Genomic DNA, 230000 nt, shown 5'->3' on the forward strand with positions numbered 1-230000 from the left:
GGGCGCCGGGACCGTGCGCGCTATGAACCGCTTCGGGCCGAGATCGGATTTCACTTGCGCCCAATTTGAGAGGCATGGAGGCAGTCGCCCCTGACCGGGCTCGCGGCGATAGTGGAGCGACCGCCGTCGGGCCGGCTTTTCTGCCTTAATTTCGGCAGCTGGCTTATCCTCGCGGAGCCCCTTGAAGGCGCCTTGCCGCACCAGCCCGTCGGCCGTCGGCACCGGCCGCGCCGAAATCATACGGCATCAATCAACGCCTTTTCCGCCGGTCGCACCGTAAACTTCACCATTGACGAAACTTGCCTCCTGCGAGGCGAGGAAGACGTAAATAGGGGCCAGCTCAACCGGCTGGCCGGGCCGACCGAAATCGCTGTCCTTCCCGAAGTTCTTCACTTTCTCGTCAGGCTGGCCGCCGCTTGGCTGCAAGACCGTCCAGAATGGACCCGGTGCCACGACGTTGGCCCGGACACCCTTCTCGATGAGTTGTTTTGCGAGTGCCTTGGTGTAGGCGACGATCCCAGCTTTGGTCGTGGCGTAGTCGAGGAGAATTGGCGATGGCTGATATGCCTGGATGGACGCGGTTGTGATGACGGACGCACCTGGGGGCAAATGCGGCTCGGCGGCCTGAGCAATCCAGTGCAAGGCGTAGAGGTTGGTCTTCAGCGTGGCGTCAAAGTCCTCGGACGTTACAAGCGAGACGTTCTTGCGAAACTGTTGACGGGCCGCGTTGATCACCAGGATATCTATGCCACCAAGCTCGGACAGTGCCCGCGACACCAACGCGCGGCACCAGTCTTCATCCTTCACATCACCCGGCAAGGCGAGCGCCTTGCGGCCCTCGGCCTCGATCAACTCGATAACCTCTTTCGCGTCCGGTTCTTCCTCCGGCAGGAACGATATGGCGACGTCGGCACCCTCCCGTGCAAACGCAATCGCTGCGGCTCGTCCAATGCCAGAATCTCCTCCGGTGATCAGGGCTTTGCGCCCTTTCAACCGACCTGCCCCTTTGTAGGTTTTCTCGCCGTGATCGGGCTTTGGATGCATCCTACCAACAATACCGGGCATGGATTGTGGTTGAGGGTCAAACGGCGGCGAGGGGTACTGTGTTCGGGGATCTTGCATCATCAGACGATCGGTCATTGGTAAATCCTCATGTGGCGATAATCGGTTAAACTCGTCGATTGGTTTCGGGTTCCCGTCCAGCAATTCGGAGGAACCAAACGACAGGCTCCACCGTTCATTTGACGTCTCTTCAACCTCTTTTCGCGCCGAGGGAGAAAACGTTCCATGCAATTGCTGCACAGGGTCCTTGCCGACGTGCAGTTGATGCTTCGTCGTCCGCCGAGGTTGCAGTATGCGGCCTTGTGCTACCGTGTCCGCACAGGGCATTCGCTCGAAATACTTCTCATCACCAGCCGCGATACCGGTCGCTGGGTCATCCCAAAGGGGTGGCCCATGAAAGGAAAGCGTGCTCATGAGGTCGCGGCAAGGGAGGCGTTCGAAGAGGCCGGCGTAAAAGGGAGCTGTGAGAGGGCTCCAATTGGCCACTACGTCTACAGGAAGAAGTTAGATAGTGGCCTGAAAGTTTCTTGCAAGGTCCACGTTTTTGCGATGAAAGTTGCTGGCCTGCGCGGGAACTTTCCGGAGAAGGGCGAGCGCAAACTTGTCTGGTTCGAATATCGAGAGGCCGCCCGTCGCGTCGCTGAGCGATCCCTACGCGACCAGATTTTACGCTTCGGCAGTGCGACTTTGCCTTGAAGACGCAAACTGCGACGATCCATTCTCATACATTTTTGAAGTTTGCATCGTCGTCTGTCGTATCTTGGCGAGCGCTGGCGGACCGACCGTCGCGGGAGGGGTGGGTAGCGAGCTCGACTGCCCTTGTGTGGGCCAAAAGGAGAGGGCGGAAAAATCCGGATGTTCCGGTCGGCTTGACGCGGCCTGCGACCGCTTATCGGCTCGGACCTCAAGTCGACGCCCGAGGCCGCGCGATGGCGCTCGATCTCCCTCTTCGCCAGACCGCCCGGCTTGTCTTTCCAACACCGTGATCAGCGCTCGTAGCGCGAGTTCGTCCAGCTTCTCGATACCGACATGCTCGTTTACGCCTTGGTCTGAATGCTCATCGAGTTAGGCCTGCATAGCTATGCTGTCGCGATCTTGAGAGTTCTCTAGGACGAACACGAAAAAATGATGATTGTCGTGCTGTTTATGCCGGGCGCCAAACGTGTCGCTGAAAGCAAAAAGCGCCCGGTAAGCCGAGGCAATGACGAGGACAACAGCGGCGATCACACCGGGTTTACATGAAGGTAAACTGCGGCATTAGGTAGCAAAAACCACCAGACCTGAAATGGCATCCCGACTACCCTGGTTTCCGGTGAAAACGGAGCCTCGAATGAGTGTAGCGTACGAGTTGAAGCAGAAGCGAGCCGCCTTGACTGACAGGCTACAGCAGCTTGAAAGGGAGCGGGTAGACATTCAGGAGCTGATGAGAGCGCTGGACCGCGTCATCCTGAGCTACGAGCCCGACTATCAGGGATCGGCGCTGACGGGACCTGAACAGGGTAACCGCTCTCGAAAGGCCAAGCCGTCGTCGTCCGAGGTGAAAGCGGCCATGAACGGCGTAAACAAGCGCCAAGCCGTCTTGGAGGTCCTGCGCGAGGCAGGGGAACCGATTTCGGTGACCGACTGCGCAGCGAAGTTTGCAGTCAAGATCGGCATCGCGAGCGAGCCAGCCAATCTCTCAGACATCGCACACCGCCTGTCAGCGGTCCTTACCCAACTGACGACTGCGGGACGCGTTCGGCAGTCCGGCCAGTTCGACGGTCGTAAGGTTCTGTGGGAGGTCGCCGCTTAGCCTTCCCAGATCAGGTCCGGCGGCTTGTTGCCCTGCCAGTACCCACACAGATAGCGTGACGTCGGGCGAGACAGTGCCTGGCCCAGCACCTGGAACGTATGACTGCTATTGCTCACGTGTCGGCAATCCTCGCGCCATGCAAGCTCGGCCACGTACCAGTCGAAGTATTTCAACGAAAACCGATGGTGGATGCCGACATAGGCCCGTTGGACCCGCGAGAAGAAACTCTCGACCTGGTTGGTGTTCGTGCCATCGTCGGTCTGATAGGCCTTCGAGTGGTTGACGCGCTGCAGCTTGTTCAGGCCAGCCAGGTCGTTATAGCTGCCATGCTCGTCAGCCAAGACCGTCGCCTCCCGCGACACGTGATCTCGAACGGCCGCCCAGGCTGCGTTGCCCTCTTCGTCTCGGATGATCCGGGTGAACGTCTGGCCTCCCAGTCCGCGTTGGCGGATCGCAAGAGCGCACAGACGCTTCATGTTCTGGTATTTCTTGAGCCGACGATCGATGCGATCCTCGGCCTTGTTTTCAGGACGGATGTGGCCGCCAGCGTACTTGCCGTCAATCTCCACCTCGCCATCGAGCACCATCTCCTCCCTGCGCCATGCGATCGCCTCCCGCAGCTTCATCAGGAGGACCCAGGCGGTCTTGTACTGAACACCGATCTCGCGCGAGAGCTGGAGCGCAGCCTTGCCTTTCACCGAGTTCGCCGAGAACCAGATGGCGATGAGCATCTTCTTGAAGCTCAGCTTGCGGGCGTGGAACACTGTGCCAGAGGTGACGCTGAACACCGCCTTGCAGGTCTTCTCGGTGCATTTGAAGCGGTTGCGGCTCATCGTGTGGCAGCGCAACGTTTCGCACCTGGGGCAGTAAGGCTCGCCCTCCGTCTCGTGCCAACGCAGGCGCTTAAACCAGTTATAGGCAGTCGTATCCCGCATCTTGGCGAGATCGAGCACCGTCAGCGTCCGGCACTCTGGCGACAGAAGGAAGTGCTGGCCCTTGGGCGTGTCGTCGGGGTTCGCCATGGCTCAACCCCTCCGCGATCCGGAGTAAGGTCGGGCGTATTTCCAAGCCCCCGCCCATGGCACTGACGGCCAACACCGAAGCGTGGCTGCGGTGGGCAATGGCGGCGGTAGCGATGGCGAGGAGGGTCATGTTCAGGCTCCAGAAGTCGACGGTAGGCGCAGCGGATCGGCGGCCTAAGGCGGCCGCGGGAGATCAGAGCTGTATGCGTATCATCCTGAACATGATCCAAGTTCTTATCGGGACTTTTCGCCGGAGTCGATCGAAGGAGGTCTAAATGGTTAATTTCGATGAGAGGTCGAAAGACCTTTACTGGCGGTCCGTGCGATCCGCGACTGCTGTCGGCCGCCCCAAGCAGACACTCAGAACCACCCCGCATGCCAGTATGACGCGGCATTGCCTGGCGGTAGGCAACGGGTAAGCCCTGATCACTTTCTAAGGTGAGGCGGTGCGACTGCCTACACTGTAGCCCGGTCAATCAGCGCAAGGAACCAGTGCACGCAAGCCACCTTGCTTGCTTGGAAGGTCTTTGATTATAACAAGGCGCGGCTGCGGAAATCAGAGGTGTGAAGAATGAATTTCCTTCGCAGGCATTGGTACAACCTGGGACTCGCGTTTGGAGCCATCGCGATCGCGGTCGCTCTCCTTGGCAATCTCCAGACGGTGCAGACTATCCTGCTGCTCTTCTTCGCGGCCCTTACGCTGCACCAGTTCGAGGAACTCGGCTGGCCTGGCGGTTTTCCATGGTACTACAACGAAATAATCAGGCCAAAAGGCGGCCCTTTCGATCGGAATCCGCTCAACCAGAACAACAACCTGTTCATCAACGTTTGGGCGGCTTACCCAATCACGCTCCTGCCGGTCTTCTTCCCCGACGCCATCTGGATGGGCTTCGGGATCGTGCTATTCGGGTTCGGACAGGTCATCGTTCACGCCATCGCCTTCAACATCAAGCTCAAGTACTTCTACAACCCCGGCATGGTCACGGTGCTATTCTTATACTTGCCTCTCAACGTGTGGTACCTCGTCGAGGTGTATTCCCACCAGACCGTGCCGCTCTGGAACTGGGCCGCCGGCTTTGGCTACTTCGCCTTCTTTAGCGCGGTCTTGATCATGTGGGTGGGCTTCACGCTTCTCACCGACAAAAACTCGCCGTATCCATTCGCTCCAGAGGAGCTGGAGCGGTGGAACCCACGGGGGCATCGAGCTCGACTCGGCCTCCCAGAGAACTCGGCGAAGGGGTGAGAGAGCCGAAGCAAATTCAAAGCGTCCCCCTGTTGCGATACGAAGTAAAGGCCTAGTGGAATTCGATTGGGACGCAATGACCGCTATTGGCGGCTTTGCGGACGAAGCGCAATGACAGCTACCTCGCAACGTTGTCACTGACCCGATCAATGTCAGCAGCATTATGGAATGCCTTTTCTGTTTCAATTCAAAGGCGTAAGTCGCTTTTGGTGGTCTTTGCTACCTAATGCCGGTAAACTGCTGGCCTCATCACTTCTCAGGCAGAACGAACTCGTGAATCCTGTCGATCGCCGAGAACCGACCGTTCCCCTTACCCTTGCGAAGCCAAGCTCGTTCTGATTCCGGCCTCAGTAAACCGCGTCAGCTGCATTTGAGTTGCGTCTTCAGTATAAAGGACATGAACCGCCAAGCCGCTTTCGGTGAGCCTTTGAGCCTCCTCATAGGCCTCTTCGAAGCCAACCGGAACCGCGTCTGTTGGCGCGGAGGGATCGTCCTGGGTCAACACATAGAAAGTGGAGTTTCGAATATCTGGGGTCATCGGCGCTCTCCTTCTCGCACACCACTAACTGCCGGAGGACGCGATAGTTCCTAGGTGATTTACGTGCGTGCGCTTCTGCTTGGTGCCGTTGAACCTTATCCGCGACCGGCGCGCTTTGGTTCGTCCCAATCAATTAGAACGGATGTCCGGGACGCGGTGTTAAACCGGCCTTTATTCCGCCCGCTTCTTGATCCTCTTTTAAGGAATACTTTCCTTCTACGGAGACTGGCCCATGGCGACCGGCGCATCCCAGCGATTGCACGACGGGGTCGCTGCCGTCGAAACGATGACGCGGTTTGCCATTGCCGTCCTAGCCCTTGCCTCCGGCGTGTACACTTATCTCGGCGTGCGCAGCATCCTGGACGGTTCGCCAACGGCGATCTTCTTCGCAGCGATTATCTACTCGGCCTCCGTCTCGGTCGGCATCTACGCTTTCTGGTCCTATATGGCGCGCTTCTTTCCGCATATCACGACCCATACGGGCCGCGCCGCCATGCTCGGTGTGATGGCCATCGGCGCGGTCATGATCATGGCCATGTCAAGCTGGCTAAATGCTGCTGCACTAGCAGGTTCTGCGGCACTTGAGCAGCACCTGGCCGAGACGGTGGAAGACTATACCGCCGACCTCGACCAGGCGCACCAGAACGCACTTGCTGCCCAGAGTCTTCTGCCCGATATCCAGCGCGCCTCCGAGCGCTTTGCTCAGCTGGCGCTTTCGGAACGGCAATCGGGCGCTCTGACCGGTACGACCGGTTCAGGAAGCGTCGTTCAGTTGCTGTCGCAGATGTCAGCGCAGATGAAAGATCTAGAGAACGGCATCAACGCCTCGCGCGAACAGGTAACGACGTTGTTCGAACAAGGACAAAAGCGGCTTGAGACCATGCGTACGCTGGTATCGGCGCCCGGCGCCATTGAACCGCGTGCCGACCAGTTCTCCTCGGAAGTCGTGGCGCTCACCGGGGTCATAGCCTCGCTCGGACAGACTTCAATTGCCCCTTCGATCCGTCGCGCGGCCGATGATCTTTCGCTCGGCTTTATTGCACCTGTCGCCGACGGTGGCGATGCCGACCTAGTTGACCGCCAGGACAGGGTAATGGCGACAGTGCGCGCTTCAGTAGCGGCCCAGTCGAAGGTTCTGTCCGACGCCGCTGACGAGATCCTTGCGCGCGCACCGGTAAAGGAGCGAAGGTTCGTTCCACTATCGTCCGCCGAAGCAGTTTTGCGCTACGCTTCGGACTTTATTCCAGCATGGGCTGGCGCCATCTCCATCGATCTCCTGCCCGGTGTACTCGTGTTCATTCTTGCAGTCGTGCACGGCGCGATCCGAAAACAGGAAGAGAGGATGCCATTTGCCGAACGCATCACGGCAGCCGAACTCGTGCAGGCAATAGAATTGAAGCGTGCGCTGGCGGAAAGCGGCTCGGATCTGATGGAGGTTGCCGCCGAGCTTGAAGCGCAGAAAACTACGGAAGAGGCAAACAACATCACAAACCTCGACCCGAGAATACGTCCCAAGGATCGCCCACATGAGGATCGATGAACCGATCAAGGCCTTAAAGCGCCTCGACGAGGGCACCGCGATGCGAGGCGTGTTCTATCTATTGCTGTCGTTGACGGCGATTTTTCTCATTATCGACGTTCGCAACATGGAAACCAGCCCCAGGCTGTCAACCCCCGACCCAACCTACCAAATCCCTTTCCTGCCGCCTGCAGGAACCAAGGGGGATCCGAGCGATGCTGCGCAAAGCCCATCGAGCCCGGCCGAAGTGCTGAACAAGCCGATGACATTGGAACTTGGCCCCGGCGGCGTCCTGCTTGTCGAAGGCACCTTCGATCCAGGCGCGTCTTCGCGCTTTGCTAGAGAGATCGAAGTTCGCGGCGAGTATGTAAGAACCGTCGCGCTCAACTCCCCAGGCGGCTCAGTGGACGACGCGCTGGCAATTTCCAAGCTGATACGCGAAAAATCGCTGACGACGAAAGTGGTGTCGAGAGCACTTTGCGCATCCTCATGTCCAATCGTGCTTGCTGGCGGCGTTGAACGCCTCGCGGAAAAAGATGCGGTGGTTGGAGTGCACCAGCTATTTACCGTCAGAAACGTCATACCCACCGCAGACGAGCTCATGTCGACCACACAGTCCGCCACCGCACGTGTCGCCCGCCATCTCGAGGCTATGGGCATTGCTGCCGAACTCTGGTTCAACGCTTTGGAAACGCCTGCGGACCGCCTTTATTATTTGACGGCGAAAGAAATGGCTGATTTTCGACTGACGACTACGCCAGCTGCGAGTCCCAAGAAGAGAAGTTAGGTCTCTACCGAGCGGATCAGCTCTACGCTAGGGCATGGACAATGGCGGGCCTCTTTGGGGATTAAACACAATCGGACACAGGAGGACTTAACACCGATCTTGAAGGCGGGCGTAGAGATCAGGGCGGGGCCGTGCCTCTTGACGCCCATTTCCTGGAAGCCCCCTCATAACGTTTCTGGGATCGTGACCCTAGACTGCGTGTGCTTTGCATAAATGCAATTGGCGCGATCTGCAGCGTCCGCGGTAGATGAGAGGTTAGGCATGGCTCGCAACTCAACCGGTGAGAGAACTGTCGGGTTCGAGCGCACAAAGGCTGTGCACTGGAGCTTTGGCTGTCGAAGAAATACGCAGCGCTGATTTACTTCTGGGAACAATGGCTTCCTTCCGGGCTTTTCTATGGAAGAGGAGGCCGGAGTGGTGATGACGCGCTATTTCTTCGATCTTATGAATGGTGACGGACAGACGCGGGATGATCTGGGGCTTGAGCTACATTCCCGCGAGGCCGTCATGCAGGAAATCACGCGCATCCTCGTTGATGTCGCACGCGACGAATTGCCCGAGGGCTATGGCACTGAAATTTCAGTTTCTGTGCGCAGCGAAGAGGGCAAACCTATCTCCGTTGCCAGCCTCACGTTTCGCAACCGCTGGCTCGATTGATGGATTTGCGTTCGTCTGGCGAAATCTCGCGCCTTCCATTGAAACACTGCGTCGCAGCATTATATTGTGCACTGCAGCAATGATTACCGAGTGCTGTATGAGGCCGCTATGATAGCCATCCTGGCCGTTACGGCCTGGAGGTTTCGTTATGCGCTCCTTGTCTAACACCCTCGCTTTGCTCAAGCAGTTCCGCACACATCCGGTCGACCCTTCTCGGGAGAGCCACTTGTCGGAATTCGAGGCCTTTGGACCGAATCCTGGCCAGCTTGAGGCAAAAGTTCATGTCCCATCGACAGTTATTCCACGACCGGCGCTCGTCGTCGTCTTGCACGGCTGCACCCAGACGGCGTCGTCATACGACGCAGGCTCGGGATGGAGCAGATTGGCCGACGACTATGGCTTTGTCGTCCTCTTCCCGCAGCAGACCCGCAGCAATAACGCCAATCTTTGCTTCAACTGGTTCCAGCCGAACGATATGGCGCGCGGCGATGGTGAAGCGCTTTCAATCCGCCAGATGATCGAGACCGCCGAAGAACGTTATGACATCGATACCTCGCGAGTTTACATAACCGGGCTTTCAGCAGGTGGAGCGATGGCCAATGTGATGCTGGCGACCTATCCTGGAGTCTTTGCCGGCGGCGCAATCATAGCCGGCCTCCCCTATGGCACGGCACACACGATACCCCAAGCGTTCGACCGCATGCGCGCGCAAGGCATTCCCGACACTAACACGCTTCAAAAGCTGCTTCGGTCCGCTTCCAAAACAACGGGCCCATGGCCGGCGGTATCGGTCTGGCAGGGAACGCAGGACATGACCGTCAACTCGGCCAACGCAGATGCGATTGTCGACCAGTGGCTGGGCGTTGTTGAAACCCGAGGATCGCCCCGGGTAGAACAACCGACGTCGCGGCTTGAACGCCGGGTCTGGGTCAATGCCAACGGGGAGGAACGCCTTCAGCTTTACCGCGTCAAGGGTATGGGCCACGGCACACCGATCGATGCGAAAAGTGGGTACGGTCGGGCAGGGCCCTACATGCTTGACGTCGGCATTTCGTCGACCGAGGAAATTGCCAAATCGTTCGGGGTTGCGGCGCCATCCTTGAGACAGGTGAACCCGGGCGTCGCCACTGACGCCGCTATCCCCAAGGCTCGGAGCAACGATAATCCGAGTCCCATCAAGGGACCGGCGGACGGCATTCGGCGGACGATCGAAGACGCGCTTCGTGCAGCGGGTCTGATGCGATAACACCGCGCACACTTCCTTCGTGGCCACCCGCCCTTTTGATCTGACGACTCACCGCGTGGAGATGCCTCAAACGGCGAGTGACGCCGCCGCAGCGAACATCCAATTTGCAAGGTCGCCCACCTGATGGGCCATACGCTCAGCCCTCAAGCTATGCGGTGGGTCCAGACGATTTTTTTGAAGAGCGGCCACATGGAGCGGCGAAGTTGCGCACCACTTGATGTTTTCGCGCTGCCGTCACTCCATACTGCATACCCCGCGACTGAGCCGATACGGACGGTTGCACTCCCAGCCGTTTCCGGAACGATCCAGATGTGCGTTTTCAGGAAGATTGATCTGTGAACATACCGATCCTTTTGCTTCAAATCCGCGGTCACATTTCCATTTCTGGCCATAGGAGTTGTCCGCGAAGGTTGCATTTTCGGGAACCTTTACAGCAACACAGGCCTGATCTTTCATTTCAAATCCACGGTCGCACAACCATTCATTGCCGCTGGTGGTCAGGTAGGCATGGTCAGGAACGATCAGTGCGACGCATTTGCTACCGATGACCTGGTACCCCCGTTCACAGATCCAGCCCTCGCCATAGCTCGAATCCGTCAGATACGCCTTGTCCGGCACCTCGATGAGGTCGCATTCAGTATCGCGCTGACGATATCCGTGCATGCACTTCCAGCGGTCACCAGAATAAGAGTCGAGAAAAGCATTGGCGGGCAGCCGTACCGCAAGGCACTGGCCGTCCTTTTCGGCAAACCCGTAATCGCATTCCCAGCCGTTGCCATAGGAAGCGTGTGTCAGGAAAGCATTGTCGGGAGCCGTCACAGCAACGCAGGAATCGGCCTCTTGTCGGAATCCACGATTGCACTCCCATCCCGATCCGTAGCGTTTTGCTTCGGAATTTGCTGGCACCGACCCTTGACCATATGCCCCAGGGATCAAGAGCAGAGTTGCGGATAGAAGAACGCTCGCCTGTAGAGCCAACGCTAGGAAGAACGGTTGAGGCATGTCCTTATGTCTCCAAATGGGCGGTTGAGTGGTCACAGAAGTGTGAAGCCATTGCGGCCGGCGCTTACCCTGCGCCCATCGGTTCGTCCCAACCAATGCCAGATTGTCGGGGCTGGGAACATACTGCGCACAGCGCTGTGCAGTTCGCAGCCTCAAGTGTCTAGGACCGACCGGAACTTGCTGGATCGCAAGGCGAAAATGTCTGTTCGGTGTAGGACATGACGCCCCCTTGATTGGGGCCAGGGTATCGAACCCTCATACAGCAGCGCCCGTGACATCTGCTACTGGAGACTGGACACTGCGCCTTTGTCATTCCAATAGCAACCGCTCTTCACCGTTATTTGATGTGCCTGCCGAACGCCCCCTAGCAATCATGATTTCCATGTTTCCATGCTTTGATCGAGCACGAACCGGGTCGTTCCAAGGCGGTCGGTCGTTTTCCGTGGAGAGAGGGGTTGTCGCGACGGAGGCACGTCAGAGGCCGCACACCTTGTCGGCTAGTCGGCGCTGACTGTCGGCATGAGTTGCGCCGGCGTCTCAATCTTTTGCAAGCATTTCTCGAACTTTTCGCGCCAGATCGTCCATGGAAAACGGCTTGGTCATCATGTCCATGCCTGGTCCGAGAAAGTCCGCGCGTGAGGATGCTGTTGCTGCATAACCCGTCAAGAACAGAACACGGAGGCCCGGCCTCCTTGCCAGAGCCACTTCGGCCAACTGCCGCCCGTTGATCCCTGGTAAGCCGACATCGGAAACCACGGCATCGATGCGCTGCGCGCTTTCGATTATCGGCAGCGCATGTTCTCCGTCTTCGGCTACGATCGTCCTGTATCCAAGTTCCTTCAGAACGTCGACGATCAGCAACCTCACGGCGCTGTCGTCTTCCACAACGAGCACGACCTCACCTTCACCCATCAGACTCCCGTGTTGGGACGGAGCCGAGCCGATGCTTGCCTTGTCGGCGCCTGACCCATCCGGGAGAAAGAGCGTGACTGTCGTACCCGTTCCCAGCTGGCTCGTTATTCGTGCGTGGCCGCCCGATTGCTGGGCAAAGCCGTAGATCATCGACAGACCAAGTCCCGTTCCTTGCCCGATCGGTTTCGTCGTGAAAAACGGATCGAATGCCTTAGCGATCGTTTCTGACGTCATGCCAGTTCCGGTGTCGCTTACCGCGATCACGACATACGGGCCGGGCTGGATTTCCTCGTTGCGCGAGATGTCAGCCTTCGTCAGGGTTACGTTCTCCGCCTCGATGGTCATCTTCCCACCCTTCGGCATCGCGTCGCGCGCGTTGATTGCCAGATTGAGAATTGCATTCTCAAGCTGATTTGCATCAGTGAACGCGTAACACGTCTCTGGATGTACCAGGACAGAAAGGGAGATTTTTTCGCCAAGCGTGCGAGTGAGCAAGTCCTCCATGGAATTGACGAGCTTGTTCACGTCGACCGCCTGTCGGTCGAGCGATTGGCGCCTCGAAAACGCCAACAGGCGATGGGTCAAGGAAGCGGCTCGATGGGCGGAGGTGGTCGCAGCATCGATGAAACGGTCGAGGTCGTCAAGACGCCCAGCCGAAATACGGCGGCGCAGAATCGAGAGAGCGCCGATAATCCCTGTCAGCAAGTTGTTGAAGTCGTGCGCTATGCCACCGGTCAGCTGGCCGACCGCTTCCATCTTCTGCGACTGGCGCAATTGTGCTTCGGTATCTTTCAGCGCCTCGGCTTGCTCCCGCTCCAAAGTGACGTCGCGGCCAAATCCATAGATCGATCCGTCTTCCTGGGATGTGCGCCAGGAAATCCATCGTGGAGCGCCATCCGCATGCTTCAGGCGTAGTTCAAAGTCGCTTCGTCCGCCCTTGGATGCAACCTCAATGGCTTCCAGCATCGAGGCTTTGTCTTCCGGCCACGTAAAGTCGACGATCGAGCGGCCAACAGCGAGGCTCGGCGACGCTCCGAGGATTTCGCGCCAGACGGGGTTGGCGTCCTTAATCTCTCCCGAGCCGCTCAGAACCAAAACCAGGTCCCGGGAATTTCGCCACATGCGATTGCGTTCGCGCATGCTGCCCCTTGCGCGTTCGGCCAAGGCGAGGTTGGCTGTTCGCAGTTGCTCCTGGCTCGCCTTTGTTTCCGTGACGTCATAAAGAACGCCAATGTACCGCTGGCTGCCCTGAGCGACCTCGACATACTCGCCGCGTTGCGCCAGCCATCGCACTTTGCCGTCATCGGCACGGGTAATCCGGAATTCCCGGTCCGCTATGCTCTGTGGCCCGTCGGGACGCGCCAGATCGATGATCAGCGGGTCGCCTTCGTGAATGAGGTTGTTGAGTGTCTTGATCGGCAGAACCTTGGTCGGGTGAAGTCCGAAGAGTCGGCAGAGTTGGTCCGAAACGTTGACAGTCGCAAATCCCGCGGCATGCTCGAACGTGCCGATGCCACCGGCCTCCTGCGCTATTCGCAGCCTCTCTTGGGCAAGCCGTTGGTCGGTGATGTCGACAAGCGTGCCAACAAACCGGACCGGCTCGTCATCGTCGTCCGCTTCGCCGCGACCTTCTGCACGAACCCATCGGATGCTCCCGTCCCTTTTGACCAGGCGATATTCCTTGGAGAATATTTCTGCGCCAGCGAGGATCCCCGCCACGGCCAATCGTATTCGCGGCATATCCTCGGGGTGAATGGCGGAAAAAAAGTACTGTGTGCGAACTCCGGCTTTGAGATCAATCGGATCGAGCCCGACCATCGCCGCAAATCGCGTGTCAGCGAAAAGCCGATTGCCGGAAATGTCCCAATTCCAGCTGGATGCTGCACCCGCGGCCTCAAGCGTCAGGTCAAGCCTTTCTCGGGCCGTCGCAAGCTCGGTCCTGATCTCCAGAAGCTCTGCTTCAGCCTCTCGCCCCGCGGTCGCATGCCCGACATCTGCCCGGTCAGCAGTCGGGAATTTGCTTGCCGTGGGGAAAAGACCTGGTCTCGACGACTTCAAGGCGCCTCCTGCGTCACGCGTTCGATGAACGCTGCGACTAAGGTTTTGAGGACCTCCAGCGACGGCAGATCCATGATCATGGCGATGTAGCCTCGGATGTCATGGTCCCTGACGGAAAAGTTTATGTAAAGGAAAAGCACGAACCCTTCATTTGCATCCTCGGTGCTGACATGAAACAGCGACGCGCTGTTTCCACGCCTGACATCCGGAATTGACATCTTGAGCGACTTCTTGAGCATGTTTGCCATCGAGCCCAGGCAGCCATTCAGTATGACGTTGCCGGTCTCGGCCAATGCCTCGGCCTCCATTTCGAGGAGTTCTTCCTCGCTCATTTCGTCTCCAACGATCGCTCGTACTAATGTGAGACCGTTGCTCTCTGGAAAGATAAGAAGGGCCCGGCCCGAAAAAGGTCCGTCAAACTCCTGCTGGACTGCGATCAGATTCTCGCTTTCGCGCTGGCCAATCAGTGCTGCGGCTGATTTTCGCGTGATCACCTCGACAGAAGGCACAGACAACAAGACCTGCTTGTGAACCATCTTTCGCAGGCTTGCGGCCGCTCGACTGACCCCGATGTTGACGAGTTCAGTCAAGGCGTCGCGTTCGAGCTCGTCCAACTCGATGTCGATCTCGCTCATATCTGGGACTTCTTCAAACGAAGCGCTGCGCCTGTGATGAAGGCACTCATGCCCTCCTGCGTCACAGGTTTGCCAACAAAGGTCGCGTTCAGTGCCCTCACGCGCGCAATCACTTCGTCCTGAACATTCGCCGTGATGATGGCGATGGGCAACGTCGGGTTCGCGTCACGCATCTCGGTGGCAAGATCAAGTCCGTCCTTGTCCGGCATGTTGAAGTCGACAACCGCGACATCGATCTGGCGCTCGGCCAGGATGCGAAGCGCCTCATCGGCGCTGCCAGCCTCGACACGTTGCCAGTCGGGCTTGAGGGCAGCAATCGCTTTGCTGGCTACGATGCGGGCCAGCTTGCTGTCATCCACGACCAACACAGTCACACCCATTTCGATCTCTCCGTGCTCAATTTCGTCTGAACGGCTTGTCCGGCGTTGTTCTGCGTCTGTCATTTAACTTTCCTATTCTTGAGCGTTGGCAAGAGGTAACGCACAGCAAAATCCGAAGCAGGCTCACCTTCGAGATCGCGTTCGCAGAGAAGTATCAATTGCCAGACTGCCGTGTGGATGTCGCCAGCATGCACGAGCGAGACGGGCAATCGCGGTTTGGCTTCTAGGGCGGTCAAAAGCTCTTCGGCGTCCTCCACCCCGCAAGCACCGTGAAGCTCAATTGCTCTGCCAGAAAGTACGATCGTCATGTCATCAGACCTTCGATATCGAGCACAAGTACAATACGCCCGTCGCCCATCAGCGTCGATCCGACAATTCCCGGCGTGCCCGCAAGCAGGCCGGTGAGCGGTCGCATCAGTGCATCCGACCGGTCAACGATCCGATCCACCGCGACGCCGACAGGCTCGCCTCCAAGCGAGACGGCTAGAACGGTCAGCTCGTTCTTTCGTGGCGTTTGCGGCAGGCGCAGCAATTGGGAGAGTTCCAATAGGGGAATCGTCTGCTGACGCAGCACGAACGCCTCGCCGGCACGAACCGGCGTCACTGCGTTGGCGGAAACGCGCACCGTCTCGTGGATCTTTTCTATCGGTATGCCGTATTGTTCGCCGCCGACCTCAACCACCATGAGGCGGCTCATCGAGAAGCTTATCGGCAGAACAAGTCCAAAGATCGTTCCTTTCTCTGGGGTGCTTGAGAGTTCCACTCTGCCACCGAGCGCCGACAGGGTCGAGCGAACCACATCAAGGCCGACCCCTCGGCCTGACACGTCCGTGACGCCCTCAGACGTGGAGAACCCAGGCAGGAAGACGAACTGAAGGACTGCGTCATCGGAAAGCCCGTCGAGACCCTCGTTTGTCGTCAGACCGGCGCTCAAGGCTCTCGCACGAATGGTTTGCGGCGACATTCCGCGTCCGTCATCCCGCAACTCGATCCTCAATTGCTCGCCAAGGCGCATAGCCCTCAGCTGGATCAGCCCTCTTTCGGGCTTGGCGACCTTTGTACGCTCCACTCCAGCCTCGATGCCGTGATCGATTGCGTTGCGAATGAGGTGCACCAGGGGCTCGTACACGTTTTCTACAATCTCCCGATCGGCTTCAATCGTCTCTCCCTCCATGACGAGGTCGACGGCTTTTCCCAGTCTGGCCGCTGTTTCGCGGACAAGTCTTGGAAAGCGCCGGAAGGTCTGACCAATAGGAATCATGCGTGTGCGTGTGACGGCCGCATAGAGCGACCCGACGAGCCGGTCAATTTCGGCGTGGCTTTCCAACAGGTACCGCACCGGCGAGGTGTTTCCTGGGAGAGGGGGAAACAGGGCGGCAGCACTTCGCAGGCGGTTCTTGGCAGCGATGAGCTCGCCGGTGAGGGTAACGAGAGTGTCGAGCCGGTCCACACTGACGCGAGCAACACCGCCGCTCGAGGCAACGTTCGAATGGGTTGAGGCCCTGCTATTGGTGACCGCGGGCTCCGCCAGGATCTCCACCAGGCGGACCTGGTCTGGAATAAGCCGAAATATCGCCTGAAGTTCGCTTAGCGACGCCGTGGACAAGACTTCGATCACAAGATTGCAGCGGAAGGGATCATAGGGGGTTTCAGGCTCAGGCATGTTGCGCGCGAACACGCGGAGATAGGCAATGCCAGGCACCTGCGAGACCGTCTTCAACGGGTCATCGCCGCTAAAGAAGCATTCCGCGTGGGGCTCGTAACGCGCTGCGATCACAGAATGGTCAATCGGCAACGAACTGTGTTTACTCAGGAGGTCGCGTGCCCAGCGTGGCGTCGGTTCATTGGCATCGAGCCCCTCGCTTAACACCCCGGGGGAGAAGGCCAATGTCCCCTGAAGTTGTGGCCCCTGCGAAAGGGTCTGCGCAGATGGCGCTCCGGTCGCAGCGATCTCCTCCACGCATTGTTCTGTCCATTCAACGATGACCACGACGGCATCGATGAAACCCGCGTCGATATCGATCCCGCCCGCCCTCGCAGCAGAAAGATAGTCCTCGCAGCGATGGAGTATCGCCTCCATGGGTCCGAACTCGAAAAGGGCGACGGAACCCTTTAGCGTGTGGATGGACCTGAACAGGCTTTCAAGCTGGCGCTGGTCAAGAGGATCTTGCTCCAACGCCAAAAGCGATTCAAACGCCTGGTGAACGAGCTCGCGGGCTTCGATCCCGAATTGTTCCGTCAATTCATCCATCGGACGCCCCATCGCCTCTCCGGTAGACAATGGCGTCGGGGAACCGAATGAGGTCGAACCGATCGGAAATCCTTGCCATAGACTCCGAATGCCCCAGGCAGATGTATCCGCCCGGATTCAGCAACTCATGGAGATTGTGAGCAGCAAGCTGCCTGCCCTTGTCATCGAAATAAATGAGGAGGTTGCGGCAGAATATGACGTCGAACCGACCGGACGCGGCCAGGCTTGCCGGGTCCAAAATGTTTGCTTTTGTGAAACTCACGGATTCCCTTAGGTCGGCAATCAACGTGTGTTTGCGCGCGTGCTTGGGTTCAAAGTAGCCCTCGATCAATTCACTCGGAAGTTTCGACAAGGCCCGCTCACCATAGCTTGCCTCCCTGGCCTGGTGCAGCACTGCCGTGTCGATATCCGAGCCAACGATTTCGACGTGATACGCATCAACGAGCTGCCAGTTCTCCAAAAGCCATATCGCGATTGAATAGGGCTCTTCCCCTGTTGAACAGGGCATCGACCAGATTCGGATGCGGTCGCCGGGGCGTTTCGTGCGTACGATTTCCGGCAGGATCGAATGGCTAAGGCAAGCCAATTGGTGCTCTTCGCGGTAGAAATAGGTCTCATTGACGGTGAAGCTGTTGATGATCTTTTCGACTTCCGTCTCGTCCGCTCGCAACACCGCCAAATAGTCCTGCGGCGTAGCGCTGCCCCGCACGCGCATCAGTTCGCAAATGCGCCGCTCGACGTAGTATCGTTTCGTTTCTCCGAAGATCATCCCTGTGCGCGCATGAACGAACGCACAAATGTCCTTCAAATCGGCGATCGACAGCGGGCTAATGAGCGCTCCTCCTTCTGGCTGCACCGGTATGGTCATTTGACGTAATCCAGAAGCTTCGAAGCAATCCGTCCAAGCGGCAACACATCGCTTGCCCCGTCGCGGGACACCAACTCGCCTGGCATACCCCAAACGACGGCCGTCGCCTCGGCCTCCGCGATCGTCCGGCCACCGGCTTTCCTCAGATCGACCATTGCCAACGCACCGTCGCTGCCCATTCCCGTCAACAGGATCCCGATTAACGCTTCGGGCGCGACAACGTTCATTGCAGACAGAACCATGCGATCGACGCTTGGATGCCAGATCCACCGCCCATCAGACGGAGCAGGCATCACGACCAGCCGTTCCGCTCTTTTGGATAGGATGATGTCGGCATCTCCCTTGGCTATGTAGACATGCCCCGGTTCGATCGGCCGCTGCTGGTCGGCTTCGACCACGCAAAGCGCGCACAGTTTGTCCAGCCGGCGCGAAAGTGGTCCGGTAAACGTCGCCGGCATGTGCTGCGCTATGACAATTGGTAAGGGAAAGTCAGCTGGCAACGAGGAGAGGATCACCTCAAGGGCCGGCGGCCCTCCGGTCGAAGACCCAACCAGGACAAGCCGCTTGTCTGCGGGTCGTCCTCTGGCCTCAGTAGAAGATCGTGGAAGGTCGGGGGCGCGAGATGCAGCCCGGCTGATGCGCTCTTTCAATCGTCGGCTGCGCCGGATTGCAATGCTTGAGGCACCTCGAACTTTTTGGACGATCAGCGGGCCAAGCGCGTCGATCTCGAGCGAAACTGCTCGCGTCGGTTTGGCAACGAAATCGACCGCTCCCATCTCGAGCGCCACCAGTGTCTGTTCGGCGCCCTCCTCCGTCAATGCCGAAATCATCACGACAGGGCAAGGGCGCTCCAGCATGATCCGGTCGAGGCAAGCAAGGCCATCCATGTCAGGCATATGGATATCGAGCGTGATGACATCCGGCTCAAACCTCGCCGCCATGTCCAGCGCCTCTTGCCCGTTGCGAGCATATTCCAGGACAAAATCACCGGCTTCGGCAAATACTCGGCCAAGCAGTCGGCGCATCAGCGCGGAATCGTCGACGATCAAGAGCCGGATCAAGATGCCTTCTCTTCGGATCCAGTCATGGCCAAGGCCGCAACGACATCCTGTTCTGCGCGCGTGAGCAGTTCTTTTGGATCGACCAGTAGTATCATTCGGCCGTCTGCCTTCAGTCGAGCCACCCGGTCGAACACGCTTGTACGTTCCGATATGTCGGGGGCATCCAACAGGTCTTCGGCAGCTATCTCGACGGTCTCCGACACGCGATCAACGACAAAACCAACGCGTGTCTCTTCAAAGTTCACAATGATGGCGCGCTGCCATGCACGGGGGTTGGTATCCGCTACCTCAAAGCGCATGCGCTGATCGATCAACGGGACCGCTCTTCCCCTAAGATTGACGACGCCGGCCACAAAACTCGGCGCCTTAGGTACGCGCGTAACGGATTGAGGAACGCGTACAACTTCTTCCACGCATCGCATCGGCAGGCCGTAATCCTCCGATCCAAGCGAAAAAATCAACAACTGCTCGCCTTTGGCAACGATCGATTTTTCGCTCATGTCATGTTCTCCCACCGGCGACGCGACCCGGTTGACGGCCTGATTTCCAAACAATTTTTCGGTTGAGAGAATTGCAACGAGCGACTGCCCTTCACCGGGGCGCCCAATCGCCTCAAGTTCCGCGGGGCCTTGTCCATTCTTGAGAACCGTTGGAACGGCATCAATTTGTGACGATGCCAGACGCAGGATAGTCTGGACTCGCTCGACGGCCAGACCGATCCTCGTTCCCAGATAATCCACGACGACGACCCGATTTGCAGCGCGCGCTTTATCACTGCGCAAGCCAAGTAGGTTGCGCGCATCTGCCACCGGCAGCACGGCTCCGCGATGTTCGGCCATGCCAAGTATTACGTCCTGTGGCCGGCTCGCCGTAAAAAACTCTTCCCCAAGAGCCAGCACCTCGTGAACGTCAGCGAGCGCAATCGCAAAGCTCTGCCCGGCGACCTTGACGGTCAGGAATGGTTTACCCGCATCAACGGGGTTTGCATGTCGGCTGCTCGCGCCGAAATCACCCGATCGTCGGGCGGCGCCTGTGTTTTGCCTCCTGGGGCTTGTGGGGCGTACTTGCGCGGTCAGACGCGCATCGAGATCGCTTATCCTGTCGTTATCGTCGGCTACGATTTGCAGGACTGCGTCCACCATCAAACCGATGCGTTGGCCTCGCTCGTATACAATGCAGCATCCATCAACAACTCGGCCATCTCCTTCGTCGCCGAGCACGTGGCCAAGGTCGAAGATCGGAACTGGTTCTCCGCGAATGTTGGCAATTCCCAAAAGGCTCTCAGGCCCGTGGGGGACCCTTGTGATGCGGGGAGCTCGTACGACTTCCGCCACCTTGTTCGCATCCAAAGAGAGGTATCGGTTGCCCAACCGGAACTTCAAGTTCCGGCTTTTCTGCTCCGATAAGCCAGATCGCATCATCGTTCAGGCTCCAGCGAGCTGGAGCTCATCCGCAAGCGAAGCTATCTCTTCAATCGCTGCGGCCAAATCCTCTGCTCCACGAGATTGTTGACGGGCGGCGGCAGCAGCCTCAATGGTGGCGGCACTTGCCTGCTGCGCGACTGTTGCGATCTGTTCCGTGCCGGCGCGCACCTGTTGAGTTGCGCTGAGGACGCCTTGAGCCGCTTGCTGGATCGCGCTGTTTCCCGTCGCGATAACCGCCACCTCCGCTTCGATTGCACCCAGGCGCTCGACGAGTTGCATGTTCTTGGCCACCTCGCCGTCAAGCGACAGTACGATCATCTCCAGATCGCGAAGGACCACGGCGATCTTGATCTGGATGATCCGCACAATGTCTTTGACGCCATCGATATTTTCAGCCGCATCGGAGGCGAGTTTGCGGATATCGCTGGAGACAATTGCAAATCCCCGGCCAGCCTCACCCGCGCGCGCTGCCTCAACCGAGCCGCTGACGGCAAGCATGCTGGTCTGGACCGCCACCAGAACTATGCGGTCGACGGCACGCTCTATCTGGAAGGCAACCTCATTGAGATCCGAAAGCACGCTGAGCGCTGCGCGCGAGTGGGCGAGCGCTTCGCCAAGACCGGAGGCGACACTGGAAATCCTGGTTCGGCTCTCCTGCAAGAGCTTCAGGACCGAAGCGATGGATTCTCCAGACCCCTGCGCACTTCGATGGGCACTCGCCCCACTTCGTTCGATCTGCGCCATTGCTGCGTTGGCTTGCATGGTCGCTGCGGCCTGTGCCTCCGCACCGCGGCTGATCTGTTCGACCGCGATCAAGATCTCTCCGGCAGCGTTCGCAAGTTCCTGAACCGTGGCCGACAGTTCCTCGGCTGCCGAGCTGACCTCGACGGATTTGAATGACGATCCAGAGCCCGACATCAGTTCGTCGGCAAGCGCTGCAAGCGCCTGGGCGGTTTTCTGGCTTTGATCCAAAGCGGTACTTTGTTGCTGGACGGATCGATGCGCCTCGGCCGCAGCTGTGGATTGTTGTTCAGCCGCGGCCGAAACGGTTTCCGATCCCCGTTGCGCCTCGCGTGCGGCAATTTCGGCTTCGACCGCAGATGTGAGAATGGACTGACTGCTGTCGAGCAGATCCGTCAGGCTCGTTCGCACTGCGGCGAGATTTGTGCTTATTTCCTGCCCCGAGAGAGCCTGAGCCTTTGCGATCTCCGCGGCATTCCTAACCTTTTCGGACACAGCGGCGACACCAGCCACGATGCGCCCTGCGTTTTGGGTAACGTCCCTCGAACCCCGTTCGGCGATTTCGGCAAGCGCCCTGACTTCGTCTGCTACGACAGCGAAACCTTTGCCATCGTCGTCGGCCCGCGCAGCCTCGATGGCGGCGTTCAGCGCCAGGAGGCTTGTGCGGTCAGAAATATCGGCCACGGTGAGGGTCGTCGAACCGATTGCTTCAGCCTGGTCTTGGAGTTGCGCAATGACGTCCACAGCCGAAAGCTGACGATCGGCGCCCGAAGCCAATGTCCGTACCGACACCTCAATTTGGACGGCAGCGTCGGTGATTGTCGTCTGCAGTCCTTCGGCGCGCCGGCGCGCGTTTTCGGCCTCCATCCGGGCGTCGGAAAACTGGAGCAGGAGCTGCCCGGTCCCAGCAAGTGATTCATGAGCTGCACTGGCCGCTTCTTCCGCACCACTTGCAATCTGCTCCAGTGTCCGATTGAGCTCGTCAGCGGCGGATGCAGCTTGCGCAACCCCGCTTGCAAGCTCGTCGCTCGCCGTTGCGATACGCTCTGCAGCTTTCTGCTGGCGAAGCCGGGATCGGTCTTGGGCGCGACGCGATGACGCCGTCTTTTCAACGGCGGTCACTGGCTGTGGGGATACCACTTTTGCTGCGCTGCGCTTTATCGCCAATTCGGTTGTTTTCACCAGTGCCATCAAGAGGGTCCGTCTGTGTTGATGATCGGACGGCATGCCGAACCGATAGCGGTTTGAATGAGGCGAGGACGAAGGATCGCGACGACTAGTCGTCGAAGTTCAAGATCATATGCGGACCCTACCCGGTGCGCAGTGTCTCGGTCGCGATCGCATTCAACAGTATATCCGGATGGCAGGGTTTGGTAAGAAAGATACCCTTGCTGAAGACACTCGACGCTTCATCGTCGGGCGCAGGAGCTTGTCCCGAATAGACGACAAACGGCACGGATCGTTGCAGAAGGGTCTGTGCAATCGATGTGCAAAAACCGTCTCTGACGCGGGGGTCGAGAATGCCCACCTCCGGGGTATTCGCCTCTAGCCATACCGCGGCATCCGCGCATGAACTGAAAACCTGAACAATCTCAAATCCCGCTTCTGCCAACAGTTCTTCCAGATCAAGTGCAATGATTGGCTCATCTTCAAGCACGAGAACGGATCGAGCCTCAGTCACGAACATTCTCCAACCCCATGTGTCGGCAGCGGCAAGCCACAAAAATCACAAGGGTTAACTAGGGTGCCACTGTCATTCGTCAACGAGCCGCAGGCAACGATTATTACCACCCTACGTTCGGCCGGCTGGCCAGTTCCCATGCGATGGCAACTAGATGAGAGAGGAAATCATCGGGCACGCGTGTGGTTACCACCGGTTTCGCAATTGGGTGCCACAATGCGCGTTAGAACGGGTTCGACCCTCGCGCGAACTTGCGGTGCGGGCACGCCTTATGACGATGGAAAGAATTCGACAAGCTCATCCATGCGTGGGTGAATACGGGCGCTGCCTGTAGGGCGAGCGCCTGAAGGAAAACTGGCGCCTTCCTTCCAACAAATCCAGGATTGCCCCGAATTTCTCATCCCACCAGAAAGCGGAACTGATTATCGTCACCCGATACGGTCCACCCACTCGGGCAAGCCTCTTCAATCACCCGCTCTATCTCGCGAGGGTCATATGGTTTTCTTTTCAGGGTCGGCGTGCCGCGAAACTCGTTCGAAAGGCCTGCCGAGCAATGGCCGTTGGCGGACACGAACGGTATTTTGCGACGGCGTTAGATCGTCGCCGCAGGAAAGGAGGCGGCAACAAAATCAAGAAGGAGGCGAAGGCGGATCACAGTCCTCATTCCGCGCCTCTGGAGTGCTTTCATTCGAACTCGAACCGACGCATTTCGTTGAACGTGTACAGGAATTCCCGGTCCGACCGTGAGGTATGGCATCGCTGACAGCGCGCAGTGTTCTCGTCCATCTTGATCGTGCCGTCTGGCTTAAACCACTGAAACTGCCAGTCGGCGGTGCGACGGCTTTCGTCGTAGTCCCGTCCCCAGTTCTCGCCTTTTTCCATGATGAAGTAGCGGAAGACCTCGCCGTCGCGGTAATCGACCAGTGCGACTTGAGTGCCATTCGGAACTGGCCGGCCCGCTCAAAGCTATTGTCGGCGTTGGGCCGAAAGTTAACCAACGAACCTCTGTCCTAGAAGAGAATCGAACCCGCAGCCGGATCTTTCCGGGCGTGCGACTTGCAAATGACTATGCCAAAAGTCACGAGCGCACGGATTTTCGCAGCATCACGGGTGCACGGAAATCGGACCCATCGAGCGATTCGCACCCAGGGCTCTAAACACACGGATCGTATTTGCATGAGAAATAATGCTTGCAGAATTAGCAAGCATCACTATATTTGCTAGCATGAACAGCAAGCAGAAAAAGACTCTCGTGGCGGTTTTCAAAGATCCGATCTCGGGAACCATCGAATGGGCCGCTATAGAAAACCTGCTTGTCGCTGCCGGCGCGAACGTCATCGAAGGAAACGGCTCGCGCGTTAAGTTCGAAAAGGACGGCATAATCGCGAGCTTCCATCGTCCTCATCCCGACAAGGAGGCAAAACGTTATCAAGTTCGCGATGCTCGCGAATTCCTGACGCAAATTGGAGTAGAACCATGAACACCATGACTTACAACGGTTATCACGCTCGCATAGAATTCGACGCGGAGGACGAGCTGTTCTTCGGCAAGATTGCTGGCATTTCTGACGTAGTCGGGTTTCACGGGGACAGCGTTGCTGAACTGAAGAAGGCGTTCCATGAGGCTGTCGATGATTACCTTGAGACCTGCAAGAGCATCGGCAAAGAGCCTCAAAGACCCTATTCCGGCAAGATGATGTTTCGAGTTGCTCCCGAAGTGCATCGCCGAGCTGCTCTGGCTGCCGAACTTTCGGGGAAGAGTCTCAATCAGTGGGCCGAGGAGGCATTAGAAGAAGCCGCGGCGCACTTCGCAGAGGCCCGCCTTTCGGCATAGGCCATTCGCTTCCCCGCAAGGTCGGCCGGCAGGGCTCTCGTCCGGGTCGAGGTCAACGGTCGTCACCAACACTAGAATGAACTTGGGCGTAAGGAACCCTCAATTCATCCGAGGTCGGACGAAACTCGCGACGGGGCGATGATCCAAAGGTGCAGTTCAGTCGTTAGACAACTTTAGGTGGCGCAGAGCCTTTGCAATGATCGCTTGCGGAGAAAGCCTGTCCAAGCAGGCCGATGGCAGTTGTTGCTACCTCAGTAGAAAATCCATGTTCGCAACGGGCCGACTCTGTCTGCGCAAGCCGGCTACCGGGATGCGGCGATTGTCGCCAGCTAAAACCTGAACCGCCTGCGTCGGGGTCATGATTACCGCGTTGGCAAATTCAAGTTTCTTCGGAAGGCGCGCAAAGCCTTCGTTGGTGGTCACGAACACATGGCGCCCGCCATTTTCATGTGCCCAGAACGCCTGAGCAGCGCCCAGGCAATTGCGCCAATGCCAAGCAGCGGCGCTGGACAGATCCTTTTTGTCCAAGCCGTAGCTCACCGCGTAGTCCGACCATCGTGCTGGCGTCGTCGGAAAAAGGGTTCTGAAGATAAGTCGCTCGCGCTCAATCGCCGCTTCATCACTCATAATAGAGAAACCATGGAATGAAAAACCGTGTCGCCCGATCGGCCGCAAGAGGCTGATGTGACCAAGTCCGAGCGCGCTCATTCGGCTTTCAAAGTCTGCAAATCGTTTTAGATGTGCGCCACCGGGCTGACGTTCATATGCGCTCGAAGCCAAAATGGCGATATCCGCCTCTCCACGCCTTGCGGCCTCAATCAACGTGCGAATGTCGCCGTGGGCCGATCTCTTCTCATCGATGTTGATGAGACAGTTGTTTTCGAGCGTAAAACTCCGCATCACTTCACCATGTTGCTCTAGTCACTCAATGCTCGCCATTTGCGAACCAAAGCCCCACATAACTCTCACTCTGGTTCTTAAAGCGATGCGCGCATCGTGGACATTCGGCTTGGCAGTAAAGAACAAACGAACAAGCGATCGCTCGAAGGTAACAAGGACACAAATCGCCATGGCGGTCAGTTCCAAAAGGAACATTAGGCGACGACAAACGCAAAAATCATGAACTCTCTCCGCTCAGCGGGGAGCTGCTTGTTCTTGTCCGCACGGGTCGGCTCGATCGGCGACAATCGCCTGAGAGGTTGGATCTTACCAAGCCTCGAAGGCTGCCTTAAACCACATCGTGCGCACCGCTTCAGGCGAGATGAGCCGCACGCGCGCCAAAGCGGCGGCGGTCAGCCGCGTCATCGATCGGCTGTCGAAGAACTCGAATTCCATGCCAAAACGGTCCGCAATCGGCTTAAACTCATCCTTCAGCACTTCTAGCTCCCGCCCCCCTTCGGAGCGGAAACTGACACGCATGAAGTGACCGGTATCAGCGTCATCGAACTGTGCGCTGTCGGTGATGTTGCATTCATCTTCCGCCAGGAAGGAGGAGATAGCGGCGACGATGCCGCGGGTGGATGCGCAGCGCACGCGCAGGGCAAACTCGACATTGGTGTTCCTCTTTGTGGATCAGGATGCGGCTGGTGTTGCCAAGCTGCGCCTCAACGATGCCGGGACAAATCTTGAGACCGACACCGCACAAAGGCTTCGCTGCTCCAAGCCCATTTTTGATCACTCAGGCAACCCGGCTAATCGGTTGGATAAATGGTCCGCGATAAGTCACCCTCTGCGGGTGGGGAAATTGCTTCGTCCTCATCCAGAAGGCTCAGCCTGGCGATCGCGGTGTCCGATATGCTCGTCAGAAATTCAGCCTGGGTCCAACCCAAAAGGCAAGCTTCCTCGACAAGGACCTGGATTGCATAGTGCACCGTCTGCTGGAGTTCGACCTTGCGCTCAAGCGTCCCAGGGGGCTGATTTGGACGTTCAATCATGGCTTTTCTCTCGTTTGGAGATTAAGGTACTGGCGCGGCAGCAGATCGGGCCCGGCGGATAAGATCAAAACACCGTGCTCAGACTATCGTTCCCCTCTTTCGACTGAAGACTGGCGTTAACATCATGAGCCTCGATTTTGAGGCCGCCCCCAGTCCACTTTCGCTCGTCAGTAAAGTTGATACGCAGTGCCATCGGGGCATGGAACATCAGCTGACCGGAACAAGAGATGCCGGGTGGAGTTTAAGCGTCTACCGATGCTCCTTCTAACCCAAAGGAAAAGCCATGACCAACCCAGCCTCGGTCCGCGCCATTGGCGATCCATCCGCCACAAATTCGACGATGAGCAGGCCACCGACCTCGCGTTAACAGCGATCGCGACCTCCGTCGTAAATCAGCAGATGCCTGAACGGGAATATATGACAGAAGAGGAGAAGCACATGGTAAGCACTGCACTTAAAGCCCTGCTAAGTGTCCTTGCGGTGGCAGGATACCAGAACAGGGAGAAGATCGGGGAGCTTCTGAAAGGTCTGACCCAGAACCGACAAGACCAAGGGCCAACCGGTCAGCAGGAGGCCGGAGGAGGTTTGGGTGACCTGCTTGGCGGTCTGACTGGAGGCTCTGGTGGCCTCGGGGGCTTGCTCGGCGGTTCATCGACCGGCGGCGTGTTGAGGGGTGGTCTCGGCGATCTCCTCAAACAGTTCGAGCACAACGGACACGGGGAGACCGCAAAATCCTGGGTGCAGACCGGTCCAAACAGCGAGATTGATGATAGGCAGTTATCGGAAGCGCTCGGGCCGGAAGTCCTGGAGGATCTTTCCGCGCGGACGGGTCTTTCTCCTGAGGAGATTTTGAGCCGCCTCAGCCGAGATCTGCCAAAGGCGGTTGACGATCTGACCCCCAACGGCGTCCTGCCTCAAGAGGACGACCCTTTCGAAGGGCAGATCACTCCTCCACCCAAGACCCAAATCATATAGTCGAAGAGGCCGCCGCAAGGCGGCCGCTTCTTTGGCGTTTCTCAGGCGGGCGTTGCACAGGAATCAGACGCGCTACCCTAGCGGCACCTCCACAATCACGTTGCATACTTGGCTCGACCCGGAACATCGCACCCGTTCCGGACGCTGTCGGCGCTCTCATCTCCTTTTCAAGCCATTTGGTCGTGACGAGGATCGTTGCGTGTTTTATTTGGCGTGAATGTCTGCCAACAAGATCTTGGCGAGTTCGACGAACTGAACCGCGCCGGGTTTGTCGGAGGCTCCAACTTCTGAGAAAGTGGAGCCGATATGAGCAAGACAACCAACAAATTTTCACCGGAAGTCCGCGCCCGAGCAGTGCGGATGGTTTTGGATCACCAAGGCGAATATTCCTCGCGATGGGCAGCGGTTTCCTCGATCGCCGCCAAGATCGGCTGCACGGCGCAGACGCTCAATGAATGGGTGAAGAAGGCGGAAGTGGACGATGGTTCCCGGCCCGGACTCCCCAGCGAAGTGGCCGAGAAGATGAAGGCTCTGGAGCGGGAGAACCGCGAGCTTCGGCAGGCCAATGAGATACTGCGCAAAGCGTCCGCTTATTTCGCGATGGCGGAGCTCGACCGCCCATTGAAGCGATGATCTCCTTCATCGACGAACACCGGTCGGTATTCGGGGTCGAGCCGATCTGCAGACTGCTGCCGATTGCCCCATCAACCTACTACGAGAACGTTGCCAAACGCCTGGACGTGGACCGGTTGTCGGTCCGCGCCCGCAGCGACATTGCATTGAAGATCGAGATACGCCGTGTGTTCGAGGCGAACTTCCGCGTCTACGGCGTGCGCAAGGTCTGGCGGCAATTGAAGCGGGAAGGCTTCGATATAGCCCGCTGCACCGTCGCCCGGCTCATGCGATCGATGGGACTTCAGGGTATCATCCGGGGCAAGCCGATCCGCACGACGATCCCGGACAAGACGGCTCCCAGCCCGCTTGATCGGGTGAACCGCCAGTTCAAGGCTCCTGCGCCGAACAGGCTCTGGGTGTCGGATTTCACCTATGTCGCCACCTGGCAGGGTTTCGTCTACGTGGCGTTCGTCATCGACGCCTTCGCCCGCCGCATTGTCGGCTGGCGGGTGAGCCGGACGGCGCATGCCAGGTTTGTCCTCGATGCCCTGGAGCAGGCGCTTCATGAGCGGCGTCCCGTTCATGGCGGCGGCCTCGTCCATCACAGCGATCGCGGTGTCCAATACGTGTCGATCAAGTATTCGGAGCGACTGGCCGAGGCGGGAATCGAGCCTTCCGTCGGAAGCGTCGGCGACAGCTACGACAATGCGCTCGCCGAAACGATCAACGGTCTCTACAAGGCCGAGGTCATTCATCGGCGCGGACCATGGCGCACCTTCGAAGCGGTTGAATTCGCCACCCTAGAATGGGTCGACTGGTTCAACCATCGACGGCTTCTGGAGCCCATCGGCAACATTCCGCCAGCCGAAGCCGAGGAGCAGTATTACGCCATGCTGGACGAACCAGCCATGGCTGCATAACTTAAACCAAACGGCCTCCGGCAAACCCGGCGCGGTTCAAACTGACCCGTTGGATACTTTGATAAATACGCTTCAATCATCTCGGCGTTACCGGTGTCCCGCACCGTTTCCCAGAATGAAACCTCGATACCTGGCTCGCCCACCCCAGACCCACCTTGAGCAACGCGCGCGGCTGCGAGTTCGGCGAACTCGCCCGCAGGGTATCGCTTCAGATATAGGAGATATTCGGCCGGGTCATCGCTCTCCTGTACCGCCTCCCAAAAAGCCACCTCAACCCGGCGCGCTTCATCTTTGTCTTGGTCTTCCGGCAAGGTCTGATCGACCGAAGAGGATCGCTCCGGGTGTTGGACGGACGTTAGCTCTGCACTGGGGCTTGGTTCGGACTGCGGGTCAAACAGAACACGGAACACCCGGAGCGGGCGCGAAATGTTCTTGACCTGGTGCTCACCCAAATCCTCAAAGGTGGTGTCGACGCGATCGCGCAGATGATCTCGTACTCCTCGCGTTACACAGATGCCGCCGGCATCGGCCAAGCCTTCAAGCCGAGCGGCGATGTTGACCCCATCCCCGAAGATATCGCCGTCTTTCACCAGAACATCGCCGACGTTGATCCCGATGCGGAAGTACATCTTGTGTTTGTCGGCAAGCGGCCGGTTGGCACGCCACATGGCCTGCTGGATGGCGATCGCACAGTTGAAGGCATGCACAATCGATGGGAATTCCGCCAACACGCTGTCCCCCGCGGTCCCGAAGATCTCTCCATGAGCACTTTCAATAAGGCCGTCGATGATAGTACGATGCGATGTCAAGGTCGCCAGGGTCTGCTCTTCGTCGGCATTCATCAACCGCGAGTAACCTTCGATATCGGCAGCCAGGATCGCTGCAAGCTTTCTTTCAAGTGGTGGCGCCTCCATGTGAACGATCCGATCCAACGCGTGCGTTTCGATGTGCAGTCGATCATCAACCGATGAGCACGCGGCTTTGTTCCTTCCGTAAACGTTTGATCTCATCCGCGGGCGCATCACCCAAAGGCCGAATTTTGCTCGACCGAAACTCGAGGTGGAGTGCCGCAAGGGTTCTAACAGGGTAGTTCCACTCCGCTTCCCCTCGCACCAAGGCATCGGCCAGAGGGTGAAAGGCTTCAAAGTTGACGTCCTACAAGCCTCAGCGCAGGACTCCTGCTTCACGGGCAGCTTCCTCAAAGGCCAATCGGGCCATGTAACCAGGCAAGTGACCATTCATGGCTTCGAGACAGGTGGTCAAAGCAGCCTGATATGCTGGACCGGATCTGGATCCGGACCAATTGTTTCGCAAAACCGCTACCGCTTCACTGGCTGATCCAACCAACACCTCGTGATCCGCATTGGGCAGGCTTATCACAACGCTTTCGTTCCAGGGTGCCGGTTGTTTTGCTTTCTCTAGATCGCGTCCGTAGCGTTCCTCGCGTTCCCACCGATCCTCTGCCATGGCGTTCTCCTTCTCGAACACCTTCAAACCGGAAAAACAGGAATGTGTTCCCAGTTCGAGCAACGAGGTTGGGCACGGATCCGCCCCCTTTTTTAGCCGGTCTGCCTTCTTCCCGTTATCGAGGTGCCCCCCGCAAGGCTCCTTGTTCGGAAACTGTTGATGGGGTCGCGAAGCGACAGCCCCCCCCCCCCCCCGCACTTTCACGCGGCGTCTTTCAACGCGTCAGGACGTTGTAGGTGGCCCACCGCTGATCTCGCAGACTGCTTCTATCCCCCGAGTGACGAATGTCGGGATTTCGCCGGCGTCCAGTTGGCGCCGAGTATCTTTAGCACTGCTTTGCTCTCCGCTGAGGCCATAAAGCTACGGGCGCGGGATCGTCGACGGGCAAACTCTTCCCGTGGCGGGATCGGCCGCCTGTGGAGTCGTCGCACCGTTGTCCCCGGAACCATCGCAGCAGGCACATTTGAACAAATGCGTAGCCAAGGCGTTTAGCTGCTATCCACAATTCACAGGAGGAAATGACATGGATTGGGACCGTGTTGAAGGTAACTGGAAGCAATTCAAGGGACAGATCAAGGAACAGTGGGGGAAACTGACCGACGACGACTTGGACCAAATCGCTGGCAAACGCGATCAGCTCGAAGGCAAGATACAGGAACGGTATGGCCTCGAAAAAGATCGGGCACGACAAGACGTGGATGACTGGTTCGGCCGGCAAACCTGGTAATCTTCAGAGCGCCCCGCCCCAGGCGGAGCATCTGGTGTGCCCCAAGCGGCCCGACGGCTACGGCGCGTCGGGCCGCTAAACTGCCCTCCAAACCGGTCGGGAAAACTTGCTTCAGATAAACTCGCGCGCTGTTCGCCGCGAAAGAGCATCCATTTTGTCTTGAAGGCGATACGACTCTCGGGGGGAAAGGGTGCTCGATCGGGCGGCAGTTCGAGCTGCACAACTGAAGCGAATTTCTCCAACCTCACCTCAAGATGCCGAGTGCCTGCCACGCGCCGGCTTCCGGTGATAGACCCACAAGACCGTGTTCGGATCCCATGACGAGTTGTATATCGTGGGCCGAAAGTAGAGGGCCGCCTGACCATCGTGCTCAGTTGTCGGTAGCCCCGTAGATCGGCCCTCAAGCCAGATCTCGCGGCCGGAAACACTGACGCTTAGGCAGTTCGACTGGCCAATGAACCCGTAAACGAACTGAGACGGGTGACCGGAGATCTCGTCCGGCGTGCCCGTCTGCTCGTTTGAGCCGTTGTTCAGCACCACAATACGGTCGGCTAGCTCAAGCGCCTTCCCCTGGTCGTGCGTGACAAAAACAGTCGTGTATCCAGTTCGATCGTGGATGTACTCGACGAGGGTGCACTGTTCGAGAGTGCCATGTGGCTCGAGCACCCCGACGCGGTGCGGACGAATAGGGAACTTTTCGGATCGATGGCCGTTTGTGATTTGCCGATGATCCCGACGCCGGATCATCGACCGGGCTGCGACGCGAAGGCGTGCGGAACCCGCCAGGTACACGCTCGCTTGGCCCCGTTATCGCCTTTCGGGGCCATTTTTTTGTGTTCGCTCCCTGCCGACAGGAACCTGTTCAGCCCCGTGCGTTTTTTCGCTTGTCTTGATGCCAAGTGTCCCCCGAAGTAGCCCCTCGCCTCGTCGCGCCCGACGGGGCCACTTCTTTATGAATTGATCGACAGGGGATTCCCGGACCTGCGATGGCTTTGGCCCACTAGGTGCCCGACGGATGAGCCGCACGCGCCAGCGCGCCGCCTGGTCATTTCTTACGGTGTAATGGAACCGATACGAAGTCTCGACGTTTCTGGCTTCGTGAGACCCTGAGCCCCCGATCAGGGTGACACCTTCACAATCCGCCCGGAAGTGAAGTACTCTCTCTCGATAATTGCCTCTGGCCTCGTCCCGACGGGGCCATTTCTTTTATGATCCCTAGTCGCCGCGGCCATTACCACGACGGGGCCCGCGGTCGCCGATGAGGATTATCGTCGTGGGTGGACGAAGGCGCCCGATTTAGCGGCGAATGCATTGAGCAGGATCGGCGCGGCGCCGTGGGAGTGGACCCCGTTCCAACACAGCCTGTTGGCTCTGTCGACGGAAGGGGCCTTTTCCTTTTTAGTCGCTTCCTGCGTGCGTCCATTAAAAAAGACAGCCCCATCGCTGGGGCCGTGAGGTAAAACATCTGACGCTTCTGTTGAACGGTCCGCAGGCAAACCGCGCTCGATAGGCCCCATCTGCGGAGTTGAGGTTGAAGGTGGGGCCTAGAGGCGCTTTCGATCACCAAGCGGCGGTCGAGCAACACGTTAGAACGTAGGAAAGCGCCAACGGTTCCACCATGGGACTTCAGTCCCATAACCCCGGCGCAATGGTCCTAATCCCGTGGAGAACTGACCCCGATACGCTATTTCTAAACCTCAGCCTATGGCGAACTATTCGGCATAGGCCGACAACGACACCAGGGCAGCCTGCCCGTCCCTTCGGTTCGCTCTGGTGTCGTTGCCGACCGGAGGAATGGACTATGTACGAACAATACCGCTACGGCGGGCCACCGAAAAAATTCTCGACAGGGTTTCTTATCGGCGTGATGCTCTTGGCGATGCTCGTCATCGGCGGATACCTCGTCGTGAACAGCGCGTTATCGCACGAACCTCAACAATCCGTCGCCATCGTCCTTCCGACACCTTTGGCATCCTCGAAGTAGTTCTCGACTGAAACAGGAAAGCAGCCATGAGACTGATGCACTTAGGGCGAACCCGCCTTGAAATGCTCTGCCACGATATCGCCCTCAGCGACGCCAAGCCAGAGAGCGCTGCCTACTCGATCTCTTCGAGGCTTACGCGTTCGTCTCCTCAACGCGAGCTTCTGCGGGAATACCCGGCCCGTAAAGAGCAGATTGCCGAACTCCAACAGATCTACGCCGACAAGGTAGAGTCGTCGCCCTACTCACGCTAACCGATGAGCTACTATTTCCATGAGCATGGCCAAGCGCAAGCGTTATCCCAGTATCCCCGATAAGGGCGGAGACAGTTTTGCGCCTGATAGCGAAGTGGGTCGCAGTATGGCTTCACGGCCTCAATGGAGGAGCGGCTCTACTGAAAAAAATCGACGTCAGATGGACCCCGGTGAAATCCCGGCCTTCGTCGACGACGTCATCGAGGCAGGCTGCGACATCTGCGCCGTGGGGCATGACAGCTACGTGATTAGCGAAATTGAGGAGCAGACCGCAACTAAGGAAAAGCTTGACCGAATAGTAGAGAAGTACGGCGATCGCGACGCCCTGAGGTGGGAGATCGTCGCCTACCTTTGGTCGATTGGCCGGTTCCTAGAGCTTGCGTCCGAAATCACCCGTCACTAGTTTCGCAAACTCCCGCGGGCAGACACAGTGCCGAGGCTACGGGTAGAATAAAAGCCTCTGCCGGGATCGGCAGAGGCCAATGCACGCTGGTGCAAGCGGCTCGTCTGAGCGGATGGAGCACGCTTCAAAAGCTACTGATGAAGGGCGGGGCGACAATTCACCCCAATGGAAGTGCATGCTCCGCCGACATGGAAAGTTTCGCTTCTTGAGCTACCATTGGGAGCGCGCCATATGGGAACGGTTTAGGCTGCACGCCTCTGGGTCTTGATCGCCTTGGAAGTTGGCTTGTCGCCCTTAGCCCTGACGCCATAATTTCGTATGTCTTCAACTGCCCGCCGTCGACCTCCTGCAGAATCCCCTTCATCACGTGCCCGAATAGCCCGAAATGGGTATTTCCCCGGTGGAACCAGGCAAGCCCTGCCGACGTTTTGTGGACGCGAATACCACGAACGCTCTGCCGCCCTTCATGGGAGGTCCCAAATGTACTTTCATTCGGATGATCTCAACTGCGCTCTCGGCCCTAAAGACGTAGAAATGCTGCATCGAGTATTTGAGAGGACCTGCTTCTTAGCGGGATTTCCCAAACTTTCCAAGCGAGGCAATCAACTGGCAAGATTCCTGATTGACGAGTTCCGTGTCGGCCATACCGACGAGGCTTGCCTCCTGGAGTGCGCTCTCTGGTTCACAAAGCGGGATACGCGACAATCGGAGTTCTCGTCTCGTCGTGGGCTGGGTGAAATATCCCGTGTTCGTGGCCCGGCACATGAGTAATCTGGAGGCTACATGGGTTTAGTTCACCTCGGACGGGCGCGCTTGGCAATGGCTCTGCCCGCTCATCGCGAACGATTGCGTTCAGTCAAAGATCATGGTTTGTACGACCTCTTCGAAAAATATGCGTTGGCGGCAAATACACTCGATGCTCTTCAGCGCGAGACGCCCCGACGGGAGGAGCGAATCCATGATTTTCAGCAGCTTTGCCTGGATTTACAGGCTGAGGTCGTCGTCGTGCTTGACCGGCTGCACGAGGAGAGCTGGTAGTCAGACGCAAATTGCATTCACAAACGTGATACGTCTGATCGCCTCAGCGAAGCTCACACCGAATGCCATCACCGCTTGAGGGATGATGTTACGGTCGGAATCAATTCCTCTCGCGCCACCTGAAAGGCGATAGCCCAACACAAAGCAGTCAGGCGGAGAACGCGGAAGTCTCGAGCCACGGGGATCCTCTGTTTCAGTGACCGATCACCTCGCCAGCTCTCAGTTCCGATTCGCGTCCTTCAGAACTGGCAAAGTGCATTTCTATCGACCGCCGTTCTCGTTACTCTCTCGATCTTCCCTAGGGTCCGTGGTTCCTCTTTCTGCCCCCCGCAATGGGGCATAAGGACACCTTGGAGATGGCTACCAGGGCGTATTCGACAGCGGCAAGCCCGCGCACCTCAACTGGCCCGCGACCGGAGGGCAGGCCCCTATAGCGTGGCCGGAGAGGACATCGACGCTGCTCGCTGAGAGGCGCGGGAGCGGGTTCTGATTTCCCAACTCAACCAACGCGTTAGGAACATTCTCGTGGTTGTTGCGGCAGTTGACGCATGTTCTTGAGCTTCGTTGATTGAGCGCCGGGGATATTCGTCTTGGAAAATCTCGCGGGTGCGACGGTCGTTCCCACGACCGCTCCAACCGCGCCCACTCGCCGAGCGAACTATTCTTTCGACCGGTCCGGTGCGGCCTGATCGAACCCCACGTCCCAGTCTTTCGGAGGTTCCCTATCTCCTGGCGGACCGCGGTGACCCGACATATCCTCAGACCCGGTGATCACGGTCGGCTTGGCGCTCGATACTCCCGTGCTCTTGCGGTTGCCTTGGGGCTCCGCAAACTGGCCCTTCGCGTCGGCCCTGGTCTTGGTCGCGTCAGAAGGGCGATTTCTCGCGGGTTCCCGATTGTTTTCGCCGGCCGCATCCCGATCCTTTTCGGGATCATTCGGCCTCGTTTTCTCCGGCCCTTCCCATCGCGGTGACTGGTCAGCGCTGCCCGGCGCGCCATCGTTCGGTTTGGTAATCGACATGTCTGCCTCCTTTTCGAAAGGCCGAACAGGCGATGCGCGTTGAAGTTCCCATCGGGATGCATCCGCACAGGCAGGCGCGCTGCACGTATGCGGGTTCGACACCCAACGTCGCGGGGCGATTTTTTGCTCGGCGGGGAACCATATCGATCCCCCACGCTTCTGTTGGTCCCCGCCGACTCTAGGGCGGGACCAACCGAGGAGAACGACAATGGCAAATCAACGCAGCCAGGGCGGCAGCAGCGAACAGCATCGCAAGGCTGGCGAACAAAGCCATAAGAACGACGACAAGCAGCGACAGTCCGGCGGTCGCGAAACCGGGGCTGGCAAGAGTGCCGGTTCGGGCGGGGCTAAGAGTGGCGCTGGCACCACGGGCGGCGGTCGCGGCACCGACCGCAAGAGCTGAGGTTCCATGGAAAGGCGGCCAAGGACGTGCACGACTCGATGACGTCGACCGAACCCAGAGGTTTCGGGAAGTCGGCAGGTCACAGTGCCTCGAGCCCTTCCCGGGATCAGATGACGCGGAAGTCCGTCTGGAGACTGAGGACGAAATGCGGACTGTCTGCCCGGTTCCAGGCGAGGTCGCGAGTGCCGATTTGTCCACTCGCTAACCGGACGGGCTGGCTCATCCTGGTTTAGCATACCGGACGGGCTGGCTCATCCTAGTTTAGCATGATGACCGTCCGCCATCCCGGCGGGCGGTCCTTTTTGCATGAAAGCGTTGACAATCTTCGGAACCACCGGTCGCCGAACCGTGTTTTGCGTTGGCGTGTACCAACGAGACAGGAGACAGGAACCATGAACATCATCGCACAACAGGTGCTCACAGATCCCGGAGGCGTGATGACCGTCGAATGGGTTGCAGAAGGCGGAGATGTGATTTCCGTTCGCCTACAAAGCACTGGCGGAGACCTTGGCGTCGATGCGGCCGTGACCAAGGCCAAAGCTATGATGGTGCAAGTAGCCGCGTTCGAAGAGGGGGATGACCGCGAAATCGTCGGTGGCGATGAAACGGGATCGCCGGCGGTGGAGTCTTTGAGAAGCGCGCGCAGCGCAAAGGATACCGGCACTCTGGAAGAACAGCTCGACGAAGGTCTCGAGAGTTCGTTTCCCGCAAGCGACCCGGTTGCCGCGACCACCAGCTCTATTCCGACCGGACGCTCCGATCCCACGAAGAACGAAAGCTAGACACGCGGCCCGCGCGCACGTCTTCTTTGCTCGATCGCCAGCGCGTTGCCAGCGGGCGCTCGGCTGCACCCCGGATCCCGCATACGGCTTAACTCTTTCCACTTGGCAGTTGGACCTGCCGACAGGAGACCTATCATGAAACAGCTCGTTCTTGCTTCACTCGTGCTCACTCTGGCCGGTTCGGCCCTCGCCCAGTCCGCAATGGAAAAGTCCGGCATAAACTCGCTGATCGGTGCTGCACCTAAAACACAGGATTTCGTCCAGGAAGCGGCGACAAGCGATCTGTTCGAAGTTCAGTCCAGCAGGCTTGCTTTGGAAAAGGGCGATGCCGCAACGAAGGCCTTCGCTCAGAAAATGGTCCAAGACCACGAAAAGACGACTGCTGACCTCAGTGGCCTCGTCTCCAGTGGCAAGGTCAAGGCGACCCTGCCGAAGACCATGACGACCGCTCAAAAGGACATGCTCGCCAAGCTGAACGATCTCAAGGGCGAAGACTTTGGGAAACAGTACCGTTCCGATCAGCAGGAAGCGCATGAAGATGCGGTGGACCTGTTCAAGCGCTACAGCGAAGGCGGAGAAAACGCTGAGTTGAAGGCTTGGGCTGCAAAAACGCTTCCGGCCCTGGAGCACCATCTAGAAATTGCGAAGAACCTTATCAAATAGCGCAATGGCGGTTCGAGGGCACGGCCGCGACTATCCGAGATGAAGCTCGATGTGACGAGGATCGCGGTGCGAGCGTCCGGGTCTAACTGGCGGGGCGCAAAATTGCGCTTTGATCGATTGAGCCGCAGCATCATCCAGGTTTTAAACCCGGTACCGATGGGGCTTACTTTGGCGCTTGTTGGAGGGCCTTAGTTCTCGTCACCCGGATATGCAGAGTTCTTCAGCAGGGTGGCAACATGGGATGCATTGCGGGCAAGCATTGCAATCATCGTTTTTACCGGCTCAGGGGTCTTTCTCAGATCGACGAAGTTGGTAGAGCCCATCGCTTCGCCAACCCAGTAAGCGACCGCATTTGCCGGAATGGTGAAGCCGACGTCGTTGAGTGCCTGAAAAACTTCAGCGGAAACGTGATGGGCGCCGTCTTCGTTGCCGACGACAGCAACGACGGCAATCTTGCCGTAAGAAACAATGCGCCCTTTTTCGTCGGTTTCATCAAGGAATGCGTCCATCCTCTCCAGGGCACGCTTGCAGACACTCGATGGCTGCCCGAGCCAGATGGGCGTGCCGATGAGCAGGATGTTGGCATCGAGGATCTTCTTGCGTATATCGGGCCAATCATCCCCCTCACCTTCATCGGAAGTCACGCCTGGTTTTACGTTGTGATCGGCCAGGCGGACCGTCTCAGTGTCGACGCGATGCTTCTCGAATTCCGCCGCAATAAGACTTAGGATTTTATCGGTGGACGACGCCTCGGTGGCTGCGGAGGATTTTAAGGTGCAGTTTAAGGCAAGCGCTTTCAGGGGCATCGACGGATCCTTCTCACTCGGGACGGGTAACCGGGTTGTTCAAACGACCAGATGTCGTTGACGCTCCGGACTGCGTTACGCTTCACGGCGAGGCGTCGCCGCTAAGAATTCTTCGGTCTTCACGAGTTCGAGCTGGACTGAATACCGATCGCTGAGCAGATCCATGGCGGCATCGTGCGTTTCGTCGGCGCCGCTATAAACCGCATCGCAAAGCACGGTGACGCCAAACCCGAGATCGATCGCGCCGAGGATGGTCGCCAGGACGCAGATATCCGTCTCGCCGCCGGTAACGACGAGGGTTTCCACGCCTTCTTGTCGAAGGTGCGAAAACAACCGGCCATCAACCCAGGGCGAATAGGTCGTTTTGTCGAAGACGCGGGCTGGCGGCACAAGGTTTTGAAACGAGGGCGGCAGCTCGAGCATTTCTTTAGGCAGGTGCTCGCCGGTCATCATCCACCATTTTTGATAGTAATCCCTCCAACTTCCCGCCGCGTCGCGTGGATTCTGGGGTGGCATAAATCGGGTGAAGATTGTGTTGCTCGCATGGCGTTCCGATATTTCGAAAAGTTGCGGTAGTACGTTTTTCATCCACGGCACGTGCCAGGGCGTCTGCTCCAAAAACATGCGTTGGGCATCGACGCAGATATGTCGCCACTTGCCGACTGCTTTCATGCCCCGGTGCCTCCTTCAAGATCAACCGAACCCGCGAACGGCGTGACTGGTTCCCGGATGCCCGGAGTTTTCTGCCACAGGCCAATCACCACAGGCACACAGAACCTTCTTGCAGGCTCCGCGTTCTCTCCTGAGACAGGAGAGCATCAATAGCCTCACAAGCAGACACACCGATTTCGACCCGATCTCACCTCACGAACGGGCATGACCAGTCCTGGGCTCAACAAACGAGAATTCACGCGACGATATCTCACACAATGAGAGGCCCCCAGCGTTTGAACACCTGAAGGCCCAGCTTAGTGACATCGCCAACGCCGCATGGGATGCCTATATGAGTCCAGAATGAGCCCCTACACCCGCAGTGCGGGACCCGGCTATAGAGATCCAGCCTACGAACTCTGTGTTGACTGGATTGCCGCGAAAAGCGATCGATGAGGCGAAAGTACGTCATGACGACAATACGTCGGCCATCTGGAATTCTGTTGGTCAACGCATCCGCGCGAAGCGAGCACACCTGTCCGGGGGAGAATCCAAGTTCTATCGCATGCTGGAGTTGGCTAAGGCGTCGATTGAAGAAAGAGGCGATGTTGACGTCGAATTCCTGTCGCTCGACCGGATAGCCTCTGAGTACGGTCGAAGCATTCACCCCCGCACGGCTTGCTTCTCCACCTCGCCAGCACTTTGTCATTGGCCCTGAGATGGACGGCTGGGCTTACCCGCGGCATCTCAAGGGCCGGATTTTCTCCGTCGTCGTGAGCGACACCGAAGGTGCGAAGAACACGCGGCGGGGCCGCGATCCACGTGGGCAGACAAGGGCGCGCCTTGAGATATGGACCGAGCCTCGTTGGTGAGCATGCAGAACCCGATGTTCTCGATGAGGTCGAGACCGTTTCGGTATCGCCTTGGTCGTGTATCAGTTTGCTTCACCTTTGATGATTGGATAAAACGGCGGCTGCCAGGCTGAAGTTCCACGAGCGCCCGATCACGCGGACGGCGCGCCGCCAAAACCGGCACTCCATCGGAGGCCAGACTACTTTGCTCTGCGTTGAGCCAGATGCATTCGAGCAGGTGCGCATCCACGGAACTTGTTTGGACCTGCTGGATTGACCAGGGTGGAGGCGCTGGTCTTGCCGAACACAATCGACGGGTAACGCACCACATACCATCGCTCTGCGCGAGGAATCTGCGATGTCTATGCTCGTCCTTGTTGCTGCTGCTTGTGGTTTCCTCGGAGTGCTGTCGCTCCTCTGGGAAGCACTGCGAACCCGGCCTCTCAGTGACTTTCACCGATCCGCCCGCTCAAGACCAACACTAGAGCCCAAAGGTCAGGCCTTCGCTTTGTCGGGCCGGTCAGAAACCGGATTGGCCTGAGCTTGATCGTGGCCGGCATCTTCATCTTTTTGACCGTCATGTAGATCGGCCGCTAGACCACGGAGCGGAACCTTGCCTGTTATCGAGAGTTTGAACGCGAGGTAGCGAGAAGGAGCGAAACCATGCCTCGAGGTGACAAGTCTGCATACACCGACAAGCAAAAGCGCAAGGCCGAGCATATTGAGGAGGGCTATGAAGACCGTGGCGTTCCGAAAAAGGAGGCCGAGCGTCGAGCCTGGGCCACGGTGAATAAGGAAAGCGGCGGCGGCAACAAGTCCGGTTCGGGCCGTGGGCACCCGGAGAGCAACGCCTCGTCTGAAAAGGGTGGAAGAAAAGGCGGACAAGCCGCTGCTTCGAGACCTAAAGCAGAGCGATCGGCCTCCGCAAAAAAGGCGGCTGCAACCCGTAAGCGCAACGCGGAAAGCGTCCATCATTGATCCACGACACAGGCGGCGGGTGCCGGTGTGGGACGTAACGTTCAAGGAGAAAACATGATGGACTGGGATCGCGTAAAGCGATCGGTCCGATCTTTACGCTCCTGGACCTCACGCCACTTGGCCGACAGGAAACCTGGCAGGACGTGCCGTCCGGCCGTACGCAGGGAGATCCATACAAGTGGTGGGGGCTTCACGACCACTACGGAACTGCGAACAAGCCTGACATCGTTAGCCCGTAGCCCCTGCTGAAGGAGGATGTCTAGCGGCTTGACGAAGTGTTCAGGATCATCGGCAAAAAGCCTGAAAAAAGATGTGGCGCAATCATGGGAAGGCGGCTCGATCATGGAAGTGTATCAAGGCTCGCCCGCGCTCGACGCCGGACTGCTTGCAGCCGCACAGGCTGTCGAACACTACGAACGGCTCGCTGAGGACCTGGGCGCTGCAGCTGGGCATGAAAGACGCCAAGCTGCTTATGACGACGCTTGACGAAGAGCAGGCGACGGAGATCGCCCTGACCGCGACCGCCACCAAGGTCGTCAATCAGACCGCCGAAAGCGGCCTGACGCAAACACCAGCCCGGCTTGATCCTTTTATCGAGCCCGGCAAAGGCTCCGGGCTCAAGCTTGGCGTCGGGACCGGGACTCTGGCAAAGCTTCCCGGCTAAAGCCGGGGGTCCAGTCTGTCGTCTCCAACTCATGATATCAGACTGCGATCACGAAAGTGCTTCCCATATCTTTGCAGCGGGATCACAGTGATGGCAGGCAAACTCTTAAGCAGGCCTCAAGTTCGGTCTGCGGATATGCCTCCAACCAAAGGAGGACAAGATGTCTTCCAACGTAGCCTCCCATCTCCCCGTTCCCCTCGATATGCTCAAACGGGTGCTCGACACCGTCGGGATATTCGATGTCGGGAGTGCGTGGCACCGCGCGAAAAGACGAGCCGCAGCTCGATTGCTGATCTCGGCTTTTCAACGCGGCACTTGCTCCGAAGCAGCGCTCGTCACCATTCTGATGAGCCAGATCGAAATGCTCTCGCCACCTTTCCCGTGTGAAGATGTCGACCGCTGGGAAAACGAAGGTGGCGGCGTACAGCCTGATCTCGCTGCAGCGCCGGAGACAGTCCATTGATCGGATGGGGCACCAATTGCCGTTTTCTTCTGCATTGCTCACTTTGGTGCCGGTAGCCGCTATCTCCTCGACAGGCAAAGCATGAGGTCACTGCCAGGCCATTGCTATCGCCGGGCCGCCGGTGAGAAGCGCCCAGCCAGACAGGAACTTCAGCAAGGCCAGATTTACAACGTTGCTCAGTTCTTCGAGTTGGTTTCCAAATCCACGGGCAAGCCGGAGGCTGCTTGGACCCGTCCCTCGATCTCGGCTGCCACCCACTCGAGAAACAGATTGTACGCGACCGCCAACAATGTGGGTCCAAGAAAGAGCCCAATCAACCCGAAGGCGAGCACCCCGCCAACCAGTCCAAACAAACTGAGCAACACCGGCAGATTGGTGTTTTGGTTGAGCAGGTACGGCCGCAGGAAATTGTCGATGCTGCTGACAAGAAGAAAACCCCACAAGCCGACGAATATCGCCCAGCCCATGGAACCTTGGAGCAGAAGCCAAAGCCCCACCGGCACCCAAAGAAACGGTGGACCACCCGGCACGAATGACAGCGCAAAAGTTAGGCAACCCAACAATACGGGCTGGGGCACACCGGCGATCCAGAAGCCGGTACCGGCAAGCAAGCCCTGCGCAAGCGCGGTTCCGATCATCCCGTAGACGACCCCCTTTACGGTCGCACCGATGACCGTCAGCAGCCTCTTGGACCGCGGGCCAGCAACGCGCTCGCTGATCTGGCGCATGAAGCCGATCATGCGACGACCATGCAGAAACAGAAAGAAGGTGATGAATATGCTGAGGGCAAGTTCAATCAGGACGCCGCCGAGGGCCGCTCCGCCTGAAAGCGCGATATCCGTGATTGGGCCTGTTAATTTCTTGAGCTCAGCTATGAACGCTGGAGCATCGTGAGCGAGGTTCTCCCAGTAGGCCGCGACGCCTTCGCCGATGATGGGTAGACCGTTGACCCAGTTGGGTGGCGCCGAAGGCCCTTCCTCCAGGACCTGCGTAATCGCTTCTGCCAGGTTCTGTATGTCGTCCACGAGCGCGGTCACAAGGAATGCAAGCGGTGCTGCCAAAGCAAAGACCACCACCATCGTCATTATCGCCGCGGCAGCGGCACGGTATCCTCCGACGGCACGTTCGCATTGGCGGTAGAGAGGCCACGTCGAAAAACAGATAACCGCAGCCCATAGCAAGGCCGACAGGAAGGGCCAAAGGACCAGCGCGCAGCCGACAAATAGAAGTGTAAGCGCACCGAGAGCGAGTAAAGAGCCTATCCAGCTGCGAAGATCTAACATTACCGATCCGCCTCCTCTGGACCGATCGCGTTTTGCCAGAAAGCGGGGCGACGCCTCGCATGGCAAGTCGCATTGGACGGACACTGCGGAAACGCTGAAACCTGGCAGCGGTCAGAGGTTCAGAACGAGTAGCTCCGACGAGCGTTGCTGAAACACTCTCGGAGCTAGGGATGCGCGTGACCGCAATAGGAGGAACTCACTGACCCATAAGGCTGCGATCCGGTCACGATGGGCCTCAAAGGGATCGCTTCGAGAAATTCGATCAGTCCAGGATAGGGGAGTGCCCGCCCGTGACGAACGGCTCAATACCAGCGACCGCGACCGTACCAGCCGCCCCCCAGCAAGAGAACAACGAGAACGATGATGAGTAGTGTGGTGATATCCATCGGGGCCTCTTGGGAGTACCTGGTTATCGTCGATCAGGATGATTGACGATGCTATTTCCTGCCGTACTCCAACGTAGGATGTAACGCGCCAAATGCGCGTTCGTTCCGGCCCCAGCGGTGGGCGACGGTAAACCCGCTCGCCATTGTTCAGAGCTGTTATTTGGCGCGACGCCAGACGCCGTTGACCATCGCCCATGACGTCTCCCGTCTTCTCTTAGCGGCTTGCCGCCATAGGCCCTCTGTGGAGCCGCACAATCATCTTCGATGACCTTTCGCGTCTCTAAAGGACCAGCAATCTCCAATTGCCGGACTACGCCTCCATAAATGAGAGCGTGATCGCCCTTGGCGCGGGGAATATAAGTTTCGCCAGCCGGCTATCTCAGGGATCTGATCGGCAAGGCGCGGCGGGAGAATTCTCCCTCGGCCCGATGCTGATGGCGTTGATGCGGGTGAAAAAGAGTGCTGGCTGGAAAGCCGGATAGTGCGATAGCGAAGCGGCTGCTAAGCTTTGATGATTGGACAAGAGGAGCAAAGCATGCCGTCTGAGCCTCGATCACCACGCCTGGCAGTCCTTATCGACGCGGACAATACCTCGGCAAAGATCGCCGACGGGTTGTTCGAAGAGGTGGCAAAGATCGGGGAGGCGAGTGTCCGCCGCATTTACGGCGATTTCTCGGGCACGCGTTCCAAGGCCTGGGCGGATGTGCTCGCGAAACACGCGATCATTCCTCAGCAGCAGTTCGCCTACACGACCGGCAAGAACGCATCAGATATCACGCTTGTGATCGACGCCATGGACCTGCTGCATAGTGGTCGTTTTGATGGTTTCTGCCTCGTTTCGTCCGATAGCGATTTCACGCGTTTGGCCGCCCGTATTCGCGAGCAGGGCATCGACGTTTTTGGCTTTGGCGAACAAAAGACTCCGGAGAGCTTCCGGCAGGCCTGCCGCCGATTCATTTACACTGAGAACCTGCTCGCAGACGCAGGGAAAGACGAACAGGATACCGCATCAGCGGCAAAGTCCTTGCAACCGGCGAGCGCCGCCGTGCCATTGATAAAAAAAGTACTTTCCCAAGAAGAAACCGAGGAAGGGTGGGTAAACCTCGGTACTGTTGGCAAACAACTGCTCAACTTGGCACCAGACTTTGATCCGCGTACCTTCGGGTTTCGAAAGCTTAGCGACCTCATCCGAAAGACCAACAAGTTCGAGGTTCAGCATGCGGAGGGCCGGCCCGTCAGCATTCGCCTGAAGCAAGGCACCAAGGCATAGTAACGATTGCAGGCATAAGCCCCTCCAACCTAAGACTCGCAACAGACAGTCAGCCGGTGACGTCGCCGTGTTCAGAGCTCCGGCAACGCCTGGGAGTGCAACCGGCGGCAGCGGTCCGCAGCGGGCTCTGAGCATGGAGTAGCGATCTCCGAACGTAGTAGGGCTTCGGCCGATGGAAGGCTGGGCAGGCGCCGGGCCGCAGCGCGTTCTATCAACGCACGCTGCGAATGTTTCTTCAGGGGCGGAGGCGACTGCCGGCCAGCTTGGGGGTATTGAGAATACGCAGCGCTCGCGCTGCATTTTTAGGGCTGAGCCCTTCCATCTTCCAGGTGCCTATTTCTGCGGTCTTTCCCGTGAAGAGGTGATAGATCGAATAGGTTCCGTCTCCGTCGAAACGGCGACCATACTGACCGAGCTGTTCAGACCTGTTCGGCGCCCCCCCTTCGGATTCCCATTCGCTGATGACGAACGCGTGTTCTTCGTGTTTGCTTTTCATCTGCAGCCATCCTTGCGGCAGCCGATGTACGGCGACACTGCTCTGCTATCGGGCGTCATGCCCTGTTCATCGGCTGCGGATTGTCTTTCGTTGCTCTCTTGCTCGTGGCCGAGTTCATCATTGCGGATGCGATACCGAGGCGAGATGTACCTGAAGCGGATTTAGCGATGTGATCGTTTCCGCCGCACGGGGTGAAATATTTGCGCGATCTCCATGGCGCACTGACAGACCGGTCGGGATCGATGGTGACACTTTAACGTTGCCAATGCGGTTAGGGTGACGGGAAGATTGCGGCTATTCGCCAGGTGCCACTATCTCGCCGAGGTCTAGCATCCAAAATGGTGGGTCGAAATGGACTGTTCGATGTTTCGTCCGGGCAACACGCTGCCCTCCTTTTCTGCGGCATACGTGAGCGAGATTCAGCCGGGATCGGCCGTTTGGCGCCAATCACTGCGCAAACAGCTCCCATCGCTTCAGCGTACTCGCACGAAGCTCATAACGACGGGGCCGCAGGTGAATATGCGAAATCGAGATCGATAAGTTTGGTAAAGCAAAAAGCCAATCTGTCGCCAAAAACAATCAAACTTCTGTATGCCTTGAATACGGCTTTACTTTGTCTATTAATTGCGAATCTGTTTTATCGAAAAATACGTTTAGACTCTATAAATATACGAGCACTGATAAATCGAGATGCGGTGGTTTTAGGCCCAAAATTATGCACGATAATTATTTTAAACGTACTTTTGAATGAACATTTCAATTGGTTGTTTACATTAAACATTTTAAAGCGCACTGTAGTAAATCTGGATTGCCATTGGCTCCTGGTCGGAGCGCGGGCCCGCAACGATCCCGATAATCACCTGATTAAAGGGAATTAATCCATGACCTTCGGACAAATCCTTGAACATGCAAAACCCTACGCCATTGGTTTGGTGGTCGGGCTTTTCTTCAGCCCAATCATCGGCTTCAATGCGGGATGGCTCACCACTACGACTGCCAGCAATCTGGCGGCAGAAACGGCCAGAGTGGACGCCTTTGCCGGCATCTGTTCAGACACCGCTGGACGAATGGCTACTGCCACCAGCACAGATCTCGCAACGCTTCAGGGCTACGCCAATCGTGCGAAGCGTGACGAACTCGTAGCGAGCATTATGGCCAACATCCAAGTTCCAGCTGACGTCGTCAGCAAGGTCAGCACGAGTTGCAGTCGCGCACTATCGTGAAGCGCGGTAACGCGGCTCGTTGGGCATCTCGACGAAAGATAGGAGATCGTTATGAAAAACCTCATCCCCGCCCGCTTCTCTACGTACGACTTCACGCGCTTGTTAGTATCGCTTGCGTTTACGCTGGCGATTGCAGTGATTGTCTATTCGGTCCTCTTCGGAAGCATCCTGTAGTCGCCTGATCATGCATGCATCCGGGCTACGAGGCTGGAAAACGTCCTGGATGGACGTGCGGGGTGCCGCGCCTTTGAAAAAAGCTGGTAAGCAATCCAGACATTAGATCTTTCAGGCGAGTAAAATGGACCCGGCGTTGGGAAGAGTTGGTCGGGACTTTATCCATGACACAGGCTCAGGCTTTCGCCTTCGCCATTCTGATCGGCCTGATGGCCGCATTCATTTGGGGACGGCTCCGCTATGACCTCATTGCGGTTCTCGCGTTGCTTGCCGCAGTTTTCACCGGGATAGTGCCCCACAAGGCAGCGTTTTCCGGCTTCGGCGATGACATTGTCATCATTGTAGCCAGCGCGCTGGTCGTCAGCGCCGCGATTGAGCGAAGTGGCGTCATAGAGGCGCTCCTCCATCGGGCGGCGCCAAGCGTGACCTCTGTCCAGGGTCAGGTTGTCATTCTCGTGACGACTGTCTCGGTTCTCTCCATCTTCATCAAGAACATCGGCGCTTTGGCGATGATGATCCCAGTCGCATTCCAGATGGCGCGCCGTTCGAAAGCCTCCCCGTCGTCTTTTCTCATGCCTATGGCGTTCGGTTCCTTGCTTGGCGGTCTCACGACTCTCGTCGGAACATCGCCAAATATCGTCGTCTCCCGGATGCGCGAGGAACTGACGGGCCGCCCTTTCAACATGTTCGATTTCACCCCCGTCGGCGTAGGGCTTGCCGCAGCGGGCGTGATCTTTCTGGCGTTTGGTTACCGGCTGCTTCCAAAGGAGCGCAAGGCGGCCGCGACAATGGAGAAGGCGCTGAACATTAACGACTACATGACAGAGGCCCGCATCACTGCGACTTCGTCCGTCATCGGCAAGTCGATCCGTCACCTGTCCATCTTGTTGGACGAGGAGGTTCTGGTCACTGGCCTCATTCGCAATCGGGTCGAACCGCTGATGCCCCTGCCGGAGGTCATTCTCCATCAAGGCGATATCGTTTTGTTGGAAGGAGACCCTCAGGCGCTCGAACGGGGCATCAGTCGTGCGCGTTTGGAACTTGAGGGGCACGACCGCCCGACGGAAGCGAAGGGAGCCGATGAGGAGATTGCCGGAATTGAAGCAGTGATCGGCCCGAAATCAGTCTTGATCGGGCAAACCGCCAAGCGTTTGGCACTGCATGATCGCTTCAATATCAATCTACTCGCGGTAAGCCGAAGCAGCGAACGATTCACTGATCGATTGCGCGACATCGCTTTAAGACCAGGCGACGTTCTCGTTTTGAAGGGCGATCTCGTGCTTCTCCCGACCAGGTTGATGGAACTCGGTCTTCTTCCGTTGGTCGGGCGCGAAATCCGCTTGGGGAACCCCCGAAAAGGCCTGATGCCGGTGGTGGTCCTGGCTGGCGCCATGGTGCTAACGGCATTCGGCCTGCTGCCCGTCGCCACGGCCTTCTTTACGGCTGCTGTGCTGACGGTAATGCTCGGTTCACTTTCGCTTCGGGAAGCTTACGAGGCTGTCGATTGGCCCATACTGATAATGCTGGGCGCTCTCATTCCGGTCAGCGAGTCGATCCGTGCAACCGGTGGTGCCGACCTAATCGCCGGCGGCCTCGCTCAACTTGCTACCACGTTGCCTCCCTATGGGGCCCTTGCAATGATCATGGTGGTCGCAATGGCCGCAACACCGTTCCTGAACAATGCAGCCACCGTTCTCGTCGTCGCGCCGATCGCTGTTACGCTTGCTCAGCGCCTTGGCTACAATCCGGACGCCTTTTTGATGGCAGTCGCAGTGGGGGCGGCTTGTGATTTTCTTACGCCTGTTGGACACCAGTGCAACACCTTGGTGTTGGGACCCGGCGGTTATCGTTTCAGCGATTATTGGAAGTTGGGGCTGCCGCTCTCGTTCATTGTGGTCGTGCTGGGCGTGCCTCTGATCCTATGGTTTTGGCCACCGCTTTAGCGCAAGCGTCGTTTCAATTCCACTTTCAGGTTCACCGTGGTGGCACCCAAGGTCTGTCGGTGGCACGGGAGGCCAGCACGTCAGACGCGGAATTCTAGTCCGCTCTGTTCGAAAATCGCGTAGACGGGCTGCTACTATGCCCGGCCGCGTCTATCGCGAGTTGGGGGGCAGCAATCGCCGATCCAGACAGAAAACGCCGAGCGGCGCCGACGGAGCAAGCTACTACCATCTGCCAGGAGACGTCAGCCAGATCAGCGCCAGGAGACCCAGGGCTGCGGAGATGACGGAAGCGCCGAGGATGCCGAGCTTGACGGAGTCAGAAGCTCGGCGATGAACAGAGCAGCGATGATGGACATGCCCAGGTTCCCTTCGAAGGAACCGCCTTCCGGCAGAGAAAGGCGTAATATTGCGTTCTATAAAGGGAAGAACGGCGTGGACGCGACAAGCTCGCTGGCCCACCTTCAGGACATCGCACAATCGGCCGGCGGACTCTCTTGGCGAGGCTGTAGATCTTAACGAAAGCGGCGAGGTCGCGACGCCTGTGGTAGCGTGGCGGTGCAACTGATCGTTTCAGAGACGGCCTTCGGAGGCGTTGGAAGCAGCCGCGGCGCACTTCGCGGAGGCCCTTCTTTCGGCATCAGGCAATCCCTGTTTGTGCCGCGATTCCAGAGAGATCGCACAATGTATCGACTGGAATTCCGCCTTGCGACGAAACGAACGGCCGCGCCTCCCCAAGGCCATAGGGCGATCGGTTCTTCGTGGGGACCCGCAGGCTCCAGACCTGGCGATGATCATTGATATGGCATCCCGGGCGTGCGACTCGACGCTCTCGCCTCCGCATCTCAGTTGCGGTTACGAGCTTGTTCACATCAAAACAGACTGTTCTTCACGGATGATCACAGTTTGCTACCATCCCAACGTGCGTTGAAAGCACATGTGCTGGTGCGGACGCGTCAGTGGCTCCCGACCCCTTGGTCACGCGATCGCCGACCCAACCCTCTCGAAGTTCAAGCCGCGATGCCACCGCCTGCGGTTGCTTTGCCGGAAGTTTTCAATAACTTGCGATTTCATTAGAAATCAGTCGGAACGTGCAGATCCTTGCACGCAAGCCCGCGCCGCAATGAATGAAGTCTATGAACCCGTCATTTGAAACGACTGCAAGCTCTGAGGTCGCCCATGCCGAGCACTTGGGATTGCCACGGTCTCGATTCGACACCACCACCATGCGGCAGAAAGACGCCCATCTGATGTGGTGTGAGTCGATCGGCGTACTGTTCGATACGCGGCTTCGGGCGCCGACCGAAGTCCCATTTTTTGCCAGTGTCGATGCGGCCCTGATCGGAGGCGTCGGCGTTGCACGCACCCGATCAACAAGCCAGGATTTCGATCGATCCCGTTACAAAATCGCCCGGGACGGCATGGATGGGTATCTCGTACAGTTCTATCTCAGTGGTGAGAGTGGAAGCCGTCGAACCTCCGGCAGTGTCGCACGCCCTGGCGACCTCTATGTGATCGATATGGCTCAGCCCCTCGCCACATCCACGATCGATCACGAGCATCTCAGCCTCGTCATCCCTCGCCAGATGCTAGCTCCCCGTCTGAAGCGCCCGAACGACAGTCATGAATTGGTCCTGCCGGCGAGAATGCCGCTGGTTTCGCTCCTGAGGGACACGCTCGGCAGCCTTCACAAGCAGCTGGATCATATCTCCGTCGGCGACGCGGAAGCGGTCCTGTCTCCGCTGCTTGATCTTGCCGGCGCCGCGATCAACAGCCAGACGAGCGAAGGCAATGCAGCAAGCGTCGGCCATGCGCTGTCGATCGCGGTCAGGCGCTACATAACTGACCAGTTGCTCGAACCCGATCTGACCGTAGAGCGTGTCATGGCCGCATTCGGGCTGTCGCGCCGAACGGTCTACCGCCTTCTGGAACAGGTTGGGGGATTTTCGGTTTTCCTGGCGCAGCAGCGCCTGCGGCGCGCCTTCGTAAACCTTCGATCGCCGGATTATAGACATGTCGCGATTGCGGACCTCGCCTTAGCCCATGGCTTTACCAACGCGGCAAATTTCAGCCGCGCATTTCGCCGCGAATTCGGCCTGTCGCCGCGGGAGCTACGCCATCTTTCGGCGCACCATCCGGCCCTGCTGAAATCCTCACCCGGATTGTCGGCGACCGACTGGTCACAATGGATCGGCCTGATCGGGCGATAGGGACCTCTGCGACAAGCGTTGGGCGTGGTGGCGAGACAGCCGATCTGGCAGTAAACGCAGGGTCATTGGCACGTGGTGCGCATTTCCACGTCTGCCCGCCTCCGACAATTGAAGACGGCACTTTCTCCGAGCTAACACGAAGCGCGCCTGCCATGGCGCGGTTTTTGTTGAGAGAAATCCGTCATGCCAAGCTATCGATCGGCCACGTCCGCACGCTCCTGCAACCGAGCCGTTCGTGTGGCAAGCGGCATCACCCACGATACGATGCCGTCTGACGGCAGCCGCGAGCGAAAGTGCATCGGCACGCCGGTGGAGGCTGTGCCGAAGGCTGAAAAGACGCAGGGGTTTCGGCGCAATCAAATTCGGCTGCTGACAGCCCTCATCTTCCTTTTTTCCGGCCTCGTGGCGGTTGCGGGAGAAGCGTTCGCCGGGTCGAAAGGGTGCGAGAATATCGTTGCTGATCTGAACGGGAAGGACGTCGGATTTCTCACGAAGGCCTATCCCAATAGCGATTTTCATGCGACGGATCAGCTTCATATCGATCTGATCCGCAATCCATCCTTTTGGGAGAGCGCGTATTTCAATGCGTTTGCGGGAAGTGGAACCCCATATATCGAGGCCAGTTATGATGGCGGCGTTGTAACTGGCAATGAATCCGCATCGTTTTCCGGGCAGGACCTTGTCCTAGGCGGCATTTATGTCGAAGCCATAAACTATAGCCAGACGACCTCTCCCTGGCGTATGGACGTCGTCTGCGTCACGAAGAGCAACCCGCTGGACGCCGTTCTTTCCGGTCTCACGCTGTCGAGCGGCAATCTCGAGCCGGCCTTCAACACCGCGACAACGACCTATAGGGCCACCGTGGCCAACAGCGTGTCCACCCTTGGCGTGACACCGTCCACCCCTGGAAGCACTGCGACGTTGAAGATCAACGGGGCCAGCGCTGTGTCGGGTGCATCGTCCGCGGTGCCACTCAATGTTGGCGATAATACGCTCACCGTCACTGTCATGACCGAGGACCGCACGATCAAGCGGACCTATTTGGTGGTCGTCACCCGCGCCGCACCGCCCACGATCATGAGCGTTGCGCCGTACATCGGAAGCACCGCCGGTGGACAATCCGTGACCATCACCGGCACCAACTTCATCGGTGTGAGTGCCGTTGCATTCGGCGGCGTTCCCGCCACCACGTTCACCGTCGATAGTGCCACCCGGATTACCGCCACTGCACCGGCACGAGCGGCCGGCCCGGCCGATGTGACCGTGACGACCGTGGGCAACAGTTCCGTGACGCGCGCAAACGGCTATACCTATGTCGCCGCGCCGGTTGTCACCGCCGTCAAGCCGCTCAATACGCCCGCACGAACCTACGCGATCGGCGCCACGCTGCTGTTCGACGTGGAGTTCGATCAGCACATCGCTAGCAACGGGGGGCCGTACGTGAAGGCTGTCTTTGGGGCTGTCGAGCGGCGGATCAACCTGATCGGCGCCGTCTTTAACACCATGACGTTTTCCTACACGGTTGCCGAAAACGACCTCGACGAAGACGGAATCGCAATCTCGTCAATGGCGCGCGGGGGGGCAACGATCACGGACTACAACCGCCTAGTGGATGCAGATATCACACTTCGCAATATTGCCGACACATCAGGCATCAGGATCGATGGCGTCCGGCCCACGGTCGCGTCAATCAATCCCGCTGCAACGGGCACGGTATTCGACGTGGTATTCTCCGAACCAGTCACGGCCGTAGACATTGGCAAGTTCAACCTGGTGAAAACAGGAACGGCGCAAGGCACGATTGACAGTGTGTCGGGATCGGGATCGGCCTATCAGGTGCGTGTGGCGGATGTTTCGGGAGACGGCACCTTGGCTCTCACTCTGTCCACCGGCACAGGGATCAAGGATAGCGCCGGCAACGAGATGACCGGTGGGTTCACCGGCGGCACGCCCATGATCGTCGCGCCGCCCTCGAGCGACGCAAGCCTCTCGGACATAGGCGTTTCGAGCGGCACGCTTGCCCCGGCCTTCGACGCCGCCACGACCAGCTACACGGTCTCGGTGGGCAATAGCGTTTCCGCCATCACCGTCACGCCGGCCAAAGCACATCCCAGCGCCGTCGTCTCGGTCAACGGGACCGTCATCACGGCGCCGGGCAGCCTTCCCGTCAATCTACAAGTCGGCGACAACGCCATAAGCATCGTGGTTACGGCGCAGGACGCCGTCACCAAGGAGACATACGACATCGTCGTCAATCGCGCGGGCGCAGTTCCGGATGCTCCGACCGCTGTCAGCGCTGCGTCGGGTGACGGCGAGGCGACGGTCAGCTTCACCGCCCCTGTGAATACCGGAACCACACCGATTAGCAGCTATACCGTGACGGCTGATCCGGGTGGTGCCGCAACAACCGGCGGATCAAGTCCCATCACCGTGAACGGCCTTGCCAACGGCACGGCCTACACATTCCAAGTCACGGCCACTAATAGCATCGGCCCCGGTCCGGCCTCCAATGCTTCCAATTCGGTCACACCGAAGCCTGCGCCGATCGCCGACGCTGTGACTGCGACGGTTGCAGCAAACTCCTCGGCGAACCCGATTGCGCTCAGCCTCAGTGGCGGTGCGGCGGACGCAGTGGCCATCGGCACGCAGCCGACGCACGGCACGGTTTCGGTATCGGGACTCGCGATCACCTACACTCCGACACCTGGGTACTCCGGTTCCGACAGCTTCACCTATACCGCCACCAACACCACCGGCACGTCCGCCGCCGCGCTCGTGACGATAACCGTTTCTGCGCCGACCCTCACCTTCTCGCCGCCGGCTGGCACCCTACCGGGCGGAACGGCCGCGACCGCTTATGGTGGCGCCACCGTCACGGCCGCAGCCGGCACCGCGCCCTACACCTACGCCGTCAACGGCACGCTGCCCGATGGGCTGACACTCGACCAAGCGTCCGGTCTTATCTCGGGAACGCCGACGGCCGCTGGAGACTACACCTTTACGGTCACGGCCACCGACGCCAACAACGCCACGGGGACAGCGGCCTACTCGATCGCGATCGCGGTCCAGGCGCCGACCGTCGGCGATGTGAGCGCGACGGTCGCGGCAAACTCCACGGCGAACGCGGTAGCGCTCGATCTCGGCGGCGGGGTTGCCGATACGCTGGCCATCGGGACGTCGCCATCCCACGGCACAGCTTCAGTTTCGGGACTTGCGATCAGCTATACACCGACACCAGGCTATTCCGGCTCCGACAGCTTCACCTACACCGCCACCAACACCACCGGTACGTCGAATGCGGCGACTGTGACCATCACCGTTTCTGCGCCGACCCTCAGCTTCTCGCCCGTGGCCGGCGCCTTGCCCGGCGGTACCGCCAAAACCGCCTACAGCGGCGTCACGGTCGCGGCATCAGCCGGCACCGCCCCCTACATCTACGCCGTCAACGGCACGCTGCCGGACGGGTTGACGCTCGATCCAGCGTCCGGCCTCATATCGGGAACGCCGATGACCGCCGGGGACTACCCGTTCACGATCACGGCCACCGACGCCAACAACGCCACGGGGACGGCAGCCTACTCGATCGCCATTGCGGTCGAGGCGCCGACCACCGGCAATGTGAGCGCAACGGTCGCAGCGAACTCCACGGCCAACCCCGTCACACCCGATCTCGGCGGCGGGATCGCCGATACTCTGACCATCGGCACGCAGGCGACGCACGGCACGGCTTCGGTGTCGGGACTGGCGATCACCTACACCCCGACACCGGGCTATTCCGGCTCCGACAGGTTCACCTACACCGCCACCAATGCCACCGGCACGTCCACGGCGTCGACGGTGACGATCACCATCACCGCCCCCACCCTCAGTTTCTCGCCCTCAGCGGGCACGTTGACCGAGGGTATCGTCGGGACAGCCTATGACGTCACCCTCGTCGCGTCGGCCGGCACCGCGCCCTATCGCTATGCCGTGACTTCAGGCGCACTGCCTGCAGGCCTTGCGCTCGATGGCATCACCGGTCGCATTTCGGGGATGCCGACGACGGCCGGAAGCTACAATTTCACCGTGACAGCGACCGACACCAACAACGCAACCGGAACCGCAAGCTACTCGATCGCCATCGTCATCCAGGCTCCGACAGCCAACGATGTGCGGTCGACTGTCGCAGCAAACTCCGCAGCCAACCCGATCAGGCTCGATCTCACCGGCGGCCCAGCGAATTCCGTGGCCGTCGGCGCCCAGCCGGCGCACGGCACGGCCGCGGTGTCGGGACTGGCGATCACCTACACCCCGACACCGGGCTATTCCGGTTCCGACAGCTTCACCTACGTGGCCACCAACGCCACCGGCACCTCCCCTGCCGCAGCGGTGGCGATCACAGTGACAGCACCGACGCTCACCTTCTCGCCGCCGGCTGGTGCGCTGGCGAGTGGAACCGCCGGAAGCGCCTATAGCGGCATCACCGTCACCGCCTCGGCCGGAGGCGCGCCCTATCGATATGCGATCACATCGGGCCAGCTTCCTGCGGGCCTCGAGCTCGACGGCGCGACCGGCGCGATCGGCGGCACTCCAACCCGGGCCGCAAACCACGATTTCACCGTGACGGCGACAGATGCCAACAACGCTGCGGGAACCGCGCGCTATTCGATCGTGGTTGCAGCGGCTCCGGTCGATTTCACCTTCGAGCCACCCGCTGGAGCGCTCGCGGAAGCCATGGCCGGCGAGGACTACAGCCAGCCGATCGCCGCCAAAGGCGGAACCGGCCCAATGCTCTATCGCCTTGCATCCGGCGCTTTGCCTAACGGCATGGTCCTCAACGTTTCAACCGGTCAGCTGACCGGCCCGTTGGCCGCCGACGCCGGAGGCAGTTACTCGTTCACGATCGAGGTTTGCGACACCAACGGCGCAACGGGAACGGCGAGCTATACCGTGAAAGTCCAAGCTCGCACCATCACGGTCGCCGACAAAGTGGTCGATGTCCCGGCCGGATCGGCACCGCCTGATGTCTATCTCAATCGCGGCGCCACCGGCGGCCCGTTCACAGCGGCCGAGACGATCTTTGTCGAGCCGGCCCAAGCCGGAACGGCATCCATCATCCAGGGCGAACTGGCACAGGTCGGTCCGGTCGCCGCCCCGGTTGGCTGGTATCTGAAATTCACGCCCAACAGGGCCTACTCCGGCCAGGTGCGCGTCGGCTTCCGCATGGTCAGTGCGCTCGGTACTTCCAACACCGGGACCGTGACCTACAATCTCGCCTTCGATGCGTCCGGGCATGCCGCGGAGATCGATGCGCTCGTGCGTGACTTCGTGCGGACGCGGCAGAACCTGATCGCCTCGACCATCAAGGTGCCGGGTCTGCTCGACCGGCGGCGGATGGCCGTAGGAACGGACACGGTCACCACGCGCGTGACACCTTCCACCGATGGGGTCACACTCGGCTTTTCCACAAGCCTTGCCCAAATGGAGGCCGCGCGCGACAGGGCCGATGGGGTTGACCAGGCTGAAGCCTCGCCCTTCAACATCTGGCTCGACAGCACGTTCCTGATGCACCGCCGCAAGGACGACGACGACAGGTGGGGCAACTTCGGCATGGTCTCGCTTGGCGCAGACTATCTGCTGTCGGAGAAAGCACTGCTCGGCGTGTCCTTCCATTACGACCGGATGACCGACCCGACCGACGAGGATGCGGAGCTGTTCGGCGATGGCTGGCTGGCCGGTCCCTATGCTTCCTTCGAACTCGGCAAGGGCATCTTCTGGGATTCGAGCCTGCTCTATGGCGGCTCGTCCAACACCATCGACACGACTGCCCTTGACGGCACGTTCGACACGCGCCGGTTTCTGCTGGACACGGCGGTCATGGGGCAATGGCAGCTTGATGATGCAACGGTGTTTAAGCCGGCGCTGCGGGCCGTCTATTTCTCTGAAACGGTTGATGACTACGGGGTGAGGAATGGCACCGGCGACGAGATCGACCTCAAGGGCTTTACCGAAGAGCAGCTGAGGGTGAGCCTGGGGGCGGAGATCGCCCGGCCGTTCACCCTCGATAACGACAGGATCCTGACACCCAAACTCGGCGGCACGCTCGGATACTCCGGCCTTGATGGGGCGGGCCTCTTCGGTTCGCTCTCGGCCGCCCTGTCGCTGCAAACTGGGGAGAGCTGGTCGATTGACACCGGTCTGCTATTCAACATCGAAGGCGACGGCGAGACATCTGCGGGCGCAAAGGTTGGGGTCAGGGGACGCTTCTGAATAAGCTATCAGGCATCGCTACTGCATCCAATCTCTTGAAGCGATCGACGACCATTAGTCCACGTGCTTGGATTGACGTTGCTATCGGCAATTTTGTGGAGGACAATGACGGATCCTGGATCTGAGAGGCGACAGCCATTGGACTTCGAGAAAATCGGCCGAGCACGCCTCATGATACGGCTGCCACGACACCGCAAACAGCTCTCAGAATTGCGATTTCTGGCATTGAGCACTCTGATCGAAGCCTACGGCCTAGCTGTAGTCACTCGCAATGAGTTGAGCGAGCATGCCATGTCTGATGAACCGCTGAAGGCTGAATACACCGACAAATGCCAGGCGATCGAAGACGAGGTGGTGACGTTGCTCACTAATATAAGCCCTCGTTTCGTCAATTGACTCCAGCTGCGGCATTGGCTGCGTTGGGCAAGACCCCGACCGCCACCTACAGCGCTTACTGCAATCACGCGTTAACCGTCACGCGAGGCGATCACGGCGAACGACAAAACAGCCATCGATGTCATCTATCGCCACGACTCCGAGTAGCGCCATGTCCTGATGGATTTCCGATTTTAGGATGTCGATAGCTTTACGGATAGCCGGACTGCCGGCCACAACCGCCGCGTAGAGGAAGGGCCGCCCGACAAAAACGAAGCGTGCGCCCAACGCCAGTGCCTTGATTATATCGGTGCCGCGCCGGAAGCCGCCGTCGACCATGACTGTGGTTTTGTTGCCGATCCGAGCAACGATCTCAGGAAGCGCGCTTAAGGGCGACATGGTGCCGTCGAGTTGACGCCCGCCGTGATTGGACACGATCAACCCATCCGCGCCCACGTCATGCACGCGCGAAGCGTCGTCTGGATGCAAAACACCTTTGACGACGAGTTTTCCCGGCCAACGCGCGCGAATGCGCTCAAGGTGGTCCCAATTCAGGTGATCCCGCCGCCCGAAATCGCGCATGATGTTCGACGAAATGATCGGCGCTCCACGGTCCGCATAGGAGTTTTCAAAATGCGGGACGCCCTGCGTCACCAGAGTGCGTAGAAAGGTGCCGATCGTCCATCGCGGATGGGAAATGCCCTGCCACGCCAAACGCAGGCTCGGGCGCAGGGGAGTAGAGAAGCCGGCGCGTATATTGTTCTCGCGATTTGCCAATGTCGCTGTGTCGACCGTGAGGACCAGCGTCTGAAAACCGGCGCGTTGCACGCGGTCGACAAGTGCATCAATCCGATCGGGTTCTCCTGGAAGATATGCCTGGAACCACGAGCCCGGGGCGGCACCAGCGACTTCTTCGAGCCGTGTTAGCGACGATCCGCTCATGATCATGGGAATTCGACCCTTTGCGGCCGCCTCGGCCAGCGCAACGTCGCCGCGGTAGGCCATCAGCGCACTGATACCCATAGGCGCGATCCCAAACGGCGCGTCATATGTTTCGCCGAGAAGCGTCGTCCGCGTGCTGCGCCCGGAGACGTCTCGAAGGACACGCGGCCGAAACGCATACGCGTCGAAGTCCTCTGAATTGTAGCGCAGAGACGCATTGGTTTCGCTTGCACCCGCGATGTAGCCGAACAGCGGGCGCGGAAGGCGACGCCTGGCCGCAGTTTCAAAATCATTCAAGCAGAGATACTTTTGAAGGGGATCGCCCATTATTTGTCCACCAAAGTCGCTGGCCGCAGCTTCCAACGATCAGGTTGCCGGGGCAATGACGCCTTACATCATTTCGCGAAAAAACGGCCGCGCGAAGCGGCCGTCATGGAGCGTCGTTATCAACCGGTGGTCATGCTTCTTCGTCTTGAAACGCTACCTCGCGCGTCCGACGGAAGGACGGCAGCACCATCAGCACGAGCATCCCGACCGTTGCGATGAGCAGGACCAGACTGATCGGGCGCTCGTAGAAGACGCTCGGATCGCCATGGGAGATGGTCATCGCGCGACGGATGTTCGTTTCAAGGAGCGGACCGAGAACGAAACCGAGCAGCAGCGGCCCTGCTTCACATTTCGCCTTGCGGAACGCGTAACCCAACAGACCGAACCCTGCGGCGAGGACAACATCGAAGATGCGGTTGTTGATGCTGTAGACGCCAACGCAGCAAAACAGCAGGATAGCCGGATAGAGCAGGCGATAGGGAACCGTCAGCAGCTTCACCCACACACCGATCAGAGGCAGGTTGATCACGACCAGCATTAGATTGCCGATCCACATGCTGGCAACGAGACCCCAGAAAATCTCCGGCTGAGTCGCAAGAACGGTCGGCCCTGGCGTGATGCCGTGGATGATGAAGGCGCTCAGCATCATTGCCATCATGTTGTTGGACGGAATGCCGAGTGTCAGCAACGGTATAAACGAGGACTGTGCGCCGGCATTGTTGGCAGCCTCCGGACCTGCGACACCTTCGACGGCACCCTCGCCGAACTCGGACGGGTTCTTGGAGATCTTCTTCTCCACCGAGTAGGCGCAGAAGGACGCAAGGGTCGCCCCACCGCCGGGCAGGACACCAAGGAATGTACCGACGCCCGTCCCGCGCAGGACTGCAGGCCATGCCCGGCGGAAGTCCTCTCGCGTTGGCCACAGCCGGCTTAGCTTACTCACGAGCACGCCGCGCGCCTCATGATTTTCGAGGTTCTCGATAATCTCTGCAAAGCCAAAGAGACCAATGGCTATGACGACGAAATCGATACCGTCGAACAACTCCACCGCGCTGAATGTCAGGCGCTCCTCGCCTGAACTGGCATCAATGCCCACCATCCCGAGGAGCAGGCCGAGCAGGATCATGCCAATGGCTTTCAGAACCGGTCCGCGAGCAAGCACCGTTGCCGCGAGCAGGCCGAACAGCATGAGTGAGACGTATTCGGCCGGCCCGAACGACAGAGCAAAAGAGGAGAGCGTCGGACCGGCAATGGCGATGCCAAAAGTCGCGACCGTACCGGCAAAGAAGGAACCGAGAGCCGCGACAGCGAGCGCCGATCCCGCTCGTCCCTTCTGGGCCATTTTATAACCGTCAATCGCCGTCACCACCGAGGAGGCTTCTCCTGGCAGGTTGACCAGAATGGCCGTTGTCGAGCCACCGTACTGAGCGCCGTAATAGATGCCGGCCAACATGATAAGGCCGGCGAGCGGCGGCAGATAGAAGGTGATCGGCAAAAGTACAGCGATCGTGGCAGTGGGACCAATGCCGGGTAGCACGCCGATCAGGGTGCCGAGTAGTGCGCCCAAAAGGCAGAAGCCGAGATTTGTGGGCGTCAGCGCCTCGCTGAATCCCAGCATGAGGAGGTCGATAAAGTTCATAATTCCCTCCTCAGAATGGCCAGATGGGCATCTGAACGCCCAAGCCGACAATGAAGACCAATGCGCCAAAGGCCGTCAGTCCTGCGGTAAGCAGGATCACTTCGCGCAGTTTCGAGTCACGATCGGCAATGCTGCCGACGAGCAGCAACCACACGGCCGCTGCGACGAACCCGAAGAATTCAGCAATGAAGGCAAAGCCGACGACCGAAGAAAGAATGATGGCCACCGGCCAAAGCTTCGGTGTGGCGATCTCCTGGCGATCACGAAAGGCACCAATTCCGCCGACTGTCACGCCAACGATGATGAGAAGCCAACAGACGATCGTGGGAAGATAGCCTGGCCCCATGGCAGACGCCGTCCCAAGGGTCAGGTCGCGCCCGGCCCAAAGGCCGAGCGCGCCAAAACCCACGAAAAGCACGGCGGTCAGGAGGTCCGGACGATCGCCCGCCCCGCCAGCTTTGCGCGGCGCCGACATTACTGCTGTTCCTTTGCGAGCTTCCAGATGGCGCCCAGCCGCTCTGCCCGAACCGGCAATTCCTTGCCCCAGTCTTCAGAGGAGAGGTAGGAAAGGGCAAGCGATTGTTGTTTGGCTTTCGCCTGGAATTCCGGATTATCGAGCGCCTTTCGGATAGCGTCGGAGAACTTGACCCGGATATCTTCCGGCACGTCGCAGCTCATCGCAATGCCGCGCTCCGAACTCACCAAAACTTCAAAGCCCTGCTCCTTTGCCGTCGGCAGGTCGGGGGCGATCACAGCGCGTTCTTCTGCGAACTGGCCCAGATTCTTGAAGGCTGAATGATCGCTGCCAACGAATTCGCCGACGTTGATGCCAATCGTCATGACATGGCCGCCAAGGAGAGCCGTGCGCGCCTCGTTCGCACCGTTGAACGTCACCGCGGTCAGGTCGATGCCGGCCGACTTCTCGAGTTGCAGCATGGCGAGATGTTCGTCCGTGCCAAGACCCGTGGTACCAACGGTCACTGCGCCAGGATTGGCCTTGGCATAGGCCACCAGGTCCTTGAGCGAATTGAACTCGGAGTTGGCCTGGACGATGAACGAACCCGGATCCTCAACGATGCGAGCAACAGGGCAAATCTTCTTGGCGTCGAAACGGACCTTTCGGTCCATCTGCATGGTCAGATAGCCAGGCGTGTTCAGCGAGGACGCGGTATAGCCGTCTGGACGGGCTTGCGTCATCGCCGTGTAGGCGATTTCACCCGAAGCACCCGGCCGGTTCAGAACCGTGATTTTCGCGCCGAGTTCCTTCTCGACGTATGGCGCCAGGGTTCTGTTCATAACGTCCGTGCCCCCGCCCGGAGCGAAAGCGACGATGAACTCGATCGGCCGATCCGTCGGCCATTCGGCATGTGCAGTACCCGCGCCCAAGAAGAGGGTCGTCGCCAGCGCGGTGTTTCGGATCAAATGCTTCATGCTATCCTCCCAGTGATGTCTGTTATCGAGCGCGCCTCGCGCTTCGAGGTTTCATTCGGCCCGACACGGAATCGCTGTGACGAGCCGGGATCTTTGCTTTGGCCGGTGAGCTTCAACCTCCTCCGTGAAGTGCCGGCGAAATTCAGTCGCTCACGCGATCAAGGTTCAGGCGGCAGTTCGCAACCACCCTTCGTGAGCGCGTCGTTGAACCATGTCGGCTTATGAGTTCCGGCCTTGATGTTTTCCATCTGCTTGTTTTCGGCGGCGTGCTTGGCCGCGGTCCGATCGTAGACCTCAGCCACGTCATCGATCGGGATCACGACCACCCCATCCGCATCGCCAAGGACCAGATCGCCCGGCATGACCACCATGCCGCCGATGGCAATCGGACAATTGATTTCACCAGGTCCGTTCTTGTACGGCCCCCGGTGAGTGACCCCGGCGGCAAACGAGGGAACGTTCAATTCGAGAAACGCATCAGCGTCGCGAATGGCTCCGTTGAGAACGAAACCGGCCACCCCGCGACCCCGTGCATGGGCAAGCATCATCTCGCCCATTAAGGCATTCGTGACGTCGCCGCCCGCATCGATGACGATGACGTCGCCTTCGGCAGCCATGTCGATTGCCTTGTGCAACATGAGGTTGTCTCCCGGCGGTGCCTTAACCGTGATGGCGGGGCCGGCAAGTTTACCAGACCGGTGCATCGGCCGAAGCTGGGCGCCGGCGGCATGCATGCGGTGCATGCTGTCGCTGACATTGGCAACCGGCAGTTCCCGAAACTTCTCGACCCACGCTTGCTCGACGGCCCGGGGCCGACTGCGAACTCTGAATCCAATGGTCAAAATACTCTCCTGAAAGTGCGATTGATGATGTTGAATGAGCTCGATCGTCAGGCTGTGGCCGCCAAGGCCCGGAAGTTCACGATCCTCTCGCGACCGAGACCACGCTCCTCCAAAATTGCGAGCACTCCCTCGACCGCATCGATGCCGACACGGACATTCGCCTCCGTCGTGACACCACCAATGTGGGGGGTGACAACAACCTTCGGCTCGTGCCAGAACGGGTGGTCGGGTGCAGGTGGCTCGGTCTGGAAGGTGTCCAGTCCGGCGCCCGCAATATGATCGTTGGCTATGGCGCGCAGCAGCGCGTCTTCGTCGATGAGGCCGCCGCGAGCGGTGTTGATGACGTAGGAGCCCGGCTTCATCCGAGCAAGGCGCTTGTCGTCAAGGAGGTTTCGTGTCTCGGGCGTCAGCGGGCAGTGCAAGCTGATGATATCCGCGCCAGCGAGGATGTCCTCGACTGTGTTCCGCCGGGCGACGCCGGCCTGTTCGAACGTGGCATCATTCGTGAACGGGTCGTAGGCGCTGACGTGGATGCCAAAGGGTTTCGCGAGCGCTGCCGTATGACGTGCGATTGCGCCGAAGCCGATAAGTCCAAGGGTCATGCCCGAAAGCTCCTTGCCCGAAAAGCCCGGCTTTTCCCACTTTCCCGCTCGAAGCCCGGCGTCGAGCGGCAAGACGCGCTTCACGGTTGTGAGGAGAAGAGCAATCGCATGTTCGGCGACGGATCGAGCGTTCGCACCGGTTGCAACAACGACAGGGATTTCGCGGCGGGAGGCAGCATCGAGATCGATATTGTCGACGCCTACCCCATGTTTGGAAATCACTCGAAGCGAAGGGGCAGCGTCAATCGCCGAGGCACCGAAGCAGCCCATGCGAACAATGACACCAACCGGATCGGCGCCGGCCACGATGCCTACGAGAGCTTCTTCGCTCGTATAGGGCGGTACGTAGACCAGACTGTAACCGCGTTCTTCGGCGAGCTTCACTGCCCGCTCATTGATCGCCGGGCCGGTGACGAGAATGTTTTGGCTTGGCATGCGTACCTCGATTGGCAATGGCGAGGACGCAAGAGCACTAAGGTGCTTTTGCCAGATCCTCCCTCGTGCCCGAACTCCCGTGGGCACCTCCTACACAAGACGGTAGCATAAGCATTTCTTGATAAAAGCGAATAATTCTGTCAAAGATAAACAGAAAATCTTAATTCGATAGGTGCCCGTTGGACATTCGTCAGTTGAAGACCTTCATCGCGATTGCAGAACACGGCACGTTCGCGAAGGCGGCCGACGCGGTTGGTCTCACACCGTCTGCTGTGAGCCAACAAATTCAGGCGCTGGAATTGGAAGTGCGGGCAGAACTGTTCGATCGCTCGACGCGACCGATCACGCTGAACAGTCAGGGACTTCAAATGCTAGAGGCAGCACAAGGTCTCGTGCGTTCTGCCGATGATATCGTTGACGCTATTTCCGGGAAATCGGTCGGTGGCACGTTTACCATCGGCTCGGTGCGCTCAAGCGCCCTGTCTCTTTTGCCGAAGGCGATCATCGCACTCAAGAACGACTTCCCCGGCTTGAAGATCAAGCTCCACGTTGCCAACACCGATGAGCTGCTCAACGATGTCGTTACCGGACGCCTCGATTCAGCGATGGTGGCCGAATATTCCAGCGTCCCATCAACATTGCGGTGGAGCCCGTTCATCCAGGAACCCCTCTTTGTGATCGCTCCAAAGGGGACGCGTATCAGGTCTGCGGCGGAGATCCTTACGGAACTTCCCTATGTGAAATTCATCAGCCGGTTTCGCCTTGCCAACATTATCGAGACCGAAGTCGCGAGAAGCGGGATCGTCACGAATGTCATTGCCGAGATCGACACGATCACAGCGGTCGTCGCCTGCGTGGTCAATGGACTCGGAGTTTCAATCGCGCCCTGGAGCGCCTTAAAAGAAGCCGGCGGCGAGGTGGTTGCCGTGCCCTTTGGCGAGCCGCCAATCTATCGCCAGATCGGCCTTATAGAGCGCCGGGCCAGTCCTCGAGCAGCGGTCATCGACCGGCTTCACCAACACCTAGTCAGTTTCAGCGGGGAATTCGGGCTTACTCGATGACGGATGTTGCTCGATCAAACGCGGAGGCTGATTTATGGGCGAACGCGCGATTGCGTAGCTCCCCCCAGATTTAGCGCCAGGCGTCCTCCGCGCCGCGCGGCCAGAACCAGTTCGCGCGCGGCTTGACCGGTCAAAAGGGTCGCCGAAGGACAGCACAGCACCGGCCAGCAGGGGGATTGGGGATTGGGACCACCGCCGGCAAGCCGCTCCGCTGAATTGCGGAATGGCGACGATTTCCCGGCCTGGGCATCCGCTTCCGATCTCCGCGCATTGCAAACGGTTTGCGCGGATAGTCGCGCGGCGGTTCCGGTCGATCGATTATCCGATCTTCTGAAACGGTTTATACGATTCACAACCTCGCCAGCGACCGTTGAATGTCCACACTCTGGAAACAACCTGCCAAGCTTGAAGTTTAGATCTAACTAATATCTACTAGCGGGAATTGTACTATGCACGTCTCCAAGCTCTTGATCATGGGATGGCTTTGCTGAGGATGCTTCATGTTTTTGATCCGCACCGATCTCGATGAAGCCGTTCAAAAATGGCGCGACATCATATTCACATCCTTACCATCTGACCGACTTGGCGCGTACGTCGCTTTGCGCAAACACGATCTGACGATCGAACTTCACGACGTCGACGAGGAAAGCGATCTTCTCGTCTTTGCCTCCGATGGCGAAGCGTTGGCCGAACGATTTCGTTTGGCTTATCCCTATGTCGTGACATATGCAGGGAATCCCGGCTATCCGCTAGAATATCTAGTTTGGCTTTCATTTCACATGCAAGCAAACTTCGATCGGCTAGGTGTCCTCGAAGTGAGCGCGACTTATGAGGATCAAGGCGGCGAGATCGAAAACATGTCTGCCGTTGCGATGGGCTTCTCGCACCAGACCGACCTTGAAGAATTCATAGATCGGTTTGACGGTCAGGACCTGAGCCAGGATCCACACTTCGGCCACGAGGTGTATGTTGCCGAAGTCAGAGGCCCCTCTCCATCCCCTGGGAGTTCCGCGCAATTCCTCCATTTATCGAACGCGCACCTTGATTAAGCCTCCGCCCGTCGCGGAGGCTTAATCATATATAGGGGGCCGACATTGATTTGGGCGTACCGGCAACATGTTCGGGTCAAACCTACGGGCTGAAACCGGACATGATCAGTTGCGCAAAGCAGCTTTCGGCCGCCTACATGCCGATCTCCGCGCTGATGATCAACGAGACGATCTCTGAGGTCCTCCTCGACCAAGAGCCGCAAGATCGGAACATTCTCGCACGGCTTTACTTATGGTGGTCATCCGGTCGCCGCGGCCGTGGCTCTGGAGGCCCTGACTGTCTACCAGGAGGTCGACATTGTCTCCCACGTCCGTGCTGTCGGCCCGCGCTTTCAGGAGGGCATTCGAAAGCTTGGCGAACATCCGCTGATTGGTGAAGCCCGCGGTGTGGGTCTTGTCGCCGGCCTCGAATTCGTCAAGGACAAGGTAACGAAAGAGAACTTCCCACCCGCCTGACAGGTCGCTAACCATGCCGGCAAGTTCGCGACCGAGCGCGGCGTACTCACGCGTGGTCTCGGCGACATGGTGAGCCTGTGCCGGGCCATGATCATCTCGGAGAATGAGATCGACGATCTCATGGCACGCATGCAGCTTGCTCTCGACGACACGCTTTCGTGGGCGCGCAGCCGAGGCTACATCGCGTGATGCCGGAGATCGGCATGTCCACCCGTCCGCCACCTTCGGAGACGAGGCGGCTCGGGTGACAGGTTCGTCCAAGTCATTCGACACGCCAGAATTCATGAAGGGCAAGTTCAGGGTCCGCGCCGGGGCGGCGCAAGGCGGCACTTACGACAACTCAGTGCGAGAGGCGCTAGACGTGATCTATGCCCTCGAGCCCAGAAGCCGGCTCGAACCTTTGACGGTGCGGTTGCGTCGCAGAACAGGGGGGCTGAGGTTTTCGAGCAAGGGCTCTTGCGGCGGCCGCTCCGAACCAAGCGGTTCCCCACGAGCACGAGGGGAGCATTGCGCTCCCCTCCCCGATGTCGTCACATCAAGCCTGACCAGGCCGATTGATACTAAGGAAGTGTCGAACCACTGGCTTCTCCGGACCTTTGTGATAGGTCAGAACCTTGCCCTGCAAGTCTGCGTCGGCGTTGGAAACCCGCTTATGCTGGCGAAGGTGTTCCGCCCAGGATTCCACCATGAACCACTCAACCATCTTTTCCGGGTCGGCGGAGTCTTCGGTCACGCCCCAGCCATAGGCACCATCGCGGCGACGTTCCTGGGAGAGCGTGTCGAGCGCATGGAGGAAGGCGCGGCGGTGATGTTTTTCGACCTGGTACTCGATCAGGATCAGCACGGGACCACGGTCATGAGCGACAGGTTCCGCAACAAGCGGTTCCGGCCAATGGTTCGAAGGCACCAAATCCACATCGCCGGCTGGCAGCTTCAGTCGGTGCATGATGAAGCCGGCGGCAAGCAGTCCGGCAGCGCCGATCAGCAGGGTCCCCTGGATACCGGCTGCTTCGCCAACTGCACCCCAGCCAAGGCTGCCGGCGGTCATCGCCCCGTTGAAAACGGTGAGGTAGACCGCAAGACCGCGACCACGCACCCAGTTGGGGAGAACGGCCTGTGCTGCGCCATTGAGGGTTGTCAGCGCGGTGATCCATGCACCACCGAGGAACAGAAGGGCGATGATGGCAACCCACTTCGGGAGGGAAAGCGAAAGTACGGCCATGACGATCGCGGTGACAACGGCCGCCCCGAGCAACAGTCCATCGGCGCTCAGCCGGTCACGCAACTTTGGCATGACCAATGCTCCTGCGATCGCACCGGCACCGACAGCGCCGAGCAAGATGCCGTAGAAGCTTGCGTCCCCACCCAGGAGTTGGCGGGCGACCAGCGGCAAAAGTGCCCAGACCGCGCTCGCAAAGGCAAAAAAGATCGCGGCACGCAGCAGGACGACATGCAGTGGACGACTGGCGCGGGTGTAGCGGAGACCGGCACGGAATGCGCCAAAGAAGTTTTCAGACAACGCATCGTTGGCGCTTTTTGGCCGTGGCCACCAGAGAAGCGCGGCGATGACGATGATGTAGCTGGCCACATCTGCACCATAAGTGACGCCTGCGCCAAACGCGGCAAGCAAAAGTCCGCCTGCCGCGGGGCCGATCGATCGTGCGATATTGATCCCGAGTGAGTTCAGCGCCACGGCGCTTTTGACGTCTTCTCGCTTGACCAGTTCTGGAACGATCGCCTGCCAGGTCGGCCCCATCAGTGCCGCACCGATGCCGCCGAGGAAGGTGAGACCGATCAGTGCGCTGACGGAGAGCATTCCGGTCTGCGCCAGAACCATCAAACTGATACTGACGGACGCAAGCAAGATCTGAACAGCAATCAGGAACTTGCGCCGGTCGAGGATGTCGGTGAGCACACCGGCCGGGATGGCGAGCAGGAAAATAGGCAAGGTTCCCGCCGCCTGCACCATCGCGACTGCGGCAGGTGAAGCAGACAGGTCAGTCATGAGCCAGGAGCTGGCAACGTCACGCATGAAACTGCCGGTATTGCCCAGGACTGTGGCCGCCCAAAGGACCGCGAATACCGGTTGAGCCAAGGGAGCAAAGCTTCCGCCGACAGATTTTTTGTCGCTCATTTGCAATCTCCTTTTGTCAGATCGATTGCGGCGACAATGACGAATGCACCGGCGAGGCCGAGATGCTCGAAGAAGGCATTGCCGGCCATCATGCGATCCATGCCAGGTGTCATTTCCCAGAAGCGAAGGGCAATGAAGGTTGCAAGAAGTGTGAAGCCCGCGAGTGACAACGCGCCAGCCCAACGCAGGACGCCTGACACCACCATGGCCGAAGCCGTAAGCTCAAAGCCGATGACAGCGACCGCGAAGAACGCCGGCGGATGAAGACCGAAATGTGCCATCTCGGCGATCGCGCCATCAAAGTTGAAGATCTTGGCAAACGGCCCCTGAATGTAGGCGGCGCAAAGGGCAAGCAGCGCCGCGGTCCGCATGGCGGGAGCCGCAATGACTTCTGCAAAAAGCCCACGGATTGAAGAGGTCGGGTGATGGATCATTTTAGCTCCTGCAATCGTCGCCGTCTCTGAAACCGGCTATGTGGTTCGTCTGATAGAGCGATATTGACCTGGAAGTTCCCCACCAAAAATTGCATCAATATTTGCTATTTAATTGCATTTTTCGCAACAACAGAAGCTTGCGTTGCATGTGCTCCAGCCAGCCAAACACCAAATCGGGCAGCGACCGAGCTGCCCGTTTTGGTGTTCATGCATGGTTTGCGTGCCGTCACACCGCCCAGCAGGAGCATCCAAGCGCGCCGAAGAAACCCTTAAGGTCGGCGATCGGCAGTTTCGACGTCCAGGCGCCGGCATGATCGTGGCCATGGACGCCGCAATCGCTGGCGCAGCCGCACGACGTGATCGCGGTGCGCCGGAGCGAGCGCTTTCCGGCGCCCTCGGGCTCACCCCAGGCGGCATAACCGCCGAAGGTGCGGACCGGCGACCAGTCGGGCATTGCCGGCGGCACCTTGTTCTCGTCGTGAGAGGCAAATTCGCCGGCCGCATAGACGATCTTGCCGCCGACCATCGTGAGCTCTGACGTGAGGAAGGAAATCTCGTCCTCGGCGCAGTTGAAAAAATCCTTGTCCGGCACGATGAGGTCGGCGAACTGCCCTTTCTCAATCCGGCCTTTCTTGCCTTCCTCGTTTGAAAACCACTGCACCTTCTCGGTCCACATCCGAAGCGCCGTCTCGCGATCGAGGCAGTTGGCGCGCGGGTAGAGCTGCAGGCCGCCGACAGTCTTGCCGGTCACCATCCACGACAGCGAAACCCAGGGGTTGTAGGATGCGACGCGGGTCGCATCGGTACCGGCGGAGACGTTGACGCCCCTTGCCAGCATCTTGGCCACCGGCGGCGTCGCTTCAGCGACACCATGGCCGTAGCGCTCGACGAAGTACTCGCCCTGATAGGCCATGCGGTGCTGCACGGCGATGCCGCCGCCAAGGGCGGCGATCCGGTCGATCGAGCGGTCAGAGATCGTCTCCGCATGGTCGAAGAACCAGTTGATGCCCTCAAGCGGGATATCCCGGTTGACCTTCTCGAAGACGTCGAGCGCACGGGTGATCGTCTCGTCATAGGTGGCATGCAGTCGCCAGGGCCAGCGGTTCTCCGCAAGAATGCGCACGACCTCTTCGAGTTCGCCCTCCATCTCCGGCGGCATGTCCGGGCGCGGCTCGCGGAAGTCCTCGAAGTCGGCGGCGGAAAACACCAGCATCTCGCCGGCACCGTTGTGGCGGAAATAGTCGTTACCCTGCTTGTACTTGACCGACGACGTCCATTTCAGGAAGTCGTCCTTCTCCTGCTTCGGCTTCTGGGTGAAGAGGTTGTAGGCAAGGCGGACCGTCATCTGGCCCTCGTCCGAGAGCTTCTGGATGACGGCATAGTCATCCGGGTAGTTCTGGAAGCCGCCGCCGGCGTCGATGACGCTGATGACGCCGAGCCGGTTGAGCTCGCGCATGAAATGACGGGTCGAGTTGACCTGGTAATCGAAGGGCAGCTTCGGCCCCTTGGCGAGCGTCGAATAGAGGATGCCGGCATTGGGCTTGGCCAAGAGCAGCCCCGTCGGGTTGCCGCTGGCATCGCGAGTGATCTCGCCGCCCGGCGGGTTCGGCGTGTCCCTGGTGTAGCCGACGGCGCGTAGCGCCGCGGCATTGAGCAGCGCCCGGTCATAGAGATGCAGCAGGAACACCGGCGTATCGGGCGCGACCGCGTTGATCTCATCGATCGTCGGCAACCGCTTTTCGGCGAACTGATGCTCGGTGAAGCCGCCGACGACCCGCACCCATTGCGGCGCCGGCGTGATCGCCACCTGCCGCTTCAGCATGTCCATCGCATCGGCAAGCGAGCGCACGCCGTCCCAGCGCAGCTCCATGTTGAAGTTGAGGCCGCCACGCACGACGTGGGTATGATTGTCGTTCAGGCCCGGCAGGACGCGCTTGCCCTTGAGGTCGATGGTCTTTGTGCCTGAGCCTGCCAGCGCCATGATCGTCCTGTCGTCACCGACAGCGAGGATCAGGCCATCCTTGACGGCAACGGCAGTGGCAGTCGGATTGGCGCGGTCGAGCGTCGTCACGAGGCCGCTGTGAAGGATCAGGTCGGGCGTCATCGAAGTATCTCCGGTCTGTTGGGCGCCGGCGGTGCGGGCCGACGAGAAGAGAGCGGGCAGCGCCAGCGACGAGGCGGCACCGAGGAACGAGCGTCTTGTCGGCATGATCAGACACTCTCGCGATCGTTAACTTTGCGAGCCGCTGTCTGTCCGCCCGGGAGGTGGCCGAACATGTGCGGCTTGACCTGGTTGATCCACGAGATTGCCGCCGTCTCGTTGCTCCACAGGGTCTTGGCAAAGGGGACGATCTGTTCGCCGAGCAGAATCCCAAGAAGGCCGACAAGGGCAATGACCGGGGGCGCTGGCGAACGGACATTGAGGAGGCTGTAGACGATTCCGACCAGAAGTCCGGCGCCGAGTGACATGAGGTAAAGTTTCATGCGGGTGATCCTCACCTGTTGAGGCTGCCGCCCTTACCGGTTCGACCCGGTCAGAACGGCTGCCTACTGCATCACTTGACCGGGTTCGGGCCGATCCGCTTTCCGTGGGTGACGCGTTCGCCGGCCTTGTGGACCATGGTGTAGGCATAGTCGATGCCCATGCCATAGGCACCGGAGTGCTCCTTCACCAGCGAAGTGACGGCGTCGTAGGTTTCCTTGCGAGCCCAATCGCGCTGCCATTCGAGCAGTACCTGCTGCCAGGTGACCGGAATGACGCCAACCTGGACCATGCGGTCCATCGCATATTTGTGGGCGTCGGCCGAGGTGCCGCCCGACGCGTCGGCGACCATGTAGATTTCGTAGTCCGGCACATCGTGGAGGGCTGAAAGCGCGAAGGTGGTGTTGCAGACTTCGGTCCAGAGCCCCGAGACGATGATCTTCTTGCGACCGTTGGCGGCGTTCTTCGCCAGGGCATCACGGACGTTCTGGTCATCCCAGGAGTTCATCGAAGTGCGCTCGAGGATGTCGTTTTCCGGGAACACGGCGAGCAGTTCAGGATAGGTGTGGCCGGAGAAGGACTCGGTTTCGACAGTGGTGATCGTCGTCGGGATGTTGAAGATCTTGGCAGCCTTTCCGAGGCCGACGACGTTGTTCTTCAGAGCCTGGCGATCGATCGACTGCACGCCGAAAGCCATCTGCGGCTGCTGGTCGATAAAGATAAGCTGGCTGTTTTGCGGGGTCAGAACTTCGAGCTTGGACATCTGGAATCCTCCGTTTGGTGTCGCCGGCGTGCGACGGTCGAAATGAGAAGGGTTTCGGAGACGAGCCGGCTGGCGCGAGTAGCCGGCTCAAGGTTGTCGGTTGGTTAAGTCGTGCGTATCAGATTCGACGGGTTCTAAGCGGCAAGCGGAACCAGACCGGCCTCGATCTTGTTGCGGAAAGGCTCGTAACGGTTCGGAAGCTTCAACGCCTCGCCGAGATGGGCGGTGTCCTCGTCACGGTCGAAGCCGGGCTCGTTGGTTGCAATCTCGAACAAGATACCACCGGGTGTCCGGAAATAGATCGCCCAGAAATAGTCCCGGTCGATGACGGGGGTTACCTGGTAGCCGGTATCCATCAGGGCATTGCGCACTTCGAGTTGCTTTTCCCGATTTTCGACCGCAAAAGCGATATGGTGGACCGAACCCGCCCCCTGACGGGCGAACGGCGTCTTCGGCAAGGCCGCCAGTTCAATGGTGTCTGCACCGTTGCCACCAGGAAGGATCAATCGCGTGACGTCTCCTTCCACTCCGGCAACCTCATAGCCCATAAAGCGCAGCAATTCCTCGGTCGCAGCAGTGTCGTGCAGATTGAAACGGGCGCCGGTAAAGCCGCGAATGGCGTTGTCCTCCGAGATACCCTCACCAAGCCATGGCGCCCGCCCGTCGATAGCCGTTTCGACCAAAGCAAGGCCATCGCCATCGGGGCCTGTGAAGCGCAAGCGCTCTGCGCCGAAGACCGTTTCAGCCTGCATGCCACCGACACCTTGAGCAACCAGGCGCTCCTTCCAGAAACTAAGCGTTCCTTTCGGGATAGAGAACTGGGTTTCGCCGACTTCGCCGACACCGGGCCGTCCGGTCATTATATGGGGAAAGGGAAAGTAGGTCATGACCGTTCCGGGCGCGCCCAACTCATCACCGTAATAGAGGTGGTAGACACTGGGCTCGTCGAAGTTGACCGTCTTCTTCACCCGGCGCAGGCCGAGCGTGTTGGTGAAAAACCTGTTGTTCTTTTGCGCGTCCGACGCCATCGAAGTGACGTGATGCAGTCCCTTGATATCCTTGATCATGGCCAGTGCCCTTTCCGTTGACGTTGTCCGTCGATAGACAAGGTTATAGCCGGGTTGATTGGCGCAAAGAATTGCAATATTTATCTCGAATGAATTGCAAAAATTGAAACAATGCGATGAACGACTACAAAGCCCTGAAGACCTTCCTTATGGCGGCTGAGAAGCGCAACTTCGCGCAGGTTGCACGCGAGCTTGATATGACGCCGGCCGCAGTTACGCGGGCGATCGCCGCGCTCGAAGACGATCTCGGCGTGCAGCTGTTTGTGCGGACAACGCGCCAGGTTTCGCTGACGACGGACGGCGCCGTCTTTGCCGCGCAAATCCAGCCGTCCCTAGAGGCGCTGGAAAGCGCCAGACGCGACGTAAGAAACGCTCATAAGGCGGACCAGGGTCGCTTGCGAATAAGCGCTCCGACTTGGCTCGGTAAAACCGTTCTACCGTCGATCCTGTCCGGCTTCCGAGAACTCTATCCAAAAATGTCGTTTGAAATCTCGCTCTCGGACGGCTTGGTCAACATCGTCGATGATGACTACGATCTCGCGATCCGCATCTCATCCCAGCCGTCGGACAAGTTTACGATATGGCGCAAGATCCGGGCCGTGCCGAGAATTTTGGTGGCGGCGCCGGGCACCCGGTTCACCGAGATGGACCACCCGAGCGAGTTGACGCCGGACGACTGCCTTGCATACAGCGGCGAAAGCAGGCGGGAGACCTGGCACCTTTCTGATGGCGGATCGAGCACGACCATCACGGCCGGGAGGGCGTTCAGCGCCAACAGCGGCGAGGTGCTTGCCGACATGGCCGCCGATGGAGCGGGCGTTGCCATGCTTCCGGGATTTCATATCGCGGAGCGAGTCCGCAGCGGTCGCCTCGTCCATGTCCTTCAAGGCTGGTCGCCCCCGGAACTTTGGCTGACCCTATACTATCCGCCTTACCAAGCGCTGCCGCCCCGCATAGCGACCTTCTCGAAATTCTTCGAAGAACAGTTGCCGGCTCACATGATCATGCTTGATTGACGAGCGAAATGGATCCGGAGCTACAACCCGATGCGGCTGTTAGCGCCTGGCGTTCAGTCATTCTGACGCAGGGTTCCCGCGCGTCAGCACCGGCGCCTCGGCCCGTCGGCGCCGCCGCAATGGCTGAACCGCCCCGTCACGGCAAAGCCGCCACCCTCTCGGGTGACGGCTTTGGTCACTGGAGTTTTCAGAGCTACTTCGCAGCCTCTTCGATCACGTCTGCGACGGCTTGGGGCTGCGACACCATCACAACGTGGGATGCACCCTCGATTACGACAGTGTGCTTGGAGGCCGCCCGTTCGGCCATGAAGCCGAGTGCCTTCGCTGGGATGTTCTTGTCGCCGTCCCCATAGATGAAATAGGAGGGCAGCGTCTTCCAGGCGGGCGAACCTGACTTTTCCGTCAAGGCAGCTTCGGTGATCGGGCGCTGGCCGGCGGCCATCAGTGCCGCATCCTCGATTGAAACATCGTGGGCGAACTGGTCGTGAAACTTCGCCTGGTCGATGGAAAGATCGACGCCGCCACCTATCAGCTTTACCGGGGCGGCGAGCGCTTGGCCAAGCGTGCCCCCGGGGAACTTACCGGCGAGATCGGCAGCTGCTTCTCCAGCTTCCGGAGCGAAGGCTGCAACGTAGACCAGCGACTTGACGTTGTCCTTGCCGTTTGCTGCGGTCGAGATCACCTGGCCTCCGTAGGAATGCCCAACGAGGACGACGGATCCTTTGATGCTCGAGATGATGTCTGAAACATAGGCCGCATCGCCTGCGACACTGCGCAGTGGATTGGCAGCGGCAACGACCGTGAACCCGTTTTTCTGAAGGATCTTCGTCACACCATTCCAGCTCGACGCATCGGCGAAAGCGCCATGAACGAGAACGACTGTGGGCTTTGCGGGCTGGGCAACAGCCCCGCCGGACAGGAGAGCGGCGATTAAGGCAACGGTCGCAGCGAGTTTAAACATGACGATATCCTTTGTGGCTTCGGTCCAATACAGGCTACGAGCGAGTTTTTTATCGCGCCCGATTAGTTTGTGCACAATCTATATTGCCTAAAAAGAAACATGTCAACCGCGCTAATAGATCGCGCGCGACTAATTTTTTTGCGCAACGACGCCGGAGCGTTATTTTGCGTCGCAGATCGCCACTGGGAGGGTCCAGCCGCGCATTCTCATCCTTCAGCTGCTTCAGCTTTTCCAATCTCCGGCGGCAATATACCTGCGTATTTTTCTTCCAGCTGTAATGGGTCGCCTGACTGCCTCCGGCACGCGATGGAGCATCTGCCGCGGTAGGTTCAGTTTTTTATACGAATACGAATGAGGCGCGGATCATGGCGCCTATCGAAATCACGACAAGGCTCATCCGGACTGATCCAACCGCGCCCACTTCTCGTAATCCAGGCTGACCAAAAACAACGGGAGCGAACGAACGAGCCATGTTCCGAACCGCAATAGCGATCGCAGCTGTGTGCGCAGCCGTACCGTCAGAGGCCGCTGCGGAGCAATACAGAGCAAACGAGATCAAGGGAGAGATCGTCGGCAGGCGCATCTTCCTTGAAGCTCCATTGGGTGGGGAATTCCCGCTAAACTATCGAAGAAGTGGCAGTGTCGACGGTGACGGCGAAGCTTTGGGCCTCGGTACCGGTTCGTCAAACCCAAAGACACCGGCACTTGGTGGATACAGTCTGACCGTCTCTGCCAGCAGTTTCGCACCTGGTACGACGGTCGCCCGATGTGTTTCGAGCTCTACCGGGTCGAAGAGAAAAAGCTGAAGTGGATCCGGAACGACGGAAAGACCGGTATCGCCCGAATAGGTCCCGAGCTGTGATGTGGCAGCGAAAGGAGGCCGCGAATTGAAGCTTATGCCGCGCAATCGATTTGACGGAGGAAATGCATGCGCATCTTCAGCGTTTTTCTTACGGTCCTCGCCATGAACCTTGCATTGGTTGCGCCAGCGGCCGCCGGGTCCTTTTCGCTTGAAAGCTTCTTTACAGGCAGGTCGAGCGCCGAGGGAAGCTTTCAAAGCATCACCGGGGTTAAAAGGACATTCGAAGTCCAGTTGGTCGGAAAATGGGACGGCCGCACCCTGACGCTCAGGGAAGATTTCAGGTTCGATGACGGCAGTCGAGATCGCAAGACGTGGCGGTTCATAAAGGATGGACCCGGCAGATACAGGGGTACGCGCGAGGACGTGATTGGAGAGACGCAGGTGCGGATTAAAGATAATGTCGCGCGCTTCAGCTATCTGGTCTTCCTCGACTCAAAAAACCGCAAGAACAAAGTTCGCTTTCACGACACCATGACATTGAACAATGACGGTCGTGTCCTCAATACCGCCTATGTGACGAAATTCGGATTGCCGGTTGCCTGGACGCGTGTCGAATTCAGGAGACAGTGACTGATGTGGAAAGTGTCTAGCAGACGAGCATCCAGGTCACACCCTTCGACACTCATCCTCTATGCGCTTCCAGCGTTCCCATTGGCGGCGCTTGCGCTGCCGCTTTTCGTCATCGTTCCGACGTTTTACTCCGAAGTCATGGGACTACCGGTCGCGGCCGTCGGCGGTGCACTTTTTGCCATTCGTCTTCTTGATGCAGCGAGTGATCCGATATTCGGCTGGCTTGCCGACCGGTGGAATGGCGTTGGCGGTCGCCGGCGTGGCTTTTTTCTTGCGTCAATTCCGCTAACCGCGGTCGCCGCGTTCATGCTTTTTTGGCCGCCTCAAACAATCGGGCTCGGTTATCTGCTTATATGGGGTGGCCTTTTGTCACTTGGCTTTACCTGGTCCTCTCTGCCCTACACCGCCTGGGGGGCAGAACTTTCAACCGACTATGCCGAGCGAACACGCGTTGCAGCTTTCCGCGAAGGCGCGACGCTTATCGGGACTTTATCGGCCATCAGCCTCCCCTTCGCTGTTGGGACGGCTGGGGCAAATAACGCCGATGGGCTAAAGGCGGTAGCCGTTCTTGTCGCGGTCTTGCTTCCGCTCACAGGGCTTATGGCTTTCGTTTTCGTCCCCGAACCCGTCAATCGGTCGACGCGGGAGTTTGGCCTGATGCAAAGCCTGGTTTTCATGTCGAAGAACCGGCCGTTCCTGCGTCTCATCGCCGCTTTTCTTTTGAATGGATTTGCAAACGCAATCCCAGCTACTTTGTTTCTTTACTTTGTCTCAGGGCGGCTGGGAGCTGCGGAATGGCGCGGCCCGTTTCTCCTACTCTATTTCGCATGCGCAGTTCTTGGCGTACCGCTCGCAGTAAAGGCCGCAAGGCGCTGGAGCAAGCACAAGGCCTGGAGCGGCGCTATGCTGGTGACGTGCTCGATCTTTGCGGTATCAGGATTTCTCGGCGACGGAGACCTGGTCGCCTTTGGTGCCATATGCGTATGCACCGGTCTTCTGCTCGCCTTCGACCTTGTTTTGCCTCCATCCATGCAGGCAGACGTAATCGACAACGACACAGCAGTCTCAGGCTCTCAGCGTTCCGGCATGTATTTCGCGGCGTGGGCACTTGCCACGAAGCTCTCTCTGGCGACAGCAGTCGGGGTGACGTTTCCCATGCTCAGTCTGATTGGCTTCGACCCGGCTCAAGATCGTTCGTCGCCCGACGCTCTCAAGGGTCTTTCGTTGCTTTACGCCTGGGCACCAATCGTCCCGAAGCTCGCAGCAATCGGGCTCATGTGGGGCTTTCCGATCGATCGTGTGGCCCAACGAGAGCTTATTGGCCGGACTTGACGGTATTGCGCTCGTCTACGGCTGCCAGGTTGATGACACGTTTTCCCCATCGCCCACTGAGGTAGGTTTCCATGACTATCGGTCGCGATTTAATCAACAATCACGCCTTCCACGAGACGGATCGTCGAAAGGTGGCGTGGGTTACCGGCGCAAGCTCCGGCATCGGGAAATCGCTTGCACTCCGTTTGGCACTTGACGGCTGGACCGTCGCCGTAAGCGCGCGCAACTCGGTGGAGCTCGATACTCTCGCACGATCGGTGGAGAACAAGATCCATTCTTTTCCCCTCGATGTGACCGACCGCGAAGCGGCAGAAAACACCGTACGCGACATTGAAATGCGCCTGGGTCCGATTTCCCTTGCGGTCTTCGGCGCAGGAACGTACCGGCGCGATAGCCTGTCGACCTTCGACGCCGCGGCGATCGGAGAGATGGTCGGGCTCAACATCATGGGAACCGTGAACTGTTTGCAGGCGATCATGCCAGCGATGACGACGCGCCGGTCGGGACGGATTGCCGTCATGGCATCTGTGGCAGGCTACACCGGTCTTCCTGGTGCCGCGGGCTACGGCGCGACCAAAGCCGCCTTGATCAACATGTGCGAAGCCCTTTATCCCGAACTTGAACGGCAAGGCGTTCAGATGACAATTATCAATCCAGGATTTGTCGATACGCCCTTGACGCGTCAGAATGACTTTCCAATGCCTTTCCTGATCTCTTCGGAAAGTGCGGCGGAATACATCATGCGCGGGCTTGAGCGGGGGAAGTTCGAGATCGCATTCCCGTGGAGGATGAAAGTGGTCTTGAAGCTATTGAAGGCGCTTCCTCCAGGCCTGAGGTTCGCCTTGACGCGCCGCATGTTGCGTGAGGAGCAGACCTGACCTCCGTCACGTTGGTTCGAGCCGGAACTGGTAGACATCGATGGTCCCGTTGCGAAAGCCGGCGGCGCAGTAGTGAAGGTAGTAGCGCCACAAGCGCTTGAACCGTTCGTCGAATGCAGCGGATTCAATCTTGTGCCAACTTTTGAGGAAAGCACCTTCCCACAAGAGCAGGGTTTTCTCGTAGTCACGGCCGAAAGAAAATGCATCCCGCACCCGTAGGCCGGAAGTGACAGCCTCCTGCCTGAAGACTGCCGCAGAAGGCAGCATGCCACCGGGAAACACATAGGTTTGAATGAAATCGGCGTTTTGCCGATACCGCTCATACCGCCTCTCGTCGATCGTGATGACCTGGATCAGCGCTTGTCCGTCAGGAGCGAGGTTCGTGCGCAGCTTCTCAAAGTAAACCGGCCAATTCTCCTCTCCCACGGCTTCGAACATCTCTATTGAGACGATCTTGGTGAAACGTCCTTCACAATCCCTATAGTCCTGCAGCCGCACCTCGGCCAACGGAGACAATCCCTTGTTTGCCAGCCGAGCTCTCGCAAAGTCGGCCTGCTCCTTCGACAAAGTCAGCCCGGTAATGCGACACCCCGTGCGCGAGGCCGCGTACTCCATAAACCCGCCCCAGCCGCAACCGATCTCAAGAACATGATCTTGCGGACCGATTCGAAGCTCACTTAGGATCCTGTCGTACTTGGCTTGTTGGGCTTCACCGAGTGACTGCCCTTGCCGCTCAAAGATGGCGGCAGAGTACGTCATCGTCTCATCGAGCCATGCGCGGTAGAAATCGTTCCCGAGGTCGTAATGGAACGCGATATTTCGGCGGCTGCCGGCACGGGAGTTTCGTCTGAACAGATGCCGGAGGTAAGCGAAGCGGCCTATTAGCGGGCGAGAGGCGAGCGCTGGCTTGAGAGTCTCTTCGTTGGCAAGCGCCAAATCCATAAGCGTTCCCAGGTCTGGCGTCTCCCAATCGCCATCAAGATAGGATCGAGCAAACCCGAGGCTGCCGCTTGTGAGCATACGCCAGACCGCTCTTGAGTTCGTAAAGGCGATCGCTGCAGTCGGACCGGGGACGTCGCCTTTGACCAAATGCACTGCCCCACAGGGGAACTCCGCGCGCAACTGCCCGCGTTTGATACGGGCAAGCCAACCGCATACTATTCTCTGCCACAGCGGGCGGCCCGACGATATTGAAAATGCCGCACCCTGATCAAGCTCGCTCATGCCAAGGTGTCTTTCTGTTCGAAACGGGAGACAATCGTTGTGGCGACCCGCAGGTCCGCCGGTCGATGACGATGCACGGGCATGCCCTTTAGCCAGATCTTGAGCGCCTCCCAATGGATCGCACCCATTACTTTTACTGTCATCATGGGGTGTTTCAGGAAGGTTAGAAAAAGCCTCTTATCCGAGATCTCTTCCCTTTCTCCGGAAAATACAGCCGTGAGAAGTCGCCCGTCACAATCGTTTTCGGTTATGCCGACGAACACGGTTTCCCCCGGCGGCCTGAGGTTGAACTCATAGCGGCAATCCATGGGTACAAACGGAGAAACGTAAAGTTCTTTGACGCACGACTGCCGGATCGCTCCGCCCTCGTCGTCGCTCACCGGAATGACATAGGTATGGCGTTCGTGGAATGTGTTGCAGACCTCATAGAGAACGGCCCGGACTTGGCCATCGCTTGCCTCACAGTAAAAGACCGTCAAAGGGTTGAAAACATAGCCGAGTATGCGGGGATAACATAGCACACGGATACGCAGCTGCTTCACGTCCACCCCGGCCTCAGACAGCTGCCGTTCGACCCAACTGCGTAGCGCGCCTACTTCACCATCCCCGTGATCGCTGTCGCGAAAACTGAACAGAGCAAAGCGATTATGGCCGAACAGGCGCAACTTGCTGTCCAGCGAAGCCAACTCGTCCAGATCGAGGAGCAGCGAAAAGACCCTGTAGGAAAGCCTATGCCGGCGGGGTCTAAACCGAACGTGGCACACCTGGCCGCTGTAAAGAGCCGACCTCGACATCATTGAGCCGCCGCGTAACCGATCTCGCAGGGGAGCCTGCCAGAATCGTCGCGGACCGTCCATGGACGCCGCTCGCCGGAGATGGCCTCGGCAACAGCAAGCCCGGACTGCAGTCCGTCTTCGTGAAATCCGCTGCCGAAGTAGGCCCCGCAAAACCAGACACCGCCGCGTCCTTGGAGATCCCAAAGCTCCTTTTGAGACGCCAACGCTCGCTGATCAAACAGAGGATGGTCATAATCGAATGTTGCGATTATCCGCTCACTGGCTATCTTTTGATGCGGGTTCAGCGTCACAAAAAGCGGCGTCGCCGGATCGATCCCTTGCAATCGGTTCATCCAGTAGGTCACACAAAGCTGGCGCTCACCACAATCATCCGACGCGCCAATGTAGTTCCAGCTCGACCACACGTTTCGCCGCCTGGGCATCAATGAGGTATCTGAGTGCAGAACCGCCTTATTGCTTGTGTAGCTGATCGCGGACAACAGCTCTCTTTCACGTGCGTCAGGCTCGGCAAGCATCGCCAGCGCTAGATCGGCGTGAGTCGCGATGACCACATCCGTGAAAGTGTCACGATTGCCATCACGATCTGTTATGACCACCGTCCCCACCTCGCGGCGGATTTCCCGGACTGCCCTGCTTGTCCGAAGCTCGCCGCAATAGTCCGACATCAGCCTGCTGACATATTCTCGGCTTCCGCCGGTTACGGTTCGCCAACGAGGTCTGTCCGTCAATGCAAGCAAACCATGACTGTCGCAGAATCGAATGAAGGCATGCAGCGGATAATCACGCATGCGTTTGGTCGTTGTGGACCAGATCGCAGCGCCCATGGGAAGGAGATGATCGGTAACAAATGCATTGCTGTATCCATTCTCGTCGAGATACTCCCCCAGCGTCTTGCTAGCGAGATTTAGCCGATTAAGGGCTTTGGGAGCTTCTCGATAGAAGCGCAAAATGTCTGACAATATTCTCCAGAAGCGCGGACGAAGTGCGTTCAACGGTTGACCAAACAAGCCTGTCAATCCAGAGCCCGAGTATTCGAATGCCCCGCCATCCAACGAAGCGGAAAACGACATATTGGAAGCTTGGGTCGGGACGTCAAGGTGGTCAAACAGCGCTACAAGGTTGGGATAGTTGCGATCGTTGTACACGATGAACCCGGTATCGACCGGAACCGGTCCAACAGCCGTCGGCGCGAAGACGGTGTTGGCATGACCGCCAGGTTTGTCGCCGGCTTCGTAAAGAACGACCTCTAAGCTTTTACCGAGTAGCCAAGCCGCGGACATTCCCGAGATACCGGCGCCAATCACAGCGACACGCCGTTGCCCGAATTCACCCCTCATACCCCGATCAAACCGCATGTTATCCCCTCAATTTGACGAACAATTACGAACGCACTACGAAAAAATCTCCCGATCGGATTGATCACCTTGCAAAATTTTGGACAATGATGATCCAAGAAGCAGAAGGCATCGTAATTGGTGCCATGGAGACAATTCTTGCGATTTCCGCTACCGCTGTTCCAGATATCCCATTTGTTCGATCTGGGCATGAGCCGCCGGTCGACCTTGGGAGGCAGAAGAAGCGTGGACGCATGGTAGAGCGGGACGGGGAACTGACTAAAGATGAAGCCTGCTCTCTGCTCGAGGCAGTCGGTCGCAAGCGAGATATTGAATCTTTCGAGGCGTTGTTCCGCTATTACGCTCCGCGCGTAAAGGCCTATATGGCACGCCTTACGCGTGATCCAAACATCGCCGAGGAATTGATGCAGGAAGTGATGATCACCGTTTGGAACAAGGCAGGCCAGTTCGAAGCGACACGCGGTAACGCAGGTACGTGGATCTTCACGATTGCCCGTAACCTTCGTATTGACGCGTACCGCAAGAACCGGAGGCCGGATTTCGACGTCAATGACCCCGCATTTGTGGCAGACGATGCCAAAAGCGCGGAGAACGAGCTGGCGGAACGCCAGGATGCGACCCGGTTGAAGGACGCCATGAAGGACTTGCCTCAGGAACAGATCCAATTGCTGAAGCTTTCGTTCTTCGACGATTGCTCTCACAGTGCGATTGCCACCAAGCTGAACCTGCCGCTCGGAACGGTGAAGTCGAGAATCCGACTTGCCTTTGCGAGGCTTCGGACTGCGCTGGAGGACGGAAAATGAATATCCGTCATCATGTGAGCGACGAATTGCTGGTGGGATATGCATCCGGCACGCTTGAAGAGGGTTGGCGGCTTGCTGTTGCTACGCATCTTGCGTTGTGCCCGAACTGCCGGACAAGACTGACTTTGATGGAGAATACGGCCGGAGAGCTGCTCGAGAGCATGGAGCCAGTGCCAATAGAAATCTCGTCTTTCGATCGGTTGAAAGAGCGCCTACGAACCGCAGAATCTCCCTCAAGCGTCTCGTCGAAGCAACCTGCGAGAGTAGTGCAAGTCGTTTCGCCGCCAACCATCCCGGAACCGTTGCGATCCTATCTTGGAGGAGATCTGGCGGAGCTGGAATGGAAGTCTCTGGGACGTGGCGCCTATCACATTCCGATCAAGCTGGCCGATCGGTCGGCAACGGCCCGTCTGCTTCGCATACCGGCCGGAAAACCCGTGCCGGAACACAGCCATGGAGGTCGCGAATTGACGCTCGTGCTCAGCGGAAGCTTCAATGACGGAGAACTCTTGTTCGCCCGCGGAGATATAGAGGAGGCAGACCCGAGCGTGGAACACCAGCCCCTGGCAACGCCTGAGCAAGATTGTATCTGTCTGGCGGTAACCGACGCGCCGCTCAGGTTCCGGAGCTGGTTTATGCGTTTGCTTCAACCTGTCCTTCGGATCTGATCGGAGGCGACCGGATGACCTACGCGATATCCTACGTGGCGACAGCGATCGTCTTTCTCGGCTTGGACTTTTTGTGGCTGACTGGGTCGTCGAAATTCTATCGCAGCCGAATTGGAGAGCTTCTGCTCGAGTATCCAAATTTCATCGCCGCCGCTGCATTTTACGTCATTTATGTAACCGGTGTTTCATATTTTGCCGTCATACCTGCGCTCAGCTCCGGACGTTGGACGACAGCACTGGTATCGGGAGCTCTGCTCGGCCTTGTCGCTTTCGGCACCTACGACATGACAAATCTGGCAACGATCAAGGGGTGGTCGTTGGAGGTAAGCTTGGTGGATATGGTGTGGGGTGTCTTCATCACCACGGCGTCCGCCCTCGCCGGGTATTTTTCCGCTTCGGCCGTACAAAAGCTGATTTGACCCCAACTCGGAGATTGAAGCGGCCAGGGGCCGCTCAATTCGTGTGCCGCGAAGAAAGAAAGCTTTGAAGACGTTCGGAACTCGGATTGCTCAGAACGTCGCGTGGATCGCCCTGTTCCTCGATCACACCCTGGCTGAGAAAGATGACATGATTGCCAACGTCGCGGGCAAATGCCATTTCGTGGGTGACGACGATCATGGTCCTTCCCTCCTCGGCCAATCCCCGCATGACCCGAAGCACTTCGCCGACGAGCTCCGGATCGAGCGCCGAGGTCGGCTCGTCGAACAGCATGATCTCCGGTTCCATCGCGAGCGCCCGGGCGATCGCAACTCGCTGCTGTTCTCCGCCCGAGAGAAATGCCGGAAAGGCATCGCGGCGGTGCGACACGCCAACCTTTGCCAAGTATGCGTCGGCTCGTTCAGCTGCCTCAGCGCGGCTTATCCCCTGTACGCGCATCGGCCCCAGCATCACGTTCTCCCTCGCCGTCATGTGGCTCCACAGGTTAAATTGCTGAAAGACCATTGATAACCGCGAGCGCATCGAAGCGAGCTTCTTGGGGTCATGTACCGTCAGGTCTCCGCTCGACGCCTTTCTCAGATCAAGTTTTTCTCCCTGAAACCGATAGCTGCCCTCACACGGGTGCTCCAGGAAATTGAGGCATCGCAAGAACGTGCTTTTTCCCGAGCCGGACGCGCCGATCATGGAAATCACATCTCCGCGCCTCGCGGTGAGCGAGATGCCTTTGAGCACCTCAACGGAGCCGAACCTCTTTCGGATGTTGGTCACTTCGAGCATCGCTGTCATAGTCTGTCTCCGCGCCTTGGCGCTCATGGGCTTAAAAGTGGACCGTTGCGGAACACATCGTTGCCGGCGATCTTGCCAAGGCGTTTACCGCGCTCGGCGATGCGGCTGTCAGCGCGTGCGTAGAACACGCCTGATGTCTGCGCCTTCACGGCCGTCACCGTTCCTGAAAGCGGGTCGATGATCTCAGCTATCACATCACCAGCCCTTACATGATGGCCAAGGTCGAGTACGTAGCTCACGACCCCCGCAGACGGTGAAATGACAGCTTCTGAACCTGCGAGCGGGGTGGGCTCGCACAGCTTGGCCGGCGCCTGCGCCGCCGAACCCTTGACGACCCCTAGATCGCGTAGGAACTCGACGATCGCCTCGGCGTCGCTCCGGGCGCGTCGCCGATCCACATCGCTACGACCGCGCAACTCAACGGTGGTCGAAGCGCAGCCAAGCGGGATGTTCGCGTCGGGCAGCGCTCTTACCAGGTCCAACCATGGGCGCACGAGGGCCTCGTCGAACGGATTGAGCCCTGAGATCTCAGCAAGCAACACTGCTCGGGCGTGAAGGCGCGTCGCCAGCGACGAGAATGTCTGTGCGAAATGCGGCTGCGTGTAGAGATGAACCTCGGCCTCTCCATCACAATGAAGATCCAACACATAATCGGCATCAATCGCAAGTTTCATGAGGCATTTTCGAACGTTGTCGGAGGGGGTGACGACGTCCCATTCCTCAACCAGGGCCATCAACTCGGCGCGGATGGCGGCCGCGTTAGCGCTGGCGTCTGAGCCCAAGCGGTTGGAAAGCCGGGCGGACAGCTTGGGTCCGAAATCCGGATAATGCCGGTTGAAGTTCCGTCCGTCATAAAGATCGAAACGGCCTTCCTGCTGACCAAGGGAAAACTGAGACAGCCCGACCGGATTGGCAACCGGAACGACCCGAACGCAGCCGAAGATCGCGTCGGACCGCCTCAAGCTCCGCCAACGTCTCGCAAAGCGCATGCGCGACGATGATGCCGGGAGCCTCGTCGGCATGGAGACCACCTTGGATATAGACAAGTGGCGTGTCTGCGTGCCGCCCGAATTCGACACATTTCAAGCTATGCCGCGTGCCGGGTCCCTGACCTTCGATATCAAACATTGTCTCTTTCATCATGCAACTTTCGGGTTGAGATGCTCGGCTGGCTTCTCTTTGGCGTTCGGAGCGTCCGAGCGGGAGAGATGCCGCAAAAAGTGCGTCTCGAGCCAGCGGAACAAAGTGGTGAGACCAATGGTCAGAAACAGATAAATTGCGGCGGCGACGCCGAAGGATTCCGCCAGCACGAGATAATTGGTGTAGACGTCGCGCGCGACCCGCATCACCTCGACAATCGTCACCGTGCTCGCAAGGGCGGTGGCATGCATCATCATTACCACCTCGTTGCCGTATTGGGGCAGTGCGCGACGCCAGGCCGATGGCCAGATCACGTACCTGAGAACCGCCGCGCGGCTCAAGCCGATCGATCGTGCCGCTTCGATTTCCCCAGGCGCCGTGGTTCGGATCGCGCCGGCGAATATCTCGGTCGTATAGGCGACAGTGTTGATCGTCAGCGCAAGCCACGCGCAAAACCACGGAGAGCGGAATAGCGGCCATATCGCGCTGCTGCGCACGAATTCGAATTGCGCCATTCCATAGTAAATGACAAACAGCTGAACAAGAAGCGGCGTGCCGCGGATGACGTAGGTGAACAGCCATACCGCGCGAGAAAAATAGGGCGACCGCATTGAGCGCACGAGCGCCAGTGGCACCGAGACCGCAAAACCGCTGACGACGACGGTTGCCAACAGGATCAAAGTGTTTACCAGACCGCCCGCAAATGCCGGCAGGTTATCGGCAACGATTTCCCAGTCGATCATGCAGCACCTCCGCTGCGAACGCCGCGTGAAGAAAGCTTCTCAAGCGCTCCGAAGAGGAGAACCGAAAATGTGGTGACCGCGAGATAGATGAGGCCGATAAGCGCGTAGAAGGTAAATGGCTCCCGCGTCGCCGCAGACGCAAGCCCGGCCCGGTGGACCATATCGTCAAGCCCGATGATCGAAACCAGCGCTGTCGCTTTCAACATGACCAGCCACGTATTCGTCAGGCCGGGCACGGCATGCCTTATCATCTGCGGCAGCAGAATGTAGAAGGCCACCTGCCAGCGGGAAAGACCGTATGCAAAGCCAGCCTCGATTTGCCCCGCCGGCACGCTCAGGATCGCTCCCCTGAACGTCTCGGTCAGGTAAGCTCCGAATACAAAGCCGATTGTGCTAACGCCGGCTATGTAGGGATCGACATCGAGATAACCCCACCCATAGGTTTCGGAGATGGAATTGATCAGGATCTGGCCGCCGTAGAAGACTACGAGCATAACAAGCAAATCCGGCAAAGCGCGAACCGTCGTCGTGTACGCGGCAGCCGACAATCTTGCCGCTTTCCCGCCGTAGACCTTTGCGGACGCGCCAATCAGGCCGATAACACAGGCGATCGCCAGTGAGACCGACGCCACGCTGAGGGTCACACGGAGCCCCCCCAGAATCATCGGTAGATAACCTTGGAACATGGAACAGCACCCCTTGCGACCGGCGCCGCCCAGGCGCCGATCGCGGGAAAAGAACTACTTCTTTGCCGATTGCGGCGTGACGTCGAAGTCGAAGTATTTGCCCGACATTTGCTTGTAAGTACCGTCGCTCATGATGGAAGACAGAGCGGCATTTACTTCCTCGCGCAGAGCGCCATCTGACTTACGCACAGCGATGCCGACGCCGCCGTCGGCGTCCTCGCCCAAGAAGAGGGTGTCGCCGACTTGCTCAAAGTCCTTTCCTTCGGGCTTCTTCAGGAAAGATTCGGCCGAAACCACCGACGATCCGAAGGCGATGTCGCCGCGGCCCGCCGCCAGCTCCAGGTAGACGGCCGGCTCTTTGTCCACCGCCAAAACGGTGCTGTCAGGGTAGTTCTTGGCAACATACTCGGCACGCGGAGAGTTGCGCAGGACGATGATCGTCTTGCCCTTTAGCTCTTCCGGCGACCAGCTCTTGTAGTCACCCTTGCGCGCCACCCATCGCGACGGGACGTCATAGTAAGGGTTGGAAAAGTCGACGACCTTCTTGCGCTTTTCGTTGATCGTCATCGAAGCCACGATGATATCGAACTTCTTGGCATTGAGCGCCGGGATCATCCCATCCCATTCCTGCTGAACCATCACGCAGTGCTTGTTCATCTTCGCACAGATCGCATTTGCGATGTCGATATCAAAGCCCGAGAGCGTTCCATCGGGCGCAACGACTGAGAAGGGCGGATAGTTTCCTTCCACGCCTATGCGCAGATCCTCCGCAAACGCAGTGCCGGCGAGCATCGTTGTGACAACGATTGAAGCGAGAAATTTCATTCGCATGCGATTTCCTCCCAAAATCAGCTAAGCTGGCTTCTCAATGGCAGGAAATTTTCATAGAGTCAACAAATGAAAGATAATTTTCATACACCCCTCACCTGGAACGCAGAAGCCGACCGACGCTTCGCGACCTCTGCTTTAGGTCTCGAACTCAGCAGGCTGCTGCGGGACGGATCGGCTTCGCAGCGGGCACTGGCCGGTTTTGTGCTCCGGGACCCGATGTTCGTGGCAACACACGGCATCGAGGAACTCGCTTCCGCAACGGGAACTTCGGCTTCAAGCGTCAGCCGTTTTGTTCGAGACCTCGGCTTGGCGGGCTTTTCTGAGTTTCGGTCGTCCATCGCCGCTATGGTGAGCGAATTGATAGCACCTGTCGCCAAGCTCGACGCCTCGATAAGAGACCTCGATAAACGTAGCCAGGGTGTTGAACTCAGCATCGAGGTTACGGGCGCCAACATCGACGCGCTCAAGAGCCCGCAGACCGCCGAATACATTCGCGTTGCTTGCGGTGACATAGGAGCGGCTCGAAGGGTATTCGTGATAGGCTTTGGCCTTTCTGCGCACCTCGCGGCAATGCTGGTCCTTTCGTTGCAACCTTATCGAGACGAAGTTATAAATGTCGCTCAATACGGAGGAACGGAGTCCGCTGCCGCGCGTGCGATGTCGATTGGAGAAGGCGACGTACTGGTTGCAATATCTTTTCCCAGGTATTCCAGGGATGTTGTCGAGATCGTCAGATTTGCGCGTGACAAAAAAGCGAAAATTGTCGCCATAACGGATTCTCCAGCCGCTCCGCTGGCTCAATTCGCCGACCGATTGCTTCTCGCGCCATCCAGACACCCGGTTCTTTCGGCCACAAACGTCCCGGCCATGGCAATCATCGAAGCCCTGGCGTCCGACTTCATGCTGGCGGATCCTGACAATGTCAGGCGAGCAGAGCAGCTTGCAAAGGCTATTTCGTCATATCTCACCGAAGGCGATTGACGCGCCAAGCATCCCCCGAACGCCAAGATGGGTCGAAGATAGCCATCGGCGCTCTGGCTTATAGGTCGACTTGCCGAGGGTCCACCCAACGCATGAGCACCGATGACCGCCTTCAATTATGCAGATTCGAGCGGATGTTGAGAAGGGGGCGCAGGTTCGTAAACGACGGCGGAAACGCCCTTTGATCGGGTGGCGACCTGCGAGGCGTGGCGCCCCCGCCGGGTCCAAGCCAGTCAATCAGGGCTTCAAGCCATTAGGTTTGCTGGAGGGCCATTCCCCGCACATATTCCCGCCATCCAATGATCTGCCTGATGAGTGTTTTTGTGCGATGGGCGGACTTGTGGTCGATGGCGTGGGCCCTGAAAAATCACTCAAGCAAGTCGACCCAGATGTGATGATGCGGCAATTCGCGCTGAACGCGATTGCAGCGGAACTCGTTCTCAAACACTTCGCGCCGAAGCTCGCCCGCAGCGAACGCACCATCGCCGCCTTCCTGCCTGCCCGCGTCGCGTAGATTGGCGACAATCGCCTTGGCGGCTGGACATTCTACCGCGCGTCGAAGGCTGCACTCAACCAGATCGTCCGCACAGCTGCGGTCGAAGTGGAACGCACCCATCCGAGCGCGGTGGTCCTCGCACTCCACCCAGGAATCGTCGCGACAAAAATGACCGCCAGCTATTCCACCCATTATCGCCGGTTGGATCCCAGTGAGAGCGCTTGTGCAACGCTCCAGGCTATTGATCGGTTGACGCCGGAAAACACCGAAGAGTTCTTCGCCTATGATAGCGTGCCCGTTGAGTGGTGAGCATTGTTAGGCGGCACAGCACTTAAATCTTATAGTCCACGGCGAAAACGTCCGGTATTTGAAGCATTGCCATCGTTTGACGGTGAATGGCGCAGGGACCGATGTTGCCAGTTTGCCGCCGATCTAAACGGCGGCAAACGCATGTGGTCAACGCGACCCCTTTTATCCTTTTACTACGCTTTCGGAAGCAGCACTTTGTCGATCACATGAATGACACCGTTCGACTGCTTGACGTCGGCGATCGTTACAGTGGCAATGCCTCCCGTTTCGTCAGTGAGTGTGATCTTGTCGCCATCCATCTTTGCCGAAAGCGTGCAACCGCCCACGGTCTTGACTGGATGGTTCCCTCCGTCATCGGCAATCATCTTGCTTACCGCATCGGAAAGCGCATTGGCAGCTACGACATGACAAGTCAGGACTTTGGCTAGCTTTTCTTTGTTCTCGGGCTTCAGGAGTGTGTCGACAGTGCCGGCAGGCAAGGCATCGAAAGCTGCGTTCGTCGGCGCAAACACGGTGAACGGGCCATCACCGGACAGCGTATCCACGAGACCGGCGGCTTTCACTGCGGCAACCAGTGTCGTGTGGTCCTTCGAATTTGCAGCGTTTTCGACGATGTTCTTACTTTCGGACATGGCCGCTCCACCGACCATGGGGTTGTCGGCATTAGCAGCAAAGGCTACGAGAGCGAAAATAGACGCGATCGCGGCGGTACTTTTGAGGGACCGTTTCATTTCGTTCATTCCTCCTTGCAGGCCCGGCACCATGCGGGCGCTCCCAATTTGTGTTCGCCAGACGTTGTCCAGCATGATTGATACGGCGCCTTTACCAAACTGGATCACCGTCGCGTCCGATATGACCGGACGTTGCGGCAAATCGACTCAATGCAGGGCCGCTGCCGTAGTGAGCGAGTGAGAACGGGATTGGTGCTCACCGGGCCGCGCAAGATCCCAACTTAAATTTGCTGATCCGATCAGCAAGGTCTTACGTAAATGAACTAAAGACTTCCGTCGGCTGGCGCTTCGGCGGCAACCGCTCGCCAGCAGGTCTGGCAGTCCTCACCGAATGAGATAGGTCTGGTCAGCGTTGGGCACGGCATTAAGGGATAGAAGAATGTTGCAACGAACTTCCAAAGATAAAAGGAGTTGGGTCCGAGCGCTGGCACTTGCGATTGTACCGGTCGCCGCAACATCCATACTAGGACAAATGGCTACCTACCCAAACATCGAAAGCTGGTATTCGGCGCTAGATAAGCCGAGTTTTAATCCCCCGAACTGGGTGTTTGCTCCAGTCTGGACAACGCTTTACATCCTCATGGCTTACGCTGCCTGGCGGCTCTTGATGCTCCCTGCTCGGACACCGGGCAGGCTGCCGGCACTGGCGCTATTTTACGTTCAGCTCGCCCTCAATGCGTTGTGGTCCTGGATGTTTTTCGCCATGCAAAGTCCGGTCGCCGGCCTGGTGAACATCATCGTGCAAATCGGGTTTATTCTCACAACGATCGCGCAGGCCTGGCGCGTCGACAAGAAAGCGGCACTTTGCCTCTTGCCGCTGGCAGCGTGGGTCTCCTTTGCGGCCCTACTGAATTTCGCAATCTGGTTCCTCAATTGATGGCGTTGGCGCGAAGGGCATAGGTGTTCTCACTTTAACGCATGCAACGCTCTGGACAGCTCAAATGTGCTCGGCGCCTAGCTCCATGAAGACGTCTTTGGCTAAGATCGGGCGAGCTCGCGTCGCCCTTGCGTTGCCTCGTCAACGTGAACAGCTACGCGCCCTGGAAGGCGAGCAAGACCTACGCGCTTGCCGCGATGAGGGTCGACGAACTTTTGAGGAAACAGTCTCCTGAGCAAGACCTTGTAGACGGGTATCGCGAAATATGCCTGGACATCCAGGAAGACATCGCGTTGCTGCTTGGACGTCTGCAAAGGCAATCCGAATGAATTTGGGGTGCCTTATCCGTTATTCTTACCGGTTCCCCTGAAGCCAGCCGGCAAGCTCCCGGCGCACGACGTGTTCGAGCACGGCCATGCCTTCGGCGCTGTCGTTCAGGCAGGGGATGTGGGTGAACTTCTCGCCGCCATTGTGATGGAAGCTTTCGGCCGCCTGCTCTGCGATCTCTTCCAACGTTTCCAGACAGTCGGAGACGAAGCCCGGGTTGAGGACGGCAATGCGCTTGACACCGTCCTGCGCAAGTTTTTCGACCGTCTTGTCGGTATAGGGCTGCAGCCATTCCTCAGGCCCGAAGCGCGACTGGAAGGTGACCTGCAGCTTCTCCTTCGACCAGCCGAGCTTTTCGCGCAAAAGCCGCGCGGTCTTCTGGCACTGGCAGTAGTAGGGATCGCCCTTGTCGAAATAGCTCTTCGGAATGCCGTGGAAGGAGGTCAGAACCACCTCCGGCTCCCAGTCGAGCGTCGCCAGGTGACGCTCGATCGAGGTTGCCAGAGCGTCGATGTAGACGGGATCGTCGTGGTAGGGCGGAACGGTGCGCAGTGCCGGCTGCCAGCGCATCTTCACAAGCGCCTCGAAGGCCTTGTCATTAACGGTGGCGGTGGTGGCGGCGGCATATTGCGGATAGAGCGGGAAGACGAGAATGCGTTCACAGCCGGCCTTCTGCAGTGCGTCCATGCGCGAGGCGATCGACGGCTGGCCGTAGCGCATGCCCCAGTCGACGATGACGTTCGGCTGGTCGGCGAAGGACTTCGCCATCAGTTCGGACTGGTTGCGGGTGTAGGTCCGCAGGTAGCTTTCGTTCAAGTCCTTGTTCCAGATCGTCTCATAGGCCTTGCCGACCTTGCCGGGGCGGGTGTTGAGCACGATGCCGAACAGGATCGGGTACCAGAACAGTCGCGACCACTCGATCACCCGGCGGTCGGTCAGAAACTCCTTCAGGTAGCGGCGCATCGAGGTGTAGTCGGTGCCATCAGGCGTGCCGAGATTGACCAGGAGAACTCCGATGTTGCCGCGTTTAATAGTGGGGTGACCGGCAGTTTTTTTGAGCATCACATCCTTCTTCATTTATCAACCCAATTAAGTACGGATGGAATGCGGGATGGATCAGCGGCGCCTGAAAATTCTGAAACGACCAGGGAAAGCGTTCTTGATTGAAAGCTGCGATACTGGAAGCGGAACACAGCGACCGTTCATCTTTCGTTATTCGACTGCGACTCCCCGCAAAACCTTGACGAACATAACATGAACATCTAAAGTCACGTGATGACACCTACGGCACTTGGAAAGAAGCTGGCGATCCTATCGGACGCAGCCAAGTACGACGCCTCATGCGCCTCGAGCGGCGGCGAGAAGCGAGATTCACGCAAAGGAGGAATAGGATCTTCCGGGGGGAGCGGTATTTGCCATGCCTACACGCCAGATGGGCGATGCATATCGCTATTAAAGATCCTGATGACGAACTTCTGCATCTTCGACTGTGCCTATTGCATCAATCGCGTCAGTTCCAATGTCGAGCGCGCGCGGTTTAGCGTCGAAGAAGTTGTATCGTTGACGCTCGAGTTTTATCGGCGCAACTACATTGAAGGCTTGTTTCTCTCCTCCGGTATCATCCGCTCGCCTGACCAGACCATGGCCGATATGGTCCGCATTGCCCGAACGCTGAGAGAAGTCCACGGTTTTAAAGGCTACATTCACCTCAAGACCATCCCCGACGCACAGGCTGAGCTCATTCGTGAGGCCGGCCTTTGGGCCGACCGGTTGTCAATAAATGTCGAACTGCCAAGGGATTCGAGCGTAAGGAAGTTCGCGCCGGAGAAGCGGCCGGAAACCATTCGTGCCGCCATGGCACAGGTTCGGCTGGAAGGTGAAGCCGCGCAAGACAGGACCCACACCGGCCGCAAGCCGCAACGCTTTGCCCCTGCCGGCCAGAGCACGCAGATGATTGTCGGCGCTGATGGCGCCGACGATACCGCCATCCTGTCCTGCGCAACCCGGCTTTATAGCGGCTACAAGCTGCGGCGCGTTTACTATTCGGCGTTCTCACCGATCCCGGACGCTTCCTCTGCGCTTCCCCTGGTTCAGCCACCGCTTGTTCGGGAGCACCGGCTCTATCAGGCCGACTGGCTTCTGCGATTTTATGGCTTTACGACCGACGAGATCGCGACCGGCACGCAAGGAGGCTTTCTGGATCTGGAGCTCGATCCGAAGACGGCATGGGCGCTGCAGAACCGGCAATTCTTTCCGGTCGACGTCAACCTCGCCTCCCGCGATACGCTTCTGCGCGTGCCGGGATTTGGGACGCGCGTGGTCGACCGCATCATCACCGCGCGACGCAACCGCCGCCTCCGTGTCGAGGATCTCGCTCGAATGGGAGCGCTGACACGCAAGGCCCGCCCCTTCGTTGCCCTGCCCGGCTGGAGCCCCGGCGGTTTGACGGACAGCAGCGATCTGCGCGCGCGCCTGGCGCCCCCGCCAAAGCAACTTCAGCTTCTATGACTTACGCGGTCTCACTTCCGGACAAGGGAACTTTTGATGCCTGGCGAAATGCCGCCAGGCGCGCTATCAGCCACCGGATCGCCCCCGACCAAATTGACTGGAATAGCGCGGGCGGCCTATTCGACAGGGCCTTTCTCCCGGAAACTCCAGGCAAGCACGCAGCACGCGTTCCTCAAGCCTTCATGACTTTGGCGCAGTCCGTGATCTGGCATTCAGCACCAGAACGCTTGGCGCTCCTTTATCGCGCGCTTTGGCGCCTCGACAGGCGCGAGGGCGAGCCGCTCTCGCCCGCCGATCCGCTCGGTCGCAAACTGTCGCTTATGCAGAAATCCGTCGGACGGGACATTCACAAGTTGCATGCATTCGTTCGCTTCCGCGAAATCTCAGCAGAGGGACCGCGTCGACGCTTTGTCGCCTGGTTTGAGCCGACGCACAATACGCTGGAGCCGGGAAGCGCTTTCTTTGCCCGCCGGTTCGGCGACATGGATTGGATGATTGCGACGCCGCGCTTGACCGCCCTGTTTGTTGACGGCGTGTTGACCTTTGATCCGGGTGGCACGAAACCAGACCTGCCGGAGGATGCGGCCGAAAAACTTTGGGCAGCCTATTTCGTCAACATCTTCAATCCGGCCCGCATCAAGCTCGACGCCATGCAGTCGGAGATGCCGAAGAAATACTGGCACAACCTGCCGGAAACGCGCCTGATCCCCGAGATGCTCGCCGGAGCGGAGGCACGGGTGCAAAAGATGCGCGAGGCGGGCATCTCCGCGCCGCGAACGGGCGCAGCCCCGGTGTCCGAGCGCTATCGGGCTTCAATGCCGCAGCCGCCCGCGCAAATTGACACCCTGGAGCAGGCATCGAAGGCCGCGGCACAATGTCGGCGTTGCGACCTTTGCGAATCCGCGACGCAGACCGTCTGGGGTGAAGGTGCCGCTGACGCGCAGCTCATGATCGTCGGCGAACAGCCCGGCGATCGGGAAGATATCGTGGGCCGCCCGTTCACGGGGCCGGCCGGGCAGTTGCTTCGGGCATTGCTTTCCGACGCCGGTATAGACGCAAGGACGCTGTGGCTGACAAACGCCGTCAAGCATTTCAAGTTCAGCCCACGTGGCAAGCGGCGCCTGCACCGCAATCCGGACCGCGGCGAAATTGCTCATTGTCGCTGGTGGCTGGGACTGGAACTGACCCTTGTCAAACCGAAGTTGACGGTGGCGCTTGGCGCCTCCGCGGCCTTCGCCCTCACAGGCGACAACCGTTCAATGGCGGAGCGGCGGGGGGAGATTGAAACCGGTCTTCACGGCGGCCCCGTCCTCGTGACTTGGCATCCTTCCCATATTCTGCGTGCAGGCGACCCAGCAGCCGCCACGATCGCCCGAGATGATTTGGCGCGTGACCTGGCCAAGGCCATGGCAGTTATCTACGAAAGAGGAGTGTAGCAACTCAACCCGAGATCGTACGGAGTTACCGAATATGCACCCTCCGGCCGTACGAGGGGATGGCGAGAGTGAAAGAGAGGCACGTACTGCTTGGTCGCTTGGCGCTTCCCGACTGAAACGGGTCCGATCGAGGGATGGAGTTTCTTGCATTGGATTAGAAGCCTTCTAATATGTACTCCGGTTTTAGGGACTGGGGCATGGTGAGAAGTCTGACGGTTACGGTGTCCAGAGCCGCGACGTTTGTCATTGCGGCAATGTTTGCGGCGCTTGTCGTGCTACTGAGCCTGTGGTTATACGAGAGCTATCATGCCGCGATACGGCGGACCGAAGAGCGCGCAATTGCCGCCTCGAAAATCGTATCCACGAACGCCTCATGGATAAACGCGCTCTCGGCACAGACGCTTCAACGAATTGACGATGCGCTCGGACCGACGCTGGGCATTGCCACGGATGACGTCAAGAACATCAACGAGGCGGTTTCTGATCTTCCGGGTCAAGTTCAGGCCTACGTCGTCGACCGGAATGGCCGGACACTTCTGTCCACCGATCCCGATATAAAGCCCATCGACATAAGGGACCGCGAATACTTCGCCGCCGTCGAAAAGGGAGCGAAAACTTTCGTTTCCGGTCTTCTGGTCAGCAGACTCAACAATCAGCAGATATTCGTGTTCAGCCGGCGCCTGGAACGGAACGGCGTGTTCGTCGGCGCTGCAATGGTGTCGTTCCAAGGGAGCGACCTGCTGAAGGATGTTTGGGAGGCCGCCTCTCTCGGCACGAATTCGACTATCAGCATGATCCGCAAGGACGGAGAACTCGTCGCACGCTACCCCGCCCCCGACGGTCCGTTGAACATGAGCAAGTACGTACTGTTTACAGACTATCTTCCCTCCTCACCCAACGGGACTTACGAGGCAATATCTCCAGCGGACGGCGAGCACCGTATGGTCGCCTATCGGGTTGTTGAGGGAACGGACATCGTTGCGCTCGCGTCGGCTGACTACCGTGTCGGGCTGGTCCCCTTCCGCAATGACGTCTTCATCGCGATCGCCGTTATGGCACTTGCTGCCGCTTCATCGCTTGCCGCAGGAGGATGGGTCAGGCACCTCGTTAAGCGCGATAGGAAGAAATCCGCCGAACTTGAGGCCGCACTTGAGGACAATCGCCTTCTGCTGCGCGAAATCCATCATCGGGTCAAAAACAACTTTCAGGCTGTGCAGGGCGTCATCCGCATGCAACTACTGCCGCCCGAGGCACAGAAGTCGCTCTTTGACCGGATCGGCGCCATGATCGCGGTCCATGAGCAAATATATGATCGCGACCAGTTCAACGCCCTATCTGCCCGTGATCTTATCCCGTCGATCGTGGACAAACTCGTCAGCGCGTATTGTGACAACGTATCCGTACGGTACGATATCGGTGAGTTTGACCTGACACCCGAACAGGCCACGGCCGTCGCGCTCCTGGTGAACGAGGTCGTGACAAACAGTCTTAAATACGCGTTTCCGGATGGCCGCCCAGGGAAGCTCGAAATAGCGTTCCACAAAGTGGCTTCGCGCCACTCCCTGCTTACCATCTGCGACAACGGCGTGGGCTTCGACCCCTCGACTGTGCGCAAAGGCATGGGCAGCCGTATCATTCGCGGGGTTGTAAGCCAGTTGCGCGGTTCATTCGAATACAAGTCAACAGAAGGCACGCACTTTATCGCGCAAGTCGAGCTCGGTCTAACAGACTGAGGAGCAATCTCGCTAGGACTGTTTGCGTGACCTCATAAGATGCCGTGTGCGCCCCCATTTCGGAAAACCTTGAAAACACAAAACGCGCGGATAGATACCTATCATCTGCAATCAGTTGTTTGGGTGGCCCGCAACAGCCGACCTGGATGAGCAAAATGGCCGACGAAAACCAACTTCGTGACGCCCGTGACGCGGGCGACCGCCTCTTAGCTTCACACCCATCTGAAGATCCATTCGCGGCTGCGTTCAAGGCCACACGCATGCCGATGCTAATTACCGATCCAAGGCAGGACGATAATCCCATCATCTTCGCGAACCGAGCCTTCACCGAGTTGACCGGCTACAGTCAGAATGAGTTGGTCGGCCGGAACTGTCGCCTTCTCCAAGGGCCGGACACGGACAAAGCGGCGATCGCTAAGATCAGGGATGCCATTTCAGAAGAGCGCGATGTGTCGGTCGGTATTCTCAATTACCGTAAAGACGGCAATACCTTCTGGAACGCGCTGTTTGTCAGCCCCGTGCGTAATCAGGAAGGTGCAGTCATCTACTTCTTTGCGTCACAACTCGACTTCACGAACATCAAGAGCAAAGAATCGGAATTGGCCAAGGCGCGCCGTGTTGCGGAAGAGGAAGCCTCAAGGCGAACTGCTGAGCTCATCGAGGCCCTGCGCGTCAAAACCGAACTTGCCCACGAGGTCGATCACAGGGTAAAAAACAACCTTCTGACAATCGCCTCGATCATCAGATTGCAGATGCGCATGAACACCAACCCTACGGTCGAACATACACTTAAATCAATACTCGACCGCGTCGAGGCTCTGAGTGCCGCGCAAAGGAAGCTTCTCAATGATGCCCGCGTTGGTCAGTTCGATGTCGCCGATTTCGGTCGAGATCTGGTTACCGACATCGTGGGTTCCCTGCAAAGGCCGGACATCGTCTTAACTACGGACCTTCATTCTGTGACAGTCTCGGCGTCGAAAGCTTCGGCGCTCGCCCTCATCGTTAGCGAACTCGTTGGTGATGCAGTCCGACGCGGCCTCAGTGATGGGGGGGGCGAAATACATCTCGAAATCCGAAGGCTCAACGGACACTGCCTTATGAGGGTCGTGGACACTGTCACGCCGGTCGAAGCGGACGGAGAGCAGCAGGCCTTCAGCCGCGCCATTCTTGACGCCTCGATAAGGCAACTGAGGGCAAAGATCGAGCGAGAAGTTGACGGCCACCGCACGGAAGTCTGTGTCACGTTGCCGGTCGGCGATTAGGAAGGATCGACTTTGCGAACTCTGATAGTAGAAGACGAAATGCTTTTAGCTTTGGAACTTGAACATTATGTCGAGTCCTGCGGTCATAGCGTAATCGGTCTCGCAAGTGATCTAGGCGAAGCGAATACACTCATCGAGCGAGAACAACCACAGTTTGCTTTTGTCGATATCCACCTGCGAGATGGTCCGACGGGCATTGACGTCGGTCGACAACTGGCCTTGAAGGGCATCCCGTTCGTCTTTGTCTCAGGCAACATCAAAAGGATCCCGGCCGACTTCGCGGGTGCCCTCGGCGCTATCGAAAAGCCGTACACAGCAAACGGCCTACAAGACGCGCTATCCTATCTCCAGGCGATACTCTCGGGAGAACCTCTGCCAAAACCTCCGCCCAGCCTGATCATCTTTGGACTCTAATGGCGAAGCTCCGCAGCGACCTCACCACACCGTTCGACCATCACCAACGGATACACCTCAGGTACGAGTGCGTTCAAAATTGGAGAATGGCAGTCATGAGCATTGGTTTATCGCCAATCGTTCCATCCGCTGCTGCCGACATTCCCGTCTCCCGATAGGCCTTGACGAACCCCTGGCGTTCGATGGCAATGGATGTTGTCCGGCTGGCGCTCGGCGGCAAGTTTGAACCGCCCTATTCTGCGTCCAGCCTCCATAATAAGTAGCCTTCCAGGAAACCGAGAACGTCGTTGACTGACCCAATCAGTCATCTGGAGCTACAGCGGTACACACCCAGCGCGATGATGATAACTCTCTTTCCGACTTCAGGATGCCCTTGTGTTGCATGGAAACACGAGCTCGGATTTACCCTTGCCTTAGAAGACATCTGAACCGACGCTAGTCCGGCCCTTCGCGGAGATATTGCTTGACCAGCGCGCGGCTTGTGTAGCCACTGCCCCAAATCAGACCTTCATCTGCTGAGATTGTTGGAAATTGGCGGAAAGAGGGGCGCCCCAGTAGCAGCGTGCCATTTTAGAATGTCATCCCAAATCTCCTGGCCTGTCTCAGCATACCAAAAGAGATCACGATCCTCGGGATCGACCACGCCTTCTTCAACCAAGAAATCTATGTCGATTGCTCGGCGCCAGAACTGCTCGCCCACAAGGACAACTGGGATCGGCTTGATCTTACGCGTCTGGATCAGGGTAAGTGTCTCAAACAACTCATCAATCGTACCAAAACCGCCAGGAAACACCACAAGTGCCTTTGCACGTTTGAGGAAGTGCAACTTGCGTATTCCAAAGTAATGCACGCAAAAGCAGAGGTCCGGACTAACATAAGGATTGGGAAATTGTTCGTGTGGCAGACTGATATTGAGACCAACTGACGGTGCGCCAACATCAAAGGCGCCGCGATTGGCAGCCTCCATTATACCAGGGCCGGAGCCAGTCATGATGACAACTGACTGCTGGGGGTGCGCACGATTGGATCGACCGACTTCTCGCGCGAGATCTCGGGCGATCTCGTAGAACCGCGCCTTTTCGAGCAGCCGCTCTGCTACTTGAAGGCTCACCAGCGAGCCGGCTTCCCGGTGTCCAACTGCCGCGCGCAGCGCCTCAAGCTTGCGTTTCGCTGCCTCTGGCTCACAGATGCGCGTGCTGCCGAAGACGACGATCGTCCCATCAATTCCGCGCTGCCTCAACAACAGTTCCGGTTTGAGATAGTCGACTTCAAGTCTTGGTCCGCGGACGTCGTCGCGGTCCAGAAATTTCGGATCCTCAATCGCGAGGCGGTAGCTTTCGCTGGTGATGATGGCTTCGACCCGCTTATGTGCTTCAGGGTCATCTATAGCCGACTTCATGTTTTGCCAGGGCAAAGGCACTGTACGGCAGAACGGATCTGGCGGTGGGGGTACCGTACCCCGCCGTGAAACTGTCTTGGTCCCATTGTGCCGGCTTCGTGCCTTCATTCAAACACGATACCCCAAAAATCGGAGCTATTCGATTCGTTTGGCGACTGCACCGATCGCGTCCTAGAATACAATCAAGGTCCTGTCACCGCGGATCGGCTCGTCTCATGCAGATAAGCATGGTGCATTGGGGCGATTAGGCCCGTGGGACAATCCGAGCAAAATGAGCGGCGTCCTTCAGTGGGAGGGCATCCTGCTCGACGACGGGATCGGTCGAAGCCGTGACTGCAGGTTCAACCAATGCCCCGCCTACCGGATCGCAGAACAGCCTGAGCAGCAGGTCCATCACGGATTGCGCACGACCGTCAGCGATCGAATAGAAGATCTGACGCGACTCTCGTCGTGTCTTGACGAGACCTGCCTGTCGCAATTCGGCAAGTTGTTGCGAAAGCGCAGGTTGTTTGATGCCCAACGCCTCTTGAAGATCGGTGACGGAGGTTTCCGTCTGGGCAATGTGACAAAGCAACATCAGCCGGTTGGCATTGGAAAAGTGCCTCATGAACTCGGCAGCTTCTGGCGCTTTCGCTGTAAGCGTTTCTAGCGGTATCCTCGTCTCGACGCTCATGTCCGCCGCTCCCGATAATACCAACTTTCGCCAGGAGCGAGCTCGCCTTCGTACCTGTCGCTCGTAGGGGCGTGCTCAAGAAGTGGGTTGCCCGGGAGCCACCCTTCGGGCGTCGAAGCATTCTCCCGTTGAGCACTCTGTAGTGCGCTAACAAGACGTAACGACTCGTGCACCGATCGCCCGACATTCATCGGGTACCAAACTATGGCACGAATGATGCCTTCTGGATCGATGACGTATGTCGCCCTTACCGTCGCGCTGCTGTCCGATGTGCCGTCGATCATCCCATAGGCCTTCGTGATTTCCATAGAGGGGTCTTCGATGAGCGGGAACGCGACATTTATTCCAAACCGCTCGCGGATATCGCGGATCCAGGCGATGTGGGAGTAAAGACTATCTACCGAGAGCCCCAATAGCGCACAGTCAAGCTTCTCGAAATCCGGTGAGGCACGGGCAATAGCAATGAACTCACTAGTACAGACCGGTGTGAAGTTTGCTGGATGAGCGAAAAGGAGCACCCATCGACCGCGATAGGACGACAGCGTGATGGGGCCACAAGTTGAGCGCGCTGCAAAGTCGGGTGCTAAATCGTTGAGCCGCAGCTGCGCGATGGGTTGGCACGTTGTCTCAATCATGCGGAATATCCTGTTTACGGTCCTGACCCTTGATAGCGCTAACCTAATCCGGGATCCAGTTAATAGACAGTTGCATTATTAATGTAAATGTATATATATTGGCTAACACGTAGAGGACAAGCTATGGACTCCGCATCGAAATATGCCTACGACCTGGTCGAGAACGCACTCAAGGACCCGAGCAGGCGCCCGATTGTAAGGTCGTTTTTCGACCCCCAAACCTATTCGGTCAGCCACGTCGTGCGCGACCCGGAATCGAATGTCTGCGCGATCATCGACAGCGTTCTCGACTTCGATGCCGCCTCCGGCCGAACATCGGACAATTCCCTTAGGCCTGTCATTGATTACGTAAATTCTGAAAGTCTTGAAGTTGACTGGCTGCTAGAAACGCATGCACACGCCGACCATCTCTCGGCTGCCCCCCTACTCCAAGGGGAAGTTGGCGGGAAACTTGCGATCGGGCACGAAATCGTTCGCGTCCAGGATGTGTTTGGAAAGATCTTCAACGCCGGCACAGAATTTCAGCGAGATGGCAGCCAATTCGACCAACTCTTCAATGATGGCGATCGCTTCAAGATTGGCGCATTGGATGCAACGGTGCTGCATGTACCCGGTCACACGCCCGCCTGTCTTGCATACGTTATAGGAGACGCAATCTTTCCGGGAGACACCTTGTTCATGCCGGACTACGGGACGGCGCGCTGCGACTTCCCCGGTGGCGACGCACGGCAGCTTTACCGGTCTATAAGGCGCATCATGGAACTCCCGAACGAAGCTCGCATGTATCTCTGTCACGACTACAAGGCGCCTCGTCGCGATCACTATGCATGGGAAACAACCGTTGGTGCCCAACGCACTGGCAACATCCATGTCCGTGACGGTGTCAGCGAGGATGACTTTTTCAAGATGCGAAGCGAGCGCGATGAAACACTCCCCATGCCAAAGCTCTTGTTGCCTTCAGTGCAGGTCAACATGCGTGCAGGACAACTTCCACCGCCTGAAGACAATGGCGTGCGATACCTCAAGATCCCATTGAATGTGTTGTGAGAGAAATGAGCGAAATCAACTTTCTATGGCCGCTGTCGGGAGGCCTTCTTATCGGACTGTCGGCCGGACTTTATCTCCTGACGACCGGTCGAATTGCCGGCATTTCTGGTCTTGTTGCTGCAGCGACAGGCTTGACAGAGAGTGGCTTTAGCAAGCTCGGCCTGGGATTTCTCGCCGGTATCCTCGGCGGGTCCCTAGCCGCATCGACCTTACTGCGCCAGCCCGATATCCAGGTGACCTCCTCCGTGCCCCTCCTCCTCGTCGGCGGCCTCCTTGTAGGATTTGGCACACGCCTTGGTGCAGGCTGCACCAGCGGCCACGGCGTCTGCGGCCTGGCACGACTGTCGCCAAGGTCGATCGTCGCCACATTAACCTTCATGGCGGTTGCTGCAGCCACCGTGTTCGCCATGCGTCTTGTCTCGGGAGGAATCGCCTAATGTTGAGGAGAGTGCTTTCGGCAATCGTCTGCGGCTTGCTCTTCGGTGCCGGGCTTGTCGCTTCCGATATGATCAATCCCGCGCGCGTGCGCGCTTTTCTCGATGTTGCCGGCAACTGGGATCCATCGCTGGCTTTCGTCATGGGCGGCGCGCTCATAACTTCAACACTTGCCTACATTATTCGCAATCGATGGCAGACCCCGCTCTTCGACGACCAGTTTCATGTGCCCCCAAGGACGAAGCCGGATGCCCGCCTTGTTGCTGGTGCCGCGCTTTTCGGGGCCGGCTGGGGATTGGTCGGGTTCTGCCCCGGTCCTGCAATCGCCGCATTAACGACAGGTCGATGGCAAGCCGGTCTTTTTGTGGGCGCGATGCTCGCAGGAATGATCATTTATCGTTTTGCCTATGCTCGGCCGGCGCTGGCGTCGCGATGATTCCTTCGATCGCCAAGCCAAGAAAGCGTCACTACAACTCAGCGAAAGGGCCTGTCTGACCGCTGCCCACGCCCCTAAGGTTACAAAATGACCCTCGATCCAATACAGTATGTGCTCGGCGCATTCTCCGGCGGGCTCGTCGGACTGGCTCTTGGACTATTCGGCGGCGGCGGATCCATTCTTGCAGTCCCCCTGATGGCCTATGTAGTGGGAGTTCCAAACCCGCACCTTGCGATCGGCACAAGCGCCTTTGCTGTAGCCGCCAACGCTCTTGCCAATCTGGTTGGCCATGCACGTCTCGGCCACGTCAAGTGGGGCTGCGCCATCATCTATAGTTTGGCGGGGATTGCTGGGGCCCTTTTCGGCTCGACCGTGGGAAAGCTACTGGACGGACAGCATTTGCTGTTAGCGTTTGCCTTTCTCATGATCCTGGTCGGGGTGCTCATGCTCAAGCGCCGTACAATTCAGGGCGATGCAGGCGCACATTGCTCGCGTGCAAACGCGCCTAAAGTAATCGCATTCGGCGGTCTGACTGGCATCTTGTCGGGTTTCTTCGGCATCGGAGGCGGGTTCCTGATTGTGCCCGGATTGATGGCTTCCACAGGCATGCCTATTCTTTTTGCAGTTGGTTCCTCACTCGTGGCAGTTGCTGCCTTCGGCCTGACAACGGCTGTAAACTATGCTTGGTCAGGCTTCGTCGATTGGACGCTTGCTACGGTGTTCATAGGCGGCGGCGTTGTCGGTGGCTTGCTCGGAGCCGTCGTTGCCAGCAGGCTTGCGGCGCGCAAGGGCGCCTTGAACGTCATGTTCGCGCTAATGATCCTCGTTGTCGCGGCATACATGCTCTATCGGGGCCTCACTCAGATTATCGCGGCCTGATGTTTAAATAGGTTTGACATGCCCCCGCAGCGGGCTAAATCGCTTTGCGTTGCTGCGCCCTCACCAAGACGCGCGAAAAGTGACCCGACTATCGGAAGGAACCATGGCTCAGGAGCCCGCGCGAATTCTTAGCCCCATCAAGCGCTTGCGCAAGCTGCGGCCATCCGTGCTTTACAGGTTCCTCAGTGTAGAACTGATGCGCAGGCTGCCGCGACGAACGGAGTTGGGCCTCGTCTTTGCAGGCGCGCTTACGGGGGTTGCAGCTGGGGTCTGCGTGGCGGTTATGACGTTTATCGCCAGAACGATGCATTCGCTAATCTTCAAGCTGGATGCGGGAGAGCGGTTGAGTGGCGCAGCCGTCGACGATAAGATCCTCGTACTTATAGCTCCAGTGGCTGGCGGCATGCTCCTGGGAGCAATTCTGCTTGTTCTTGCAAGGTGGCGAAAGCGGCCCCTCGTTGATCCGATCGAAGCCAACGCCCTTCATGGCGGCCAGTTATCGTTGACCGACAGCCTTATCGTCGCTCTACAAAACCTCGTCTCAAACGGTTTCGGAGCTTCGGTGGGGCTCGAAGCAGGCTATACTCAGGTGGCTTCGGGAATAGCATCGAAACTTGGCAGCAGGCTGAAGCTGCGCCGTTCGGATCTGAGAATTCTCGTGGGCTGCGGGGCTGCCGGAGCGATCGCCGCCGCATTCAATGCACCTTTGACTGGCGCCTTTTACGCATTCGAACTGATCGTCGGCGCCTATACGATTATATCCTTGACACCCGTAGTGGCATCGGCGCTAAGCGCGAACCTCGTCGCACGCCTGTTGACCGCAAGTGATGCCGGCATCGACGTGGGCAGCGTCGGAACGGTTGTCCCGGCCGATTACGTGCCGGCCCTCTTGCTTGGCGCCATCTGCGGTGGCGTTGGTATTCTGCTCATGCAGGGTGTCGCGTTCGTCGAGGAAACAGCGCGTAAGAGTTCAATACCGGGCTTCTTAAGGCCGACGGTCGGCGGACTGATCGTAGGTCTCTTGGCTCTCGCGAGCCCGCAGGTTCTGTCGGGAGGCCATGGCGCACTGCATCTCAACCTCGAAACCGACGTGGCCATCGCCAGCCTCTTGGTGCTTTTCTTGCTTAAGGCGATTGCATCGGCCGTTTCGATCGGCTCGGGCTTTCGCGGCGGGCTCTTTTTCGCCTCACTTTTCATGGGAGCGCTGCTTGGAAAGCTCTTTTCTTTCGTCGCTCCCTCATTGAGCGCAGCGACGCTCGCTCCGGCAAGCTATGCGGTCGTTGGAATGAGCTCGCTTGCGGTCGCCGTCATCGGCGGACCGCTGACGATGACTTTCCTTGCACTTGAGGTGACAGGAGATTTTCCGATGACGGCCCTGGTGCTCGCCTCCGTCATTACATCATCCTTCATCGTCAGAACGCTGTTTGGTTATTCGTTTGCCACTTGGCGCTTCCACTTGCGTGGGGAAACGATCCGCGGCGCACATGACGTCGGTTGGATCCGCAGTCTCACGGTCGACAAGCTCATGCGAGCAGATGTCCGCACGGCGAACGCCGATATGCTCGTGCGAGATTTCAGGGGCGAGTTTCCGATCGGCTCGACGCAACGCGTCGTCCTGGTGGACGAGAACCGAAAATATGCCGGGATCGCCCTCGTACCTGACGTTCACTCCAACCTTGTCGAAGGAGAAAAGGAGGCCGCAACCATACGAACATTCGCCCAATTCAAGAACGACGTCCTGCTGCCGACCATGAATGCCAAACAGGCGGTCGCGATCTTCGATCAATGTGAAAGCGAAGCGCTTGCGGTGGTCAGTGACCTGGTTGAGCAGCGGGTGCTTGGAGTCCTGTCCGAGAGCCATACATTACGGCGCTACAGTGAGGAACTTGACCGACACAGAAGGGAGATCGCTGGCGAACTGTAAGTACGAATACGAGCTGCCAGGTTCCGGTCAAAAACCGAAAGACGTCGCTATCCCCCATCCGTGCCCCACCGTCGATGCAAAACACGCTCCCAGGGCGCAAACAATATCCGGTCCGCCATTAGGCCGATCGACACAATCACCACCATGGCACCGATCACCTGATCCATCGCATTCAGCTCACGCCCATAGTGAAGCAACTGGCCGAGACCGAAACCGGTCAGGATCGTTACGAAAATCTCGGCGGCCATCAATGAGCGCCATGCAAAGGCCCAACCCTGCTTCATACCGCTGACGAGAAAGGGCAAGGAGGCGGGTAGGGTCACCATGACCCACAGGTGCAATCCCTTTGATCCCATTGTTCGTGCAGCCTTGGCGTAGATCGGCGGAATGGTTCGCGCCCCATGGTTGGTCGCAATTATCACTGACCAGACAGTGCCCATGACAACAACGAACAGCATTGCACCTTCGGTCTGTCCGAACCAGAGAACTGCAAAAGGTACCCAGCATACACTCGGCAGGGTCTGCAAACCCAATGCCAGTGAGCCGAGTGTGTCCTCCATGAGCTTGGAGGAACTCGTCAGAACGCCGAGCGGCAAACCGATTGCGGTACCGATCGCGTAGCCGAGCAGCAGCCGTTGAAGCGTGACGCGGGTTGCTTCAAAGAGAGTTCCGTCGTTGATCGCCCCCCAGAGATATCGGCCGACGTTCAAAGCGGAAGGGAAAAGAACTGGCGACCACCAGCCAGTGTCCGCTGCCAATTCCCATAGCATGAGCAGCACGATAAAGAATCCCGAAACGACAGCCACCCGCTTCATTCTGATATTCCGCCCCCTATGGTGCCACGAAGAGCATCAGCCACGACTGCCGCATGTGCCACCAATTCCGTGCTGTAGATGTTACGCGGGCGCGAGAGCGGAATATCGAAGCTCCGAACAATTGTGCCGGGAGCGCTGGACATCAGCAAGATGCGATCTCCAAGACAGGCGGCCTCCCGCATGTTATGCGTAACAAATACCACCGTCTTTTGACTTCCGGCCCAGATCTTCTGGACGTCGTCGTAAAGGTGCTCCCGCGTCATTGCATCGAGTGCGCCGAACGGTTCATCCATCAAGAGCACTTGCGGGTCAGGTGCCAGCGCACGCGCAAGAGCCACGCGCTGCTTCATACCGCCCGACAATTCGTGCACATGTGCCCTTTCAAACTTTTCCAGCCCGACCAGTGAGAGGTAATGATGTGCGATTTCCCGGCGCTCGCCACCGCGAAGTTCAGGACAGAGACGCAAGCCGAACATCACATTTCCAAAAACATCTAGCCACGGAAACAGTGAGGGTTCCTGAAACACGACCAACCGTTCCCGACCGGGACCAACAACCTCTTGACCGTCCGCGAGCACGTGACCGGAATCTGGCTTCGTCAGGCCGGCAATGATGTCGAGGAGCGTCGACTTACCACAGCCGCTCGGTCCGACAACGCAAACTACCTGACCAGCCGGCACCTGCATTGATACGTCGACAAGTGCGTGCACTTCTGCGCGAGACGTTCGAAACCATTTCGAGACCGCATCGACAACGAGCTTTTTCGGCGCGGTTGCACAATGCCCGGTAATTGTTGATCCGATGTGGGGCGGCCGCTCGCTCATGGGCTGTCGACCAGGGCTGAAAGATCGGGAATAGTTGTCAAGAAGCCGACGCGCTGTGCTTTCGCTACGTATACCTGTAACGCAGACAGATTGATATCGCCGGTGACCGTCATGCGCGGCCACGCCCGAGAAATAAGTTCCGGGGGCATCGTAACCCGGAAATCCGCTTTGAGTTCGTCACGGACCATCGCCTGAGCTTCTTTCGGGTGCTGGCTGATCCAGGTTCCGAGTTCGCGGTGCGCCTCCACGAACCGGTGCACGAGATCTCGATGTTGCGCAAGGAAGGCTGCCCGCGCAACGAGCACGGTCGTGATGGCTTGCCTTTCCTCAATCAATATTTTGCCTGCAGCTTCCAGTTCCAGACGCGACACCCAAGGTTCGACAGTCCACACAGCATCAAGTTGCCGTGTTTTGAAGAGGGATAGTTGCTCAGGATTGGCGGTCGGCACGACATGGGCATCCCCCCCCGATTGCGTGATACGCAAGCCGCCATCCCGCAGCCACGCGCGAGCAGAAACGTCCTGAGTGTTTCCAAATTGAGGCGTTCCGATCCGCTTTCCGACGAAATCTCGCGGGCTGGCGAGGCCTTCGTCGGGTTGCACGACGAGTGCAGAGCCGCCGTTCACGGCACCGGCGACGATACGGATTTCCGCTCCGGCTGAGCGTGCATAGGCATTGATAGCTGGGTTTGGCCCGACATAGGCAAGATCGAGGCTGCCGGCAAAGATTGCCTCCATGGCGCTTGGGCCGGCATTGTAGGCATACCATTCGATAACCGCGTTTGGCCCTAGCCGGCTGGTGAACCAGCTTTGTCCGCGACGTTCAAAGCCTCTGGCAATCAACGCCTGAACATGGGTTATATTGGGAAAGTGTCCGACGCGGATGGTTATCTTCCGGGACTGCGCGATCGCGGTTTCGGCCGGCCGCAGGACTGCGGCAATCGCCATTGCGAGAATGTGCCTTCGTTGCAACCGCGCGATAAGCATCTAATATCCGCTCTAAACAAGTAGGAGTGGAATGCATCCAACCTTTGCAAAGTGCCCTTTTTGATAGATGCCTACTTGCATCCGCCAGATGGCATGTTTGTCCTGAACCGAATTATATTCTCGCCTTTGGCGCAGGTCGTCATTGATCCTGCGCAACGCGTACGGTCTGCACGTTAGCGACTTGAACACCCGAACTGACCCTAGGCTTGCGCGCAAACGACACCAAGTACGCCTGGCCCTCAATAGTGTGGCAAGAGTGAAATATACAAAATTATTATTAATGTTACCTTATAGTGTCAATAGCTATTGCCTAGATAAGTTCCGACTCAACTATTGGGTTTGAATTAGCGATCATAAGGACTTCGATTTCTGGTGCAGCATGCTTGCGAACGGAGTGGCATCGGGTGACTTGGAATCTCATGTGGAGCTGTGCCAGTTCGCAGTTGACTCTTTATCGTCGCAATTTAATGTTAGCAACTTGACACATAAAGAAGCATGGAGGTTGTGATGCAAGCCTTCATTCTGCGCCAAAACATAGAACGATTCCGAAATCTCCTCGTTCAAGAGGAACGTCAAGCGGAGCGCCGAACTCTGAGGGAATTGCTGGCGACCGCCCTGCGAGAGCAAGCCGTTCTCCTGGCTTCCCGAGACGGTTTCGAAATGGAAGTAGACCCGCTTCAAGCGGTCGTGCAGCGACGCGTATTTCGAGACAAGTACATGCCCCTGCCCCAGGCCTGCCTTCTGCTCGACCCGCGCAAAGGGCTGCACATCGTCGAAATAAATGATGCATACGGTTCCATCACAATGACGCAGCCAGCATTGGTTATCGGCAGGTCAATCTTTGAGGTTTTTCCCGACAATCCTGCTGACCCGGACGCCGACGGGATCGCCAATCTTTACGCCTCGCTAAAACGCGTGGCAGAACGACACACAACTGACGTGACACCTGTCCAACGTTACGATATGCGCTCGCCCGCAGGGGGATTCCTGACAAAGTTTTGGAAGATGTCAAACCAGCCAATCCTTAGCGAGGACGAGAGCTTGGTCTATTTTCTACAGAGCTTAGAGGATATCACCAAGGAATTGTTATACGGTCCGGCATCGCTAGCACAAACCTATGATCGAAACGCCTGCGGAAACAGCGAGGGTGGCTATCACCCACGCTCATTCGAAGCGTCGGCGGCTGCCAGCACACGGACGACATCGTCGTCGTCCAGTTGAGGAAAATCTTCATAAAAACAACCGATTGCATCCATTTGCGAAGGCAGAAGCAAACAACAGACCTCATCAACTTCGCCGCGCAACGCTGCGACGGCCTTCGGGGAAGCGACTGGAATGGCGACAACTATTTTTGTTGGTTGGCGCTCCTTTATGCCGGCGACCGCTGCGCGGATCGTAGATCCGGTTGCTATTCCGTCATCTACCACGATCACAATTCGGTTCGCGATGTCTAAAGGAGCACGAGCACCGAAGTATACGTCTCCCCGACGCTCAATCTCAGCGATTTCTCTCTCACAAGCGGCCTCAAATTCCGCCTCGCTGACATGCGCAAGGGCAATGACGTCCTCTTCGCGCACAACTATTGGCTTTTGTGCATTCACGACAGCGCCCATCGCGAGTTCCCGGTGCCAGGGAACTCCGATCTTACGTACCAAAACGAGATCGAGTGGCGCTCGAAGATGGGTAGCGATCTCTGCCGCGACCGGCAAACCTCCGCGGACCAGCGCAAGCACCACCACGTCTTCTCCGCGATAGTGTTCAAGAGCTTGAGCAAGCTGCCTGCCTGCCTCGGATCGATCAGAAAAGCGCATGCCTTACCTCCTCGCCAACGACGCCCGTCACTCCTCGACAGTTCCGCCCGTTCGAAAGCTCGTCCCCGTTGAATTGGTCTAGCCCTCAGTTCCGCTGTTCAGACAGTTGCGGATCGATCATCTACCAGTCCAGGGAACAAGCACCGCTGCCCCGTTCAGGCGGCCATGGCGGAGGTCGTCGAGGGCCTCGTTCGCTCTTTCGAGTGGATAGATAACCGTGTGCGTCTTAACCTTGGCGTTGCGGGCGATAGGGAAGAATTCGCGGGCATCGGCGCGCGTCAGATTTGCTATTGAAACGACCTCACGCTCCCCCCATAGGATCGAATAGGGCATCTGGGGAATGTCGCTCATGTGTATACCGCCACACACCACCCGCCCGCCCTTGCGCACTGCGCGCAACGCCGTCGGGACGAGTTCGCCAACTGGCGCGAAGATTATGGCAGCGTCAAGCAACGCCTTCGGCATTTCGTTTGAATCACCGGCCCAGCTTGCACCGAGACTGCTTGCGAAGCGTTGGGCTTGAACGTCACCGGTCCGGGTGAAAGCATAGATTTCACGGCCCTGCCATATTGAGATCTGGGTAATGATGTGGGCAGCAGCACCGAAACCAAACAGGCCGATACGCTTTGCACATGCTGTCTTTTTCAGTGCCCGCCAACCAACAAGACCAGCGCAAAGAAGCGGGGCAACAGCGACAGGATCGTCTGTGGACTCAAGCTTAAAGCAAAATCGTTGGTCAGCAACGACGTGTGTTGCAAACCCACCATCGCGTGTAAACCCCGTAAACAGCGGTTTATCGCACAAGTTTTCCAGACCGGCACGGCAATAGAAGCAATGGCCGCAAGTAAAGCCCAGCCACGGCACGCCAACACGGCTTCCAAGGAGAGACGGATCGGCACCCTCGCCGACTGTTTCGACGACCCCTACGATTTCGTGGCCGGGAACCAGCGGGAGTTTCGGACTTTCGAGCTCACCGTCAACCACGTGCAAATCGGTACGGCAGACCGCACAGGCTTCCACACGCAACCGGATTTCGCAGGGGCCGGGCAGCGCGTCGGCAAGGGTCTTCAACACCAGCGGCGTGCGAAGTTTTTCAAGCACCATCGCCTTCATCATCCTCACCTGCTATGAAATTCGTGACGACGATCTGAACTGGGGCTGCCAGACAAACTCGGCCACCGGATCAATCAGTTGGCGCAGAAAGCCTGAGCGGGTTCGTGAGTGTAATGATTTGGCGCAGTTGCTCCGAGTCAACGATCTCCAGGCCGCTAAGCCCATCGATCCCTTCGAGTACCGCTATGCTTGCCGGCTTGTGAATGAGATGATCCAGGCCCTCCATAGCAATCTCGACCAGATCATCCTTGGGATCGAAAGTGATGCCGAGCAATGGGACCGACTTTGCCTGAATCTGGTCGCCCAATCGAAGCCCGATAATTTCGACCTGCGCCCGCTTTCCGCGAAGAGCTTTTGCCATGCGATCGAAAAAGGACTGCCATTCGGACCGAGGTAATACGCGACTGGCCATTTCAATAGCTCCTGTTGATGCGGCCCCAGCAGCGCGCGCAAAATAGCGGCTCCCGACCTTCACATGTTTCCGTGTTACGGCGCCCCAGGCAGTTCGATGCGAAACCTCTTCCTGGTGCCGGTCGCCTGCATGAGACGAATGAGATTGAATGCTTCACGATAGATGTCTTGAACATGCACGGCCAAAACGCACCGAATGGATATGGCGCGACGGCTGTTGCAGCCGTAAGGCATGGTCATCACTCCACCCCAGTCCGTCCAGCAACTGCAAGAAATCGTTTGGGCGACCATTAATGTACGCCACCTGACGAAATCCGACTTTGTCGCCGATCAAATCGGCTGACCTATTCCGCACCCTTCGGCAACCAGCCCTCGCCATAGATGTCAAACACATCCTGGCGTTTGCAAAGCTCGCTTCCCGCAGCCATGACCGCTGCCGTCCCTGCAGCAATACCGAACCGAAACGCATCTTCCATTGACCCACCCGCTTCCAGGAACCAAACAAGCCCGCCAATGAAGCTATCTCCGGCGCCGACTGTGGATTTGGCTACGACATGCTTGGATGGCACTCGCAGGGTGCCGAAAGCGCCGGCCAGTAGCGCACCCTCACGGCCCAGGGTGACCGCGACGAACTCTGAAGCACCGTCCCTGACCAAAGCCGATGCGGCTTTTGCCACCCCATTTTCATCAAGTCGATGTCCGGCGAGAGTTTCCAACTCCTCAAGGCTCGGCTTGATAAGGAAGAACACAGCCTTGCCCAATGTGTCGCGCAATGTCGCCCCGGGACAGTCGAGGATTACTTTAGCACCCTTCTTTGCCGCGCATCGGGCAATTTCGGCATAGACATCGGCGGGCGCATTGCGCGGGAGGCTTCCGCTCGCCACCAGATAGTTTCCCTGGAACTTGTCAACCAGCCCCAGGACGGCGCTGACATCATCTGCACAAATCTCGGGCCCTTCAGGTACGAAACGATACTCAAGGCCAGTCTCCTCTTCGCGCACCATGAAGGAAATGCGCGTAGCGCCAGCTATCGTTCTGGGGTGGAGGCGGATTGCTGTTACCGCGAGCGCGTCCTTAAGTATCGCCCCGGTCGCACCACCCGCCAAAACGATCAATTCTGCATTGCCTCCGAGAGTTGCAATGACGCGCGCGACGTTGACCCCGCCGCCGCCCGGGCGTTGTTGCACATCGTGAGTGCGCACCTTGACGGTTGGATGAATGCGCGTCGCACGGCTCCAGACATCGATGGTAGGGTTGAGCGCGATCGCGAGAATAGACATCGTTCAACGCACCTAGCCGGGGATCTCGCAGTCCGTCTTTCTTGCGACACGTATCTCGTTTCTCACGCAACCGATACCGCACGCCGCCTCCGCCGCGACGCGAGCAGCCAAGCGTTTGATGCCACTTTCGACACTGCCGGACAACGTGACAATCCCCCTCTCGACCCTCACTTCGATCGCATCTTGTTCAATACCGAGATCGCACGACAAGCGTGCCAACACTGCACGCTTCACGGCGTCATCACCTGTGACTGAAGGTTCCGGCTTCGCCGCAGCGATCACTTTGAGAATATCGCGACGGCTAACGACGCCCACGATACGGCCTTCATGCATGACGGGTACGCGCTTGATTGAATGGTTTTCCATCAGCATAGCAACATGATCGACCAATGCTTCAGCATCCACTGTCACCGCGCTGGTCGTCATGATGTCTCCGACACGCCAGCTGTGACCCTTGATGTAAATGTCAGGATCTGTCTGTGAAGAGCTTCCACTGAGCTTTCTTAGTGCAGCTGTTCCAAGCTCCGAGCGTCGCAGCAAGTCCCCTTCAGTAAGCATACCGACGAGGTTCCCGTCATCCTCGCATACTGGCAAGCCACTAACCCGGTTATCGAGCATAAGCCGTGCGGCATGCCGCACACTATGGTCGGGGCTTACGGTTATAACCTTCCGGCTCATTATATCCGCTGCGCGCATATACGCCTCCCGAAGAAAGACGAAACCACATAAAGCTTACTTCAATCGCCGGCGAATGGGTTTGACGCCAGTCAAATCGAGACCAAAGATTTCGAACCGCGACGAATTGACGGCATTGATCGGCATCAATGACGCAGGCGACGGTTTCGATAGTCTAATTTTGGTGTTGGCGTTCCCGCACTTGAACACTCTTCGGAAACGTGAACCCAACTTACACCGACGTCAGGCGGAGCAACACGCATGCAGCGAACAAATAGAGATGTGGAGAACCCAGCTTTCTGGACCCCCTTACCGTCACTCGTCTCATCGAACGAAGGAGCGAGCATGCTATGGGCGTTTGGGCGAATGCAAGCCGCAGCGATCGAGACAAACCTTCGTTATCAGATGGGCGTATTGAGGTTCCTGGAAACCCGCCTCGAGAGCCATCTGCACTTACTCGAAGATTGTCAGACGCCAGGTCAAGCCGAAGACCTGTTCGACGTCTGGTGCCAATTTTTGCAGAACGCATTCGTCAGCTACTTCAGAGAAGGCACGCGTATGGTGGAGGTTGGCTCAACCGCCATGCGAAAGGCCGCAAAGCGTCTTCACGATGATGAAAGACTTCTTGTCGGCAACTTGGCGGCAGGGGCAGTGATGTGAAATGTTGGCGACCCTTGTGATCAAGCGAACCCGTCTACTCAGCGTCGCTGCGATCTATCTACTGCATAGTGATCAAAGTGCTGCAGCCGATCTTGATCGCGGTCGCGCCATCGCCGCTCAGTGGTGCAATGAATGCCACGTCGTTACGATGGGACAAGTGCGTGGATCAGACACGGCCCCGCCATTTTCCGAGATCAATCGAACTCCGGGACTAAACGAAAACAGACTTTCGGAATTCTTGTCCGCGCCCGAACACTCACGCATGCCCAATTTATCTTTAACACGCTCGGAGATCGCCGATCTCGTCGCGTACATCAAGTCGCAACAACGGTAAAATATTTGCGTCATGTTATATCGCAAAAGAACAGACAGGCGGTCTTAGGCGATCACGGTTGGATCGAATCGCCTATCGATGGCGGTCAAGCACACTCATCTCGGAAATGCGAGAAATTGGCCGGGAGGATCACATGGTGAAGCAGATTCTGGTGGCAACGGATGGCTCAGGCAAGGCAAGTGAGGCTGTGGCGCTTGCTGCAAATATCGCTAGAGCTTTTGACGCGCGTCTGACGATCCTTCATGTTCTTTTTCATGGGCTGAGAGCCGAAGAGGCGAGCCGTTTCGCCGAAGGTGAGAGCCTTGCGTTTCGTCTATCATCACAGGTTGCGCCTCATCTTCAGCAAATGCCCGAAACGATGAATGACCTGATGCTTGCCTATCAAGGAGATGTCGGTCAGTTGATGGGGCTTTTGGCTGAGCGTATTAGCGAAGATGCAGCAGAAAGTGCGCGCAGTCTGGGGGCTACTCTTGTGGATACGCGGGTAGAGGTGGGGGATTATGCGATGACCATTCTGGCGACTGCCGAGCAGATCGGAGCAGACCTGATCGTAGTGGGAAGTCGCGGCTTGGGAAGGCTGAAGGGCCTGCTGGTCGGAAGCGTATCGCAAAAGATTGCGCAACATGCCCATTGCTCCGTTCTCGTCGTCAGGTGAAGAATGCACGAAGTATTCGGACACTACCGAGCAACCCGGCGACAAGCGGAGGGCAATGAATGTGTCAGGTGAAGGCGCCAAGCCCAAGCCAGTGCTAACCACCTATTGGCCGATCGTCGACAACCATTACAGCGGCGGCGGACCAGGCGGCACGTCGTGCGGCCCTTCGCTCAGACCAGGAATGCCCCCCGCCAACGTGACCCTGCAACCATCAAAGATATCTACTTTGATGATGCCACGTGCCTCAGTCTCCCCATTTCGTCTCAAGGCTTCTTCAATGCCCTCGTCAGAAGCGATCGCACGCGGTTTGATTTCGATCAGATTCGTGACGCCGAGCAAAGCGCGCGGGTAGCGCTCTCGGCGGCCGCAACATTGGTGCAGGGGCCTACCTCCATCTCCTGCGCATGCTTTTGATCCGTCGAACGACGTCTTCAAGCGAAATCTTCTGACTATATGTCGCGACATGGCCCAGTCAGGAGCTACTCCGATGTCGGCTGCATCGATGCTCGGTTCGAACGTTCGAACTCGAGGTCATCGATCATATCTTGTTTTAATGTCGTGTCGCTTCTCATGGTCCGATTTCCTGTGTGGTCGAGGTGCTCGGCCCAGGCAAAATGGCATTGATGGTAATCAAAATGGGCGCTTATGGTATTCTAGAAATTGCCCAGAGAATGCGGTGAGCTCATTCAACACGTCCTGTTCCAGAAGAAGTTTGGTCTTGCGGTTGCCGTTGCAAGACAGGCGGGCCTTTCGGATATCAGGTATGGCTTCGATGGCGGTCTCAATTCGAACGGGATGGTATTCTGCCTCGACAATATCGACGTCCAGGGTGATTTGGTCAGTAAGTACTGCACGATGCCACGGGTTGCGATGTGCAACCGCAATGCCTGTCAGGACCAAGAGTTGCGAGCCGAGAGGAAGGCGCGGACCGCCTAACGAAAAATTATAGCCTGTGCTCCCGATTGGGGTTACCAGCGCCAAACCGTCTCCCGCAAGCGTCATAGTGGCATTTCCATCGTCTACAGTCAGCTTGAAACGCGCCTGTTGCAGCCGCTGTCGAACAAGGACAATTTCATTGATTGCAAACAGCGTTTCTTGTTGACCGTCCACTCGTTCAACAGTGGCTTGCAGCACCGGCAACTCAATTTGAACGGCACTGTACAGCCGATCCCCGAGATCGGACATTCTCAACGGATTGCAAAGAAACCCGATGGAGCCGTGGGTGCGCATTGGAAAAACCGGTTTGACCGCGACATTGAGCAGTGCATGAAGCGCCTTCAGAAAGGTGCCGTCGCCACCTAACGTTATGACATAGTCGGCCTCAGCAATGGTGCTTTGACCATATTGCCGGACGAGCTCCTCAAGCGCTTCCTGTGCACCTGGTCTCGGGGAAGCAAGAAACGCAATCTTCATGGCCAAGCCCCGTAGCGAGATTTTGATTTCAAGCAGGATGCGCGCATTTCGTCCACTTTTAAACTGTCGCCGTCCCACCGAGGCCGTCATCAGTCACGTTATGGGTTACGCAAACCGCTGGATCGTTGACATTACGGAACGACCCGCATCTTCATGGCGCGTACCCTGAAATGTCGATGCTTGATGAAAAGGTGCTTTAGCGTCTCGCACGAAACCATATAGATAACCGTAATCGTGATGACGCCCCCTAACACGGACATCGGCAAAGGCACGAAACCGAATACTGGGATTACAGTCTGATAGGGAAGCAGGAGGCCAAGGGCGGCAACGATCGTTGTTAGAACCAGCAGCGCGCGGCTTGGTGCGCTTTTCCAGGCCGGCCTTCGAGTGCGTATTATCACAATGATTCCAAGTTCAGTCAAAAGAGACACGACGAACCAGGCAGTCTGGAAAATAGCCGAAGATGCGTGGACGCCCCAGATCAAGAATGCGAAGGTAAGAAGATCGAAGAAAGAACTCGTTAGTCCAAATGTAAAAGTGAAACGCCGGATATCTGCGATATCCCATTGTGGAGGCCGCTCCGTCAATTCCTTGTCGACACTGTCTCCGGCGATCGCAAGGGCAGGTATATCGGAAAGAAAATTGTTCAGCAAAATCTGTTTGGCCAGGAGCGGGAGAAACGGCAAGAACAGCGAGGCGCAGGCCATGCTGATCATGTTTCCGAAATTTGCGCTGGTCGTGATGGATATGTATTTCATGGTATTGACGAAGGTGCGTCGCCCATCGTCAATACCGGTAAGAAGCACCCGCAGGTCTTTTCGCAGCAACACGATGTCGGCTGCCTCGCGGGCCACATCGACGGCACTTTCGACGGAGACCCCAACATCGGCCATCTTGAGGGCTGGTGCATCATTGATGCCATCGCCCAGGTAGCCGACGACGTGGCCCCGACGCCGGAGCGCCCTGACTATCCGCTCCTTTTGGTTAGGATCTATTTCGCAGTAGACGTCGGTTCTGGAGGCGCGCGCAAACAGTGCGTCATCGGACAGATGCAATAGTTCTTTTCCCGCCAGAATGTGGCGGTGCGGCAAACCGATCTCACGGGCCAAATGGCAAACGGCATACCGATTGTCGCCGGAGATTATTTTGGTGCGCACGCCTTTATGTGCCAACGCCTTGAGCACCTCGCTCACTCCCTGCTTCGGCGTATCTTGAAACAGAAGAAACCCGACAAAGGTCAGGTCGGCTTCATCTTCGCGGCCATAGCTGCGACGGTGTTGAAACTGTCGTATGGCAATTCCCAGGACGCGATGTCCCTCATCGCTCCATTTACGGTAGAGCCTTTCTATCGAAGCCCGATCATCGATGCTGAGTGGCCTTGTTTCAGCGCCCGATGATATCGACGACGATATCTCGATCACGCTGGTCAGTGCGCCCTTACAGACCATAAGGTCGGTGTTCGCATTGGCTGCATCGCGGCAAATGACCGATAACCTCTTGCGGGCAAAGTCGTAAGGGACTTCCCAAACCTTGGTAAAACCAGACAAGTCCAAGCCGGAGATGGCAACTGACGCCCTGATCGCCTCGTCGAGCGGATTGGGTAGACCAGTTTCCATCGTCGCATTCAGGCCCGCCCACTGAATGACGCTATGCGCAGGGGTACCTGACACATCGACCGCAGCTGACAGTCGGATCACCCCTTCCGTCAGCGTGCCGGTCTTGTCTGTGCATAGAAGGTCCATGCTCCCAAGATTTTCAATCGCAGCCAAACGCCGGACGATCACTCCTTTCTCTTCCATCCTTAGCGCACCGCGCGCCAGAGTGACGGCGATGATAGCCGGCAGAAGTTCAGGCGTTAAGCCAACCGCCAGCGCCAATGAGAACAGCAGAGAATCAATAATCGGACGTTGCAGCAGCACATTTGCCGCTAGAACGACGATAACAATGGTCAACATGACCTGCACCATGAGGTAGCCAAATTGGCGGATACCCCGTGCGAAATCCGTCTCCGATTCCTGCCGTTCGATCGCAACAGCGATCTTGGCGAATTCGGTTTGCCTGCCGGTATTGACTACCAATGCCTTCGCCGATCCGCTCCTTGCTGACGTCCCGGCAAACAGAACATTCGAGCGATCGACCATTGGCGCGTCGATGGCCGATACGCCGACAGCCTTGGCAGCAGGAAAGGCTTCGCCCGTCAGGATTGACTCATCGACCTCAAACCCGACCGCATTGATCACGATGCTGTCTGCTGGAATGAGACTACCTGCCTCAAGACGGATAATGTCACCGGGGACGAGTTCGTCGACCGGAACGGTGTCTTCCGATCCTTCTCTCAATACTATCGCTGTCCGGGCGATGGTGCGCTTCAGGCGCTCCATGGCGCCAGACGCCCTGTATTCTTGGACGAATGAGAGGATGCAGGTAAAAACTACGATGACCCAGATAATCACTGCATCCTGCATGTCGCCAACGAACATGGCGATGGCGGCCGCGATGACCAATACTAGAACGAGAGGACTCATAAACTGGGAAACGAAGGTCCGAAGCGCTTTCGCGGTGGCGGGGGCCTCCAGCACGTTTGGCCCGTAACGCTCCCATCGCTCGTGTGCCTGTGTCGACGACAAGCCCTTCGGAAGCGTTCCAAGAAGCCTCATGACCTCTGGCGCGGGTTTTGCCCAGAAGCCGGACCGAATGTCCCCATCAATATCCGGCTGCAAGAAAGTGCGGGGCGCACGATCCGCGTCCGTTTGAAGCCGCGTTTCCATCTTTTCAGTTCGCTCTTACCAGTTTGTTTATCTAAGGTCTGGCTGCGGCGGACCCCGACCCGTTTCCTCAGCTTGCGTGACCTTCTCAGGCTCGAGGATCTCCCGAACAATTTCGTCAACTGGCTGCTCCGCGTCTATCACGCGCCAGGCGAGCGGCTTCTGCCCGCCAGATATCTGCCGAGCCAGGACGTGCAAATCCGCATCGGAAGGTCCCTCATGCCTGCTGGCAACGCGGTGGCGAAGGACCTGCACTCCGGCCTCCAGCCAGACCGCCACGCACGGCACACCTGTAACCTTGGCCGCAACTTCCATGAGTTTGCGCTTGTCTGAGCGGTCGAACACCGCATCTGCGACAACAGAACCGCCGGCCTTCGCTATTTCCACGGTTCTGCGAGCTATCTCGCAGTAGACCTTGTCCGATACATCCGCGCGGTAGGCATCCGCGTCTAGACGTACCTCGGGCGGGACCCCGTACAATGCCTTGCGAATGCGGTCGCTTTCAATGATGCGTGCACCCGGGGGGGCGCCGAGCCGGCCGGCCAAAGCATCAGCTACAGTCGTCTTGCCGGAGCCACTGAAGCCTCCAATCACGATGAGGCGCGGCGGAACCTTGGTGAGAAGTGAATGCGCGAGCGTAAAGTAGGAACGTGCCTCCAAAACGAGTTGTGTCGCATTTGCGTCTTCGGCCGCCTGGGTAGCGATCACGTGAGCTCTAACGGCGGCCCTTATAGCCATGAAGAATGGCAGGAGCACAAAACCATCCTCGTCATCGGAGTCATCAAGGTAGCGGTTCATGACCAGGTTTGCAAATTGAGGGAACCCTCTGTGCCATAGATCCATCAGCAAGAATGCCAGGTCATAGAGTGTGTCGACCGTGGCGATCTGATCGTTGAATTCTATGCAATCGAACAATCGAGGCTGTTCGCCGAACAGACATATATTCCGCAGATGCAGGTCCCCATGACAGAGCTTGACTTTGCCGGACGCCTCTCGACGATCAAGCATTGTCCCATTCTCTCTCAGCGCGTCTTCGAAAAGCCGAGCGATCGTGGTGACTTCGGTTTCATCGAAGACGCGGCTGGTGCCAAAGCCAGCCCTATTGATGGCAAGGACAGCACTGATGTTTGCCGATCCCGAAAGATGATGAACGACAGGTGCAACATGATGATAGCGGGCGATCATGCGGGCCGCCTGCGTCAGCAATCTTTCGTCCAGTCGTCTCCCCACGGCCATTCGATCGAATAGAGCGTCCTGGTCGAAGCGAACCATCTCGACGACCGGCTCGACAAGATCGCCGTCACCAAAGTGAAGTCTGCCCGTCTGGTCGCGCGTAATCGTTCGCACGCCGAGATACAGACCCGGAGCTGTTGCCCCATTCCGCTCGACCTCCCTTTGGCAGGCTCTCAGCCGCAACTCCGGCGTCGAAAAATCGACGTAGGGCAACTTGACGGCTCGCTTCATCTTGAAAGCTCGATCGCGCGCGAGAAAGACATGCGAGATGTGTGTCTCGATGTGTTCGACACTATCGCTTCCGTACGTGTGACGGTCGCCTAAAAATGCTATGACATCGGTCTGATCTTGAACAAGCATGTTACCTCCTTGATTGGCGACAGGCGGCTTGAAGCATCAGCCGTACCCTCGGGCACCAAAGACTTCGCACTATAGTGCACGCCCTGCGTCGCTGTTGCGTTGACGCTGATCAATAGTTCTTCCCTGATAGACCCGACTACTTTGACGGTCATCAAGGCGCTCAATCGCGAGGCTGCGATCATGACTTCAGCATTTCGAATTGTGGCCGACGGAAAATGAGACGCGTTAAGCGTCGAAGAAGACAGCCGACAATGAAGTGTATCTGAAAACCGGAGAAAATCAGATGAGCGCAACCTGGAACCTGTCGATCTCCCCCGACTCTGTCTGCTATCTCATCATCAAGGCGCGCGAGTTCGACGCGAAGGACGTTGTCTCGGAAATTGGCCCTGCATCCAATGCGACGGACGACGGCATGATCGCCGTACTCGAAGACCAACCCGACGACCCCGTCGAATCCGAGTTGGAGAGCACGATCTCCGCCATGAACGAGGACGAGCAGATCGACCTTGTCGCTCTTTGCTGGCTCGGTCGTGGCGACGACACGGTGGAAGACTGGGAACGAATTCGCGCCGAAGCCGCTGCGGCCCACAATCAACATACGGCCGCCTATTTGATCGGAACACCGCTACTTGCGGACTATCTTGAAGAGGCAATGGCTGAGTTCGGAGAGTCCTGCCAGGACTATGAACGGGGACATCTCTAACTTTTAGGAAGGGACATGTTTGCGGATCGACGTTCAGGAGCACTTCGTGGCGAGAAAGATCAACCCGGACCCATGGGACCAGCGACTTGGCGACAACGTAATGATAGCGGAAAAACTACGCGAACATGCCGATCTTCTCGACGGGCAGGGGGAGGAGGGCGTCAGTGCCTATCGCCGTGCCTCCGACATTGTTGCCAGGCTTTAACGCCCGGTCGCGGAGAAGCAATCGCGGGCGCCATCAAGCAGGAGCCTTGGCGGTAGATGGAACGCTTGAAACCTTGGAAGATTTGGAGCACGCAATATATTTCGGCGACCTCCCAGAAGGGCATTGACGCAGGAAAATGATTGCTGCCAAGCTGGCTGAGCGCATCACAAGGCAACCCGCGCCACGACTTTGGACAAAGTCGAGCAAGCCACCTGTCTTATTGGAAGTCGATCGGGCATACCGTGACAGGTCTACTGCCGGTTCGCTGCGTCTGATAGCGCCCAAACGGTTCAACCCGTCACATGAAGCCTGGCTCCCGATCATGCATATGACGGTGGGTGAATGGCATTTCACCGTACTCTTTTCCAACAGCAGGCGTGCCGACAAAGCTGGGAAAGACGAAAGACTGGGTGGTTATCTACCAACAACGCGACGTCGAACCTGAGGGACGGAGCGTGGTGACGACTATCACGCAAGGCGCGCTCGTGGGAAAGCGCGTCGTGCGATGGAAGGCGCGCAGCAGACAGGCTGCTCGGGCGATCCGGCCCCATCAGGATAAGCGGAGCCTTCAACATAAACAATCTTGCATCCTTGACCGCGGTCAATGAGCGTCCGCAAGCGATGGATTATTCTGACGACTATGATGATTTTCGCACTCAAGGGAACAATGGCGCTTGGGAGAGCTATTGCCGACGATCTTCAGATCGCGCTCTCAGAGCACGAAGAACGCGATTTCGAAGGCGGAGAGCACAAGGCCCGCCCGCTTGTCAGCGTGCGTGGCAAAGATGTCTTCATCGTGCACAGCTTGAATGGTTCGCCGGAAGACTCAGTAAATGACAAGCTTTGCAAGCTCCTGTTCTTCGCGGCCACGTGCCGCGAACACGGGGCGTCACGTGTAAGCGCTGTCGTTCCTTATCTAGCCTACTCGCGCAAGGATAGACAGACCAAGTCACGCGACCCAGTGACGACACGCTATGTGGCACAGCTATTCGAGGCGGCCGGGATAGACGTGGTCGTAACGCTGGACGTCCACAACCTGGCGGCATTTCAGAATGCCTTCCGTTGCGCAACGGTTCACCTTGACGCACGCAAACTCTATAGCAGGATCATTTCCAAGCGCGCCGGCTCCGAACGAGTGGTCATCCTATCTCCCGACGCTGGAGGAATTAAACGGGCGCAACTATTGAAAGAAGACTATGAGTATCTTTCTGGCAACGAAGCACAACTCGCGGTCATGGAAAAGCGTCGTAGCGGCGGCGTCGTCTCGGGTCACCTGTTTGCAGGGGACGTGAAAGGAGCGAACGTCTTTATCGTCGACGATATCATCGGGACAGGCGGAACGATGTTAAGAGCGGCTGAGGCCTGCCGCCAGCGGAATGCCTATGCCGTGTATGCCCTGGCAACCCATGCGCTGTTTGACCGCGGCTGCGAGGCAGTTCTAGCTCATCCTGCAATCAATAAAACAATTGTAACGGACTCAGCCTCGCCGTTCCATATACCCGATGACGTTCTGCGCAACTGCGTAGAGGTCATCGGCAGCACACCGCTCTTTTCCGAAGCGGTTCTACGCCTTCACGCCGGCGCCTCACCTTTCACACTCTCAAATGACGAAGCGTGACATTCGGGCTTTCGCAATCTCGAGGTAGGTGAGGGCCAGTGGCCTCCATTTGTCAGGCTCGCGCAATGGCGTTTCAAGAAGATGAACTAGACAGATCCTTGCTCGCAGCATAGCTCGAAAACCGCCATACACAGCCAACAGTCGGTCAGAGGGACGATTTCCAAACGTGCGTTCCAGAGCGCAAAGGAAAGTCGGTCCTACCCAGTCGGCACCAAGAGCTTCACACTCCAGAGCAAGATAGCTAATTTCATCATACGGATCGATGAGGCGCATGGCCCGGTTGAATTCCAGGCAATCAATGATTTGGGGGGGCCTGGCGAGACAGATATGTTCAGGTCGCAAATCGCCATGTCCCTCTACCAGGTTCCCCATTTTGATACGCTCCTCGATCGTTGAACGCATCTGCTGCAAACCCCAAGTGACATCTTCGATCAAGGCAGGAATATTGCCGGTCACCAACTCGAATGCCGGTCGCAACAAAATTTTGCGTGTACGGTCGTGCTCTTCCAGAAGGTTGCGAACATAGTCATCGGCCGTCTGCGGCTGACATTGCGCGTAAAAGCGCACGAGCTTATCGGCGACATCAAACAGCTCCGTCGGTGTAAGGTCGCGCTTCTTGATCCGATGATCAAGCATATCGCCCTCCGGAAGCCGTCTCATCTCGACGAGCCAATCGACAACGCTTCCCCGTTCCTCAAAATTCAGGTTGCCAGAAAGATCGGCATAAAGTGGCTTTACTCCTCGATAGGTTTCGTAGGCTAATCGACGATTAAGTCGGACTTCTTCGCAACAGAAGAAGTGGCGAGCCTCAATGGTACTGAAGTCGAGGAAGGGTCGCTTGACTGGTTTCTTGAGCTTTAGCACCCAGTCGTCGGCCATGAATACCCACGACATGTGTGTCTCACTGACCACGATGCGCTGCGGTGGATCTGGAAACGATGCCGGGTTGCTAAGAAAGCGAACTTTCACATTTAGCGCGGACAACATCGTCACTGTTTCTCACCGCCTGCCAGATCACGATGACATCAAACGATTGAGGGTGGTTTCACGCAACAGCGAGCGGGTAACGCCTCCGACCAGCCACTCGCGCAGGCGACTATGGCCATACGCTCCCGAAACAATCAGGTCCGCACCAAATTGCTTGGTGATCGAGATGAGAGCCTCGCCGTCTGAAGGAGCATTGCAGCTGAAGATCTCTCCACGGGCTCTTGCACCATGATGGATCAGGTGGCGAACAACATCGTTGAGTGTTTCCAAGGCGTGATGCCTTCCTTGATCCTCGACTGAGGCGACAAGGACCTCACGAGCATGAACGAGGAACGGCATCGCATCGACTACGGCGCGCCGAGCCTCGCGCGTATCTTTCCAGGCGACCACGACCTTATGCGCTGCCAGCGGCTCAAGATCGGCTCGTGGGATGAGGACGGGGCGACCCGCCGAATGGATGAGTTCGCCGATATCAACGTACTCGCTACCCACTTGCGACATGCCTGCGATAACGAGGTCACCCAACCGAGCAGCAGCCGCAAGTTCCTTCGTTGGATCACCAACTCGTGTCCGCAGCTGATCCATGCCTCCTTCTTCCTCCTCGAATTCTTTTTTGAGCGTCTCCAAGCGACGTTCGATATCTATGGCTTCAAGGCGCATGAATTCATCATCCATGATCACCCCCGGCGGGGCCGCCGTTATAATGCGAATGTCACCGGCAGCGAAACCGACGAGTGTCGCTTCGAAGCGCGACGCGACGTCACGCGCAAATTTCAGCTGCTTGGAAACACTTTCGTGCATGCTCAAGCTCACCAGTATCGTGTTGTAGATCATCGCTACGACCCCACTTTAATAGTCCGGTGGTTTTATAAAAGCACTGATCGACTGGCCCTGCCTTGACCGCCGTCAAAAGGGGGCTATGCGCTGCTATGATGTCTTTGACGCTCATCAAGGTTGGCTCCCCCGCTTGCGTGTTAAATATAAGTGAACGGAGAATTGGAGCCATGGCGCACAAAAGAGTCCTTTTCCACTCAGCTGCGCGCGAGAAGATCCTGAAGGGAACCGCTCAACTTGCCGATGCGGTTCGGGTTACACTCGGACCTCGGTCCAAGGCGGTCTTGATTGAGAGAAAGTGGGGTTCGCCGATCGTTTGTAACGATGGCGTCACCATCGCCAAGGAATTCGATCTTAAAGACCCAGAGGAAAATCTCGGCGCACGGATGTTAAGACAGGCGGCAGAAAAGACCGGCGAAATCGTCGGCGACGGCACGACCACATCGACCATTCTTGCCCATGCAATCTTCGCAGACGGTCTGCGCAACGTCGTGGCTGGCGCAAGCGCCATCGATATCAAACGCGGTCTGGACCGAGCCCTCAAGTCCGCCGTCGCCGAACTGAAGCGAAATTCGCGCCCGGTATCTTCGAAACGTGAGAAGGAGCAGGTGGCGACCATATCGGCACACAACGACACGCACATCGGAACACTTATCGGGGAAGCGATGGAACGAGTCGGCGACGAGGGTGTCATCAGTGTCGAGGAATCCAAATCAACCGAGACGGTCCTTGATGTGCTCGAAGGCATGCAGTTTGATCGTGGTTATCTTTCGCCCTACTTTGTCACCGACATGGAACGAATGGAAGTGGCACTCGACAACCCGGTCATTTTGCTTTTCGATCGCAAAATTACATCGCTAAAGGATTGCGTTGACCTGCTCGAGAGCATCGCCAAATCCGCGACACCCTTGCTGATCATCGCCGAGGACGTCGAGACGGAAGCGCTGGCCACGCTGATCGTCAACCAGATGCGCGGAACACTTCGAAATTGCGCGGTGAAAACACCCGGTTTCGGCGATCGAAGAAAAGCGCTACTTCAAGACATAGCGATATTGACTGGTGGTCAGTTGATCTCCGAAGAGCTGGGCATCAAGCTGGAAACTGTCACTCCGGAACAGCTTGGTCGCGCAGAACGCGTAGTTATCACGAAGGATACAACGACAATTATTGGCGGGGCGGGAGACGAGAAGGCGATTCACGCCCGAGCCGAACAGATTAGGCGTGAGATCTCCACGACGACGGGCGACTACGATCGAGATAAACTTGAGGAGCGGCTGGCAAAGCTCTCGGGCGGGGTTGCCGTCATCAAGGCGGGCGCGGCGACAGAGGCAGAACTCAAGGCGAAGAAGGAGGCGCTCGATGACGCGATCAGCGCGACCAAGGCGGCGGTGGCCGAAGGCATTCTGCCTGGAGGTGGGCTCGCCCTTCTGCGGTGCATTAATGCCGTAGCGGCAGAGGAAAGGGTATGCGAAGGCGACGAACGCACGGGCGTTCAGATCCTTAAGCGCGCGCTCGAGCTTCCAGCGCGCCAAATCGCCGAGAACTCCTCCACCGACGGCGGGGTCGTTGTATCGAAGATGATGGAGGCGGAGGGCAATTTTGGGTTTGACGCCGGACGAAAGGAATATGTCGACCTTATGTTAGCCGGTATAATCGATCCGACAAAGGTCGTCCGTGTGGCGCTTGAAAATGCCGTGTCAGTCGCAAGCGTTCTATTGTTGACTGAAGCCACCATGACAGAGCTTCCGGAGTCGGCAAAGGATGCCCCGGTCGATGCTGGCATGCAAGCGTAGTCGCACACCCATTTCGGAGCACCATGATGACAGAATTGAACAAACGCCAAAGGGCCCTCGAAGAGAAATATTTTCTTGATTTCGAGAGGGCAATCCGGGTACGGGATCGACGCAACCGCATTTTGGCAAAATGGGCGGCTCAGGCTATTGGACGCGCGGACACATCGGCCTATGTGGATGAGGTAATCAAGGCCGCTCAAGCCGAACCCGGAGATGATGACGTCTTGCTCAAGGTACTCGGCGATCTGCAGGCAGCCAGCGTGTCGGTTGACGAGGCAAAGCTACGAGAGAAAATGCGAGCGTTCCTTTTTGTAGCAGCGGAACAACTCGAAGCTGAGGAATGAAGCAACACCTCTCGCCTTTTATCCCTGTTCTTGTTTCGCTTCTGCATTAGCAACCGCCCGTTTGACGGCAACGAAACTGTCAGGTGTGACTGAAATCGAGTCAATGCCACACTCGACGAGGAAAGCGGCGAATTCGGGATGGTCGCTCGGTGCCTGACCGCACAGACCGATCTTGGCGCCAGCCGCCTTCGCATCGGCGATAACTTTGCGGATCATCCACATCACTGCCGGGTTCCGTTCATCGAAGAGAGTTGAAAGCTCCTCGGCATCCCTGTCGATACCAAGCGTCAGTTGCGTGAGGTCATTGGAGCCGATGGAAAAACCGTCAAAATATCGGGCGAAGTCCGCAGCCAGAATGACGTTGGAAGGAATTTCGCACATTACATAGATTTCGAGCCCATTACCGCGCTTTAATCCGTTCTCGGCCATTGTTTCGAGCACCTTTTCTGCCTCTTGCAAAGATCGACAGAAGGGGATCATGAGCGCGACGTTTCTGAAGCCCATATTCTCTCGAAGGCGTTTTATGGCACGGCATTCCAGCACGAATCCATCGCGATATCGGGGCGAATGGTAGCGGGAGGCTCCGCGAAAGCCGATCATGGGATTTTCTTCTTGCGGTTCGAATTGGGTCCCGCCACATAGTCCAGCGTATTCATTAGTCTTGAAATCGCTCAAGCGAATAATGATCGGTTTCGGAAATGCGACGGCTGCAAGCCGCGCCAGACCGGTTGAAAGCCTGTCGACAAAGTATTCTGTTTTGTCGCTATACTCCTCAGTCATCTTGGATATCATTTTTTTGGCTGCCTGATCCCGCAGGTCATCAAAGTGGACGAGGGCCATTGGATGGATTTGGATGGAATTCGATATCACGAACTCCATGCGCGCAAGTCCTATGCCATCGGCCGGCAATCTCCACCACCTCGACGCTGCCTGCGGATCCGCGAGGTTCAACATTACCTTAGTGTGCGTCTTGGGTATGTCTGAAAGGATGGTCTGTTCCACAGCAAAGTCGGCCCGTCCCTCGTAAATTGTGCCATGATCACCCTCGGCGCAGCATACTGTAACGACCTCCCCCGAACGCAGCATTTGTGTGGCGTTTCCGACGCCCACGATGGCAGGCACACCGAGTTCCCTGCTGACGATCGCGGCGTGGGACGTGCGACCACCGTGGTCGGTCACAATGGCGCAGGCACGCTTCATAAGCGGAACCCAGTCCGGATCGGTGGTCTTTGCGACCAGAACGGCGCCGTCGACGAAGCGATCTGAGTCGCCTGCCCCCTCGACAAGGCAAATAGGCGCGGCGGCTATGGCGCTGCCAATCGCCAAGCCACTAGCAATCGGTCGCCCCTTGGATTTGATGCGGTAGGTTGAAAGTAAATTGGGTGCCACCCGTGACTGGACTGTCTCCGGCCGCGCCTGAACGAGCCAAATCTCCTGGCTCTGGCCGTCCTTTGCCCATTCGATATCCATCGGACAGTCATAGTGTGCTTCGATCGCAACGGCCCAATTAGCCAGCTTGACAATCTCCTGGTCACTTAAGACCAGCCGCATCCTTTCTTCGGGCTCCGTCAATATGTCCTGCGTCGGTGATCCCCTATCGCCGTAAACGAGCTTTCTTTCCTTGGATCCACGGGTCTTTTGAATTATCGGCGTCAGCCCCGAGACGCCGAGGAGCGGTTTGAACACACGATACTCATCCGGATCGACGGTACCCTTCACGACGTACTCGCCAAGACCCCAGCTTGCGTTGATGACGGCAACTTTGTCGAAACCGGTTTCCGTTTCGATCGAGAACATGACGCCGGCGCCGCCAAGATCCGAGCGGATCATCTGCTGGATACCGATCGACAGTGCGACTTTCATGTGATCGAAGCCGTTTACCTGGCGGTAGCTGATGGCGCGGTCCGTAAACAAGGAGGCGTAGCATCGGCGACAGGCATCCAGGAGTGCTTGTTCACCCGTAATGTTTAGGTAGCTTTCCTGTTGCCCTGCGAAACTTGCTGCTGGCAGGTCCTCAGCGGTGGCGCTCGAGCGCACAGCAACCGAGGCAGCGTTTACGCCAAGCCCTTCCGACAACCTGCGGTAGGCTCGACGCAGGTCGTCTTCGACGTCGGCGGGCAGAACAGCTCGCAGGACAAGCCCGCGGATCGCCGCACCTGTTTGACCGAGGGTTTCTCGCCCGGATTCCCAAGCCTCCAGAAGCCCCCGGATCGGCTCGCGCAACCCGTTGAAATCGATGAAGCGCCAATAAGTTTGCGCCGTCGTCGCAAACCCGTGAGGAACCTTGATATTGCTTCCCGAAAGGCCATTGATCAATTCGCCGAGCGACGCATTCTTGCCGCCAACCCTACCGATGTCGTCTCGTCTAACGTCTTCGAGCCAAATCACGGATCTCATCAACGCCTCCTTATGTCCACAGCCGACAAATCTTAGACGTCACAAGGAAGACTGACCTTGATGACCATCAAAGTGCATTCAGCGGAGTTGGGGCAGAATGTTAAAAACGGTTCAGGAGGGACCCACGGTGGGCAAGCTGGCACATCAGGTAATCGTTGCAGACATTGGCGAGACACACACGCGTCTTGCGGTCGCAGATTACGACCGACTATCGATCGATCACTACGTTCAGTTCGAAAACGGCGCCTTCTCCTGCGCAACAGAGGCGCTTGCAGCCTATATTCGGTCGACGCCGGTCGCTGCTTCAGCAATCGCCATTGCGGTGCTAAACGGTGGCCCGATCTCTGACGAAGGTCAACTTCAACAGGAATTGGCAAAGCATCTCGACTTTGGGGCTTCACCGTCTCCAGTCTTCAAGGTCGATGCTCTCGATGCGCTGGCATTGGCACTCCCGCACCTGACTTCGCACGATACCAAAATCATCAGCGGGCGTGAGGTTGAACCGATCAGGCCGAAGGCGATCATCAGCATCGGGCAGGCACTGGGCGTGACGGCCCTGGCTCCCGCCAATGGTACATGGACCTGGCATCGCACTTATGCGGGAGGTATATCCTTCGCCCCGCAGACACGCGCCGAATTCGACATTCTCGAGCGCATCCGCTGCGATACGGACTACGTTTCTGTCGAGAACGTCCTATCGGAAGGCGGTCTTTGCCATCTTTATGAATTGTTGCTCGAAGGCGCCGGTCAGACTATCCGTAGCCTGCCGGCCTTCAGTATCATCGACAGCGCCCTAAACGGCGGCGACGCAGTCGCCGCCAAGGCCGTCGATAACTTTGCGACTTGGCTAGCCAGGTTCGCAGGTGACATCGCTCTCCTTTATGATGCCTGCGGCGGGATCTATCTTTGGGGTCCCATTCCACGAAGAATCGAGAGGCGGCTAAAAGCGAAGTTGTTTCGATCAGCGTTCGAGGCCAAGGGCCGACGTTCGGCCTGGCTTGCCGCAATACCGATATTCATGATCCGCAGCGATGACGCGATCTTGAAAGGCGCAGCGTTGGCAATTGCACGGCGCTTGAGCTTTGGCGAGTACCATTGAATATCCGAAGTCACGATCCTCAATTCACCGGGTGAACCGTTTAGGACTTCAGACCCGGCAAAGACGTCCCGCAACACACCGCCGCCAAAGCTTTTTGCGGCCCAAGGCTCACTTGCCGTTCCTTGAGAACAGCTCCCTTTATCAGGAGCACGCTGAACACTGAGGCGATCATGAGTATAATCAATATCAACATCAGCCAATTCAGCAAAGCCGCCTGTACTATCTCCAGTTTTCCGCGCCTGGCCATTTCGAAATTCCCGAACAAAGCCCACGCGCCAATTAGGATCACGATGACGGGTTCCTTGCATTGCGCTTCGTCAAAGCGATCGCACGCCGTCCTTTGACGGCCGTCAATGCGACGCACTCACAAACGCGTTTTAATCGCAAGGTCTGTTGGTCGGCGATACCAACGCAGAAAAGAGACCCGATAGTGGTCAATCCGGTCCCATTCTTACGCATGTCGCCGACAACGCCCGATGTCCACTCGAAAGGAGAAAGCAGCCATGGCTGAGACAGCAACCAAACTTCCCATTAAACAAGACGAAAAGACGCCTCGTTCCCGCCCGGAATCGTGGCTGCCTTTCGAAGGCCTTCGCGCCGAAATCGACCGCCTGTTTGATGACTTCACCCCAAGCTTTTGGCGCAGGCCCTTTGAACCGGTCCACTTTCAGCGGACAGCTCTTTTGCCAAACTGGGCAATCGCACCAGCCGTAGATCTGGTTGAGAAGGAGGCCAGCTTCGAGATCACCGCCGAGCTGCCTGGTATCGAGGAGAAGGATATCGAGGTGAAAGTTGCCAACGGAAACCTCACCATTCGCGGTGAAAAGCAGGAAGTCAAGGAAGAGAAAGACAAAGAGTACGTGCTCTCGGAGCGGCGGTACGGTTCGTTCCAGCGCACGTTTAAAGTTCCGGAAGGCGTGAAGGCCGATGACATTGCTGCAACCTTTTCGAAGGGTGTTCTCACAGTCACCTTGCCAAAGACCAAAGAGGCTCAGCAGAACGATCGCAAGATCCAGGTGAAAGCGGCCTAGCAATCGTGCGTCCGCTCCACAAGGTAATTGAAAGCCTTGCGGAGCGGCGCATTCGAAGGGAGGAGGAAATGGCATTCAAGACTATTTTGAGCATTTTGGATGAACATCCAAAGGAGGAAGACCTCCAGATAGCGATGAAACTTGGTGGTGAGGTCAACGCTCACGTCAGCGCCTTTCTTATTACCTTGGCCCGTATCCCCACGGGACGCTATGAGACGCTTTCCCCGAGTTGGCTGGAGGTGCGTGAGCGCAAGCTCAAGAAACTAGAAGATCGCGTCTCCGTGGTTCGCGAACGTTTCGCCACAGCCGGGCTGTCGTTTGATGTCGACAGCCTGTATGCGGAAGTCGGCGGCCCAGCCTATGATATTGGCGAAAGAGCCATTTACGCGGACTTGGTCGTGGCCGGACCTGGCATCTTTGGACACGACGAACTGAAGTCGCAGGTTGTGAGCGGCGGGCTCTTTCAAGCAAGGCGTCCCGTCCTGTTCGTTCCACCCGGTGCTAACGTGACCTTGCGGCCAAAGACGATCCTTTTGGCCTGGGATTCGCGTCCAAGCGCAGCGCACGCCGCAAGGGAGGGACTCGAATTAATGCAAATGGCGCAGTCGGTTCACGTTACCATGATCGACCCGGTTGCGGCGTCAAGAGTGAGTGGTGACGAGCCAGGTGCTGACGTCGCAACTTATCTGGCGCGCCACGGCATCAACGTCACGGTCGAGACCCTGCCAAGCTCAGGTCACTCTGTAACTGATACCTTGTTAAGACACGCGTTGGACGTCAACGCCGACATGATTATCATGGGGGCCTACGGGCATTCCAAATTGCTGGAGCTTATCCTTGGCGGCGTCACGAAATCTATGCTCAAGGAGGCAAATTTGCCGATCTTAATGGCGCATTGAAATGTGTTTGTCAGAGGAAAGGGCACTGCGATGAAGCCGAAAATTCCGCATGATTGTTGGATTTTGGCGTGTGATGGGGGCCGAGCGCTTGTCATACGCAATGGTGGAAATTTCGAACACCCCAATCTTGTTGTCAAGGATTCAATCGTAAACCTGGAAGCGCCGACGCGAATGCTGGGAAGCGATCGCGAAGGAAGGGTCTATCAATCGGTGGGCGGCTCACGAAGCAAGGTCGAACAAACTGACTTGCACGAGCAGGCCGAAGAGCGATTTATCACTAGCATTGCCAGCAAGATGTCGGCCCTTGCACGTGATGAGAATATTAAGAACCTCGTCCTTGTTGCGCCTCCGCGCGTCCTTGGGCAATTGCGCCGGCAACTTGATCTGCGCGCGCGCTCCGTGGTCAGTGCCGAACTCGCAAAAGACTTGGTCAAACTCGAGGTTGCAGATATTGAGCGTTACTTCGTCGACTAGGGCGCGGACGGCATGCCTCACGCTCATGGCGAGCACAAGGGATGGTCAGTGGAAACCGATACAGCAGCCACCGCCTTGGTGGCACGGGACCTCACAAAAGTCTATCGGATGGGGACCATTGAGGTTTTTGCCCTTCGCGGCGTTGATGTCGATCTGCGAAAGGCAGAGCTCGTGGTACTGCTCGGACCATCTGGAAGCGGTAAGTCCACCCTACTCAATATACTGGGGGGTCTCGACACGCCCTCATCCGGTCAAATAAGCTTCGGCGATCAGCCGCTTGCGCTAGACAGCGAACGCGCTCTCAATCAATACAGACGAAACCATGTTGGCTTTGTCTTTCAATTCTACAATTTAATACCAAGCCTGACTGCGCGAGAAAATGTCGCTCTTGTGACCGAGATCGCCAGAGATCCGATGTCGCCCGCCGAAGCGCTGGCACTTGTCGGACTTGGCGATCGCCTTGACCACTTTCCAGCACAGCTTTCAGGCGGCGAACAGCAGCGGGTTGCGATCGCACGAGCGATCGCAAAGCGACCCAATTTGCTGCTCTGTGACGAGCCAACAGGCGCTCTCGACAGCAAGACTGGAATTCTCGTGCTCGAGGCCATTCTGAAGATCAATCGGGAGCTTGGCACCACAACTGCGCTGATCACCCACAATGCTGTCATTGCCGAGATTGCCGATCGCGTCCTTTATTTCGCGGATGGTCGCATCGTAGAAACGCGATGTAATGCAACGCAGCGCTCGCCCAGTGAGTTGATTTGGTGACTAGCCGCGATGACAAGCCTTAACCGAAAGCTTCTACGACAGCTCTGGAAAATGAAGGCTCAGCTTTTTGCAATCGCGTTGGTGATCGCATCAGGCACGGCACTATTGATCATGTCACTGACGACGATCGAGGCGCTGCAGGAAACGACAGCCGCCTATTATGAGCGGACCCGCTTTGCCGATATTTTCGCTCACGCCAAACGCGTGCCGGACTATCACAGGCGCGACATCGCGGAGATCCCGGGCGCCAGGTTGATCGAAACACGGATCGATGAGCGCGCTATCGTCAACGTCGACGGGTATGTCGAGCCAGTCGTTGCGCAGGTAATTTCCCTGCCTGACCACGGCCCGCAGCTCTTGAATGCGCTCGTGATCCGTTCGGGACGTTTGGTTGACCCCACCCGACCCGATGAGGTCGTCGTCAGCGAACCCTTTGCTGAGGCGCATGCGTTGACGCCCGGGGACAGTGTTGACGTCATATTGCAAGGTCGCAGGCGCAAATTGCAGATCGTGGGAACCGCGCTGAGCCCGGAATTCGTATACGCCATTGCTCCAGGGGGACTGATGCCGGACGACGAGCGTTTCGGCATCCTTTGGATGGGACGGGATGCCTTGGCCGCGGCTTTTGAGCTCAAAGCGTCCTTCAACAGCGTTGCACTCAGTCTGTTACCAGGTACTGATATCAACGATGTTATTCGTCGGCTCGACGCCATTCTAGAGCCACACGGTGGCATAGGGGCCTACAGTCGCAGCGACCAGACTTCAAACTGGTTCCTCGAAAGCGAAATTGCTCAACAGAAGAACCTGTCCCGTGTGATGCCAACCATATTCCTCGCCGTGGCGGGCTTCCTGACAAACCTGGTGATGGCGCGTCTCGTCGATACCGAACGCCGGGAAATCGGTCTGCTCAAAGCTCTTGGCTACTCCAACTGGACGATCGGCTGGCACTATTTCAAGCTCGCCCTTGCAATTGGAGCTGTGGGCATCGCGCTCGGTTCAATGGTCGGCGCATGGCTTGGGCACTGGAACACTGAACTCTACACAAAATTCTACCGCTTTCCCTTTCTGCTCTACCGACCTGGGCCTGAGGCATTCCTGGTATCCGCGACAATCAGTCTGGCTGCCGCGTTCGTCGGCAGCCTGGCGGCCAGTTATCGCGCCGTTCGGCTGCCGCCGGCCGAGGCAATGAAACCGCCCTCCCCGCCGGTCTATCGGCGCCTGTTTACAACCCGTTCGGCGTATGCTGGAACGATTGATGAGCCGACCCGCATGATCCTGCGGCGGATCACGAGATGGCCTGGTCGGGCATTGCTTACAAGTTTTGGGCTAGCAATGTCGACAGCTGTCATGATCATGGCGCTCCAATGGGTCGATGCAATCAACTCTCTTGCCGAAACGATTTTCGAACGCGGACAACACCAGGACGCCACTCTGGCTTTCAACGAACTTCGCCCGCTCAAAACCGTTACCGACTTCGAAAATCTCAACGGTATACTGACGGTCGAACCCTATCGCTACGCACCAGCTCGAATAAGCCGGGGGCATCTTGGCGAACGCCAAGGTATAATTGGCCTGCCGGCTAGCGCAAACCTTAGTCCCGTATTCGACGCTTCGCGCGGACGCCTCGAAATCCCTCCTGCCGGCCTGGTTGTTTCTCGCAAACTCGCAGAACTTCTGCGCATTGACGTCGGTGATACTGTTATCCTCCGCTTCCTGGAAGGGCACCAAGCCACAATCAACGTGCGCGTGGTACAAGTGTTCGAGACCTACATTGGCAAGCCCGCATATATGGAGATGGGAGCGCTCAATCGAATTGCGGGAGACGGTCGTGTCTTAAGTGGTCTGCATATCCGTGTGGACCCGGTCGACCGAGCCGGCCTCCTTGCAAGATTGAAGGACATTCCTGGCATAGCTTCCATACAGTTTCGACGCGCTGCCATCGACACATTCTACAAAACGATGGGCGAGACGATCTTCATCTTCATCGGCTTCTTCCTTGCGTTTGCGATGACACTTTCGCTAGGAGTAACCTACAATTCGATCCGTATCGCCATCTCCGAGCGATCGCAAGAACTTGCAACGTTGCGGATACTGGGCTTCACCCGCTGGGAGATCTCCTACATCCTCTTGGGAGAAGTCGGTTTGCTGACATGGCTCGCCGTTCCTCTCGGCGCCATGATCGGTCTTATGCTCGCATGGTGGATGACGAGCGCATTTGAGACCGAACTCTACCGTGTTCCACTCGTGCTTCAGAATGCAACCTATGGCAAAGCGACGATCATCATGCTTGCCTCGGTACTGGGCTGCGCCGCAGTCGCGCGCCGCAGGCTCGACCAGTTGGATCTGATCGCAGCACTGAAAACAAGGGAGTAGCAGTTGCGCACGGCGCCAAAGCGACTGGCGATATGGGCAAGCCTGGCGGCCGTTCTGGCGATCGGCCTCGCCTATGCGCTTCGTCCCCAACCGGTTCCCGTGGACTTGGCGACGGTGCAGATTGGCCCCCTACGCGTGACGGTTGACGAGGAAGGGGAGGCCCGGGTGCGTGAAGTCTATACACTTCATGCGCCCCTTCGCGGGCAGCTGCAGCGGATCACTGCTGAGGCGGGCGATCCTGTTAAGGCTGGAGAGACCTTGCTCGGCCAGATTGAACCGGCAGCGCCAGCTTTCCTGGACGTGAGATCGGAAGCAGAGCAGCGGGCGGCAGCGGACGCCGCAGGTGCCGCCTATAACCTTGCTGCCGCCGAGCTTAACAAGGCAAAGGCGGACCTCGCCTTTGCGGAGGCGGAGCGAGGTCGCGCGCGTCTTTTGATGGAGCGCAACACAATCTCTAAGCGAGCTCTTGACGATGCCGAGCGTATCTACAATGTAGCCGAAGCCAATCTGGCGACCGCCGAGGCGGCTATCGACGTGAGGCGCCACGAACTCAGTCAAGCACGATCACGCCTGCTGTCACGCCAGGAAATTAGGAACCGCAGCGGACCTTGCGAGTGCGTCGCGTTGACGGCGCCTGTGAATGGCGTGGTCCTAAGGGTCATGCGCCGCAGTGAGGGCGTGGTCGATGCAGGCACCCCTCTTTTAGAGATCGGCGATCCCGATGATATGGAGATCACCGTCAATCTTCTCTCCGAAGACGCCGTCAAGCTCACACCCGGGCAAAAAGCAATTGTGACCAACTGGGGTGGGGGAGATCTCAACGCAATCGTGCGCCGGATCGAGCCGTTCGGCCAGACCAAAGTGTCTTCGCTCGGCATCGAAGAGCAGCGTGTTGACGTTGTCCTCGATCTTACGGATCCCCCGGTCAGATGGCGGCCGCTTGGGCACGGTTATCGCGCCGGTGTTCAGATCATCCTCTTCAATGGCGAAGTGCTCAAACTTCCACTAGGCGCACTTTTCCGTCAGGTGGACAATTGGGCGGTTTTTACCGTTGAAGAAGGGCTCGCGCGTTCGAAGACGGTTCAGATAGGGCAACGAAACAATCTCGAAGTGGAAGTCCGCGAGGGGTTGGTTCCAGGAGAGAGGGTCATTCTTTATCCAAGTGATCGTATCGCCGACGGGGTCTCTGTTGTCGAGCGATAGGCGCCTGGTGATGGCGGCCGAGTGGCTTAAAGTGTTCATCGGCGTAGTGAAGCATCATCAATTCTCCAATGGTTTCATAGTTCATGAGGCCGACAACGCGCTCGCCGCTGTCGACGATAGGTAGAGCAGATGTTTGAGCTTCCCGCATGAGCTTCAAACTAAAGTCGATCGGGGACTTCTCATTCAGCGCAGGAATGTCACGGCGCATAACGTCGCTTACGGACGCGCCCGCGCCCCTTTCCTTCATCGCACGGACAATGCCTTCTCGCGTCATCAATCCCTCGAACCGACCGGCTTCGTCAACAACAGGAAACTCGCTTTGGCTGGTGGCAAGAAGGAGCTCTACTGCCTCGCCGACACGGGCCCGGGGGCCGAGTGTCGCGAACTCGGTAATCATTACATCGAAGATGCTTGTGTCGTCGGAAATGGCCTGAACGTCGCTGCCTTGCGCTTCAGTCTCGGCGGCGAAATATACGAAGATTGCAATGAGAATAAGCAACGGATTGAAGAAGACGCCAAAGATTCCCATGGCTAGCGCGATGGATTGTCCGATCCGAGCCGCAAGCGTGGTGGCACGCGCCCAGGGCAAGCGCCAAGCAAGAATTGCCCGCAGGATACGCCCGCCATCCATCGGGAAGGCCGGGATCATGTTAAAGACAACGAGGAAAATGTTGACCCCCGCGAGCCGCGCCAGGAAATCTATGCGGGGATCTTGCGGTCCTAGCAGTTGTTCCCAGCCCAAGGCACCTCCGACGACCGTAACGATGAGGCCAGCAATGGCGACGTTTACGAGCGGGCCAGCAATGGCGATCACGAATTCCTCAAGCGGCGTGTCAGGGCTGCGTTCCAACCGCGCTAGACCGCCGATGGGTAACAGAGTGATATTCGGAGTATTGATGCCGAAATAGCGAGCGGCCGCGATATGCCCGAATTCATGAAGCACCACGCAGAGGAAAACACTGATGATGAAGGCAACGCCCTCGAAGGCGGCCGGTGGACCGCCGATCCGGTAATGCATGACCCAGATCCAAATGAGCAGAAGGGCAAAGGTTGCGTGCACGCGGACTTCGGTTCCCGCGACGGTACCCAATTTTATGGACCATTGCATAGTATTCTCGCTCCGATCTCTTTCCAAAAGGCGATCGTTGAAGATTCTCGCCTAGGGAACCACAAATCGATACGCCGTCCCTGCGCGAAGGATGTCGAACGAAACCTTGCCATCGGCGGCGTCCAACAGGTCTTGAAGCCGAGACACTGAAGCGGCTTCCTCACCGTTTATCGATGTTAGGTAGTCACCCACTCTGAGCCCGGCCGCATATGCTACGCTGTCGGATGGCACCTCGATGAGTACCGGTCCGTTGGGCGTACACGCGCGCGAGGCCGATGAATTGGGCAAGGCAAGGGTCACGGAGTCCAGGGTTCGATGATCAGGAGCGCTAAGCATGCTTGCCGGGTCGGAGAGCTTCAGTTCCAGCCGTTCTGCCCTTCCCTCTCGGCTGATATCGAGAGTGACCTGGGTATCGGGCTCCAGCAGGCTTGCTGCGTTCCTGAAGCCGGCCTCGCTCGAGACCGCGTGGCCATTGAGCGCCGTCACGGCATCGCCCAGCTTCACCCCTTGGCGCTCGGCGGCCGAACCGCAGGAAAGTCTGTCAACGACCAGTTCCCGCGCCGCGTCATCGCCTGCCTGCGAAAGGGTGACGGACGCGCCAAGCCACCCGCGCCGGATTTCTCCGTCCCTTATCAGGGTGCGAACGACCTTGGTGGCGAAGTCGGAAGGGATGATAAAACCGACACCCTGAGCCGCTTCGTCCGGGGGAGGTGCTCCGCGGACCACGCCCAGAAGCTCGCCTGCTGCATTGACGAGTGCGCCGCCGGAGTTCCCCGGATTCAGCGCGGCATCAGTCTGGATGTAGTCCTCATATTCGTCGATCCCCAATCCCGTCCGGCTAAGTCCGCTTACGATCCCAAAGCTTGCTGTCTGCTCCAAGCCCAGGGGACTTCCCACCGCGACCACGAAATCGCCAACCTTGATAGCTGACGATCGCCCCCAGGTGAGGGCAGTGAGACCCGCAGCCTCAATCCTTATCACGGCAAGATCGGTTGGCGGATCGCGGCCTACAACTTCGGCAGGCAGAACGCGGCCGTCTTTTAGTGTGACGGCGATGTCATCGGAATCGGCGATCACATGGCTATTCGTAACGATGTAGCCATGTTCGGCGTCGATGATGACGCCAGATCCCGTAATAGTGGCACCGCTCTCGACGACAAGGACGTTATCGGGCAGGCCCAGGATCTTTCGAACGTTCGGATCATCCAGCAAGTCGTTCGACAATATGCGGTTAGCGGTGCTAGTGATGCCGACGACCGCTGGCGTTACCCGAGTTAGAGCGTCCGAGAACCCGGCGACACCACTTGCCAGGGTTTGGGCAGTGGCAAACGCATAGATCGCGGTGGCAACCACGAAACATGGAAGATTCTGCATATCCTGCACTCCTAAGCATGAAAGCAGGATCTCATCTGTGCGCGAGCGTGCATTGACGCGCATCAAGGAAATCGAAGGTCAGTAGGCGAGTACCTCAACGTCGGCTGCGGCCAGACGACCATAGAGCCGGCCGCGCCGCACGATGGGCCACCAGTCGTAGAGAAATATTTCCAATGCCCGCCAATTTGCCACCCAGCCGAAGATCACCAGACTTTCGCTGGTGACACGCGAGAATGCGCCTTCGCCAGACAGATTGGTCACGAGCTGACTGGCAATCAAACTGAGAGCGAGTATCGGCACACCGATAAACAAGGCGCGCCGCCCCTCCCTCAGCAGCTGCCGCAACTCGCGACTGGCTTGTTTGGCGCGGCTTTCAAAATTATAGCGTATCGCGTCCTGAACAACACGGATTACGGCCGTGTCTGCTTCTCCCGAAGGCAACTGCACGACAATTGCAATTGGTCGATCGTTAGGGGCCTCCTCAGCCCAGTCAACAATGAAACGCTCGGCATCCTCGTCCAGATCGCGCTCATGGAAGGGTGTGGGATCCAGCGAATTGAAGAGCCGAGCCAGTTTGTCGATGCGGATCGGGATGGTTTGGCGGCGGCCCATTGATGATATTGCGTCCAACGTGGCTGCTCCGGGTCGATTTCTTTCATCGCGGGCCTGCGTTTTGCTTCAAGCATCCTCGTTGAGTGCCCGCCGCACGCGGCGAATGACAACGCCTCGGGCTTTATCGTCGGCCGCCTTAGCCAATTCCGCCTGCAGGTCAAGTACCAGCGATTGCAAATCATTGTTCCAGTCCATCCGACCCGCGCGGATTGGATCGATGCGTGGCGGGGCAACACCTTCAACAATCTCAACGGCTTCCTTCGCCTCCAGTCGGAACGAAGCATCCAGACGGGGACGTATCACCTTGTCCCGTTCCAGAAACGTCTGAAGCCGCCTTCTCATTCCCTCGAGTGCCTCATCTTCCCCGTGCACAAGGAAGACGCCGGCACCGATCGGCTCGCGCGCCCGCACCCATTCAGCAAGTTCCCTGCCGTCGGCATGCCCGCTATAGATGTCCAGCTTCCTGATGCGTGCACGGACGCGAATGTCTTCGCCTTGAATGCGCACCACCTCGGCCCCGTCCTCAAGAATGCGTCCCAAGGTACCCGCAGCCTGGTAACCGACAAGGAGCACCGTCCCCTCGTCCCGCCATAGCCAGTTCTTGAGGCGATGTCTTATCCGGCCGGCCTCACACATCCCACTGGCGGCAATGACGATATGAAAGCCTTTCACGAAATCGATTGCTTTCGATTGCTCGGGAGTCTCCGTAAAGCGCACGTTCTTCGCTTGCAGAGCCTTGGCAAGGAGGTCCCCGTTCTCCAGTTCCCGCGCATGCCGTCGAAAGATTTCGCTGGCGCGCGTCGCCAGAGGCGAGTCGATGATGATCGGACATCTCTCGATTTTGCCGGTGTCCATCAGATCAACGAGATCGGTGAGGAGCTCTTGAGTTCTCTCAACCGCAAAGGATGGCACGATCAAGGCGCCGTTTGGTCGGGTTGCCTGCTGAACTTCCGTGCACAGACTGCGACGCCTGGTTTCATCGGTTGCGTCTTCACGCTCGACGTCGCCGTAGGTGCTTTCACAAACGACATAGTCCCAGCCAGTCGGTGCGTCGGCGTCATATTGAAGAAGCTTGTGTCGTGGGCCGATGTCCCCAGAAAAGAGTATTCTGAGGGGCATTGGGGTGGTGGCCAGTTCGACCTCGACGGACACCGAGCCGAGCAGGTGGCCCGCGTTCCAGAAGCGAAACCGCACTCCTCGGGCCGCCATCTCCCATTTTTCAAGCCGCACCTGTCTGAATAGCGTGACCGCAACAGCTGCGTCACTGGCGTTGTAGATAGGCGTCACAGCCTGCCGCCCCCTTCTGAGGTTCCGGCGGTTGAGTTGGTCGACTTCGGTTTCCTGGATATGGGCTGAGTCAGGCAGCATCACGGAGCACAGATCTGCCGTGCCTGGCGTTGCGAAAATCGGGCCGCCATATCCTAGTCTGGCGAGCTTCGGCAAGAGGCCTGAGTGGTCAATGTGCGCATGCGTCAAGATAACAGCGTCGATGCTTTCGACATCGAAGGGAAACGGTCGATAGTTAAGCTCCTTCTCTGTCTTGGACCCCTGGAAGAGCCCGCAATCGATCAAGACTCTCGTTTCCCCAAACTCAATGAGTTGGCATGAGCCGGTGACGGTGCCTGCGGCTCCGTGAAAATGAAGGAGCGGTTGAGTGATCATCAGCATAAGCCTTCGTTCTGATTGTCGAGTGCAAGTCCAGAAACTGGAACGCGTCAATCACAAGCTGCTTTAAGGCAAGGTTGCGACCCGGCCGTCAATGCGCAAGCGTCGCCAAGAGAAGCGCCTTGATTGCGGGCATGCGGTTCTCAGCCTGATCGAAGACGATCGAGGATTTGGATTCAAAGACCCTGTCGCACACCTCCATGCACTCGACGCCGAAGCGCTTGGAGATATGGACGTCCGCCTCATCTTCCCGCCAGTGCCAGGCGGGGAGGCTGTGCATCAGCTTCGTTTGCGGATTGTCGGTCGCTTCCATAACATTCTCTCTGACGGCAAAGGGCGCGAGCTGCCTAACGCGCTCAGCCCAGCGCACGTCTCCCTCGCCAAACCACGGAGCCGTGGAAATGAAGTCAGCGCCGAGAACGCCGGTGCCGACGTGCTCAAGTACGGTTATCCGGCCGCCGCTATTCCTTGCAACCGACGTCACACCCTGAATGAAGGTCGCCTCCGGCCACAGATCCGGCGGTGAAACGATGCGAAGGTCCATGCCGAGTTTTGAGGAAGCCACTGCCAGGGATCGGGCGACGTTGCTGCGTCCATCTCCAAGAAAGGCCACGGTCATTTGGTTTAGTGGTTTTTTGCAGCATTGCTGCATCGTCACGAGGTCGGCCAACGTCTGAGTGGGATGTGACGTGTCGGACATCACATTCAAGACCGGCACATTCGCCCATTTGGCGACTTCTTCGACTACGGACTGAGAATGCCCGATGTATCCGATGGCATCGTAAAGCCGGCCGAGAAAACGTGCCTTGTCCTTGACCGATTCCCGATCGCGCGTGTGGCCAGTCGATGGTCCGATCAAGGTCACATTGGCGCCTTGGTCGTAGACCGCGACTTCAAAGGCGGCCCGCGCATGGATCGAATGTCGTTCACACAACAGTACGACGTTCTTCGTCATCAATTGTTTCAGCTCGATTCCAGTCTGCTTTTCTTCCTTTAGATCAGCGACGAGCCGAAGCAGGTAGTGGATTTCATCGGCCGTCAGGTCATCAAGGGTGAGCACGCTGCGACCGCGAAGATCTATCGACATTGCGCAGTCTCCTTCCTGGGCCGCTTCCTCATACAAATAAATGAAGATATCACTTGCCGTCATTGATGCCCGTCAATGACGGCTTGCCGGCTCACGGGAAAACTCTCCTTTAGCTTGCCGTGCCGCTATCCCGATGAAGGCCAGCAATCGCACGGCACAAAGCTATAGACCCGGAGGGTTCCCTAAATCCGATCCACTTATCGGGAAGGATAACATGGCTTCCGCATACGCCGTCGCCCCAATCAAAGCAGCCCAGGTTGAAAGGGCCTATTGCCTGATCGGCGCGGTGGGCTACGACATCGATATTGATAGATGGCGCCAGATCTGCGCAGCCATCCTCGCGCGGAAACACCTATCCCCTTTTATCGAAGAAATTGCAGTTGTCGAAGATGCGCTTGGCTACATCAGAGGCGTTGCCATATTGCGCGTGAGACATCACGAAAGGATGGGCCGCTACCTTTCGGTACCGGTCTTCGTCACAGCCAGCGCCGCCGACGCCCGCGGCGTCTGCGGCGCGTTGCTCGGATACTTGAACGAAGTGGCACTCGACAGGCGTTGCGGCGCCATCCATATCGCAAGACTTTCACCGGACCGTTGGCCGGCTACCGACGGAGCTGAGGACGGAATAATCATTCCGTTGCGCTGAAGTCTCCGGCGAGAACAATCCGCGAAAACAATCCAAAATTCGGTTCTCAGGCGTTCTGTTTCTCGATGCGGGCACTGAACACATAGCCTACGCCTCGAACCGATTTTATCAACTCCGGACGGCGCGGGTCTTTCTCGATTTTGCGGCGCAATCGCGCGATCTGAGCGTCGATAACGCGATCAAAGGCCTCCAACGATCTCCCGCGTGTCAAATCCATCAAAAGATCCCGATTGAGGACACGGCCGGCATGTCTCACAAGAGTGCAGAGCATGTCAAACTCGGCCGTCGTCAACGAGATCTCGCGGCCGTCGGGAGATGTCAACCGACGACGGGAAACGTCAAGGCAAAAGCCTTCGAAACAGAAAGTTTCGCTCGCTTGAACCTCCGGAACGAACGCGGCCGGAGGACGCCGACGGCGAAGCGCGCCCCTCACCCGTGCAAGGACTTCACGAAGGTGGAATGGCTTTGTGACATAGTCATCGGCGCCAATCTCAAGGCCGACAACGCGATCAACCACGTCGTCGCGGCCGGTCAGCATAATGATTGGTACGTCCGAGTGGGCGCGAAGCTCGCGGGCCAGCGACAGTCCGTCTTCTCCGGGAAGCCCCAGATCGAGTAAAACGATATCGGCTGGAGCTTTGTCGAGCCTGTTTCGCATTTCCCTGCCATCGCCGGCGAGGCTTACCCGGTAGCCCTCTCCTTCGAAATAGCGTGACAGCATTTGCCTTATCCGTGGATCGTCATCCACGACGAGCACAAGTTCCGGCTCGTTTCGAGCGTTTTCCATAGCCTTCCTCGAAGTTGGCCTACCCCGACGCGCTGTCACATTCCGTAACACTATAGCACCAATTGTTGCAGGCGCGTCGATAGCCTTTCACGCACGGATGTTGAAATCCAGCCCACTCAGTGTCGAGGGAGGATGCGCGATGACCCTACAATCAGTTGCTGTCCCGGGCGGTCTTCGAACCTTGGAGTGTTCTCTTGCTCCCCCGGATCTATCGGCGATCTTCAGTCTTCAGCCGATCATCGAAGCTCTGCCGGGTCAGGCCGTGTTTTGGGAAGGAGACGATGCCGGTTACGTGTTTCAGGTCGAAGAGGGCATGTTGCGCGCTCTGCGCGTGCTTGCGGACGGTCGTCGCGTCATCGTTGGATTCCTGCATCCCGGCGATCTCCTGGGCGTCTCTCTCAAGGACCGCTACCTCTATTCGGTCGAAGCGATAACCGAGGTAAGGCTGCGGCGATATCCCCGCCGTCGTTTTGAAGACGACGTGGCGCGCCAACCACACCTTCGAAACCAGCTCTTTTCCAAGTTATGCGACGAAATGACAGCGGCCCAAGACCAAGCGGTGCTGTTGTCGCGACGAAGCGCCGACGAGAAGGTTGCCAACTTCCTGCTTCTAATGGCGAGAGACCGGGCCGGCGAAAGGACGGACTTCGTCGATCTGCCGATGACCAGGCTGGATATTGCCGACTACTTGAATATGACGATTGAGACGGTATCTCGAACTATAACAAAATTTGCAAGCAACGGCATCATCGTTGCGCCCGACAGGCGCTCGATCATCGTCTTGAAAAGGCATATGCTTCAAGCGGTTGCAGATGGCGATGGTTGCGAACCTCGTGCAGTCTCTATGCCAAATAAGATAAGGCGAGCCGGTTTCGCCTGAGAACGTGGCGGTTGACGATGGCGGTCAGTGAGCTATTCGGTCTCCTCAAGGACGCGAACATGATCGTGCATGAGGCTAGTGGAAGGGTCAGTCACTGGAGCCAGGGCTGCGAGCGACTTTACGGTTGGCCCGAGGCTGAGGCGCAAGGTGAAGTGATCCACCACCTGCTTGGCACCACATTTCCCGAGCCCCTCGAAGACATCCATGCAACCGTCCGACGACAAGGGTCATGGTCTGGCGAACTGTCGCAAAAGCGCAAGGATGAGAGCAAGGTCTTTGTTGCAAGCCTCTGGATCGGACTCCCCAACGGTGAAGGCGATCATATCATGCGGTTTGACAGCGATATCACCAACTTGAAACACGCCCAGGCTGACCTTGTCTCGCGGGAAGCCCATCTAAGATCAATCCTCGACACCGTTCCTGAAGCGATGGTGGTGATTGACGAGACGGGTCTGATCACCTCTTTCAGTGCGGCCGCGGAACGACTTTTCGGCTTCAAAGAACAGGAGGTCCTCGGGTCGAACGTGAAGATGTTGATGCCCTCTCCTGATCGGGAAGCACATGATCGCTACCTCAACAATTACCTAAGCACAGGCGAGCGGAGGATCATTGGTATAGGACGCGTCGTGACTGGAAGGCGCAAGGACGGCACGACCTTCCCCATGGAATTGTCAGTTGGAGAAGCCCGATCCGCCGGAGGGCGGATCTTCACCGGCTTCATTCGGGATTTGACCAGCCGTCAGCGCATCGACGAGGAACTGCGTCAGGCGCAAAAGATGGAGGCCATCGGGCAACTGACCGGCGGGCTTGCGCACGACTTCAACAATCTTTTGACTGTGATTTCCGGTAACCTCGAAATGATCGAAGGCCGTCTCGACGACCCGAGCATCAACGTGCTCTTGAAAGAGGCGCAAGCCGCGGCGGACGATGGCGCAAAGCTCACCGCTCAACTGCTTGCCTTCGGCCGGCGTCAGCCGCTGACGCCAAAGCTCGTCGACGTGGGCGGTCTAATCGGCGCCTTCGCAAATCTCCTCGGACGCACACTCGGTGAGACAGTGGAGCTGTCGACCTTGGTTCGCGGCGCCGACAACATTGTTCTGGTCGATGTGGCACAATTCCAGAACGCCCTTTTGAACCTTGCATTGAATGCGCGCGACGCAATGCGGGCGGGCGGGCGGCTCACGATCGAGGTCTCGAAGTCTAACTTGGACCAAGACTATGTGCTCATGTATTCAGATTCCAGGATGGGACGCTATGTACTCGTAACTGTAAGCGACACAGGTGTCGGTATGGCGGAGGATGTCAGACGCCGCGCTTTTGAACCTTTCTTTACCACCAAGGTCACCGGGGCGGGTACAGGCCTCGGCCTGAGCATGGTTTACGGTTTCGTCAAACAGTCAGGGGGCCATGTTCAGCTTTATAGCGAACCGGGCCGGGGTACCAGCGTGAAGCTATTCTTGCCGGTGGCGAAGGAACAAAACGAGGCCGACGACGCAGATGAGCCACGCGACCTATCGCAGGAGGCGGTAGCGCGAGGACACGAAACAATTCTCGTTGTCGAGGACGACGCTCGTGTCCGCCGCATTGTGGTCGCGCGACTTTTGGACGCCGGCTATAACGTCGTGGAAGCCGAGACCGGTCCTGAAGCTCTTCAGCGCCTCGCCGACCACCCGGAGATTTCTCTTTTGTTCACGGACATGGTTATGCCCGGCGGAATGACCGGTAACGAGCTCGCGCACCACGTTCGCAGGTTCCGTCCAGGAATGAAAATACTCGTAACCTCGGGCTACGCCGCCCCGAGCCTTGCGAAAGAAAGGTTGCCGGAAGGCGCCTCTTGGTTGCTCAAACCGTATACGGCGAGAAAACTCTCCAAACGCTTGCGAGATTTGCTTGATTGATGCGCTCAGTGGCATGGTGATCGAGCTGAAGCGAGTAGATTCGTGAAAACACCAAGAAGGCGAAAATGTGCAAGGTTCGGCTTCTCGATCGCCGATCATTCCTTTTGATACCCGCTTGAGAACGCGGGCAGTCCACCCGAGTTCCGAATGATCTTTGATTGCCGTCAATGCCGTTTTCCCCGTCATGGGTAGATTGGCTGTAGCTCAAACGTTAATTCGGGAGATGGAGCAATGACATACAAGACTGTGCTACTGGTTGGCGATGCGGATAACTATGATGTCGACCTGAGAACCGCGGCTGATCTTTGCGTGGCCGGAAACGCCCACCTTTCCGTTCTTCTTGTCAAGCTTGCCGCCCCTGTGCCGCTCGGCGACTACGCGGCGATGTCGGTCGCGTGGCTAGACGTGCGCGCGGGCGATACCGAGAAACTCGGAAACGCCGTTATGAATTCCCGTGCCACTCTGGAAGCCCTTGGTGTCTCGTTTGATGTCCACGGGAGCTACCCGGAGGAAGCGTGGGTGGAGGATGAGATCGGAGAGCGCGCACGTTACGCTGACGTGACGTTGATCGGGGCAAGCCTCAAGGCGAGTTCCCGGCTTCGCTCGCACGCCATTGAGGGTGCGCTCTTTCGTTCAGCACACCCAGTCCTTCTCTCCGGCAACCGCCAATCAGTTACGCTGACACCAAAAAAGATCTTGCTTGCTTGGAACTCCACGATCGAAGCGACGAGAGCGGCACGCGAAGCGCTTGAAATGATGAAGACCGCCGATAGCGTCAACGTGGTGCTGGTCGATCCCACGGCTGCGCCGGCAAGGAACGGAGAAGAACCTGGAGCCGATGTTGCGACATACCTCGCCAGACACGGCATCGAGGTCATTGTGGACAGGCTTTCAAGCGGTGGGCGTCAGGTCACCGAGGTACTTTTGCAGCATGCCCTCGACACGGCCGCCGACCTGATCGTGATGGGCGCCTATGGCCATTCGCGGGTTCGCGAACGGATGTTCGGAGGAGTGACCAAGGCTATGATCGAGTCACCCGCGGTGCCGGTGTTACTGGTTCATTGAGCCACCCAAAGGTGCGCCGCGGTCGAGCGGCGCACATTGGTTCAGGCACCGGACGCCCGCCCAGTCATGTCGAGTATATCGATACTGAAGAACAAGTGCGGGTAGTGGCCGCAGATTTCTTGCGGAATTGGCTTCAAACCACCTGGCTCCCACCAGTTTGGTCTCTTTTCAAGAAGCGACCAGGCATGGAGGTACTCGCGGTGCCATTGCCCCGTCGGGGCAAGCTCCTGATAGCGTCCGTAGATCACGACGCTTTTCCACTCACTCCCTGAAACCGCGTCGATCTGAAGGCAGACATTCGGGTTCTTGCGCATCCAGTCGATCTTCCGGCCGGGCATAGAAAATGCGTAGAGGCAGTTGCCGGCGTAGGCATAGGTGATTGGGACGATATAGGGATGGTCGTCAAGGCAACAGGCAAGACGTGCAACATGGGCGCCCTGGACAACGACGCTGCATTCGTGACGGGACATTTCCTTGACGATCATGATCCACCTCCGTGAACAGATGCTTCGAGAATAATTCCTCGGGCGCCAGGGCGCTTTGACGCCCCTCAAAGACCGATGGGCGACGATCGAGCATACTGCTCGTATAATGGCACGAGGAGACTTTGGAGGTGATGGCCATGAGCGACATCAATTTACGACAAGATATTCTCGACGAACTCGAGTATGAGCCCAGCATCGACGCCGCAAACATCGGCGTAACGGTAGAGAAAGGAATCGTGACCCTAACCGGTCATGTCCACAGCTTTGCGGAAAAGCACGCCGCCGAGCAGGTTGCTCGACGGGTCAAGGGCGTCCGGGCGATCGCGGAGGAAATCACCGTGCGGTTACCCGCGCACAAGAAGACTGCCGATGACGAGATCGCAAGCCGTGTCTTGAAGATCCTCGACTGGGGTGCGGCTATTTCCGATCCGAGCGACATTCAAGTTAAGGTGGAGAGCGGGTTTGTTACACTTGCAGGCACTGTCGATTTCTATTTTCAACGCTCGGCGGCTGAACATTCCGTTCGCCAGCTCTCCGGTGTAACGGGCATCGATAACCAGTTGAGGATCCGGCCACGAATGGACGTGGTCGACATCCGCCATGGCATCAAGCAAGCCTTAAGGCGGAATGCCGAAATCGAGGCCGAGGACATCGAGGTCGAAGTTTCCGGCAGCCACGTGACCCTGCGCGGGAAAGTCCAAAGCCCCCGAGAGCGTATCACGGCCGAGCAGGCTGCCTGGTCCGCAAAAGGGGTGAGCGGGGTAACCGACTATCTGACGGTGTCCGACAAATAGACACTTTCAGTAGCTTTCCCCTGAGGGGCTCATGATGGCCGAACCGATGCCGCTCACCCTCGCCCGGCGTCAAAAGGAAGACAGCGGCTATAGGGGGCTCACGAGCGAGGAGGCCCGCAGCCGGTTATCCATGTTTGGTTCAAACGCCCTGCCCGAACCAAGGGCAGGGTCGGTGGCCGAAACATTCGCGCGCCAGTTCCGCAGTCCACTGATTTACATTTTGCTGGCCGCAGTGTTGGTGTCATTTCTTCTGGGCGATGTGAGAGACGCCTTCTTCATCGGGGTCGTTCTTGTTGCAAACGCCATTGTCGGAACCGTTCAGGAACACTCTGCCGGTCGGGCGGCATTGGCGTTGCGCAAACTCGAGCAACCAAAAGCCTATGTCGTGCGAGACGGGCATCTGGTCGAGCTCGACACGCGGCTGATCGTGCCCGGCGACCTAGTGACTCTGGAATCGGGCGGTCGGGTGCCGGCAGACGTGCGGCTTGTCGCGGTTGAAGGTCTGCTTTGCGATGAGTCCCTGCTAACGGGCGAGTCGTCGCCTGTTGCAAAGTCGCCAACCCCGAACTGCGTCACAGGCGAAGAGCTAAGATGCTGCATGGCATACGCCGGCGCGCTCGTTACGCGAGGCCGCGCTCGTGGGGTAGTCTCAGCGACTGGCAAGAACACGGAAATAGGCAAGATTGCGAGCGACCTTGGCGCGGCACCCCTTGCGAGATCGCCATTGCTGATCCGCCTGGAAGGCTTCTCAAAACTGATTGGGCTCGTCATCGCCACGGTCGTGGTGTTGCTGATCATTGTCGGGATCGCGCGCGACATGCCCGCGAGCGAGCTTTTCATGATGGCTGTCGGGCTGGCAGTGAGCGCAATCCCTGAAGGACTTCCGATCGCGATCTCGGTCGCCCTGGCAATCAGCATGCGTCGAATGGCCAGGAAGCACGTCGTCGTTCGCCGCCTGCCCGCGGTCGAAGCACTCGGCTCATGCACGGTAATCGCAACCGACAAGACCGGAACATTGACGCTGAATGAGTTGACGGTCACCGACATTCGCCTGCCGGACGGAACCGATCTTTTTTGCGACACGCATGCCGATATCGAGTCTTGCCAAATCCGCGGGAAGGACATCCCGCCTGACCAGGTGCGTGATCGCGCGACAGCACTTCTCCGGGCGGCCTCCCTGCCGAATGAGGCATCGCTTGTAAGAGGCAACGACGGATGGACCAGCGTCGGCGACACGGTTGACGTCGCACTCCTAGCCGCTGCCCACAAGGCGGGTCTGCCGAGGCAGTCGATCGAGGAAAATTATCCTTTGATTGCCCGAATCCCCTATGAGCCGGAGATCAAATATGCCGCATCGTTTCATCGACATAGCGATGCGGTGCGCATCTTCGTGAAGGGAGCAGCCGAAACCCTCATCGAAATGTCGGATCGAATGGAGATGAATGGCTGTGCTGTCACGATCGACCGCGACAGGCTTTTGAGCCAAAAGGAAGAAATGGCTGCCAGGGGGTTGCGCGTATTGGCGTTTGCGGAAGGCGAAACGACGCTCGAGAACAATGGCGGGTATGGCCGGCACCTTCTCGTCGACCTGATTTTTCTTGGACTGGTCGGCATGCAGGATCCAATCAGGCCGGAAGTGCCCGATGCGATCCGGGAATGCCAGGACGCGGGCGTCCAGGTCGTCATGTTGACCGGAGACGATGCAAAGACCGCCGCGGCGATCGCGGCTGATGCGGGCCTCGCCTTCACCATCGATCAGGTCGTCACTGGGCAAGAGGTAAGCCTGGCCGAGGCGCAGGGGCGCGCAAGCCTAGACGCGCTGGCCCGCCGGGGGCGTATCTATGCACGCATCGCTCCCTCGCAGAAACTGGCGCTCGTTCTGGCGCTTTCGCGCAACGGACACTTCGTCGCCGTCACGGGTGACGGAGTTAACGATGCGCCTGCGCTAAAACACGCGCACATCGGAGTGGCGATGGGCCGCAAGGGAACGGACGTCGCCAAGGAGAGTGCCGATATTATCATCACAGATGACAATTTCGCGTCAATCGTCAGTGCCATCAAGGAAGGTCGCGTCGCCTACGCCAACATTCGTAAAGTCATCTTTATGCTCGTCTCCACGGGATCTGCGGAACTCGTGTTGTTTCTTTTTGCCGCCACCCTCGCACTGCCAATGCCGCTTCTACCCGTGCAACTCCTGTGGCTCAATCTTGTCACCAACGGCATCCAGGATGTCGCTCTTGCAAGCGAGGGGCCCGAGGGCGATGAACTCTCCCGTGCGCCCCGCAGGCCGAATGAACCGATTTTCGATCGGATGATGATACGCCGACTCTGCCAAACGACGCTCGTTATGGGAGGCGGAGGTTTCGCGATGTTCTACCTCGCTCTAGAACGGGGCTACAGTGAAAGCGATGCCCGCAACATGCTTTTGCTGCTGCTTGTTCTCTTCGAGAATTTCCAGACTTTCGCAAGTCGCTCGGAGCGCAAGTCCATTTTCGCACTCGGCATGTTTGGCAATCCGCTCCTGCTTTTTTGCATTGCCGCAGCCTTGGGTCTCCACATCATCGCAATGCACGTTCCGCTCCTCAGCAATACCCTTCAGGTTTCAGCGATGAAACCGGCCGAATGGGCAATACTTTTGGTTGCTGCCTCTTCCGTCCTTTTCATTACGGAATTCGACAAGTGGCGGCTGCGTGGCAAATCTACTGCATAGCCGTGAAGTGGGTGCTTGCGCCAGTTGCAGCAGCTGCGAGGGAGATGAGGCCGAGTGGCACCCAGTATCCTGCTGTTCCGGACAGGATCGCCACGAATATTCGCCCCCCGGCATTGACGAGCGCGGCTGCCAGGACCGCGGCCCCGACGGTTGGCAAGGGCATCGCCCCGCCAACGGAGCGTAACGCGGTAAGGACGGCGACGTCGACGTCGAAGATGCCGGAAGCGGCCGAAATGCCAATCAAGCTATTGTTGCCAATCCTCGCCACTACCGCGGTGCCAAGTGTTGCCGTCGCTGCAAATAGACTGGCAAAGACAATGAGCGGCATAAGTTCAAAGGGGTTTCGTGCTCCGACATCTTCACCCGCACTGGACGTTCTCTTGGCCATCAAGAGGCCTCCGCACGCAATGAATACAACGGCTGCCGTCAGCAGCGGCGCCGCAACGAACGGAACAAGCCGGGGGGACAGTGCAAGGACGATGACGAGCACGCGCAGCAGTGAAACAGCCGCAGCGACGCTGGCTGCCCCTGCCAGCGGCAGAGCCGGATCTCCGGCACGCGCTTTTTGTCCAAAGCTTGCCGTGACTGCGGTGGACGAGACGATCGCGCCCGTGAGACCGCTGACAAGAATCCCGCGAGTTGGGCCAAGCAGGCGTGTTGCCACATATCCAGCAAATGAGATGCTTGCACTTAGCACGGTGAGAAACCACACCTCACGGGGATTGAAGCCGCCCCACGGGTCGATCGTCCGGTTCGGCAGAAGCGGCAATATGATCGCGGTCATCACCGCGAGAACCAGAGCGGAACGCAGTTCCGGCCAAGTTAGCCGCCTAAGGAGATTGTGAAGAAGCTCTCTGCTGGCAAGAACTGCTGCAAGAGCCGCGCCGCCAGCAGCGGCTGCCTTGTAGTCGCCCACAACGGCCATCCCGCCGAGCGAAAAGACGCACAGGCCGGCAACAACACCGGTCACACTGAAATCTTCATCGCGCCGAGCTTCACGCAACTTGAACCACGTCAGGCTCATAGAAAAACCCAGGAGACCAGCAGCAAACAGGAAGTGGTTGTCTTGGGACTCCGACAAGGCCGCAACGATACCGCCAAGGAGGCCGGAAATCCCGAAGGTTCGAATGCCGGCTGTCCGGCTGCCTTCCGGCGCATCCCTCTCGCGCCACCCACGCTCCAACCCAACCAGTAGGCCAATTGCAAGTGCGAGCCCCAGTCGAAGGATAAGCGGTTCCATTTGCACTCTCCAGGGGGCGCACCCGCGCTGAGATCAACCCATCGCATTTTTGGCCAACTAACTTCAATCCTGTCTTTGACGAGGATCAATGCTTGCGGATTGACAATGCATGAGGCTGTCCTGAGAGGAGTTTTCCATGGATAATCACATCCTTGTTGCAACCGACGGGTCTGATGAAGCGCGCGACGCCGTAGCTATGGCCGCAAAGCTTGCCAAGGCGATTGACGCTTCCCTGACCGTTCTTCACGTTGCTCCGCCAAATTTTGCAAGCGCAACAGACAGCCTTCCTGGCTTTGGGCACGCCTTTCCGATTGGCAACATGATCCCGGGCATGTTGAGGTCGGCAGAACTCTCACGCATTCCCGGCGATGGCATCGATGAGAGTGCCATGGCGCTCGGCAGGAGAATTGTGGACGAAGCTCGAAACGCGGCACTTGGGCTCGGTGTCGCGAATGTCTCTGCGCGATTGGAAATGGGCGACTGCGCCCAAATCGTTCTCGAGATCGCTAGGGAGATCAACGCAAGCTTGATTGTCGTTGGAAGCCGGGGCCTTGGGCGCCTGAAGCGGACGCTTCTCGGGAGCGTGTCGAAGAAGCTGGCTCAGGACGCGCACTGTTCGGTCCTTGTCGTACGATGAGGCTTGCGAAGGGTTAGGCCTCAAAGGTGTTCGAGACTGACCGCGTTGACCATTTGAGGAGCCTGGCTCTTGAGCGCGCAGCATAAAATTGGCCCTGGGTGGCGAGAGGAAGTATGGCCGAAACGAGCGCTTCTCGCTCTAAGCGCGGCCTGTCTCGCTGCGGGTGCGCTCACTTGGTTGGCGAACCGTCCGGACCTCAGCTCATGGATATGGGGAGTGGGAACGGCAGTTATCCTTGCAAGCTTGGTGACCGAGATCGGAACAAACCTGGCAAGAGGAGAATTTGGCCTGGATTTGATCGCAGCTCTGGCCATGAGCGGCGCGCTTTTACTGGGCGAATATGTCGCCGGGATCATCATTGCAATGATGTTTACTGGGGGAGAATCGCTTGAGGATTTCGCCCAACGGCGAGCACGACATGAACTGACCGCACTGCTAGACCGGGTACCGCGCACGGCGGCGCGATTCACAGGCACACAATTCGAAGAAGTAGCGATCGAGGACATCGAGCCTGGTGATCGGATTTTCGTTCGCAGCGGTGAGGTTCTGCCAGTCGACGGTCGCTTGGCAGGCAGCTCAGCGGTGCTCGACGAGTCGGCTCTAACCGGCGAGGCCCTGCCGGTCTTCCATCGATCAGGCGAGTACTTGATGAGCGGCTCCGTCAATCCGGGAGATCCCTTCGAGATGGTCGCCTCGCGCGTTGCAAACGAAAGCACCTATGCAGGCATTGCCAGATTGGTCGAGGCCGCGAAAAACGCCAAGGCGCCGATGTCTCGTCTCGCGGATCGTTACGCACTCGGTTTTCTCGGGGTCACGCTCCTTCTGTCGGCGATCGCATGGGCACTTTCAGGACAGGCGACAAGGGCACTGGCGGTATTGGTAGTCGCCACTCCCTGCCCACTCATTCTCGCAGTTCCGGTCGCCCTCATCTCAGGCGTTTCTCGCTGCGCGCGCAAGGGCATCCTCGTGAAGGGCGGCGGTGCCCTCGAGATGCTTGCGCGCGCAAAGACCGTGGTGCTCGACAAGACAGGAACGCTGACAGACGGCCGGGCCCGGCTTTTGGAGACAAGGGTTCGCAACGACCTTGGCCCGCAGGAGGTTCTGCGGTTGGCAGCCTCTATCGACCAGGCATCGCGTCACGTTGTTGCCTGTGCCCTTGTCGCCGCCGCGCGCGAGCGCGGGCTCGCCCTATCATCACCGTCAGAGCTACGGGAATCCTCTGGCTCCGGCATCACGGGCCGGGTCGAGGGGCGGAAGATAGCAGTGGGCGGATGGGACTTCATTCGACCTCTCATTGATGACTCCGATTTCTCGCGTGAAATCGAGATCTGGATCAGAAGGGAGGGCACAGTCGCGGTTGCAGTGGCGGAGGATGGCATTCTTGCAGGGGCGTTTCTCCTGGCCGATGAAGTCAGACCGGAAGCCGGAACGGTTCTCAGGCAGTTGCGTGAAGCTGGCATTGAACGAATTGTACTGGCCACCGGCGACCGGGCCGACATCGCAAAAAGTCTGGCCGCGTTTCTGGGCATCGACAACATCGTCGCAGAAATGAAGCCGGAAGATAAGACGCGATTGGTCGAGACGGAGAGGAGGGCCGGGCCGGTCATGATGGTGGGCGACGGCATCAACGACGCACCCGCCCTCGCCGCAGCCGATGTCGGGGTTGCAATGGGGGCCAGGGGGGCGGCAGCATCGACGGAAGCGGCCGATGTTGTCATTCTGGTTGACCGGTTGGATCGTCTCGTCAGTGGGGTTCGCATTGCAAGACGATCCCGGCGGATTGCGCTTCAAAGCGTCTACGTTGGGATGGGGCTATCAGTTACCGGAATGATTGCTGCCGCGCTCGGTTATCTTGCGCCGGTCGAGGGCGCCCTAGTTCAGGAGGCAATTGACGTCGTCGCCATTCTTAACGGCCTGCGTGCGCTTGCTTACCCGGTTCGCCGATGGGGTCGAGCCAATCAACTGTCACAACAGGAGCTCCAGGAACTGGAAGCAGAACATCGCAATCTTATGTTCGTCATCGACGAGATCAGGCACACGACCGAACGTATACAGCACCTGCCTGAACCGGAAATGCGCCAACGTTTGGCCGATTTGGATGCGCTGTTGCGCGAGAGACTTCTTCCCCACGAACGCCAAGACGACTGCGTTTTGTACCCGTCGCTTCGCCAGCGGCTCGGCGCGTCGCATGCCCTCGCCGGCATGAGCCGTACCCACATGGAAATTCAGCGCCAGGTCCATCTTCTCACCTCCCTTCGCCAGGCGATCGATTCTGCCGGTCCAAATCCGCAGCAACTCTACGAGATCCAACGGCTGCTCCATGGGCTCGAAGCGGTCGTGAGACTGCACTTTGCGCAGGAACTGGAAATCTTCCGTGCCCTTGAGGGCGAATGACGAGAGGCAGGCCGCCCCATAAGGTTCTACGCGATATCAGCCCACAATAGCCCGGCAGGGCAACAGCAGCTCCGGCCAGGCATCGATCGGGCCGACGGGATCGAAAAGCGCAATGTGCATGCTCGGCGTGATCGAGATCCGACATGGCAGCAGGAACAGAAAATCCGTCAACGACACGTCCGTGATGGAGCCTTTCGACGGCGTTAGCGCGTCGTATAAAGCCGCTCGCTACCGCCGCGCCTCGTCCAGCTAAACGAGGCCTCGGAAAATTCATCTGGAGCGTCACTGGCCTTCACCAGGTGTATGTTGGCGCCGTCGCTATCGGCGTAACGCTCTTCGCCACGGTCAGCCGAACAAAGCCTTATTCTGAAATTCGCTCATGGTTAAAACTCCGAATGATCCGGTTAAATATGACTTAAACCTATATCAATGGGGAGCCGGCCTGCCACGCTCAATACATTCGACCCAGTACCACGGCAATCAAATCGCCATGGTAGCGATCCTGGGGATGAACCAGAGCATTGCGCTGGTACCGATGGCGTAGGAGATGGCCCGGCGGGCTAATGCAGGGTGGAAGCCGATGATCGCGCGTGCAGCCCAGGCAAGCGCGAGTGCGGCTGTAACGAACAGGATCTGTCCGGCCTCGACGCCGAGATTGAAGGTTAAGAGGCTGAGCGGTACGTCCGATTGCGGCAGACCGATCTCCTTCAGGGCGCCGGAGAAGCCGAAGCCATGCAGTAGGCCGAAGGCGAAGGCAATGACCCAGGGACAGGCTTCGGAGTAGCGTAGCTCGTTTGGTCTCACCTTCAGCAGTTCGCTTGCGACGAAGGCGATGCTAAGGGCGATTGTCGCTTCGACCGGCTTCTGGGGAAGACTGAAATAGCCGAGCGATGCGCCGGCGAGTGTGATGCTGTGGGCGACGGTGAAGGCCGTGATCGTCTTGAACAGCATAAAGCGGTCATGGAGCAGCAGCATCAGCGCAAGCACGAAGATCAGGTGATCGAAGCCGAGCATTATGTGTTCGACGCCGAGCAGGAAATAGGTCCGGGCGACTTCGAGGCTGGTCTGCGCGCCGGCCGCCGTGAAGGAGGGCGCCTCTGGCATCAGCCGTCCGACCTCGGAGCCGCCGTTCTGATACTCGATGCGCACCAGCGCTTCGGTCAGCGTCGCTTTGAGCCCATCGACGACAATCTCGCCATTGCGCAATCCCCCCGCGCAATCGACGACCCGGCGCTCCAGATAGGCGCTGCCCTCGAACGACCGTATCGGCGCGGCCGTTTCGACGCACTGTTTCGGCAGGTGCGCGTCAAGCGCCAGCCGCATCCGGCCTTGCGCCGGCACCTTCCAGAGGACGGTGAAGCCGTCGGGCTCGCTTTCGCGGATGTCGAGATAGGCTGGGCGAACCTCATGGGCAGTGGCAGGGGCGCCGAGGAACACCAGGAGTGGCAGGCCGAAAAGGGCGCCAGGCTTTCTCAAGGGTTGCCTCCCACGGCCGTCGAGGCTTCGACGCTCACCTCATAGCGCGCCAGCAGCGCACCGAAGCGTTGCTGCTCAAGTTCGGTGCGTTTCGCGTTTTCCCACTCCCGTACAACCTCGTCGCGGATGTCGGCGAGTTGCGGCACTTGACCCGGCGTGCGCTCCGTCACCCGCACCAGATGGAGGCCGAAGCTGCTGGCGATCGGTCCCGTCCAATGCCCGAGCTGCGCCTTTTCGAGCCCGTCGGCAATCGCGCCGCCAAACATCTCGTCGATTGCCGCCTTGCTCGTAAGCTGGACTGTCGCGGGAAGTAGAGATGCATCGCCGAGCAAGGCCGGATCGGCCATATCGTTCCCGCGGAGTTCGGCAAGCAGGGCGGCGGCGTCCTTGGCGATGGTATCGCCGTGCCGTGCCGGATTGAGGAAGACCTGTTCGAATGCCAACTTCGCATCGGTGGCAAAGACCGCCCGATGGGCGGCGAGATAGGCTTCCAACTCCGGATCGGTGGCTGTAACCGGGGCGGCCTCGGCGGCGTTCAGGAACTCCATCTTCTGGCGCAGACGGCGACGCACGACCGTGTCGTCCCGGTCGAGCCCGAGTTCCAGCGCCTGGCGCACCAGAATTTCCTCCTTCACATAGTCGTCAATCATGCCTTTCAGCTCGGCCGTCGTCGGCGGGCGCTGCCAGGTCCTGGCAAATACTGTCGCCATCTGCTCGATCTTCGAGGCACTGACGACGATTTTTTCAGGCGCATCAACGCCGCCGCGCAGAAGACTATGGGCGGCGAAAATCACAAGCGCCAGCACCAGGAAGTGAAACAGAGGCTCTCGCAGGATGCGCTTCAGCATGCCCTCCTCCGTTCGCTTGACGGATGGCGACGGACGCACGCGGCCCGTGCGCCCGCCCACGGGTCGCCGTCCATTCTCCAGATCATGGCGTGTACCAGATCGGCGAGGTGTAAGCGCGCTCGGTCACGGTCATGCGCGTGCCTTCCAGCGGCTTCGTTCCGAAACGCATGGCATCGTAGGCCGTCCATCGCGGCGTCGGGATTTCAAGGACGCGGCCATAGTAGAATGCCTTCTGCCTTGGATCGAACTGCGGATCCTTCCAGACCGCGATCAGTTCCGGCGCGCCGATCGTGTTGGTCCATGTGGCGTTGGCAACATCGACCGTATCGCCGACCGATGGCACCTTGCCGTCCGCGCCTGGCTTGCGATCGCCGCCCCAGGCGACGTCATAGACCTGTTCGTGTGTCTCGCCCTTGTCGTCGAGCCAACCCTTGATGATCTGATAGCGGTCGAGATTGGCGCCAATCGGATCCCTGAGCGCCGCAACGAGGAATGTCGGCGCCTTGCCATCAGGTGCCGCCGTTAAATCAGCACCCATCGGCACACCTTTGGCATAGCCAAGGGCCCCGGGGTTGCGGTTTTCGGCGTCCGCAGGCCCGAAGTCCCAGCCGCCGAAGAAGCGCACGAGCATGCGCGGGCCGGTCGTCGCATAGGTCTCCTTGCGCTGCATGGCGTCCCAGATGGATTCGCGCGTGTTTTCGTCAGCCCAAACTGCCGCGTAACCCGACGCGCCGACTTCCCAGTCCATCACCGTGATGTTGGTCTTGGGGTCCTTCACAAAGGTCGCCGTCAGACGCTCCGGGCTCGGCTCCTGCGGGGTCGTCTTGCCAAAGAAGTTCTCTTCCTCCATCGCCGTCAGACCCGTATGGGAGTCCGAGCTGCCCACCAGCCCGAACTTGTAGGGATTGGTGCCGAGCCCTGCCTCCAGCTTCAGGCCGTTCTTGAGGGCCGAGCGCGCATATTCGAATTCCAGCATCTCCGCCGTCTTGCGTTCGCTGGCGTCGAGGTTGCCAAAGTCCCAGATCTCGAAGTTTGCGAACTCGTCATTGGGCGAAAGCGCCGGATGGGCCTCGCCGGTACCCTTCGTCTGCGTCGTCTCATATAGACGTTCCCACCGGGCGCGTTGCTCGACATAGGCCTTGTCCACCGGCTTGCCGGTAAAGGATTCGATCATCGGGAACATAAGCCCATTGGACAGGTTGCCGTTGTGGGCTATCGCCAGGACATTGCCGCCGGTCTTGTCCTCGTAAGCCTGCATCCACTTCCACAAATCGCGCGGGTTGTCGCTGCCGAGCGGCTTTATCGTGGTATAGGGCACGACCTCACTCGCCTTGTCGGCATTGTCGCGGAAAATGACGTTGCGGTGCAGGTTGTTGCCCGCCGTGTTCGAGGTCCATTCGTAGCCGATGAGGGCGGTGAATCGGCCGGGCTCGTTATATTCCTCGGCCGCCTTGATCGTATCGTGCCAGGCGTTCTTGTAGGGGCGGGTGTCGGGTCCGTAGATCATCGACTGCGGCAATGTCCCTTTGCTGAAACTGAAGATGATTTCCAGAGCCGCCTTCCCGCCCTGGCCCGATTTGATCATTTCGTACCAGGTCTTGGCCTGCGGATCAGATATGACCTCCGGTTTGCCGGCGAAGAGGTCCGGGAACATGCCCATATTGTCGGAGTGGTCGGCGACCACCAGGAAGTCGAGCGGGCGCGACAGCTTTGCGGGCTGGCCGCTCGACGCCATGATCTCTGCGCCGCGGGCGAAGCGATATGCATCGCGCGGGGTCAAACGCGCACCAAAGGCTCCGGCGTCAAATGAGGCTCCGGTATGAAGATGGGTGTCGCCGAACAGGGGACGGGTCGGAAAATTGCGGCCCGCATAGGGTGAATATAGCGGCTTTGCGGCAAAAGCTTTTTCGGCCTTGGCCGTGTCCAGCGTGCCGGTGTCGTTAGGTTCCTGTGCGACTGCCGGGAGCGCCGCACCAAAGCTCAGAATGCTTGCGAGAACCAATTTAGCAGACTTGTTTCTCAACTTTTTCCCTCCCTGCGGCGCGGTAGCTTCGCGAAAAACCGACTACGCGCTCTCAACAATCACATAGTCGAGCAAGCTCCTCCTTGACGCCGATCAAAATTACTCCGTCCGGGCCTAGTGTGACAGCCGGCTCGTTGTCGTTTTGTCGGCATCAGATCGGTGGGGATCGACGCTGCGGCCTGCGTCGTCGGCCCCACCGGGCTGTGTGGAGAAGGGGCTGTTAATTGCAAACCCAACCCCGCGACCGTCGCGGTTGAGTTCGTCGGGGAAATCTCGCCGCACATTGCGCCCCTCACGCAATCGGTTTTGCCGAGCTAATATGGGCGACCGCTCAAACCGCCTTGCGGCGAGGTAAGCCCTGCGAAGGATATATTCATGTGGAAGTTTCAACATGCATTTCGCTCTGATCCACACCGGTCTGACCTCACGAGCGCGCCCGTCGAAAGCGCGTTCTGGGAATCGGAGCACGAAGCCGAATACACGATCGGATGGGTTCGGATCACGGTGGCTCTTGCCTTGTTTGTGAGTGGTTTCCTGGTCTCCTCCGAAACCGGCGGCTTCGCCCAAGAGAACAACTTGATCCAACTTCGCGTAACGGCGCTGACTACCGTTGCTGCCTTTCTTGCCCTCGGCATCACGTCATTCCTGCTCGTGATCAGCCGTCAGTTCAGGCCTTGGATGGCCTTTGCGCTCGTAACCGGCGACGCATTGATTATAGGAGCGAGTCTCTATTTTGCCCTGAACGACGTCGGCCTGGCGGGCAACTGGGTGGTGATCATACCAACTCTCTGGGCCGTGCCCTTGCTTCTCGCGGTCGGCGCGCTTCGATACAGGCCACTCGTTCAATTATGGGCCACGTCGGCAACAATGATTGCCGTGGTCAGCGTTGCGGCGGGGCTTGGCTTTAGTCTGACAGGCAATGCGAACCCCGTTGAGGCACACGGGGTAAGCCGTCTTCTTTCGCTTCCTCCCTATATCATGCGCGCGGTTATGTTAATGCTTATGGGTCTGGTAACGGCGTTGGCAATGGCGCGTTCTCGCCGCCTTCTGATCCGCATAGCGCGCGAGACAGCCAAGCGCGCAAACCTTGCTCGCTTCCTGCCAGCAGAAATCGTGCCATTGGTGGGGGACAATGATGTTACTACGTGGCGGCAAGGCCGCCGGCAGCAGGGCACGATCCTGTTTGTCGATATACGCGGGTTCACCGCTTATGCAGAAAAGCTGGATCCCGCGAGACTATCCGTCTTCATCTCCTCGTTTCGGCGACGAGTGATGCGGGCAACCGAGGCGTCAGGAGGTGTGATCGACAAATTTATAGGTGACGGCGCTCTTATAGTCTTCGGCATCCCAGAACCACGGAAGGATGATTGCGCTCGCGCTATAACCTGCGCTCAAAGCATTCTTTCGTTGGTTGACCAATGGAATACCAAGCGCGGATTCGATCCGCCCATCCGCGTCGGGATCGGTATCCACAGCGGCGAGATGTATTACGGGCTTGTTGGTGACGAACATCGCCTTGAGTTCACGGTGCTTGGCGACACAGTCAATGTCGCTGCGAAGATAGAACAGGCTACCAAACGTTTCGACGCAACGCTGCTTGCTTCCGAGACGGTCGTGATGCAGGCAGGACAACAACATGACTGGGTCGCGGTAAGCCGAGAGCCATTGGGCGGACGTGGCGAGCATGTGGCACTTTATGCGTTCTCGGGGACCAAGCCACAGGAATGAAGCGCTAAGGTAACGAGCTTGCAAAGTTAGGCGGCTATATCTTGCTTGCTCAAGCCCGTGTTGCGATACGCGGCGTTCCCGACGGCGGCGCCACCGATTTGCGTGGTAGGCATTTGGCTGACACACTATCGTCTGTTTGCGAGACGGGATTTGGGTAGGCTTGGCCGCGGCCGTGTTTTCGGTGAGCAGAACACGCTCAAGCGCGGAGACGAGCTGGGGTGGTCGGCGCAGCGGCCACCCACTATTAGGACGCATAAGCGGCGAACAATAGCTATAGAACCGCTGCCCCACTCTGCCCGGAACATTCGAAAGCCCAAAACGGATCAACGGAAGGTGCAAGGCCAACTAGCTGGCGCGGAAAGTCCGTGCGGCAGCTTCGTGGCGGCGTCACCGCAAGCTATGTCGATTTGAGATTGCCGCAAACCGGTTGCTCGTGACAAATCGCTGCCCTCAATTCGCGTCAGGAAGAGAATAGCACTTTCGAATGCTGTCGATCCCGCGAACGATGTGCCGGTAAAGTCGACTCTAGACAGGTTTGCGAGCGAAAATCGAACGTTTTCGAGTTTCGCGCCGGTGAATCGGGCGCGGCCAAGCTCTGCTTTCTCGAAGTTGACATCGATCAGCCGCGCGAGGCTGAAATCAGCGCGCTGCAATTCGGAGCTGGTAAATGAGGTACGTTCAGCTGAAAAGCGAACAAAACTCGCGCGGTGGCCTTCCACGCGCGTAAAGTTTGCTGCCTTGGCGGTGGCCCCGGCGAGTGAAGCTCGCGCGAGCTTCGCCTTCTCAAGATTGGCTCGGTTTAAGTTGGCACCACGAAGATCGGTCAGGCCAAAGTCAGTGCCTGATAGGTTTGCGCCTTCCAAATCGGCTCCTTCGAGCATGAGGTGACTCTTATTGCAACCGCTCCAGTTCAAACCCGGCATCGGCCAGCTCTTGCAGTGCGAGGCCTGTGCAGAATCCCTGGAAACAAGAGCCATCATTACCATCCCGAGCATCAAGGTGAGTGACCATGGCATCAAGCCCTGGCGCGTTCTGAAGACGCGCCCCGACCTTATTGGGACGCAGCGGGTTGGCGTGGTTTCGATCTTAAAGTCATTGTGTCGCATCACGATTGCAATCCCTTGACTCTTGCCGCATCCCCCGCCCTTCAATCGAGCGAATAATTCAACACCTATTTTGCATCTTATCGTTACCGGGCTTCGTTCGCTGACACATTGACGCGGGTCAAAGGGCCTGATTGGCCATGAGCGCCAGAATCGCCCCCCGCGCAATGCGCGCGCTTCATCCGATCTTTGACCCGCGTCAAAGCAGGTTCGTGGAGCCGCGTGCACAATGCCAAAGTTTGCGGCAGATAACGAACCTTGCGGAGGAGAGAATCGATGAAGGCGCTCGTCTATGAAGGACCGGGGCTGAAGTCGCTGTCGGAGCGCCCGATGCCCACGATCGCTGCGACGACTGACGCCATCGTTAAGATCACGAGGACCACGATCTGCGGGACCGATCTGCATATCCTCAAGGGTGATGTTCCAACCTGCACAGCAGGTCGTATCCTCGGCCATGAGGGCGTGGGCATCGTGGTGGAAACGGGAACTGGAGTGACCCAGTTTACAAAAGGCGACCATGTCCTGATTTCCTGCATCTCATCCTGCGGCAAGTGCAGCAATTGCCGGCGCGGAATGTACTCTCACTGCACCACCGGTGGCTGGATTCTCGGCAACACGATCGACGGCACACAGGCCGAGTATGTCCGCATTCCCCATGCCGACACTAGTCTCTACCCGATTCCACAAGGCGCCGATGAAGAGGCGCTCGTCATGCTGAGTGACATCCTTCCGACGGGCTTTGAATGCGGCGTGCTGAACGGCAAGGTGCAGCCTGGCGGGACAGTCGCCATCGTCGGTTCCGGCCCAATCGGACTGGCCGCGTTGCTGACGGCGCAGCTCTACTCTCCAGCCGACGTCATCATGATTGATCTCGACGAGAACCGGCTCAAGGTCGCGAAACGTTTTGGTGCGACGCGGACGATCCAGGCGGGCGGCGGGGACGCCTCTCGAAAGGTGTTGGCACAGACTGGAGGCAAGGGCGTCGACACTGCCATTGAGGCGGTTGGGATCCCCGCCACCTTCGAGCTGTGTCAGGAGATCGTCGCGCCTGGCGGCGTAGTCGCCAACATCGGCGTGCACGGCGTCAAGGCCGACCTGCATCTGGAAAAGCTATGGTCGCGCAACATTGCCATCACCACGCGGCTGGTGGATACGGTAACGACACCCTTGCTGCTAAAGACCGTGCAATCTGGAAAAATAGACCCGAGAAACCTGATCACGCATCGTTTCAACCTCAGGCAGATCGCCGATGCCTATGAAACTTTTGCCAATGCTGCGAGCACGAAAGCTCTGAAAGTGATAATTGAGACGGACGCTGCTCAACCTCTTCGGGCGCGCGACGCTACAGAGCTGCACACCAACGCCTCATCCCCAACCGACGTCTGGAGCTGCACTCTTATGACGCGCAGCGGTCTTGTCCTTCATGTTCGTCGCGTGCGTCCCGAAGACGATGTACTCTTGGCAGATTTCTTCACCCATGTAACTCCGCAAGACATGCGTTTCCGCTTTCTGGGCGGCATTCGGGAAATCAGCCGCGAGCGTCTGCTCTCTATGACGAAGGTCGATCACCGTTCCACCGAGAACTTCCTCGCTTTCGGCGAGGATAGCGAGACGATCATCGCCACCGCCATCGTAGCGTGCGACGCGTCGACGAGAGCGGAAGTCGCCGTCTCCGTACGTGCCGAATATAAGCATATGGGTGTGGCCTGGGAAATGCTGCGTCATGTCGCCCGCTTTGCGGAAGCCGCGGGCGCCAAATCCCTCGAATCGCTCGAAAGCCGCGCAAACCATGAGGCAATTGAACTGGAGAGGGAACAGGGTTTCGTTGCAGTTCCCTATGCGGATGATCCGACCTTAGTCCTGATCCGCAAGGATCTACGACAAATCTAGTGCAAAGCACATCGCAGGCGGCCGGCCATCGACATGGCTTGGCGCATTCGCAAAATGTGAATACGCAGGGACTACGAAGGGCCCGGAGCGCGCGAGGTAGCTGACGCGGGTCAGTAGCCGGGGCAGGATGTTTGCAAGTACAACTGGAAGGGTCTGTTTCGGCCGAAGACCAGCAACCTCACCACCTTGCCGAACCCACGCACACCAATGGGGCCAGCGTCGCTACCCTCTCGACAGCGCGCTGATGAAGGACCAGTTCCATTGTCTACGCCAGTGGCTTCAGATTGTCTCTAATGGGAGGGTGCCCAGAAGCGAAGGAGCGTCGACTATCCGTGTAACGCGTTCCATCTCCTGGGGTTGCGAAGCACGCGCGGTTCGAAGCACAGCAATCTACCGGCAGCGCTTCGCTACTATTGGCCTCAGAACTCCTGACGTTGCCGGTTTCTCCGAACTCACTGATCTCGAAGAAAGGCCTGAATCTCCTCGGGCGACACCTTTGCATCTTTGTTTGTGTCGACTTTGTCAAATATCCGCTTATGGATCGCAGAAACTTCTTCGAACGAGAGGGTACCGTCACCATCGACATCAGCAACAGCAAACATTATTTTCATCATATGAAACGGCATTATTCCTTGCCGCATCATGCGGTACTGCCGTCCCCCCATCATCGCACCCGGCATCATCTCGGAGTAACCGGTTTGGTCATCCTGCTTTTCTTCAGGCTGCTGGGCGGAGGACAGCGTCGAACCGCTGAATAGGAGCATGGCTGTTATTACAATGAATGCGGGTCTGGCCGTGGCCATGGGTTTCCTCCAACGTAGTAATACGAGCATAATTACCCCGCACACGAAGCCTTCTTAGGTTCGCTGCATTGACCGGCCGGTTTGCCGATCGGGCAAGTCTATCCCTGAGGCTCGTTCCTGACTAAGCGGTATTAGCGATAGCAACCGGCGCCCACTCAGAACGCTGCCCGCCCGCCCTCACTGCTTCAGCCGCAACGGGAGCAGCCGGCGGCATCTAACAGCCCCAGAGATATTCCGACGCTCAAACATACCTCAACTGACAAAACGCGACATTGACGCCAGTCAATAACGGAACTCAAAACTTCAGAGCGCGACCAAAGGAAGAAAGATTGATCGGCATCAACGAACGGATGCCGCCGCCCACTGGCGCTGGACGTCGGCTCTTCGGGGCGTAAAACGATAGCTGGAGAGTTGAAAGGTATGACGGTGTTTGCGGCGGAACTTGGCCAGGACGCAGCGCTCAAAAGCCACGCTAGCTCGCCGGACTGCTTTGAACCATCGTCTTCTTGGTCCGCGGCACGCGCGCCGTTTAGATTGGTCTGGAAGGCGATGTCGTCGATCACGCCGATGATGTTGGAAGATTCGCGGGACGACTTTTCGATCGGGTCCATGGCGCCGCAAGGTCGGCCGGGGTGCGAACGGCCCGTCTTGACCGGACCGATCGTCGGGTAGTCGCGAGGCCCTGCGCCGGCCGGGGATTAACCCGCCGGCTTAGGCGGCGCCCATCCCATATCCTGTTATACTTCGTGCATGATCGTTTGCAGGACCTCCGGAGCAGCGCATCGGCCTGCCGGTGAAAAGCGGAGCCATTCTCCAAGCGGGTCATGGCAGTCAGAATTGTCGCGAAAGTCTCGACTTGGCCGGAATTTGATCTCCGAGTATCCTCGATACGGGAACCCGTTTGAATATCGCCGCAGAGGCAACCATGTCGTTAGTGAAGTCAGGCATTACTATCTTAGCTTTGGTACCGTCGTGGGCCTGGGGTGAGTCGGAGGCCGAGAGAGGCCGGCTTTTGGTTGAGGCTAACTGCAGGAGTTGCCACGCTATCGGACTTAACGATGCGAGCCGCCATCCGGACGCTCCCCCATTCCGAACTCTTTCTGAGCGCCATCCGCTAGGCTCTTTAGCGGAGACTCTTGCCAAGGGCGTACCCATCGAACATCCCGATATGCCCAATTTCCTCGTGACAGCGAGTCAGATCGATGAAATCATCGCTTACATTGTAAGCGTTCAACCCTGACCTGAACGCGCAAGAGTGTTCACTTGGCTGCAGAACATTGCGGGATGTAAAGTGCTCCTTAAGCCGGAAGAGCGGTAATGCGACCGCCGTACTCTTGAGGAACTGCTCACAGGGAGCACTGCGGCAGTAGGCGATTCTTGAATCCCAAAGGGAAGGGCAATAGTCGGGGATGGCCTGACGCAAGTTTTGGTCCAGCACGACGACGTTCGCGGTTCGGATGGTTGGTCGTCACGAACGTCTGGAAAAGAGCTTGCCCATAAACATGCGCCTCCATGACCCAGTTACGCCGTTTGAGGTGATTTCTTCGCTCGCCCTAGCAGCACGACTGTTACGCTCAAGCTAATGCACATATTCCCCAGCCCTCGGGGAGCGGCAGGACTGCATCATCAAGTGAACGCGCACAAGCAGGCCCGGCGTCGTTGCTGCCCCACGGCGGCGAGCGGTCGAAGATACCGTCTCGCCTGGTTCGTAACTCTGCTCAATGATTGTCAGCTTCTGCTCGGCTGTCCACCGCCTGCGGCGGACAGCCGTCAGCAATTCAACATGTCGATACTCGTTAACATAAGCCCGTCCTCAAGCCTGGGCTTGAGCCTTTCTACTTATGCCGACTGTCCGGTCGAAAGGAGGTGCAGTTCAGGAAGGCAGTAAAACTGCCAAATCGCTGATTGGGTGGTATGAGTTCGGCGTGACCAATGAAGATGAACTGGCGATGCTGATCCGCGACGACACCCAAGTTCCTGAAGCCTAAATTGTCGCGATCATGTGGGGGCTATTCAAGAGGCGTCGAGCAGGTTTCGCCAAGATAACCCTGGCAACTTGTTCGAGCTGTTCGTGCGCCAGATTGGGCATTCGGTCTCGCCACTCATGGCCTAGCCTGCGGCCGCCGCCTCGACTTCTAAGAATGCCCTAATTTTGCTCTTTAGGTAGAAGCGCACGAACAACGTTCGTTGATCACCGTCGACAGCCCAAAGCGGGTGTTCACCCGTCCGTGTGATTGCCTGACACCAAGGCGTGGAAATGTCTTATTGTAAACCTACCAGACCAAGGGTGACGATGCCACTTAATGCAGTTGAGTTTGCAACCACCACAACGACTGCGCGCGAAATGTTGGAATCGATGTTTCGCCGATGCTCAAGGCGCAAGACACTCCTCGCATATGCCACATCCGTCGGAATCCATGACCCAGCTCGGGCATTTCCTTTGACAACATAAGCAGGTCGTGGTGGTCTCTGCGTCCCGTTTATCACTTGGGGGCGGTATGATTTCGATCTCGCGATCGGGAGTAAGTTCCGTTGCCACCTGTTCCATCTCGAGGCTCCATGTGGAGGATTCCTTTGAGATAGGGATGCGCCGATGGGTGGGCAAGCATAAACGTAACCGCTGGGAGGCCGTTGTTCCACCTCACTGCCGAGTGAGCCGCTTCTCTGCGCAACAGAGCCAGATCACAGTATCGCGGATCTCCCCTTGTGACTTTTCGGAGAAGGATTTCGATTTTTTTTACTTCGCGCTGCTTTTCGATCGATCTCTGATCTCCATGTCGAAGTTGCACTTGATGGAAACGGTCTGGGCAAGTGGAATGCGCGCTCTCTAATACACGTCTCGAAATTGCCTATTTATGCTCGCAGTGTTTAATGGTCACCGCCGAGCATGTTGAAGGCCGGCTGATCGGTGGCAGAGAAATCATTAAACCTGCGGTCGGCAACCTAGGAGGGCGTAATGAAACTTAGAATTTTGTTGGCGGCTTTGATCTCCTCCCTAACAATTGCTGCTCCCCTTTCTTCATTTGCCCAAGAGTGCGACGGAAATTACTACACGGGAATTGCAGCTACCCAACATTACGCTGGCGGCAAGGGCCAACCCGACAAAGCCTATGTATTTAAGCACAAGGGTGCACAACGGCTCCAAAAGGCGAAAGATGCAGCTGAAAATCGGCCGCCGAATTATCAAGTAACAGCCTATGAACCCGAAATCGTTTCAAGGCCCTGAGGAAAATTGCGGGTGTTGTACGATGGCTTTGGTGGCTGCGGGGAGCGCTGACGGTCTCGAGTTTCAGACCAATCCAGGACTTCATGCGAACGGATCTTCGATACGGCCGGAACGGCACGCGCGTCCTAAGATCCGGCATTAGGTAGCAAAAGCCACCAAAGGCGGCTTATGTAATTGACTCGTATGAGAAATTCATTGTTCGGCGAGTGCGTCGCGGATTTTAAGATAGCACCTGCAAGAGAGCCGATGGTGAACTGAGGAAGCCGCCAACTACCAGGCCAACGAATCCTAACGCCAACGCTCCGACGATGCCGTGGTTTTCCCAGCCGATGTAAGCACCTACAGCGGTTGCTGTCGCGATGATCGAAACCGTCCATAGGATTTTGATCAGCGAAACCGCACGACGAATGGCTGTTGGTTTGTCTTCGGTCATGCGGACATCAACTTTCTCAAACGCCTGTGTCTTCGATGTAAGTACGGAAAACCCATTCCACCAGAGGTTCAGGTTCATCATCCGTTGCAGCGGATCATTTCCGTTCTCGCCAGCCGCTTTTACGGCCTCGGCAATTAACCATTTGAGCCTTTCTCCGATCGACTCCCGCGGAAAGTCCAGGTAAGAACCTGGGTCATGTTCAGGATGATACGCATACAGCTCTGATCTCCCCGCGGCCTTCGGCCGCCGATCCGCTGTGCCTGCCGTCGACCTCTGGAGCCTGAACATGACGCTCATCGCCATCGCTACCGCCGCCATTGCCCACCGCAGCTACGCTTCGGTGTTGGCCGTCAGTGCCATGGGCGGGGGCTTGGAAATACGCCCGGCCTTACTCCGGATCGCGGAGGGGTTGAGCCATGGCGAACCCCGACGACACGCCCAAGGGCCAACCAGGGTAGTCGGGATGCCATTTCAGGTCTGGTGGTTTTTGCTACCTAATGCCGCTAAGATCAACGGGTACAGCTTCGAGATCCTCACTCTCATTGAGCGCGACGCTGAGTGACCCTAGCCGTGCAGCGCGGCGGCAGCCCGCCTAGCATCTTCCGGATGACTCCAATAGCCTGCCTTGCGAAGAGATCCTCGATTGGGTACGCCGGGTGATCGCCATCGACGATCGACGCTTCCAGGCGGCGGGATACGGCAGGTATATGAATGGGATCGACTTGAGAAAAAGGTAGCGCACCTTTGGTCGAGCCTTTGCACCGTCCTGACGCGCCTTTCACTTTGGCGACTAGACTCCGGCCATCGAACTCGGACGACGAAAAATCAATCCCAAAGATTGTTTTGCAGTAGTCCAGCAGCCTCATCGGTACTGCGGTAGCGGTCTGCGCAAACATTCGTTGTGCGGCGGCTCTTGCTATCCCACGGGGACTTATACCGGAAACTGCCAGTACGGATGCAGGCGGGGACCGATGTGGCAAAAGGAGCGCCTACCCCCACGGGAATGGTGAGGACTTGGAAGAACTCGACGCCGATTGGCTTTGATTGCTGTTGCACTGGCGCTTGTTTTTCCGACCATCGCCAGCGCACACGGCGGCAGATCCAGAAAGAGATCTCTTCCTGGCCACTGCTGCCACATGGACAGGAGCTTCGGCCCCTCACCCGGAAGCCGCTGCGGACCGGGCCGCGCCGGCGACCGGGCAATATTGACGGCGTCGTCTCTCACGCCGCTCCCGCACCTAAAGCTTCTGATGCGCGAGCGGCCTCGAAAATAGAGAGACGGGCGCTTCGGGTGCCCCGATTATAGCCATTCTAAATCGGGGAATGGTGGCCACCAGCATCAAGTTTGGCGGCAAACGGCCTCTCGGCATCTGTCGACATTCCGGCGTCTCGGCAAGCCTCAACGAACGCTTCGCGTGCGATGGCAACTGGCGTCATTCGGTTAAGCGCCCGGCGACAAGTTTGAACCGCCCTGTTGTACTTACGGCCTCTATAAATAGTCCATTCGCCTTCCAAGAAATCGAGAACGTCGTTGACAGACGCAAATACCTGTCGTGTGCCGTCCTTCATCTGAACCGAGATGGGTGTCATGAGCAACAGTTCGGGATTAAGCATGGTGATCTCCCTTCGCATTGGTGCCATAAGAAGACTCTCCAGCGGCCGTGCCAGGCACGGTGCCGATCTCAAAGGCCGGCGCTATTGGCAACCTTGCGTCGATCGCGGGCGCTAGAAGATGGTGTCTCTCGGCGAACGCAACGAAAAGACCCCGCACAGTCTCTGCTTCAACCTCACCCCGCAATGCAGCTAGACAGGCCTTGAGCGCCACCGAATGTGCCGCATCCCCCGAAGGGGCTGGCCACTCGACGAGGAGACGATAAGCGTCCATCACTGAGCGGATTTCCCCGGGGAAACCAAGGCCAACAAGAATGCTAACAGGCCGCTCGAACATATCGGGTTTCATCGTGCTCTCCTTTCCAACCCGGAATGCCGATGGGCGCCTTGAAACCGGCGCCCAATTTACGTCAGCTACGCAGCATTCGATGCTTCGATTTGCATCTGAGCTTTTGACTGCTCAACCGCCGCAGCTGTTTCGATCGCGATTTTGCGTGGCTTCATCTCCTCCGGGATTTCCCGAACGAGACCGATCTCTAGAAGGCCGTTGTTCAGATCCGCGCCCATCACTCTGACGTGGTCGGCAAGCTCGAACCGATGCTCGAACGGTCGGCCGGCGATCCCGCGATGCAGATAGGCTTCGGAAGAGGTCTCGTGCTTCTTGCCGACGACCGTCAGAAGATTGGTTTGAAACGTGATATCGAGATCGTCGCGAGTAAAGCCGGCCACCGCAATCGAAATCCGGTAGCTATCGTCACCGGTCTTGGCAATGTCGTAGGGAGGCCAATCACTGATCGACCGAGCGCGCTGCGCGTTTTCGAGCAAATTGAAGAGCCGGTCGAACCCGACAGTCGAACGGAACAGGGGTGCGTAGTCGTAAGTTGTTGCCATAACCATATCCTCCTTGAGCAACATGGGTATGGAAGCGCCGAAAGACGACGCTCCCAGCAAGGCCAGCCCTGCACGAGCGGCTGGCGGCAAGCGATTTGGTTAGCATGGACTTCGGTTTCAAGGGCCCATGCAAAAAAAATCACGTGCGCTTTTCGACGTTCTTAAACGACTGCATCTGCAGACTTAAAAGCCCAACAGAGGACTCAGTTCAGTCGGAACTCGCCATCCACGCGTCGCCACTCATTCGGGCCGATCAGATGGTGATGCGTATAGCGAACGGAATGCAGCGGACCGTCAAGATTGGCTTGCCAGAAATCGAGGAATTTCTGCATCTCAGGAAACTCGGGAGCAAGATCGTAATCCTGCCAGATATAGGTCTGCAGAACGGATTCGAAATCGGGAATGCGGTAAAGGATATGCGCGGTGGTCAGTCCGTAGCCGTTTATTTGACGCTCGAAATCCGATGAATATCGCATGTTTCATCTCCGTTGCTGAACAAGCACCAAGGTGGCGCAATTGTTCGCGGTCATCAACGAAATTCTAAACGTCAAGGAGGGCTTTGTTGTTCCTTTACAGCATGTTAGCAGCCGCACGATGCGAGTGCTGATTTTTTTGATTTCACCCCTTGAATTCGAAAAATTGTGAAACCAGATGATTTTGCGCAAAACGCTCATTTGAGGTTTTGCACCCGTCCGGACTGTCAGGTCCGATGATGGGGAACAACGTCAATAGTGTTTGTCCATTGGAGGAAAACATGTCTTTCCGACCGCTGCATGATCGCATTCTCGTCCGCCGGGTTGACTCAGAAGAGAAAACTAGGGGCGGCATCATCATTCCTGATACGGCAAAGGAGAAACCCCAGGAGGGAGAAGTCGTTTCCGTCGGACCTGGCGCACGCAATGAAGCGGGCCAAGTCCAGGCGCTGGACGTCAAGGCAGGCGACCGTATTCTGTTCGGTAAGTGGTCAGGGACCGAGATCAAGATCAATGGGGAAGACCTGCTGATCATGAAAGAAAGCGATGTCCTCGGTGTCCTCGAAGCCCAAGTCGAGCGCAAGCAGGCAGCTTGAGCCAACCACACCATAAATCCATCAGTCAAATAGCTGCCTATTGAGGAGTTAAGGAAATGGCTGCGAAAGAAGTCAAGTTTCATACCGATGCCCGTGAACGCATGCTGCGTGGGGTCGATGTTCTTGCCAATGCCGTCAAGGTGACGCTCGGCCCAAAGGGGCGCAATGTCGTCATCGACAAGTCTTTTGGCGCCCCTCGCATCACCAAGGACGGTGTCTCGGTCGCCAAGGAAATCGAGCTGGAAGACAAGTTCGAGAATATGGGCGCGCAGATGCTGCGCGAAGTCGCCTCCAAAACCAACGATCTCGCCGGTGACGGGACGACTACGGCCACTGTGCTTGCGCAAGCGATCGTCAAGGAAGGCGCGAAGGCCGTTGCTTCGGGCATGAATCCTATGGATTTGAAGCGGGGCATCGACCTTGCGGTTGACGCGATCGTGAGGGAACTCAAGACAAACGCCCGCAAGATCTCCAATAATTCGGAGATCGCTCAGGTCGGCACCATCTCGGCCAACGGCGACGAGGAGATCGGCCGCTACCTGGCTGAGGCGATGCAGAAGGTGGGCAACGAAGGTGTCATCACCGTCGAGGAGGCCAAGACTGCAGAAACCGAACTCGAAGTCGTTGAAGGCATGCAGTTCGACCGCGGCTATCTCAGCCCGTATTTCGTAACCAATGCTGACAAGATGCGAACTGAGTTTGACGATCCCTACATCCTGATCCACGAAAAGAAGCTTTCCAACCTTCAGGCCATGCTGCCCGTTCTCGAAGCGGTGGTGCAATCCAGCAAGCCGCTGCTCATCATCGCTGAAGATGTGGAGGGCGAAGCGCTAGCGACGCTGGTCGTCAACAAGTTGCGCGGCGGCTTGAAGATTGCAGCGGTCAAAGCTCCGGGCTTCGGCGATCGCCGCAAAGCCATGCTTGAAGATATCGCCGTTCTCACCGGCGGCACGGTTGTCTCCGACGACGTCGGTATCAAGCTCGAGAACGTCACCCTCGACATGCTCGGTCGGGCAAAGAAAGTTGCGATCGAGAAGGAGAACACAACGATCATCGACGGCGTTGGCGCCAAAGCTGATATCGACGGCCGTGTCGCACAGATCCGCGCCCAGATCGAAGAAACCACGTCTGACTACGATCGCGAGAAGCTCCAGGAGCGTCTGGCCAAACTGGCCGGCGGTGTTGCTGTCATTCGAGTGGGCGGGTCGACTGAGGTAGAGGTGAAGGAAAAGAAAGACCGCGTCGACGATGCGCTGCATGCCACCCGAGCGGCCGTTGAGGAAGGTATTCTTCCGGGCGGCGGTGTCGCGCTGCTAAGGGCCGTCAAGGCGCTCGACGATCTGCCTTCGGCCAATCGAGACCAAAAGGTTGGGATCGAGATCGTTCGACGTGCAGTCGAGGCCCCGGTTCGCCAGATCGCTGAGAATGCTGGCGCAGAAGGCTCAATCATCGTCGGCAAACTGCGCGAGAAGACGGACTTCTCCTACGGCTGGAACGCCCAGACCGGAGAATACGGTGATCTTTACACCCAGGGCGTGATCGACCCGGCCAAGGTCGTGCGCACAGCGCTCCAGGATGCTGCCTCGGTCGCTGGCCTTCTGGTAACTACCGAGGCGATGATTGCAGAAAAGCCGAAGAAGGACGCCGCGCCAGCACTACCGGCCGGCCCTGGCATGGACTTCTAAAGTGATGGTTCAGGCCCGTTCTCCCGAGAGCGGGCCTGACGACTCCACCGATCGGCCCCGCCGGCTGGTCCACAGGTTGGTGGTGCCGCAACTATTAAGTGAGGTAGAAATGCAAATGAAGATGTTTGACCGGCCACTTTACCTGCGTGAAAGGAAGGATCTGATCCTCGAAATCACAAACCTAGACGATGCGATCGATTTCCTTGAGGAGTGGTCCAAAGGAGACCGTGACATCATTCACGACGCAACCCTGAAGACGTGCTACCTCGCCCACGACGGACATAAGCCCCTTCAGGTGGCGCGAGACGCACTGCGCGCCTTCGCGAAGAAGAAGGGTATACTCGTGAAAACTCCCGCGGTTGCGCCGTGGATGATCAAAGCAAAGTCCGGCGGCGGGCGACTCTCGCCTTAAACCAACCTTCCCGCGAGAGGCTGCGAGGACCGCTGGCGTCTAGCACGGACGCTTTTTCCCGAATTAAGGATATGGCCGTCGGACGGTTCGCTGTCCGGCGGCGGAGGAAGCGTCAGGCTGAACGGGTAACCTGCCGGCTTCGGGGTAGAGCAGATGTTTCCCCGGGTCCCTTGTTTGGCGCGCGGGATCTCAGCGAGCCTAGTCTAAGTCTAGAGGCGACGACGCTTTACCCAGCTTCACCGACGGTTCTCGGGCCCAGACGCGCAGCTTGCCGAGCGTCGAGACGAAATCGGATATTCCCTTTTCGCCTGGAAGCTCGATTGTACCCTCATCGAGGCCATCGGCGATCCCGGCTTTTTCGATCAACGGCATCGCCGAGGGGTCGTAGCCGATGAACTTGCAGTGCTGGAAGGCGTCCGCCACGAAATCGCGGGCGGTGGCTTCCTTTACGAGGTCGTCGATGGCGTCAGCCGAAGTCAGCAGGACGACGGCGTCGAACAGCACGGAGGGACCGCCATCGATCATGTGATGTGCTTCTATCCAGGTCCCGTCCGAGGCCGTAGCGCCCCCGACCTTCGGAGCGACAAGTTCGCAGGCCCCCTTTTCCTTGGCGACCGCCGCCGTCAGGCCGTTTAACAACGCTGCATCCAGACCGTCGGTGATCAGGATGCCGAGCTTGCGGCCCTCGAAGCGTTTCGGTCCGCGTTCCACGATGCTGAGCGCTGGGGACGGTTCAAGATCCTGCCGTGTTGGCATGGCCGCATCAGCCGGGCTTGGCATCGAATGGAAGCCGAGCTTCTGGGCAACGGCGGTTGCTAGCGTTTCGTCGATATTGAGGAGATGGGACACCATCCGTTCGCGGATAGCCGGCGTTTCGACCTTGCTCAGCTCGAATGTCAGCGCGGCCGCTATGTGGCGTTGCTCGGGAGCGGTCTGGCTGATGTAGAATTGGCGAGCCTGGCTGTAGTGGTCGGCAAAGCTCTCAGGCCGTAGCCGCGCCTTCGTCCCTGTCTCTTCGGCGGGGAAATGCCGGTAGCCGCTCATCGGCGATTCCCGTGGCCCCTCCGCAAAGGAGTTCGGCTGGTAGTTCACTCTACCGATCGGATTGCGCATAGCCATGTGGCCATCCTGCTGGAAATGCGCGAAGGGACACTTCGGCGCATTAATCGGAAGATGGGTAAAATTGGGACTGCCGAGACGTTTCAGCTGCGTATCGAGATAGGAGAAGTTACGCCCCTGTAGGAGAGGATCGTTACTGAAATCGATGCCAGGCGGAACGTTCTGCGTCATGAATGCTACCTGCTCGGTCTCGGCAAAGAAGTTGTCCGGCATGCGATCAAGGACGAGCCGTCCAATCGGCTGGGGCGCCAGGACCTCCTCGGGAATGATTTTCGTCGGATCAAGCACGTCGAAATCAAAGCTGTCTGCAAATTCCTGATCGAAAAGCTGAACCTGCAATTCCCATTCCGGGAAATTGCCCGACTGTATTGCCTGCCAAAGATCGCGGCGGTGAAAATCCGGGTCGGCGCCATTGATCTTCACCGCCTCGTTCCAGGCTACCGACTGGAGGCCCAGCTTCGGCTTCCAGTGAAACTTAACGAAGGTCGACTCGTCCTTTGCATTGACGAGGCGGAAGGTGTGAACGCCAAACCCTTCCATGAACCGGAACGAGCGGGGGATCGCGCGATCCGACATCACCCACATGATCATGTGCATGCTTTCCGGCGTGAGGCTGATGAAGTCCCAGAATGTATCGTGGGCAGATTGCGCCTGGGGAAAGGCGCGGTCCGGCTCCGGCTTCACCGCGTGAATAATATCGGGAAACTTGATTGCATCCTGGATGAAGAAGACAGGAATGTTATTGCCTACCAGGTCCCAGTTGCCCTCCTTGGTGTAGATTTTTACCGCGAAACCGCGGACGTCGCGGGCAAGATCAAACGACCCCTTGCTGCCGGCAACTGTGGAAAAGCGGACGAACGCCGGTGTCTTCTCACCTGCTCGCTGAAAAACATCAGCCCGGGTATAGGCGGCGAGCGACTCGTAGGTTTCGAAATAGCCGTGCGCTCCATAGCCTCGAGCGTGGACTACCCGCTCGGGGATGCGCTCATGGTCAAAGTGGAAAATCTTTTCACGGAAATGAAAGTCGTCAATCACAAGCGGACCGCGTGGCCCAACGCGCAGGGAGTTTTGGTCGTCGGCAACGGGGCCGCCCTGAGCGGTGGTCAGGACGGGCGTATCGTCTTCCGCGATCTGGTGAAGCTCGCCTCCTTCCCCGCGGCGCACCTTTTGATCATGGATCGTCACAGTTTCCCGCTGCTTCAAGGTCGACTTTTCTTGAGATTTCTTGGCCATGGGGCGAACTCCGTTGTTTCGAATTGATTGGCCGGGGGACTACGCGGAGAGTGCGCACTTGCCTGTGCCGGAATGAAAAAGCCGCCGTTCACGGCGGCTTCTCCATGTCGAGTTGGACTACTCGGCGGCCTGCTTGGACGCCTTTAAGTTTGCCGCAGCTTCGCCCAGTGCCGTCAGCTTTTGATCGGTGGCGATCTCCTCCTGGAGATTGGCGTCGAGCAGTGGAACGGCTTCATCGAGACCAAGCTGGGCGGCCCACGATTTGAGCGTCCCATAGCGGGCAATTTCATAGTGTTCGACCGCCTGGGCCGACGAGATGAGGCCGGCATCGAGGGCGGGACTGTCACGGTACTCTTCCATGATTTCTTCGCCTTCGGCGAGGATGCCTTGGATGGCTTCACATGTCTTACCCCGCAGAGGTTTTCCGATAATCTCAAAAACCTGCCCCAGCCGCTCGATTTGACCTTCGGTCTCGTCCCGGTGCTTGAGGAAGCCAGCTTTGCCTTCTTCAGACCGCGCAGCCCGTGCCATCTTTGGGAGCGCCTTGAGGATTTGCTTTTCCGCGAAATAGATGTCCATGAGGGTATCGTGGAAGAGATCGCTCAGGACTTTCGTCTTGGTAGCCATTTGGTGGCCTTTCTCTCATTTCGAGTTGAACTACATCAGTTCACTCTTTGAACAGTTCACAGGTGGGGGTCACCAAGTCATCAATCCGCATGACCTCAGACCACACCAAACGTTGTGGCGCCGGCTATGTTCCGGTTTCTGTGAAAAGGAGCGTCGAAAACTCGCAGTGCCAAAGATCCGCGACGCAGTGAACTCATTCTTTCTTTCTGCAGGATGCCGTTTTCCTTCTGACGATCCCGTGTTCAGGGACGTTTGAAGTTCGGCTTTCGTGAGCAGAATCGGCGCCACCAATGGGAACTCGATTGACACCGGTGGTCCTGAATAGATGGGTTGGGAAATTTAAGTTGGCCAAAACTGGAACAAACAGTGTGCCCGGCGGTTCCAAGCCGAGACTATTAGATTCCTGACAAATACAACTCCGTTTCCCCAAACGCGGTGGTCGTCAAGACGTTCGCGACTGTAGATGTGCGAAGTGAGTAATGCGAAAGATTGTCGTCATCAGTGATTTCCAGGACGGCTGGCCACCGGTTTCAACAGTCCCGACTAAGTCAGAGCGCTTGGCGGCCTGGGCATCGACTTTCGCGGATGATTTGGCTGCTCGGCCAACCGCAGAAGACAATGTCGAGGTAAAGGGTAGCTATCTCGAACGAATGCCAATTGCCTGCGTAGCCGATGGCCTAGTCGATCGGGCGGAGATCTGGAGCCATTGGCTGGCCAGCGGCCCCCCACCAACGGTAAGAGAAAGTTCCTTCCTGACACGGCGCTCGTTCCACCTCGACGGTAACACCCCTCCGTTTTCGTCGGACGACATGCTTGCTCATATCGAGATCTATGGCGCTCCGGATATTCTCTGTGTCTGGGGCCTAGGGGTCGATGAGGAAATCCTGCAGGCTTGTCGAAACAGCTTCAAAATCTATAACTCGATCGACGCGCCGGCGTTGCGGGTCCCTTTCGCCACGAGCCGCCACTTCGATCTGATCCTGACCGGATCAGAAGAGCAGAGCCGCGAGGTCGAGGCGTGTCACCCGGGCAAACGCACCGCGGTCCTTCCGATCGGTCCGGAATTTGCAGCACCGTCGATGTTCTACCCAATCGAGGGGGCCAAGCCTTACGACATAATTTATGTAGCCGCCGCGCAACCCTATAAGCGTCACGATGTCCTGTTTCACGCGCTCGCCAAGATGCCGAAGTCCGTGCGCGCACTTTGCGTTTTCGGCTACGGCGATCGATCGGATCAGTTGCGTCAACACGCGGCGGAATTGCAGATTGATGTCGACTTTGTCGGACCTCCAGGCGTCTCCTTTGCGGAGGTCAACAGGTTGATGAATCTCGCTCGCATGGGCGTGGTGTGCGGGGTCGATGACGGGGCCCCGGCGGTCCTCACCGAATACATGCTCGCAGGTTTGCCTGTACTTGCCAACGCCGAACTGCGATGCGGCCAGCAATACATAACCCCGCAGACCGGCGCGACCGCAACGTCGGACGAGTTTCATATTGCTATTGCCCAGATGTTGTCGCGGCTTACCGACTTTAGTCCACGCGACGCAGTCCTCCGATCTTGGACTTGGCCACACTCCATCAAGAAACTTCGCCAGCTCATTCGAGCCGAACAGTCAGCAAACAAGGAGGCGCGCGTCAATTGAAGTTGTTCGGGCCTACGAACATCTCAGCGCGGAATGAGTATGGATGTTCTAACCGCAGATCCGAAGAAAAAAGAGAGTTCTTCTAATGCTCGCGCGCCGGTGATTTGTTTTTCACACCTGCGGTGGGATTATGTCGTGCAGCGGCCACAACACCTCATGAAGCGGTTTGCTCGCGACCGACACGTCTACTTCTTTGAAGAGTTTATTCCGACAGACCACCATCTGGCCTATCTGGAAATCCATCCTTTCGCGGGCACGACCGTAAAATCCGTTAGGCCCCGAATTCCCAGGGAATGGACCGAGGCACAACGAAACACGGGTTTGGCCGGATTGCTCGACGAGCTTCTGGACCTTGTTGGTCATCCCAAGCCAGTCCTGTGGTTCTACACACCAATGATGTTTCCATTTGCCCGGCATGTCGATGCGGCCGCAATTGTTCATGATTGCATGGACGAACTTGCCAACTTCAGATTCGCGCCGGCAAATATGGTGAAACTGGAGCGTGAGCTGATGCATCGGGCTGATGTGGTCTTCACAGGTGGCCATAGCCTCTACGACGCCAAGCGCCTCCTGCATGACAACATTCATCCCTTTCCCTCCAGCGTGGATGTGGGGCACTTTCGGTCGGCACGAACGGTGCCGATCAGCCCACCGGACCAAGCGGATCTTGCTGGCCCTGTCCTCGGTTTTTGCGGAGTCATCGATGAGCGTCTTGATCTGGAACTGATAAGCGTCTTGGCGGCACGACGGCCGTCCTGGTCAATCGTTCTCATTGGTCCGGTGGCCAAGATCAGGGAGGAGGATCTTCCTCGCGCACCCAACATCCACTACCTCGGCCAGAAGGACTACAAGGTCCTGCCTGCCTATTTCTCTGGGTGGAACGTGGCTCTAATGCCGTTTGCCATGAATGAGGCCACCCGGTTTATCAGCCCGACAAAGACCCCGGAATACCTGGCAGCCGGGCTTGCCGTGGTCACTACGCCGGTTGTCGACGTCGTGCGTCAATACAAAGACATCAGCGGGGTCTTCTTTGCATCCGATGCGAGCGAATTCGTTGAGGCATGCGAAGCCGCAATGAATTTAAAGCCCCGGTCAGGAAAATGGCTGAAAGGCGTCGATGAATTTCTGTCGACGGTCTCATGGGATGAGACTCACCGGAAAATGGACGGATTGGTGCAGGAAGCGGCTGAAACAAATCTGCGCTCGATATCGCCCATTTCGCGAAAACCGGCAAAAATGAGATCTAAGCGCCGTGCTTATGATTTTTTGATTGTCGGCGCCGGTTTTGCTGGGGCAGTCCTTGCCGAGAGGCTGGCAAACAAAGGCAAGCACAATGTGCTCGTCTGCGATCGGCGATCCCACATCGCAGGCAATGCGTACGATTTCTACAACGAACATGGCGTTCTTGTTCACAAATATGGCCCGCACATCTTCCACACCAACAGCGAAATGATCTTCGACTATCTTTCGCGCTTTACCGCGTGGAGGCCATACGAACATCGCGTGCTTGCTGATGTAGAGGGCAAGCTCTTGCCGATACCGATCAATCGCACAACCCTCAATGGGCTGTACGGACTTGATTTGAAGGACGACGACGCGGCTGCCCAGTACCTCGCCTCCAAGGCGGAGCCGATGGACCGGGTGCGCACTTCGAAGGACGTCGTTATCGCGCAGGTCGGATTGGATTTGTACCGGACATTTTTCGAGGGCTATACGCGCAAGCAATGGGGACTGGATCCTTCTCAACTCGACAAGGCAGTTACCGCCCGCATTCCTACTCGCACGAACACCGACGATCGCTACTTCCAGGACACCTTCCAGGCGATGCCAAAGGAGGGCTACACGAAGATGTTTGAGAATATGCTGGATAGCGATCGCATCGATATTCGGCTCAACACCGACTTTAGAGATGTCCGGGATGAGTTCCCCGGCACGCATATCATCTTCACCGGACCGATCGACGAGTTCTTCAACTATCAGTATGGTCGGCTTCCTTACCGGTGCCTGCGGTTCGAACACACGACCTACGACCAGCGGCGAATTTTGCCCGTCGGGGTTGTGAATTTTCCCTCTGAAGAGATTCCTTACACGAGAGTGACCGAATTCAAGCACATCACCGGGCAAGTCCATCCCAAGACGAGTGTGTGTCACGAGTACGCGTGTTCAGCCGGAGACCCTTACTATCCGATCCCAAGGCCCGAAAATCAGGAGCTCTACAATCAGTACGCGCTTCTTGCTCGCTCGCGCAGCGATGTGACCTTCGTCGGACGACTGGCGAGCTACCGCTACTACAACATGGACCAGGTTGTGGGTCAGGCACTTTCGACTTTCAAGCGATTTGCGGCCAGGGACACGGCGGACCATAGCTTGGGTGTTCGATGAGCCCTCTCATGAAGCCAAAACAAAAGCTCGTCCTTGCGACCGATAGCTGCGATGCATCGGGCATGGGTGCCCACATGCTTATTCTCGGCGAGGGGTTCAGCGAACGCTTTGAAGTTACGATGGTGTTGCCGCGAGGATGCGAGGGCAACCTTGCTTCGAAAGCCTTCGCACTCGGCTTGGCGGTCAAAGAGTTCGACGACATCGCCGAGTGCGGCTTGTGGCTGAAATCGGTCGATGCCGATCTTATTCATGTTCACGCAGGCATCGGCTGGGAAGGCCATGGGCTCGCACACGCCGGAAAAGTCGCAGGTGTTCCGGTTATCAGAACGGAGCATTTGCCGTTTCTCCTCACCGAAGGAGAACAGAAGGCGGCGTTCTTCGAGGGTCTTGGCTTCGTCGAGCGACTGGTTGTCGTCTCCCCCGCGGCGCGGTCGACTTTCCCGAGTGAGAGCGTCGATCCAAACAAGATCAAGGTTGTCCGAAACGGAATTCCACCGCTTCGCGATGGCATCGAGGTGCGGTCTGAGTGGGGTTCCCAACGATCAAACACCCTTATATCGGTTGCGCGCTTCACACGGCAGAAGGACCACCTGACCTTGGTCAGGGCGATGCCTCGCGTCCTGCAACAATTCCCCAATGCTGTGCTGCTACTGGTTGGTACCGGTCCTGAAGTCGGCAATGTGAAGAATTTGGTCGCAGAGCTCGGACTTGAACGCGCTGTGTTGTTTGCAGGGCAGCGCAACGACATAGCCTCGCTGCTGGCATCGGCGGACGTTTTCGTTCTCTCATCGCTGTTTGAAGGGCTGCCGCTGGCGGTTCTTGAGGCGATGTCGGTGGGGGTCCCTGTCGTTGCGACTTCGATCGGAGGGACGATTGACGCTCTTGGAGACGAGCATCCCTTCCTTGTCGAGCCCAGCAATCCGGAAGGGCTTGCTGAGGGGATTATCTCCGTCCTAGCCGATCCGGCAGGGGCAGCTCGCACGGGAGAGGCGCAGCGACGAAGGTTCAAGCAACAATTCACCGCAGCCCGGATGGTCGAGGAGACCGCAGAAATCTACCGATCCGTTCTCCATTCAGCGATCGCCAACGAAAGAGAGCATCGAACCATGAAACGCACGCGCATCGGTTTTATTGGAGTGGGCGGGATCGCGTCCCGCCATCTCGATATTTTGGCGGAATTCGACGACGTGCAACTCGTAGGCTTTGCCGATCCCGGCATCGAACGGGCCCAGCATGCGGCAGGCCGATTTGGCGCCAGAGCCTTTACTTCCTCTGCCCAGATGCTAGGCGAACTGGAACTGGATGCCGCCTATATCTGTGTCCCCCCATTTGCGCATGGCGATGTCGAGCGAGAGCTCATTTCGGCTCGGATTCCATTTTTTGTCGAGAAGCCAATCAGCCTGCATCTCGATCTTGCCAGAGAGCTCGCCGCGGGCATTGCTGCGGCCGGCCTGATTACCGCGGTGGGCTATCACTGGCGATACCTCGACACCGTCGAGGAAGCGCGCCGATGCCTGGCTGAGAACCCTGCACAACTTGTTTCGGGCTACTGGCTCGATCAGACTCCACCCCCGAAGTGGTGGTGGAAAAAGGAGACATCAGGCGGGCAAACCGTCGAACAGACGACCCATATCGTCGATCTCGCCCGTTATCTTGTCGGCGATATCGTCCGGGTATTCGGCCAGACGACGCATAGAAAAAGGGATGACTTTCCAGATCTCGATGTTGCCACTTCGAGCACGGCCAGCTTTTTATTCGCAACAGGTGCGATCGGAAACATTGCGTCCACGTGTGCCTTGAAGTGGGGGCATCACATGGGATTGAACCTTTTCGCCGATGGCTTGGCGATTGAACTGACAGACCATGACATCATGGTGGATGTCGGGGCGGGGAGGCCGGTGCGCCGGGCCGACGGAGACCCGGTGCGGCTGGAGGATCGCGACTTCGTCGATGCGGTGCGGGGCCGCGAAAATCGCATTCGTTGCCCTTACCATGAGGCGCTCGCGACCCACTGCATTGCTTTAGCTCTGAGCAAGTCTGCCGAAACCGGTCAGCCGATCGACCTCCACAGCTTTTAGGAATTGCGCCGATGTTCAACCGCACCATAAGATCCCTCGGCGTCGAGCGCCCTGGCAAAATGTACTTTCTGGAATATGAGGAAGAGGCGCCAGCCGACGGTCACGTACAGCTCGACACACTCTTTACCGGGTTTTCGGCCGGGACCGAGTTAACGTTCCTCAAAAACACCAATCCCTACTTTCATTCGCGCTTCGATCGCGAGCGGGGGGTTTTCATAGAGAACGAACCTGACCTGTCATATCCTGTTCCCTTTCTAGGCTACATGGAGGTGGCGCGGGTCGCAGACACAAACGCCGCCGGCTACGCAACAAACGATATCGTCGCTGCAACCTACGCCCACAAGACCGGCCATGTAGCCGACCCGTTTTGCGACCTTCTCGTCCCACTTCCCACCACGATCGATCCGCTGCTTGGCATCTTCGTCGCACAAATGGGCCCGATAGCTGCCAATGGCATTCTCCATGCCGATGCCGATGCGTTCGGAACGGCACTGCCCTTCCTGGGGTGCGGTGTCGTCGGTCGACGCGTATTGGTTATCGGAGCTGGGACCGTGGGCTTGCTCACAGCGCTCTTTGCCAAGACCCTTGGCGCTTGCCAGGTCGTCGTCGCGGATCCGTCACAGTTCCGCCGAGAAAAGGCAGAGGCGATGGGCATTCAGGCAATGTCAGAGGAACACGCCTGGCAACACGCGAAGACGCACTGGCACGACGGCGCTGGAAGCCGCGGAGCCGATATCGTGTTTCAGACCCGGGCCCATTCGGAAAGCCTTAACGTCGCACTCAAGGCCGTACGACCCCAGGGGAGCGTGATTGACCTGGCATTTTATCAGGGTGGAGCTGCCAGGCTGAGATTGGGTGAGGAGTTCCACCACAATGGCCTTAACATACGCTGCGCGCAGATCAATCGTGTTCCACGCGGTCTTTCATCGCATTGGAGCCAACGCCGGCTTGCGGGCGAAACAATCGACCTGTTGGCCCGTGAGGGCGAACTGATCAAACAGCACATGATCACCCATGTGATCCCCTTCGAGGATGCTCCGGAGTTTCTTTCGGATCTGCTGCAGCGGAGGTTTGAGTTCTTGCAGATTGTCTTCAAGGTGGGGCCATGACGGGTTCATGCCGTCCCAAGACCGTCCTCTTCGTCTTCGGCTGGTTGGTGGTGGGAGGAGAGGAAACCGAGGTTCGTCTTCTTGCGGCCAATATCGACCGTTCGCGCTACAAAATCGATGTGGTCGCATGTTTGCACAAGGACGGCATGCCCGCGCAGACGCATCAGCAGCTGCGGGCTTTGGGCATCGAAGTGGACACTGCGCCCTATTCTATGTCGCTCGAAGAGACCGTTGCCTATCTCGCCGACAAAATTCCTTCTTATGACGTGGTGGTTTCATGTCAGAATGTTGCAGACATTTACCCGGCACTTGAACGGCTGCACATTCGCCCGCCGTTGATCGAGCATGGTGGCCTGGTTCTGGAAGCTTTGAGCGGACCGAAACATTTGACCAGTCGCTATGTGGGTGTCTGTCGCTCCATTCGCGACGCCGCCGCGTCTCGAATGCCTGGGCGGGAATGTGATGCCCGAGAGATCCCATCGATGGTCGATCTCAAGGAGTTCGAGCCGAGCCGGCGGTCTGCAACGCGCCGGCAACTTGGCATCTACGACGACACGATCCTGGTCGGCTGGGTCGGGCGTCTTGATGCAAAAAAGAATGTCGAGACCTTCATCGAGGCGGCCGCGATTATTCACGCACAAGATCACACCATGCGCTTTGTGATTGTGGGCGGACCAGATGCATTCATGCCCGAATATGCGCAGCATGTGAAGGCTCTGTGTGGCAAGCTTGGATTGGATGCCGTCTTGAGCTTCCTGGGTGACCGGGTCGACGTCGCGGACCTGCTTGCAGCGTTCGACGTGTTCGTCTGGCTTTCGCGGGACGAGGGCATGCCCCATGTCATTTCTGAGGCTGGGGCCGCCTGCCTTCCGGTCATTGCAACGGCCGACAACGGTTCACGACAACAGATCAAACACGGCCTTTCTGGCTATTTTGTCGGACATGACGATCCACTAGCAGTGGCAGAGGCCGTCACAATGCTTGCCGGATCGCCGGAGTTGCGCGCCAGCTTCGGTCTACAGTTGCGTTTGCATGTAGAGAAGACTTACAGCGTCGAAGCGGTGGTTCCGCAGTGGCAGGCGCTTTTTGACGAAGTCCTTGAGGAAAGGACGCCGTGCGCTCCGACCGGACTGTTCCAGTCTTTCTTCCAAGGAGGCTTTGAATGTTCCACCCACCGCGTCCGACCAAGGGCTGGGGTGGGCCGGGGTCGGCGCCTGGATATGATAGCCTCGATAAAACACGAACAATATGCGGAAAATGATTACCGTCAGCTGGCGAGCCATCATATCCGCAGCGTACGGGATGGTTTTCGCTGGCATTTGGTCGAGCAACTGCCCGGAACATATGACTGGAGCAGTGTTTTACCGTTAATACGCGCAGCGCGCACCACCGGAACGCAGGTCATCTGGGATCTTATGCACTACGGCTGGCCCGATGATATCGATATATGGTCGCCTGAATTTGTAAGACGGTTTGCGCGTTTTGCGGGGGCTGCCGCAAAACTGCTGCGAAGCGAAATCGCCGCCCCGCCGTTCTTCGTGCCTGTCAACGAAATCTCTTTCTTTTCATGGGCGGGTGGAGACGCTGCTTACCTCAACCCTTGGGCAGGGCGCAGGGGCTTTGAGCTCAAGGTGCAGCTTGCGCGCGCCTCGATCGCGGCGATGGATGCTATTCTTGAGGTCGAGCCTCGGGCCCGATTTGTCCACTGCGAGCCGGCCATCAATGTTTTGGCCGATCCCGAGCGACCAGGCGATCGACTTGCTGCTGAAGGCCATCGATTGGCACAATACCAAGCCTGGGACATGATTTCGGGACGCTTGTGGCCCCAGTTGGGAGGCGCGGAAAAGTATCTCGATATCATCGGCGTCAACTACTACCACAACAACCAGTGGATCCACGGCGGCCCGACGATCGACGTCGAACACCCTCTCTACAAACCATTGCGCAAAATTCTTGTCGAAACCTACGCTCGATATGGCAGGCCAATGCTGATCGCAGAGACGGGTACTGAAGGCGATCGCCGGTCCGATTGGCTGGCATATGTCGGCGAAGAAGTCAGGGCTGCCATGATGTGGGGAGTGCCTATAGAGGCAGTATGTCTCTATTCTATCGCCAATCATGCGGGCTGGGATGACGGTCGCCCTTGCGACAATGGCCTTTTGTCAGCTGAACCAACGCCACCTCTTCGCAATGTTTACAGGCCGTTGGCGGATCAGTTGTTCCATCAGGTCAAAACGATCGAAGCATTTCTTCAAGAAATCGCAAACAAGCATGATGCTCCGCCCCGGAGTTCGCGTGCTTCACGGATGTAAAGGCGCGAAGGTGGATAGGTGTTTGGAAAGCAGGGACCAAATCCCGTCTTGATACTTTCTGACCAGGGAAAACGGCGGATTGTCAGATGGTGGAGCGCTCTTCGGAAGAACTTGCGGAACGTCGCGCCCGTCGCGCGCAGCGCCGACAGAGGCAGCGGCTTGCGAATATAGGCCGGGCCGAAAAGATGCATGCGTTGAGATTGGCGCTGAGGACGAATGGAGGCGCGCTCACCATTCCGCGGGACCTGTTACACGGCCTCCATATCGGCTGCTCGGGTTGGTACTATTGGCACTGGAAAGGACAGCTTTATCCGGCAGATATTCCTTCGAGCAAGTGGTTTCCCATCTATGCCCAGCAGTTCCAAACGGTGGAGCTCAATGCGCCCTTTTATTCATGGCCGACGATCGCCGCGGTGAGGAATTGGCTGCGACAAGCAGGACCGAATTTTGTTTACACGGTCAAAGTCTGTGAGCTCATTACCCACGTCAGGCGCTTCGACGACACCAGCACCTTGGTCAAGGACTTTGGCTACATAGCCGACGTTCTCGGCCCCCAGATGGGCTGCTTTCTGTTTCAATTGCCTCCAAGCGTCCGTTACTCCGCCGAGATGTTGCACACCATACTGGCTCAGCTTGACCCTTCCCGTCGAAACGTTGTGGAGTTCCGCCACAAGAGTTGGTGGAATGACGACGTGTTCGACGCTTTTGAGAAAAATGGAACTATTTTCTGCTCCTGCAGTGGCCCTCGGCTGCCCGACGCCCTCGTGAAGACTTGCGATGACATCTATGTGCGGTTTCACGGGCCATACCAATGGTATAGGCACGATTACAGTGACGCCGAACTGAGGATATGGGCGGAACGCATCCGCCAAAGCGGAGCGAAAACGGTCTGGGCTTACTTCAACAATGATCGTGATGGTCATGCGATCAAGAATGCCAAGCGCCTGTCGGAGCTGCTGCTCGAGTAGACTCCCTTTGATCAGATTTTGCCTATAGCCCTATCTGGCTCGCCATCTCTATCGGAAACATTGAAGGGCCACCGCGCGGCCCCCCTTCACGATCTGGGACTATATGGCCTGTATTTTGGGGTCGAGCGGTGAGCTCCACCAGGACCTCCCGCCCGCGGCCTCCGACAATTGCCGTTCGTAGCAATGAGGCAGTTGACCGCCCCTGCGGCATTCACTGAGCGCCTCAGATCGGCGCCGGGAAGGAGCTTGATCAAAGTGGCACGACGGAAAAAGCCCACGAAAGAGCGAGGTTCGCAGATGCGCCAGGATCTACTGAGCAGGCGCGCCGCGGCGGCTTGCGTGTGCCGGGTATGCGCTAGTGCATCGGCCTCACGACGCAGGAGTTTGCGAACTCTCGGACTTACTCGCAGACCGGCCGCGGAAATCGAAGGGCACAGCTAACCCGACGTTGGTGTCGCTGGACCGGCCATTCGGCTTCGTGTCGGAGCAACGGCAGGATCCCTAACCACGGTTCAACCTGGACTTGTGCACGCGCTTCCCGGAGGGCGGATGACCTGGGAGATCGCGCATGGAATTCATAGCGATGAGCGAACGCGATCTGCCGCGGCTTGAGGATTCGTCGAAGTTCGAACGCCGGGCGCACTGGTGTCGGTGGCACGAGAACGGAGCTGAGCACGCGCCACAACGTCGGTCGTCGGAGCGTTTCTTGCTGACGGTGCGCACACCCGACCTTCAGAGTGATCGGCTCATTCGGGTCTGCAGATCCCCCGCCTCGGAGAGCGGTGCGCGAACCGACGTGGCTTTACGCGCCTAGTCGGCAGCTTTGCCGAGTGTGTCAGCAACGTAGGCGCCGCGTTCACCCATCGGGAGCGGTATACCGGTGGTGGAGTCGACGACTGTCTGGTGTTCGAGCTCCGCGTTAATCAGAGCACCTATGATGAGGATAACCGTCGAAATCCATACCCACATCATGAAACCCACTAGCGCGCCGAGAGCGCCGTAAGTCGCGTTGTAGTTCGCGAAATTCTGCAAATAGAAGGAAAAGAGCCATGAGGCGGCGAGCCACATAAACGTGCTGAATATGACACCCCAATTGAGCCACCGTAACTTCGCCCGCTCGCGGCTCGGCCCGTACCGGTAGATCGAGGCCGTGCCGATAGCGACGAGGAAGAGGATCATCGGCCACCGCACCGTCCTCGTCAGGATTTCAGTCCACCGATCGAGCCACAGATACGCCAGCAAGGCGGGAATGACGCCGATTGCCACGATCAGGACCACCGCAAAAAGCAACCCGGCGAACGTGAATGCGAGACAAAGCAGCGTCCGGGTGACGAATGTCCTCTTCTCAGTTTCGCCATAGGCGACGTTCATGGCATCAAAAAGCGCCGAAATGCCATTGGCAGAACTCCAGAGCGAGATGAACAGGCCGCTGACGAAACCGAAACTAAGCGTTGTGGTCTTCTGGGATGTCAAAGATTTTAACTGGTCCGAAATCAGAGCGTAAGACCCGGGTGGCAACAGATCGTCCAGCACGCTCATATGGGTTCCGATGTCGATGGGATCGGCGATGAAGCCGTAAAAGGACACGAGGGCAGCAAGAGCGGGAAAGAGTGCCAACAGAAGATAGAAACTCACCCCCGCCGCGATCAGGAAAACACGCTCCTCGAACATTTCTGAAACAACACGCCAAAAGACATCGCGAATGCCTTTCGGCGGTATCTCTTCAGGCGTTGAAGCATTTCGCCCCCTGCCCGGTTCCACGGCTTCCCTTGACTTCGTCACATCGACCTCTTGCCGCTCAAAAGTTATCGCCTCTGCGATTTCTTCGTCCGTCAATCTACGGATGCCAAGCCCCCTTAATCGTCATCGAAAAAATCAAATGTCTGCCTGCGTCGGGAGACAAGACGAAGAGAGCGATCCGGCTGAATGACATAGATCTCAGAAACGCGCCGACCGAATTCGTCTCGAAACTCGTGTGGCACGATGCTGCCCACAGGTGCTTTCGTCAGCTTGGTGCGAGGCTGGCCGCGATAGGTGATGCTACCGGGTATCGGTTCTAAGTTTGGCGAGAAGCCGTAAGTCGCGACGCCGGCGGTGCATCCGCCGAGCGAAACGCTGACAATGACCGCGGCAACTGAATTCCGCATCGTCTTTTTCCTTGATCTGGGCAGCCGGGCATCATCGCTCGACTGGCATTGGCCGCAAATCCGATAAGCGAGCTAAAAGACGGAAAGTTCCAATCGGCCCCGGACAAGTATCCAAGCCTATGTGATTGAGTACCTCGCGCGCCGCTTTTTGATTCGTTGATTCCCATAATTGGCTCCTCTCTCAGGCCAAAACCGGCGAGAAGCTTGAACGTTCCGCAGGGCGCTCGTCGCTTTCGCCCCCAAGCGGACGCTTCCGCGCTTGTCGAGCGTAACCGCTGGAAGGGTCTCATGCCGCCGTTATCCCTCCGTGTGGCTTTCTTCGACCATTGACGGGTGAGAGTTCCCCAGAAGCGGCGAAGTAAAATTCCCACGTCGCGCCGACGGGAGGCACAAATGGACGAAGTCCCTGCGGACGTGATGACGGCCAAAATGGGCGGCGTGACAGGGCGTCGGACGTGTTCCGAATGCTAACCCGTGGGCCCACGATTTGTTGGGGGAGGCAGACACTCGGTTGGAACTATCGGACTTTGCTAGAGTTTCTTCGGTTAGGGCCCCATGGCACTCATGGCACTACGATGTTCGAGGGCTTCAAACTTGAAACGATACCTGTAACAGCTGGCCAGCTGCGGGTGCGACATGGCGGAAGCGGTCCGCCTGTTCTATTGCTTCACGATGATGTTCTGGCGGTCTGGAGGCAACGAACGTCGAGGGCCACTCCATCAGTTCAGGCCTTCATATGGCTGAGGAAGCACCCGAGGAATTGTCGAAGGCACTTGCTCGCTTCCTAAGCCAAATCGAAATCTAGTCCTCTTCTGCAGCCTCACACCCGCCAGCCATCCCGCGAAGCAAAGCAGCCGTTATGTCGATCACCCTCCTCAAACCCCAATCTGGACAAACCGGTAACAAAAGAGCCGCCAGGCGTTTCGCCGCCGGATCGCATGAAGGTAACTGCAAGCAATTCAAGGGAAAAATCAAGGAAAACTCACCGACGACGATCTTGATCAGATAAGGGGCGAACAAGATCAGCTAGAAGTGAAGATGCAGGAGCCTTACGGCCTCGAGTAGGATCGTGTCCGGCAAGACATCGACGACTGGTATGGCCGGCAAACCTGGTGACGTTGTCTGCCCGCCTTGGCGGGCGGACTATTTTGATTCAGGAGCGGCGGGAAACGTTTGGAGCGAAGCTTTCCGCGTCCGGCACCAAATCAGAGGTTGAGGGGGGCAGCTTAAACGACCGAGTGGCACGAAGGCGACGTGGGCATTTTTGAGACCCTCCGACTACCTCGAGGGCCTCAAGGTTTTTTGGAGGTGGCTTCAGCGCTCCCCGCTGGAGTCGAGTGAAAAGGAAGGGCAACCACTCCAATGCTCCGATATATCGCATCAGGAGTGCACTCCGTCTGGGCATGCAACCGCGCCGGTTTGAAAAGGGAGCCTCCGAATCCGCTCACCCATCACATCGGGTCATTGGCCTTTCATCGCATTCGACATGTGCGTTTTGCATTTGGTCGTAACATGTTGGCGACGGTAACGGATTACATGATTCTACTCCTGAGTCGGCCGGATGTTGGCGACCGAGATCGCACCGGAAAGTACGCCCCTCCTAAGATCCGATCTTCCTCTTTCAATCTCGACCACGCTGTAAAGTTTTTCGGATCGAAACGCACTTGCCTGCAGCGTCGTTACGTCCTCCGCAGGAGCCGCGTCGACCTCCATGAAATCCAGCTCGCCGCCGGCCGCCACAACCCGGGCATCCCCGGCAGTGCGCGCAGCCACCACAACCACGCCGTGCGATGGCGCGTTTGCCCAGCGGGGATCATTTGCCTCCGCAATGGGAACAAGCCGGTAGACGTTGAGGGTTTCGACCGCTTCACCAGTCGCAACAACTCGCGCGTCCGCCATTTGCGCCTGGCTTTCGAGCGAGCGTCCGAACGTGGTTCCAGTTGCTGTTGGCTGGCTATTTCTGTCATCCGTTCCATCGTCGTTCGACATAGGATCCTCCCGATGTATTCACCGTCGCGTTTTGCCTGTAAGGATCAGATTCTGCCGTCACGTCGAGCCGTAAGCAACGGTACGATCGCTGCACCCGGTGCTCCGGGACGAAAGTGTTGAACCAGGCGGGCGAGTACGAGCGTTGTCGCCGCCGCTATGACGATCCTCAGCCACAGATGGACGTCCCGGCGCGATGGAGCGTCCAACTCCTCTGTTTTCGCGTGAATTGGCACCAGCCGCGCCTGCAATTGAGCGAGCTCTCGGCGCAATTCTGCGATCTGCTCCTGTGGGGAAGGGGAGGCTTCCGGCACCTGCTCGTCTGCAGGGCTTTCTTCCTCGAGCTCAGCCAGATGTTCTTGCAAATGCGCGAGGTTTTCAAACCCCTTTGCTTTGATATTTACCATTGCAACTTCTCCATCGGAACGAACTTGGCGGCCGGCCATCAGTGAAACCCGCACGAGAGACGGTGGTTCCGTCCAAATGTGAAAAGACACCTGCGCTCGTTCAAGGGTTGATAGAGTTCATCGCGCCAGACGCCGGAAGGAGTTCAGGTGGCGAATTGCTTGCAAGCCTGGGCAAGGCAGTTACTAGGCGATGAGCCTGTGGTTAGAGGGCCCCCGCGAGTGGATTGTTACGTAACCTGGGTGAAGCGCGCGCAACGACGTCGGCTGCACGGATCTTCAGGAGTTTCCGATCGTGCGGCAACGGCTCCATGTCACGCCTTTTTGCCTGGCCGACGACGTACCCTCCGTATGAAATTCCCAGGAACATTTTGCAAGGCCGAAGGTTTGCGCGCCAGTGATAGCGAATGCAGGTCCTTGCACTTCGCTGCCTGGTCGCTCCGTCAGATACGAGGTCCGAGATCATGACATACATTGCATCCCCAAGGACTGCGAAGGGCACGTTGGAGAGGTCGGCCGACTGTTACCAGTGCTTCTCGTCCATTCTTTCAGCTCATGAAGGGCGGGACAGTTGGCAAGACTTCAAAATCGAATTGGTCGCCGCGGCCGTCGAGGCCGGATGGGAAGAAGATGAGGTTCGCGCAGCTTTGAAGAGATTTCGCTCGGCCGATGAGGCCGCGAGCGCGAGTTCAGCAATGCCTGACGCCGAACAAGAGTCGTCCTCCGAGGCGCTCTCGGCTCAAGGGCCGAGGGATGAACAACCCGAGGGCAACGAGTCTGCGCGAGGGCTTCAAGAGAGTGCCCAACGAGAGGAGCGCCGGATTGAACTCCAAAAAGGAAGCCCCCTGGCAAAAGGGGAGGAACGTTTCGAGGAGCGTTCGCGAAGCTCCGACGGCAAAAGCGCGGGAGAGAAACAAGACCCTAAGGCATGAGGTGTCGCGATACGGGCGGGATCGTGCAAATCCCTTGTTGGCTCACCCTGACCTGTTCAATGTGGAAGCCTGCAAGCACGGACGCATGTCGAGCGGTATGAAAAGACTTACCACCACAAGCATCGCTGCGGCCAAGCAGGAGGCGATTGAAGCCGCGGGAGTTGCAGCCGATACTGTTTCCGCAGGCGCATTTCTCGGTCCTGGTGGTTGAACGCGGTGCTTTGCAGGGTGGGTTGGCGGCGTCTAACGAAACACGGCAATGACTTTACGCGAAGAGTGAGAGGGTCCGCAAGCATTTCTGATCCTACGAGGGGCAGGTCATTGACGATGACTGTGGCTTTTTATCTCGCTGGAAGAACCCACCTGGCAATTAGAGGATGGGACTGCTCGAAATCAAGGAACCGAACATGCATCTTATCCAGATCTTACTGCCTCTCAAACGACAGGATGGGCAACCGTTCGGTTCCCAAATGTTCGATACCGTTCGGCATCAACTTGCGGAGGCCTTCGGCGGCATAACGTTTTACAGGAATGCTCCCGCGGAAGGAAATTGGGTATCCGGAGCTGAAATGGAGCGTGATCAGATCGTTGTGGCGGAAGTGATGACAGAAAACCTCGACCAGCTATGGTGGCGGGTTTATCGCCATGAATTGGAGTGCGTGTTTGGCCAGCAAGAGATTGTCATTCGAGCGTTGCCGATCAAGCGGATTTAAGTTCTTTCGCCGTCGCTGGAAGCATTGTTGGTCAGGTTCACAAAGCAAGGATCGGGCTGCCAAGGCAGGCCTGTATCGAGCTGAAACTCGCCCCTGCCCGCAGTGACAAAACTTGAACCCATCAATCGATGGGAGAATGCAGGTGGCGTAATTGCACACTAGGCTGTGAACTCATAAATGAGTGCGGGATCATGTGGGTGGGGAAAGCGGATGTTCCAGCTGGAGCCGTCAACCGCTATCATTGCACGACCTAATCATTTTCCATGACGCAGATACGTTATGGGGCACATTGGCACGACCGAACGAGAAATGGCTTGAGGTTGCGAAGGACTCCCTGCCTTGTCGCCTCTCCTTGCGAAGCTTGGATGCTTCAAACCTCGGTGATGTTGCCCGACACCTCCATTGTTCGGGTCCATCAACAGGGTGCGACGGCAAAAAGGAGGATCGAGATCATTGTCTCGGTCGATCCAGGGGCGGGCTGACAACCAAAATCCATGCTCTCGTCGACGCCAAAGGCAGGCCGATCAAGCTGATGCTCACAGCAGGTCAGATGAGCGACATCGCCAGCGCAGGGGACTTGATCAGGGAATTGCCCGAGGGTGCCATGCTGCTCGCCGACAAGGGCTACGACTCAAACGCCTTGCGGAGTGCCGTCACCGAGCGAAAGGCATGGGCCAATATCCCGCCCAAAGCCAACCGCAAGGACCAGATCTGCTTCAGCCCGCCCTTTCCTCTACAAGGCGCGTAACCAAATCGAACGCTTCTTCAACAAGGTCAAGCAATTCCGTCGCATCGCAACCCGATACGACAAGCTGGCAGAAAACTACCTTGCTGCTCTCAAACTCGTCGCAGTCCGCATCTGGCTACGAAGTAATGAGTCTACGTCCAAACCTTTTGAGCACTCCTTTTGAGGCTTCGTCGAAGCCCGATATGGCGCGCACTCCGCTCCTTTTATGCGAGGTGTCGGTGCGCATTAGGCCCAAACTCGCAATCCAAGATCTTGGCCTCCAAGATCTCGCCTTCACACGAAGGGTCTTCGAAACGGCTTGCGCCAAAACGCAACATTCCACGTACCAGCAGGCCCGCTGACCTACTTGTAAACTTCATCGCGATGAGTATCGGTTTGGGAATACGGATGAAACCTCCCTACCAGAACGCTATCTGGTTCGGTACCGCCGGGTTCCGCCTGCTGCTGAGGGCAGCTCACCCAAGTTGCGGCAAACGCGACAGGGAAAAGGTCGGGCGGGCCTGCGCAAACCTGGCGTTATCAAAAGCGAAGCGAGACAGGCTCTCGATTCCGCCATCGGGCTTCAGTCCCATATGGCCGCGTAAAAGTCTCAGGCTGGTGGTCCTCCGCCGCCGAGGGAACATTCCGCATCGGCAACCGTTCTCGAATACCGATGATCGATTCCCGCAACGGATCAAAGGCAGGGCTTCCATCGATAGTTTTAAGAATGGAGTCCTATTGTGTAGCACGGTTCGTATACCACGCGCGCTCTAAGACCCCGTCCAAAGGGACGGGGTCATTTCTTTTGGCGCGCAGGTACTATTTCAAGATGCGAGCGTTCTCACTTTGTCTTGATACCGTTTCCCGATAGAGGGTTAGGCGCAGGGCTCCCACAAATGTCCCCAGTGAAGTCTCTCGACAAGATCCCCTAGCCTCGTCGCGCCCCGACGGGGCCATTCCTTTTCATGTCCCCAAGATTTCGCGGAAGCAGTTTGCTTCGTTTAGACACGACGGTCGCAGCATCTCGTTGTTCAACCGGAGGAACTAAAGCTCGCCCCTAAACGGCGCCCAAAACACTCAGGATAGTACCCTAGCCCTGCAGGCTGCGAGTCGTCCGACGGAACCTTTCCCCTCACCAAAGATTACATAACATATAGCTAAATTAGTGAGGTCGAAATGAACACGATACATAGACTTCTGATAAGCACCGGTCTGACCGTGGTGTCGGCAGGTTTCTTATCCATAGCCGTCCCGGCGCAAGGGCAAATCGCCGAGCGCTCCATTTTCCCGGGTCAGTGTGGCCCGATTGGAGACGCAAACAAGATCAATGGAGCCGGAGGAGCACAATGTGAGCGATTGCCGGCGACAAACGCAATCGCCCCGACAACAACGAATGGGAAAACGGATCGGACCGGCACCAGTCCGGGCGGTAACACCAACCCGGGTACTCCTGTTAGCGGCGGTGATCCCGGCACCGGCAGTGGCGGTGATCCTGGCACCGGCAGCGGCGGCGATCCTGGCACCGGCGGCGGCGGTGATCCCGGCACCGGCAGCGGCGGTGATCCTGGCACCGGCGGCGGCGGTGATCCTGGCACCGGCAGCGGCGGTGATCCTGGCACCGGCAGCGGCGGTGATCCTGGCACCGGCAGCGGCGGCGATCCTGGCACCGGCAGTGGCGGCGATCCTGGCACCGGCGGCGGCGGTGATCCTGGCACCGGCAGTGGCGGCGATCCTGGCACCGGCAGTGGCGGCGATCCCGGCACCGGCAGTGGCGGCGATCCTGGCACCGGCAGCGGCGGTGATCCTGGCACCGGCAGCGGCGGTGATCCCGGCACTGGTTCGACGGGTGATTGAATAACAATCAAAACCCCGCCCCCCCGCGGGCCGCACTTGCCCGCCCTCTGGAGGCGCTGCCTTTTACCGTGCCTACCACTCCAAAAACTATGCGCCTGATGGCCTTAGCGAAACTGCCATCGCCGCAACAGAGACAGGAACCGATTAAGGTCGGGAAGCAGAAGCCCAATTCGGGCTGGACTCTTCAACGCAGGAATTGCTGAGCCGAACGGAGATCGCGCCACCTGAGGTGGGGAGTTGGTGGCCGATCGGCCTATAGAGCTAGTCAGCATTCGCGCCCATCGTGTCCTTGACGAGGCAGAATTGAAGGTGGGAAGCCACCTTTTTCGTCGGCCGAGGTTACAAGGTCTGCTTCTGATCCCTCGTTGACACCGGAGCCTTGTGGGCTCGTCAGTCGCCTTTCGGGGCCAGCTTTTTCGCGATCAAATGACATGGAAACCCTCCGTATGCGGAACCCGCCCCACCCAGGCCCGTTGTACTGGAAAGGAGTATCGCTATGGCAACCAAAGACACCAATGCAAAGCCTGAGCAGGCGAAGCCGGAAGACGTCCATCACCCCGCCGATCGCAAAAAGCACCGCGACGAGGAATCGATCGCGCCGCCAACCGTTCAAGGTCCTGACGCCAAGGATACGAGTGAAAAACCGGAAGTGAACCCTGTCACTGGTGTAGCGACCTAAGCTCAGGCCTCTTCTACTTGTCTTGCGCGACCGTTCTGACATCTTTGTCGTTGCTGTTATGCCGACGACCGCCCTCGGCCCGTTAACGGCTCGACCCTGTTTCCTAGAGCGCCACGTGACCCGTCAAGAATGACGAGGGCTTTGCGAGAGCATTTTGTCGCAAATGCCGACAATGTTGATGCTCGGGGTCGTTCTCGTTGCCTGGGCACGGTCGTCTGTGTCCTTTCCCCTTCTCAACGCGTCCGCGTGAACCGTCAGGCGGTCAGCACAACCTTGATGCAACCATCCCTCTTATCGCGGAAGGTCTCGTAGAGACCGGGACCATCCTCAAGCGTCGCACGGTGCGTGATGATAAAGCCGGGGTCGATTTCGCCCTCTTCGATCCGGTGAAGCAGCTCGAGCGAATAGCGATTGACGTGCGTCTGCCCCGTCCGGATGGTCAGCCCCTTGTTCATCGCCGCGCCGAACGGAATTTTGTCTAGAACGCCCCCGTAGACGCCAGGCACGGAGACGATTCCGCCCGGCCGACACGCCATAATCGCGGCGCGCAGCACGTGGGGTCGGTCGGTTCCCATCAGTGTCGCTGCTTTAACTTTGTCAACGATGGCGTCGAACGAGGCGGTGGCATGAGACTCGGCGCCAACTGCGTCGATGCACTTCTCCGCGCCATGCCCGCCAGTCATTTCCTTGATATAATCGGGAATCGTGCAGTCGATTTCATCGAAATTGATGATTTCGGCGCCAGCCGACTGCGCCAGAGCGAGCCGCTCCGATACATTATCGATGGCAATGACGCGGGCGGCGCCCTGCATGAATGCGCTTTTAATGCAAAACTGGCCGACCGGGCCACACATCCCCACACCGCGACAATGTCGCTGGCTTCGATCTCGCAATTCGCAGCTGCCATCCAACCGGTTGGAAAGATGTCGCCGAGAAAGAGAGCCTGCTCATCGGTCATTCCGCCCGGAATGATGATAGGCGAAACATCGGCATAGGGGACGCGGACGTACTCGGCCTGACCGCCGGCGTAAGCGCCGGTTAGATGAGAATAGCCGAACAGACCCGCTGTCGGATAGCCGAATGCCTTCGCCGCGTTCTCGGGGGTACGATTGCTGCGCTCGCATAGAGACCAGTTGCCTTTGAGACATTGCGGACATTCGCCACAGCAAATCGTAAAGGGCACGACGACCCGATCACCAACTTTGAGCTTCTTGTTGTCGCACCCGACTTCGACGACCTCGCCCATGAACTCGTGACCCAAGATGTCGCCCTTTTCCATGAATGGGATGTATCCGTCCATGCAGAGCGATAGTGAAAATCGCGGCGCGCGCCTACACGTCGATCAGCGATGCCGAGGCAACCATTGCCCCGGCAAAAAGGACGTCGAGGAAGAGGTAGAATGTAAAGCTTAGCTAAAGGACCCTCAGGAAAGCGTTTCGAGGTCATCCCGTTGTCGTCCACCAAGGGCGGCCGCGGCACTCGCTATGAATGCTCCGATGATGAGAGATAAGGCGCCGACAAGGGCAAATGTCGCAGCCGCCTTTCGGGCAGCGTCAGCAGCTTTCTGAGCGGCGACCTTGGCCTCTTCGATCCGCGCAAGTACCGTATCGACCCGGGTTGTCGCATCGGCCTGCGATAACCCGGTACGTGCCGCGACCAACTGGGCCAGATACGTCTTGTCCTCCGGCGACATTTCGCCAGCCGCAGCGCTCGCGACCAAAATTCGGGAAGCTTGCGCTGCCGCGGCTCCATCGCCCTCGGCGCCCGGCGCCGTCAGGCGAGCGGGATCGGTTGGACGGAAAAGGGAGTCGACAAAATAAGACGGCATCCCGTTCGAATCGCCCACCTCAGGACCGCTCGTTGCGCCCGCTGACGCCCCAAGGGCCGCGCCTGACGCGACTGAGGAAACTGCCTTCACCCCCGTTCCGACCGCAGCGGAGGTTGCGGAGCCGAGGACGAACACGACAAGCATCGTTGCTAGCGCCCAGGCCAGAAAACCATGCGCTGTATCACGGAAAAAGGTTTCGTCGGTATGAAGCCCGACCCATTTGGTGCGCAAGCGCCCGGTCAGATAGCCGCCCAGGCCCGACGAGAGCCATTGGACGATCACCAGCCAGATGGCGCTTGAGACCGCGAAAGTGGTGGCGCTGGCGGATTCCCCAGACCACGGTGATATCAATGTAAGGCCAAGGCCTGAGCCAACGAGCATGAGAATGAGCGTCAATGTAGAGGCCGCGAAGGCACCTGCAATGATCGGCGCCCAGCTGACGGCTGGAACGGATGATTCGGCCGGTGTTGAAACATCGGCAAGCACTGACGGTGCCATGGCAGCCTCCTATCGCATGAAAAGCATCAACAGAATAATGATCGGTATCGGGACACCAAGTAGCCAGAGTAGAATACCGCGACCCATCGACGTACCTCCTTAAGCTAAACGCGGCCCAACCGCTGCTAACCATGAAACCAGATCGTGATTGTTCTGGAGCGGTTACGGTTGAAGAGCGCCATCACCCAAACATTGCCGCATGAAAAGGTTCCATGCCCGTCGGCAAAAAGGGTGATGAGATGCATCGGTTGCGTGCAGTCTCCAACGGCAGGGGCGTTGTGGTCGTCCGGTCGTGTGCCGTCGCAATGCGCCACCGACCGTCCGACGCCGATGCGAAATGAAAAACCAACTATGAGCGCGGCTTTTCGTTGAGGTGGTCGACTCGGCCGCCCGCTTGGACGCCGTCGGGTTTGCCGCAACTTCACCAAGTGCCGTCAACTTCTGATCGGTGGCGATCTCCTCCTGGAGATTAGCGTCGAGGAGCGGGACGGCCGCATCGAGGCCAAGCTGGGCGGCCCACGATTTGAGCGTCCCATAGCGGGCAATTTCATAGTGTTCGACGGCTTGGGCCGACGAAATGAGGCCGGCATCAAGTGCGGCCGTGCCCTTGTATTCTTCCATGATTTCTTCGCCTTCGGCGATGAGCCCTTGGATGGCTTCGCAGGTCTTGCCGCGGGCAGATTTGCCAATCAGTTCGAACACCTGCTCGAGACGCTCGATCTGTCCTTCAGTCTCATCACGATGCTGCAGGAAACCAGCTTTGCCCTCTTCCGAATGGGCGGCGCGGGCCATTTTAGGAAGGGCCTTCACGATTTGCTTTTCGGCAAAGTAGATATCTTTCAGCGTGTCAAGGAAGAGGTCGTTCAATGTCTTCTCAGGCATTTTAGGGTCCGATCATTTTATTGAGAGAGACCTACCCAACCATCGAGCAGGAAGCACGTTCCGTGGGTCAGGAAATAATCACGGGCTGTTGACACTGCCGGCAACGGCACCTCTGTTGCCGCTAGCGCGCGCCACGGTCCGCTCCTAGCCGTCGCTCAACGAGCCATCCCGCATTCCCCCCAGATGCCGTCAACGTTGACGGCTAACGCAGCGAGTCGACTTTGCGGCAGCTTGACAATGAAAGTATCAATGTCGCGTCCGAAGTTCGACTATGCTTTGTCGCCGTCGATACCCTTATCGATCCCGCCGGCCTCTTCGAGTTCGGAGCGCTCCATGTTTATGCGTGCAAGGGAAATCTGCAGCAGGTCCGGGCCAGTGCTCATCGCCCCCCTCCCTGCTGTCGAAGGTTCATCGTTCCCTGAGTAGATTGCCGCGCTGCGTTGTCCGGTTCCGCGGCTTCTTCTTCATCGATGACCCTTTGATAGCAATCCTCGATATCCTGGGCGATGCCGTCGGACCATCTGTGCCGCCGTCAGTTTCAATGATCTCAGCCAGTGAGTTCATTACAACGCGACCAAGGTGTTGCAGGGCATCGCGATGATGATCGGCGCCTCCGCCCGTGAACGCCTGGCGCGCATCGTCGATCGCCTGACGCACGGCTTGAAATGATCCGTCAGTATGCAGCTTCGTGTTCACAGCACCGCCTCCTTAACGCCCGGCTTGGTGCAACAGATGAATCTTTCGCCCGAGCCCAGGAGGTGGGGCGGACGTCTTCCACGACCAAGGTCCTTCTCCCCGCGAAATCGGTCAGAAATTCTGTGCGGGCTGGGCTACCGCGGAATTGCGAGCCCGCGCAGGGGATCGGAACACCGTTATCAGGGCTACCAAGGCGGGTGCGCCGCATGGTTCGGCAAACCGCGAGCGCGGCGGCGAGTGAGCGTAGCGCTGCCACTCCACCTGTCGATGAACGACGCGGAAACATTCGACGATGAAAACAGCCAGAGTAGCTGCCATCGCGATGGTCGGCGCAGCAGCGGAACCTGGTTTTTCTCGAGCGCTGTCGTGAACGGACTGTCAGCGCTAGGACATCCAAAAGTAAATATCCGCCGGCCCATTTACCTGTCTATGCTCCTGTCTTGGAATGAGGGTCGGAGACCGTCTTCGATTCAGGGGACCCACGAAACCGCAGAAAAATCGATAGGACGACGAGAACTGCAGTCGATAAGAATTCCGATTGCCAATTCTGGAAAGACTCAAACCACAACCTCGCACTGAAGAATTGTTCGCCAATCGAAGGTGCTTGCTGCCCATGCAGCATGGCCTCAACCGCCTGCGCAGACGCGCTCTCCCTCACGTGCATTAGAAAGCTGAGTACGAAGAGGAGAAACAATGTCCAACCGAGCGAATAGGAGTAGAGAGAGCTTGCCATGCCGCCCATTCTTACGGGCAGCGGTGCTTCGGCGTTGTCTTGGTCGTCCGCAGGGTTGCTATTCTGGGATGACGGCTCGTCGGGATCTTTTGACTCTGCTGAGCCGCGTTGGAACAGGAACGCCGTAAGCACCACATAGGCACTCATCTGCAAAAACTCGGACTCCCAATTCTCGAACAAGGCGGAGAGGAAATGACCGCTTATAAGGTAAGCTGGCAGCGTTACCACTTGCCCTCCGTGTTCGGCCAATTCGTCGTTATAGACGTGGAGTCCGGTAAAGAGCATGCCCACCACCGTGCCCAACGAGGCCAGCAGCAATACGATCGTCAGGCCGTTGTCGCGCAGTATTTTCATTCAGATCTCCACAATTAGCTAGGGATCAGACCATGCCCGCAGTCACGCCTGCCGGTGGGTTTCTCCTTTCGTGCCATTAACGAAGGCCGCTCACACATGGCGGGACGTGCGCCTCGTTGTGAGCCAAGGCCTCAGGTTGGAAACTCTTGGAAGAGGAGTACCCCTGCCACCTCGATCTTAACGCTGCGGCCCCCCTTGCTGGCCACCCTGGTCGTTGCCTTGGTCACCCTGGCGACTCTGCTGGCCGCCGCCCTGCGGAGCAGCTTGGTTGCGTTGATCCTGCCATTGGATACTCCTTTGTAGGTGTGGCCTTCCAAACCCGGGCACCCCCAATCGGTTCCTCAAACACAATGTTATTTTCCAGAGAGCGTCGACAGAGAAGACAGCAAGCGCCTAGCCCTACAAGCGCGGCAACGTCGCCCTTCGGGGCCTCAACACCCCGTCCGCACGTGGCATGAGGAACTTTTCTCGCCGTTCGCGACTGGATGCCCAAAACAATAACTTAGGAGGCACGTCGTTGGATTTCGAAGCAATAGGGCGCTCGCGCTTACTGATACAATTGCCCACGTATCGTCCCCAGATCGAGCTTTTGCGCGTTCCCGGAGCTGAAAGATCTCCTGCGCGCGTACGGATTTGCGGCTCATCAGCGCGATCAGGTGCGGGCAGTTGAAGGCCGGAATTCCAGTCATGTGGCCGAACTCGCCTCCGATTGCGGCGGATCGAGGTCGATGTCACCCGATTGCTTAAGAACGTGGTCACGACACGCTAGGCGCCATCCCTCCGGTTCTGAGGTTGAAGCGACTGCGCGGCAGCCCGTGTATCGATATGACAGTAGGAGAACATCACATGCCAAATTTCTACTTCAGGACAACTGATCAGGAAGGGTTCAGCGCCGAAGATCGGGCGTTCGAATTCGCAGATGAACAGGCGGCGATCAAAGAGGCAAAGGTCACCCTGGCGGAGATGGCGGCTGACGGCCTTCCGCAGGACCCAATTTCTATGATCAGCATCCAAGTTCTCGATCAGCATCATGCCCTGCTGGTGGAGCTGAGATTGGTACTCGAAGTCATTCCGAGCACAACTAAGGTGACTGCTGCAGATCGATAGATCGCCTCAAGCGTATGCAGTGGAACTATCGAAGCAACAAATGATAGGCCGGGCGACCCAACTGCATCTGAGACCGTCCGGCCTCTTTTACCGCACCCGCAACACTTGCTCGCACAGATCGTTTCGGATGGCAGTGGCGGCAACGCCCGCCTGCCCCATTGCGCGACTGATTTGGTCCAACCCCTGTACAACGTCGCCCGCCGCGTACAAGCCGCTCACCGTCGTCCTTTGATGGGCATCGACGGACACGCATCCTTCACGTGATAGCCGAGCGCCCAGTCGCGATGCTAAATCCGACCGCACGTCCGAGCCCAACGCTGGATAGACCGAAGCAAAGAAGAGACGATGGTCTGGTGTGTTTATGACGAGAAGATCGCCCGCGATTTCGATGGAACTCACGGGACCGCGCTCCAGCTTGACGCCGATCTCCTGAAGTTCAGAAATCTGCGTCTCATTCAAATGAGGCTTATCCTCGCACGAGATAATGGTAAGGTGGCGCGTATAGCTTCTCAAGAAAATCGCCTCTTGGAAGGCTCTCGTCCCAACCCCTATAACGCCTACGGTTTTATCCGTAACCTCGAACCCATCGCAAACCGGACAGTACCGCAGAAGCCCCCGGGCTAGCGCGTCATCATGAACGGCCGCCGGCATCTGCGGTCGCCGATTGATGACCCCGGTCGCCAGAAGCACCGTTTTCGCCCTCCAATGACCAATCGGGGACATCGCCTCGATCAGCGAACCTCTCTTGCGCAGCTCCGTAATCTGACAATACCTCACATAGGCCCCGTATCGCTCCGCTTGCGTTCGCATACGAGCCAACAACTCTTCGCCACTCACACCGTTTGGGAAGCCCGCATGATTGTGGGACACGGGAATACTGGCGGCGCGGCTTGCTTGATCGTCGAACACCAAAACGGAGAGGTGGTAGCGTGCCAAATATATAGCAGCGGTAAAGCCCGCTGGCCCACCGCCAACGACGATGCAGTCATAAATTCGTCCATTCGAGGACTGGTTCATGGGCAGATCTCAGCAGGAATTGCGGCCTAATAGGGTTCAACTGTCTAAGAGGGCAACGGTTCCCTCTGAGCGCCAATGCACCCTCTATGGCTTGGTGCGCGATCCTCTTTTCCGGCGGGGCCTTGCTGATTTATGGGTGAAACGCACGCCTCACGTAATGATGCGCGTCCCCGAAGCTAGCGAGCTACCCGCTTCTCTCTTCCGATAAAAACCCTGAATTTCTACTGAAAGTTTGATCGCTAATACGCGCCGAACGGCGTGAGAACGGGGCGTGTACAAAAGTGGATTTCTAATCCCTACGGGTTAATGAACATTCGACCCTCTTTTCTGTTATAATCTCGCAGCGGTTGAGAGCCAAGCATCCAGCGCTTCTTACGCGCAGAACAGTTCGAGAACGTCGCTCTTATAGACGAGCCCCATTTTTCCCCGCAGTTTCTAGGGTCCGCCGGGTCAGCCGAAAACGCGGAGCGGGGCGGCAAACAGACCACGTTGCCAATAAAAAAGGCCGGGCAAAACCCGACCTTCTACACACGCCTCAGCGGCACTGCCAGTACATCCGTGGTCAGTGGCCAGAAGCGAATTTTTTAGGCAGCTGCAAGGTTGTCAGCTGCGTTCTTGCCAGAGCGTGCGTCCCGAACGATGTCAAAGGTGACCTTTTGGCCCTCGACAAGCGAACGCAGACCGGCTCGTTCGACAGCAGATGCGTGAACGAATACGTCCGTCCCGCCGTTCTCGAGTTCGATAAAGCCGAAGCCCTTAGCGCTATTGAAAAACTTTACGGTTCCAGTGTTCATGACAATTCCTTTCAAAATCATGATTGAAGACCCCGACCGACATTGTGACAGCCAAGGCAGATAGATCGATTTTGAGAGGGAAGGTCGGCTTGAACGCGAAAGGCGAGAAAACAAAGCTCAACAAGCAAATATCGATGCCTGTGTATTTATAGACCGAATGTGTCGCTAGCAAGTCGATGGGGACTTTATCCTCGCATCGCGCACAGGCAGTCACTTATTCGAGCGGCGCACGAACCACCTCCCATCGACGCCGCGGTCTGGCATTTGCTGCATGATGCGCTCGGCAGATCGCTAGCGGAAGAAGTTCCTGCCGAGTGTCAGCCTCGACTTTGATGAAGAAACGCGCCATTTCGTGTAGTCGGCGACAGCCGGCGCTTCGCGCCCCAGCCGTCGTGTAGGCCCCAGACCGACGGGTATGGGAGGTGAAGCTTGATCATGCTGGCACCTTGACCGAAAGATCGGAACAATCCCAACGCGAGATCAGTTGCCCTCCTAAACAGGAGTCCATCATGATGCCTACCGAACCGATCCCGAGGCCGCCCCAACCTGATTTCCCGCCGGACATGCCCCCGGACGTGCCACAGCCACCGATCGAGGAACCGGAGCCCGACATCCTTCCTGACGAAGTTCCCAACCCGAACCCGGATGAGAACGACACGCCGCCGAAGCTCAACGTCTGACGGCGGGGGAGCAAGCATAAAGAAAAGGAACAGCCGTGGTCGAGAGCTGGAACAAGTGCGTGATCATCGAACTTCCCGAGCTCGACGGGGCGCAGATAGTCTGGACACCGAACAAGGCCACGGTCCTGCTTGGTGAAAACTGGCCTGCCGCCTCGGGCGTCGCTTACTTCGACGCCGTTGATAAAATGCAGGGACGCGATGGTTGGTGCCTACCCATGGGAACAAGCCCGAGTAGCGTTCGTCGCGGCGGTCGCCGAGGCCAAGGTTACAAGATTGCGCTGAATTGACTCTCGTCATGCTGCCCACCCGCTCTTCCAGGGAGTCCACAGACCGATTGCTCCGGTCACCGGCGAGGGACCACCGCCAGCTTTTGCAGCTTCACGCCATTATCGGCCCTGGTCATGCTGTTCTTGATGCGGAAGATCTGAGTTCGCGCTCGGCGAGTTCGTCCGTGAGGAGTGCAATCTCGTTCACGCGGTCCGCCTCTCAAAAAATATCATCGAAAAAACACGGAACCTCCTGTGCACAATTTGCATTCATAGCCCCGGTGAGACAGGAATTCGAAATGCTTGCTGCGACCTGGGATAGAACCCTTATAATTTTGCTTCCGGGAATGTCCCGTGCGATAGAGATTAAAGACGCTCGAAACGCCATGTTCGTCCTGGCCGAGAGATGGCCGGTGACCTACGGCCCGGCCTTTCAGCGCGCCCTCGCCTTCTGCGCTCGCGCAACCGAAGGAAAATGCTCTCCAACGCGGGCTAGACTGGCTCTCCTTGCCGCAGCTCGTGAGGCCAAAGTGGCTGTTGTTGAACAACACGATCATTTCGGGGGAGTCGGTCATCGGCGCGTCCTCCAGACTTCCTGCGGGTCGGTGCCTTCCGCTGCCATCTGCTCAAACGCAGCGGCCTGACGTGCCTCATGCTCTGCCAATCCACTCTTCCGTCAAACCATCAATGGGTGCGTATTTTTGGGCGAGTGCTCGCGAGCCCGGCCAGCATACGTTGGCCATGTGCGCGTTAGCTCGACCCTCCCTTGTCGCATTCGGTAGCCTGCCCAGGCAGAAACGCTCGAGCCCTTGGAATCGAGCATTCTAAGCATTGGACGTCTTCACTTGTCCCGCGAAAACACCCTTATTGCCCCGCAACAGATCGGCCCTAACAGCTGTCAGTAGACTAATCGCGTTCGTATCGTTCCAGGAATTGCGCGTAGAGCCTGAAGAATTTCGTCGGCATTTTCGGAAATGCCATCGGCCTCGACCACCACATAGCCCGTGTCGCCAAGCGTCTGAAGAAACTCAGCGACGATGTTCAGCCCGCGCGACGAGAAGATCTCGTTGAGTTGGATGAGCATGCCGGGGCGGTTTTCATGCACGTGAATGAAACGCGTGCCGTTCGGGCGCTCGGGCAGTTGCACTTGCGGAAAGTTCACGGCACCCATTGTTGAGCCGATGTCGGAATACTCGACCAGCTTCCTTGAAACTTCTCCGCCGATGCGTTCTTGGGCTTCCTCAGTGGAGCCGCCGATATGCGGCGTCAGAATGACGTTGCTCAAACCTTGCAACGGCGTCTCAAAACGCTCCTTGTTCGATGCCGGCTCCTTAGGGAACACGTCCACCGCGGCACCCGCCAGATGCCCGTCGTTAAGGACTTTCGCAAGCGCATCGAGATCGACCACCGTCCCGCGAGAGTTGTTAATGAAGATGGCGCCCTTCTTCATGCGGCGCAATTCGGTTTCAGTGATCATGTTATGCGTCGAGGGTGTTTCGGGAACGTGCATTGTCACATAATCAGAGATCTCGAGAAGGTCGCCGAGCGAGGCCATCGACTCCGAATTGCCCCGGCGCAGCCGATCGGAAAGATCGAAGTAGCGCACGACCATGCCCATGCTTTCGGCAAGCGCGCTGAGTTGCGATCCGATATTGCCGTAGCCGACTATTCCGAGTGTTTTGCCGCGGACCTCCCGGCTGCCGACAGCGGACTTCTCCCACCCACCTTGATGCGCCGAAGCCGAGCGCGGAAAGATCTGCCGTGTCAGCATAATAATTTCGCCGATCACAAGCTCGGCCACCGATCGCGTGTTTGAATAAGGTGCATTGAACACCGGAATGCCGCGCCGCCGCGCAGCATCCAGATCGACTTGGTTCGTACCGACGGAAAAACAGCCGACGGCGATCAATTTCTTGGCGGATTCGAAAATCTCGTCCGTCAACTGCGTGCGGGAACGAATGCCGATGATATGAGCGTCGGCGATGTGGCGCTTAAGATCCTGGTCGTCGAGCGCCTTCGGTAAATGAACGAGGTTGGTGTAGCCGGACGAAGAAAAGTAGTCCACAGCGGTCTGGCTAATACCTTCTAGGAGAAGCACGGAAATTCGCTCGCGTGGGAGAGAAAGTTGGCGGGTCATAAATGTTGCTCCGATGTCCGGAAGGCCGAAGTGGCTTCAGCGTCTTTGAAGATTTAAGCGGCCGGACAGGCAAATATCAACACACTGATACGGCAAAAAAACTCAAGGTACTGCGGCGCTTGCTAAGGCGTGCACCGGTGAAGGACCGGGGTTCCGTAGCATCGACCGACGGGCGCTCACGCCCCAGTCGGTCCATCTGATCCTGAAATGCCGGTGCAAGCAGGCCTGCCCTCGACCCCACGTTGTTCTCGGCTCACGGAATGAGATCGGGTATATTACTGAGGCTGCCCGCCCCGGCATGCCCCTCCCCGAAGCGATCCGGCCCATTGCGAGCAATTGCAGGCACTGTGTCTCTCGTCGCGAGAGTTTGCGAATACGGCTGAGCCTTCGAAAACCGACCGCCTCAAACACAGTTTCATGGAGATGGCTTGCAAGGACCTACATTTCGTGAATGAAAGAAGTTCGCAATGTGTCCATTGCTGTCTGGGAAGGCGCCAAGTCACGGAAAAAGGCTGCGTTCGCCATTTGGCCCACCAATGGGAATGGTCAAGCCATAAGAACCTATGCCATGGGTGCGGACGGATCTGACCGGTGCTCGAAAAAGACCAGTCCACGGGCAGGAGCCCCCACCGGATAATGTCGAGGACAGGATCTACATCAAAGTAGCCCGGTTCGAGATAGGTCGTAACCCAGGCCTCTGGATAGGTGGTGCAATAATACGGGTACGAATGAGAAGCTCCTCCGGCTCAGACAAGAAGCGTCATGTGAGACACGCCGTATCGCCCGCAAAGCTTACTCAAAGCGGGCGAGAGGTGTCCTGATACTTCGCAGCCCGTAGCGTCCTCAACGACAGGGACAGTATGCGATGGTCGACCCTCAGACGAGCGCTTCGAAATTCGGACATGACGTCCCCCGCCTTGGCACCGGGGTTAGATCCTAACGGCAGAATATCGCAGCTCGAATTGTAGGAATCGACAGTGTGCGACGCGCGAAACACCGTTCGCGGGGTTGGGCGCAACACACAGCAATAGGGAACTTCCTTCAGGCAATTAGAATTTCGAGAAGCCTATGTGCCCTTTTTATCCAAAGTCTCGGCCGACAGGGACCAACCGTTCCGGTAGCAGTACCCCGCTCCGTCAGGGGATGACACAATTAATCGGCTATCGCGAAGGTCTCACCCATCGTGGGATCTGTAGGGAACTGAAATAATTCGCGTATTCTCAAACCATAAAAACGCATTAGCAAACAACCTGTTAATGGGATAACGCGGAATACGAAACTGCAACATTTGCTGGGTGTGCGACACCCTGGCTGGCTTCCCCGTCGCAGACTAACCGCATGCCGCGCTCGATGGCCTCTCGAAGAAAGTGCAGAGGATCTTGAAATCGGTGCGAGCAGTGCATTCTGGCTGCGGCAGGAAACAATATCGATCGGCGGACATGGCACGCGAAGTATTTCCAGCCTTTCGCTAGCTCACCGCGACCAAGGCCGGTCCTATGCGAGGAACATTTCGCAAGGCTCTCTGTTCGGTCTGCTCACAGTCACAGCGGCTGCGGCGGTGCCCGGCTAGAATCCTGGTCGCACGTTTATGGAGAACACTTGGAAGCAACGCTGCTCATTGGCTATCTCGCCTCAATTTGCTCAGTGGATAGCTTCGTTCCGCAGGCATGGAAGGTCGTAAAAACAGGCGATACCTCGGCGCTCTCTGCCCGGATGTACGTTCTCACCGTTACCGGTTTTGCGCTGTGGACTGTCTTTGGTGTCCTCAAAGGAGAGTGGCCGATAATTATCGCCAATGCGATTTGCTTTTGCCTTTCAGCATTCATCATTTTGCGGAAGCTTGGAGGCTGCGAGCGCGGGAATAGAAGAGATGACCGCAAGGTTTGAAGCGATTCATACCGTCGTATATCGGAGACTCGGCGCATTCGCGGGATGGCCCGCGAATTACGGCGTGTGGGCGTGGGGAGACGAAATTGTCTGCGTCTTCGCCACAGGCCGTCTAGGGAGGGAAAGCGAAAACCTTCATCTCGAAGATCAGCATCACGCGTTCACTCCGGTTCAGGCGAGAAGCCTCGATGGCGGCCTGACTTGGCAGGCAGAACCATTCTGTGGGAGCGTACCGGGTGCGCGCAGTCTTTCCGCGGACGAACATGTCACGAAGGACTTGGAAGCAGGACCCAATGTGGACCCGGCGTTTGATCTCATTACTCTCCCCACCCCGATCGACTTTGCCGATGGCGAGCAAGTCGTCATGGCAGCCCGCACCGGGATATCGGGGCGATCAGTGAGCTGGTTTTACGTCAGCAAGGACCGTGCTCGCTCGTGGAATGGGCCTTTTAGGTTCGAAGGGTTGAAGTCTCACGAAGAGGCGCTCTCTGCGCGTACCGACATCATAACGCTGGGCCGACACGACGCTTTGTTTATGCTCACCGCGCCGAAAGCCGATGGGACAGAAGGTCGTATCCTTTGCGCCCGCACGCAGGACGGAGGATTGAGTTTTTCCTCGGAAGGATTCGTCTGGGATGAACAGACGGGGTATGCCATCATGCCGTCGTCGACGCGCCTCGCAGACGGCACGATTTACACAGTCGTTCGTCGTAGGGCCCATGATCGGTTCTGGCTGGAGGCATATCGGTCAGCGGATCTGGGGCGGACTTGGTCCTGTGTCGGTACGCCTGTCCGGAATACGGGGATCATGGGCAATCCGCCTGCGCTTGTCGCTCTGCCCGACGAAAGATTGGTGCTGCTCTACGGTTTTCGAGATCCACCCTTCGGACTAAGCGCTGTCGTCAGCCGCGATAGGGGCGGAACATGGTCCGAACCGGCGGTTCTCCGCGATGATGGTGACGATGCGGACCTAGGTTATCCATGCGCCTTGGTTAGACAGGACGGCAAGATTATTGTTGTATACTACTTCAACGATCGAGATGGCCCGGAGCGCTTCATCGCAGCTTCTATCCTAGAAGCACCAACCTTAAGTTGAGCATCAATCCATTTAGGCACCCGTCGGACTGGCAGGAATTCAGACGAAGGTCGCACACGTCGTGCGACTTTGTGACATTACCGCATCGGCCCGATCAGGACACGTCGTGCTTGGCTTTGCTGAAAGGGAGGTCCAGCCACAGCGAAATCGAAACGAAAAGGAAATCCCCATGCGATATTTTGTCAGGATGGCCCTTGCGGTAGGCCTCCGGGAACTTTCGAGCCGAATCTAGCTTTAGGGCTGGGAAGGCTGGAGGTGAACCATGGCGAACTTCAACAACATTCCCGTCGCAGATTTCGCCTACCGACTTGAGGCGATGACAAAGGACGAAGTCTTTTCGGTCATGACTGATCTGGAGGCTGCGAGTGAACGTGTCGAAGGCGCGGAACGCGACGAGGTGTTGGCGCGCATTGTAATAACCGAAGAAGAAATTGAAAAGCGATTTCCGGGTCAGTTGCTCGCGCCATATCGCGAGTGGAAGAGACGCAACCGGTGAGATGGATGCACGGGTAAGGAGCGCCTGACAAGGAGTTGGGACACACAGCCAGGCGATGACGGCGCTCTTCCAGCCCGCGTGGATCGATGAAACCTGGCTCGCAATCATCAATACCGGGTGTGATCGCTTTGCATAAGAGGCCTCTCAACTTCGCAAACCTTTCCCGAGCGTGGCCCGAGGAACCTATTGGCTTGGCAGCCGTTGATTCGCGGAAAGGAAGGTGACATGAACCAGATTATCTATCTCGTCGGCCTCGTCGTTGTTGTGATCGCAATTCTAGCCTTTTTCGGGATCGGTTAGATTGATTCACAGGGACCCCAGGTGCGAGCCAATGACTTCACGAAACGTCGTCTGGCCATTGTCTCGGCAAGAATGCTCCGCTGACGGATCAGCGATTCTGGTGCCCTGCCTTCCGTAGCTCTGCGACTTTGCGATCCAGATCCACTTTGTACGGTCCGAATTTTGCAAAGAGTTCGCGCGCGGCCAGGGGTTGGAGCCCATGCTGCGCGATAAACTCATTCAGGTCGTAACGCGCATTACAGCCACGCACTACCTTGCTGTATTCCTCTTTGGTGTCTTCGTAGCGCCTGGCAAGACTTTCAAACTTAGGATGGCTATAGGACGGTTCGCATCCGTCGAAGCACCAACTCGAGTGCCACCGAATTGGTTCCAGTGCCTGCTTGCCTCCTCAACAGCCAGCACTGCGCGATCGGGCTGTTTGTGATAGCCGCTGCTCAAGACCAAAGCCACCTGCTTGGCGCGAAAGTTCTCGGCGCAAACGGCAAAGCGTTGGACGCCCTGCTTGCGGCATTGCAGCCATATGTGGGCGGACCTGCCAACCTGGCCAAGGAACTGGCGCCGAACTTCCTCATTTCGCCGGAGCTTCTCCATGCGGCGGGCCTCGCGGAAACGGCAGGCAGCAGCCGCTACGACATACGCCTTGCCGATGACGGTGCCCTTATTGTTGAACTCGCAGCCCGTCCCCCTACACAGGGATCGCTGAACACCATCTCCTGGCCGGCCCGTGACCTGAGCCCGATCGCCAAGGCTGGCCAACCAGCGGGTTGGCGCCATGTGCTTGATGACATGCCCCCGGCCTATCTCTCCCAGCCCGATCGCAACTATTGGCATTCCTATCCCAGGCCAGACCTTCTCTATGTTCAGATCAACCGCGTCGTTGATCAGCCGCCGATCGCGCTATCGCAATACCTTGCCGACGTGCTCGTTGAAGCGGCTGAAAAGCCCGTTCGCAACGCCATCGTCGATCTCAGGTTCAATATCGGTGGCAACTACATGCTTTCCGCAGATTTCGCCCGACGTTTGCCCGACCTTTTGCCATCGACGGGGCAGCTGTTCATCCTGACCACCGCCAACACGTTCTCCGCCGGCATCAGCACCGCCGCGTGGCTGAAGTATTATGGCGGTCCGCGGGTGACAATCGTCGGAGAGAACATGGCGATCGCATGCAATTCTGGGCCGAAGGGGGCGTTGCCAGCCTCCCCAATTCCAAGCTTGCGATCCAGTACACCACCGGATTTCACGATTGGGAGAATGGCTGCAGCTTGTCGCAGATCAAGACGTGCTTTCTCCTGAACTACCTTTATGATGTGTCAGCCGGCAGCCTGATCCGAATATCGTTGCCCAGCCGACCTTTGCGGATTACCTGGCGGGTCAGGATCGGGTCATGGCGATCGTCTTGGAGGCTCTCGCGACCGGTCGGCCCTCCGGTTGAAGACGCAACGATGGACCCAATCGCCCCGCAAATGCTGCCAACGGATGACCAAACAAGAGTAGAACTCTGCGTTACCCTCGCTGAGGCCATCGTTTGTGCCAAGAACACGGATAGGCGCCCCGAACACTTCCAGTCGATACATTATGCGATCATTATGGCCCAAAAAGTGAACATCACAGCAACAAGGCTTGCAGGGCTCGTGGAAGCACAATTCTGTCTGACCCGTAAGGCACCCACGCTTCGGTCTGTAAACGATTACGCCGAAGCTGCGGCACCCTTAGAAGCCTTCCTTGGTCAGTTGAGCGGCCTTGGCTTCCAGCGCCGCGTCAATATCTGCGCCGGATGCTTCGCCGCCATCGGCGATCGACTTGTTGAGCAGGCTGGTCAGAGCCCTCAACTTCTGCTCGCGCTCCTCGACCAGCCGCAATCCTTCACGCACGACTTCGCTGGCCGAACCGTAACGGCCGTCCTTCACGATGTTGGATACAAAGGCTTCCCAACGGTCACCAATGGAAACGTTCATGTCACACCTCCGTTTGCCCACAAGCATCGCACAATAACATGAATTGCGCAATTATTGACACTACGCCACCACCCCAAATGCGAACGCTCAATTCATTCAAAAGGCCTTGAGACTTGGCGAGTGCCGCATCAGCGCAATCAGCGTCGACCCCGTCTCGCGCTCAAATCCCGCAGAGAGCCGCCGGGCCGAATTGCCCGCCCATTCCAGAGTTTGGGCGATAATGACAACTGCATTTCAGCCGCAGAAGCCCGTTGACGCGCGTTTGCCTATATGGATTTGCTCGCCCGGGCACCGATTTGAGCCTGGCGGGCCGTTATTCAGTACATAAAACACGCTTGCAACTGAGCAATTCCTCACGCATTTCTTATCTGTACAAACCAGCTTGAGATGAGGCCGGTGAAAGCGCGATGGCAAAGCGACTAACAGTTGGCGTCCAACAGCCTCAAAGACGGCTGATCGGCTACACCCGCGTCTCGACAGACGGCCAGATCCACGATGCCCAGATCGATGAGCTGCGAGCTGCCGGCTGCGACCGCATCTATCAGGAGCACGGTTCTGGGGCATCGCGCGCGCGCCCATTTTTGATCAAATTGCTTGGCGAGCTCACCGCGGGAGATATCCTCGTCGTCGTTCGCCTCGATCGGCTGGCCAGCCGTGAGCCATCTATTGGCAGTGATCGAGGATCTTGAAGAGCGCGGTGTGCATTTCCGCTCGATCCGCGATCCGATCGATACATCGACGCCTCAGGGCATGTTCTCCCTCCAAGTTCTCGGCGCGGTCGCCCAACTCGAGCGGGCGCTGATTGCCGAACGCACCAAAGCCGGCATCAAGGCGGCGAAGGCGCGTGGCGAGCTCCCGGGAAACCCGGGCTTGCGAGAACGGCCACCGGAGGCCATCAAATCGGTCTCAAACGCACGCGCAAAGCGTTATCTCGACGAGCTCATTGCATCCGCGCAAACTTGGCTGCCGATGGTGCGGCAACTGCGGCCTCACCACAGTTGGGACAACGTCGTGCGGGTGCTTAATCGCCGCGGTCACGACTGGACCGTCGAGCGCGCTTGGTGCGCGACAAGCTCGCGGAAAAAGACCTCCTGGCCCGGTCCCCTCGCCGTGCGCCCGAAGACCATCTGATGAACCTGGTAGCGGCGATCGCCATTGCCGATCCCAATCTGTCGCTCCGCGACATTGCCGCAAATTTGGATCAGATGGGAGAACGGCCTGTGCGCGGCGGCAAGAAATGGCAGCCTTCCTCCGTCCGCGACCCGCTGGACGAAGCCCACCGATATGGCCTCATCCGCCATTGAAGGCGCGGCTCATCAGGCGACCGATCGCGTGCTTCCTCTGCCGACAGGGTCTTCCAAGCTATTGACGATCTGCGCCGCCGGCCGACATTGCCGCCGTCTCGCAGTTTCAGCCAAGCGCCTGCATCCTCATCCGCCGCGGTGGGTTCTTTTGGCACCGGCTCCCCCCTCCCCTCCATGCCGATCCGGCCACGGTGTTTAAGAAGGTTGGCACTTTGGTGCCAGAATTTTTGATTGGCCGCCGTATCACCTTCGGCGCCGGAAACGCCGCTTGGACCATAGAAACAATGACCAACCCCCAGCGGTCGAAATACTCGAAAGCTTCACCGGCTTTTCAGACGACGATGGGCATTTGGACGATGCTGCCCTGATTGCCGAGCATGTGCTGGACAATCGTTGTCCCGGCTCGTGGGTGGTCACCGGCGGCGGCGCCGGGCTCAAGGTGAGCAGAACCGTGGCGAAACTGAATGAGGCGTTCCAGGTTGTCGGCATCGGCGTAGCGGCGATTCGCGCAAAGCCAACAGCGAGGTGCTGACCCTAACACCGGGTTAGCGCTGACGGTCACTCTATGCGCTGGGCGCAAATCAGCGTTGCCGGGGGTCGAAAAAGTTGCCGGCCGACAATTTTCCAGTTTTATTATTTTTTTTCAATTACTTAGATAACGTCGGCACGACGACAGCGGGGCCATTTTGCTCATCAGGCGCTAAAGCGAGCTTCCACGATGGTTACCGTCTGGGGGCCCTTTTCTTTTGAGCGTTCAGTCTTCCTTCCCGTCATTCGCCGCCAGGAATTCGGAATAGAGCCGATCCAGGTTTTCAGCGAGATACTGCCCGAAGCGACCGGCGTTCTTCGATTTCATTGAAAGTTCAAAGGCCTTGCCGGAGTTCGAATACTGAGCCGAGACTGCCTTGTCGCTTGTCTGCCAGCTTTCCTTGGATTTCAGTGACATCTTTTTGACGGGTCGCCCCGACGTATCCAGTGCCTTGAATAGCGAGTTGAACCGCTCGTCGCTTGAAAGCGATTGGAAGCTCGGATCGCCGGCGATGTCGCTCACCTTTTCCGCATTGGCGGCCTTGCCTACCAGAAGCGAAAGCTCGAGCCAGCGGTCGCGCCCAGTCGAGGGCGCCGCACCGATTTGCTCGATGACTACCAACGGCACCCGTTCAGTCACGCTCATCATCTTCGAAACCGCCGTCTTGTCCGCAGCAAGAGCTGATGCGATCACTCCACGGTCGTAACCAAGCGCCTCCAAGCGTGAAGCAAAGCTGGCACGTTCGATGAACGAGAGGTTGGCGCGGGCTGAGTTTTCCTGGCCCTGAGCGATAACGTGTGTCCGGTCATCGATTGCTTTGACAACTGCCTTGACCTGACGGTACCGAGTTCGCGCGCTACACGCACACGGCGATGTCCAAAGACGATCTGATAGCGTCCCGATGCAGACGGGTGAGGGCGCACGAGGATCGGCGTGTCCTGGCCGCGTTCGGCAATTGCCGCCTTCAATTCTTCAAACTGCTCGCTATCGTCCGTCAAACGATCAAGCACAAAGGACCCATCCACCGTATCCGGATCGAGCTCGACGACGGCTTCACCTTCGAGGAACTTGTCGGCCTGCTTAGAGAGTTCGTCGAGAGAACGCACCATGCTCTTTGACGCACCACGCATGGGATAGGCTGGCGCGGTATCCGCCTGCGGGATCTCCGCTGCGTCTACCAGTCCCGCCAGCAGATTTTTTCTCGCCATGTGCCTGCTCCGTTCTACCTAACCGACTGAGTGTGAAGGTTGATGTGATCAGCGTGCAGCCTTACGTCCCCAGGACGCATGCACGAGTTCAGCGATTTCGGCATTGACCGCATTCAAGGATCCAATCGCTCGTTCATAGGTCGAGCGCGTCATCTGGGCCTTGTCGACCTCATAAAGTGTCTGCTTTGTAATTCCAGCGTCAGAGATCGCTGTCGACTTCAGCATCTGGTTCTTCAAAACGAACTGGTGAAACAGCGTCTGCATGAACCCTACCATCTGCGCCTGTGGCCCGTCCGTTGGCTCGTAGCGCGTGATGACGTAGCGGTACCATTCGAGATTGACGGCGGCACCAGCTTCGCGGATCGGCTTCAAGATGCCGCCCAGCATTAGCAAGAACTGTCCCATCGACATGACATCAAGCATCTGGGGGTGGATAGTGACAAGTACGCTTGTCGCCGCGGTCAGGGCGGTGATCGTCAGGTAGCCGAGTTGAGGTGGGCAGTCGATGACAACCACGTCGTAGCGATCTTCGACCTCGACAAGCGCGCGCGAAATGCGCGTGAAGAAGGTCTTGCCATCGTTCGAGCTCTTGTTCGTCATCGCGAGGGGCGTATCGTACTCGAATTCCTGCAGCTCAAGGTTGGCGGGTACGATGTCGAGGCCGGGGAAGGTGGTCGGCAGGATAATATCGGTGATCGATCGCCGTTGCTCGTCGTAGCGGATCGCTTCGTAAAGGGAAGGCGTCATGTCGAGCTCGGGCTGGAAGCCGTGAAGCGAAGACAGCGAGGCCTGCGGGTCGAGGTCGACGGCGAGCACTCTGTGACCTGTCAGTGCCATGTACTGCGCCAGGTGAGCGGCAGTGGTAGTCTTGCCCGATCCACCCTTGAAGTTGACGACCGCAATGATCTGGAGCTTCTCGCCAGCGCGCCGGCGTGGCACGTACTTGCGCGCTTCGGAGCGACCATGCTGGTCGAGGTACTGGCGCAGTTCCTCCATCTGCTCGGCGCTGTAGGAACGGCGGCCCGACGAAGACGTCTGGGGGAGGGGGCCTTTGCTCTCAAGGTGGAGCTTCTTCAACGTGCTTTGGGACACCCCGAGGAAATCAGCGACCTCCGAGAGCGAGAATTGGCGCAGCAGTTTCTTGGCATTCGGCGGGAACTGCTGCATGCTCAACAGGTGCAGCTTCTTTGAAATCAAATCGCCCTGTTCGAGGATCAAATCCTCAAAGTGCATCGGCTGTGCGGGAGCCATGGACAGCGAATTAGCGTTCATTGCAAGGAAGCTCTCAAATAACGGTTTTTCAGGCAGGAACTCATCCTAACCGTTATTATGTGCGGTTCCTTTCGTCTGACAAGGAATATAGAGTTAACAAAGGGTTAACTCAGAGCGGATCGACAGCAGCACATGAAGTCAATAGAGCGCATTTTCCCACTGTTTTTCAATAGCTTACCTGCATACTCTCCGCATTAGGGCCGCCGCAAGTTTTGCACCGGAGAGTCTCTTATGCCCTTCCGGCTTTCGGGGCTCGACGTGTGCACAGGCACTATTTCGTCTCCGACTCACACCGCCCGACCGAATCGCCGCCCTTAGACGCCGCTATGTTCGATTCTGCGCTGACCGTTAACTGTCCAGCACTACCACTGAGAAGGGACGTCAATCTTGTTCGTAAAATCATTGCACAATGCCACCCATGGCATACGAAAATTCGCAGAAACTTGTTCCGTTCTTTTGCCGCCGTTCGTTGAGTGAAAAGTGATCTATGCCACCTTTAGGCGCAACAACCGCTCTTGATGGAGGCAAGGATGCTCACGGATTTCGTGGCCGGAACCGATCAGACTGTCCGAAGGAACACTGCCGCGCTTATTCAGTCGTCCGATGAGTGTTTCCGGGCGGCACAGGCGGCCGGCCTGATCGGGGTCTCCGCATACCCAAATCGGGGGCGGGGCGTTGAACTCCAATCAGCAAACGATGCAGGCCGTAACATCGTGGATTTTGTTCGATGCTCGTATCTCGGGCTGGACAACCACCCGCGGATAGTCGCCGGAGCAATCGAAGCGCTCGAACAATATGGAAACCTGCACTGGTCATGCGCGAGAACACGCCTCAATTTCAAGATCGCATTCGATCTTGAAGACGCTCTGTCAAAGCTATTTTCCGCTCGGGTTATCGTTTATACGACTGTCCTCGCTGCAAACATGGGCGCCTTGCCGCTTCTTGCCTCCGGCCATCTGACCAACGGAGAGAAACCCGTTGTCGTGTTCGACAAATTCGCGCACGCGACTCTGGCGTTTCATAAGGCGACGGTCGCTCTTGAGACAGAAGTCCTGACGATAGCGCACAACGACATCGAAGCACTCGAGCGCGTGTGTCGAACGGGCAAAAAGGTCGCCTATGTCTGCGATGGCGTCTATTCCATGGGCGGCGCAGCGCCAATCCGAAACCTCCAAGAGCTGCAGAGCCGATATGGCATGTTCCTCTACATCGATGACGCGCATGGCATTTCGATCTTTGGCGATAAAGGACAAGGCTTTGCCCGCTCCCAGCTTGAGGGCCCGCTTGGGGACAGCACAATTATCGCGGCTTCGCTCGGAAAGGGGTTCGGCGCATCCGGCGGTTTGCTGATGCTCGGAACGGAGCGGCAAGAGGAGCTTTTTCGCAGATACGCGATCGCTCACGCGTTCTCCGCCTCTCCCAACGTTGCCGCTCTTGGAGCAGCGATCGCCTCCGTAGCGATTCATGAGAGCCCCGAACTGGCGATCAGGCAACGGGACCTGGGTGAGAAACTCGCTTTGTTCGACCTCCTGACGCCAACCGAACATCGTGGCACCACGTTACCTATAAGGACTTTAACGATCGGCGACCACGTCGAAGCCATCGCGACTGCGCGCTCCCTGCTGGACATGGGATTTTACACCTCGGTGATCTTTTTCCCGACCGTAGCGCGAGGGAAGGCCGGGATCCGTGTGTGCCCAACCGCCGGCCATACCATAGATGAGGTCAACGGCCTCGCAAACGCTGTCGCCAAGATAATGCGCTGAGCAACCGAGGGCTCTCAGATGTCGTATCGAGGGGCAAGAGAGGCGTGCCTGGAAACGTCGCGCCTTTACATGCGTCCCACCACGAACGCCGATGGTGACGGCCTCTATCATGTCCACCGGGATGTCGCCGTGTCGCTGCTTCTGGCCAATGTGGATCAAATGAGCAGGAGTTGCTCGGATCATCTGCTTCAAGGCTATGTTCAACACTGGCGATCCTTCGGCTGCGGGTTTTATCTCGTCTTTGATAGAAAAGAGGCAGCGAGCCCTCCAATTGGCAGATGTGGTCTTCGGATCAACCCCGACGAAGAAGCCGAGCTCGGCTACTGTTTCTTAGCCGCAGCCACCGGCCGTGGTGTGGCGACAGAGGCGGCGGCGGCCGTCGTTGACCGCGCGTTCCAGACAATGTCGATCAATCAGATCGTCGCCTTCGTTCGGCCGGAAAACCATCATTCCATGCGCGTTCTCACAAAACTCGGGTTTCAAGACCTGGGCTTCGTAGAGCAGGGAAGAGCCCACAACCGGTTCATACTCAATCGATCCGTTCGGCATGGCTTGAACCAGCGATCGGCCCCCGTACCATGGTCGTGACCGGGCAGGAGGCCTGCGCGTGCTCTGGCCAAAAGCGGGCGCGTTTGTAGTTGAAGACACCCTTTTCATAGTAGCCGACGCCCGGGCTACGCACGAGCAGAGGTTCTCCGTAGTCAGCAAAATTGAGCTTGAAATGGTAGCCGGACTTCACAACGATAAAGTCCTTGCTGCTTAGCCCGACACCTTGGCTGGTAAAGACAGCCGGGTCATGGCTGAAGGCTGGATGAGTGGTCAGCAACACCGAAAGTCGTCCGTCGATTTCGAGCACAGCCGTATCGCCCATCGTGCACGCCTGTCCCCCTTGAAACGGGCCGGCAAGAACGCAGTGTCCGTCGCCAAGATGTCTGACGACGGCCTTCACAGGATACGGTAGAAAACCCGGGGTCACGCGCCCGCCGATCAGAATTTCGAGTGACGCTCCTTGTCCGGCGGTGTGCGCTGCGATCACTGCTTGGGGATCGGTCAGTGACATAGCACCCCGCAGGCCGGGATACCTTTCCAGAGCGGCCTGCAGGATGGCTGTACTGTCGCCGGGCGCCCCTGCAAGAATGCGGTCACCCATGTCGGCGAAGATGTAGCGCTCGCCGTGGCTAGCGGCACACTTCGTCAGCGCCTCGTCGATGGACAAAAGGTCATCGATAAACTCGTCTCTCCGGATCCAGAACGCCTCAGCAAGATTCCTTGCTATGGTTATCGGGTCGGCTTTGCCATTTGTGGTAACCACAACTGCTTGTCCGATATCGTGATCATCCGAGTAACGAAAAACGTTGAACAGCGATATGTCCCATATACCCGGATCAGAACTGACGTAATCGCGCGCCATCTCGTGCAGGTCATAAAGGGGGCCCGTCGCAGTCTCTCCAGCTCCAGGCAGGATCATTGGAACCTTTGCCATTGTCGTGACAGGTTTCAATCGACCATCCAGCATCGCCAGTATGCAGTCGGCAACCTTGTGGCCACATTCGACGACATCGGAATGAGGGTTCTCCTTGCAAGCGATGCAGATGTCGACCGCTTCGATCATATCCACAGTGACGTTGGCGTGGAGGTCGAGGCCGATGGCGATTGGTACGTCAGGACCGACGAGCGTTCTGAGTTCCGTAAGGAGCTCCCCTTCGGCATCGGGGCATCTGGTCGTCGCCATGGCCCCATGCAGTTCCAACGCGATGGCATCCGGCCGATGAGCCGCAACATCACCGAGCAATTGGTCACGCAGTTCCACATAGAACTCATGCTCGACAAGTCCGCTCGGAGGGGCGGAGGCCGACAAACTTCCGACGATTTCGACATCGGCTTCGGTTAGCCGGCAAATGATACCGCCGATCGTCGAACCACTCTTCCGAGCTTTCTCGAGGAAATCCTTGCCTGCCATGATCTCGAAGGCGTCCCGCCCGGTGACCCGAGGATTAAAACCGTTCGACTCGTGCCAGATTCGAGCGACAAGGACGGTTTTTCTTGGTGAGTTGAAGTCAGTGCTCATCTTGATCCTTACCTGATCCACGCATTCCAGCGTTCGAGCAGCCGCGGGGCGTTCGCGTTGATCCACTCGGCATCGGGCACGATGATGTGCTCTTCAATGTCGACAGGCGAGGGCATGCTGGCCCGCACTTCAGCCGACATCATTTCGATCGCAAGGTTGCTAGGCGGTGTGCATGAAAGCAGCTCACAGGCTCGCGCCTGGGCCTTCGGATTGTTGAGCCAATAGGCCATGAGCTTGAGAGCGTTTTCTCGATTGGGAGCATCCTTGAGCAGGGCGACGCGGTCTCCGACAAGAAAGGCGGCCTTGTAGGACCAGCCGATCGGGTGGCCCTCGGCTTTCAGCGCCGTTGCTCTCGTCAACCAGATTTGACCGAGACTGTAGTCCTTGTTTCTGAAACCCTGCACGCTTTGGTCGCCCGTCTTCCACCACACCGATACGGACGGGCGGATTTCATCAAGCTTCGCAAACGCCCGATCAACGTCGAGAGGAAAGAGCTTGTCGCGCGGCACCCCATCGGCAAGCAGTGCCGCTGCCATCACGCGCCAGGGGTCATCAAAGTTGGGAAAGGCTCTGCCGCCGGGGAACCGCTTCGTGTCCCACATGTCCGCCCACGTCTCGGGAACCGGCGCGGACGCGTTGCTGCGGTCATAGACGAGCAGCGTTGCGGTGGACTGGAGCCGGATTCCGCCCGGTCTGCAGGCGTCCGCAACCAGGTCTTCACGCCCGTCGAGGTTTCTGCAGAAGTCACTGATATCCGCAGCAGTCTCGAGGTGTTGCGGGGACATCGCCTGTATTTCGCCCTGCATGAAGAGATCCCAGGACACGTTGCCGGTCTTGACCATCGCAGTGGCCTTGGCCCGCATTTCCGCATTGGTTGCCGCGACGGTTTTCACGGCGATGCCCGTTTCCTTTGTGAAAGGGTCGAACCACGCTTCGCGCAAGGCCTTGTCGTAGGCCCCGCCGGTTGAGGCAATGATGACCTCTTCGTTGGCGCTTGCATGGCCGCTCGCGCCCAACACAAGTGCGAAAGCTGCAACGATGAAGGTGCACGGCCGCTGTATGAGATACTTGGCTGCTGTCATTGAATTTTCCTCCCGGGAATAAAAATGTTGGCGTTTGTTTCAGCGTTTCTTTGCGAAGGTCTGGACGGATGCCATCAGCAAAAGCGAAACACCGACGAGCAGCGTTGATGCGGCTGCGATGACGGGCGTGAGATTGAAATCGATGTCCTCGAACATCTTGCGGCTGATCGTCTTGCCGCCCGTGTCGGAGATGAAGAACGCCACCGTTGCCTCGTCGAAAGAAGCAAGGAACGCGAAGACGGAAGAAGCGGCGATCGCCGGGGCAATATTCGGCAGAACGACGGAAAAGAAGGCACGCGGTCTGCTGGCCCCGCAGCTAAGTGCAGCAAGTTCGAGGACCGGATCGAGACGTTGAAGGGCCGCACTCACGGTGATGACCACATAAGGTATCGAAAGCACGGTGTGAGCGATCAGAAAGCCGAGAAAGTTGCCCGTCAACTGAAGCGGTGCAAACACGAGATAGAGCGCAACGCCGAGAACGATATGCGGAACGATCATCGGCCCGATCGAAAGCGCCTGAATAATCGGCTTCCCCGCAATCTGACCCCGCACGAGGGCGATAGAGGCCAGGGTCCCGACGACCGTTGCGGCAACTGTCGTTGAAAGGGCAATTCTCAGGCTGAAGAGCGTGGCAGAGAGCCACTCTGGATCGGCGAAGAACTCCCCATACCAGCGTAAACTCAGACCACGCGGCGGGAACTCGATGAACTCGCCGGCGCTCAACGACATCGGGATGACCACGATCGTGGGCAGCATCAGGAAAAACAGGACGGCGGCAACAACGATCCGAGCGAGACCGCCCGTGACGGATCTCGACAGGCGTCCTGATTCTGCGAGGGTCATTTGAGTGAACTGCAATGGAGTTTGAGAAGTGGTTTGATCAGTTGACACCATTGAACCCCTTGTTCAGCGAGATGGTTTTTCGAAAGGCCACGACAAGGATGAGGGTGATCACCAGAAGCACGGTCGACAGTGCTGCTGCGAACGACCAATCCAAGACAACGGTGGTCTGTTGGCCAATCAGGGTTGCGATCATCATCGAACCTGGCCCACCAACCAAGGTGGGCGTGATGTAGAAGCCGATCGCGAGAATGAAGGTCATGACGCAGCCGGCGAAGACACCTGGCGTGCTCAATGGCAAGGTGACTCGCAGGAACGCTACGAGCGGTCCGGCACCAAGGTTGAGAGCTGCATGCGACAGGTCTTTCGGGATGGAGCGCAAGGTGGAAAACAACGGCAGGATCATGAACGGCATGAGCACATGCGCCATCGCCACGATCACGGCGGTCTCCGTATAGATGAGCTTCAGCGGCTCGCTGACGAGACCTGCGTCGAGCAGAGCGGAATTGATGATCCCGTTGCGCTGGAGCAGGACGATCCACGCATAGGAGCGGATCAGAACGGATGTCCACAAGGGGATCAGCACACATGCAGCAACGAGCGCCGCGGATCTGCCTTTCAGACGCGACATGGCGAATGCAACCGGGTAGCCACCGACGAGGCATAAAACCATGACACAAAACGCCACCATAAAAGTCCGCAGCAGGACCAGCAGATACAAAGGCTCGTTGAGGATGCGCCGATAGCTTTCTATTCCAAATTCGGGCGTGAAGAGGCTGATCTTGACCAGTTGCAGAAGCGGGTAGACGAACCCGATTGCCAAAAGCAGGGCCAGCGGCATCAGCAACAGGATTGTCGCGCTCCGCGACAGGATCTTTGCCGATCCGCCGCGAGCAATCGAACCTCCAGGTATTTCCAGAGAAACTTGCTCCATCTAGCGAGCCTCCGCCAGAGGAAACGCCACGAGACGAGAGAGGTCGGGTATGACATCGACTTTGTCGCCGGTCGAAAAGCGCATCGTTGCACTTGTCTCGGCCTGGACGTGCAGCTGGCGGGCATCTCCGGCGGCGATATCGATCACATACATGTGGTGAGTTCCAACGAATACGCTCGCGGCCACCGTTCCGCCGATTGCATCCGGCCGGCCCTCTTCCTTCGCCATCAATCGGGCGCGTTCGGGACGGAACGCCAGTTGGACGGATTGAGCTTGTCTGGCCCCCGCCGTCCGACCTTTGACACGGAAGAGACCTCCTGGCGCGGTTCGGACTATCGTCTCGTCAGCCTCGACCCCGACAACATGGCCTGCAACGAAGTTCATCTTGCCTATGAAGTCAGCTACAAAACTGTCGCGCGGCCTCTCATAGAGATCTTGCGGCGATCCGACCTGAACAAGGTTGCCGCCGGCCATAACCGCAACCCGATCCGACATTGTCAGGGCTTCTTCCTGATCATGGGTCACATAAACCACGGTTACGCCCAGGTTCTGCTGCAATGCCTTGATCTCGAACTGCATGCTTTCCCGAAGCTTCTTGTCCAATGCTCCCAGCGGCTCGTCCATGAGAAGCACGGGTGGGCGGAACACCAATGCGCGCGCCACGGCCACGCGCTGTTGCTGCCCACCTGACAGTTCATGCGGATATCTCCCGGCAAAATCCGAAAGCTGAACCAAGTGGAGAGCGGCTGCCACATCCGCCTTGATGTCACCACTCGGCTGGCGCCGCATCTTCAGGGGAAAAGCAATGTTTTCAGCCACGGTCAGATGCGGGAACAGCGCATACTTCTGAAACACCATGCCGATCCCGCGCCGGTTCGGCACAACTCGTGTGATGTCCCTGACTCCGACTGAGATCGTTCCTTCGTCCGGGTACTCGAACCCCGCGATCATGGTAAGGAGGGTGGTCTTTCCCGAGCCGGAGGGGCCGAGGATGGACAAGAACTCCCCTGCGGCTATGTCGAGCGACAGTCGCTCCACCGCCAAGGCGCCCGCATAGCTCTTTCGAAGACCCCGTAAGGTGACTCTCTCTCCGATCAAATAAACCTCCCATTGATCAATCAATTACCGCAGGCTGCAAAGCTGCGAATAAACATGCAAGTCATGATTGCGTTACCCGTGCAGCGAATAGTGGTAGCTCTGCGAGGTCACATAAAGTTCGCGTAAACGACATATTTCACTTTTGTTGCAACATAATTGCGAACAAGTCAACCGGGAGACGTAGATTGAGCGACGCAGCGGATGGAATCGAAACCACAGATGGAAAGAATCCGACGCGACTACGCGATGTCGCATACGACGATCTGAAGGAACGCTTGATCCGAGGGGCATTTGCGCCGGGCACCAAATTGACCGTGCGGGGCGTCGCCGACGAACTCGGAGTGAGTTCGACACCTGCTCGTGAGGCCATCAACCGGCTGACACAGGAAGGCGCGCTTGTGTTTGCAGGCCCGAAGACGGTGATCGTTCCAAGCCTGACGCGAGAAG

At 57.8% G+C, this 230000-nt stretch carries 210 protein-coding genes, 18 pseudogenes and 1 other annotated feature (2 of these 229 only partly in view); of the genes and pseudogenes, 113 read left to right on the forward strand and 115 right to left on the reverse strand.

Translation table 11 applies throughout. The features are described from left to right. Together ligD and OVA00_RS38600 are read right to left on the reverse strand one after the other, a co-directional pair. A pseudogene (gene ligD / locus OVA00_RS38595) lies at window positions 1-127 on the reverse strand (non-homologous end-joining DNA ligase LigD); its annotated part reaches 12 nt to the left of the window's first position; the annotation flags it as partial. 119 nt (window positions 128-246) lie between these two features. After that, window positions 247-1140: an SDR family oxidoreductase gene (locus OVA00_RS38600; protein ID WP_034800441.1), complete on the reverse strand. Its 894-nt coding sequence runs from the start codon at window positions 1138-1140 to the stop codon at window positions 247-249. Window positions 1141-1287: 147 nt separating this feature from the next. Between OVA00_RS38600 and OVA00_RS38605 the strand changes: the two genes are divergently transcribed. Continuing rightward, window positions 1288-1758 carry an NUDIX hydrolase gene (locus OVA00_RS38605; RefSeq protein WP_060606913.1) on the forward strand — a complete coding sequence of 157 codons (471 nt, stop codon included), beginning with the start codon at window positions 1288-1290 and terminating at the stop codon, window positions 1756-1758. Between the two features lie 634 nt (window positions 1759-2392). After that, window positions 2393-2854 carry a hypothetical protein gene (locus OVA00_RS38610; protein WP_192359082.1) on the forward strand — a complete coding sequence of 154 codons (462 nt, stop codon included), beginning with the start codon at window positions 2393-2395 and terminating at the stop codon, window positions 2852-2854. Here the strand turns inward: OVA00_RS38610 and OVA00_RS38615 are convergent. Next, window positions 2851-3876, reverse strand: coding sequence for an IS1595 family transposase (locus OVA00_RS38615; RefSeq protein WP_268091029.1), 1026 nt, complete (start codon window positions 3874-3876; stop codon window positions 2851-2853). The genes OVA00_RS38610 and OVA00_RS38615 overlap by 4 nt on opposite strands. 571 nt (window positions 3877-4447) lie before the next feature. Between OVA00_RS38615 and OVA00_RS38620 the strand changes: the two genes are divergently transcribed. Next, window positions 4448-5119: an HXXEE domain-containing protein gene (locus OVA00_RS38620; RefSeq protein WP_268091030.1), complete on the forward strand. Its 672-nt coding sequence runs from the start codon at window positions 4448-4450 to the stop codon at window positions 5117-5119. A gap of 310 nt (window positions 5120-5429) precedes the next feature. Here the strand turns inward: OVA00_RS38620 and OVA00_RS38625 are convergent, their stop codons facing one another. Continuing rightward, window positions 5430-5657 carry a hypothetical protein gene (locus tag OVA00_RS38625; protein WP_029742849.1) on the reverse strand — a complete coding sequence of 76 codons (228 nt, stop codon included), beginning with the start codon at window positions 5655-5657 and terminating at the stop codon, window positions 5430-5432. A gap of 232 nt (window positions 5658-5889) precedes the next feature. Between OVA00_RS38625 and OVA00_RS38630 the strand changes: the two genes are divergently transcribed. The 4 genes from OVA00_RS38630 to OVA00_RS38645 all read left to right on the forward strand — a co-directional run bounded on the left by OVA00_RS38630 (window position 5890) and on the right by OVA00_RS38645 (window position 9866). After that, a complete protein-coding gene (locus tag OVA00_RS38630; RefSeq protein WP_029742848.1) occupies window positions 5890-7197 on the forward strand; it encodes a hypothetical protein in 1308 nt (435 codons plus the stop codon). Then, complete coding sequence (locus OVA00_RS38635; RefSeq protein WP_268091031.1) at window positions 7184-7963, forward strand: ATP-dependent Clp protease proteolytic subunit; 780 nt, start codon at window positions 7184-7186, stop codon at window positions 7961-7963. The genes OVA00_RS38630 and OVA00_RS38635 overlap by 14 nt, the downstream gene beginning before the upstream one ends. Before the next feature lie 420 nt (window positions 7964-8383). Beyond that, the gene (locus OVA00_RS38640) at window positions 8384-8620 is read left to right on the forward strand and encodes a DUF6894 family protein (protein ID WP_060607017.1); all 237 of its coding nucleotides are present in this window, start codon (window positions 8384-8386) and stop codon (window positions 8618-8620) included. A 148-nt stretch (window positions 8621-8768) separates the two neighbouring features. Next, a complete protein-coding gene (locus OVA00_RS38645) occupies window positions 8769-9866 on the forward strand; it encodes an extracellular catalytic domain type 1 short-chain-length polyhydroxyalkanoate depolymerase (RefSeq protein ID WP_268091032.1) in 1098 nt (365 codons plus the stop codon). Window positions 9867-10100: 234 nt separating this feature from the next. Here the strand turns inward: OVA00_RS38645 and OVA00_RS38650 are convergent, their stop codons facing one another. From OVA00_RS38650 to OVA00_RS38715, 14 genes and pseudogenes are all read right to left on the reverse strand, one after another. Continuing rightward, on the reverse strand, window positions 10101-10685 hold the full coding sequence (locus OVA00_RS38650) for a hypothetical protein (RefSeq protein ID WP_060606921.1): 585 nt from the start codon (window positions 10683-10685) through the stop codon (window positions 10101-10103). 720 nt (window positions 10686-11405) lie between these two features. After that, a complete protein-coding gene (locus tag OVA00_RS38655) occupies window positions 11406-13730 on the reverse strand; it encodes a hybrid sensor histidine kinase/response regulator (RefSeq protein WP_268091164.1) in 2325 nt (774 codons plus the stop codon). A gap of 104 nt (window positions 13731-13834) precedes the next feature. Further along, window positions 13835-14473 (reverse strand): chemotaxis protein CheX, encoded by a 639-nt coding sequence (locus OVA00_RS38660; protein WP_060606924.1) that lies wholly within the window; start codon window positions 14471-14473, stop codon window positions 13835-13837. Then, window positions 14470-14916: a response regulator gene (locus tag OVA00_RS38665; RefSeq protein WP_309142327.1), complete on the reverse strand. Its 447-nt coding sequence runs from the start codon at window positions 14914-14916 to the stop codon at window positions 14470-14472. The genes OVA00_RS38660 and OVA00_RS38665 overlap by 4 nt, the downstream gene beginning before the upstream one ends. Beyond that, window positions 14913-15161 (reverse strand): hypothetical protein, encoded by a 249-nt coding sequence (locus OVA00_RS38670; RefSeq protein ID WP_060606930.1) that lies wholly within the window; start codon window positions 15159-15161, stop codon window positions 14913-14915. Before OVA00_RS38670 ends, OVA00_RS38665 begins: the two co-directional genes overlap by 4 nt. After that, the gene (locus OVA00_RS38675) at window positions 15158-17104 is read right to left on the reverse strand and encodes a chemotaxis protein CheA (RefSeq protein ID WP_060607019.1); all 1947 of its coding nucleotides are present in this window, start codon (window positions 17102-17104) and stop codon (window positions 15158-15160) included. The genes OVA00_RS38670 and OVA00_RS38675 overlap by 4 nt, the downstream gene beginning before the upstream one ends. Then, window positions 17097-17972 (reverse strand): CheR family methyltransferase, encoded by an 876-nt coding sequence (locus tag OVA00_RS38680; RefSeq protein ID WP_113189017.1) that lies wholly within the window; start codon window positions 17970-17972, stop codon window positions 17097-17099. The genes OVA00_RS38675 and OVA00_RS38680 overlap by 8 nt, the downstream gene beginning before the upstream one ends. After that, entirely contained in the window at window positions 17969-19033 is a 1065-nt protein-coding gene (gene cheB, locus OVA00_RS38685; protein WP_060606936.1) for a chemotaxis-specific protein-glutamate methyltransferase CheB, read from the reverse strand. Before cheB ends, OVA00_RS38680 begins: the two co-directional genes overlap by 4 nt. Beyond that, window positions 19030-19872, reverse strand: a complete 843-nt coding sequence (locus OVA00_RS38690; protein WP_442780608.1) for a chemotaxis protein CheW — start codon at window positions 19870-19872, stop codon at window positions 19030-19032. Before OVA00_RS38690 ends, cheB begins: the two co-directional genes overlap by 4 nt. A 297-nt stretch (window positions 19873-20169) precedes the next feature. Next, a pseudogene (locus OVA00_RS40235) lies at window positions 20170-20454 on the reverse strand (chemotaxis protein CheW); the annotation flags it as partial. Between the two features lie 3 nt (window positions 20455-20457). Continuing rightward, window positions 20458-21201, reverse strand: coding sequence for a methyl-accepting chemotaxis protein (locus OVA00_RS38700; protein ID WP_268091166.1), 744 nt, complete (start codon window positions 21199-21201; stop codon window positions 20458-20460). Window positions 21202-21624: 423 nt separating this feature from the next. After that, a pseudogene (locus tag OVA00_RS39875) lies at window positions 21625-22425 on the reverse strand (methyl-accepting chemotaxis protein); the annotation flags it as partial. A gap of 82 nt (window positions 22426-22507) precedes the next feature. After that, window positions 22508-22885 (reverse strand): response regulator, encoded by a 378-nt coding sequence (locus OVA00_RS38710; protein WP_060606946.1) that lies wholly within the window; start codon window positions 22883-22885, stop codon window positions 22508-22510. A gap of 678 nt (window positions 22886-23563) precedes the next feature. Further along, window positions 23564-23836: pseudogene (locus OVA00_RS38715) on the reverse strand (cytochrome P460 family protein); the annotation flags it as partial. Between the two features lie 268 nt (window positions 23837-24104). Here OVA00_RS38715 and OVA00_RS38720 point away from each other — a divergent pair. Further along, entirely contained in the window at window positions 24105-24359 is a 255-nt protein-coding gene (locus OVA00_RS38720) for a type II toxin-antitoxin system HicA family toxin (RefSeq protein WP_060607022.1), read from the forward strand. Next, on the forward strand, window positions 24356-24712 hold the full coding sequence (locus tag OVA00_RS38725; protein WP_060606947.1) for a type II toxin-antitoxin system HicB family antitoxin: 357 nt from the start codon (window positions 24356-24358) through the stop codon (window positions 24710-24712). The genes OVA00_RS38720 and OVA00_RS38725 overlap by 4 nt, the downstream gene beginning before the upstream one ends. A 246-nt stretch (window positions 24713-24958) precedes the next feature. Here the strand turns inward: OVA00_RS38725 and OVA00_RS38730 are convergent, their stop codons facing one another. From OVA00_RS38730 to OVA00_RS38740, 3 genes are all read right to left on the reverse strand, one after another. Next, window positions 24959-25612, reverse strand: coding sequence for a hypothetical protein (locus OVA00_RS38730; RefSeq protein ID WP_110819440.1), 654 nt, complete (start codon window positions 25610-25612; stop codon window positions 24959-24961). A gap of 306 nt (window positions 25613-25918) precedes the next feature. Continuing rightward, on the reverse strand, window positions 25919-26245 hold the full coding sequence (locus OVA00_RS40240) for a hypothetical protein (protein WP_192340595.1): 327 nt from the start codon (window positions 26243-26245) through the stop codon (window positions 25919-25921). Window positions 26246-26403: 158 nt separating this feature from the next. After that, entirely contained in the window at window positions 26404-26646 is a 243-nt protein-coding gene (locus OVA00_RS38740) for a hypothetical protein (RefSeq protein WP_113189015.1), read from the reverse strand. Window positions 26647-27084: 438 nt separating this feature from the next. Here OVA00_RS38740 and OVA00_RS38745 point away from each other — a divergent pair, with 438 nt between their 5' ends. Next, the gene (locus tag OVA00_RS38745) at window positions 27085-27621 is read left to right on the forward strand and encodes a YidB family protein (RefSeq protein WP_060520266.1); all 537 of its coding nucleotides are present in this window, start codon (window positions 27085-27087) and stop codon (window positions 27619-27621) included. Between the two features lie 306 nt (window positions 27622-27927). Continuing rightward, window positions 27928-29156, forward strand: a protein-coding gene (locus OVA00_RS38750; protein ID WP_268088781.1) for an IS3 family transposase whose coding sequence is annotated in 2 segments (ribosomal slippage) — window positions 27928-28222 and window positions 28222-29156 — 1230 coding nt in all. Because the reading frame shifts where the segments join, the coding sequence is not laid out codon by codon here. Continuing rightward, window positions 28209-28325, forward strand: a sequence feature (AL1L pseudoknot). (Overlaps the previous gene by 117 nt.) On the opposite strand, the gene OVA00_RS38755 is transcribed toward OVA00_RS38750, so the two are convergent. Further along, window positions 29120-30088 carry an adenylate/guanylate cyclase domain-containing protein gene (locus tag OVA00_RS38755; RefSeq protein WP_268091034.1) on the reverse strand — a complete coding sequence of 323 codons (969 nt, stop codon included), beginning with the start codon at window positions 30086-30088 and terminating at the stop codon, window positions 29120-29122. The two genes, OVA00_RS38750 and OVA00_RS38755, sit on opposite strands and share 37 nt — an antisense overlap. A gap of 232 nt (window positions 30089-30320) precedes the next feature. After that, window positions 30321-30623 (reverse strand): DUF982 domain-containing protein, encoded by a 303-nt coding sequence (locus tag OVA00_RS38760; RefSeq protein ID WP_162741325.1) that lies wholly within the window; start codon window positions 30621-30623, stop codon window positions 30321-30323. Between the two features lie 523 nt (window positions 30624-31146). On the opposite strand from OVA00_RS38760, the gene OVA00_RS38765 reads away from it, so the two are divergent. The 6 genes from OVA00_RS38765 (at window position 31147) to OVA00_RS39890 (ending at window position 35494) form a co-directional block, all read left to right on the forward strand. Further along, window positions 31147-31350 carry a CsbD family protein gene (locus tag OVA00_RS38765; RefSeq protein ID WP_029742764.1) on the forward strand — a complete coding sequence of 68 codons (204 nt, stop codon included), beginning with the start codon at window positions 31147-31149 and terminating at the stop codon, window positions 31348-31350. Window positions 31351-33151: 1801 nt separating this feature from the next. Beyond that, window positions 33152-33334: a hypothetical protein gene (locus tag OVA00_RS38770; RefSeq protein ID WP_029742765.1), complete on the forward strand. Its 183-nt coding sequence runs from the start codon at window positions 33152-33154 to the stop codon at window positions 33332-33334. Window positions 33335-33360: 26 nt separating this feature from the next. Further along, window positions 33361-33585 carry a hypothetical protein gene (locus tag OVA00_RS38775; protein ID WP_029742766.1) on the forward strand — a complete coding sequence of 75 codons (225 nt, stop codon included), beginning with the start codon at window positions 33361-33363 and terminating at the stop codon, window positions 33583-33585. A 25-nt stretch (window positions 33586-33610) separates the two neighbouring features. Then, the gene (locus OVA00_RS39885; protein WP_326494166.1) at window positions 33611-33988 is read left to right on the forward strand and encodes a hypothetical protein; all 378 of its coding nucleotides are present in this window, start codon (window positions 33611-33613) and stop codon (window positions 33986-33988) included. 783 nt (window positions 33989-34771) lie between these two features. Further along, window positions 34772-35026, forward strand: a complete 255-nt coding sequence (locus OVA00_RS38785; RefSeq protein ID WP_034800476.1) for a hypothetical protein — start codon at window positions 34772-34774, stop codon at window positions 35024-35026. A gap of 228 nt (window positions 35027-35254) precedes the next feature. Further along, window positions 35255-35494, forward strand: a complete 240-nt coding sequence (locus OVA00_RS39890) for a DUF6766 family protein (RefSeq protein WP_326494182.1) — start codon at window positions 35255-35257, stop codon at window positions 35492-35494. 190 nt (window positions 35495-35684) lie between these two features. Here OVA00_RS39890 and OVA00_RS38790 read toward each other — a convergent pair. Then, window positions 35685-35873 (reverse strand): annotated as a pseudogene (locus tag OVA00_RS38790) (hypothetical protein); the annotation flags it as partial. 382 nt (window positions 35874-36255) lie between these two features. Between OVA00_RS38790 and OVA00_RS38795 the strand changes: the two are divergent. The 3 genes from OVA00_RS38795 (at window position 36256) to OVA00_RS38805 (ending at window position 37895) form a co-directional block, all read left to right on the forward strand. Next, window positions 36256-36450 (forward strand): hypothetical protein, encoded by a 195-nt coding sequence (locus OVA00_RS38795; RefSeq protein ID WP_029742771.1) that lies wholly within the window; start codon window positions 36256-36258, stop codon window positions 36448-36450. Window positions 36451-36842: 392 nt separating this feature from the next. Next, window positions 36843-37232 carry a hypothetical protein gene (locus OVA00_RS38800; RefSeq protein ID WP_029742772.1) on the forward strand — a complete coding sequence of 130 codons (390 nt, stop codon included), beginning with the start codon at window positions 36843-36845 and terminating at the stop codon, window positions 37230-37232. 135 nt (window positions 37233-37367) lie between these two features. Next, window positions 37368-37895, forward strand: a complete 528-nt coding sequence (locus OVA00_RS38805; RefSeq protein ID WP_192445774.1) for a DUF4142 domain-containing protein — start codon at window positions 37368-37370, stop codon at window positions 37893-37895. 188 nt (window positions 37896-38083) lie between these two features. Here the strand turns inward: OVA00_RS38805 and OVA00_RS38810 are convergent, their stop codons facing one another. Together OVA00_RS38810 and OVA00_RS38815 are read right to left on the reverse strand one after the other, a co-directional pair. After that, window positions 38084-38701 carry a flavodoxin family protein gene (locus tag OVA00_RS38810; protein WP_112975839.1) on the reverse strand — a complete coding sequence of 206 codons (618 nt, stop codon included), beginning with the start codon at window positions 38699-38701 and terminating at the stop codon, window positions 38084-38086. Window positions 38702-38776: 75 nt separating this feature from the next. Beyond that, window positions 38777-39373 carry a cysteine hydrolase family protein gene (locus OVA00_RS38815; RefSeq protein ID WP_112975838.1) on the reverse strand — a complete coding sequence of 199 codons (597 nt, stop codon included), beginning with the start codon at window positions 39371-39373 and terminating at the stop codon, window positions 38777-38779. Between the two features lie 403 nt (window positions 39374-39776). Between OVA00_RS38815 and OVA00_RS38820 the strand changes: the two genes are divergently transcribed. From OVA00_RS38820 to OVA00_RS38840, 4 genes and pseudogenes are all read left to right on the forward strand, one after another. Continuing rightward, window positions 39777-40070, forward strand: a complete 294-nt coding sequence (locus OVA00_RS38820) for a hypothetical protein (protein WP_162728758.1) — start codon at window positions 39777-39779, stop codon at window positions 40068-40070. 796 nt (window positions 40071-40866) lie between these two features. Continuing rightward, on the forward strand, window positions 40867-41181 hold the full coding sequence (locus OVA00_RS38825) for a hypothetical protein (protein ID WP_029742638.1): 315 nt from the start codon (window positions 40867-40869) through the stop codon (window positions 41179-41181). Between the two features lie 263 nt (window positions 41182-41444). Further along, window positions 41445-41737, forward strand: a pseudogene (locus tag OVA00_RS38835) (DUF892 family protein); the annotation flags it as partial. Between the two features lie 268 nt (window positions 41738-42005). Next, on the forward strand, window positions 42006-42308 hold the full coding sequence (locus OVA00_RS38840; protein WP_268091037.1) for a hypothetical protein: 303 nt from the start codon (window positions 42006-42008) through the stop codon (window positions 42306-42308). 176 nt (window positions 42309-42484) lie between these two features. Here OVA00_RS38840 and OVA00_RS38845 read toward each other — a convergent pair whose 3' ends face one another. Beyond that, window positions 42485-43591 (reverse strand): AI-2E family transporter, encoded by a 1107-nt coding sequence (locus tag OVA00_RS38845; protein ID WP_268091038.1) that lies wholly within the window; start codon window positions 43589-43591, stop codon window positions 42485-42487. A gap of 921 nt (window positions 43592-44512) precedes the next feature. On the opposite strand from OVA00_RS38845, the gene OVA00_RS38850 reads away from it, so the two are divergent. Beyond that, the gene (locus tag OVA00_RS38850; RefSeq protein ID WP_029742642.1) at window positions 44513-45247 is read left to right on the forward strand and encodes an NYN domain-containing protein; all 735 of its coding nucleotides are present in this window, start codon (window positions 44513-44515) and stop codon (window positions 45245-45247) included. Between the two features lie 235 nt (window positions 45248-45482). Here OVA00_RS38850 and OVA00_RS38855 read toward each other — a convergent pair whose 3' ends face one another. Then, window positions 45483-45743, reverse strand: a complete 261-nt coding sequence (locus OVA00_RS38855; protein WP_060610108.1) for a hypothetical protein — start codon at window positions 45741-45743, stop codon at window positions 45483-45485. Between the two features lie 881 nt (window positions 45744-46624). Here OVA00_RS38855 and OVA00_RS38860 point away from each other — a divergent pair. The 4 genes from OVA00_RS38860 to OVA00_RS38875 all read left to right on the forward strand — a co-directional run bounded on the left by OVA00_RS38860 (window position 46625) and on the right by OVA00_RS38875 (window position 51290). Further along, entirely contained in the window at window positions 46625-46966 is a 342-nt protein-coding gene (locus OVA00_RS38860) for a hypothetical protein (RefSeq protein WP_029742644.1), read from the forward strand. A 51-nt stretch (window positions 46967-47017) separates the two neighbouring features. Then, the gene (locus OVA00_RS38865) at window positions 47018-47140 is read left to right on the forward strand and encodes a hypothetical protein (protein WP_029742645.1); all 123 of its coding nucleotides are present in this window, start codon (window positions 47018-47020) and stop codon (window positions 47138-47140) included. Window positions 47141-47304: 164 nt separating this feature from the next. Beyond that, a complete protein-coding gene (locus tag OVA00_RS38870; protein ID WP_113189009.1) occupies window positions 47305-49083 on the forward strand; it encodes an SLC13 family permease in 1779 nt (592 codons plus the stop codon). 1133 nt (window positions 49084-50216) lie between these two features. Beyond that, window positions 50217-51290, forward strand: a complete 1074-nt coding sequence (locus tag OVA00_RS38875) for a helix-turn-helix domain-containing protein (protein ID WP_268091039.1) — start codon at window positions 50217-50219, stop codon at window positions 51288-51290. Here OVA00_RS38875 and OVA00_RS38880 read toward each other — a convergent pair. Beyond that, window positions 51261-51827 (reverse strand): hypothetical protein, encoded by a 567-nt coding sequence (locus tag OVA00_RS38880; RefSeq protein ID WP_268091040.1) that lies wholly within the window; start codon window positions 51825-51827, stop codon window positions 51261-51263. The genes OVA00_RS38875 and OVA00_RS38880 overlap by 30 nt on opposite strands. 204 nt (window positions 51828-52031) lie before the next feature. Here OVA00_RS38880 and OVA00_RS38885 point away from each other — a divergent pair, with 204 nt between their 5' ends. After that, window positions 52032-57539: a putative Ig domain-containing protein gene (locus OVA00_RS38885; RefSeq protein WP_268091041.1), complete on the forward strand. Its 5508-nt coding sequence runs from the start codon at window positions 52032-52034 to the stop codon at window positions 57537-57539. A gap of 138 nt (window positions 57540-57677) precedes the next feature. Beyond that, window positions 57678-57935 carry a hypothetical protein gene (locus OVA00_RS38890; protein WP_127890887.1) on the forward strand — a complete coding sequence of 86 codons (258 nt, stop codon included), beginning with the start codon at window positions 57678-57680 and terminating at the stop codon, window positions 57933-57935. A 78-nt stretch (window positions 57936-58013) separates the two neighbouring features. On the opposite strand, the gene OVA00_RS38895 is transcribed toward OVA00_RS38890, so the two are convergent. From OVA00_RS38895 to OVA00_RS38920, 6 genes are all read right to left on the reverse strand, one after another. Continuing rightward, window positions 58014-59183: an alpha-hydroxy acid oxidase gene (locus OVA00_RS38895; protein ID WP_268091042.1), complete on the reverse strand. Its 1170-nt coding sequence runs from the start codon at window positions 59181-59183 to the stop codon at window positions 58014-58016. 130 nt (window positions 59184-59313) lie between these two features. Continuing rightward, window positions 59314-60822 carry a tripartite tricarboxylate transporter permease gene (locus OVA00_RS38900; protein WP_268091043.1) on the reverse strand — a complete coding sequence of 503 codons (1509 nt, stop codon included), beginning with the start codon at window positions 60820-60822 and terminating at the stop codon, window positions 59314-59316. Window positions 60823-60832: 10 nt separating this feature from the next. Further along, complete coding sequence (locus OVA00_RS38905; RefSeq protein ID WP_060581550.1) at window positions 60833-61297, reverse strand: tripartite tricarboxylate transporter TctB family protein; 465 nt, start codon at window positions 61295-61297, stop codon at window positions 60833-60835. Then, complete coding sequence (locus OVA00_RS38910; protein WP_268091044.1) at window positions 61297-62253, reverse strand: tripartite tricarboxylate transporter substrate binding protein; 957 nt, start codon at window positions 62251-62253, stop codon at window positions 61297-61299. The genes OVA00_RS38905 and OVA00_RS38910 overlap by 1 nt, the downstream gene beginning before the upstream one ends. A 158-nt stretch (window positions 62254-62411) precedes the next feature. Then, a complete protein-coding gene (locus OVA00_RS38915) occupies window positions 62412-63095 on the reverse strand; it encodes an RraA family protein (protein ID WP_060520252.1) in 684 nt (227 codons plus the stop codon). A 47-nt stretch (window positions 63096-63142) separates the two neighbouring features. Continuing rightward, window positions 63143-64132: a hydroxyacid dehydrogenase gene (locus tag OVA00_RS38920; RefSeq protein ID WP_268091045.1), complete on the reverse strand. Its 990-nt coding sequence runs from the start codon at window positions 64130-64132 to the stop codon at window positions 63143-63145. Window positions 64133-64326: 194 nt separating this feature from the next. Between OVA00_RS38920 and OVA00_RS38925 the strand changes: the two genes are divergently transcribed. The 3 genes from OVA00_RS38925 (at window position 64327) to OVA00_RS38935 (ending at window position 66698) form a co-directional block, all read left to right on the forward strand. Continuing rightward, window positions 64327-65193: a LysR substrate-binding domain-containing protein gene (locus OVA00_RS38925; RefSeq protein ID WP_268091046.1), complete on the forward strand. Its 867-nt coding sequence runs from the start codon at window positions 64327-64329 to the stop codon at window positions 65191-65193. 500 nt (window positions 65194-65693) lie between these two features. After that, on the forward strand, window positions 65694-66242 hold the full coding sequence (locus OVA00_RS38930; RefSeq protein WP_268091047.1) for a hypothetical protein: 549 nt from the start codon (window positions 65694-65696) through the stop codon (window positions 66240-66242). A 258-nt stretch (window positions 66243-66500) separates the two neighbouring features. Continuing rightward, on the forward strand, window positions 66501-66698 hold the full coding sequence (locus OVA00_RS38935; RefSeq protein WP_268091048.1) for a hypothetical protein: 198 nt from the start codon (window positions 66501-66503) through the stop codon (window positions 66696-66698). A 535-nt stretch (window positions 66699-67233) separates the two neighbouring features. Here the strand turns inward: OVA00_RS38935 and OVA00_RS38940 are convergent. The 6 genes from OVA00_RS38940 to OVA00_RS38965 form a co-directional block, all read right to left on the reverse strand. Continuing rightward, on the reverse strand, window positions 67234-68832 hold the full coding sequence (locus tag OVA00_RS38940; RefSeq protein WP_268091049.1) for an MFS transporter: 1599 nt from the start codon (window positions 68830-68832) through the stop codon (window positions 67234-67236). Further along, complete coding sequence (locus tag OVA00_RS38945; RefSeq protein WP_268091050.1) at window positions 68829-69266, reverse strand: DoxX family protein; 438 nt, start codon at window positions 69264-69266, stop codon at window positions 68829-68831. The genes OVA00_RS38940 and OVA00_RS38945 overlap by 4 nt, the downstream gene beginning before the upstream one ends. Window positions 69267-69492: 226 nt before the next feature. Then, window positions 69493-71475 (reverse strand): amidohydrolase, encoded by a 1983-nt coding sequence (locus OVA00_RS38950; RefSeq protein ID WP_268091051.1) that lies wholly within the window; start codon window positions 71473-71475, stop codon window positions 69493-69495. Window positions 71476-71477: 2 nt separating this feature from the next. Next, window positions 71478-71750 carry a XapX domain-containing protein gene (locus OVA00_RS38955; protein ID WP_060520944.1) on the reverse strand — a complete coding sequence of 91 codons (273 nt, stop codon included), beginning with the start codon at window positions 71748-71750 and terminating at the stop codon, window positions 71478-71480. Window positions 71751-71821: 71 nt separating this feature from the next. Beyond that, window positions 71822-72511 carry a hydrolase gene (locus OVA00_RS38960; protein ID WP_034802234.1) on the reverse strand — a complete coding sequence of 230 codons (690 nt, stop codon included), beginning with the start codon at window positions 72509-72511 and terminating at the stop codon, window positions 71822-71824. Between the two features lie 134 nt (window positions 72512-72645). Continuing rightward, window positions 72646-73578: a VOC family protein gene (locus OVA00_RS38965; RefSeq protein WP_268091052.1), complete on the reverse strand. Its 933-nt coding sequence runs from the start codon at window positions 73576-73578 to the stop codon at window positions 72646-72648. A gap of 116 nt (window positions 73579-73694) precedes the next feature. Here OVA00_RS38965 and OVA00_RS38970 point away from each other — a divergent pair, with 116 nt between their 5' ends. Beyond that, window positions 73695-74594 (forward strand): LysR family transcriptional regulator, encoded by a 900-nt coding sequence (locus tag OVA00_RS38970; protein WP_034802228.1) that lies wholly within the window; start codon window positions 73695-73697, stop codon window positions 74592-74594. 193 nt (window positions 74595-74787) lie between these two features. Here OVA00_RS38970 and OVA00_RS38975 read toward each other — a convergent pair whose 3' ends face one another. Then, a complete protein-coding gene (locus OVA00_RS38975) occupies window positions 74788-75555 on the reverse strand; it encodes an alpha/beta fold hydrolase (protein ID WP_034802225.1) in 768 nt (255 codons plus the stop codon). 928 nt (window positions 75556-76483) lie between these two features. Between OVA00_RS38975 and OVA00_RS38980 the strand changes: the two genes are divergently transcribed. From OVA00_RS38980 to OVA00_RS38990, 3 genes are all read left to right on the forward strand, one after another. After that, window positions 76484-76987, forward strand: a complete 504-nt coding sequence (locus OVA00_RS38980) for a DUF3833 family protein (protein WP_034802220.1) — start codon at window positions 76484-76486, stop codon at window positions 76985-76987. 3 nt (window positions 76988-76990) lie between these two features. Further along, entirely contained in the window at window positions 76991-78319 is a 1329-nt protein-coding gene (locus OVA00_RS38985; protein ID WP_192445831.1) for an MFS transporter, read from the forward strand. 71 nt (window positions 78320-78390) lie between these two features. Continuing rightward, window positions 78391-79197, forward strand: coding sequence for an SDR family NAD(P)-dependent oxidoreductase (locus OVA00_RS38990; protein ID WP_268091054.1), 807 nt, complete (start codon window positions 78391-78393; stop codon window positions 79195-79197). Window positions 79198-79203: 6 nt separating this feature from the next. Here the strand turns inward: OVA00_RS38990 and OVA00_RS38995 are convergent, their stop codons facing one another. The 3 genes from OVA00_RS38995 to OVA00_RS39005 are packed head-to-tail and all read right to left on the reverse strand — an operon-like array spanning window position 79204 to window position 82573. Next, entirely contained in the window at window positions 79204-80421 is a 1218-nt protein-coding gene (locus OVA00_RS38995) for an SAM-dependent methyltransferase (protein ID WP_268091055.1), read from the reverse strand. Continuing rightward, the gene (locus tag OVA00_RS39000) at window positions 80418-81278 is read right to left on the reverse strand and encodes a DUF1365 domain-containing protein (RefSeq protein WP_326494167.1); all 861 of its coding nucleotides are present in this window, start codon (window positions 81276-81278) and stop codon (window positions 80418-80420) included. Before OVA00_RS39000 ends, OVA00_RS38995 begins: the two co-directional genes overlap by 4 nt. Next, a complete protein-coding gene (locus OVA00_RS39005) occupies window positions 81215-82573 on the reverse strand; it encodes an NAD(P)/FAD-dependent oxidoreductase (RefSeq protein WP_113080180.1) in 1359 nt (452 codons plus the stop codon). The genes OVA00_RS39000 and OVA00_RS39005 overlap by 64 nt, the downstream gene beginning before the upstream one ends. Window positions 82574-82659: 86 nt before the next feature. On the opposite strand from OVA00_RS39005, the gene OVA00_RS39010 reads away from it, so the two are divergent. Genes OVA00_RS39010 through OVA00_RS39020 form a run of 3 tightly spaced genes read left to right on the forward strand, consistent with a single transcriptional unit; the run spans window position 82660 to window position 84463 of the window. Then, on the forward strand, window positions 82660-83376 hold the full coding sequence (locus tag OVA00_RS39010; RefSeq protein ID WP_326494168.1) for a sigma-70 family RNA polymerase sigma factor: 717 nt from the start codon (window positions 82660-82662) through the stop codon (window positions 83374-83376). Continuing rightward, window positions 83373-84044: a ChrR family anti-sigma-E factor gene (locus OVA00_RS39015; RefSeq protein ID WP_112773273.1), complete on the forward strand. Its 672-nt coding sequence runs from the start codon at window positions 83373-83375 to the stop codon at window positions 84042-84044. The genes OVA00_RS39010 and OVA00_RS39015 overlap by 4 nt, the downstream gene beginning before the upstream one ends. A gap of 14 nt (window positions 84045-84058) precedes the next feature. After that, window positions 84059-84463, forward strand: a complete 405-nt coding sequence (locus tag OVA00_RS39020; protein ID WP_268091056.1) for a DUF2177 family protein — start codon at window positions 84059-84061, stop codon at window positions 84461-84463. A 34-nt stretch (window positions 84464-84497) separates the two neighbouring features. On the opposite strand, the gene OVA00_RS39025 is transcribed toward OVA00_RS39020, so the two are convergent. From OVA00_RS39025 to OVA00_RS39045, 5 genes are all read right to left on the reverse strand, one after another. Further along, window positions 84498-85268, reverse strand: a complete 771-nt coding sequence (locus OVA00_RS39025; RefSeq protein ID WP_326494169.1) for an ABC transporter ATP-binding protein — start codon at window positions 85266-85268, stop codon at window positions 84498-84500. 23 nt (window positions 85269-85291) lie between these two features. Continuing rightward, window positions 85292-86290 carry a succinylglutamate desuccinylase/aspartoacylase domain-containing protein gene (locus OVA00_RS39030; protein ID WP_268091057.1) on the reverse strand — a complete coding sequence of 333 codons (999 nt, stop codon included), beginning with the start codon at window positions 86288-86290 and terminating at the stop codon, window positions 85292-85294. Between the two features lie 117 nt (window positions 86291-86407). Further along, a complete protein-coding gene (locus OVA00_RS39035) occupies window positions 86408-87151 on the reverse strand; it encodes an ABC transporter permease (RefSeq protein WP_268091058.1) in 744 nt (247 codons plus the stop codon). Further along, window positions 87148-87837, reverse strand: a complete 690-nt coding sequence (locus OVA00_RS39040) for an ABC transporter permease (protein ID WP_112773268.1) — start codon at window positions 87835-87837, stop codon at window positions 87148-87150. The genes OVA00_RS39035 and OVA00_RS39040 overlap by 4 nt, the downstream gene beginning before the upstream one ends. 54 nt (window positions 87838-87891) lie before the next feature. Next, on the reverse strand, window positions 87892-88668 hold the full coding sequence (locus OVA00_RS39045) for a transporter substrate-binding domain-containing protein (protein ID WP_268091059.1): 777 nt from the start codon (window positions 88666-88668) through the stop codon (window positions 87892-87894). A 66-nt stretch (window positions 88669-88734) separates the two neighbouring features. Here OVA00_RS39045 and OVA00_RS39050 point away from each other — a divergent pair, with 66 nt between their 5' ends. From OVA00_RS39050 to OVA00_RS39060, 3 genes are all read left to right on the forward strand, one after another. Beyond that, window positions 88735-89649: a MurR/RpiR family transcriptional regulator gene (locus OVA00_RS39050; RefSeq protein WP_112773266.1), complete on the forward strand. Its 915-nt coding sequence runs from the start codon at window positions 88735-88737 to the stop codon at window positions 89647-89649. Between the two features lie 328 nt (window positions 89650-89977). Continuing rightward, window positions 89978-90163: a hypothetical protein gene (locus OVA00_RS39055; RefSeq protein WP_112773265.1), complete on the forward strand. Its 186-nt coding sequence runs from the start codon at window positions 89978-89980 to the stop codon at window positions 90161-90163. 63 nt (window positions 90164-90226) lie between these two features. After that, a complete protein-coding gene (locus OVA00_RS39060) occupies window positions 90227-90454 on the forward strand; it encodes a hypothetical protein (RefSeq protein ID WP_442780609.1) in 228 nt (75 codons plus the stop codon). 173 nt (window positions 90455-90627) lie between these two features. On the opposite strand, the gene OVA00_RS39065 is transcribed toward OVA00_RS39060, so the two are convergent. Further along, window positions 90628-91185 carry a fasciclin domain-containing protein gene (locus OVA00_RS39065; protein ID WP_112773288.1) on the reverse strand — a complete coding sequence of 186 codons (558 nt, stop codon included), beginning with the start codon at window positions 91183-91185 and terminating at the stop codon, window positions 90628-90630. A gap of 379 nt (window positions 91186-91564) precedes the next feature. Between OVA00_RS39065 and OVA00_RS39070 the strand changes: the two genes are divergently transcribed. Beyond that, the gene (locus tag OVA00_RS39070) at window positions 91565-92062 is read left to right on the forward strand and encodes a TspO/MBR family protein (protein WP_268091060.1); all 498 of its coding nucleotides are present in this window, start codon (window positions 91565-91567) and stop codon (window positions 92060-92062) included. A gap of 354 nt (window positions 92063-92416) precedes the next feature. Here the strand turns inward: OVA00_RS39070 and hemH are convergent, their stop codons facing one another. Then, window positions 92417-93451, reverse strand: a complete 1035-nt coding sequence (gene hemH / locus OVA00_RS39075) for a ferrochelatase (protein WP_268091061.1) — start codon at window positions 93449-93451, stop codon at window positions 92417-92419. 213 nt (window positions 93452-93664) lie between these two features. Here hemH and OVA00_RS39080 point away from each other — a divergent pair, with 213 nt between their 5' ends. The 5 genes from OVA00_RS39080 to OVA00_RS39100 all read left to right on the forward strand — a co-directional run bounded on the left by OVA00_RS39080 (window position 93665) and on the right by OVA00_RS39100 (window position 99742). Further along, window positions 93665-94897, forward strand: coding sequence for a putative DNA modification/repair radical SAM protein (locus OVA00_RS39080; protein ID WP_112772423.1), 1233 nt, complete (start codon window positions 93665-93667; stop codon window positions 94895-94897). Further along, entirely contained in the window at window positions 94894-96333 is a 1440-nt protein-coding gene (locus OVA00_RS39085; protein ID WP_268091062.1) for a UdgX family uracil-DNA binding protein, read from the forward strand. Before OVA00_RS39080 ends, OVA00_RS39085 begins: the two co-directional genes overlap by 4 nt. 197 nt (window positions 96334-96530) lie before the next feature. Next, on the forward strand, window positions 96531-98066 hold the full coding sequence (locus OVA00_RS39090; RefSeq protein WP_268091063.1) for a sensor histidine kinase: 1536 nt from the start codon (window positions 96531-96533) through the stop codon (window positions 98064-98066). A gap of 155 nt (window positions 98067-98221) precedes the next feature. Beyond that, a complete protein-coding gene (locus tag OVA00_RS39095; RefSeq protein ID WP_268091064.1) occupies window positions 98222-99328 on the forward strand; it encodes a PAS domain-containing protein in 1107 nt (368 codons plus the stop codon). A gap of 12 nt (window positions 99329-99340) precedes the next feature. Continuing rightward, window positions 99341-99742 carry a response regulator gene (locus OVA00_RS39100; protein ID WP_268091065.1) on the forward strand — a complete coding sequence of 134 codons (402 nt, stop codon included), beginning with the start codon at window positions 99341-99343 and terminating at the stop codon, window positions 99740-99742. A gap of 508 nt (window positions 99743-100250) precedes the next feature. On the opposite strand, the gene OVA00_RS39105 is transcribed toward OVA00_RS39100, so the two are convergent. The 3 genes from OVA00_RS39105 to OVA00_RS39115 form a co-directional block, all read right to left on the reverse strand. Then, on the reverse strand, window positions 100251-101141 hold the full coding sequence (locus OVA00_RS39105) for an LOG family protein (protein WP_268091066.1): 891 nt from the start codon (window positions 101139-101141) through the stop codon (window positions 100251-100253). Window positions 101142-101385: 244 nt separating this feature from the next. Further along, a complete protein-coding gene (locus OVA00_RS39110; protein WP_112772428.1) occupies window positions 101386-101814 on the reverse strand; it encodes an ArsR/SmtB family transcription factor in 429 nt (142 codons plus the stop codon). Further along, window positions 101811-102449, reverse strand: a complete 639-nt coding sequence (locus OVA00_RS39115) for a peroxiredoxin (RefSeq protein ID WP_268091067.1) — start codon at window positions 102447-102449, stop codon at window positions 101811-101813. Before OVA00_RS39115 ends, OVA00_RS39110 begins: the two co-directional genes overlap by 4 nt. 123 nt (window positions 102450-102572) lie before the next feature. Here OVA00_RS39115 and OVA00_RS39120 point away from each other — a divergent pair, with 123 nt between their 5' ends. The 5 genes from OVA00_RS39120 to OVA00_RS39140 all read left to right on the forward strand — a co-directional run bounded on the left by OVA00_RS39120 (window position 102573) and on the right by OVA00_RS39140 (window position 107170). Then, complete coding sequence (locus OVA00_RS39120; protein ID WP_268091068.1) at window positions 102573-103496, forward strand: MBL fold metallo-hydrolase; 924 nt, start codon at window positions 102573-102575, stop codon at window positions 103494-103496. A 5-nt stretch (window positions 103497-103501) separates the two neighbouring features. Beyond that, a complete protein-coding gene (locus OVA00_RS39125; RefSeq protein WP_112772431.1) occupies window positions 103502-103933 on the forward strand; it encodes a YeeE/YedE family protein in 432 nt (143 codons plus the stop codon). After that, window positions 103933-104367 carry a DUF6691 family protein gene (locus OVA00_RS39130; protein WP_268091069.1) on the forward strand — a complete coding sequence of 145 codons (435 nt, stop codon included), beginning with the start codon at window positions 103933-103935 and terminating at the stop codon, window positions 104365-104367. Before OVA00_RS39125 ends, OVA00_RS39130 begins: the two co-directional genes overlap by 1 nt. An 87-nt stretch (window positions 104368-104454) precedes the next feature. Next, window positions 104455-105246 (forward strand): sulfite exporter TauE/SafE family protein, encoded by a 792-nt coding sequence (locus tag OVA00_RS39135; RefSeq protein WP_268091070.1) that lies wholly within the window; start codon window positions 104455-104457, stop codon window positions 105244-105246. A 196-nt stretch (window positions 105247-105442) separates the two neighbouring features. Beyond that, window positions 105443-107170, forward strand: coding sequence for a chloride channel protein (locus tag OVA00_RS39140; RefSeq protein WP_268091169.1), 1728 nt, complete (start codon window positions 105443-105445; stop codon window positions 107168-107170). Between the two features lie 47 nt (window positions 107171-107217). Here OVA00_RS39140 and OVA00_RS39145 read toward each other — a convergent pair whose 3' ends face one another. From OVA00_RS39145 to OVA00_RS39155, 3 genes are read right to left on the reverse strand one after another with little or no spacing between them, the layout of a single operon-like run. Further along, window positions 107218-107985, reverse strand: a complete 768-nt coding sequence (locus OVA00_RS39145; protein WP_268091071.1) for an ABC transporter permease — start codon at window positions 107983-107985, stop codon at window positions 107218-107220. Further along, window positions 107982-108809, reverse strand: coding sequence for an ABC transporter ATP-binding protein (locus OVA00_RS39150; RefSeq protein WP_112772435.1), 828 nt, complete (start codon window positions 108807-108809; stop codon window positions 107982-107984). The genes OVA00_RS39145 and OVA00_RS39150 overlap by 4 nt, the downstream gene beginning before the upstream one ends. Continuing rightward, window positions 108806-109756 (reverse strand): ABC transporter substrate-binding protein, encoded by a 951-nt coding sequence (locus OVA00_RS39155; protein WP_268091072.1) that lies wholly within the window; start codon window positions 109754-109756, stop codon window positions 108806-108808. The genes OVA00_RS39150 and OVA00_RS39155 overlap by 4 nt, the downstream gene beginning before the upstream one ends. Before the next feature lie 546 nt (window positions 109757-110302). Here OVA00_RS39155 and OVA00_RS39160 point away from each other — a divergent pair. Next, entirely contained in the window at window positions 110303-111016 is a 714-nt protein-coding gene (locus OVA00_RS39160; protein ID WP_268091073.1) for a PAS domain-containing protein, read from the forward strand. Here the strand turns inward: OVA00_RS39160 and OVA00_RS39165 are convergent. The 6 genes and pseudogenes from OVA00_RS39165 to OVA00_RS39190 form a co-directional block, all read right to left on the reverse strand. Continuing rightward, the gene (locus tag OVA00_RS39165; protein WP_268091074.1) at window positions 110950-111606 is read right to left on the reverse strand and encodes a phosphoribosyltransferase; all 657 of its coding nucleotides are present in this window, start codon (window positions 111604-111606) and stop codon (window positions 110950-110952) included. The two genes, OVA00_RS39160 and OVA00_RS39165, sit on opposite strands and share 67 nt — an antisense overlap. 117 nt (window positions 111607-111723) lie before the next feature. After that, window positions 111724-112719 carry a zinc-dependent alcohol dehydrogenase family protein gene (locus tag OVA00_RS39170; protein WP_112772437.1) on the reverse strand — a complete coding sequence of 332 codons (996 nt, stop codon included), beginning with the start codon at window positions 112717-112719 and terminating at the stop codon, window positions 111724-111726. Window positions 112720-112789: 70 nt separating this feature from the next. Further along, a complete protein-coding gene (locus OVA00_RS39175; protein ID WP_112772438.1) occupies window positions 112790-113131 on the reverse strand; it encodes a DUF5335 family protein in 342 nt (113 codons plus the stop codon). A 343-nt stretch (window positions 113132-113474) separates the two neighbouring features. Continuing rightward, window positions 113475-114410 (reverse strand): 1-phosphofructokinase family hexose kinase, encoded by a 936-nt coding sequence (locus tag OVA00_RS39180; protein ID WP_268091075.1) that lies wholly within the window; start codon window positions 114408-114410, stop codon window positions 113475-113477. 12 nt (window positions 114411-114422) lie between these two features. Beyond that, a complete protein-coding gene (locus OVA00_RS39185) occupies window positions 114423-114836 on the reverse strand; it encodes a CBS domain-containing protein (protein WP_234824533.1) in 414 nt (137 codons plus the stop codon). Window positions 114837-114950: 114 nt separating this feature from the next. Beyond that, window positions 114951-115106: pseudogene (locus OVA00_RS39190) on the reverse strand (CBS domain-containing protein); the annotation flags it as partial. 345 nt (window positions 115107-115451) lie between these two features. Here OVA00_RS39190 and OVA00_RS39195 point away from each other — a divergent pair. Together OVA00_RS39195 and OVA00_RS39200 are read left to right on the forward strand one after the other, a co-directional pair. Further along, window positions 115452-115745: a hypothetical protein gene (locus OVA00_RS39195; RefSeq protein WP_268091076.1), complete on the forward strand. Its 294-nt coding sequence runs from the start codon at window positions 115452-115454 to the stop codon at window positions 115743-115745. Window positions 115746-116212: 467 nt separating this feature from the next. Then, a complete protein-coding gene (locus tag OVA00_RS39200) occupies window positions 116213-116734 on the forward strand; it encodes a universal stress protein (protein WP_268091077.1) in 522 nt (173 codons plus the stop codon). 126 nt (window positions 116735-116860) lie between these two features. Here the strand turns inward: OVA00_RS39200 and OVA00_RS39205 are convergent, their stop codons facing one another. The 4 genes from OVA00_RS39205 to OVA00_RS39220 form a co-directional block, all read right to left on the reverse strand. Beyond that, the gene (locus tag OVA00_RS39205; protein WP_268091078.1) at window positions 116861-117073 is read right to left on the reverse strand and encodes a hypothetical protein; all 213 of its coding nucleotides are present in this window, start codon (window positions 117071-117073) and stop codon (window positions 116861-116863) included. Window positions 117074-117364: 291 nt separating this feature from the next. Next, a complete protein-coding gene (locus tag OVA00_RS39210) occupies window positions 117365-118237 on the reverse strand; it encodes an NAD(+)/NADH kinase (RefSeq protein ID WP_268091079.1) in 873 nt (290 codons plus the stop codon). Between the two features lie 41 nt (window positions 118238-118278). Next, window positions 118279-120915 (reverse strand): magnesium-translocating P-type ATPase, encoded by a 2637-nt coding sequence (gene mgtA / locus OVA00_RS39215; RefSeq protein WP_268091080.1) that lies wholly within the window; start codon window positions 120913-120915, stop codon window positions 118279-118281. A 27-nt stretch (window positions 120916-120942) separates the two neighbouring features. Continuing rightward, window positions 120943-122505 (reverse strand): bifunctional aminoglycoside phosphotransferase/ATP-binding protein, encoded by a 1563-nt coding sequence (locus tag OVA00_RS39220; RefSeq protein WP_268091081.1) that lies wholly within the window; start codon window positions 122503-122505, stop codon window positions 120943-120945. A gap of 283 nt (window positions 122506-122788) precedes the next feature. Here OVA00_RS39220 and OVA00_RS39225 point away from each other — a divergent pair, with 283 nt between their 5' ends. The 3 genes from OVA00_RS39225 (at window position 122789) to OVA00_RS39235 (ending at window position 125031) form a co-directional block, all read left to right on the forward strand. Then, window positions 122789-123208, forward strand: a complete 420-nt coding sequence (locus OVA00_RS39225; RefSeq protein ID WP_112772447.1) for a DUF3775 domain-containing protein — start codon at window positions 122789-122791, stop codon at window positions 123206-123208. A 46-nt stretch (window positions 123209-123254) separates the two neighbouring features. After that, entirely contained in the window at window positions 123255-123413 is a 159-nt protein-coding gene (locus OVA00_RS39230; RefSeq protein ID WP_181529584.1) for a helix-hairpin-helix domain-containing protein, read from the forward strand. A 643-nt stretch (window positions 123414-124056) separates the two neighbouring features. After that, window positions 124057-125031 carry a ribose-phosphate diphosphokinase gene (locus tag OVA00_RS39235; RefSeq protein WP_268091082.1) on the forward strand — a complete coding sequence of 325 codons (975 nt, stop codon included), beginning with the start codon at window positions 124057-124059 and terminating at the stop codon, window positions 125029-125031. Here OVA00_RS39235 and OVA00_RS39240 read toward each other — a convergent pair. Together OVA00_RS39240 and OVA00_RS39245 are read right to left on the reverse strand one after the other, a co-directional pair. After that, window positions 125014-126018 carry a hypothetical protein gene (locus OVA00_RS39240; RefSeq protein ID WP_268091170.1) on the reverse strand — a complete coding sequence of 335 codons (1005 nt, stop codon included), beginning with the start codon at window positions 126016-126018 and terminating at the stop codon, window positions 125014-125016. The genes OVA00_RS39235 and OVA00_RS39240 overlap by 18 nt on opposite strands. Before the next feature lie 27 nt (window positions 126019-126045). Then, on the reverse strand, window positions 126046-126852 hold the full coding sequence (locus OVA00_RS39245; protein WP_112772450.1) for a universal stress protein: 807 nt from the start codon (window positions 126850-126852) through the stop codon (window positions 126046-126048). A 170-nt stretch (window positions 126853-127022) separates the two neighbouring features. Here OVA00_RS39245 and groL (OVA00_RS39250) point away from each other — a divergent pair, with 170 nt between their 5' ends. After that, the gene (gene groL, locus OVA00_RS39250; protein WP_112772451.1) at window positions 127023-128645 is read left to right on the forward strand and encodes a chaperonin GroEL; all 1623 of its coding nucleotides are present in this window, start codon (window positions 127023-127025) and stop codon (window positions 128643-128645) included. Between the two features lie 26 nt (window positions 128646-128671). Then, on the forward strand, window positions 128672-128989 hold the full coding sequence (locus OVA00_RS39255; RefSeq protein ID WP_268091083.1) for an ATPase inhibitor subunit zeta: 318 nt from the start codon (window positions 128672-128674) through the stop codon (window positions 128987-128989). An 18-nt stretch (window positions 128990-129007) separates the two neighbouring features. On the opposite strand, the gene ppsA is transcribed toward OVA00_RS39255, so the two are convergent. Further along, window positions 129008-131386 carry a phosphoenolpyruvate synthase gene (ppsA, locus tag OVA00_RS39260; RefSeq protein ID WP_268091084.1) on the reverse strand — a complete coding sequence of 793 codons (2379 nt, stop codon included), beginning with the start codon at window positions 131384-131386 and terminating at the stop codon, window positions 129008-129010. A 127-nt stretch (window positions 131387-131513) separates the two neighbouring features. On the opposite strand from ppsA, the gene OVA00_RS39265 reads away from it, so the two are divergent. Further along, on the forward strand, window positions 131514-132485 hold the full coding sequence (locus OVA00_RS39265; RefSeq protein WP_234824523.1) for a glucokinase: 972 nt from the start codon (window positions 131514-131516) through the stop codon (window positions 132483-132485). 40 nt (window positions 132486-132525) lie between these two features. Here OVA00_RS39265 and OVA00_RS39270 read toward each other — a convergent pair whose 3' ends face one another. After that, on the reverse strand, window positions 132526-132849 hold the full coding sequence (locus OVA00_RS39270) for a hypothetical protein (protein ID WP_268091085.1): 324 nt from the start codon (window positions 132847-132849) through the stop codon (window positions 132526-132528). A gap of 139 nt (window positions 132850-132988) precedes the next feature. On the opposite strand from OVA00_RS39270, the gene OVA00_RS39275 reads away from it, so the two are divergent. The 6 genes from OVA00_RS39275 (at window position 132989) to OVA00_RS39300 (ending at window position 139233) form a co-directional block, all read left to right on the forward strand. Beyond that, window positions 132989-133516: an Hsp20/alpha crystallin family protein gene (locus OVA00_RS39275; RefSeq protein ID WP_112772456.1), complete on the forward strand. Its 528-nt coding sequence runs from the start codon at window positions 132989-132991 to the stop codon at window positions 133514-133516. Between the two features lie 68 nt (window positions 133517-133584). After that, the gene (locus OVA00_RS39280; RefSeq protein ID WP_112772457.1) at window positions 133585-134415 is read left to right on the forward strand and encodes a universal stress protein; all 831 of its coding nucleotides are present in this window, start codon (window positions 133585-133587) and stop codon (window positions 134413-134415) included. A 30-nt stretch (window positions 134416-134445) separates the two neighbouring features. Continuing rightward, a complete protein-coding gene (locus OVA00_RS39285) occupies window positions 134446-134889 on the forward strand; it encodes a baeRF12 domain-containing protein (RefSeq protein WP_112772458.1) in 444 nt (147 codons plus the stop codon). Window positions 134890-134901: 12 nt separating this feature from the next. After that, entirely contained in the window at window positions 134902-135657 is a 756-nt protein-coding gene (locus OVA00_RS39290; protein ID WP_442780597.1) for an ABC transporter ATP-binding protein, read from the forward strand. Window positions 135658-135708: 51 nt separating this feature from the next. Next, entirely contained in the window at window positions 135709-138030 is a 2322-nt protein-coding gene (locus tag OVA00_RS39295) for an ABC transporter permease (RefSeq protein WP_268091086.1), read from the forward strand. A gap of 3 nt (window positions 138031-138033) precedes the next feature. Next, entirely contained in the window at window positions 138034-139233 is a 1200-nt protein-coding gene (locus tag OVA00_RS39300; RefSeq protein ID WP_112772460.1) for an efflux RND transporter periplasmic adaptor subunit, read from the forward strand. Here the strand turns inward: OVA00_RS39300 and OVA00_RS39305 are convergent. From OVA00_RS39305 to argF, 5 genes are all read right to left on the reverse strand, one after another. Further along, complete coding sequence (locus OVA00_RS39305) at window positions 139178-140341, reverse strand: site-2 protease family protein (RefSeq protein ID WP_268091087.1); 1164 nt, start codon at window positions 140339-140341, stop codon at window positions 139178-139180. The two genes, OVA00_RS39300 and OVA00_RS39305, sit on opposite strands and share 56 nt — an antisense overlap. 51 nt (window positions 140342-140392) lie before the next feature. Further along, the gene (locus OVA00_RS39310; protein WP_181529585.1) at window positions 140393-141715 is read right to left on the reverse strand and encodes a trypsin-like peptidase domain-containing protein; all 1323 of its coding nucleotides are present in this window, start codon (window positions 141713-141715) and stop codon (window positions 140393-140395) included. A 78-nt stretch (window positions 141716-141793) separates the two neighbouring features. Further along, window positions 141794-142327: a hypothetical protein gene (locus tag OVA00_RS39315; protein ID WP_268091088.1), complete on the reverse strand. Its 534-nt coding sequence runs from the start codon at window positions 142325-142327 to the stop codon at window positions 141794-141796. A gap of 66 nt (window positions 142328-142393) precedes the next feature. Next, window positions 142394-143989, reverse strand: coding sequence for an MBL fold metallo-hydrolase (locus tag OVA00_RS39320; RefSeq protein WP_112772498.1), 1596 nt, complete (start codon window positions 143987-143989; stop codon window positions 142394-142396). Window positions 143990-144083: 94 nt separating this feature from the next. Further along, window positions 144084-145079: an ornithine carbamoyltransferase gene (gene argF, locus OVA00_RS39325; protein WP_112772463.1), complete on the reverse strand. Its 996-nt coding sequence runs from the start codon at window positions 145077-145079 to the stop codon at window positions 144084-144086. A 214-nt stretch (window positions 145080-145293) separates the two neighbouring features. Between argF and OVA00_RS39330 the strand changes: the two genes are divergently transcribed. Continuing rightward, the gene (locus OVA00_RS39330; protein ID WP_268091089.1) at window positions 145294-145725 is read left to right on the forward strand and encodes a hypothetical protein; all 432 of its coding nucleotides are present in this window, start codon (window positions 145294-145296) and stop codon (window positions 145723-145725) included. A 46-nt stretch (window positions 145726-145771) separates the two neighbouring features. Here OVA00_RS39330 and OVA00_RS39335 read toward each other — a convergent pair whose 3' ends face one another. Beyond that, the gene (locus tag OVA00_RS39335) at window positions 145772-146512 is read right to left on the reverse strand and encodes a response regulator (RefSeq protein ID WP_112772464.1); all 741 of its coding nucleotides are present in this window, start codon (window positions 146510-146512) and stop codon (window positions 145772-145774) included. Between the two features lie 139 nt (window positions 146513-146651). Between OVA00_RS39335 and OVA00_RS39340 the strand changes: the two genes are divergently transcribed. From OVA00_RS39340 to OVA00_RS39350, 3 genes are all read left to right on the forward strand, one after another. Next, window positions 146652-147392, forward strand: a complete 741-nt coding sequence (locus OVA00_RS39340; RefSeq protein WP_112772465.1) for a helix-turn-helix domain-containing protein — start codon at window positions 146652-146654, stop codon at window positions 147390-147392. 59 nt (window positions 147393-147451) lie between these two features. Continuing rightward, window positions 147452-149290, forward strand: a complete 1839-nt coding sequence (locus OVA00_RS39345) for a hybrid sensor histidine kinase/response regulator (RefSeq protein ID WP_268091090.1) — start codon at window positions 147452-147454, stop codon at window positions 149288-149290. A 231-nt stretch (window positions 149291-149521) separates the two neighbouring features. Beyond that, complete coding sequence (locus OVA00_RS39350) at window positions 149522-150355, forward strand: universal stress protein (protein WP_112772467.1); 834 nt, start codon at window positions 149522-149524, stop codon at window positions 150353-150355. Between the two features lie 41 nt (window positions 150356-150396). On the opposite strand, the gene OVA00_RS39355 is transcribed toward OVA00_RS39350, so the two are convergent. Further along, entirely contained in the window at window positions 150397-150840 is a 444-nt protein-coding gene (locus OVA00_RS39355) for a pyridoxamine 5'-phosphate oxidase family protein (protein ID WP_112772468.1), read from the reverse strand. A gap of 137 nt (window positions 150841-150977) precedes the next feature. Between OVA00_RS39355 and OVA00_RS39360 the strand changes: the two genes are divergently transcribed. Beyond that, a complete protein-coding gene (locus tag OVA00_RS39360; protein WP_112772500.1) occupies window positions 150978-151634 on the forward strand; it encodes a BON domain-containing protein in 657 nt (218 codons plus the stop codon). A gap of 34 nt (window positions 151635-151668) precedes the next feature. Beyond that, window positions 151669-154344, forward strand: a complete 2676-nt coding sequence (locus OVA00_RS39365; RefSeq protein ID WP_181529586.1) for a cation-translocating P-type ATPase — start codon at window positions 151669-151671, stop codon at window positions 154342-154344. On the opposite strand, the gene OVA00_RS39370 is transcribed toward OVA00_RS39365, so the two are convergent. Further along, window positions 154334-155584 (reverse strand): MgtC/SapB family protein, encoded by a 1251-nt coding sequence (locus OVA00_RS39370; protein ID WP_112772470.1) that lies wholly within the window; start codon window positions 155582-155584, stop codon window positions 154334-154336. The two genes, OVA00_RS39365 and OVA00_RS39370, sit on opposite strands and share 11 nt — an antisense overlap. A 136-nt stretch (window positions 155585-155720) precedes the next feature. Here OVA00_RS39370 and OVA00_RS39375 point away from each other — a divergent pair, with 136 nt between their 5' ends. Further along, window positions 155721-156221, forward strand: a complete 501-nt coding sequence (locus OVA00_RS39375) for a universal stress protein (protein ID WP_112772471.1) — start codon at window positions 155721-155723, stop codon at window positions 156219-156221. Between the two features lie 69 nt (window positions 156222-156290). Further along, on the forward strand, window positions 156291-158615 hold the full coding sequence (locus OVA00_RS39380; protein WP_442780598.1) for a heavy metal translocating P-type ATPase: 2325 nt from the start codon (window positions 156291-156293) through the stop codon (window positions 158613-158615). 480 nt (window positions 158616-159095) lie between these two features. Here OVA00_RS39380 and OVA00_RS39385 read toward each other — a convergent pair whose 3' ends face one another. The 3 genes from OVA00_RS39385 to OVA00_RS39395 all read right to left on the reverse strand — a co-directional run bounded on the left by OVA00_RS39385 (window position 159096) and on the right by OVA00_RS39395 (window position 162962). Further along, window positions 159096-160091, reverse strand: coding sequence for a HupE/UreJ family protein (locus OVA00_RS39385; RefSeq protein ID WP_268091091.1), 996 nt, complete (start codon window positions 160089-160091; stop codon window positions 159096-159098). After that, window positions 160088-160939: a peptidyl-prolyl cis-trans isomerase gene (locus tag OVA00_RS39390; RefSeq protein ID WP_234824528.1), complete on the reverse strand. Its 852-nt coding sequence runs from the start codon at window positions 160937-160939 to the stop codon at window positions 160088-160090. The genes OVA00_RS39385 and OVA00_RS39390 overlap by 4 nt, the downstream gene beginning before the upstream one ends. A gap of 82 nt (window positions 160940-161021) precedes the next feature. Further along, window positions 161022-162962, reverse strand: coding sequence for a DUF3604 domain-containing protein (locus tag OVA00_RS39395; RefSeq protein ID WP_268091092.1), 1941 nt, complete (start codon window positions 162960-162962; stop codon window positions 161022-161024). Between the two features lie 375 nt (window positions 162963-163337). On the opposite strand from OVA00_RS39395, the gene OVA00_RS39400 reads away from it, so the two are divergent. Next, entirely contained in the window at window positions 163338-164690 is a 1353-nt protein-coding gene (locus tag OVA00_RS39400) for an adenylate/guanylate cyclase domain-containing protein (protein ID WP_268091093.1), read from the forward strand. A 323-nt stretch (window positions 164691-165013) separates the two neighbouring features. Here OVA00_RS39400 and OVA00_RS39405 read toward each other — a convergent pair whose 3' ends face one another. After that, window positions 165014-165667, reverse strand: a complete 654-nt coding sequence (locus tag OVA00_RS39405) for a pentapeptide repeat-containing protein (RefSeq protein WP_234824529.1) — start codon at window positions 165665-165667, stop codon at window positions 165014-165016. Between the two features lie 402 nt (window positions 165668-166069). On the opposite strand from OVA00_RS39405, the pseudogene OVA00_RS39410 reads away from it, so the two are divergent. Beyond that, window positions 166070-167101, forward strand: a pseudogene (locus OVA00_RS39410) (zinc-dependent alcohol dehydrogenase family protein); the annotation flags it as partial. 243 nt (window positions 167102-167344) lie between these two features. Further along, window positions 167345-167683, forward strand: a complete 339-nt coding sequence (locus OVA00_RS39415) for a GNAT family N-acetyltransferase (RefSeq protein ID WP_234824535.1) — start codon at window positions 167345-167347, stop codon at window positions 167681-167683. Between the two features lie 452 nt (window positions 167684-168135). Here the strand turns inward: OVA00_RS39415 and OVA00_RS39420 are convergent, their stop codons facing one another. Continuing rightward, a complete protein-coding gene (locus tag OVA00_RS39420) occupies window positions 168136-168486 on the reverse strand; it encodes an EF-hand domain-containing protein (protein ID WP_268091094.1) in 351 nt (116 codons plus the stop codon). 185 nt (window positions 168487-168671) lie between these two features. Continuing rightward, window positions 168672-169097, reverse strand: coding sequence for a hypothetical protein (locus OVA00_RS39425; protein ID WP_268091095.1), 426 nt, complete (start codon window positions 169095-169097; stop codon window positions 168672-168674). Window positions 169098-169411: 314 nt separating this feature from the next. Between OVA00_RS39425 and OVA00_RS39430 the strand changes: the two genes are divergently transcribed. Next, complete coding sequence (locus tag OVA00_RS39430; protein WP_112772503.1) at window positions 169412-169726, forward strand: c-type cytochrome; 315 nt, start codon at window positions 169412-169414, stop codon at window positions 169724-169726. 396 nt (window positions 169727-170122) lie between these two features. Here the strand turns inward: OVA00_RS39430 and OVA00_RS39435 are convergent. Beyond that, window positions 170123-170263 (reverse strand): annotated as a pseudogene (locus OVA00_RS39435) (transposase); the annotation flags it as partial. 1179 nt (window positions 170264-171442) lie between these two features. Here OVA00_RS39435 and OVA00_RS39440 point away from each other — a divergent pair. Continuing rightward, window positions 171443-171712 (forward strand): hypothetical protein, encoded by a 270-nt coding sequence (locus OVA00_RS39440; protein WP_268091096.1) that lies wholly within the window; start codon window positions 171443-171445, stop codon window positions 171710-171712. Between the two features lie 220 nt (window positions 171713-171932). On the opposite strand, the gene OVA00_RS39445 is transcribed toward OVA00_RS39440, so the two are convergent. After that, window positions 171933-172448 carry a hypothetical protein gene (locus OVA00_RS39445; RefSeq protein ID WP_268091097.1) on the reverse strand — a complete coding sequence of 172 codons (516 nt, stop codon included), beginning with the start codon at window positions 172446-172448 and terminating at the stop codon, window positions 171933-171935. Here OVA00_RS39445 and OVA00_RS39450 point away from each other — a divergent pair. After that, window positions 172432-172707 (forward strand): hypothetical protein, encoded by a 276-nt coding sequence (locus OVA00_RS39450; protein WP_268091098.1) that lies wholly within the window; start codon window positions 172432-172434, stop codon window positions 172705-172707. The two genes, OVA00_RS39445 and OVA00_RS39450, sit on opposite strands and share 17 nt — an antisense overlap. A 749-nt stretch (window positions 172708-173456) precedes the next feature. Here the strand turns inward: OVA00_RS39450 and OVA00_RS39455 are convergent. From OVA00_RS39455 to OVA00_RS39470, 4 genes are all read right to left on the reverse strand, one after another. Next, window positions 173457-173759 carry a DUF982 domain-containing protein gene (locus OVA00_RS39455; protein ID WP_234824530.1) on the reverse strand — a complete coding sequence of 101 codons (303 nt, stop codon included), beginning with the start codon at window positions 173757-173759 and terminating at the stop codon, window positions 173457-173459. After that, on the reverse strand, window positions 173752-174105 hold the full coding sequence (locus tag OVA00_RS39460) for a DUF982 domain-containing protein (RefSeq protein ID WP_268091099.1): 354 nt from the start codon (window positions 174103-174105) through the stop codon (window positions 173752-173754). Before OVA00_RS39460 ends, OVA00_RS39455 begins: the two co-directional genes overlap by 8 nt. Window positions 174106-174170: 65 nt before the next feature. After that, window positions 174171-174647: an Hsp20 family protein gene (locus OVA00_RS39465; protein WP_112772483.1), complete on the reverse strand. Its 477-nt coding sequence runs from the start codon at window positions 174645-174647 to the stop codon at window positions 174171-174173. Between the two features lie 203 nt (window positions 174648-174850). Next, a complete protein-coding gene (locus OVA00_RS39470; RefSeq protein WP_034799997.1) occupies window positions 174851-175123 on the reverse strand; it encodes an usg protein in 273 nt (90 codons plus the stop codon). Window positions 175124-175401: 278 nt separating this feature from the next. Between OVA00_RS39470 and OVA00_RS39475 the strand changes: the two genes are divergently transcribed. The 3 genes from OVA00_RS39475 (at window position 175402) to OVA00_RS39485 (ending at window position 177813) form a co-directional block, all read left to right on the forward strand. Further along, window positions 175402-175716 carry a co-chaperone GroES gene (locus tag OVA00_RS39475; RefSeq protein WP_034799999.1) on the forward strand — a complete coding sequence of 105 codons (315 nt, stop codon included), beginning with the start codon at window positions 175402-175404 and terminating at the stop codon, window positions 175714-175716. 56 nt (window positions 175717-175772) lie between these two features. Continuing rightward, entirely contained in the window at window positions 175773-177401 is a 1629-nt protein-coding gene (groL, locus tag OVA00_RS39480; protein ID WP_034800000.1) for a chaperonin GroEL, read from the forward strand. A gap of 109 nt (window positions 177402-177510) precedes the next feature. Beyond that, window positions 177511-177813 (forward strand): DUF982 domain-containing protein, encoded by a 303-nt coding sequence (locus tag OVA00_RS39485; protein WP_034800001.1) that lies wholly within the window; start codon window positions 177511-177513, stop codon window positions 177811-177813. Between the two features lie 198 nt (window positions 177814-178011). Here the strand turns inward: OVA00_RS39485 and catE are convergent, their stop codons facing one another. Together catE and OVA00_RS39495 are read right to left on the reverse strand one after the other, a co-directional pair. After that, window positions 178012-180165, reverse strand: a complete 2154-nt coding sequence (catE, locus tag OVA00_RS39490; protein WP_112772485.1) for a catalase C — start codon at window positions 180163-180165, stop codon at window positions 178012-178014. 117 nt (window positions 180166-180282) lie between these two features. Next, complete coding sequence (locus OVA00_RS39495; protein WP_034800002.1) at window positions 180283-180792, reverse strand: YciE/YciF ferroxidase family protein; 510 nt, start codon at window positions 180790-180792, stop codon at window positions 180283-180285. 479 nt (window positions 180793-181271) lie between these two features. Here OVA00_RS39495 and OVA00_RS39500 point away from each other — a divergent pair, with 479 nt between their 5' ends. The 5 genes and pseudogenes from OVA00_RS39500 to OVA00_RS39520 all read left to right on the forward strand — a co-directional run bounded on the left by OVA00_RS39500 (window position 181272) and on the right by OVA00_RS39520 (window position 191284). Further along, on the forward strand, window positions 181272-182435 hold the full coding sequence (locus OVA00_RS39500; protein ID WP_268091100.1) for a glycosyltransferase family 4 protein: 1164 nt from the start codon (window positions 181272-181274) through the stop codon (window positions 182433-182435). A gap of 39 nt (window positions 182436-182474) precedes the next feature. Continuing rightward, window positions 182475-184817, forward strand: a complete 2343-nt coding sequence (gene glf, locus OVA00_RS39505; protein ID WP_268091172.1) for a UDP-galactopyranose mutase — start codon at window positions 182475-182477, stop codon at window positions 184815-184817. A gap of 8 nt (window positions 184818-184825) precedes the next feature. Continuing rightward, a pseudogene (locus tag OVA00_RS39510) lies at window positions 184826-188004 on the forward strand (glycosyltransferase). Continuing rightward, the gene (locus OVA00_RS39515) at window positions 188001-190316 is read left to right on the forward strand and encodes a glycosyltransferase family 4 protein (RefSeq protein ID WP_268091101.1); all 2316 of its coding nucleotides are present in this window, start codon (window positions 188001-188003) and stop codon (window positions 190314-190316) included. Before OVA00_RS39510 ends, OVA00_RS39515 begins: the two are co-directional and overlap by 4 nt. Before the next feature lie 86 nt (window positions 190317-190402). Beyond that, window positions 190403-191284 carry a DUF72 domain-containing protein gene (locus OVA00_RS39520; protein ID WP_268091102.1) on the forward strand — a complete coding sequence of 294 codons (882 nt, stop codon included), beginning with the start codon at window positions 190403-190405 and terminating at the stop codon, window positions 191282-191284. 810 nt (window positions 191285-192094) lie between these two features. Here OVA00_RS39520 and OVA00_RS39525 read toward each other — a convergent pair. Both OVA00_RS39525 and OVA00_RS39530 read right to left on the reverse strand, forming a co-directional pair. Continuing rightward, window positions 192095-193093 carry a YihY/virulence factor BrkB family protein gene (locus tag OVA00_RS39525; protein ID WP_442780610.1) on the reverse strand — a complete coding sequence of 333 codons (999 nt, stop codon included), beginning with the start codon at window positions 193091-193093 and terminating at the stop codon, window positions 192095-192097. 47 nt (window positions 193094-193140) lie between these two features. Beyond that, a complete protein-coding gene (locus OVA00_RS39530; RefSeq protein ID WP_268091104.1) occupies window positions 193141-193431 on the reverse strand; it encodes a hypothetical protein in 291 nt (96 codons plus the stop codon). Between the two features lie 575 nt (window positions 193432-194006). On the opposite strand from OVA00_RS39530, the pseudogene OVA00_RS39535 reads away from it, so the two are divergent. Continuing rightward, window positions 194007-194102 (forward strand): annotated as a pseudogene (locus OVA00_RS39535) (alpha/beta hydrolase); the annotation flags it as partial. Window positions 194103-194973: 871 nt separating this feature from the next. Here the strand turns inward: OVA00_RS39535 and OVA00_RS39540 are convergent. Further along, window positions 194974-195420, reverse strand: a complete 447-nt coding sequence (locus tag OVA00_RS39540; protein WP_268091105.1) for a hypothetical protein — start codon at window positions 195418-195420, stop codon at window positions 194974-194976. Between the two features lie 44 nt (window positions 195421-195464). Continuing rightward, a complete protein-coding gene (locus OVA00_RS39545) occupies window positions 195465-195824 on the reverse strand; it encodes a hypothetical protein (protein ID WP_268091106.1) in 360 nt (119 codons plus the stop codon). Window positions 195825-196643: 819 nt separating this feature from the next. Here OVA00_RS39545 and OVA00_RS39550 point away from each other — a divergent pair. The 6 genes and pseudogenes from OVA00_RS39550 to OVA00_RS39570 all read left to right on the forward strand — a co-directional run bounded on the left by OVA00_RS39550 (window position 196644) and on the right by OVA00_RS39570 (window position 200726). Continuing rightward, window positions 196644-196964 (forward strand): hypothetical protein, encoded by a 321-nt coding sequence (locus OVA00_RS39550; RefSeq protein ID WP_268091185.1) that lies wholly within the window; start codon window positions 196644-196646, stop codon window positions 196962-196964. A gap of 166 nt (window positions 196965-197130) precedes the next feature. Further along, the gene (locus tag OVA00_RS39555; protein ID WP_268091107.1) at window positions 197131-197466 is read left to right on the forward strand and encodes a hypothetical protein; all 336 of its coding nucleotides are present in this window, start codon (window positions 197131-197133) and stop codon (window positions 197464-197466) included. 193 nt (window positions 197467-197659) lie between these two features. Continuing rightward, window positions 197660-198260: pseudogene (locus OVA00_RS40245) on the forward strand (IS5 family transposase); the annotation flags it as partial. After that, window positions 198258-198377: a hypothetical protein gene (locus tag OVA00_RS40250; protein WP_442780611.1), complete on the forward strand. Its 120-nt coding sequence runs from the start codon at window positions 198258-198260 to the stop codon at window positions 198375-198377. The pseudogene OVA00_RS40245 and the gene OVA00_RS40250, both read left to right, overlap by 3 nt. A 1296-nt stretch (window positions 198378-199673) precedes the next feature. Then, window positions 199674-200051 (forward strand): hypothetical protein, encoded by a 378-nt coding sequence (locus OVA00_RS39565; protein WP_268091108.1) that lies wholly within the window; start codon window positions 199674-199676, stop codon window positions 200049-200051. 492 nt (window positions 200052-200543) lie between these two features. Then, complete coding sequence (locus OVA00_RS39570; RefSeq protein ID WP_029742934.1) at window positions 200544-200726, forward strand: hypothetical protein; 183 nt, start codon at window positions 200544-200546, stop codon at window positions 200724-200726. Window positions 200727-200980: 254 nt separating this feature from the next. On the opposite strand, the pseudogene OVA00_RS39575 reads toward OVA00_RS39570, so the two are convergent. The 5 genes and pseudogenes from OVA00_RS39575 to OVA00_RS39595 all read right to left on the reverse strand — a co-directional run. Continuing rightward, a pseudogene (locus tag OVA00_RS39575) lies at window positions 200981-201990 on the reverse strand (zinc-dependent alcohol dehydrogenase); the annotation flags it as partial. A 159-nt stretch (window positions 201991-202149) separates the two neighbouring features. Next, complete coding sequence (locus OVA00_RS39580) at window positions 202150-203052, reverse strand: hypothetical protein (RefSeq protein WP_029742935.1); 903 nt, start codon at window positions 203050-203052, stop codon at window positions 202150-202152. A 384-nt stretch (window positions 203053-203436) separates the two neighbouring features. After that, window positions 203437-203934 (reverse strand): annotated as a pseudogene (locus OVA00_RS39585) (YciE/YciF ferroxidase family protein); the annotation flags it as partial. Between the two features lie 408 nt (window positions 203935-204342). After that, window positions 204343-204630, reverse strand: a complete 288-nt coding sequence (locus OVA00_RS39590) for a hypothetical protein (RefSeq protein ID WP_268091109.1) — start codon at window positions 204628-204630, stop codon at window positions 204343-204345. Between the two features lie 427 nt (window positions 204631-205057). Next, the gene (locus OVA00_RS39595) at window positions 205058-205717 is read right to left on the reverse strand and encodes a DUF6766 family protein (protein ID WP_268091110.1); all 660 of its coding nucleotides are present in this window, start codon (window positions 205715-205717) and stop codon (window positions 205058-205060) included. 846 nt (window positions 205718-206563) lie between these two features. On the opposite strand from OVA00_RS39595, the gene OVA00_RS39600 reads away from it, so the two are divergent. Further along, window positions 206564-206824: a DUF6894 family protein gene (locus OVA00_RS39600; RefSeq protein ID WP_034800021.1), complete on the forward strand. Its 261-nt coding sequence runs from the start codon at window positions 206564-206566 to the stop codon at window positions 206822-206824. Window positions 206825-206911: 87 nt separating this feature from the next. Here OVA00_RS39600 and OVA00_RS39605 read toward each other — a convergent pair whose 3' ends face one another. Further along, a complete protein-coding gene (locus OVA00_RS39605; protein WP_268091111.1) occupies window positions 206912-207841 on the reverse strand; it encodes an NAD(P)/FAD-dependent oxidoreductase in 930 nt (309 codons plus the stop codon). Between the two features lie 584 nt (window positions 207842-208425). Continuing rightward, entirely contained in the window at window positions 208426-208635 is a 210-nt protein-coding gene (locus tag OVA00_RS39610; RefSeq protein ID WP_029742828.1) for a cold-shock protein, read from the reverse strand. 509 nt (window positions 208636-209144) lie between these two features. On the opposite strand from OVA00_RS39610, the gene OVA00_RS39615 reads away from it, so the two are divergent. From OVA00_RS39615 to OVA00_RS40260, 3 genes are all read left to right on the forward strand, one after another. Then, the gene (locus tag OVA00_RS39615; RefSeq protein ID WP_089046309.1) at window positions 209145-209315 is read left to right on the forward strand and encodes a hypothetical protein; all 171 of its coding nucleotides are present in this window, start codon (window positions 209145-209147) and stop codon (window positions 209313-209315) included. A gap of 59 nt (window positions 209316-209374) precedes the next feature. Then, window positions 209375-209602, forward strand: coding sequence for a DUF982 domain-containing protein (locus OVA00_RS40255; protein WP_442780599.1), 228 nt, complete (start codon window positions 209375-209377; stop codon window positions 209600-209602). 278 nt (window positions 209603-209880) lie between these two features. After that, window positions 209881-210225, forward strand: coding sequence for a DUF982 domain-containing protein (locus tag OVA00_RS40260; RefSeq protein ID WP_442780612.1), 345 nt, complete (start codon window positions 209881-209883; stop codon window positions 210223-210225). A gap of 254 nt (window positions 210226-210479) precedes the next feature. Here OVA00_RS40260 and serA read toward each other — a convergent pair whose 3' ends face one another. Beyond that, complete coding sequence (gene serA, locus OVA00_RS39630) at window positions 210480-211718, reverse strand: phosphoglycerate dehydrogenase (RefSeq protein ID WP_268091112.1); 1239 nt, start codon at window positions 211716-211718, stop codon at window positions 210480-210482. A gap of 118 nt (window positions 211719-211836) precedes the next feature. On the opposite strand from serA, the pseudogene OVA00_RS39635 reads away from it, so the two are divergent. Further along, window positions 211837-212040 (forward strand): annotated as a pseudogene (locus tag OVA00_RS39635) (integrase); the annotation flags it as partial. Here the strand turns inward: OVA00_RS39635 and OVA00_RS40265 are convergent. After that, window positions 211994-212383: pseudogene (locus tag OVA00_RS40265) on the reverse strand (hypothetical protein); the annotation flags it as partial. The pseudogenes OVA00_RS39635 and OVA00_RS40265 overlap by 47 nt on opposite strands. Window positions 212384-213317: 934 nt before the next feature. Here OVA00_RS40265 and OVA00_RS39640 point away from each other — a divergent pair. From OVA00_RS39640 to OVA00_RS39655, 4 genes are all read left to right on the forward strand, one after another. Further along, window positions 213318-213605 (forward strand): SemiSWEET family sugar transporter, encoded by a 288-nt coding sequence (locus tag OVA00_RS39640; RefSeq protein WP_268091113.1) that lies wholly within the window; start codon window positions 213318-213320, stop codon window positions 213603-213605. Then, a complete protein-coding gene (locus tag OVA00_RS39645) occupies window positions 213589-214701 on the forward strand; it encodes an exo-alpha-sialidase (RefSeq protein ID WP_113188986.1) in 1113 nt (370 codons plus the stop codon). Before OVA00_RS39640 ends, OVA00_RS39645 begins: the two co-directional genes overlap by 17 nt. A gap of 262 nt (window positions 214702-214963) precedes the next feature. Next, on the forward strand, window positions 214964-215197 hold the full coding sequence (locus tag OVA00_RS39650; protein WP_029742822.1) for a hypothetical protein: 234 nt from the start codon (window positions 214964-214966) through the stop codon (window positions 215195-215197). A 663-nt stretch (window positions 215198-215860) separates the two neighbouring features. Continuing rightward, a complete protein-coding gene (locus tag OVA00_RS39655; protein WP_268091114.1) occupies window positions 215861-216790 on the forward strand; it encodes a hypothetical protein in 930 nt (309 codons plus the stop codon). Window positions 216791-217206: 416 nt separating this feature from the next. Here OVA00_RS39655 and OVA00_RS39660 read toward each other — a convergent pair whose 3' ends face one another. Beyond that, the gene (locus OVA00_RS39660) at window positions 217207-217452 is read right to left on the reverse strand and encodes a type II toxin-antitoxin system ParD family antitoxin (RefSeq protein WP_192445606.1); all 246 of its coding nucleotides are present in this window, start codon (window positions 217450-217452) and stop codon (window positions 217207-217209) included. Between the two features lie 407 nt (window positions 217453-217859). Here OVA00_RS39660 and OVA00_RS39665 point away from each other — a divergent pair. Both OVA00_RS39665 and OVA00_RS39670 read left to right on the forward strand, forming a co-directional pair. Further along, window positions 217860-218756, forward strand: a pseudogene (locus tag OVA00_RS39665) (recombinase family protein). Window positions 218757-219024: 268 nt separating this feature from the next. Further along, window positions 219025-219288, forward strand: a complete 264-nt coding sequence (locus OVA00_RS39670; protein WP_268091115.1) for a hypothetical protein — start codon at window positions 219025-219027, stop codon at window positions 219286-219288. Between the two features lie 222 nt (window positions 219289-219510). Here the strand turns inward: OVA00_RS39670 and repB are convergent. Both repB and repA read right to left on the reverse strand, forming a co-directional pair. Next, window positions 219511-220493 (reverse strand): annotated as a pseudogene (repB, locus tag OVA00_RS39675) (plasmid partitioning protein RepB). 48 nt (window positions 220494-220541) lie between these two features. Continuing rightward, entirely contained in the window at window positions 220542-221765 is a 1224-nt protein-coding gene (repA, locus tag OVA00_RS39680; protein ID WP_082566386.1) for a plasmid partitioning protein RepA, read from the reverse strand. 530 nt (window positions 221766-222295) lie between these two features. Between repA and OVA00_RS39685 the strand changes: the two genes are divergently transcribed. Then, the gene (locus OVA00_RS39685; RefSeq protein WP_234824569.1) at window positions 222296-223531 is read left to right on the forward strand and encodes an 8-amino-7-oxononanoate synthase family protein; all 1236 of its coding nucleotides are present in this window, start codon (window positions 222296-222298) and stop codon (window positions 223529-223531) included. 69 nt (window positions 223532-223600) lie between these two features. After that, window positions 223601-224119: a GNAT family N-acetyltransferase gene (locus OVA00_RS39690; protein ID WP_268091116.1), complete on the forward strand. Its 519-nt coding sequence runs from the start codon at window positions 223601-223603 to the stop codon at window positions 224117-224119. Here the strand turns inward: OVA00_RS39690 and OVA00_RS39695 are convergent. The 5 genes from OVA00_RS39695 to OVA00_RS39715 are packed head-to-tail and all read right to left on the reverse strand — an operon-like array spanning window position 224061 to window position 229553. Next, window positions 224061-225620, reverse strand: coding sequence for a M81 family metallopeptidase (locus OVA00_RS39695; protein ID WP_268091117.1), 1560 nt, complete (start codon window positions 225618-225620; stop codon window positions 224061-224063). The two genes, OVA00_RS39690 and OVA00_RS39695, sit on opposite strands and share 59 nt — an antisense overlap. Continuing rightward, on the reverse strand, window positions 225608-226681 hold the full coding sequence (locus OVA00_RS39700) for an ABC transporter substrate-binding protein (protein ID WP_442780600.1): 1074 nt from the start codon (window positions 226679-226681) through the stop codon (window positions 225608-225610). Before OVA00_RS39700 ends, OVA00_RS39695 begins: the two co-directional genes overlap by 13 nt. Window positions 226682-226720: 39 nt before the next feature. Further along, window positions 226721-227524 carry an ABC transporter permease gene (locus tag OVA00_RS39705; protein WP_268091119.1) on the reverse strand — a complete coding sequence of 268 codons (804 nt, stop codon included), beginning with the start codon at window positions 227522-227524 and terminating at the stop codon, window positions 226721-226723. Window positions 227525-227561: 37 nt separating this feature from the next. Continuing rightward, complete coding sequence (locus tag OVA00_RS39710) at window positions 227562-228455, reverse strand: ABC transporter permease (protein ID WP_049810937.1); 894 nt, start codon at window positions 228453-228455, stop codon at window positions 227562-227564. After that, window positions 228456-229553: an ABC transporter ATP-binding protein gene (locus OVA00_RS39715; protein WP_252161176.1), complete on the reverse strand. Its 1098-nt coding sequence runs from the start codon at window positions 229551-229553 to the stop codon at window positions 228456-228458. Window positions 229554-229738: 185 nt separating this feature from the next. Here OVA00_RS39715 and OVA00_RS39720 point away from each other — a divergent pair, with 185 nt between their 5' ends. Next, a protein-coding gene (locus tag OVA00_RS39720) for a GntR family transcriptional regulator (RefSeq protein WP_268091120.1) crosses the window boundary here: on the forward strand, window positions 229739-230000 show its 5' portion. 443 nt of this gene lie beyond the right edge of the window; the window shows 262 of its 705 coding nt (coding positions 1-262); it begins with the start codon at window positions 229739-229741; its stop codon lies off the right edge, out of view.

It is taken from the genome of Ensifer sp. SL37 (assembly GCF_026672675.1).
In the GTDB taxonomy this organism is placed as follows: Bacteria; Pseudomonadota; Alphaproteobacteria; order Rhizobiales; family Rhizobiaceae; genus Ensifer; species Ensifer adhaerens.

Bases quoted from the DNA above. Each gene is read 5' to 3' on its own strand.
- OVA00_RS39020 (WP_268091056.1), top strand. From the start codon at position 84,059: ATGACCTACGCGATATCCTACGTGGCGACAGCGATCGTCTTTCTCGGC.
- OVA00_RS38690 (WP_442780608.1), bottom strand. From the start codon at position 19,872: ATGGCCGAACATCGCGGAGCCGTGCTGCCGGTGGCAGATGCGCGCAAC.
- OVA00_RS38960 (WP_034802234.1), bottom strand. From the start codon at position 72,511: ATGTCCAAGCTCGAAGTTCTGACCCCGCAAAACAGCCAGCTTATCTTT.
- OVA00_RS38635 (WP_268091031.1), top strand. From the start codon at position 7,184: ATGAGGATCGATGAACCGATCAAGGCCTTAAAGCGCCTCGACGAGGGC.
- OVA00_RS39180 (WP_268091075.1), bottom strand. From the start codon at position 114,410: ATGTCTATTCTCGCGATCGCGCTCAACCCTACCATCGATGTCTGGAGC.
- OVA00_RS39580 (WP_029742935.1), bottom strand. From the start codon at position 203,052: ATGGCACCGTCAGTGCTTGCCGATGTTTCAACACCGGCCGAATCATCC.
- OVA00_RS39660 (WP_192445606.1), bottom strand. From the start codon at position 217,452: ATGAACGTTTCCATTGGTGACCGTTGGGAAGCCTTTGTATCCAACATC.
- serA (WP_268091112.1), bottom strand. From the start codon at position 211,718: ATGACCCGCCAACTTTCTCTCCCACGCGAGCGAATTTCCGTGCTTCTC.
- ppsA (WP_268091084.1), bottom strand. From the start codon at position 131,386: ATGAGATCCGTGATTTGGCTCGAAGACGTTAGACGAGACGACATCGGT.
- OVA00_RS38985 (WP_192445831.1), top strand. From the start codon at position 76,991: ATGTGGAAAGTGTCTAGCAGACGAGCATCCAGGTCACACCCTTCGACA.
- OVA00_RS39145 (WP_268091071.1), bottom strand. From the start codon at position 107,985: ATGAAGCGGGTGGCTGTCGTTTCGGGATTCTTTATCGTGCTGCTCATG.
- OVA00_RS39275 (WP_112772456.1), top strand. From the start codon at position 132,989: ATGGCTGAGACAGCAACCAAACTTCCCATTAAACAAGACGAAAAGACG.
- OVA00_RS39390 (WP_234824528.1), bottom strand. From the start codon at position 160,939: ATGCTGAAGCGCATCCTGCGAGAGCCTCTGTTTCACTTCCTGGTGCTG.
- OVA00_RS39370 (WP_112772470.1), bottom strand. From the start codon at position 155,584: ATGGAACCGCTTATCCTTCGACTGGGGCTCGCACTTGCAATTGGCCTA.
- OVA00_RS39345 (WP_268091090.1), top strand. From the start codon at position 147,452: ATGATCGTGCATGAGGCTAGTGGAAGGGTCAGTCACTGGAGCCAGGGC.
- OVA00_RS38910 (WP_268091044.1), bottom strand. From the start codon at position 62,253: ATGAAGCATTTGATCCGAAACACCGCGCTGGCGACGACCCTCTTCTTG.
- OVA00_RS38760 (WP_162741325.1), bottom strand. From the start codon at position 30,623: ATGGCAGAGGATCGGTGGGAACGCGAGGAACGCTACGGACGCGATCTA.
- OVA00_RS39235 (WP_268091082.1), top strand. From the start codon at position 124,057: ATGATTTTCGCACTCAAGGGAACAATGGCGCTTGGGAGAGCTATTGCC.
- OVA00_RS39130 (WP_268091069.1), top strand. From the start codon at position 103,933: ATGTTGAGGAGAGTGCTTTCGGCAATCGTCTGCGGCTTGCTCTTCGGT.
- OVA00_RS38940 (WP_268091049.1), bottom strand. From the start codon at position 68,832: ATGAGCGACAAAAAATCTGTCGGCGGAAGCTTTGCTCCCTTGGCTCAA.
- OVA00_RS39290 (WP_442780597.1), top strand. From the start codon at position 134,902: ATGCCTCACGCTCATGGCGAGCACAAGGGATGGTCAGTGGAAACCGAT.
- OVA00_RS38840 (WP_268091037.1), top strand. From the start codon at position 42,006: ATGTCTTCCAACGTAGCCTCCCATCTCCCCGTTCCCCTCGATATGCTC.
- OVA00_RS39615 (WP_089046309.1), top strand. From the start codon at position 209,145: ATGATGCCTACCGAACCGATCCCGAGGCCGCCCCAACCTGATTTCCCG.
- OVA00_RS39885 (WP_326494166.1), top strand. From the start codon at position 33,611: ATGGCCAAGCGCAAGCGTTATCCCAGTATCCCCGATAAGGGCGGAGAC.
- OVA00_RS38880 (WP_268091040.1), bottom strand. From the start codon at position 51,827: ATGAAGCTGATCCGTCGCATGAAAATCGCTATTGGGATAGGCCTTCGT.
- OVA00_RS38875 (WP_268091039.1), top strand. From the start codon at position 50,217: ATGAACCCGTCATTTGAAACGACTGCAAGCTCTGAGGTCGCCCATGCC.
- OVA00_RS38645 (WP_268091032.1), top strand. From the start codon at position 8,769: ATGCGCTCCTTGTCTAACACCCTCGCTTTGCTCAAGCAGTTCCGCACA.
- OVA00_RS38920 (WP_268091045.1), bottom strand. From the start codon at position 64,132: ATGCCAAGCCAAAACATTCTCGTCACCGGCCCGGCGATCAATGAGCGG.
- OVA00_RS38995 (WP_268091055.1), bottom strand. From the start codon at position 80,421: ATGAGCGAGCTTGATCAGGGTGCGGCATTTTCAATATCGTCGGGCCGC.
- OVA00_RS39045 (WP_268091059.1), bottom strand. From the start codon at position 88,668: ATGCGAATGAAATTTCTCGCTTCAATCGTTGTCACAACGATGCTCGCC.
- OVA00_RS39710 (WP_049810937.1), bottom strand. From the start codon at position 228,455: ATGGAGCAAGTTTCTCTGGAAATACCTGGAGGTTCGATTGCTCGCGGC.
- OVA00_RS38745 (WP_060520266.1), top strand. From the start codon at position 27,085: ATGGTAAGCACTGCACTTAAAGCCCTGCTAAGTGTCCTTGCGGTGGCA.
- OVA00_RS39170 (WP_112772437.1), bottom strand. From the start codon at position 112,719: ATGAAGGCGATGGTGCTTGAAAAACTTCGCACGCCGCTGGTGTTGAAG.
- OVA00_RS39355 (WP_112772468.1), bottom strand. From the start codon at position 150,840: ATGATCGTCAAGGAAATGTCCCGTCACGAATGCAGCGTCGTTGTCCAG.
- OVA00_RS38620 (WP_268091030.1), top strand. From the start codon at position 4,448: ATGAATTTCCTTCGCAGGCATTGGTACAACCTGGGACTCGCGTTTGGA.
- mgtA (WP_268091080.1), bottom strand. From the start codon at position 120,915: ATGGAAACGCGGCTTCAAACGGACGCGGATCGTGCGCCCCGCACTTTC.
- OVA00_RS39470 (WP_034799997.1), bottom strand. From the start codon at position 175,123: ATGCGATATTCATCGGATTTCGAGCGTCAAATAAACGGCTACGGACTG.
- OVA00_RS39500 (WP_268091100.1), top strand. From the start codon at position 181,272: ATGCGAAAGATTGTCGTCATCAGTGATTTCCAGGACGGCTGGCCACCG.
- OVA00_RS38700 (WP_268091166.1), bottom strand. From the start codon at position 21,201: ATGGCGCAGATCGAACGAAGTGGGGCGAGTGCCCATCGAAGTGCGCAG.
- OVA00_RS39540 (WP_268091105.1), bottom strand. From the start codon at position 195,420: ATGTCGAACGACGATGGAACGGATGACAGAAATAGCCAGCCAACAGCA.
- groL (WP_034800000.1), top strand. From the start codon at position 175,773: ATGGCTGCGAAAGAAGTCAAGTTTCATACCGATGCCCGTGAACGCATG.
- OVA00_RS39455 (WP_234824530.1), bottom strand. From the start codon at position 173,759: ATGCTTAATCCCGAACTGTTGCTCATGACACCCATCTCGGTTCAGATG.
- OVA00_RS39160 (WP_268091073.1), top strand. From the start codon at position 110,303: ATGCAAGCCTTCATTCTGCGCCAAAACATAGAACGATTCCGAAATCTC.
- OVA00_RS39335 (WP_112772464.1), bottom strand. From the start codon at position 146,512: ATGGAAAACGCTCGAAACGAGCCGGAACTTGTGCTCGTCGTGGATGAC.
- OVA00_RS39035 (WP_268091058.1), bottom strand. From the start codon at position 87,151: ATGATCGACTGGGAAATCGTTGCCGATAACCTGCCGGCATTTGCGGGC.
- OVA00_RS39135 (WP_268091070.1), top strand. From the start codon at position 104,455: ATGACCCTCGATCCAATACAGTATGTGCTCGGCGCATTCTCCGGCGGG.
- OVA00_RS38630 (WP_029742848.1), top strand. From the start codon at position 5,890: ATGGCGACCGGCGCATCCCAGCGATTGCACGACGGGGTCGCTGCCGTC.
- OVA00_RS39700 (WP_442780600.1), bottom strand. From the start codon at position 226,681: ATGACAGCAGCCAAGTATCTCATACAGCGGCCGTGCACCTTCATCGTT.
- groL (WP_112772451.1), top strand. From the start codon at position 127,023: ATGGCGCACAAAAGAGTCCTTTTCCACTCAGCTGCGCGCGAGAAGATC.
- OVA00_RS38605 (WP_060606913.1), top strand. From the start codon at position 1,288: ATGCAATTGCTGCACAGGGTCCTTGCCGACGTGCAGTTGATGCTTCGT.
- OVA00_RS39305 (WP_268091087.1), bottom strand. From the start codon at position 140,341: ATGCAATGGTCCATAAAATTGGGTACCGTCGCGGGAACCGAAGTCCGC.
- OVA00_RS38725 (WP_060606947.1), top strand. From the start codon at position 24,356: ATGAACACCATGACTTACAACGGTTATCACGCTCGCATAGAATTCGAC.
- OVA00_RS39150 (WP_112772435.1), bottom strand. From the start codon at position 108,809: ATGAGCGAGCGGCCGCCCCACATCGGATCAACAATTACCGGGCATTGT.
- OVA00_RS39340 (WP_112772465.1), top strand. From the start codon at position 146,652: ATGACCCTACAATCAGTTGCTGTCCCGGGCGGTCTTCGAACCTTGGAG.
- OVA00_RS40260 (WP_442780612.1), top strand. From the start codon at position 209,881: ATGCTTGCTGCGACCTGGGATAGAACCCTTATAATTTTGCTTCCGGGA.
- OVA00_RS39495 (WP_034800002.1), bottom strand. From the start codon at position 180,792: ATGGCTACCAAGACGAAAGTCCTGAGCGATCTCTTCCACGATACCCTC.
- argF (WP_112772463.1), bottom strand. From the start codon at position 145,079: ATGTCGATAGATCTTCGCGGTCGCAGCGTGCTCACCCTTGATGACCTG.
- OVA00_RS38610 (WP_192359082.1), top strand. From the start codon at position 2,393: ATGAGTGTAGCGTACGAGTTGAAGCAGAAGCGAGCCGCCTTGACTGAC.
- OVA00_RS39415 (WP_234824535.1), top strand. From the start codon at position 167,345: ATGACGAAGGTCGATCACCGTTCCACCGAGAACTTCCTCGCTTTCGGC.
- OVA00_RS39095 (WP_268091064.1), top strand. From the start codon at position 98,222: ATGGCCGACGAAAACCAACTTCGTGACGCCCGTGACGCGGGCGACCGC.
- OVA00_RS39440 (WP_268091096.1), top strand. From the start codon at position 171,443: ATGAAACTTAGAATTTTGTTGGCGGCTTTGATCTCCTCCCTAACAATT.
- OVA00_RS39310 (WP_181529585.1), bottom strand. From the start codon at position 141,715: ATGCAGAATCTTCCATGTTTCGTGGTTGCCACCGCGATCTATGCGTTT.
- OVA00_RS38870 (WP_113189009.1), top strand. From the start codon at position 47,305: ATGACACAGGCTCAGGCTTTCGCCTTCGCCATTCTGATCGGCCTGATG.
- OVA00_RS39070 (WP_268091060.1), top strand. From the start codon at position 91,565: ATGTTGCAACGAACTTCCAAAGATAAAAGGAGTTGGGTCCGAGCGCTG.
- OVA00_RS38900 (WP_268091043.1), bottom strand. From the start codon at position 60,822: ATGAACTTTATCGACCTCCTCATGCTGGGATTCAGCGAGGCGCTGACG.
- OVA00_RS38675 (WP_060607019.1), bottom strand. From the start codon at position 17,104: ATGGATGAATTGACGGAACAATTCGGGATCGAAGCCCGCGAGCTCGTT.
- OVA00_RS39200 (WP_268091077.1), top strand. From the start codon at position 116,213: ATGGTGAAGCAGATTCTGGTGGCAACGGATGGCTCAGGCAAGGCAAGT.
- OVA00_RS38730 (WP_110819440.1), bottom strand. From the start codon at position 25,612: ATGCGGAGTTTTACGCTCGAAAACAACTGTCTCATCAACATCGATGAG.
- OVA00_RS39595 (WP_268091110.1), bottom strand. From the start codon at position 205,717: ATGAAAATACTGCGCGACAACGGCCTGACGATCGTATTGCTGCTGGCC.
- OVA00_RS38775 (WP_029742766.1), top strand. From the start codon at position 33,361: ATGAGACTGATGCACTTAGGGCGAACCCGCCTTGAAATGCTCTGCCAC.
- OVA00_RS39040 (WP_112773268.1), bottom strand. From the start codon at position 87,837: ATGTTCCAAGGTTATCTACCGATGATTCTGGGGGGGCTCCGTGTGACC.
- OVA00_RS38825 (WP_029742638.1), top strand. From the start codon at position 40,867: ATGCCTCGAGGTGACAAGTCTGCATACACCGACAAGCAAAAGCGCAAG.
- OVA00_RS39165 (WP_268091074.1), bottom strand. From the start codon at position 111,606: ATGCGCTTTTCTGATCGATCCGAGGCAGGCAGGCAGCTTGCTCAAGCT.
- OVA00_RS39240 (WP_268091170.1), bottom strand. From the start codon at position 126,018: ATGTTGTCCGCGCTAAATGTGAAAGTTCGCTTTCTTAGCAACCCGGCA.
- OVA00_RS39420 (WP_268091094.1), bottom strand. From the start codon at position 168,486: ATGGCCACGGCCAGACCCGCATTCATTGTAATAACAGCCATGCTCCTA.
- repA (WP_082566386.1), bottom strand. From the start codon at position 221,765: ATGAACGCTAATTCGCTGTCCATGGCTCCCGCACAGCCGATGCACTTT.
- OVA00_RS38945 (WP_268091050.1), bottom strand. From the start codon at position 69,266: ATGATCCATCACCCGACCTCTTCAATCCGTGGGCTTTTTGCAGAAGTC.
- OVA00_RS38970 (WP_034802228.1), top strand. From the start codon at position 73,695: ATGAACGACTACAAAGCCCTGAAGACCTTCCTTATGGCGGCTGAGAAG.
- OVA00_RS39015 (WP_112773273.1), top strand. From the start codon at position 83,373: ATGAATATCCGTCATCATGTGAGCGACGAATTGCTGGTGGGATATGCA.
- OVA00_RS39245 (WP_112772450.1), bottom strand. From the start codon at position 126,852: ATGATCTACAACACGATACTGGTGAGCTTGAGCATGCACGAAAGTGTT.
- OVA00_RS39255 (WP_268091083.1), top strand. From the start codon at position 128,672: ATGACAGAATTGAACAAACGCCAAAGGGCCCTCGAAGAGAAATATTTT.
- OVA00_RS38665 (WP_309142327.1), bottom strand. From the start codon at position 14,916: ATGACAGACGCAGAACAACGCCGGACAAGCCGTTCAGACGAAATTGAG.
- OVA00_RS39025 (WP_326494169.1), bottom strand. From the start codon at position 85,268: ATGACAGCGATGCTCGAAGTGACCAACATCCGAAAGAGGTTCGGCTCC.
- OVA00_RS39460 (WP_268091099.1), bottom strand. From the start codon at position 174,105: ATGAAACCCGATATGTTCGAGCGGCCTGTTAGCATTCTTGTTGGCCTT.
- OVA00_RS39530 (WP_268091104.1), bottom strand. From the start codon at position 193,431: ATGCGGAATTCAGTTGCCGCGGTCATTGTCAGCGTTTCGCTCGGCGGA.
- OVA00_RS39295 (WP_268091086.1), top strand. From the start codon at position 135,709: ATGAAGGCTCAGCTTTTTGCAATCGCGTTGGTGATCGCATCAGGCACG.
- OVA00_RS39155 (WP_268091072.1), bottom strand. From the start codon at position 109,756: ATGGCGATTGCCGCAGTCCTGCGGCCGGCCGAAACCGCGATCGCGCAG.
- OVA00_RS38950 (WP_268091051.1), bottom strand. From the start codon at position 71,475: ATGCCGACAAGACGCTCGTTCCTCGGTGCCGCCTCGTCGCTGGCGCTG.
- OVA00_RS39320 (WP_112772498.1), bottom strand. From the start codon at position 143,989: ATGATCACTCAACCGCTCCTTCATTTTCACGGAGCCGCAGGCACCGTC.
- OVA00_RS38895 (WP_268091042.1), bottom strand. From the start codon at position 59,183: ATGGGCGATCCCCTTCAAAAGTATCTCTGCTTGAATGATTTTGAAACT.
- OVA00_RS39465 (WP_112772483.1), bottom strand. From the start codon at position 174,647: ATGGCAACAACTTACGACTACGCACCCCTGTTCCGTTCGACTGTCGGG.
- OVA00_RS39350 (WP_112772467.1), top strand. From the start codon at position 149,522: ATGACATACAAGACTGTGCTACTGGTTGGCGATGCGGATAACTATGAT.
- OVA00_RS39120 (WP_268091068.1), top strand. From the start codon at position 102,573: ATGGACTCCGCATCGAAATATGCCTACGACCTGGTCGAGAACGCACTC.
- OVA00_RS39430 (WP_112772503.1), top strand. From the start codon at position 169,412: ATGTCGTTAGTGAAGTCAGGCATTACTATCTTAGCTTTGGTACCGTCG.
- OVA00_RS38810 (WP_112975839.1), bottom strand. From the start codon at position 38,701: ATGCCCCTGAAAGCGCTTGCCTTAAACTGCACCTTAAAATCCTCCGCA.
- OVA00_RS38955 (WP_060520944.1), bottom strand. From the start codon at position 71,750: ATGAAACTTTACCTCATGTCACTCGGCGCCGGACTTCTGGTCGGAATC.
- OVA00_RS39030 (WP_268091057.1), bottom strand. From the start codon at position 86,290: ATGCCGACGAGGCTCCCGGCATCATCGTCGCGCATGCGCTTTGCGAGA.
- OVA00_RS39645 (WP_113188986.1), top strand. From the start codon at position 213,589: ATGACCGCAAGGTTTGAAGCGATTCATACCGTCGTATATCGGAGACTC.
- OVA00_RS39425 (WP_268091095.1), bottom strand. From the start codon at position 169,097: ATGGACCCGATCGAAAAGTCGTCCCGCGAATCTTCCAACATCATCGGC.
- OVA00_RS38980 (WP_034802220.1), top strand. From the start codon at position 76,484: ATGCGCATCTTCAGCGTTTTTCTTACGGTCCTCGCCATGAACCTTGCA.
- OVA00_RS38800 (WP_029742772.1), top strand. From the start codon at position 36,843: ATGAACATCATCGCACAACAGGTGCTCACAGATCCCGGAGGCGTGATG.
- OVA00_RS39515 (WP_268091101.1), top strand. From the start codon at position 188,001: ATGACGGGTTCATGCCGTCCCAAGACCGTCCTCTTCGTCTTCGGCTGG.
- OVA00_RS38930 (WP_268091047.1), top strand. From the start codon at position 65,694: ATGTTTTTGATCCGCACCGATCTCGATGAAGCCGTTCAAAAATGGCGC.
- OVA00_RS38765 (WP_029742764.1), top strand. From the start codon at position 31,147: ATGGATTGGGACCGTGTTGAAGGTAACTGGAAGCAATTCAAGGGACAG.
- OVA00_RS38965 (WP_268091052.1), bottom strand. From the start codon at position 73,578: ATGATCAAGGATATCAAGGGACTGCATCACGTCACTTCGATGGCGTCG.
- OVA00_RS39185 (WP_234824533.1), bottom strand. From the start codon at position 114,836: ATGACGACCAGCGCGGTGACAGTGGATGCTGAAGCATTGGTCGATCAT.
- OVA00_RS39280 (WP_112772457.1), top strand. From the start codon at position 133,585: ATGGCATTCAAGACTATTTTGAGCATTTTGGATGAACATCCAAAGGAG.
- OVA00_RS39085 (WP_268091062.1), top strand. From the start codon at position 94,894: ATGACTTACGCGGTCTCACTTCCGGACAAGGGAACTTTTGATGCCTGG.
- OVA00_RS38740 (WP_113189015.1), bottom strand. From the start codon at position 26,646: ATGATTGAACGTCCAAATCAGCCCCCTGGGACGCTTGAGCGCAAGGTC.
- OVA00_RS39610 (WP_029742828.1), bottom strand. From the start codon at position 208,635: ATGAACACTGGAACCGTAAAGTTTTTCAATAGCGCTAAGGGCTTCGGC.
- OVA00_RS38640 (WP_060607017.1), top strand. From the start codon at position 8,384: ATGACGCGCTATTTCTTCGATCTTATGAATGGTGACGGACAGACGCGG.
- OVA00_RS39000 (WP_326494167.1), bottom strand. From the start codon at position 81,278: ATGGACGGTCCGCGACGATTCTGGCAGGCTCCCCTGCGAGATCGGTTA.
- OVA00_RS38600 (WP_034800441.1), bottom strand. From the start codon at position 1,140: ATGACCGATCGTCTGATGATGCAAGATCCCCGAACACAGTACCCCTCG.
- OVA00_RS38975 (WP_034802225.1), bottom strand. From the start codon at position 75,555: ATGTTTAAACTCGCTGCGACCGTTGCCTTAATCGCCGCTCTCCTGTCC.
- OVA00_RS39285 (WP_112772458.1), top strand. From the start codon at position 134,446: ATGAAGCCGAAAATTCCGCATGATTGTTGGATTTTGGCGTGTGATGGG.
- OVA00_RS39450 (WP_268091098.1), top strand. From the start codon at position 172,432: ATGACGCTCATCGCCATCGCTACCGCCGCCATTGCCCACCGCAGCTAC.
- glf (WP_268091172.1), top strand. From the start codon at position 182,475: ATGGATGTTCTAACCGCAGATCCGAAGAAAAAAGAGAGTTCTTCTAAT.
- OVA00_RS39140 (WP_268091169.1), top strand. From the start codon at position 105,443: ATGCGCAGGCTGCCGCGACGAACGGAGTTGGGCCTCGTCTTTGCAGGC.
- OVA00_RS39485 (WP_034800001.1), top strand. From the start codon at position 177,511: ATGCAAATGAAGATGTTTGACCGGCCACTTTACCTGCGTGAAAGGAAG.
- OVA00_RS39330 (WP_268091089.1), top strand. From the start codon at position 145,294: ATGGCTTCCGCATACGCCGTCGCCCCAATCAAAGCAGCCCAGGTTGAA.
- OVA00_RS39315 (WP_268091088.1), bottom strand. From the start codon at position 142,327: ATGGGCCGCCGCCAAACCATCCCGATCCGCATCGACAAACTGGCTCGG.
- OVA00_RS38805 (WP_192445774.1), top strand. From the start codon at position 37,368: ATGAAACAGCTCGTTCTTGCTTCACTCGTGCTCACTCTGGCCGGTTCG.
- OVA00_RS38845 (WP_268091038.1), bottom strand. From the start codon at position 43,591: ATGTTAGATCTTCGCAGCTGGATAGGCTCTTTACTCGCTCTCGGTGCG.
- OVA00_RS38615 (WP_268091029.1), bottom strand. From the start codon at position 3,876: ATGGCGAACCCCGACGACACGCCCAAGGGCCAGCACTTCCTTCTGTCG.
- OVA00_RS39570 (WP_029742934.1), top strand. From the start codon at position 200,544: ATGGCAACCAAAGACACCAATGCAAAGCCTGAGCAGGCGAAGCCGGAA.
- OVA00_RS39110 (WP_112772428.1), bottom strand. From the start codon at position 101,814: ATGAGCGTCGAGACGAGGATACCGCTAGAAACGCTTACAGCGAAAGCG.
- OVA00_RS38680 (WP_113189017.1), bottom strand. From the start codon at position 17,972: ATGACCATACCGGTGCAGCCAGAAGGAGGAGCGCTCATTAGCCCGCTG.
- OVA00_RS39080 (WP_112772423.1), top strand. From the start codon at position 93,665: ATGACACCTACGGCACTTGGAAAGAAGCTGGCGATCCTATCGGACGCA.
- OVA00_RS39055 (WP_112773265.1), top strand. From the start codon at position 89,978: ATGGGCGGACTTGTGGTCGATGGCGTGGGCCCTGAAAAATCACTCAAG.
- OVA00_RS39650 (WP_029742822.1), top strand. From the start codon at position 214,964: ATGGCGAACTTCAACAACATTCCCGTCGCAGATTTCGCCTACCGACTT.
- OVA00_RS38660 (WP_060606924.1), bottom strand. From the start codon at position 14,473: ATGAGCGAGATCGACATCGAGTTGGACGAGCTCGAACGCGACGCCTTG.
- hemH (WP_268091061.1), bottom strand. From the start codon at position 93,451: ATGCTCAAAAAAACTGCCGGTCACCCCACTATTAAACGCGGCAACATC.
- OVA00_RS39090 (WP_268091063.1), top strand. From the start codon at position 96,531: ATGGTGAGAAGTCTGACGGTTACGGTGTCCAGAGCCGCGACGTTTGTC.
- OVA00_RS39375 (WP_112772471.1), top strand. From the start codon at position 155,721: ATGGATAATCACATCCTTGTTGCAACCGACGGGTCTGATGAAGCGCGC.
- OVA00_RS39445 (WP_268091097.1), bottom strand. From the start codon at position 172,448: ATGGCGATGAGCGTCATGTTCAGGCTCCAGAGGTCGACGGCAGGCACA.
- OVA00_RS39125 (WP_112772431.1), top strand. From the start codon at position 103,502: ATGAGCGAAATCAACTTTCTATGGCCGCTGTCGGGAGGCCTTCTTATC.
- OVA00_RS39195 (WP_268091076.1), top strand. From the start codon at position 115,452: ATGCAAGCCGCAGCGATCGAGACAAACCTTCGTTATCAGATGGGCGTA.
- OVA00_RS38990 (WP_268091054.1), top strand. From the start codon at position 78,391: ATGACTATCGGTCGCGATTTAATCAACAATCACGCCTTCCACGAGACG.
- OVA00_RS39405 (WP_234824529.1), bottom strand. From the start codon at position 165,667: ATGGCTCTTGTTTCCAGGGATTCTGCACAGGCCTCGCACTGCAAGAGC.
- OVA00_RS38795 (WP_029742771.1), top strand. From the start codon at position 36,256: ATGGCAAATCAACGCAGCCAGGGCGGCAGCAGCGAACAGCATCGCAAG.
- OVA00_RS39545 (WP_268091106.1), bottom strand. From the start codon at position 195,824: ATGGTAAATATCAAAGCAAAGGGGTTTGAAAACCTCGCGCATTTGCAA.
- catE (WP_112772485.1), bottom strand. From the start codon at position 180,165: ATGGCCAAGAAATCTCAAGAAAAGTCGACCTTGAAGCAGCGGGAAACT.
- OVA00_RS39365 (WP_181529586.1), top strand. From the start codon at position 151,669: ATGGCCGAACCGATGCCGCTCACCCTCGCCCGGCGTCAAAAGGAAGAC.
- OVA00_RS38865 (WP_029742645.1), top strand. From the start codon at position 47,018: ATGAAAAACCTCATCCCCGCCCGCTTCTCTACGTACGACTTCACGCGC.
- OVA00_RS38710 (WP_060606946.1), bottom strand. From the start codon at position 22,885: ATGTTCGTGACTGAGGCTCGATCCGTTCTCGTGCTTGAAGATGAGCCA.
- OVA00_RS39605 (WP_268091111.1), bottom strand. From the start codon at position 207,841: ATGAACCAGTCCTCGAATGGACGAATTTATGACTGCATCGTCGTTGGC.
- OVA00_RS39690 (WP_268091116.1), top strand. From the start codon at position 223,601: ATGCGTCCCACCACGAACGCCGATGGTGACGGCCTCTATCATGTCCAC.
- OVA00_RS39175 (WP_112772438.1), bottom strand. From the start codon at position 113,131: ATGGCCAGTCGCGTATTACCTCGGTCCGAATGGCAGTCCTTTTTCGAT.
- OVA00_RS39065 (WP_112773288.1), bottom strand. From the start codon at position 91,185: ATGAAACGGTCCCTCAAAAGTACCGCCGCGATCGCGTCTATTTTCGCT.
- OVA00_RS39400 (WP_268091093.1), top strand. From the start codon at position 163,338: ATGTGGAAGTTTCAACATGCATTTCGCTCTGATCCACACCGGTCTGAC.
- OVA00_RS38720 (WP_060607022.1), top strand. From the start codon at position 24,105: ATGAACAGCAAGCAGAAAAAGACTCTCGTGGCGGTTTTCAAAGATCCG.
- OVA00_RS39685 (WP_234824569.1), top strand. From the start codon at position 222,296: ATGCTCACGGATTTCGTGGCCGGAACCGATCAGACTGTCCGAAGGAAC.
- OVA00_RS39600 (WP_034800021.1), top strand. From the start codon at position 206,564: ATGCCAAATTTCTACTTCAGGACAACTGATCAGGAAGGGTTCAGCGCC.
- OVA00_RS38905 (WP_060581550.1), bottom strand. From the start codon at position 61,297: ATGTCGGCGCCGCGCAAAGCTGGCGGGGCGGGCGATCGTCCGGACCTC.
- OVA00_RS39115 (WP_268091067.1), bottom strand. From the start codon at position 102,449: ATGATTGAGACAACGTGCCAACCCATCGCGCAGCTGCGGCTCAACGAT.
- OVA00_RS39220 (WP_268091081.1), bottom strand. From the start codon at position 122,505: ATGCTTGTTCAAGATCAGACCGATGTCATAGCATTTTTAGGCGACCGT.
- OVA00_RS39010 (WP_326494168.1), top strand. From the start codon at position 82,660: ATGATGATCCAAGAAGCAGAAGGCATCGTAATTGGTGCCATGGAGACA.
- OVA00_RS39050 (WP_112773266.1), top strand. From the start codon at position 88,735: ATGAAAGATAATTTTCATACACCCCTCACCTGGAACGCAGAAGCCGAC.
- OVA00_RS39210 (WP_268091079.1), bottom strand. From the start codon at position 118,237: ATGACGGCCTCGGTGGGACGGCGACAGTTTAAAAGTGGACGAAATGCG.
- OVA00_RS39520 (WP_268091102.1), top strand. From the start codon at position 190,403: ATGGTGGAGCGCTCTTCGGAAGAACTTGCGGAACGTCGCGCCCGTCGC.
- OVA00_RS38850 (WP_029742642.1), top strand. From the start codon at position 44,513: ATGCCGTCTGAGCCTCGATCACCACGCCTGGCAGTCCTTATCGACGCG.
- OVA00_RS38770 (WP_029742765.1), top strand. From the start codon at position 33,152: ATGTACGAACAATACCGCTACGGCGGGCCACCGAAAAAATTCTCGACA.
- OVA00_RS39105 (WP_268091066.1), bottom strand. From the start codon at position 101,141: ATGAAGTCGGCTATAGATGACCCTGAAGCACATAAGCGGGTCGAAGCC.
- OVA00_RS38885 (WP_268091041.1), top strand. From the start codon at position 52,032: ATGGACGTCGTCTGCGTCACGAAGAGCAACCCGCTGGACGCCGTTCTT.
- OVA00_RS39225 (WP_112772447.1), top strand. From the start codon at position 122,789: ATGAGCGCAACCTGGAACCTGTCGATCTCCCCCGACTCTGTCTGCTAT.
- OVA00_RS38625 (WP_029742849.1), bottom strand. From the start codon at position 5,657: ATGACCCCAGATATTCGAAACTCCACTTTCTATGTGTTGACCCAGGAC.
- OVA00_RS39005 (WP_113080180.1), bottom strand. From the start codon at position 82,573: ATGCGGTTTGATCGGGGTATGAGGGGTGAATTCGGGCAACGGCGTGTC.
- OVA00_RS38855 (WP_060610108.1), bottom strand. From the start codon at position 45,743: ATGAAAAGCAAACACGAAGAACACGCGTTCGTCATCAGCGAATGGGAA.
- OVA00_RS38860 (WP_029742644.1), top strand. From the start codon at position 46,625: ATGACCTTCGGACAAATCCTTGAACATGCAAAACCCTACGCCATTGGT.
- OVA00_RS39555 (WP_268091107.1), top strand. From the start codon at position 197,131: ATGGGACTGCTCGAAATCAAGGAACCGAACATGCATCTTATCCAGATC.
- OVA00_RS38815 (WP_112975838.1), bottom strand. From the start codon at position 39,373: ATGAAAGCAGTCGGCAAGTGGCGACATATCTGCGTCGATGCCCAACGC.
- OVA00_RS39475 (WP_034799999.1), top strand. From the start codon at position 175,402: ATGTCTTTCCGACCGCTGCATGATCGCATTCTCGTCCGCCGGGTTGAC.
- OVA00_RS38785 (WP_034800476.1), top strand. From the start codon at position 34,772: ATGGGTTTAGTTCACCTCGGACGGGCGCGCTTGGCAATGGCTCTGCCC.
- OVA00_RS39360 (WP_112772500.1), top strand. From the start codon at position 150,978: ATGAGCGACATCAATTTACGACAAGATATTCTCGACGAACTCGAGTAT.
- OVA00_RS39705 (WP_268091119.1), bottom strand. From the start codon at position 227,524: ATGACCCTCGCAGAATCAGGACGCCTGTCGAGATCCGTCACGGGCGGT.
- OVA00_RS38670 (WP_060606930.1), bottom strand. From the start codon at position 15,161: ATGACGATCGTACTTTCTGGCAGAGCAATTGAGCTTCACGGTGCTTGC.